This is a genomic window from Nostoc sp. DedQUE09 (assembly GCF_034530915.1).
GTDB lineage: Bacteria > Cyanobacteriota > Cyanobacteriia > Cyanobacteriales > Nostocaceae > Nostoc.
On the sequence record NZ_JAVRCE010000008.1, the window covers coordinates 1 to 167864 of the forward strand.

A 167864-nucleotide genomic window follows, 5' to 3' on the forward strand; every position below is an offset into this window, starting at 1 on the left:
CTAGATGCGATAGCGGCATGATTTTCGACCCTTTTTTATGGTGGGCTGTACTTAGTACCGTAAGAGGTTGTTTGAAAAGTAGTTAGCTGTGATTTTAGGCACTTGTTGATCCCTCCTAACCCCCCTTAAAAAGGGGGGAACCGGAATTAAAGCCTCTGTATCCTCATTCCCTTTTAATAGGGCCACTTCCAATCACGGATTTCCGGCATATCGTCGCCGTACTTCTCAATGTAATGTTTGTGTTCGATCAGCTTATCTTGCAACTGCTGTTTGACATAAGCTGCCCTATACCCTAGTTTTGGTACGCGATCGATTACGTCCATCACTAGATGGAAGCGATCTAGCTCGTTAAGTACAACCATATCAAAGGGAGTGGTGGTGGTTCCTTCTTCCTTGTAGCCACGCACATGCAACTGATCGTGATTAGTGTGGCGATAGGTTAAGCGATGAATCAACCAAGGATAGCCATGAAAGGCAAAGATAATGTGTTTATCGGTGGTGAAAATCGTGTCAAAGTCTTTTTCGCTCAAACCGTGCGGATGTTCGCTTTTTGGCTGTAGTGTCATCAAATCAACTACGTTCACTACCCGCACCTTTAACTCAGGGAAATGCTGACGCAGAATGTCCACAGCCGCTAAAGTTTCTAAGGTGGGAATATCCCCAGCACAAGCCATCACTACATCTGGTTCACCGTCTTGGTCGTTACTTGCCCATTCCCAAATACCGATGCCTTTGGTGCAGTGCTTGATAGCAGCATCCATATTTAGGTATTGCAATGCTGGTTGCTTTCCGGCAACAATGACGTTGACATAGTTGCGGCTTCTTAAACAATGGTCAGTTACCGATAGCAGAGTGTTGGCATCGGGGGGCAAATACACGCGAACGATTTCTGCTTTTTTGTTGATTACATGGTCAATAAAACCGGGGTCTTGGTGAGAGAAACCGTTGTGGTCTTGTCGCCAAACGTGGGAGGTAAGTAGATAATTGAGGGAAGCAATTGGTTTGCGCCAGGGAATATCTCTAGTCGTTTTCAACCATTTGGCGTGCTGGTTGAACATTGAGTCAATGATGTGGATAAATGCCTCGTAGCAGGAGAAGAACCCGTGGCGTCCTGTGAGGAGGTAGCCTTCTAACCATCCCTGACAATTAGTTTCGCTGAGAATTTCCATTACCCGACCATCGGGGGAAAGGTGGTCATCTTCCGGGAGGAGCTGGGCTGCCCAATCCCGGTCTGTGACTTCTAGCACAGCGCCTAAGCGATTTGATACCGTTTCATCGGGGCCGACGATGCGGAAGTTGCGGCTTTCTTGGTTAAGTTGCATAATATCCCGCAGGAATTTTCCGGCAACTTGGGTAGCTTCTGCGATCGCTTGCCCTGGCTTGAGAACATCTACAGCATACTTTTGAAAGTCCGGCATCTTCAGGTCGCATAGCAAAAGACCGCCGTTAGCGTGGGGATTGTCACCCATGCGTCGATGACCTTTGGGAGCTAGTTCTGCTAGTTCGGGAATTAGTGTACCGTTAGCATCGAAGAGTTCTTCTGGTTTGTAACTCTTCATCCAATCTTCTAGGAGTTTCAGATGTTCTGGCTGTTTGGCGATGTTGCCAAAAGGAACTTGGTGCGATCGCCAAAAACCTTCAGTTTTTTTGCCATCTACTTCTTTGGGCCCTGTCCAACCTTTGGGGGTTTTCAAAACAATCATTGGCCATTGGGGACGTTCAGTGAAACCATGTACGCGGGCTTCTCTTTGGATACTTTGAATTTCAGCGATCGCTATATCTAGAGTCGCCGCCATCTGCTGGTGTACATCTGCGGGATCGTCACCTTCAACAAAGTATGGCTTGTAGCCGTAGCCGACAAATAAGCTTTCTAATTCCTCATGACCGATCCGTGCCAATACTGTTGGATTAGCAATTTTATATCCATTCAAGTGGAGGATCGGCAGTACAGCCCCATCATGCACGGGGTTAAGAAACTTGTTGGAATGCCAGCTAGTTGCTAAAGCACCTGTTTCAGCTTCACCGTCACCTACAACAGCAGCAACAATTAAGTCAGGGTTATCAAAGGCAGCACCAAAAGCATGGACAAGGGCATAACCTAGTTCTCCCCCTTCATGAATGGAACCAGGAGTTTCCGGCGCAACGTGGCTAGGAATCCCACCAGGAAAAGAGAACTGTTTGAAGAGTTTCTGGATTCCTTCAGCATCCTGGGAGATGTTGTGATAATACTTAGTGTAAGTGCCTTCTAGGTAGGTGTTGGCTACTAGTCCAGGGCCACCATGACCAGGGCCAGCAATGTAGATTGTGTTGAGGTCATATTTTTTGATGACCCGATTCAGGTGAGCATAGATAAAGTTCAGCCCTGGTGTTGTTCCCCAGTGGCCTAAAAGCCTGGGTTTAACGTGTTCCAGCTTTAGCGGTTCTCTCAGTAGCGGATTGTCGAGTAGATATATCTGCCCAACCGAAAGATAGTTAGCTGCACGCCAGTAGGCGTTTATCTTGCGTAATTCTTCATCTGTTAAAGGCTTTGTTTGTGGAGGACTGGCTAATGTCATTTCGACGCTCCATTACACAAGGATTTTGGCGGTTTGATTCAGTATGTAATTTTACTTATTTTCACAATAATAGCCATCTAACTCATGATGAATTTTTCCAGTCTTTGTGAATAAAATACTCCTTAGTGTTAAAAGGCAATCGAACGTGGATTTATCGGTTCGGCAAGTTGAACTTAACGATGCTGAAGCTATTATCAGCATTTTGAACCCAATCATTGAAGCTGGAGTATACACAGCGTTTGATACCCCATTCACTGTAGAAGCTGAACGCGAATATATTTTAAACTTTCCAGTGCGTGGAGTATTCCACGTAGCTATCTGTGGTCATGAACAAAAGATTGTGGGATTTCAAAGTATGGAACCATTTGCTACTTACACCCATGCTTTCGATCATGTGGGAGTGCTAGGAACTTATGTAGCTTTGTCACATCGACGACAAAAAGTTGCTACAAGTTTATTTAATGCTACGTTTGAGGTTGCCCGTCAGCGAGGATATGAGAAACTATTCACTTTTATCCGTGCAGATAATATGGGGGCGCTAGCTACTTACCTTGACCAAGGTTTTTACATCATTGGTACAGCCAAAAGACAAGCCAAAATTAACAGGACATATATAGACGAAATCATCATTGAAAGATTTTTGTAAGTATGTCTAAACTTTCTAATTATTAATTTCCAATAATCCAGATGGCGGCGTAATTTCAATACGACCAGATTGTAAGTCTACCACTGGAGCGATCGCTTCCACAAATGGAATCAAAACAGTCTTCTGCTTTTTGTCAGTAGCAAATGATTCATGCAACTTTACTTCTAACAAATCATTGCCAGCCGGGATGATGTCTACCACCGTACCCACGAGTTCACCAGATGCTTGCATGAATACTTCCAAGCCAATCAAATCGAGGACATGATATTCATCTTCGCCTAATTGGGGGCGATCGCTTGCTGGCACCATTAACTTACAACCGCGCAACGCCTCCGCCTGATCGCAATTTTCCACACCAGCTAATTTGATGACATACAAGTTTTTGTTACTGATATAACGTCCTGTTAATAATTCGATTGGTTGCGGTTCTGTGTCACCTGAACGTAACAACCAACGTTTTCCTGGCACCTCAAATCTTTCGGGAAAGTCCGATACAGGATAAACCCGTAATTCTCCAGATAATCCTTGCGGGGCAACAATCTTACCAATTTCTAGCCAATTATCTGATTTGTCATTTGTCATTTGTCATTTGTCATTTGTCATTTGTCATTTGTCATTGGGCATTGGGAATTGGCATTGCTTAATTTCTCGCTTGTCTCCCTTGTCTCTCTTGTCTCACTCATCTCCCCACTCAGCACTCAGCACTCAGCACTCAGCACTCAAGACTAGGCAGTCACCGCCGCACCTTTATAAGCTTCTTCAGCTACTTTTGCTAAACGTTGCATAGCAGTGGCTATCTCTTCATCTGTACCTGTGAGGCTGATGCGGAAACATTGGTGCTTGTGCGCCCATTCTTCCTCTAAACCGGGGAAGAAGGTACTTCCAGGGACAATAATCACACCTACTTGCTTAACTAGCTGGTAAAATTCCCAGTCACTCATGGGTAAATCCTGTAGCCATAACCACGCAAAAATTGCTCCTTCACCGCGATGGAGATACCAAGGTAAATCCTTGGGCATCGCCTCTTCTAAGCTGGTTTCTAAAACGGTAAACTTATTTTGGTAAAAGGGACGGATGACAGTGTGAGAAATTTCCACTAAAGCGCCAGAATTGATTGCATAAGCTGCGATCGCTTGGCCGTAACGTGAAGAATGGAGACTCATATTTGCCTGAAAACACTCCAGCACTTCAATCCACTTTTCATCCCCAATGGCAATACCAATTCTTTCTCCTGGTAATCCAGCTTTCGATAAACTCATGCAGTGGAGAATGTTATCACCAAACACTGGTGTCATTTCAGTAAAGTTTAATGCTGGGAAGGGAGGCGCATAAGCCGAGTCAATTAACACGGGTAGATTGTAAGGCGCAGCTAGGGCAGCAATTTTTTTCACCTCATCATCGGTGAGGACGTTACCAGTAGGATTACAGGGGCGAGAGAAGAGGACACAACCAGTATTTTCTGTAATTGTAAGTTTACTAAAGTCGGGGCGATATTTAAATCGGTGGGCAGCTGCATCAATATCGAGAGTTGGTTTGTAGGCAGTTAAGGCTTTTGGAACTAAGCAGATACCGCCGTAACCTGTGTAGTCAGGGCTGAGGGGTAAAACGATTTGTTTTAACTCGCCGCTAGGGGTGTAGCCACCGAAGGTATTGGCAGCGTAGAAGTAGAGGGTTTGACTACCGGGGGTGATCAGGATATTGCGATCGCTCAAATTTAACCCGTAGCGTTTGTTAAAATCATTAGCGATCGCTTCAACAAATGGTGCATAACCCTGACTTGAACCGTAGCGACAAACTACCTCACCATATTCTGGGCTAGCCAAAAGTTGTGCAGTACAATCCCGCCATAATTGCTCTACTTCTGGCAAAATCAACGGATTACCAGCACTCAAATTAATAAACTGCTGCCCTGCACCCGCTCGTAATGTTTCGATAATATCCTTCATGATTGCTCTGACGCCAGTCAGGTTGGACATTTGAGCGCCAATTTGAGTTAGGGCAGGGTTCATAAGCTGTAACAAAATATATTAATTGAGGGGTGGACAAATTATTTGGGGTTTGCTGCTGACATCCAGTTTACATCGTTGCCAAAACAGCTGTTGCCGCCTTTAACCAATCTAGCTAGAGAATGATATTTTGACAAAGGTAATAAAATTTATCGTTATAGCCGCGATCGTGCTTAGTAAATACAATGAAGTAATACAAAAGTTTATCATGCGTTCAATGCCTGTGAGGAAACTGGGGAGTAAAAAAGAGAATAGAGTACAGGGTACAAATTATTCCCTATCACCTGTCACCTCTCTCCTAATCCCAATGCCTAATGACACATGACAAATGACAAAACTATATAGGAGCGCTGACATTGCAAGTTAAAGCAGCAGTAGCTTACAGCGCAGGTAAGCCGTTGACGATTGAAACCGTTCGACTATCGGGGCCACAAGTCGGCGAAGTGTTAGTTGAAGTGAAAGCAAGCGGGGTTTGTCATACCGACGCTTTTACCTTATCTGGTGACGACCCAGAAGGTTTGTTTCCGGCTATTTTGGGACATGAAGGTGCTGGTGTGGTGGTGGAAGTAGGCGCTGGTGTCACCAGTCTCAAGCCAGGAGATCATGTGATTCCCCTCTACACTCCCGAATGTCGCCAGTGCGAATATTGTCTGAGTTTCAAAACTAATCTCTGTCAAGCCATTCGCCTAACTCAAGGACGCGGTGTGATGCCCGATGGCACCAGTCGCTTTAGTATCGATGGGCAAATGATTCATCATTACATGGGTACATCCACTTTTGCTAACTATACGGTGCTGCCGGAAATCGCCTTGGCAAAAATTCGAGAAGACGCCCCCTTTGATAAGGTTTGTTATATTGGCTGCGGTGTTACTACTGGTATTGGTGCAGTTATCAATACTGCCAAGGTGGAACCTGGAGCAAATGTTGTAGTTTTTGGTTTGGGTGGTATTGGCTTAAATGTCATTCAAGGAGCGCGGATGGTAGGGGCGAATATGATTGTCGGGGTGGATATTAATCCCAACAAACGCGCCTTGGCAGAAAAGTTTGGCATGACGCACTTTGTCAATCCTCAAGAATTAGAAGGTGATTTAGTTCCCTATTTGGTTGATTTAACAAAAGGCGGTGCTGATTACAGCTTTGAATGTATTGGGAATGTTAAATTGATGCGTCAAGCATTAGAATGCTGCCACAAAGGTTGGGGAGTGAGCGTGATTATTGGTGTTGCTGGTGCTGGACAGGAAATCAGTACTCGTCCTTTTCAACTAGTAACTGGGCGCGTTTGGAAAGGTTCAGCATTCGGTGGTGCTAGAGGGCGTACAGATGTGCCAAAAATTGTTGATTGGTATATGGAAGGTAAGATAAATATTGATGATTTAATTACCCATGTAATGCCCATTGAGCGAATTAATGATGCTTTTGAATTAATGCACAAAGGTGAATCGATTCGCAGTGTGGTGATTTTCTAATTAGGAATTTGTAATTTGTACTTTTAGCTTCTTGCGATCGCATTCTCAGAAATCCCCTTCAAGGAACTTGTAGTAATAACTTCTGATCTTTGATACCACAGCTTTCTTGACGCTCAAATTTATGCTGGCTAAATTTCCATCACCTGTATTTACACTTCTATTAGGACTTGGCATAACTCAAACCTTTGGATGCACAACTCAAAAATATAATTCCGCGATCGCTCAAACTTCACCGAAGCCAGCGCCCCAAGTAATTGTGCAACCAGGAGAAGTTCGAGCCTTACCAGGCAAGTTGGATAAAATACCCGTTTTTAACAGCAATAGCCCAGAATGGATTAAAACTGAAGGTATTTTACTTTCTACCTTTCCTCCAAACGGTAAAAAAGTTTCAGCAGCGCATCTCAATTTTCCTTTTCAGGGACGCTTTGACTTATTCGCCCACCACTACAGCCACACTCCCAAGGATTTACAAACGCTATACCTAGGTGTGATTGTGCAGAACCCTGGTAAAAAACCTGTAACAGTAGATGTGTTACAAGCCGCGAGTTATTTGATGCAGGATGCGCCCTTTGTCACCTTACCCCCCTACATAGAAAATAACGATGGTAAGGCTTACTCAGGTCCAGGCGATCGCGCTGTTGGTGATGTACTCCGAGGTGTTCGACAAGCAGATTTTCCCGCAAAGCTGATAATTCCGCCAGGACAAAGCCGGATGTTGTTAAATCATCCGATTCCTGTACGAAATCTAGAAAAACCGGTGAATGGTCGCTCTAGCTTTATGCGCTTGCGTAGTAGCGATCGAGTTTATGCGGCAAGTTTAGCAATGTTTGCCAAGAAAAATTCTGATAATACAGAACGCCAACCCACTCTTGCAGAATGGCAAGCTTTACTAAATACCGGCAACTTTGCTGGGCCGCGAGATAAAACCCCGACTCCTCTAAATGCTACCAGTGGCGCACTCATCTATGGGCGTGTAGCTGGTGTGTCTAGTGGTTCCCAATGGCAAGCAAAGTTGGTAGATAATCCCCAAACCAAATATCTGACTATTCCCCAACCTGGCAAAGCTATTTCTTATGGTTTAGACACATTGCTTAGTGGTCGATTGGGCACTCAACAAATCCAAACGGCTAAAATGCTGGTACGTTATCCAGATACGGCTTATGAAGCACATGGCAATTATGGGGTGGAATATAAACTCACCTTACCTTTAAGCAATAATACCAAGCAAAACCAGACCGTGACTGTTACTTTAGAAACACCTTTGAAGGAAGATAAATTATCCCAAGGTGGTCTACGTTTTCGCAAACCATCCTTAGATTTTCCTTTTTTTCGTGGTACAGTGCGGCTACGCTACTTTGATGACCAAGGTCAACAAAAGACGCGCTACATACATCTATGGCACAGAACTGGTCAGGTGTTAGAACCAATGGTACAGCTTGTACTTCCACCTTCAACTCAGCGAATAGTACAGGTAGATGTGATTTATCCACCAGATTCGACACCGCCGCAAGTACTGAGTGTAAAAACTTTAGAAAAGTGAGAGTCTTTCTTGATTGGCGATCGCACTTCTTCAGCAAAAAAAATCAAATAACTTAAAGCGGGGGAGTGTCAAATGGTTTTTCAGTACACTAACGCATTTGTCACCATAGCATCGGTTAATTTTGAGAAGTTAGTGAATTTCTATACCAAATTGCTGGAGCAAAAGCCAGTTCCTTTGATTCCGAGTCTCTATGCTGAGTTTAATTTAGTTAGTATGCGATTAGGTATTTTTAAACCAAAAAACACAAACGAATCAGAATTTGAATCGAACGCCAAAAGTAAGATCAGTTTGTGTTTAGAGGTGAGTAACTTAGAAGATGCGATCGCTTACCTAACTACTTTGGGCTATCCTCCACCAGGAAATATTTCCATTGCTTCCCACGGCAGAGAAATATATGCTTATGACCCTGATGGCAATCGTCTGATTTTACATCAAGCCATAGTGAATGATAATTAATAAGTGATAATAATTTATTTGGTAATTAACTATGGCTATAACTCAAAACTATAGATTAAACCTGATTCAATGGTATCCAGGTCACATTGCGAAAGCTGAAAAGAAGCTCAAAGAACAGTTGAAGCGCGTAGATGTGGTGTTTGAGGTACGAGATGCTCGGATTCCCTTAGCAACTCACCATCCCCAAATAGGTGAGTGGGTAGAAGGTAAAAAACGAGTGTTGATACTTAACCGAGTAGATATGATTACACCACAAATGCGATCGCTATGGATCGATTGGTTTAAACGTCAAGGAGAAGTGCCTTATTTTACCAACGCTCAACATGGTAAAGGTATAGCAGAAGTAGCGCGGGCAGCGCAAGCCGCTGGGGTAGAACTCAATCAAAGAAGAAGCGATCGCGGGATGTTACCCCGTCCAGTGCGGGCTGTGGTGATTGGTTTTCCCAATGTCGGTAAATCAGCTTTAATTAACCGCCTGTTAGGAAAGCGAGTCGTGGAAAGTGCAGCTCGTCCTGGGGTAACTCGCCAACTACGCTGGGTGCGAATTTCTGAACATTTAGAATTGCTTGATGCTCCTGGTGTCATCCCTTTAAGATTAGAAGACCAAGACGCAGCCTTGAAATTAGCTATTTGTGATGATATCGGTGAAGCATCTTACGATAACCAACTAGTAGCAGCAGCCTTAGTGGATTTACTCAACTATTTAGAAGCTGTCGCAGGAGATTTATTACCAAAAAAACCATTACAGTCTCGCTACCAACTCGATTCAACATCAGACACCGGAGATACCTATTTACACGCCTTAGCAGAGCATCGTTACAAAGGTGATGTAGAGCGAGCAGCAAGGCAACTTTTAACAGATTTTCGCAAGGGGTTGTTGGGTGAAATGAGTTTAGAATTACCACCCAATTAAATCTAAATTCAAATAGTAAAAATTAGGAAACCTATTTGATTTTTAATAAGACTTACGCAACGATCAAAAACTCCTTGACGGAGTTCTGATGCTACTTTGGTAAATTATCAAAAAGCGATGGACATATCTTCTACATGAAGGTGCTTTGCATTCCTATTCTTTGCCTCCAGTGCCCCATACCCAATGTAACTTTTCTAATGGTTGTTACCCAATTTATGGTAGTGGGAATTATAACACTAGTATAAAGAAATTCTCGTAAAAACTTATGAGCGCAAAAGTTGATGGAACTTTAAGGATTGCTGGCTACCAAATTATCGAGCAACTTTATTCAGGTTCTCGCACTCAAGTGTATCGGGCAGTTAGAGAATGCGATCGCCTACCAGTTGTCATCAAGCTCTTAAAACGAGAATACCCAACTTTTACCGAATTAGTACAGTTTCGCAACCAATATGCGATCGCTAAAAACCTAAATATTCCCAGCATTATCAAACCCTACAGCCTGGAATCCCATCATAATGGCTATGCTCTAGTCATGGAAGACTTTGGTGGTGTTTCCCTGCGGCAATTTACTCAAGGAAAAACACTGACATTAGAGCAATTCTTACCCATTGCTCTGCAACTACTAGACACTTTACATCAGTTACATCAACAGCGCGTCATTCACAAAGACATCAAGCCAGTCAACATCTTGATTCACCCTGACACGAAACAAATCAAGCTGATTGATTTTAGTATTGCCTCGCTCTTACCACGAGAAACCCAAGAAATCCAAAGCCTCAATGGACTAGAGGGAACGCTAGCTTATCTGTCGCCAGAACAAACCGGACGGATGAACAGAGGCATTGACTACCGCAGTGACTTCTATTCTTTAGGTGTGACTTTCTTTGAACTACTAAGTGGAAAATTGCCCTTTGAGTCCCATGAACCGATGGAGTTAGTGCATTGCCACATTGCGAAACTTCCGCCCTCTCTCTGCGATTTCAACCCCGAATTGCCCTTGATGCTGGGCGAAATTGTCCGCAAACTGATGGCGAAAAACGCCGAAGACCGCTATCAAAGTGCGCTAGGACTTAAACATGACCTTATTACCTGCTTAGAACAGTGGCGAGAAACAGGCAAACACACCTGGTTTGATTTAGGACAGCGCGATATCAGCGATCGCTTTCTCATACCCGAAAAACTCTACGGGCGGGAATCGGAGGTAAAGACCTTATTAGAAGCATTTGGTTATGTGGCCAATGGTGGCTCTCAACTGATGCTAGTGGCAGGTTTTTCTGGTATTGGCAAAACCGCAGTCGTCAATGAAGTGCATAAACCGATTGTCCGCTGGAACGGCTACTTCATCAAAGGAAAATACGACCAGTTCAACCGCAACATTCCTCTGTCTGCTTTTGTACAAGCCTTTCGCGATCTGATGGGACAGTTGCTAAGGGAAAGCGATACTCAACTGGAGCAATGGCAAAGTAAGATTTTAGCGGCAGTTGGAGAGAACGGACAACTTCTGATCGAGGTGATTCCTGAACTGGAGCAGTTGATCGGCAAACAGCCTGCGATCGCTGAACTATCGGGCGGTGCCGCACAACACCGTTTCAATCTGCTGTTCCAGAAGTTTATTGAAGTCTTCACCACACCAGAGCATCCGTTAGTGATGTTTCTCGATGACTTGCAGTGGGCAGACTCAGCATCGCTCAATTTACTGAAGCTGTTGATGTCCCAGAGCAATGGCGGTTATCTATTCATTATTGGTGCATACCGCGATAACGAGGTGTTTGCAGCTCATCCACTCATGTTGATGCTAGATGAAATCAAAAAGGAATCTTCTTGCGTCAACACTCTAACTTTATTTCCGTTGAGTCAAGCAGATGTGAACCATTTAATCGCCGATTCGCTTAGTTGTGCAACTGAACAAGCATTGCCGTTGACAGAGTTAGTTTATCAAAAAGCCAAAGGCAATCCCTTTTTCACAACTCAGTTTTTGAAAGCGTTACATGAAGATGGGCTGATTAGCTTTGATTGGGAGGTTGGTTTTTGGCAGTGTGATGTAGCGCAAGTGCGTAGACGCGTAGCGGCTTGTCGGCAGACATCGCTTGCTCTGACTGATGATGTGGTGGAATTTATGGCACAACAACTTCAGAAATTGCCACCAAACACTCAAAATGTTTTAAAACTGGCAGCCTGTATCGGCAATCAGTTCGATTTGGCGACGTTAGCGATCGTTTCTGAACAATCCCAAATCGAAGCAGCTGCAAGTTTATGGAAAGCATTACAGGAAGGTCTGATTTTACCCCAAAGTGAAATTTATAAATTTTATGTTGGGGAAGAACATCAACTAATTGCCCAAAAAAATTCTGAGATTGTTGCATATAGATTTTTACATGACCGGGTGCAACAAGCGGCATACTCCCTAATTCCCGCCGATGAAAAACAAGCTGTTCACCTGAAGATTGGACAGTTACTCCTGAGTAACACCCCCGAAAGCAACTGGGAAGAACGCATTTTTGAAATCGTCAGTCAACTCAATGTTGCGGTTGACTCGATCGCCCAATCCGTAGAACGTCAAGAATTGGCGCAATTTAACCTGATGGCAAGTCGCAAGGCAAAAGCGGCGACTGCCTATGCTGCCGCCTGCAAATATGCCCAAATAGGCATTGGGTTACTCGCCCAAAACAGTTGGCAGCATCAGTATGAATTAACCCTAGCACTCCATCAAGTTGCCACAGAAGCCGCCTATCTGAGCGGTAATTTAGAGCAGATGGCAGCCTTTGCAAGCCTTGTCCTAAACCACGCCAAAACCCCATTAGATCAAATCAGCGTTTATGAGGTGAAGATTGAGGCATTCATCGCTCAGGGTCAATTTATCCAGGCGATCGCAGCGGCACTTGCCATTTTAAAGCAATTGGGAGTGGAACTGCCCGCAGTGCCCACCCAGGACGATGTGGCAACTGCCTTTAGTTCAGTCTCAGATGCGATTGGAGAGCGCTTACCTGCCGAGTTACTCAACCTCAGCCAAGCAAGGGATGCGAATATCCTGGCGGCGGCTCGAATTTTGACATCGGTAGCACCCGGCGCTTATGTGTCTGTGCCACTGCTGTATTTACTGGTAATTTTAAAAAAGGTTTATCTGTCTGTCGTGTATGGCAATGAGTCAACCTCGACTTTTAGCTATGCCTCTTATGGGATATTGATGTGTGGTGTGGTCGGAAACGTCGAATTAGGTTATGAATTCGGTCAGTTAGCCCTCGACCTACTTTCACGTTATCAAAATTCTGAATTGAAAGGGAAAACTTTATTACTAGTGTATTTGTACACAAGGCATTGGAAAATGCATTTGGGTGAGATATTAAATCCCTTGCAGATGACCTATTGTAGTTGTTTAGATGTAGGCGATTTGACTTTCGCGGCCTACTCTGCGTATAACTACGGTTTTTACTCCTATTTTGCTGGACAGAACTTAACGCAGCTGGAGTCGGAAGTTGCCGGATATTGTGAAGCGCTCAAGCACCTCAAGCAAAATTTAAGTCTGACTTATTCCCAGTTGATTCGACAAATTTTGCTCAATTTAATGGGCGATGCAAATAACGTGTTGGTGTTGAACGGTTCAGCCTACAACGAACAGCATCAACTTCCATTACATGAAGCAGCAGGCGATCGCACCGGATTAGCATTGCTGGGAATCAATAAACTGGTTGTGTCCTATCTGTTTTCAGACTTTGAACAAGCCGTAAAACAAGCTAGTCAGGGAAAACAGTATTTGGATGCTGTCCTTGCTTTCGTATATGTACCGATCTTTCATTTCTATGAGTCTTTAGCTCAAATAGCATACTTTGAGCGACTTTCAACCCCAGAACAGCAGCAAGCAAAGGAATGCATCGCTGCCAACCAAGAAAAACTCAAGTACTGGGCAACTCATGCCCCGATGAATTTCTTGCACAAGTTTCATCTAGTTGAAGCGGAACGAGAGCGAGTGCAAGGCAACAAAGCCGAGGCAATAAATTTGTTTGATCGCGCCATCACCGAAGCCAAAGAAAACCATTACATCCAAGAAGAAGCGCTGGCTAATGAACTGGCAGCTAAATTTTACCTTGACTGGGGTAAACAAGGGATTGCTCAATCATACATGACCGAAGCCTACTACTGCTATGCTCGCTGGGGTGCAAAAGCCAAGGTTGCCGACTTGGAAAAACGCTATCCCCAACTGCTCACCCCCATCCTCCAGCAAACCCGTTCCCCCTTCTCAACTAATGAAACAATCTTCTCATTAGGGAGTGTCACTTCCACTTCCAACAGTAGTAGCATCTCTGTTGGTTTAGATTTAGCTACCATTCTCAAAGCTTCCCAAACCCTTTCTGGGGAAATCGAACTCGAAAAACTGCTTTCAGCTTTGCTGCATATCGTCATTGAAAATACGGGAGCCGATAAGTGTGTATTCATGCTTTTGCAGTCAGATCGGTTGCTAGTTCAGGCTTTAGCACAGCTCTCCCTGAGCGGTGTCCAGAACCAACAGGCTGCCAACGTCGTCGATTTTTACTCGATGTTGCTCAACCCAGAGCCTGTTGAAGACTCTGTTGATGTGCCAGTTAGCTTAATTAATAACGTCAAACGCAACTTACAACCAGCAATAATTACTGATGCCACGGTGCATCCGCAACTACTCAATGACCCGTATATTCAGCAACAGCAACCCAAGAGTATCTTGTGCAGCCCAGTTTTGCATCAGGGTAAATTGCTGGGCGTATTGTACCTGGAAAATAATTTGGCAACCGGAGCCTTTACAAGCGATCGCGTCGAACTGCTGAACTTACTTTGTGCCCAAACCGCAATTTCTCTGGAAAATGCTCGGCTGTATGCCAGAGAGCAGGAAAAATCTCAGTTATTACAAGCATCACTAGAAGAATTGAAACAGGCTGAAGTATCTTTAGCCAAAGAACGAGAGTTCTTGAATGCCATTATTCACAATATTACCGATGGAATTGTTGTTTGTGATGCTAGTGGCAAATTGACTCTATTTAACAAAGCAACTCGTGAATTTCATGGTCTCCCAGTAGAATCATTACCAGCAGAACAATGGGCAGAACATTTTGATCTCTATCAACTTGATGGTCAAACACCCCTATCAAAAACGGAAATTCCTTTATTTCGCGCCTTGCAGGGAGAAATCGTCGAAAATGCCGAAATGGTAATTGCACCGAAGCATGGTTCTATGAGAATTTTGTTAGCCAGCGGACAAGCAATCTTCGATTCTTCGGGTAATAAACTCGGTGCAGTCGTTGTGATGCGAGATATTAGCGAAAGGGCGCGGCTTGAAGCCGAACGCAAAGTTGCTGAACTTGCCTTGCAGCAAAAATCACTTGACTTAGAACAAGCGCTCACCGGCCTGCAAAACGCCCAATTACAAATGGTGCAAAGTGAGAAAATGTCTGCACTAGGGAACTTGGTTGCTGGTGTTGCTCACGAAATGAATAATCCTCTCGGTTTTATTGCTGCCAGTCTCAAACAAGCTAAACCTACCATCGCTGATATTGTTGAACACTTAAAACTCTATCAATCAAGCTTGCCCAACGCAAGTGATGAAATCAAACACCATGCCGAAGAAATTGACTTGGATTATAGCTTAGAAGACTTGCCTAAGATGATTGATGCCATGTCGATGGCGTGCGATCGCCTGAAAAATATCAGCACCAGTTTGCGGACTTTCTCGCGTGCCGATAAAGACTATAAAGTACCGTTTAATATTCACCAAGGCATCGATAGCACGATTCTAATTTTAAAACATCGTCTCAAAGCTAACGAGCAACGTCCAGCAATTGAAGTGATAACTCAATACAGCACTTTGCCTCAAATTGAGTGTTTCCCTGGACAATTAAATCAAGTATTTATGAATATCTTAGCAAATGCCATTGATGCCTTAGAGGAATCGAATATTGGCAGAAGTTTTGCCGAAATTAAAGCAAATCCGAACTGCATTAAAATTACCACTACAGTAGCAACTAATTTAGTTCAAATTACAATCGCTGATAATGGTAAAGGTATGGAGGAAGAGGTAAAACAAAAAATATTTGACCATTTATTTACAACGAAAGCTGTTGGTAAAGGCACAGGATTAGGACTTGCGATCGCTCGTCAAATCATTGTAGAAAAACATAGCGGAGCGATCGCGGTGAATTCCCAACTTGGTGAAGGAACTGAATTTGTGATTCAGCTACCATTATCGGCATAACTAAGTCTTATTTGTTCCTTATGGGATCAGATGGAGTCTGAATCCCCACCTGATTTGTCTCCTTGTACCCTTCTTCAAGCTTTCCCCGCTACCACTGAGTTTTTCTTCAAAAGTTCCACAGCGGCTTGATATTGCAGATCCGCTTCAGTACCAATTTCTTCGCGGTTAATGGCTGGTTGGGAAATAACTTTATCCGGCTTAATACCTAATTTGTTAATATCCCGGTGTTCAGGAGTTTCATACTTAGCAATTGTCACTGCCAAGCCCGAACCATCTGATAATTCAAACAAGGATTGAATTAAACCCTTGCCAAAGGTAGTTTCGCCTACCAACTGGGCGCGGCCGTTATCTTGGAGTGCGCCAGCGAGAATTTCGCTAGCACTGGCAGTTCCTTGATTCACCAAAATCACCAAAGGATCGTTCGTCAGGGCCGGACCAAAGGCTTCAAAACTACCTTGAATACCTTGTCGGTTAACAGTGTAAACAATAGTGCCAGAATCTAACCAGAGACGGGCAATTTCAATTCCTGATTGCAATAATCCCCCAGGATTATTTCGTAAATCTAGAATGTAGGCAGCAGCGCCTTTTTTTTCTAGACTAGAAATAGCGTGTGCCAATTCCGTTGAAGCATTGGCATTAAATTGTGTAAGACGTAGGTAGCCAATGGGTGCGCCCTCAGCAGAAACACGCAAATCTGAAACCACAGGGTTAAGAGCAATGCGATCGCGTGTCAGTCTAATTTCCGTTTCTGCCTCTCCGTCCCGTTCGATTACGAGAGTCACAAGGCTGCCACTCGGCCCGCGCATTCTGGTAGCAGCTTCATCAAGGGTGAGATTTTCTGTGGAAACACCTTCAATTTTGAGAATGCGATCGCGTGGTCGAATCCCCGCTTTATCTGCCGGTGAACCGGCGATGGGAGCCACGACTTCCAACTTCCCATTCTCAGAATTCAAGGCAATTTGCAATCCTACTCCAGTCAGTTCCCCAGAAGTATTTACCTGCAAGCTGCGGTACTGTTCTGGATCTAAAAAGCGGGTAAAAGGATCGTCGAGACTCTTGAGCATCTTCCCAATTGCCTCATAACTGGCATTTGAGTCTGGCAGCGGCTTTTCCAGAACCTTTTGCCGCACAGCCGCCCAGTTTTGATGATTAAATGTCTCATCTAGATAAGTACGATTAACAATTCGCCAAACTTCCGAAACCAGCTTTTGTTCTCCAGTCAAAGCCAGCGATGGCTGAGTTAGCGTACCCAAGGCCAAGCAAACCGCCATTAACAATGAAAATCCAACCCGAAAGACTTGTTTATTCATGAACCCCATTATCAATTCCACCTCAACCCAAATTGCCTAGATAATGCCTACTTCCTCTGTTGTTTGATGAAATCTATCTCTCGATTATGTTACTTTTTTTATAGAAGTGGTGCATTTTTCTCATCAAGTTGTTCAGTCAACTGATGCATCGTATCCACTCACCAAAGGATAAAATCTACTTTGTGTCCACCATTTTGTGTGTAGGGGCGTAAAGAGATCGCAATATATTCCATCTTTACAGAGTGTAAAGTTTCTGAAGTCTCTTAGCACACTGAAAGCTGAAAAGCAAGAAAAAAACTACCCTTTACTAAAATCCCAAAATTGCTAATTGGGAGAGAAGTCTGAGCGAAGGCTTCTGCCGATTCAGAACTTCGGGATTTATCAACCGCAACCGACTTTTAGGAACTTGAGATTGTATGGCCAACGTTTACGACTGGTTTGAGGAACGCCTGGAGATTCAGGCACTCGCCGAAGACGTTACTAGCAAGTACGTCCCTCCCCACGTCAATATCTTTTACTGCCTGGGTGGAATTACCTTGGTTTGCTTTCTCATCCAGTTTGCTACTGGATTTGCCATGACGTTCTACTACAGGCCAACAGTTACTGAAGCTTTTTCCTCAGTCCAGTACATCATGACTGAAGTAAACTTCGGTTGGCTAATTCGCTCCATTCATCGCTGGTCTGCCAGCATGATGGTGTTGATGATGATTTTGCACGTCTTCCGGGTTTATCTCACTGGTGGTTTCAAAAAGCCCCGCGAATTGACTTGGGTAAGTGGTGTAATCCTAGCTGTGATCACCGTTTCCTTCGGAGTTACCGGCTATTCTCTACCTTGGGATCAAGTTGGCTACTGGGCTGTGAAAATCGTTAGCGGCGTACCAGAAGCAATTCCTGTGGTTGGAGTTCTGATTTCTGACCTGCTGCGCGGCGGTTCCAGTGTTGGTCAAGCAACACTAACTCGTTACTACAGCGCACACACATTTGTACTGCCTTGGTTGATTGCAGTATTCATGCTGTTTCACTTCTTGATGATCCGCAAGCAAGGTATTTCCGGGCCTTTGTAATCTCAGCTATTAGCGAAAGGCAACATTTGTTAGTTTTCAGATCGAGTTGTTTGTTTTAAACTTATGAAACACAAGAAATTAATTGCACATAAGTTCCAAAAAACAAATACTTGTATCTGAAGCCTCAAGCTATAGACAACTTCAGGCGGATGACTGTAGATATAGAAACGCTGTTTTCCGCCTTTTGGTTGCCTAGTAGCTGATAGCTTTCACAAATGCTTTAATTTAACTTAAGCAGGAGAGCACATTTAAAAATGTCAACACAAAAAAAACCTGACCTGAGCGATCCTCAGTTAAGAGCCAAACTCGCTAAAGGCATGGGTCACAACTACTATGGTGAACCCGCTTGGCCTAATGACTTACTTTACGTCTTTCCAATTGTGATCATGGGTTCCTTCGCTGCGATTGTGGCTCTAGCCGTGCTAGATCCCGCAATGACCGGTGAACCAGCAAATCCTTTCGCTACACCATTGGAAATTTTGCCAGAGTGGTACTTGTATCCAGTCTTCCAAATTTTGCGATCGCTTCCTAACAAACTTTTAGGAGTGTTAGCAATGGGTTCCGTACCAGTAGGGCTAATCCTCGTTCCCTTTATTGAGAACGTGAATAAGTTCCAAAACCCCTTCCGCCGTCCAGTTGCAACCACAGTATTCCTTGTTGGTACTCTTGTCACCGTGTGGCTAGGTATTGGTGCTGCTTTGCCATTGGATAAATCTTTGACCTTGGGACTATTCTAAATTAGTCACCACAAAGTGCTTTGACGCCTGTGAGTTTCAAGAGCAGATGCAGATAGATGTGCTTTTGAAAACAATCAACAGGCGTCAATTTTAACAGGAAAGAATTCAGGAGTCAGAAGCCAGAATGGGCTAAACCTTAGCTATCCGCTAACAGAATTTAATTCTGAATGATGAAAAAGCGGGTAACGCCACCCAAAGCAAATCCGCGCATCCTACGCAAAAGCAACTTACGCACAGCGTCTCGTAGATAGCGCCTGAATAAACGGGTTTAATTCATACACTAAATATGCTTTTTTAGTGGTCAACAAGATAGTTTTGGGTCTTTAGCAAGATCCCGCAGGGTATCCTCACTGATTGCATTCTGAATTCTCTATTCTGAATTCTTCTTCAATAGTTCAGATTGCATCTGGGATTTGAAGTTTTGGATGGAAAAGCTATTCCAAAATCTCAAATCATCAAAAGTCAACAAATACAAACATTTCTTACTTACTTAACGTAAGTTGCTAGTTACAACCCTCAGAATGCCAAAATCATTCATGTTTTGTATTTTGGTACATAGAATATGTCAATTTAGATTTTTTTATGTCAGAGAAATTTTGCGAACAGCGCAGAATTTAATAACTAGCAACTTGGGTTTACTTATATTCAACTCACAGTTAATGCTTAGTATAGTGCAGCAAGACCATCTGACGGTTAAGAGCGAACTCAGGCTCTTAAACCAGGTGCAAGAATGGTTTGAGCAATTTTGTCTGCAACACTTGTCTCAACTTGGCTGGTCAAAAACCCAACTCGATCGCCTCAATTTAGCATTAGCAGAAGGCTTTACCAACGCTGTTCGTCACGCTCATCATGCGTTACCCCCAGAAACAATCATTGAAATTAACGTTTATCTGTGGATTGACCGACTAGAGATTAGAATTTGGGATTACGGAAAACCTTTCAATCCTGATGCGATCGCAGAGCCAGCCCCAGGTACTCTGCAAGTAGGTGGGTATGGATGGTTTCTCCTCCGGCGGTTGGCTGACAAGGTTGTATACGAACGTGGTGCGGATGGTAGAAATTGCCTGCTCATTGTCAAATACTCTGTAGAAGCACAAAAGTAACAGTGAAATAGTCAAGGCTAAAGGAAGGAGAGAATAATTCTGATGTCAGTTTTGGCTTGTGAGGAGAGTGGACTGTAGGGAAGGAGTATCCACAAAAAACGAGGGCTTTTCTTCTCTACAATACTCTCTTGTACTTAGGAGTCAAACAAATAAAACTTCTCATATAGTCGTTACCAAGCTAATCAAGACTTTGCCAAAAGTGGAGCTACACACTTTTAAACAGAAGCAGTTTTTGCTGAAATACATAGTTATTTGATTGATAAAAGTATACTCTTTTTTCAGTATTCTTTAAATTGGAGAAATATATTTTTTATGTGAAATTGCCTACTCATTATGATTTTTTTGTAAAATCTTAAGTAGGTTTTTGTATAAAAATAATTAATGAATATAGTAAAAATAGCATTCGAGCTATACTAGCTCCCTTGTTAAGATTTGTCAGCAGTGTTGAGAGTCTTGATGTTTGTTCTCCAACAAGTGCCATTTTGTGCTTAAAGAGATAGACAGAATAAGGGACAAAATATGACTAAGACAGCCCTAATCACAGGAATTACTGGTCAAGATGGCTACTATCTCAGCCATTTGCTCCTCAACCGTGGTTATCGAGTTGTCGGCTTAGTACCCCCACATCGACAACCTAATTTGACAAAACTGGGAATACTGGCAAATCAGGTAGAAATTTTTACGGTTGACTTGAGGGATAGTGCGGCACTGTTGACCGCTGTTGAACAATTGCGTCCCCAAGAAATTTATAATTTGGCGGCTCCCAGTTTTGTACCCGACTCCTGGAACGATCCATTGGGAACCCTGGATTTAATAACTGGTACAGCTACTAGGCTCTTGGAAGCAGTACGAAAAGTTGGTTTGTCTACTAGATTTTATCAAGCCAGCAGTTCAGAAATGTTTGGCGATGTATTCCTCTCGCCTCAAGATGAGGAAACCGCTTTTCGTCCAAAAAATCCTTATGCTGCGGCTAAAATGCACGCCCACTGGACGATGGTGCATCATAGACAGCGCTATGGACTATTTGCCTGTAGCGGAATTTTATATAATCACGAGTCTCCTCTACGCCCACCTCAGTTTGTCACACGCAAAGTTTCTTTGGCGGCTGCATCAATTAAATTGGGTTTAACTGACACCTTAGAAATGGGTAATCTTGATGCAAAACGTGATTGGGGCTTTGCAGGTGATTATGTAGAAGCAATGTGGCTAATGTTGCAAATTGATGAACCAGAAGAATATGTGATTGGCACTGGTAAACTACACAGTGTGAGAGATTTAGTTGCCACAGCCTTTGAGTCTGTCGGCTTGGATTGGAAGCACCATGTAGTCTTAAATACTAGCCTGTTGCGACAAGATGAGCATTTTCAACTAGTAGCTAACCCCAGTAAAGCTAAAAGAAACCTCGGCTGGGAACCCCAAGTAAGCTTTGAGGAACTTTTAGAAAAAATGGTAAAAACAGATTTAGAGCGGTTACAAAGCGGTGCAATCGCGCCCTTACCGCAAGTGTAAATAATTTAAGATGCAAATCACTACAGTGACAAAAAACCTGAATTTAGGTGATAAAGTTAACAAAACAACTAACCATGTCTTCGTGTTTTTAGAAATTTTTGCTCACGAAGGTGGTATTCAATCCTATATAAAAGATATTTTTCGCGCCTATTTGGGATTGGGCCAAGACTACAAGGCAGAAGTCTTTTTGCTGCGAGATAGTGCTGATAGCTTAAATCCGTTTGAAGACGAGAACTTAAAATTTCATTATTTTAAAAATCAGTCTCCCTATTTGGGGAGATTGCAAATGGCAGCGGCTTTACTGAAATGTTTGTTGCAGAGCCGTCCGCAGCAGGTTTTCTGCGGTCACATTAACTTAGCAGTATTAATCCAAACACTTTGCCAGCCTTTGGGGATTCCTTACACCGTGCTAACTTACGGCAAAGAAGTCTGGGAACCGTTGAAAAATCAAGAACGTCGCGCCCTGACATCAGCAGCGGGAATTTGGACAATTAGTCGCTACAGCCGCGATCGCGCTTGTGTTGCCAATAGTCTAAACCCGAAAATGGTACAGATGATGCCTTGTGCAATTGATGCGGATAAATTTACTCCTGGTTTCAAACAACCAGAATTAGTCCAGAAGTATGGCTTAACTGGCGCGAAAGTGTTAATGACAGTAGCGCGGTTATGGTCAGGAGATATTTACAAAGGTGTAGATGTCACGATTCGGGCTTTACCACAAATCGCTAAAGTTTTCCCAGAAGTGAAATATTTAGTCATTGGCCGCGGCGATGACCAACCGCGATTAGCGCAGCTAGCAGAAGATTTAGGTGTGAGCGATCGCGTTGTCTTTGCTGGTTTCGTTGCCACAGAACAATTAATGGAACATTACCGCCTTGCTGATGCCTATATTATGCCTTCACAAGAAGGCTTTGGCATAGTTTATCTAGAAGCAATGGCTTGTGGAGTGCCGGTGTTATCTGGTGACGATGATGGTTCCGCTGACCCCTTGCAGGATGGTAAACTGGGATGGCGGGTTCCACACCGCAATCCTGATGCTGTAGCAGCAGCTTGTATAGAAATGCTTCAAGGGGATGACCAGCGATGTGATGGGGAGTGGCTGCGAGAACAGGCGATCGCTCTATTTGGCATCAATGCCTTCCAACAGCACTTAGAAAAAATGCTGCTATCCTCAGTAATAAAGTCCATTTGAGTCCAAATGACAAACGATCAATGACTCATAACTAATGACTAAAATCGCTATCCTAGAAGGAGAGCAGGAAAAAATTTATTAAAAATGAGCTTTAAGTCATTTCAATTGAATCTTTTAAATCTCCGCCCTTGGCTTACCCTGCTGGCAGTTATTTGGTTGCTAGCATCAGTGGGCTTGGGTTGGTTAGTTAATTCATTGCTAATTATTTTCGGGTTGCTGTTGTTGGCACCGATTGCGGCTTTTTTTGGCTTTCGTTGGTGGCTGCAACGCAACTTGGTTGCCGATCAATGTCCTGTCTGTAGATATGAATTTACAGGTTTAAATAACAGTCAGTTGCAATGTCCTAACTGTAACGAGTTGCTGTTAGTACAAAATAGTCATTTTCAGCGCTTCACACCAGAAGGCACAATTGATGTCACTGCTGTTGAAGTTCCAGCCAAATCGCTGGAAGAATAGTCAAGGATCGTTAGTCATTAGCAAAACATAAGCAAAAAATTAATGACTATTTATTTTTTTGCGAGATTGAAAGGTTGTAAGTAAACTGTTGCTGGGATAGTTCGCCCACATACAGCGAGTATTTTCCTGGCTGCCAATAACCAGAAAGTTCTGACTTACCTCCAGAGTAACTATCTGCTAGTACGCAAAAGCGCCCCCCAGGCCCGTCGATCAGCAGTGTTGGCTTTCCTTGGCTCTCTACTGTTAATCGCAAATAAGGTAATGACTCTGTAACTTGGATAACTTGATTAGGCTCAGTGGTAATATTGCCACAATTACTTTTGACACTTCCTCCAGATTTTCCATTCAAAATCAATGGATCGGGTTGGGAATTTCGATTAATTTGGATTGTTGGTGTCTGTGCCAAATTAGCTTCAGTGAAAACCAGACTCATCGCCAAAGCCGTGGGAATAATTGCAAGTAGCCTAAGGGTTTTCATTTTAATTAATGCCCCAGATTTTTTTAGAGCAATATTGTTAGACAGTCTGATTTATATAGACGACAACAATCCGTCTTGGTTCCAAAAGCTGCTGTATAAAGCAATACTAGTCAATTAAAGATTATTTGTGAAGATTTGATAGGTGTCTTTAGAGACGTTGCATTGCAACGTCTCTAGAATTGATGTTTGTAAGGTCTTGCACGCACAGAGATTAGCTAAAATCACTAAGACAACCACCAAAAATAGAATTTAATTGGTCTATTGTTGAATAAGTATGCTAATGAGGTAGGAAAGATTAATGAATCCTCAACCAGAAGAAGACTTACAGCGTCGTCTCGATAAGCTAGAGGCAGAGATTAATTCCCCGCCTGGGGTAGTTTCACAAGAAAAAAAACAAACGTCTCAGTCTGTTTTTGCCAGCTTTAACTTGCAACTAGAGCGATTTCAGATTTGGTTCAACAGCTTATCTGGTATGAAAAAGCTGATAGTTTCGGGTGTAACGGTGCTAGTAGGCTTGGCGATACTGCAAGCAGTGTTTAAACTAGTTGCATCTGTAATCAGTCTGGCACTTTTGGCAGTGTTAGTGTATGTTGGATACAAATTTTTTGTGTCTGGTAGCTTTCAACGTAAGCAATAAGTTGATATGCATTTACTTTGCACTCTGCCCGGAGTTATGAGAGTCAGGAGCTGGAATAAAAACCGCTTCTGACTTATAGAGGATTTCCAGGAAGTTGAAGTACACAAGCTAAGTGTCAAAACTAGGTATAAAGCCTATTTGATTTCTGTTAGAGCAGCCCATTCAGACTCCAAAATTCTGCTGCATAACTCCTAAATCCTATTTCAATATGCTTTTCTTTTTGCTGACTAGCTTAGTCTATTTTAATTGTGCCGATCGCGGCGTAGAAATAATATCAAAGGAAATTATACGATGACCTCACCAATTGTCAGGAGAACTAGTAATCAATCTGGTCAGTCAAAAAAATCGGAAAGAGCCAATTCGCTGCTGCTAGCAAGTAGGCGTTTTGCTGCTTGGACGGCTGAAATCACACTCGTGGTTACTAGTGGGTTGATTCCCTTCGGCATTGGTGTCTATGCCAATTCTAGAAGCGATCTGAACCGAGTGCCGCTGAACCCCGTGCTGGTAGTCACAGAAAGAGCGATCGCCAGACCCCTAGCTCTACCTGTGAGTTATGGCATTCGTAACGTTGCATGGCCGACTAATATTTTGTGGACAATTGCCTTGTTAGCACCTGTAACTCTTTCGTGGTGGCAATTGTATTTATTAGCTAAGACTGGTAGCACAATTGGGAAACGTTGGTTAAAAGTGCGGGTTGTCAATGAGCAAGGAAAGGCGCCCGGATTGGGGGCAGTTGTGATTAGAGAAGGAGTTGGGCGCTGGACGGTACCCATTTCCATCGCCTATCTGCTGTGGCGTTACAGCTTTGCTTTTCCGAATTTAGGATTATTCACATTTTTATCTTTATTAATGATTGTGGGTGAAGGGATAGGCTTACCATCACGTCGGGGGCGTCGCGCACTACACGATCAACTGGCAGGTACTTATACAATCGATGCACTCTTAGCTAGGAACAAACAAGCTCAGTCTGCTGATGGTAACGATCAAGCAGAAGAAAACCAGGAGGGAGAAGAATTAGCGGCAGATCAAACCAGCCATTCGCCTAATTTGTGGCGGCGGATACAGCAAAATCCCAATCTGACTTTGTTTGGGATAGGGCTGACGAGTATGACTGCTGTGCTGGCAACTTTAATTGGCACTCAAGTTTATATCCAAATTCAACAATCTCAGCGAGCAACCAAGCAAATCAACAGCCAACAATTCCTCGAACTTGTCAAACAATTGACTCCCAACTCTGGGGCGACTAATGAGCAACGCCAAAGTGCAATTCTAGCTATGGGTGGTCTTAATGACCCACAATCCATTAAATTTCTGGCGGATTTATTAGTTAGCGAAACTAATCCCAGCCTTCTGGATACAATTCAACAAGCTTTGACAACTGTCGGGCCCCAAGCCATCCCAGAACTCAAAAATAAGAATCAGTTTTTGGTCAGCGAACTGGAATCTGTAGGTAGCACTGCAACCAAAGAGCGGGAATTACGGCAAGGGCGGCTACAAAGAAACCAACGGACAATCAACAAGATTCTCTCTGTTTATAGCGGTAAAAAAATTGAGGGTGTTGACCTTAATAGGACTCAATTAGGTCAAAGCGGTACTTCTGGAAGTTCCTACTTCAACTTAGTACTAGACAATCTTGATTTATCTGGAGTTAAGTTTAAATCTGCAAATCTTAACCAAGCCAGCTTTAAGGCTAGTCGCTTCCGGGGTGTGGGTGAAGATGGACGCTGGGATACCTATGACGATGTAATGGCTGATTTAAGCCAAGCTCAGTTGCAGCAAGCCAATCTTACTGATGCTAACCTCAGTCGCGTCTTGATGAACCGGATCGATTTGAGTCGCGCTACTCTTAACAGAGCCAACTTATCCAACGCGCGTCTATATGATGCTAAACTCAACAGCACCCAACTAGTAGGAGCCGATCTGCGAAACGCAGTTTTGGAAAAAGCCAGCTTGACTGGGGCAGATTTAGGCGATGCCAAATTGAACGAAGCCAATCTGTATGCAGCGCGTTTAGGTCGCGCCACTGCCATCGGAACGCAATTATCTTTTGCCAACTTAACTAACACTGATTGGCAAGGGGCAGATTTGTCAGGAGCTTATTTGGATCGTGCTAATCTCAGCAATGCTAACTTCAGCGCTACTCGTTTAACTGGTGCTGTTTTACGTTCTGCCCAAATGGAAAACGTTAACTTACAAAATGCCGACCTGAGTCTTGCAGATTTACGAGGGGCAAACATCGCTGGAGCAGATTTTAAAGGGGCAATTCTTGCTCCTAGCAAACAAGATCCAGCAGATCAATTTGTCCAAACCCCAGATTTAGGCTCAGTATCGGCCGTAGTCCAAGGGGTTGATTTTTCTAAAGCCAAAAATTTAGATGCCAAGCAACTAGCATACATTTGTACTCAAGGAGGCATTCATCCCCGTTGCCCGTAGAATGAAGGGAGCAGGGGAGCAGAGGGGCAGAGGGCAGAGGGGCAGGTAGAGAATAACCGATGCCCCATGCCCAATTACCAATGACAAATGACAAATGACAAATGACAAATTGGTGTGAGGAGTTGGTTATGAAGTATATTCCATCTTTGGTTTCAGTTTTGGGGGCTGGTTTGGTCTTGAGTCTGGTTAGTACTAAACCAGCACAAGCTCAAGTAGCTTATGGCAGTTATATTGGTATCGGCCCCACTGTTGGTTTTACCGATGGTATCCAATTTGGGGGAGTAATCGCGGGGCGCTACAAGCTTTTGGAAGCACCAATTTCACTCCGCGCCCAAGTTTTAATTGGTAATAATACAGCAGTTGTACCAACAGTTTCTTACGATTTCCCTCTCAACTGGCAAGCTGATGCCTACTTGGGCGCTGGATTAGTATTGGCTGGTGGTGGTGGTTCTTCTCCGGTGGGTGACAAAATTAGTTTTGCTTTACAACCGGGCATCGATTATATGATCCCAAATAGCAATACTGTCCTTTTTGGCAATGCCATTATTGCTTTTGATGCCTACCGAGATAGCAGTGGTACAGCTATCTCCGTACAAGGTGGTGTTGGTTTGAGATTTTAAAGGGCACGCTATTCTAAGAAGCGTTAAACTTCATTGCAAATTAAGAAGTTAGTCCAAACAACGTGATAATTTTTGGTCATGAAGAGAGACAGCACAGGATTAACACAGGAGAACACAGTGGCAATGGAATCAAATTTATTAACAGATGCGGGCGCAGATGAAATGAATCAAGATTTCAGTGAATATGTTGCCAACCTGCAACTTCACATGACTTTACAAGCTCGCAATCTTGTTCCAACGCTGAAGCAAACACTAGTAGATAGTCGCCACCAATTACTCCATCAAACCCAAGCCCACTTTGAAAAGCTAGTTTCTCGGCAAGGGTTATAAAATATATACAAATTTTAATCAAAATTCAAATAAAATAAGGGCAGATGTTGTTGGGTCAATGCCAATGGTGTTCTCACAAGGTCTGCTTTTTCTGCTTTTTAAGTATTAAGTTACTAAAATCACCCTTTTGGCACAATAGTAGAGAGCAGAAACTAGTTAAGATTATTGCAGCAGTTCCTTCCTTTGAAGAGCAGTTAGTTAAGGCTAAATGGCGGCTCGAATAAAAATGACTTCATTACTTCCCAGAAACCTCAGCGTTGTTATCCGACCAGTCCAATACCGGGATCTGGACGGCATTGAGCGCATAACTCAAGAGTCATTCGCAGCCCTTACTCCGAAGGGAGCAGGTTTTGCCATCAGCCAGATGCAAAGGCTGCGTCGCTGGTATGGATTACTCAAATTTTTAAGTTGGTTTCCTAACCCGCTACAGTATCGCCTCTGTGCTTTTGTCGCAGAGCAAGGGCGGATACTTTTAGGAATGATTCAAGTGTCACCCTTTAACCGCACACGCAGTACTTGGCGGATCGATCAAGTGCTACTAGAGCGTGGTGTAGATAAACAAGGAATTGGTTCGCAACTTTTGCGTCATTGCTTTGAGTCGATTTTAGAAGCTCGCACTTGGCTACTAGAAGTTAACATCAATGACATAGAGGCGCTGGCACTATATCGGCAAAATGGATTCCAGCGTTTGGCAGAAATGACATACTGGGAAATTGGGCCAGAATTACTGGCTGAATTAGCACAAGCAGAGCCAGACTTGCCCAACCTATTGCCAGTGAGCAATGCTGATGCCCAGTTGCTATATCAACTAGATACGGCATCGATGCCACCTTTGGTACGTCAGGTTTTTGACCGTAATACCCGCGACTTTAAAACCAGTTTATTTGGTGCTTTAACTGATGCAGTGAAGCAATGGCTGACTAAAACAGAAGTAATCAGTGGTTACGTATTTGAACCGCAACGCAAAGCTGCGATCGGTTATTTTCAGGTGCAACTCGATCGCAAGGGTGAAGTTCCCCATGTTGCAACGCTGACAGTTCATCCTGCTTACACCTGGCTTTATCCAGAATTACTCTCTCAACTAGCTCGCATTGCCCAAGATTTTCCCCAGCAAGGGTTACAACTAGCCTCCTCAGACTATCAGGCAGAGCGAGAAGAATATTTGGAGCGAATAGGGGCAAAACGCATAGAACATACATTAGTCATGTCTCGCTCTGTGTGGCACAAGTTAAGAGAGTCGAAATTCGTTTCCTTAGAAGGCATCCAGTGGACTGATATGCTACAAGGTCTACAACCTACTCGTAAACCTATACCAGGTGGGATGTCATGGATACAACCAGGAAATCTGCCATCATCCGATAAGCCTCTGCCAAGCAAGCCAGAACCGATTAACTTTTCGGTAAAAAACCAAAACCCTACTATAGAAACATCGCCGATTGCTGAATCAGCAGATGGACAGCAGGAGAATTAGTGTGATATCCCAAGAGCAACCAAAACCGTTTATTTCAGCCTTGGGACTAGATTTTGGTCGCAAGCGGATTGGTGTAGCTGGGTGCGATCGCACGGGTTTAATTGCCACGGGTATCACCACAATTGAACGTGCATCTTTTGAGCAAGATGTCGAGCGAATCCGACAAATAGTTAATGAACGTGAGGTGCAAATTCTAATTATGGGCTTACCTTATTCAATGGATGGCTCACTAGGATTTCAGGCTCGTCAAGTTCAGAAATTTACTACAAGACTTGCTAAGGCACTAAACCTGCCTGTGGAATACATGGATGAACGATTAACTTCATTTCAAGCAGAGCAACTGCTGATAGCTGAAAAGTGCTCCCCATCACGCCATAAAGGTTTAATTGACCGCAAGGCAGCCGCTTTGATTTTGCAACAATGGCTGGATGTTAAGCGTGCCAGCTCCCGCAGTTCAGTTGTAGCTATTGAGTATTGATACCTTTTAACATGATATTCTGAAAACGATTAGCCAGCGGTTGTATCTACGTATAAAGCTATTTGGTTGACATAATAAATATGTCGCTAAATAGTTAAGCGATTTCCAAAGTTGCTGGTATTTATTAAATTTCTACATTTCGGCTATGTTTTCCTCTCCATTTCCTGAAGAAAATGATAACGCTCATGCGGGTTCCATAACTTTAACCGATGACAAAGGGCGATCGCTCGACTGTTATATAGAGCATCGCCTTGAGGTTGATGAGCAAGAATACGTTTTGCTTCTTCCTGTAGACTCACCTGTAGAAATTTTTTCTTGGGAAGGTGACGGTGAGGAAGAAGAAGCGGTTCTGGTAGAAGATGACGCCATCATTGAGCAAATTTTTGCTAATGCCCAAGCTGTGCTATCTGAACAGAACCTGATATTGAAGAACACAGCTTATGCTCTGACAGTTGCAGGTGATTTACCGCCAGTTGAAGAATCAGAACTCTTTACCTTAGAAATCGAAGACGAAGGGGAAGATTTAGAGCCAGAACAATTACAGCTACTCGCTAGCTTCTATGATGAAGATCAGGAGTATGCAATTTATACACCTCTAGATCCCTTGTTGTTTTTTGCACGGATAACAAAAACAGGTGAGCCAGAATTACTTTCTCCAGAGGAGTTTCGTAAAGTGCAACCTCTCTTAGAAGAACATCTTTTTAATGAAGTGGAATAAGATTAAAAATTCAAAATGAAAATGTTACATTTTGAATTTTTAATTGTGAATTTTCATTGTAATCAAAATCTACCTCAACCTTTTACCATGTCCCATTAAATCTGGAAGCTATGGAAAATTGACACTAAATTGGCACAATTAGTATTGTTTAAGATTCTGGAACGAGCATTTTGGTCGTGATTTTCAATTCCACGATCTATAGCAAAGTGCTGAGTGCTGAGTGCTGAGTGCTGAGTAAGAACCCGGTCGTTTCAAGCCTTTGAGCAATCAACACTGTCCTAACCTATGTGACTACGGCTATAAATCTAAAATTGGTATGAGGTGCTGAAAATGGCTTATAGCGATTTTACATTAAGTAAATTTAAAAAGTCGTTCAGCATCCGCATTGATGAAGAAGCTGATTTATGTGCTGACATAGAACCTTTACAAGCAAGTGAGAAACTCAAAAATTCTTTAGAAGAAACTACGGAACTGGCTTTAGCAATTAATACTGAAAAAGCTCGTTCAGAAATGATTATCACTCCGATATTGTTGGAGGTAAGACGCAGAGCTAATTATCCAATTAGCTTATTTTCGGGAACAGACTTTAATGTAGATGCAGAAAAAGTTTGAATGGATACTGTGACTTTATCATTAGTCGTTCTAAAGAGCAACTAACAATTAATGTGCCTGTGGTGGTTATTATTAAAGCCAAAAATGAAAATATTACAGGTGGATTAGGTCAATGTGCAGCCGCAATGTTGGCAGCACAATTGTTTAATCAACAAGAAGGCAATGAAATCAGAAAAATTTACGGTGCGGTAACAACAGGGGATATTTGGAAGTTTTTGAAATTAAAAGAAAACGATATATTTATTGATTTAAATAATTATTACATCAAAGAGATAGATAAGATTTTAGGGATTTTATCTCAAAATGTTCAGGGAGATATTCCAGGATGGAGTTCGACTAACTAAACTATATTGGGTTATGCTCATTTGTCTGAGCTATTTAAATTTGACTGGTGACTATGGCCTGGAACAACCTTTTGCAACCTGACTTGATTTTAGAGGGTTCAGTGTTGAACCTAACACCAGATATTATCCAAAAATACGGGCTTAAAGGGCTGGTATTGGATGTAGATGAAACTTTAGTACCTTTTACAGTCGGGATAGCTTCCCCAGAACTACGAGAGTGGGTGGAGCAAATCCGTACCTGTACTGCACTGTGCTTGGTGAGTAACAACCTCAGTGAGGCACGAATTGGTGGAATTGCGCGATCGCTCAACTTGCCTTACTACTTAGGTGCAGCCAAGCCTTCCCGACGCAAAATTAGAGCAGCACTTAGGGGAATGGATTTACCAGTACATCAAGTGGGGATGGTAGGCGATCGCTTGTTTACCGATGTCATAGCAGGTAATCGCCTGGGGATGTTTACTATTCTAGTCGAACCGATTGTTCATGCCGACGTAGCTCTGCGCTCTCATCCCGTCCGCAACTTTGAAGTTTGGATATCTGAAATTTTGGGAGCATCTATTACCCCCAAGAAAACTAAGATTCACAAAAGTTGAGAAATCGTCAGGAAAGTAAATCTAAAGAAATGGTTAAGGAATCTTACTGGAACCAAAAAATCGGGGATCATAAGTATTAATAACATGGGGTCAGCCAAAAAAGACCCTAACTCATACTAAGTAAATATACTTCCGTAAAGCGTCAACCTTCACTATAGAGGGATTGACGCTTTACAAATTGAGTTAGGAGTTAGAAGTTATGAGTTATGAATTAAATTAAATTCAACTCCTAACTCCTAACTCCTAACTCCTCACTTTTTAGATGCCACTAACAATTGTTATTAAAATCGGTACTTCCAGCCTAACTCAACCAGAAACGGGACAATTAGCACTTTCTACCATTGCTACTTTGGCGGAAACACTCTGCAATTTAAGACGCCAAGGACATCGGGTGATTTTGGTTTCTTCTGGTGCTGTGGGCGTGGGTTGTGCGCGGTTGGGTTTAACTGAACGTCCTAAAGCGATCGCACTCAAACAGGCTGTAGCAGCAGTTGGGCAAGGCAGGTTAATTCGGATCTACGATGATTTATTTACTACCTTGCAGCAGGCGATCGCCCAAGTATTATTAACTCGTAGTGACTTGGTACAGCGCAGCCGCTATCTCAATGCCTACAACACCTTTCAAGAACTACTGGGACTGGGAGTGATCCCCATAGTAAATGAAAATGATACCGTAGCAATAGACGAACTAAAATTTGGTGATAATGACACTCTTTCGGCATTAGTTGCCAGCTTAATAGAAGCAGATTGGCTATTTTTGCTCACCGATGTTGATCGGCTATACTCAGCCGATCCCCGTTCCGTGCCAGATGCGCGGCCGATCGCTCTAGTTAGTAGCATTAAAGAATTAGCTCAATTACAAATAGGTTCCCAAGGTTCTCGGTGGGGTACTGGTGGGATGGTGACAAAAATTTCGGCTGCGAGGATTGCGATCGCAGCGGGAGTCCGTACCGTCATTACCCAAGGGCGATTTCCCCGGAATATCGAAAAAATTATCCAAGGCGAACTGATTGGAACCCATTTTGAACCGCAACCCGAACCAACTTCGGCGCGTAAACGTTGGATAGCTTACGGACTTGTACCTGCGGGGAAATTGTATTTAGATGAAGGTGCGATCGCGGCAATTTCTCTAGCGGGAAAATCCTTATTAGCAGCTGGAATTAAGCTAGTAGAAGGAGAGTTTGATACACAGGATGCCGTGCAATTGTGTGACATAAACGGTAACGAAATTGCTAGAGGACTTGTAAATTACAACAGCAATGAACTACAAAAGATTTCTGGGCGCCATTCACGAGAAATTTCCACAATTTTAGGTTATGCCGGTGCAGAAACCGTGATTCATCGAGATAATTTAGTTTTGACTTAAAATGGAAATTAGATAAATTTTGTGACTACTAACTGAGAGAGTAAAAATATTATTACTCAAACGTTAGAAAATTCTGTTAATTTACCAGAAGAACAACGTTTCTTTCGACATGGGTTAAGTTGGGAACAATTTAAAGCGATTAAAGCCAGCTTTGAAAAGTCAAAATATTCAACAGTAATAGTAGGTTTAAATTAAAGAAAATATTTTAATATCGCTTTGAGTGTTAATTGTTACATAAAACTCATAATTATAAGTTTAATGGTGTAACAACAAAGAAGGCAATTGCTGCATGGAGTAAAAGACACGCGCTCCAGATGCCTCAAGTAAATTAGCCTCACTTTGCTCGGTGTAACCTAAAACTCTCATGCCAGCAGCAACACCTGCACGTACACCCAAAACGCTATCTTCTACAACCGTACAGGATGCAGCTTGAATTCCCATATTTTTAGCTGCATATAAGAATAAGTCAGGTGCTGGCTTCCAACTTCCAATTTTATATGAGCTAAAGATACGTCCTTCAAATCGAGGGAGTAGGTTAGTTAAACGCAAAGCTAACTTAATTTTTTCCGGTGGCCCACTGGAAGCAACGCAAATAGGTAGATTAATCTTGTCTAAAGCTGCTTCTATTCCTTCTACAGGACGTAGTTCACGCTCGAATGCCTCAGCAGTACGGGTACGAAGCTGAGTTACAAAATCTTGCGGCATCTTTTTCCCAAGTCTTTGCTCAACGACAGCAACACAATCAGCCATTTTGCAACCCTTAAATAACAAAATGGCTTCTTCAAGTTTCATTGCAAGTCCAAACTCAGCGACAAATTCCACAAGAACGCGATTGCTTAATCCCTCGCTGTCTACTAACACTCCATCACAATCAAAAATAACTAATTCTGTTTGCATCTCGCTCCACGCCTCGCCCATTTACAAATTCGGGATTGTCATAGAAGCGATCGCCACACCGCCCCACAATGGCGCATCATCCCCCAGAACTGTCGGCACAATTTCAAAATCAATTTCTGGCAAAGCCGTCTCCCGCGCCGCCTGACGCACCACCCACCAAAATCGAGAACTCAAATTAATGTCATTCACTCACCTTTTATTACACCATCACACAACGTAGTTTCTTTCTGAAGAAAGATGTTTGCACTCAAGATACATTTAACACTAGAAAAAACTACACTATTATTTAGCAACTCATGACTACTGAGCAACCCGATCCACTTATCGATTTCTCTCACGCCAAAGAACCTCCTCGCTCTCTTGATATTGATAAAGCTCAAGAGGCAGATCCCATTGAACCAGAAGAAGTTAGTGGACAGAGTAAGCAAAATCCCACTCCTGATGATTTGAATCGCGAAGATGAAGATCCCAGAATCGGGGGTAGTCAAATAATCAGTGGAAATATTTCAGCTGGGTAATGGGTAAATAGTTACTCACGTTTTTGTGAGTTGAGTACTCCATCAATAAACTGTTGTAATCGTTCATAATGTGAACCTTTCCAATAAATGCGATCGCAGTCTTGGCAACGCTGGAATTCATCAACCTGCGATCGCACCTTTTCTGGCACTTGTTCAATGATGGATTGTTTATCTACAGATTCTAATAATCCATTGCAACGCAAACACCGTTTAAATGGTGAGATTAATTCAAACAAGTCGAAGCGTTGCAGTACTTCTATAATTTGTTGTTCAGGGTTAGTGTTTCTAACATAATACCCATACGTTACCAAACTACGCATCAATAGACCTTTATCACGAGTCAAGAGAATCCGCGCTTGAGTATAAGATATTTGGGCTAATTTCTCGTCCTCGTAGTCATTGCGGTATAAAGTATTAAAACCTAAAAGTCGTAAAGATGTCGCAAGCTTCCCCAAATGAATATCTAAAACAAAGCGGATAATACTGAGCGGTTTTGGTAAAACAGAAACGCTTGGTATAATAAGGCTCCTAGCTGTAATTGGATAAACATTGATAGTGTCTCCATCGGAAACTATGTAAGAAAAATTTACATATTCACCATTAACATTTATCGAATCCACCTCTGGATGAGGGACACCCAACGACTCAATCATGTCCTTAATTGAGGCTTTTTCCTCAAACAAATGAGAGATTCTCACCTGTTTGTGATGCCGTGGTAAAAAATGATTCAATTCTGCGTGAAAGTAGAAATATGCGATCGCCATAGCTACAGATATTTGAACTAGTAAGTGCGCTTTTACTAGCAACAATTTGTCACAATTGCAAAACTTTATCTATTATATTGAAACTCTCAATGCTTGTTGTAGTGGGTTATCCTGACTATGAAATGCCTGTTCACCTTGATTTAAGCAATGTCCTAGAGGCAACACACTGTAAAGAAGTTATAAAGATTCTTAAAAACTTGCATTTCTTATTGACTTCAGTTACAGTCAAAACAGATGCCTATCATCAAACCCTGACACAAGCTTCGGGAAGTTAGATTAGGTAAAACGCTAAATAGCAAATTTGTTAATGTTAATGTCAGTGACAGTGCTAATAATTAGTCACTACTTTTAATTATTAACTTATCGCAGATGGAGTACGGGGAATTAAATCATTTACCCCTAATTTGACATTTTTTATTTTCTCAAGTTATTGAGAATTATTTGCAATATGGATAATTCGATAGATAAATTGAAAGCAGATAGTGTGGAACAAGTCTTAAAACAGTATTGGCTTACCAAAGCGATTTCTGTTTATTAAATGTTTTCGCATCTACTTTTAGGAATATATTTTTCAGATGAACGGCACTGAATTATATCTTTATATGTAAAAACAGGATATGTAATTAGCTATGTAGATAACTTCAGCAAAACTTTAAACAACTAGGTTACTGCTAGGAATATTTTTGATTGTAGTATCAGCTACATCAATATTGTAAGCAAGTTAATCGTCGGTAACTCTCCAAGTTGCTTTGCGTCTATGTACTAGATTTAATATATTTGATTTTGCCAAAGACACCAAGTTCAGAAAAACTAAGTTTCCGCTAATGAAAATTTATTAAATACCAAATAACAATAAAACTAGATACAAAATTAACGCCACTCATACGGAAAAATATCTCTTGACACTATTTATCTTTATTGTGGAGAATTTATTAACCGGAAAGACCTCGAGCAATAATGATGTTATAAAGTGGCTACCTAGTTTTAGCTAGGAAATGAATATTGTTCTTTTTTATCTCCTTGAGCCAAGGATATTGTAGCTAAGAACACAATTGTATTTTGTAATACCTTTTGTCCATAAAATATGCTAATGAGTACAGCGAGATGAATACCTTTTTTTGTTCTGATGATTCGCGGCAAGTAGGAGAAGATGTTATTGGTAGTGCCACCAATTATCAAACTTATATTTTAGTTGAGTGTCCTTTACCTTGGACATCAGAAGCCTTTAACTCCAAGTGGGTGCCTCAGAATTTGAGGATTTTGGTAGAAGAAGTTAAACGTGCGAAACTGCCGATTAGATTTCTCCTAATTGCTAATGATTTATCACACAAGGTAAATCACACTACGCTTTTGATTTATCAAAAAGAAGAGGGGCTAAGTAATGGATACCATAAGCAGGAGTTTCAGCTAGCAAATATTGAGCAAGTAGCAGGAGTTGTCCAAAAATGGATATGGGGTATCGATTCTAATTTGGAAGTAGAAACTAGTAGAACTAGAGATATTTTAGTTTGTACGCACGGCAGCCATGATAAGTGTTGTGCAAGATATGGCGCTCCTTTTTACTTCCAAATAACAGCGAGTAATGCTGATTTGTGCTTAGATAATGTGCGAATTTGGAAATCATCGCACTTTGGTGGACATCGGTTTGCACCAACAGTAATAGACTTGCCAGAAGGAAGATATTATGGTCGTCTCGATCGAGATTCATTTAGATCGATTTTGACTCGTACTGGCGATATTCAATGCTTACATCAAGTCTATCGAGGCTGGGGAATTCTCCCTGCTGCACTTCAGGTTTTGGAAAGAGAGTTAATCCTCTATAAAGGATGGGATTGGTTTAACTACAAAGTTGCAGGCAAAATTTTAGAGCAAAGTTTAGACAACAGTACTATCTTAGCTGAACTTAGTTTTGAACAACCTTGTGGTTCTCTCTACACTTACCAGGCTAAACTTGTGAAAGATGAAACCAAGACTCAACAACTGAAGAGTTCATGCAATGCTACACGAGAGTTGGTAGTTACTAAATATGCTGTCGGTAGTTTTTGGATTACTTCTAGTAAGGTAATGAGTTATAGTACATAGAAGTGGAGAGTTTTTAAACGCAGAGGGACGCCAAGGGAAGCGCAAAGTAACGCAGAGTTTTGCTAAGTTTAGTTCGCTACGAATTAATGAAATGCTGTATTGAGTATTTAGTATAATACTGCACAAATTCGTAATAAAATATCTATGCCCCTGTGCGTTTAAATTCCAAATATTGAATCAAGATGGAGCCATATTTAAGACTTTTCGTAACAGTACTTGGTCTTCTAATTTGGCTTTTAAACGACCATTTTCAATATCTCGAATCCAGCTTTGGCTTTTACCTGTAAGTTTTGCCAATTCTCTTTGGGAGAGATTCAAATTTTTTCGCGCTTGCAAAATCTGTTCGCCTAGCAAATCGTTTGTAGCTTTGGGCTTCCTTTTGGTTTTAGCAGTTCGTCGTTGCTTTTTTTCCGATTCTGAGATTTGCTGTTCCCATTCTGGTGGGAGTTCAAAAGCTAAAATCCGCGCATTCATTAGCAGATTCCATTTACCACGGGGGCCTGTGTCTGTGAGGCGAGTTTCAGCACCTCCGTCATTAGTCCAAAATTCTAATGCTTCATCTGGATCTTCAGGAAGATCGATTAATTTTGCCCACAAAGGTTGAATTTCTGGTGGATAAGTAACTGGATCGAAAAGTGGCTTCATTCCATAGTGATTGAGAATTTCTAAATCGCTTTCAAAGGTTCGCAACAGACGTTTGCGTTCTTCCCGTTGTCTGGATGCAAGGGCGACTTTTTCCTCACCGTAAGCAATACGCAGCAAGGTAGGAATGGTGATGCGTTGTTCTTTACCCATTTTGGTTTTAAACAGCAGCCACAGCATTAGTCGAACTGCGCCTTCATGTTGCTGCCAAATACTCATGACTGTGGTTAGCAGTGTTTTGGGGAGACTGCCATATTGATAGAATGCGGTTCGCTCTTTACACGCTTGTTTGTTTAAGAAATATTGCGCCCATAAACCTGCTTTGACTTTAAAAGTTAGCCCAATCAGATATTTGCATCCGAGATTATCTTCCTGGAAGTGGTGCTGAATATCTACTAAATGCCATAAGCGGCTACCGACAAGAGAGAATCCGTTAATTCGGCCTTGTTGGGGCCAGTCAATGGAGATAATTAGGGAGCAAGCTTGCTGAACGATATTTTTCATTAAAGCTAGCTTGGCAGCTTTGCTTAAATCTTTGCGTTTCTCCATCCCCAAATATTTCTCGATTTGTCGCTCATCGATCGCAAATTCTTGCTCCCAAGGTTGATCTAAAGCTGTAGCATAAGCTGCAAAAATTAGATGTATGCAAGCGGCTCTGATGTCAAGCCCCTCAATTGCTGCTATATCTGTGGCCTTGTCGTTAACCTTGAAGGGATCTTGGATGTGAAAAGCGATCGCACCTCGGCCTTGATTGACTTGTCGGCTGTAACTGATGTAACCTTCTTCATCAGTTTCCCAGTGTAGGGATGTGCGCTGCGCTAATACATTACAAGCTTCCCAAATTGCGATCGCTGAAGCAAATGGATTATTCTTACCATTAGAAAACAAGTCTAAGCTGCTAGCATCTCTTGGTTCAACTTTGCATCTTCCCTTTTTCGCCTGCCAAGGAATAGGAGAATTAGTTGGACAAGCTATTACACATTGCGGTTCTGAATAATAGCCCTCGCAATTGTTACAAAGACCAGGATCGACCCAGTATTCATTGTCCTCTATTCTGATTGCACCCGTAGGACATTGGGGGCGGCAGTTGTCACATCCAACGCAACTGTTGTTAGGAATTGTATAAGGCATTTGGTTTGGCTCTTTTCCCACTCTAATCGTTGAGATGTCTGGCTCAGTTCTCCCCTGGATGAGTCCTGTTTATTCATGACTCGCTACCACACGATATTTCTAGTGAGAATAATCTTTTCTCACCACATTCAATTCCCACATCCACTTGTTAAATTCGTATCCAAGTACAAGCTATTTGCTTCAAAAATAGCCTAATAAAACTTCTTATTAACTATACATTTCATGATAAAAATGATTATTTTGTTCGTATTGAGCTTGGAAAAAACTCTTAACATTTATTTAATTTAGTACTTAATGAACATTTTAGCTTTGACGATAAAACCTTAAACAAAATATTTTTTCTAAATCTTTGAGCCTCCTATACTTGAGCTTCCTCTGATTTGTTAATAATTTTAATATTTAAGGCACGATCATATTCTGCCATAAACTTTACAGTTCCTTTATAAATTAATTTTGTGTATTCAAATGAAATACAAATATTCCTTTTGTCATCATTTATCTAAATATTTAAATCAAACTAAATTGAAAATTGTTGCTTTCTAAAATACATATTGTATATATCAAAATGTAACTAGCGAACATTTATTTTGGTATATATGTATACTTTTTATCCAAACTTATTTGCCTAAGCCTAAAAATATTTGAAAAAGAATATCATTACTCTTAGAGATATAGTTGCATTTGCTGGAAATAATAGTTAAATCAGCAGCTATAAATCACATAGATATGAAGCTTTACTCAACTGTAGAGGTTTCAAATTCTCAACTTGTTACTTATCCTCTGTATGGAAATCGCTGCTCATGGGCTACTGTCTCTAGCCAGAGGCTCAATGAATGTATGTAGATGTAAAGCATAGGAACGAAGAATACTAAATATTCATAAGAATTATTTGCAATAATTTTTATCTATAAAATGACATAAAAAACAATTGAGCATTGTGTTCAAAGTCATCGAAAACTGATGTGATAAAAGTAAGTTTTGAATACAAAATAATAAAAGACTAGGATAATATGATGATTAATGCACCAACAGATTGACAGGCAAAATTGCTGAGGATTTATTCATGGCACAACTAACAGGTTTGACATTTGGCGGTAAGGCTTGGACACCAAAATTCGCTCAGGAAATCGACAAGGACAAATGTATCGGCTGTGGCAGATGCATTAAGGTATGCGGATACAATGTGCTTGGCTTGAAGGCGCTCAATGAAGAAGGTGAATTTGTGGAAGATGAAGATGATGAAGAAATTGAACGGAAAGTAATGGCAGTTACTTCTCCAGAAAACTGTATTGGTTGTGAAGCTTGTTCGCGGATTTGTCCAAAGAACTGCTACACCCACGTTGCTTTAAATAATTAAAGTTTTTGCAGTTAGTCAAAATTGTTGTTCGTCGAAGGAGGCACTGTTTGAATAAAGCGCAAATGCGCTAGGCAAGGTAACTTGAGGGGAATACTCAATACTTACTGGAATTAATAAAAAGTTCACAGTAAACAAATCCGTGAATTGCAAAATGTTAGCTATTAACAAATTTAAACTTGCTGCTAATATAGCCTAATCAATATTAGGCCTAACAGTGCCCTCTTGGAACAACTAGCTTTTATGAAAGCAGGGGGCTAACTTTGTGGTATGAGTTGAAATATAATTTGCCATTTTTTGGGGGAAAGATATGGAAAAAATCTGGAAGTTTCCCCCATTTTTTATGGCTGCACGTTAGAAAGTTAATAAGTGAAAAGGAAATGGAGAATAGGGAATGGGGATAAGGGAGATGAGGGGACAAGGGGACAAGGAGATAAACAAAACTCCTAACTCTTAACTCTTAACTCTTAACTCAGCACTCAGCACTCAGCACTCCTAACGCCCAATGCCCAATTCTCAGAAAATAACAGCTCTAAAGACGGTTTACAAAGCAGGTAGCATGTATGCAACAAATTCCTGTTTCACTATGGACTCTGGTTGCTGGGATAGTAGTTACAGCAATCAGCATTTGGATCGGTCAAAACCACACTCTCATGCCGGCGCAGGCATCGTTACAAGCGCCTTTGGTAGACGGTTTTTTCAACGTCATGTTTACCATTGCGATCGCACTCTTCTTGGTGGTAGAAGGAACAATTGTAGTTTTTTTGGTTAAGTTTCGTCGCCGTCGCGGTGATGATACCGATGGTTTGCCAATAGAAGGCAACGTTCCCTTAGAAATCTTTTGGACAGCAATTCCCACAGTGATTGTCCTCGGTTTGGGCATCTACAGCGTAGATGTTTTTAACCGAATGGGTGGATTTGAGCCTGCGGGTCATCCTCATTCAGCCGCTCATGTTGCTCATCAGTCGGGAACCGCTCTTGCAGCTACATTAAGCGATACCTCAGAAGCAACAACTGCCCCAACAATAGCCCCAACAATTGGTATTGGCGCGTCTCCCAAAAACCTAGATAAACCAGCCGATTTAGTTGTTGATGTCAAAGGCATACAGTACGCCTGGTTATTTAATTACCCTGATAGTGGCATCACCTCTGGGGAATTGCACATACCCGTCGGTGCTGATGTTCAACTCAACCTTTCAGCACAAGATGTAATTCATTCATTCTGGGTGCCAAACTTTAGGCTGAAGCAAGATGCGCTTCCCGGTATCCCTACCGAATTACGGTTTGTCGCCACTAAACCAGGTACATATCCCGTAGTTTGTGCTGAGTTATGCGGTGGTTATCACGGTTCAATGCGGACACAGGTAATTGTCCACACACCAGAAGAATATGATAGCTGGCGGACAGAAAACCAGATTGCTCAACAACAAAATATAAATCAAGTCGTTGCAGTTAATCCAGACGACTTATCAACATCAGAGTTTCTCGCGCCCCACACCCATGAGATGGGAATTAGTGCAGCAACTTTAGAGTCAGTAGTCATGAGTCATTAGTCATTGGTCATTGGTCATTGGTCATTAGTCATTCAAATGACAACGGACAAATGACAACGGACAAAAGACAGAAGACAAATGACAAACGACATAGACGCCCAGAGGGCGGCTTCCCGTAGGGTAGGACAAAAATATGACGCAGGTAGAATTTCCACGGAATACTCCACCAGAAGAAAATAAACCGAAAATGGTAATTGGCCACACCTCCCATCCGAAGGCGTGGAAATGGCAAGACTATTTTACATTTAATGTTGACCACAAGGTTATTGGTATCCAATACCTAGTGACGGCGTTTGTTTTCTATCTCATCGGCGGACTGATGGCTGTTGCTCTGCGTGTTGAATTAGCAACACCAGATGCAGACGTACTCGACCCCAATCTGTATAACGCTTTCATGACCAATCACGGGACGATCATGATCTTCCTGTGGATTGTCCCTAGCGCCATTGGGGGATTTGGTAACTATTTGGTGCCGTTGATGGTTGGTGCCAGGGATATGGCTTTCCCGAAGCTGAACGCGATCGCCTTTTGGTTAAATCCCCCAGCAGGTGCGCTCATTTTAGGTAGTTTCATTTTTGGCGGTTCCCAATCTGGTTGGACAGCTTACCCACCTTTGAGTTTGGTGACAGCACCAATCGCTCAAACTATGTGGATACTTGCGATCGTCTTAGTGGGAACTTCTTCAATTTTGGGTTCGCTGAACTTCGTAATCACCATTTTGATGATGAAGGTTCCTAGCATGAAATGGGATCAAGTGCCCTTGTTTTGTTGGGCAATCTTGGCTACCTCTCTGCTGGCACTTCTCTCCACACCTGTATTAGCAGCCGGTTTAGTTCTGCTGTTGTTTGACCTCAACTTTGGCACCTCCTTCTTTAAACCAGATGCAGGCGGTAACGTTGTAATTTATCAACACTTATTCTGGTTTTATTCTCACCCGGCAGTATATCTAATGATTCTGCCCATCTTCGGCATCATGTCGGAAGTAATTCCAGTTCACGCCCGCAAGCCAATCTTTGGTTATAAAGCGATCGCTTACTCTAGTGTAGCCATCTGCGTTGTCGGTTTGTTCGTCTGGGTACACCATATGTTTACCAGTGGCACACCCGGCTGGATGCGGATGTTCTTTACCATCTCCACTCTCATAGTTGCAGTTCCCACTGGCGTGAAGATTTTTGCCTGGGTTGCTACCCTTTGGGGTGGTAAAATCCGCTTCACCACGGCGATGCTTTTCGCCATTGGCTTGTTGTCCATGTTTGTCATGGGCGGCTTAAGCGGTGTAACGATGGGAACAGCCCCCTTTGATGTTCACGTCCACGACACATATTATGTTGTCGGACATTTCCACTACGTTCTGTTTGGCGGTTCCGTGTTTGGCATCTACGCCGGCATTTATCACTGGTTCCCCAAAATGACCGGACGAATGCTGAATGAAAATTGGGGACGGGTTCATTTCGCCCTTACCTTCATCGGCACTAATCTTACTTTCTTACCCATGCACGAATTGGGTTTGAAAGGAATGCCCCGACGAGTGGCAATGTATGACCCCCAATTTATCGACCTCAATCAAATTTGTACCTTCGGTTCAATTGTTTTGGGGATATCGGTAATTCCTTTTGCCATCAACATGATTTACAGTTGGTTGAAAGGACCTTTGGCTGGTGATAATCCTTGGCAAGCTTTAACCTTAGAATGGACAACTAGCTCACCACCCGCAATTGAAAACTGGGAAGTGTTGCCGATTGTCACTCATGGCCCTTATGACTACGGTCAGGAGCATAGAACTGAATTACAGTCATCAGCGACGCCGGAAGCTAGTGCTTAGTTCGTAGAGTGAGTGATGCGATCGCACTCAAAGCCACTGAAACTTCTAGTTATTAGATTTGAAAACTCAAAACTCCAAGCTTGGAACACGAAACTTCAAGCTTGGAACACGAACGCCCAAATTCAATAAACGAACGCTCGAATTCAATAAACGAACGCCCGAATTCAATAAACGGACGCCCGAATTCAATAAACGGACGCCCGAATTCAGAAAACGAACGCCCGAATTCAGAACACAAAACTCGGAATTTTGAAAATTCCTGAACAAGTTAAGAGTTTGGCTAAACAAGGATTTTGGATAAAGAATGGAAATTTAGCTGGTTCATACTTCATTCTTTATTCAAGTTTCCACAACAGACAGAGTAGATCGTATTGTCAAAAAATCTATGACTATAGCTACAACCACGAGCGAAGATCACAGTACAGGACATGAAGAACATCCAGATTTAAGAGTTTGGGGATTGTTGACATTCCTCGCCTCTGAATCCCTGATGTTTGGAGGATTTTTTGCCACTTTCTTATTTTTCCGAGGTACTACAGCAGTTTGGCCTCCAGAAGGGAGTGAAGTAGAACTACTTGTGCCGACAATTAACACCATTATTCTGGTGTCTAGTAGTTTTGTAATTCACTTCGGTGATACGGCGATTAAAAAGAATAACGTCAAGGGAATGCAACTGTGGTATGCCATTACTGCAATCATGGGTGCAATTTTCTTGGGTGGTCAGGTTTATGAGTACTCAACATTAGGGTACGGACTGACTACCAACGTTTTCGCCAACTGCTTTTATATCATGACAGGGTTCCACGGTTTGCACGTTTTTGTGGGACTGTTATTGATATTACGCGCATTGTGGCGATCGCGTCTCCCTGGTGAATATTCTGCAACCAATCATACTTTCATCGAAATGACAGAAATTTACTGGCACTTCGTTGACATTATTTGGATTGTTTTATTCACTTTGGTGTACATTCTCACTTTGTTTTAACTTGGGCATTAGGCATTGGTAATTATTACTACTTTTTTACTATTGCCTATTGCCTATTACCTATTGCCTACGCACAAAAAATTATTATGCAACTCGATGCAAACAGATTCTCATGGTTCCAGGTTCCAGAGGACATTAAAAACTTATTAGTTTTAGCTGCACAAAACTGGGATAACACATCAAAATCAGAAAAATATATTCAACAAGCTTTAGCACAAACTGGTGAAAATACAGATGTCTTGGTAGCAGCATATAGATTTTTCTATTATAAAAATAATTATTCTCTTGCATTACAAACAACAATCAAATTATTAGATAAAATTAAAGAACTAGAAAAATTTCCTGATGACTGGGAGCAACTTAAGCCGATACTAGTCAATCGCAAAGAAGAACCACAAATTCGATTGTACTTAAATGCTTATGCTGCTTCTGGATTAGTACTAGCAAAGTTAGGAGAAATTGAGGAAGCAAAAAAAATCAGCACCAAAGTTAAAGAGATAGATGAAAAGCATGATTTTGGTGCTGGAATTCTCCTGGATATTTTGACACGTCCAGCTGAAGAAGATGATTAATTAGTCAATGCACTTCTCGACAAGAAAGAGTCGAGTTGAATAGAGACGCGATTAATCGCGTCTGTAAAATAATCAATGCCCAATGCCCTTTTTGCGAAAAATCATGAACAATTGGTTATCTACCAGATCGTATTCCTCTTACTCCCTATTAGGAGCAGCTACTGATAGTAACTCTATCTTTCCTCCTGTCACGATACCTACTAAACTTCCTGTAGGTAATATTCCTAATGTCTCTCCAATCCTGATCATCCAATCTTCTCCGTTATCAATTTAAAAGTTATGAAAGGTAGAGATTGGCTACTAACGGGGGATGGTCAGCATCAAGCTTGTAAATCTGTAAGAGCATGGGATTTATTGAGAGAAAATTACCGCCTTTATCGATTTTTAACTGAGGTAGAAGATGTTCTCAATAGTGGGGATGATGAAGTCAGTTGTCTGCCAGAAATTCGGATGCTCGTAAGGCGCTTGATTGTAAATTCCTACTGGGTACGAAGTCAACAGTTAGAACCTTCGCCCAAAACGGGAACCTCTGTTTTACTCCTATACGATGAATTGGGTTTTCCCTTAACTGTGCAAACAGTAACATTTGCACCGGGAACCCGTTCAAACATTCATAATCATGGGACATGGGGAATCGTCGCGGTGCTAAAAGGTCAGGAAAAAAATACTTTTTGGCAACGCACTAATAGCCCAGAATTTGAGGACAAAATTGAACAGACGGGAGAGCTAACTTTATTTCCAGGAGATATTATTAGCTTTACTCCCGATGCTATTCACAGTGTAGAAGCAGTGGGTGATGAACCAACTGTGACTTTTAATATCTACGGTGAAACCGATCCCAATGAGAGATTTGAGTTTGACCCGATTAAGTATAGTGCTAAAAACTTTTAGCATCACACAGTAGGGAGGCACAGCCGTGCATACGTGTCAACCTAACGTGAAACCCTTGTCAAAACGTGATATTTCAGTTCTCTAGCTTCCCATCACGATTTGCGTTACCCCATCCTAACCCTCCCCGTATGTATTGGGGAGGGAACTAGATTCCTTTTTCCCCCCTTTCCAAGGCAGGGCTGTTTCATTCCCCAAAGAGCTTTAAAAATCAAGGGTTATAGCAATTAAAAATTAGTTATTTTGTTACTAGCGTGCCGATGAAACCAACTATTTTACTGATATTTCAGTGCTTAAATATTCATCTCTTCGTCACGCTTACTTACAATTTTCTTGCTAACCATCTTGACAAATCCTGTTTGAAATGGAATGAATCAGCCCTGCCTTTCCAAGGGGGGACTAAGGGGGGTAAAACGCCTGTGAAATAAGCGTTTGAACTTAAGTTGATGCCAATGCACAGCTGTGCATCCCTACAACCAAACCGTATTCTACTAAGAGGTAGTTAAATGGCAAGAGTAATTTTCTATAGCAAACCAGGCTGTAAAGGTGGTACTAAGCAAAAAGTTTTGCTCACAGCTGCTGGTCATGAAGTGATACCATGCAATCTGCTAACAGAACCTTGGACAGTTGAGCGGTTGCGTTCATTTTTTGGCGATCGCCCCGTAGCCGAATGGTTTAATCTTTCCGCTCCCAAAGTAAAATCTGGTGAAGTGGTTCCTGAAAAAGTGGATGAACAAACCGCTTTGGCGCTGATGCTGAAAGAGCCACTGTTAATTCGCCGTCCTTTATTAGAAGTAAATGATCGCCGTGAGGTAGGATTTGATGTCCAAAAGATTGATACTTGGATTGGCTTACAAGCTGTGGATGAATCATTGCAAGAAATCAGCGACAAGCTGATGAAGCAAGATTTGCAAAACTGCTCCCACGGGCATGGTCATCATCACCATAATCATTAGGATGGTTGTAGCCATCATGGTGAACAACATCAAAAGCAAGCTAGCTTCAGTTATTAGACTTCTTCCATGAATCAAAAGCCCTCTCCCAAGCTTGGGAGAGGGCTTTTGAAATTGGCTCTAGTCTTTAGCTAACTTGTTGTTGGATGTGTAGTAAACTCTACTACCACTATCAGGTACAAAATGGCAGCTGAGACATGAACGCCATAATGACTTCCAAATAGGTTCTTCCGATTTGTGGAAATACTCACCCATCACTGGTTTTATTGCCTCAGTTGCCTTCAGCAAATTGTAGTGAGGGATGTTAAGGAATATATGGTGAGCAACATGAGTACCAATATCGTGATGGATATGATTAACCAAACCATAATCACGGTCAATACTAGAAATTGCGCCTTTCAAGAAAGTCCAATCTTCTCCACGATACCAGGGAAGCTCTGGCTCAGTGTGGTGTAAAAATGTCACCAAATCTAGCCAAACTATAAATACAAGGTAGGGGACAGCATAATATTTCAGCAACCACATCCAACCCCATTGGTAGGTGAGGAAGCCAAGCAAACCTACCATGCCAATCAAAAGTACAGTACTAGTGAGGACATCCCATTTTTCCGATGGTTTGAAAAGCGAACTGCTGGGCAAAAAGTGGGAGCCTTCTTTATTAGGAGAACGCTTAAACAAATACACAGGATAAGCCAAGAGAAAAATATAATATCTGCCGATCTTTTGGGCTAAAGGCATCTCCTTGTATTGTGATTCGCTTACAGGATACCAGCTTTCATCGTTATCGATATTGCCAGTATTTTTGTGATGGGTTCTATGGCTGATTCGCCAACCATGATAAGGAACAAGTATTGGTGTGTGAGAAAGATGTCCAATCAAATCATTCAGCCATTTATGCTTAGAAAAAGATTGATGTCCGCAGTCATGCCCGACTACAAACAAAGCCCAAAACATCGTTCCTTGCATTAGCCAGAAAATCGGGAAGAAAAGCCAAGAATCCAGGTAAGAAGCAACTGCATAAAGCAGACTGATAATCAGGATGTCACGAAAAAAGTAAAAAAGTGATTTTGTTACATTGGGCTGAAAGCATTCAGCAGGAATTGCAGCTTTTAAATCTTGAAGAGTGAAAGGTAATTTAGTGGAATCCTCAGACGTTTCGTAGCCAGCAGGATTATTGAACGTGACGATATTTGATTGCACTGGATTCTTTTGTTGGATATAAATCGGAACTTTATTTGAGACAAGATAATCTCACCTCTAGGATGCCCACGAAGCTAGCGATCGCTAACACCAAAGAAGAGAAACTTTGGCAATTTACCTAACAATTTTTAGTTAGTAAAAAGTCGCCAAATTCTATTTAAACACAGCATTATAAACGCTCTCGTTAAATTTAAGAGCGTGAGTGTAGTCACAGTGCTATTTATCGCTGTGTATAATGTTCGTCGAAAGTCTTATAGCCAACGTCAGTTGTGTATAGTTGGCACTGGTCTGTAATCTGTTTCATTAAAGGCCAAGAAAACTGACACTCATCATGTAGATAAGGCTCCCAATTTTCTTTGATGCTGCTGTAAGCTAGCCGCAAATTATAAGAAGGAATCGCAGTGGAAATATGATGAGGAACATGAACATTGATATCGTGGCACAGGATTTCTACCCAGCGCGGATAATCGCAATGAATAGTGCCAGCTAGCTGTGCTAGAGCTTCGTTCCACTTGTTCGCTGTCGTAAAAGGAACATCTGCGGCAGTATGGTGAACAATAGTAAAAGTACTCATCCAAAAATGGTAAATCATCCAGGGTACTAGCCAAAACTTGACAAAGCCCCAGATACCAGTTGTAGCGATCAGAAGCGGAAAAGCGATCGCAGCAAATACAACTACTACAGCCACAGAAAGCTTGATACTCGATTGGTCTTTAGTTTTGAAGTTCCGCCAATCAAAATGCACCACAGCCCAATGTCCAATGGAACCTACCCACCAGAACCGTTTACGCATGAACAGTTCAAAAGCAGACTGTCGGGTTTTATCCCAATCTTCAAACACTTCTGGTCTAATGGGATGCCAAGCGTTGTCTTCATCCAGCTTGTTGGTATGAGTATGGTGATAATTATGCTTAATCCGCCAACTGTGAAAGGGGTAAATTAACGGCATCATGAAAAAATGCCCTACCAAATCATTTACCCAACGACGTTTGGCAAAAGACCGATGACCGCAATCATGGCCAATTACAAAAAAACCTGTTAAAGCAGTGCCCGTAAAAATCCAAGCTAGGGGCAAAAGAAACCAAGGAGTGATAATCAGGCTGTAATAGCCCAAGGCGACTGCCAAGACACTCAGCAGGACTTGTGTCCAAGCTTTGCGACGGTTCTGCTGAAAACATTCGCGTGGCAGGGTTTTGACAATATCTTTGAGCCGAAAGTCGGAATTACTAGGCTCATCACTTAGTTTCTGGCTATTAATTATTGATGTAGTCATGGACACCTAAAAAACAATAAACTCCTCCACCAAGTCACCAAAAAGTAACTTGCCGTAAAAATTCTTCACATTAGCGCTTCGGATTATAGCAACCTAACCGACACAAGCGCACCCGTAAGTAAATAGCTTTTTGAAAAGTTAGGAGTTAGAAGTGATCAATTATGAGTTAAAAAGGCTACACATCCTAACTCCTACCTCTTAACTAACTTTTGTTGGGGCCAACTTCACATTAGTAGCCAGACCAACTGCTTGTAACAATTGAACTGTCATCCAGGTTAAATCGATTTCCCACCATTCCAGCCCATGACGAGCTGAGTATTGAAAAGCATGATGGTTATTATGCCAGCCTTCACCGAAAACTAGTACGGCTACCCACCAGCAATTAGTCGATTTATCGCCAGAATCATAGCTCCGATAGCCAAATTTATGAGTCGCGCTGTTCACCAACCAAGTGCAGTGGTAAACCCAGACAATGCGAACAAAAATTCCCCAGACAACGAATGACCAGCCACCTAGAAGCAAAAGCAATACACCTAGAGCAACCTGGATCAAAATGAAATATTTTTCTAAAAACTGATAAACTGGGTCTTCGGCAATGTCTTTGGTGAAACGAGGAACATCAGCGTGAGCGGGACAGTAGTGAATCAGCCAATCCATGTGGCTCCACCAGAAGCCTTTATTAGAATCATGGGGATCGGCATCAGTATCAGAGTTTAAATGATGAATGCGATGTGTCCCGACCCACTCAATTGGGCCTCCTTGACACGAGAGTGTCCCAAAGAAAACCAGGAGATACTCTAGCCACTTGGGAGTTTGAAAACTGCGATGAGTAACAAGGCGGTGAAATCCGAGAGTAACTCCTAAACCACCTGTTATCCAGTACAGCAGGAAACCCACACCAACTGCTGTCCAGCTAAAGTTACCAGGAACAAAGGCAAATAAAGCGCCGATGTGCAGTCCAATGAAAAATAGGGTATTAACCCAGTTAACTTGAGGTTTGGTTGAAGTAGCAATTGTCATGCAGTAACCTGAATTTGAATTTTCTAGCCTAGTCTGCGCGATCTTAAAATCCGCATATCTATAATCTTAATTTTTTTGAACGAGGAACTGATGAACAGCTTAGAACAGCTGCGGCAAGCAGAACAGGCACTATTAGAGATTTTTTCTGGAATTGACGCTCAGGTCAAGCATAATCTAAAACGAGTGCTGGATGCTTTTCGTAATCACCGTGTAGGGACACACCACTTCGCTGGTGTAAGTGGTTATGGTCACGATGATTTAGGACGAGAAACTTTAGATAAAGTTTTTGCCGAAGTTATGGGTGCTGAAGCTGCGGCTGTGCGAGTGCAGTTTGTTTCGGGAACTCATGCGATCGCCTGTGCTTTGTTTGGTGTTCTCCGTCCTGGAGATGAAATGTTAGCAGTGGTCGGTTCTCCCTACGATACGCTTGAAGAAGTCATTGGTTTACGGGGTCAAGGTCAAGGCTCTCTTATCGAGTTTGGCATAAATTACCGTCAATTGGAGCTATCCCCAGAAGGAACTATAGATTGGCAAGCAATAAGAACTAGTGTGGCTGAAAACACTCGTTTAGTCTTAATTCAGCGCTCTTGTGGCTATTCTTGGCGTCCTAGTTTATCAATTGCCGATATTGAAAAAATCGTTCACTTAGTCAAACAGCAAAATCCGAACACCGTTTGCTTTGTAGATAATTGCTATGGCGAATTTATTGAAACAAAGGAACCTACAGCCGTAGGTGCTGATTTAATGGCGGGATCATTGATTAAAAATCCTGGTGGCACCATTGTCAGTGCTGGCGGTTATGTAGCCGGTCGCGCCGACTTAGTAGAAGTATCCGCTTGTCGCCTCACTGCTCCCGGTATTGGTAGTTATGGTGGTGCTACTTTTGACCAAAATCGCCTGCTGTTTCAAGGCTTATTTCTAGCGCCGCAGATGGTAGGAGAGGCGATCAAAGGGACTTATCTTACTGGTTATGTATTTGATAAACTCGGTTATCCAGTAAATCCTGCTCCCCTAGCTCCCCGTGGAGATGTAATTCAGGCAATTAAACTCGGTTCTGCCGAAAAGCTAATTGCTTTCTGTAAAGCCATACAACAGCATTCTCCTATCGGTTCCTACTTAGATCCTATTCCAGATGATATGCCAGGTTATGAGAGCCAGGTGGTCATGGCTGGGGGGACATTTATTGAAGGGAGTACTTTGGAATTATCAGCAGATGGGCCAATGCGATCGCCATATGTAGTTTATTGCCAAGGAGGGACTCACTGGACTCATGTGGCGATCGCCTTGGAAGCTGCGATCGATGCAATCGGCACTAGTGGTTTGTGATTAAGGATTGGGTTGGTAACGCTCAACTATAATATCGACACAGGAAAAAATATCTTTATTTACCGACAACATAGGGGAGAAAAGCCCGTCTCACTTCGGATGCACCCAACAGACTTGGCTCGATCGTCGCTGTAAACCAGGATGGATCGCCCTTTAGGAAATGGGCGTGGAGATCAACAAATTGCCCATAGCGATTAGCGATTTCTTGAATTGCAGTGTTCATGCGCTGGAGGTTCTTGCGGGCGATCGCCGACTCAACCCCTACAAAGTTGCGCCTGTCATCTCCAAAGGTAGGATCGTACACATTACCAAGCACAACGGGGCGAATTGGCAACTGCTGTACAAATGTGTCCAAAGTATTGGCAAAAGTTGCGATCCCTGCACCAGTATCTTGAATTAATCCCCGCAGTAGATCGTTACCACCGATAGTGATTAGTGCGATCGCCTTTCCTTCCACCCGCAATTGGTGAGCCTGAGAAGGCAACCCATCAACCGTTGCACCATCACGCGCACGATGTTGCAGTTGAGCAGACCCACGTGAAGTCAGATCCTGACCTTGAAATTCGGGAAATAGGCGATCATTATTCTGGACGAGGAGTTGCCCTGGATGAACACCAAACTCGTTATATCGTCCGCAATCTAAAATTGAGTCGCCAAAGGTATATAGCGTCACCATTTCTTGCTCCCGTCGATTGCAGCCAAAGAGAGTTAGGACACTTGCCCCGCCAAATACTTGAATAAAGTGTCGTCGCGTAGGTCGAAACGCAGCCATTACACTCTCCTGTTTGTCCGACCCTAGCATGAGGAGATGATAGACGATATGAATCAGAAGATGGATTTGCGGTTACAAGCTTTGAATCTCGGAATACTTCTTACACTAGTCGCAACCCATCTCAACGTTGAGCCAGTAGAACTTCAGCTTGTGCGATCGCTACAGGTAAACATAATTCTTCATTCTGGGTAGTTGCTAGGCAAAAGGATTTCAAGCCTATGACACAATTAGAAGAATAAGATGGAACTACTGTCACAAACCCTGCTCTGAACAGACAGGGCTTGTAAGAGTAAGACTAACCACCCTTCAAATACAAGACTAAAACAGTGTCTAGCTTGTAGGTTCACAACCTAAACTGAATAGGTACGTAACTTTGAAGCGATTTTGAACGGAAATAAGTTGTGACTAAGATTAAAGGCTTGAAAACTGAAAGTCAACGTATTTTAGAACATTTGTTCGGTAGACAGGAGAAGGGCGAGTAATGAGCGATCGCTACACCACAACCACTGCACGTCTAAATGTCTACACCCAAGGTCAAGGATTCCCTATTTTGGGCTTACATGGTCATCCTGGTACTGGTCGTAGTCTTTCTGTCTTTACCAATCATTTATCAAAACGCTACAAAACTTTTGCCCCTGATTTACGCGGATACGGCAAAAGTCGCTACAACGGCAATTTTGATATGAATGACCATTTGACTGATTTAGAAGCGCTGCTAGACCGTTTGCACATTGAAAAGTGCCTGGTATTGGGATGGTCGCTTGGCGGCATTCTGGCAATGGAGATGGCATTACGTTTGCCAGAGCGCGTTACTGGGCTGATTTTGGTGGCGACAGCCGCAAAACCCCGTGGCAGTCATCCTCCTATTACTTGGCAGGATAATTTATATACTGGCATTGCTGCCCTATTGAACTATATAAAACCGAGTTGGCAATGGAATATTGAAACTTTTGGTAAGCGATCGCTTTTCCGCTACCTAATCCAACAACATACATCTACCAGTTACAATTACATCGCCAAGGAAGCAGTACCGGCTTATTTGCAAACCTCCCCTGCTGCTACTCGTGCGCTCTATAGTGCAATTCAATCAGGATACAATCGGCTTGTAGATTTAGAACAAATACAATGTCCTAGTTTAGTACTTGCTGGTGAAAAAGACCGCCACATCACATCTGATTCCAGCTTACAAACTGCTCAACACCTTAACAATTCTCAGTGGCAGTGCTATCCCAACACCGCTCATCTTTTTCCGTGGGAAGTTCCCCAGCAGGTGCTAAATGATATTGATCGTTGGCTGAAAGAACATCCGCAGGTAACTGGTAGTCAATAGTCTAGATATTTAATATTTAAAAAAATATTTAAAAAAATTTTGACTATTGACGAAGAAAAAAGGAGAGGGAAGATGTAGTGACGCAATGAGTGAAAAAGACACAATAACCCCCGGTAAAAGGATTTTCTGTGTCTCCATGTCTTTGCGTCCCCGCATCAGAGCATCCTTTTCATTTTCTGGCCTAACTTAAATTTGACCGCCAAAGGCAGGCTGTACTTTGCGGTCAAATCTTTCCCCCAAGTCGTCAGCAATTGTTAAGTTACTAGGTTTGCAGCGCTTGACATTCACAACAATTCCCTGCGCTCCTTCGATCTCCAAATCTTCTATGTATCCTTTGCTTGCTAATGTTGCATCAGAAGAACTTAGAAATGGCCCGAAGTAATACGTGCAACGGGGATTCTGCGTCACAATCTCTACCCACCAAGCCAAGCCGATGTAGTCGAATGTGTTAATTAACACTTCCTTGAGGTTATGCCAAATGGTTTTCATGGTTTTAGCCGATTTATAAACGTCTACAGGGTGTTAAACGATATGCTGCTTTATTATCTTTTACATTTCTTTATACTCTGTTACGTTATTTTTTCAAAGAGCTTTTTTGTAATTTATCTAAGTGCAGGGTATTTAGCGATCGCTGGCGATAAATCTCATAAAGCGCCATACCTGCTGCTACGGAAGCATTCAGGCTGGGAGTCTTACCCTGTAGAGGAATCGATACTAAAAAATCACAAGAGCGTTGAGTCAACATACCCAGACCTTCACCTTCTGAGCCGATTACCAAAACGATTGGGCCAGTGAAATTCACTGTATGCAAAGGTTCGCTGCCACTTGCAGCAGTACCGTAAATCCAAAAGCCAGCTTCTTTTAATTCTTCTAAAGAGCGGCTGAGGTTGACAACTCTAGCTACAGCAAAATTTTCTAAAGCGCCTGCTGCCACTTTCATGACAGTGGAAGTGATCCCAGATGCCCTTCTTTGGGGAATCACCAATCCTTGAGCGCCTATTGCTTCGGCAGTACGAATTATTGCTCCCAAGTTGTGGGGATCGGTAATTCCGTCAGCTACTACAATTACAGCATCAGTTACAGATTTGCATTGCTCAATTAGATCGGGCAATTCCATGTAAGCGTAGGGAGCAATTTGTGCTGCCACACCTTGGTGATTAGCGCCGTTGGTGAGATAGTCTAAACGTTTGGGTTCAACCTCATCAATAACTGTGCCATTTTCCTTTGCTTGCAAGAGAAAATGGTGAAAGCTGGGATCGTACCGCAGACGGGTAGTAATCCAGAGACGGTTGAGATTGCGCTGATTTTGCAATGCACTCAATACTGGATGACGACCGTAGATGAGATCGTTATCTTCTTCTGTCGGTGTAGATACAGACGGCTGGGAGAAGTTGCTATTTTGTTGTCGCGAGTTCCCATAACTGGGGTTGCTATCTATTTTCCTGGGATTGCGATTCGGATTAACAACAGAGATGGTGTTGCCATCTACTTTTCTGGGGTTGTGAGTTGGATTCGCACCAGATGTGGGTTTGCTATCTACTTTCCTGGGATTGCGAGTCGGATTCGCACCAGATATGGGATTGCTATCTACTTTTCTGGGATTGCGAGTCGGATTCGCAACAGAAATGGGGTTGCTATCTATTTTCCTGGGATTGCGAGCCGGATTAGTAATAACACGTTTACCCTTAATTTTTACGGGTTGTCCCCGATTTGGTTCGCTAGAAGTCTTGACTTTTTTGGGTTTATCCTGCATTTGAGTTATGAATATAGCGTATGGTTGCTCGTTCCGATTACCTCAATTTTTTGAACCTAATCTAGTGTTGTGGCTACTGTGAAATTGAGTTTTCACTCTTTTTCTAGATGAAGTATTTGCAACAGCTCGGTTAGACGTTGGTAATCGGCGATATATAAGTAGCCTATTAAAGTTTCTAGACTAGTTGCCTGTTGATAAATTTCGGGATTAAGTCGCTTAGGGCGTCCTGTTGCGGCGTTTCTACCCCGTCGGACAATTTCTAATTCGTTATCCCTGAGATGAGGAATCAGCGATCGCAAATGTAGCGCTTGTGTTTCTGCTCTTACCTGCTCCACTACCAGACGATGGTAAATCCCTGACCGCTGCAATGGCAGCAGATAGAACATTCTAACATACAACTCATAAATTGCATCCCCTAAATATGCTAAAGCACTAGGAGAAATTTGTTGCACTTGCGAGAGGGAAATCTGTTGGAATGGCCCTGTGGTTGCCAAGAGTGCTTCAGTCCAAGACAAGCTCTGTTTGGGAGTTTCATCTTGTCCATCTAATAGCTCTTCCTCCTGTGACTTCACAAATAAATCATTCCTTGACGGGCTACATTTGGCAGGCATTCTTCGCAAAGACTGATTTTTCTGAAGTATGCCGTGATAGTATACTTAGCATAATCAATACTATCAAAATTACTTCTTAATTTCATCTTTTTGATTGAGAGTTGGCATTTAAAATCACCCTGATGTCAACATCTATAAACCAAATTTCGCCTACTTCTTGTGGTCTGCGCCTAAGATAGGGTAAAATTTTAACATCAAATTCACCCTTTTACTTGGTAGCATTGTGATGCTTACGGAGTAAACGACAACTTTTAACTATACAGCATCAAGTCAAATCTATCTATAAACAAATCTGCTGGCTTTGTATTTCTTACAACAAATATCTCAGATTTGATTATTTATCCAATATTCTAGCCAACGATTACATACCCAATACACACCCAATAAATTGGGTCTCTATATCTTTAGTTTTTACTCAACTTTAAACATAATAGCTCAACTGGCTTTATGCCTCTCCCACAAGGAGAGAGGTTTTCTGCCAGAAGTTTTAAAAATTAAGCTATCTGAGATTGAATCTGGATAGCTAAATTTACCTCTCAGATCGAGCAATCAAGACTACTTGACGTTTTCTAGAGCGTCTTCAACTGATTTTTGCAGGGAGAGAAACTTCTCTAGGCGAACAAGCTTGACCGTTTGAGTTACGCGGGCATTCGTGACAATTTGCAAAGTGCCATCAGCAGTTTGAGCTTGCTTGGCTAGCTGCACCAGAGCGCCCAAGCCAGAGCTATCAACAAAGTCAATTTGTGAGAGATCCAAAATAATGTGCTTAGGACCCTCGTCTATCTTGCTGCCAAGTGTCTTGCGAAATGTCGGCTCAGAAAAAGCATCTAACAAACCTGTGAGGCGGAATAGCTGACAGTTATCCCGGACTTCACGAGTGCCCCTCAGGCTAACGGTTAGATTCAGTGGCTCAGCAATAATTCCCTCCTCATGAGTTAAAGTGAACGCTCAAGTATAAATGGTTTTTGAGCAAGTTGTCTACAATCTGTTGAAATAGGGGATTGGGCATTGGGCATTGGAAAACTTTTCCCCAGTCCTTAGTCCCCGATCCCCCATTTGCATTTTGCTATTTTTATTTAATCCTAGATGCGACAACTTGACTCTTGCTTTTTGCTCTAATTCCAAATTAAAAATGCATAGTTCAAAAAGAATTCTTTCATTTTGAATTTTTTATTTTTAATTTTGAATTTCCTGGAGGGGTTGACGTGCTGTTCGCATGGCTTGAATAAATTGCTCAAACAAGTAATCAGCATCGTGTGGGCCAGGACTAGCTTCTGGGTGATACTGTACGGAGAAGACAGGTAGAGATTTGTGCCGTACCCCGGCAATGGTGCGATCGTTTAAGTTTAGGTGGCTAATTTCTACAACTGTCGTAGGTAAAGAATCTGGGTCAATTGCAAAACTATGGTTTTGGCTGGTAATTTCTACTCGTTGTTGTAAACCGGCAGGCTGATTCAAACCACGATGACCAAATTTGAGTTTATAGGTTTCTGCCCCTAGTGCATGACCTAAAATTTGGTGTCCCATACAAATACCAAAGATGGGTTTTTCACTTAACAGGAGTGCTTTGGCAGTTGCAATCCCTTCAGTGACGGCAGCAGGGTCGCCAGGCCCATTAGAAAGAAACACACCATCTGGATTGTATTTGAGAATTTCTTCTGGTGGTGTATCAGCGGGTACAACAATTACCCGGCAACCATAACTGACTAAGCGACGTAAAATATTGCGTTTTACGCCAAAGTCAAGGGCAACAACGGTAAAGGCTTCTCCAAGATTTTCCCCAGCCTCCGAGTTAAATTCCCAAGCTGGAATTGTGGGATCAGACCATTCATAAGCCGTTGAGGTGGTGACTTCACGAACCAGATTCAATCCTGCCATGTTGGGGGCTGCTAGTACCTGCTCTAGCAATTCCGCTTCATCGAGAATGGTTGTAGAAATGCCACCGTTCATCGCTCCGAACATCCGAATTTTGCGGGTGAGGGCGCGGGTATCGATGCCGTAAATCCCTGGTATTTGGTTTTGTTTGAGGTAGTCAGGTAAAGTTTGTGTCGATCGCCAGTTACTTGGATGATGACAAATATTCCGGGCGATCGCACCCCGCACTTGGGGCCCATCTGATTCTTCATCTTCGAGATTGACGCCAGTATTCCCCAATTCAGGATAGGTAAAAATCACAATTTGACCGCGGTAACTAGGGTCAGTCAGAACTTCTTGATAGCCTGTCATGCCAGTGTTGAACACCACTTCTCCGATCGCGGTTCCCGTCGCACCAAAAGACCAACCGCGATAAGTGGTTCCATCTGCAAGGACAAGTAAAGCTGGTATTGAGTCAGTCAGGGGCATAGTAGATTGGGCAGTGGGCATTGGGCAGTGGGCATTGGGGAGCCACTGCGGTCTTGGGGTCTCCCCAAGTGGAGCAAGTGGCGTCATTGGGCATACTCTTTCTTATTCCCTATTCCTTATTCCCCAATACTGCGATTGTTAATTATCCCATGAGTTGGGCAATTGGGAGTTTTAAAGATAGTTAATTAAAATTAAAAAAGAATTAAAGTAGCGGGAGTGGATTTGGCAAAGCTTGGGCAGTTAAAATTAATTATGCTTCAGTCTTTTTTATCCCGTGCAACCCTAATTTTTGTATCAAGCACTCTAGCGGTTTTGTGCGTTGCCTGTAGTGAAGACAAACTGAACACCGCTACTGGTGGCGATGAGCAACCTACGCCAATTGGGGATCTAGCACCAGTCCAGCCTACCGTTAAACCAGTAAGACCAGCAGCTACCCCAGAAGCGCAGCCGCTAGATCCGTTTGAAAGTGAACCAAGTCTTTTTGAGATGGGACGAGACAAAGCTGTTGGCGCTTGGAGTATCAGCCAATCGGCTCAATCTCCAGATGATTGGAAATTGGTGGCGAGTCAGTATCAGGAGGCGATCGCGCTAATGCGAAAAGTGCGGCGACAAAGCCCAGAATTTGCGATCGCTCAAACCAAAATCACGGAATATCGCCGCCAAGTTAAATATGCCCAACAGCAAGCAAATCCTCGCCCTGTTGCAGTTAGAGAACCTCAGAAAATAGTCGTTGTTGTTCCTCAAAGAGAAACCACACCAAAATTAACTTTACCTCCACGAGAAACAAAACCGTTACCACCAGAGCCAGCTTTGCCTTCATCAGCAGTGGTGATTCCCGATGAAGCAGTATTTACAGCGCCGATAAAAAGACGAATTGGTGGCACGCCAATTGTGGAAGTTACCTTTAATGGCCAGCAACAATTTGAGATGATTGTGGATACGGGAGCAAGTGGCACTGTCATCACCCAAGAGATGGCTAATGCTTTGGGAATCGTCACAGTGGGAAAAGCTAAAGCAAATACCGCGAGTTCCAGAGCGGTAGAATTTCCTGTAGGCTATGTGAATTCGATGGCCCTTGGCGGGGTAGTAGTGAATAGAGTAGCAGTAGCGATCGCAGGTGCGGAACTAGATACTGGACTTTTAGGACATGACTTTTTTGGTAACTACGATGTCACCATTAAGCGTAATGTGGTAGAGTTTCGCCCGCAATTGCGATCGCAAATCAATTCCCTAGAAACTCAACCAACTGCTCCAGCTTCGTCCAAGCAGCCCCACTTTGTAGGATATCCTTAGCGATTTTAATCCCCTCGGCGTGATCGAGGAATGCGATCGTACCCGCTACTTGTAGCGCCAACGAAGCATTTAAAGCAACTGCGTCCTGTTGCGCCTGAGTTCCCTTACCTTGGAGTACAGCCTTGAGAATTTCCGCATTCTCTTGGACATCGCCACCCCGAAGCATACCTATGGGAGCAGGTGTTAGATCCAAATCTAGGGGATTAATGGTAGTTAACTGCACTTCTCCATCTGATAACACCGCCAAGTCAGTTTCATCTCCTAACCCAGCCTCATCAAGTTTTTCTCGCCCGTGTAGCACAATCGCCTTTTCCTTGCCCAAATTCTGTAAAGCTTCGGCAACAGTTGCCAAAAGTTTGGGAGTAAATAAGCCCACCACCTGCCCAGTTGGACGCAAGGGATTTACTAACGGCCCGAGCAAATTAAAAATTGTTCGCACCCTCAAAGTCCGCCGTAATGAAGCAACCGCCTTGAGTGCTGGATGCCAACCAGGGGCAAACAAGAAAGTGATCCCGACTTCTTGTAGTGCGGCTTGTACTTTTTCACTAGAGGCACTCAAGTTTACACCCAAGGCTTCCAATACATCTGCACTCCCCGTGAGACTTGAAGCTGAACGATTGCCGTGTTTGGCGACAGGTATACCAGAGGCTGCGGCGACAAATGCAACGGCTGTAGAAATATTAAAGGTTGATGAACCATCTCCACCAGTGCCACAGGTATCTATTACAGTGCTGAGTGGTGTTAGCGGTAGCGGGGCGTTTAGCCCGTGCTGAGTGCTGAGTGGGGAACATTGAGATTGTAATACCTCTGCCATACCGGTCAACTCGTCGGCAGAAATGCCTCTAAAGTTCAGCGCTGTTAAAATAGCCCCTGATAACTCTGGGGGAACCGCTTCACTGAGCCAACCTTGCATCAATTCAGCAGATTGAGTACGAGACAAAGATTGGCCATCTATTAATTGTTGCAGCAGGATATACCAGCTAGCAGAGGATTCTTGAGCAGGGATTGGAGAAGTTACCATAGCTAAGGTTTGTATGTTGTAGCTATATTGAGAGCTATGGGTTATCCTACCGGAAAATTGGAAGCTATCAAAGTTAGGTTTAAATCTCAAGACTTAATTGCAAAGCTGGATTAGCAAGATCCTGAACTTGTGATTTTTTCTCTAAATAAAGTTTCACTTCGTAGTTAGTAATGAATAATTCTTTTCCTTTCGCAGCACCACTCTGCTTATAGTTATTCATCCCATACTGTAATTCCCACTCTGAGATATTAGCCCATTGAAAATTTTCTCGAATGTGTAGTGAGTCGTCGTAGGTAATTAGCCAGCGATGATGACATTGTTGCAAAAGTTCAGCAAATCTCTGATGTTCAAAAGAAGTGTGCAAGTCACCGTCTTTACCATAGAGTTTTGATTTGGTAGCGTTAAAATACGGTGGATCTAAAAATAAAAATACATCTTTACCTTCTGATTTTAATAGATGGCTGTAATCTAAATTAGTAATTTGGACGTTTTTTGATAATATAGTTTCTAACTTTTCGAGTCGTTCTATTGAAGAATCAGTAAATCTTTTATGGAAAGCTTCTTGTGAAAAACCACCTGATTCTACAGTTCCAGAAAAAGTAATTCTGTTAAGTACGAAAAAACGAACGGCTCTTTCTAAATCAGATAATTTATTGATATCTACACTAGTCAATTCTGAAAACAATAATTTGCCATCTGTAGACTTTACTTTAATATATCGAATTTGTTTAACCAACTGAGCTAGATCAGATTGAGCAAACTTCCAAAATAAGAATAGTTCGCGGTTTAAATCGTTAATCCAAATTTTGATATCAGGAAAAATTTGTTTTAAATAAATGAATACAGAACCACCACCCACAAAAGGTTCTCGAAATTCCGAAAAGCTTTCTGGTAAATATTCGGCTATTTGATTTATTGCTTTCGACTTACCACCAGGATATCGTAGAGGACTTTTGAACATAAAAGTATTTTTTTGGTAGATTAAAGTATATTAGTTTAATTATTTAAACATTTATACAAAAATAAAATTCAACTATCTGTAAAATAGTCTGAATCTATCTTTTTAATTTCATAAACAGATACTATTGATACGCCTACATTATTATCAATCATCAATTGTGCTAATTCTTGTCCATCTATTAATACAATCTTTATATCTATGTCAGCGACATAATTTTTTGCATCTTGAGTAAATTTAGAAGTGGTAATAAACACTCCTTTTTTTGCTCTTTGACCATATAATGCACCAACAAACTTCTGGATTTCTGGTCTGCCTATAACATTAGCATCCCATCTTTTCGCTTGGATATAAACAACATCTAATCCTAATTTATCTTCCTTAATTATACCGTCAATTCCACCATCACGACTTTTGCCAATAGCTTTACCCGCATCACGCCTTGAACCTCCATAACCCATTTTAATAAGTAAATCAATCACAATTATTTCAAAAAAATCTGACGAGATAGTTTTAATTCGATTAATTAAATCTATTTCCAACTCATTGCGAATTTTTTGATATCCTAATTCTATAGACTCTTGGGGGGTTTTTTCTGATATTTCGTCAAAATCTGAATTAATCTTATTGTCTTGTTTTTTTGAACTCTTAAAGTTAATAAATTCAGAGAATTGATTAAGAAATTGAACATCTATCTCTTGTAGAGATTGTCTTGTTACGTTTATACCTTGTTCTGTAATTTCAAAATATCCTCTTTTTGGGGTTGCTAATAAACCTGCTTTTTTTAAGTATGTTCTTGCCCATCCTACCCGATTATCAAATAATGGTTGTTGACCACTGGGTAATAATTCTTTTCGTTCGTCTTCACTTAAATTAAACTGGTTAGCTAAAGCTCCAATGGCTTCTCTCATAGAGTGTTCTTGACCATCAAGCGCATATTTTAGCAACGGAAGCATTATCTTTTGATAATCAGGTATCGCCATTTTTACCTATCTATAAAATTTACAAAAATGAGACTATAGGCATTTTTAACATCCTTCTCAGAAAATTGGTGAAAAATAAGTTAAGCGATCGCAAACCTACTATCATAAAACTACGTACCCGTAATACCTCTTACTGAGTTTTCTCTTGAGTTTATGTTGCAATTTCGTAAAAGTCTGTTACATTACTTTACAGGCAGTTATAACTGTTACAACATAAAAGCTCGGAGTATTATTTATGGCAGACGTTAAGAAGACTACGCCTTCGGTTTCAGAAGATCCTAATGCTTTGCGCTGGGGCTTCACTCCTCAGAGCGAAAATTGGAACGGTCGTTTTGCAATGATTGGTTTTATATCTGCCGTTGCACTTGAAGTGTTTTCTGGTCAAGGGATTCTACACTTCTGGGGCATTTTATAAATTTAAACGTTTTTACCTTCATTAGATTATGAGGCAAGGCGGGGATTAGTAAAATTATCTGTCTTGCCTCATAATCTCAAGAATTAGAAAACTCGCCAGCAACTAGCGTGATGAGCGAAATATTACACGACCGGGAGATTCTTCTTGATTGATTCGCGCATATACTCGAAGACAAGTTAAGACTTCGCCAGGAATACCACCACAGTCTAGTTGTAAGTCATCCTTGGATGAAGCACAGATATCTGCATAAAGTCCCGATAATTGGCGAATTCGCACTTCATTACCTGCATTAATAGCTTCATCAGCGACTTTCTTCAAGATGCGTCGTGATTCATGTTGTAGCTTTCCCCACCAAGAATAACGTTCAGCCGGTGGTACAAATACTAGAGAATGTATCGCTTCGTCCATGTCAATCCAGGCACGGAGAATTGACAGGGGATCGGTGTTTTTCTCTGCTTTTTGGGTGCGTTGGAAGCGATCGCTTAAAGCATCAATATATTGATCGCGCTGTTCTGGTTTGGAGTGTAAGGAAACGACATCGAAGCTAAAAACGCTCTTTAAAGCGTGATGTAAATCTGGGTCTATTTCGATAAAATTCATATATAAAAATAGGAATGCTGCTGGTAAATCGGATGCATTACCTTGGGGAATTTTAGAAGTTGAGAGTGCCTGTTGATACAAGGTCAATCCCTGAGTTTGAACAGTACCAGTAAGTCCGGGGTAGATAATTTCGTCGCGGATAAAGGGAAGCTGAAAGAGATTAGAATTATCTGCGATCGCACCAACTTCTTGGGCTAAATCTAAGGTGCGCGATCGCCAAGTTACAGCCAAATCCTCTGGGACTCGCAGCAGTTTGCGTTGAATCTCATTCCACAGATCAGAGTCTGTTTGGCTTTGCAGTTGGGAATTACCCAGATAATAACTGAGTTCTGAGTCGGAATCGAAAGCTTCTCGAAGGTGGCTTAGTTTTAACTCATCTGGCGCATCTTCCCAACCAGTATTTTGCTGTGGCGGTGCAGGTTGTAACAGACTATGAAGTTCTTGCAGCACCTCATCACATATTTTAGATCCTGGATCTAGTGGAAATTCGGTGCGAGCCTGATTTAAACTAGCCTCTAATCCATACAAACTAAACCGCAGTAATTGGGCTAACTCCGAGTTTTCTATCTCTAATAATTGACGCAAGTGCTGCATGAATCTCACCTCCAAATATTTTTGTAGCGAATAAAACTTGGCAAACCTCTGCGCCCCTTTGCGTTTAAAAATCTTAATTTTTTTTAACGCAGAGGAACGCAAAGTTTCGCGCAGAGGAACGCAGAGGTTTAATGTATGCCGCAAAAGGGATCGCGTTCTTTATCAACTTCATTAGGTTGCAATTCTAATTCAGCACAGTAAACACATCCTTCTTCTTTCAGGCATTCTTGATTTTGTGATGTCCAGTAAGGTACTTCACCGGCGTGCATTCTTAGAATACCTTGATCGTCGAGAGTTACACGATATTGGCAAGGATAATCTGTTGTCACATCTGGTTTACTGAGTGCGCCAATTCTTATCCATTTTTTACTGTTGGTTTCGGCATCTGTTTGATAAACATAGAAGGTGTGCTGGCCAGTTTGTGGGAATGGAGGTAAGGGATTACTAATTAACCCAATTCCTGTTTGCGTCACCCCATCGCGCAAATAATGAAATTTGTGAAACGTTTTACTACCATCATTTCCGACTTCAAATACAAGATGATAGGCATCTGGTTGATCGACAGTTGCTGACTCAATCACATTGACGGCAATATCACCATCATTTAAGTCTTTATTGAAGCGCTCTACAGCAATATTCCAGTTTAATTTACCATTAGCAAATAGTGCTGAAGTTTCTGAAACTACTGATTCTAAATCAATACCAGAAATGTCAATCAAATAATGAGGATTTCCTTGACAAAGCAATACGTTAAATTCGAGGGTTTGGTCAATCTCAAACTGGACTTTGATTTTTTTCAGAAATTCTACTTCTGGCATTTGCAGTTGATTCATCAGGTTTTTGCCGTCAAAGCTTCCCCATAGTCGTAAATCTCCCTCTTCGTAATCTTGACGGTAGATAATATTAGTTAATTGTATGCCTTGCCAATGAGTACGAACTTTAGCAACAGTTTCCCAAGGTGCGAGTTGATAGAGTTCTTGTCCAGCTTTGAATATAGTTAGTAAATCGTTACTTTGGGTTTTGCGTTTGAAGTTGCAGGGCAAATAATAAAACAGGTTTTTGACATCAATTTCTAGCTGGTTGGCTCCCTTACGCAACAAGCTTTTAGACTCTTCTGGATCGAATCTCAATCTTCGTAACTTTTCGGCATAACAAGCACCGGCAGAAGTGGCTAGCTTGGTAAATTCCAACACAAAGGTAATCCGTTCTGGATTCCAGACAAAATACGGAGATTTACTAAATTCTTGGTAGATTTGGCGCTGCACTACGTCTAAATTACAAGTTTTCCCAGACAAAATTAACCAATCAACTTTTTGGGAATTCCAAGAATCTTTGGTGAGATCGTCGGGACGCAAACGACTTTCCATTAATCCTTTAGCAATTCCGATCGCTTCTTTAATTCCAGATGCGGCGGCTCGTTCAAATTGCTGGTTATCTAAAGTGACGCAGATGTTATTTGGATCTTTGACTTGCAATTTAATGGCGCTTTGGGTGAGCAATTCGGAAATTTGCTGCTCAGAAAGTGTGAAGGTTAATAGAGAATTCTCTGTTGGTGGCTTTTGCCCAAGTTTCAGTTTAGCTGCTTCTGCATAATCCCAGAGAATATAAAAGGATTGCAGACGTTGTGGTGCTTGTTGCCAACGGGTGGGCAATACTTTCTCGGCTGTATCTAGGGCATCTTTGTAAGCAATATCACCTTCTGGATTCTCTTTATCTAGGCATTTTAAAAGACTGCCAGTTTTAAATTTGCCTTGTTCTAAAAAGCGCTCGTTTAACTCGGAGTTAATTAAATCTTCTAATTTTTCGTTTTCAATATCACCTATTGTGACTGCTGTCAACAAAAAATCTGCGATCACAACTTTTAATAATCTAAAAATTCGCAGCGTAATTAACTCGCCACCTAACTGTAAATGACCAGATGATCCTAATAGTTTGGGGGTAAGTTTATAGTAACGTCCTCCTAAACCCCGGTCTTCATAATCAGCAAAACTAGGAGTTTTATCTTCTAAAGTCAGTTCAATTAAAGCTAAATCTGTAGTTCCGCCGCCAATATCCAAGACGAGAACATTTTGTGACCATTTGTTTCCTACTTGGCGACAACGGGTTTTGAATGACTCAATCCCAATGTTGAGATTACCGCCAAATTCTCGCCATAAAAAGAATATTGCCACAGAAACGGCTTCATCATAAGCAGTTTGAACATCATCGATTCCCAACTGCTCAACTAATTCCTTAACTTCCTTGCGAACAACTGGTGGGGCGACTGTTGGGTAGGTGACAACTGCTGTTAAAAAATCTCCTTCCGAAAATCTGCGTCGTGCGTGTTGGCGGTAGTCTTCAGTTAACTCGATTAAATGCGCCCAAGCAGATTGTATTAACTGGTTAGCGGTAATTGTTTCTTCTTCGCCATCCAAAATAACTGAAAACGATCGCTCCTGGCCAAAATAGCGTTTGGGTGAATGGTGAAACCTGCTGATAATTTCCTTTAAAGAACCGCTTGTACCTTGAGCGATCGCTTTTTTTCGGTTATCTCTAGCTTCCCTACCCATCCGCAGTTTTAAATCCCCTAAGTGCGAAATTTCCGACTCGCTGGGAATTTCCGTATCGCGGCGATCGATATCCAGCACAACTGGGATCAGATTTTGCGACTCTAGGGTAGGGACGCGGAACACTTCATGATAAATTTGGTAAAGTTTTTTGCTGACAGCACGACGGAATCTCTCGCTGTTTCCTAAAGAAAGTTCAATTTGGCGAATTGCTTCTAAAAATCGCTCTTTATTATCACTTTCAAATACTTCACTCAATCGGCTGGGTTCTATCTCCAAATTTTTGCTAATTTCTATGATAAACTTCGCCCAATCATCAGTGCTGACATCCGGTAAAGCTACGGAGGCGGGAGAACTTAGCCATTGCGATAAGCGATCGCGCAACCGCATTTCTTGCTCTTTGGGTAAAATTTCTGCGATCGGTACTTCAATTGGATCGAAGAGTGTGACTGTCGAATTCGACGTACCAAAATCTAAAGCAAACCATCCCGGAAATCTTTTTTGTTGTTTCTCGCTTGGTTCGCGATCGCTATAGTTATTCAATTGGAAAGGGTTCATTATAATATTCACTTTCTGTTGTTTATTTTATAGCTGGCTAAAAACTGTAATGTTCTATCATAAAATTACAAATTTAGGTGATTTCCGACGAAGAAAATACCTGTGTTGGCGAGTTTCGACTTCTCTGCGAGACGCTACGCGTTAGCGGAGCTTTCGCTTTAGCGATACGCTCAACTCTCGATCTATCAGTTGGTTGAGCGAAGTCGAAACCAACGGCATCGGTATATTTATTCTTGTAAATCACCTTAGAGAATTTTTATGGTAAAAACTTTTAATTTTGGTCTTTAGCACTGGCTTTTTTATTTGGCACGATATCTACGCCTACGCTTTTATATGAAAGGATGTAGGCGTAGCTTAAACTAGGCATTGCTATGAAAATTACGGTAGTTACTAAGTTGATGTTGAAGACTCTTGCTCAGTTGCAAGTCTTACTTGTTCGATAGTTAAATCAAGTAACTGGGCAACCTCTTCCATCGACATACCACGAGCTAAGAACCGAGGTACAAGTTCAAGTTTTAGTTCTTCTCGTCCCTCTTGTTTAGCTTCTTGATAAACCCTAGTTTCTTCTAACTTAACTCCTAACATAGCCTCTACCTCTTCACGACTTAAGTTTGCGAATTTATAAACTGCAATTGTTGTGATTACATCTATTATCTCCTTCTTAGCCAAGACAGTTATCTGCTCTTGTTGCACCCGCTCAATTAAACGTTTCGCTTCCCGAACCATTTGAGTCTCTGAGGCAATAGTCAACAGCATCAAACTGATACCTACTTTGTACTCATCAGGACTACCTAACTCATCTAAATAAATTCGTTGTACTTGAGAACTGTTCAGTAACGATCTATGAATAGTGGTGTTTTCCGGTTCCAAGCTGCGAGACTGTAAAATAATTACCCCGTACCAGTCATCGTAAAGCGACGGGTTGCGATACATATACAGCATGGATTCTGAGAAAAAGCGATGGTACAGTAACTCATCCTTTTGGAATTGTACTTCAGCAAAAAAGATTATCTGAGATGCTGCATCTGGTGGAGGTAAAAATACCCCATCAATCCGAAATGTTGGTTCTTTAACTTCAACTGATTCAAAGCGATAGCTAGCAGCTTCAGGCGGTGGTTGTTCTACTAACTCGAAAAACAATTCTGGGACACGCTTGAAAATTGTATAAAAAATTGCATCACGTCTCACAAATATATCCTCATATCTTCACGCGATCGCGTCATCTCAAATCTAAATCATCTGAGTAAGAAACAGCCGCAATTTCGGAAATAATCTGCAACCAAGTAGGAATTTGGATCTCAGATGGCAATTCCCCAGCTGCCAAATATCTTAGCAAACTTTCTTTTTTTGAAAGGTTTTGCAGACTCGGAATAATCTGATCCAAAATACCTTCTAGTTCGGAATTAATTTGCTGATTAACTTCGCTAACATACTGCACAAGATGGAGGCTGGCGCTAGCTGTAATTTCATCTCGCAGTCGCAGTACTAAAAGTTGGTGATTGCTCGATCTGGGTAAGCCTTGACTTTTCTCTGGTGCCCAATCAAAGATTTGACCGACGTTGTGTTTATCGTCTTGACGTGCTAAAGGAAAAATAATTTCAGGTGCAACAGTTTTATCTTTACTAGTAATTTCCGAGATAATTGCTTCTTTCCATTCGTTAGGGTCGCATCCTAGTAATAATTTGTAAAAGAGATCGGCATCTTCAAAACCAAATTTTTCTTCGATTTCTTGCTCCATTTCTGGGTGGAAAAATGCCTGCAATTGTTCGCGTTCTGGGGCAATATAATTTGATAATTGGTTCAACAAATCTACCACGGCTTGCTGGATGCGATCGCGGGCAAAATCTTCTACTTCTTTAACGGTTTTCTCAAATACTGGATAAAAATCATCGCTCTTAGTTGGCAGGGAAGTATTTACGCGGTTTCCCCGATCGAATAATTTCCCAGCTGCACCTTTAGATTCTGCCAGAGCGATCGCTCCATTATTGGCTTTGTTGAAGAGTAAAGTCCACTGGTTCCAATTGAGGATTCTAAAGGTGAGTTCGTCTTTCACTACATCACTGACAACAACACCGCGCCGATCTTTGAGTGGTTCTTTGCCGATATCTTTTTGGAAATTTCGGTAGATTTTATCTAAGCTTTCGACCACAAAGCGCAATTCGATAAAAGCGGGACTATCGCCTGTGGGGATACCTTGCTCGTGAATTTCATCTATGATGTCTTTTAAGTGATCTTGTTGCTGACTCACCACATCAGCAGCTCTTTTGGTATCTTCATACAGTTGCTTCAAACCATGAGTAGCTACGTGAGTTTGAATCAATTCCCGCAGCTTACTAAGTCCGCCATCTTGACTAAAATAACCTAACTGTTTGCCCAAATAGCTACGGGTGTTAGATTCTATCAGATTTTTACTTAATAGCTCCCATTTCTCTTGTAGCCGTTTAGACCTGTCTAGGTAATCAGGATAATCTAAGTTAGCTAAAAACTCTGGTGAGCCTGCTTTGACTGTAGTAGAACGTTTTGCTAATTCAGCTAATCCCAACAGTGGCGACAGTAAAACGATGCGGTCTTTTTGGGTTGTAAATGCTGCTGCACCGTCAATGGTAGTTTGCAGAACTTTGAGTTTTTGGAGAACCGTTTCCTCTTCTAAATGACTATCTTCAATCAGATGGTCAAGTTCTCTTTCGCCACCCTCGCTGTCTAGGGGGAGTTGATCGAAACGACCCACACCGACGAGAATTAAATCTTTCAGGTCTTGTCCCGGTCGCTGCTGCTGCATCATCGTGAAGATTTTATTGGCGCGATCGCTCCCAGGAGATTTACCATTTAGCAATACCAAAATTGTCTGTACTTCTGCTAATTCCCGCAATGACAAAAAGGTATCCCTAGCCCCGGAATTAGCAGCCCCCAATCCCGGAAAATCGATAAGAATAAATTTAGCTGCGTCTGCAAAATCCCAAATTTCCCGTGAGATTTTCACATCGATATCGACGCGGCGGATCAGTGGGAAACTGTTTTGCAATAACTTTGTTGGTAGCCTCTGCGGTGGACTCGGTAATCGGATATGCGCTGGCGGTAGATCCTCAAATTTCAGAGTTTGGATTGCCATTGGCTGCTCGACTAGCTGTAGCCCCTCGCGGGCGGTGATAGCATCAATTTGGTAGTGCCCACCACACATAACTTCCCCATAAGCTTGATAAGCCCGCAGGAATAATACCAACTCCCGAAGTAAATAACGCAACTCTAAATTGTTACTGCTATTCCATGCTTCTTCACACCAGCTAATAATATCTGTGCCAGAGTTGAGTTTCGATACTGGTATTGGAGGAAGCCCTGCTGCTGTTGTTCGTTTATTGGCTTCCCCTAGCATGAAGCGTAGACACTCATGTACTCCTTCATGAGAAAGATACTCTACCGTAAAGTTACTTAGCTGCGTCGTTGTAAAATCGTCTTGTGGAATAATATGTATGGCGGTAACATTACCTGTAGTGGGGTTTTCACTGACTGGCAAAGCATCTGCATATCCAATTAGACTGCCTAAAAGTAAGGTTTTTCCACTACTAAATTCCCCCATTACACCAATTTTGACAGGCGAAGTTGCCAGGTCTACAGTTTTCTGGGCAGCCGATCGCAAACGAAGAAGACAGTCATCAAGACTAGCTGGAACCCAATCTTCTTGTTTAGAAGGGTACTGGGGCACAGAATCTATCTTTCGGAGGATGAATTCGCCGTACTCCTTAAAACGGCCCAGTTTATCTGGTTCCATAAAGTAGTTTCCGCCTAACATTAATTTCTGTGAGCTTTATAACATATAAAATGCGATTACCAGGCATTGTTACAACCAGTTGATATCACATTTAGCATTTTTCTCATTTAAGTTGCGATTTTGCTATAGCAATCCTAAATCAAACGCGCAGATTTGTTCTCTTTTTATTAGCGTACTTCTGTACCAGATACTGTGCGTAACTCTACGAGTAAGCAAGCTACATGTAGTATCTCGTAGATAAACCGTTCTTCATCACCTAGATTGATCGTCACTCAGATAGGATTGCTATATAAGGTATTTGGATTATTCAAGACAATTTTGAAAAATTGGGTTTTGTTGGAACAATAAAAAAGAATACATTCATCATTATCCAAAATCACAAAGAAATAAAGTTGGTTTTTATACCACTACTTTAATAAAAGCTGTTTAATCCAGATGTAGGTACCAAACTCTTTTATACCCCCTTGTTTTAATCAAGCTAGAACCATCAGCCAGATTTTAATTCATGCTGAATTCTTATTGATAAAAAATCAATATTTATTTTGGATAAAATTCTTGATTATTGTGAATTTATTATAAAGATGTAAATATTTTGCCAAAAATCATATAGTTCTCGTAAAGCTAAATCAGGTTTTTGAGCAATGCAATTATATAGCTAAGATGAATTTATTAATGACTTCAAAAAGAAACAAAGTTAAACAAGCTTTCTAATATATAGATAGTTTAAATTTCACAAAAAATGCTGAATTTAATCTTAATGATAACTTCAGCATTTTTTCAATTTATTTACAGTAAAAGAGGAATTGCTGGGCATATAAAAATAAATAAAGTATTAAAATCGTTAGCAGGTTGGCATAAACAAGATTATATCCATATATTAAGAAATTTTATTTTCAGCATATTACCTTAATAATTTAGGCAGAGCAGGCAGGCAAAAGTGTTTTCTAAAAAGGTGCAGAGCTACGTTAAACAAATCATAGTTGAAGAGGAAGAAATACAACAGGATGAAAAAGCATTTTGCCAGCAGGTGGATATTGCTCCTCTAATGATTTGGATGTCTGGATGCAATGCACTTTACTGTTACTTCAATTCTAATTGGCTGAAATTTACTGGAAAACATCTAATAACAGCCGCGTCTGCATCTGCGCGAGAAGAGGAAATAGGCAATATTTGGACTGGCAGCGTCCATCCAGAAGATAGACAGCGATGCGAAGATATATACCTGAGAGCATTTGCGACGCATGATTCCTTCCAGAGACAATATCGCTTGCGTGCAGCTGATGGCGAATATCGCTGGATTTTAGATACAGCCGCGCCACGATTTGCAGCAGATGGTAGCTTTATCGGCTACATCGGTTATTGTATCGATCTAACAGAAGTACCGATAGGGATAAGTCAACCTTTCCTAACAGAAAGCTACTCGCCATCTAAAAATTTCTCTCGCCGCCTACGTAAAATTACAGATAGAGAACGAGCAACAGAACTAGCAAAAGCATTAGAGCAACTGCAAGCTGAAATTAGCAAACGCCAAGCAGTTGAGGCACAGTTACGCCAAAAAACATCAGAATTTGCAGCGATTTTGCAAGTACTTCCTGATTCATACTTTCGTCTTGATGCTAATGGAAGTATTCTGGATTACAAGCAAGGGTTGATAGAGAGTTTGGATATTCTACCAGGAGATTGTCAGGGCAAGAGTTTACGAGAATGCTTACCGACTGCTATAGGCGATCGCTTCCATCAAGCAATAACTCAAGTACTTGAAACTCAATATGAAGTCAGTTTTGAATATAACTCACCGCTCCTAGAAGAAAATAATAATTTTGAAGCTAGGTTATTACCATTACCAGACCAGCAAATTATAGTTCTTGTCCGCGACACCAGCGACAACATCCAAGCAGCTTTGATAGAAAGTGATGCCAAGTTCCGCAGCATTGTAGAAAACGCCAACAACATTATTTTTGCGCTGACACTTGAAGGGATATTTTCTTACGTTTCTCCTAACTGGACTGAGATTTTTGGGCATGAGGTTGCAGAGGTTGAAGGCAAATCTTTTATTCCTTTCATACATCCTGACGATGTGCATATTTGTGCCGATTATTTCCAAAGAATTTTGACAACAGGCAAGAAACAAGAGGCAATTGAATATCGAGTTAAACACAAAAACGGTAGTTGGCGATGGCATACAAGCAACTCATCTGCGATTAAAGACGCTAATGGCAATATTTTGTACTTCGTTGGTATTTGCTATGACACCACCGACCGTAAAGAAGCAGAAGTAGCTCTAGCAGAACGAGCGCGTTTAGCAAATTTTCGTGCCGATGTAGACGCGGCATTGACTCAGAGTGACAGCTTACAGCTGATGATGCGCCGCTGCACTGACGCCTTAGTTGAACATCTTGATGCAGCCTTTGCTCGCATCTGGACGCTGAACGAACAAGACAATGTATTAGAGTTGCAAGTCAGTTCTGGGATGTACACCCATATCAATGGGCCCTATAAATGTGTACCAGTCGGTCAATTCAAAATTGGTTTGATTGCCGAAGAGGGCAAACCCCACTTAACTAATTCTGTGCAGACAGATTCCTGCATTGATAACAAAGAGTGGGCACAGCGAGAGGGTATGGTCGCCTTTGCTGGCTATCCCTTAATTGTTGAAGATGAAACTGTAGGGGTGATAGCCATGTTTGCCCGCCAAACAGTGACAGAATCAACTTTCAAAGCATTGGAATTCGCCGCTCAAGAGATTGCCATTGGCATCAAGCGCAAACAAACAGAAATTGCACTCAGAGAAAGCGTCCAGCGGGAAACATTACTCAATCGTCTTTCTAGCCAAATTCGAGCTTCTTTGGATCTTAATTACATTGTGGAAACCGCAGTACAGGAGATTTGTAACTTATTCCAGATCGATCGCTGCGCCTTCTTTTGGTATCGGCAAGACGCTGATGTACCCTACTGGGAAAGAGTATATGAGGCAAAAAGTGCCTTTTTACCATGTCTACTTAATCAACAAGAAGCAACTCATGCCGAAATCAAACTAATCGCAGCCAAAACTTTGAACGGAGAAATCATCCGCATTGATGATACTGAGACTGTGGGCGATTCCATAGCACAGCAATTTTTGCAGGATTTTGGTTTCACTGCCTTTATGGCGCTGCCTGTACACACTCAATCTGGCGAAATTGGTGCATTTAGCTGTGGTTATTGTAGTGGCTTTCGCCCTTGGCTGAACAACGAAGTAGAATTACTACAAGCAGTTACAGTTCAACTAGCGATCGCCATTGACCAAGCTAAACTTTACACCCAAAGTCGCATCACCGCCCAAACTGCCCAAGACAAAGCCCAGCAACTAGAAGCAGCACTGCTAGAACTTCAACAAACTCAAACGCAACTGATTCAAACTGAAAAAATGTCCAGTTTAGGACAATTGGTTGCAGGTATTGCCCATGAAATCAATAATCCCGTCAATTTCATCTACGGCAATATTAGCCACGCCAGTGAATATACTAGGGATTTGCTGCACTTAGTAGAACTTTATCAACAGAGCTACTGCCCACCAACACCAGAGATTGATCGACAAATCAACACCATTGATTTAGACTTTCTCAAGCAAGATTTACCCAAAATCCTGGAGTCTATGAGAATGGGAGCCGAACGCATTCGGCAGATTGTCTTATCTTTACGAAATTTTTCTCGCCTTGATGAAGACGGTATAAAAGCAGTGGATATTCATGAAGGGATGGATAGCGCCTTGCTGTTGTTGCAAAATCGTTTAAAAGCCAAACCAGGACATCCCGAAATCCAAGTAGTCCGAGACTATGGCAATCTACCATCAGTAGTCTGTCACCCTGGACAGATGAATCAGGTATTTATGAATCTGTTGACAAATGCGATCGATGCTTTAGAAGAGTCATTTGTCAATAGTCATTTGTCATTAGTAAACAAAACTGAACAAAAGACAAATGACCAACAGAAAAGTCTGAGCGGAGGCTTCCGGCGATCAGAACTTCTCCCAAAGGAGACGCTGTGCGAACAAAGACAAATGACTTTTCCACAGATTCGCATTCGCAGCCTCATTCAAGAAGATCATGTAATCATTAGCATTGCCGACAATGGCCCAGGCATGAGTAAGGAAGTACGCAAACGCTTATTTGATCCCTTCTATACGACAAAACCTGTGGGTAAAGGCACGGGTATGGGATTATCAATTAGCTACCAAATTATAGTCCAAAAACACGGTGGAAAGATCCAGTGTATTTCAGCACCAGGAGAAGGTGCCGAGTTTATTGTGATGATTCCACTAAAGCAAGAACCCTCAACGTAGATATCAAACAATAGAGATACGAGTGAAAAACGTAGAGACGTAAGACTTCTTGCAGAAGTGGGGAAAAGGTTAAGGGTTAAAGGGTAAAGGTATGGAATTTTCCCAAACCCAGTAACCTTTAACATGCAACCCAATATCTTGGCATTTGTTACTTTTGCAAGATATCTGTAGCACTGCTAAGTCTCTATAAGGGTTCTGGATAACGCATATTTAATTTCTGGAGATACCTAATCTTAATCAAAGCTTAATTAAAACTTAATCTAATAGTTGTTAACTAAGATCAACTCACTTTTTGCTGCAACATTTGAACCCCCTCAATAGCCTAAAATTTATAGGGATTGGGGGGATTATCTCTTTTAGTATAGGGAATTAGGTTTGAAAAACGTTGTAATGGTAGTAGGATCTTTGCGTAGGCATAGCCTAACCCAGACGATGTACACAACTATCTGCACCTACGTACCTGATAAAAAAATCTCTGAGTACAAATAATATAGAAGGCTGGGATGATACAACCCCAAAGTCAAAATAGTATCACCTACACACGTGTTATCCACCTAAGTCATGTAATTGACGTAGATATTCCCCAATGGTCTGGAGATCCCACAGTAGAATTTGAGACTGTGGCTGAACTAAATAATGATGGTTATTACCTGCGGCGTTTCTCCTTGGGGGAACATAGCGCTACCCATATCAATGCCCCTAACAGTTTTCATAGTTATGCTGTGGGAATTGACCAATACCCAGCCCAGTCTTTGGTTGTACCTGCGGTAGTTATAAATATTTGCCAAGCCACAGCAGTTAATCCTGATTATGCCCTGACTATTGCTGATGTTTTGGCGTGGGAAGAAGAATACGGCAAGATTTCTGCTGGTTGCGTAGTTATATTGAATACTGGTTGGCAGAAAAAGTGGTTTGATAAAAGTGCGTTCCTCAATCACGATTCTCAAGGAATTCCCCACTTTCCAGGATTTGGCAGCGATGCCACTCAATTTTTACTTGATAAACGGCAAATAATTGGGGTAGGAATTGATACTCATGGTGTAGACCCAGGACAGGATAACAGTTTTGCGATTAACCGCTTGGTATTGGAAAAACCGCGCATTGTGTTGGAGAATCTAACAAATTTGGATCAACTACCACCTAAAGGTACTACTCTAGCGATCGCACCTCTAAGATTACGTGGTGGTTCTGGTTCGCCTGTGGGCGTGTTGGCCTTCGTGCCTTAATTTTTATATCGATATTTAGTTATCACGCCAATTTCCTAAACTTGAGGATAACCTAGAAGCAAGCAAACTTAATACACAAGTTTCAGTGGATCATCGGAGATTTTCAAAATGACAACTCCGCTATCTTGTCGTAATTATATAGATGGCCAATGGTTGAGTGCTATAGGAGAAGTAACCCTAGAAAGTCGCAACCCTGCCGACAAAACCGAAGTCGTAGCCACATTTCCGCGTTCTCAAGTTAAAGATGTAGATACAGCGGTAGCCGCTGCCCGTAAAGCCTACCACAGTTGGCGCAAAGTCCCCGCCCCAGCGAGAGCAGAATACATTTTTCGGGTTGGGGAAATATTACTCCAGCATAAAGAAGAACTTGCCCAGTTAATCAGTCGGGAAATGGGTAAACCCTTAACAGAAGCTAGGGGAGATGTCCAAGAAAGTATTGACTGCGCCTTTTATAGTGCTGGCGAAGGAAGGCGACTATTTGGGCAAACCACACCCTCGGAAATGTCCAATAAATTCGCCATGACTGTGCGGATGCCTATAGGAGTCTGTGCCTTAATTACTCCCTGGAATTTTCCGGTGGCAATTCCTTGCTGGAAAGCGATGCCAGCTTTGGTGTGTGGCAACACAGTTATTCTCAAACCTGCCGAAGATACCTCTGCCTGTGCAACTAAATTGATTGAAATTTTTCAACAAGCAGGTTTACCACCAGGAGTAATTAACTTGGTGCATGGTGTGGGAGAAGAGGCGGGGAAAGCTTTAGTTGAGCATCCCAATGTAGATTTGGTATCGTTTACCGGTTCTTCAGAAACGGGTGCTTTTGTCGGTGCGACTTGCGGACGCACTCACAAGCGTGTCTGCTTGGAAATGGGTGGTAAAAACGCTCAAGTGGTAATGGAAGATGCCGATTTAGAACTTGCTCTCGATGGTGCAGTGTGGGGAGCATTTGGAACAACTGGGCAACGCTGTACGGCTACTAGTCGGCTGATTTTGCATCGTGATATCAAGGAAAAATTTACTGCGATGCTCTATGAGCGTACCAGTAAGTTACGCTTGGGTGCTGGCAATGACTCTGATACAGATATTGGGCCGATAATCAATGAAAAGCAACTCAAACAGGTGAGCAAGTATTTGGATATCGCTCGTGAAGAAGGAGCAAAGGTTTTAATTGGTGGGGAAATCGCTCGTGAAGGCTCATTGAAAAACGGTTACTTCTTTCAACCAACTATTTTGGATGATGTAACTCCTGATATGCGCGTCGCCCGTGAGGAGATATTTGGGCCAGTAGTGGTATTAATTGAGGTTAGCTGCTTTGAGGATGCGATCGCAATTCTCAACGATAGCAATTATGGTCTTTCTTCTTCAGTTTACACCCGCGATATCAATCGGGCTTTTACTGCTATGCGCGACATTGAAGCAGGTATCACTTATATTAACGGCCCGACTATTGGCGCAGAGGTACACTTGCCCTTTGGTGGTGTGAAACAAACCGGTAACGGACACCGCGAAGCGGGAACTACTGCATTGGATGTTTTCACAGAATGGAAAAGTGTCTATGTTGACTTCTCTGGAAGTTTGCAACGCGCTCAGATAGATAATCGTAATTAATTATCTGCAAATACACCTCAGATAATTACCTCTGGCTGTGCGAAAGTTTAAGCCAGGGGTATTTCATAAGACTTCTTGGCATTTGTCGGGGTAACAGGTGAAGGGGAAAAGGGTAAAGAAACTCAAAATCCTTTCCCTTTACCCTTTACCCTTTACCCTGAGAGTGCAAAAATATATTTTTGCAAGAGGTCTATAGTAAATTTGGGTCAATTCCTTGACTACAGGGTTGACGGGAGTGACTACAGAGTTGACGGGAGTGACTACAGGGTTGACGGGAGTGACTACAGGGTTGACGGAAGTGACTACAGAGTTGACGGGAGTGACTACAGAGTTGACGGGAGTGACTTTAGGGTTGACGGGAGTGACTTCAGGGTTGACGAAAGTCACTACAGGGTTGACGGGAGTGACTACAGGGTTGACGGGAGTGACTTTAGGGTTGACGGGAGTGACTTCAGGGTTGGTTTTTGTTTGGTGCGATCGCTTAATTATAAAACTGATTGCCAGCAAAGCAATCTCTGAGCATTGCGTTGGCGTAGCCCACCGCAGGCATCGCTCTTTGATACCATTTTTTCAGATTAAATATATTGAGGCGGCATAAACCCAGCTTGGTACAAAAATCTTTATCGGAATCAACTGACGTACATGTTTTTAACTGCCCATTTTGCTGTCAGTAGACATCGCTTACAGAAGTTTGGGATAATATCTAAGGATATTCAGTCGGTAGCTTGAAATATCTATGACTAGTAAGGAAGAATTAAGAAGTGTTGCTTCAGAAATTACATTATTTAATAATATTGAGGAAAAAGAAACGTTTTTATTTGTGATAGGGGCGTTATTTTCGAGAGTTATTAGTTTGAAAAAAGCCGCAGAAATGATGGAAATAGAGCCTGATGTATTTCTTAAACTATTAGATTTGATGGGGCTGGAATTTTCCTACTTGACTGAAGAAGATATCGCTATAGAGAAGGATTGGTAAGGTGTGTGAAGGTTATTTTTAACTCTTCTCCATTAATCTTTTTATCGCGCCTGGAATTTCTCGATATTTTTCTAGATTCCTCTGATGAGTTTTATTTGCCAAATTTTGTTGCAGAAGAAATCAGTGCAAAATCTGATGCAGCTAGTCAGCAGGTAAAAGCTTTAATTGATGCTGAAAAAATATTAGTCAAAGAAATTAAATTACTTTCCTTAGCCAATCGCCTAAATATGCGACTAGGGAGAGGAGAATCAGAAGCCATTGCTTTAGGCACTAAATTACAAACAGATTACATAATTTTAGATGACTTCGCAGCTAGAAAAGAAGCAACTCGACTAGGATTAAATGTTAAGGGAACCCTAGCAGTCATCAAGAAACTTCAGGTAAATGGCAAAATCACCATTAGTAGCACAGACCAATTGTATCAAGACATCCTGGCAATGAATTTCAGAGTCAAGCGATCGCTGTTTGATACCATTTTTGAAGATTAGCTGTGCGATCGCTTAATTATAAAAACTCATTGCCAGCAAAGCAATCTCTGAGCATTGCGTTGGCTAGCAAATACCGCAGGCATCGCTCTATGATGCGATTTTTTCAGATTAGATCCAGAGTTATCGGAAGTGGCTTTAGGGTTCGTCTTTGTTTGGTGCGATCGCTTAATTATAAAAACTCGTTGCCACCAAAGCAATCTTTGAGCGTTGCGTTGGCTAGCAAATACCGCAGGCATCGCTCTATGATGCGATTTTTTCAGATTAGATCCAGAGTTATCGGAAGTGGCTTTAGGGTTCGTCTTTGTTTGGTGCGATCGCTTAATTATAAAAACTCATTGCCAGCAATACAATCTCTGAGCAAAGAGATCGCTCTTGAACACCATTTTTTCAGACTAGATGCAAGGTTCGTCTTTGTTTGGTGCGATCGCTTAATTATAAAAACTCATTGCCAGCAATACAATCTCTGAGCAAAGAGATCGCTCTTGAACACCATTTTTTCAGACTAGATGCAAGGTTCGTCTTTGTTTGGTGCGATCGCTTAATTATAAAAACTCATTGCCAGCAAAGCAATCTCTGAGCAAAGAGATCGCTCCTGAACACCATTTTTTCAGACTAGATGCAGGGTTCGCCTTTGTTTGGTGCGATCGCCTAATTATAAAAACTCATTGCTAGCAAAGTAATCTCTGAGCGTTGCGATCTGCTCGCTCTGACAAATAAATCTTTTTGCTTTGCCCATAGACGCAAAGAAGACCACAAAACAACTGCTTTTAGTCGAATAATGATCTAGAAAAAGTTTGCACAAAGTTGCATTGCGGGATTGGGTAGAAGTAAAAACGAACTCAAAGTATTCACTTAGATGGTTCTGGTGGTAAACCCAGCTTGGCACGAAAATCCTTGTCATATTTTGCCTTTTCCGAATTTTTCGCAGATTTAACTTGCTCAGGAGTCAGGTTTTTGACACGGCTGAAGTCGGCATCTTCGAGGTCGGTACCGATGAGGTAAGCACCTCTGAGGTCGGCATCGCTGAGGTTAGCACCTATGAGGTAAGCACCTCTGAGGTCGACATCGCTGAGGTTGGCATCGTTGAGGTTGGCATCGTTGAGGTTAGCATTGCTGAGGTCGGCACGGCTAAGATCGGCACGGCTGAGATCGGCACGGCTAAGATCGGCTTTGTTGAGGTTGGCGCTGATCAGGTAAGCACCGCTGAGGTAGACAGCGTTGAGATAAGCACGGCTGAGGTCGGCACGGCTGAAGTCGACACCGTTAAGGTTGGCACTCTCAAAATCTTTGCCAGCTAGGCTTTCACCAGCTTCTACCAGCTTTTCAATAGCTTTAATTGTTGTCCTCTCATACTTCTTTCCCTGAGCAGCATCAAGGGTTTGCCGAAGTTTTATTATCTTCAACTGTTTCTCAACTGCAAAGCTCAGATATACTGATAATCCCAGCGTAATTAAGAAAAAAAATATTAATTTAAAGTGATTATTCAATCTGTTTCTGATACTTGTTTGAATCAATTCAATAGCCAAGTCTGATAATTTCAAGTTATCATCTTGTGCCTTCTGAAAAATATTTGCCTCTGTCAAGCGTTTACCCTGAAGCAGATAATCTTTCGCTTTTTCCCTATCTCGCCATTCAATAGCTGCCGCTTCAATTTTTCGCTTTTGTCGCAGGATGTCTCGACTTTCCTCAATCCATTTGCGTAACAGTAACCAATGGCGAATCAGTGCTTCATGTGCCACATCTACCACAGCAATTTGATTAGATAAGTTACTGGTGACAACTAGCTTCTCATCAGCTAACCGTTGAATTATTCTATTAATCACAACTTCTGGATGCTGTGAAGTAACTAAATCCCGTTGCAAAACTTGTCTGCGGGTATCTTCTGTTCCTTCTCCCAACTGCGTCAATTCTAAAAAAATCCGCTTTGTTGCTTGCCGTTCTTCTGATGATAATGACTCATAAACTTCTGTAGCGCGTTTTTGTAGAGTCCCTCTGACTCCACCTAGTTTGCTATAGGTAGTCAAGGTTAACCGTTCTTCAGTTTTTTGCTGCCATAGTTCTGTTAGCGTGTACTGCAACAACGGTAAACTCCCCGGTGAATTTTCTACATCTGCAATCATTTGAGAAACTAATTCTGGTTCTACTGCTAAGTTCACCTGTTGGGCAGGTTTGATAATTGCTGTTTTTAATTCCTCCCGATTCATTGGTGTTACTGTTACTAAACGCTCTTGAATTTTCTTAGCTAGTCCGCCATACTCTTGTTCCAGACATTTACTAAAAAAATCAACCCGCATTGTGATTATTAGGCAGAGTTTATTGTCATCTCGTTGCAAAGCACCTAACACACATTCAAAAAACTGTTGTCGTTTCGTAATGTCTTGACATTGAGTAAAAGTTTCTTCAAACTGGTCTACCACTAACACTACGCGCTGAGTTTGTGCAGCAGTAATCAACTGTCCTAAACCAACTGTACCTTTTGCAATTAATTCTTCAGCTTTTGCTAATTGTGATGCGCGTTCAATATCTGATAATTCTGATTCTACAAATGCCAATGCTAAATTTTGTAAGGGATTAATCCCTGGTCGAAATATTTTTAGCTGCCAAGTATCGCTACCTGATAACCTGCGTCCTAACTTTAATTGATAAAGTAAACCCGCCCTCACAACACTAGATTTACCACTTCCTGATGCTCCCAACACAGCGAGGAAATTACCCGATCGCACTTTTTCTAATAATTCGTCGGTTAACGCTGTTCTGCCATAAAATAAGTTGGCATCTGCTTCTGTACAATCAAAATAAGACAACCCTTTGTAAGGACAAATAGCTGATATTTGTACTGTGGAATTCACAGGAGAAGAATTCCATTTGCGGGTGAGATTAATTACTTCACCAGAGTTAGCAAAAATGGGACGCTGAGGGAATGGGTGATATTGTTGATTGAGTAAGTCTACTAAAGTGTAGTTACTCACCCAACGGTCTTGTTTTGGTTCCAAACCTTTGAGGAGTGCAGCGGTGAGAACGCTGTGTTGGCTGTTAATCTCTTCAAAAGCAACTTCAAAATCACGAGAAGCCGCAATAAAACACCTGTCTCTGCCTTTACCGCGATCGCCTGGATCTGCCTCTGCAAAATTTAGCACTTCTCCGCTATAACAGCAATCCAAAATCACAATTTGTTGTCTGACTTCACTTTCTTGCAGCAGTCGCCGCAGCCATTGCAAAGATAATCCCCAATTACCCGCATCGGGGTTGACTTCACTCGTTGCTAAAAAGCCTTCCTGAATTCCTAGATTTTTCCGCAACCCATGACCGGAAAAATACAGCAGTGCTGTGTCTGGCGGCTTCCCATCTGGTTTGAATAATTGGACGATCGCTCTTTCTAACTGAGTTAAACTAACTTTAGTTTGCTTACCAATGCGAATCGTCTCATTTTCCTTGTCTTTGACTGCTGGTAGCCGCGTTACCCGAAATTCACCATATTGTTGTAAGATTTGAGCGATCGCTTCACCATCGGCAGCTGGTGCATTGAGACATTTTAAGCGGTCATACGTATTAATTCCTACTACCAAAGCGTCTCGACTCATCCTGCAAAGCCCTATGATAGTTGTGCCGAATTATTTCCAGCTTATACAAGAAATTTACCGCATTTTCCGTAAAATTTTGTAGATAAGCACTGCTGGACTACCCTAGACGCAATTCTTTTAGGCGAGATTTATCCCATGACTCAACTCACACCTATTCAATTAGAAGATGGCACTATTATTTACATTGAGGCTACAAATAATGTAGATGCTCTGCCAGTGATTACCGAATCCCCGGAGGGAGAAGAAGCGCTAATTGATAAGGGATGGGATGCTGATGCTGCACAAAAGCAGATAGTGCAAAATTTCCAAGCAATTGAAGGTACAATTCGGGCTTACACTGTTTATTCACTCAATGCTTTTAAGAAAATTCCTGTTGCTAATATTGATAAAGTCACTCTAGAATTTGGCATCAAAGTTGGCGGTGAAGCAGGTATACCTTACATAACTAAAGGCACGGCTGAAAGCAATCTGAAGGTAACGGTAGAGTGTTCATTTCCTGACCAACCGGAAAAGAAAACTCAGCAATCATGAGTGAGAGTATTGACGCTGCTAAAATTTCGATTATTATTCCGGCTATTAATGAAGCAGGGAATATTAAAAAAGCCATTGCTACTACTCAAGCCAATCTAAATATAGAAGTCATTGTAGTCGATGGTGGCTCTAGTGATGATACTGTAGCGATCGCTCAGTCTTTAAATGTCAAAGTTATCTCATCATCTCCCGGTCGTGCTGTGCAAATGAACGCGGGTGCTGTAGCGGCTAGTGGTGAGATTCTGTTATTTCTCCATGCGGATACCGGTTTGCCAAAGGGGTTTGATGAGATGATTCGCACAGCGCTACAACAACCTGGGACTGTGGCTGGTGCTTTTAAGTTGCGGATTGATGCCTCACTTTTAAGTTTACGATGGGTAGAGTTGGGGGTAAATGTGCGATCGCATTTTTACCAAATGCCATACGGCGACCAAGCAATTTTTTTAACAAAGAAAGTATTTCAGCAAATAGGCGGCTTTCCCGAATTGCCCATCATGGAAGACTTTGAACTGATGCGTCGTTTAAAACGCATTGGACGCGTTGTAATTATTCCCACACCAGTTGTCACCTCAGCGCGTAGATGGTTGCAAAAGGGAGTATTCAAAACTACGCTGCTTAATCAAATAGTTATTATTGCTTATTTGCTCGGCATTTCACCTGAGCGAATTTGTAGCTGGTATCGCCGAGAAAAATTTAAGAGGCTTTAAGCTGTTTCTTATGTAGGTAGTATATCTTAGGGGCATTCAATTTGAGGTATAAATTTTAAAGTTGAGCTTCAGAAGGTCAACATTGAGCTTCAAAAGGTCAACGTCGAACCTCAGAAGGTCAACGTCGAACCTCAGAAGGTCAACGTCGAACCTCAGAAGGTCAACGTCGAGCCTCAGAAGGTCAACATTGAGCCTCAGAAGGTCAGCGTCGAACCTCAGAAGGTCAACATTGAGCTTCAAAAGGTCAACATTGAGCCTCAAAAGGTCAACATTGAGCCTCAAAAGGTCAACGTCGAGCCTCTGAGGGTGAAACTTATAAAAATGAACAAGCGTTTATTCAATTCCAAACTCAAACTACTACTTCTAAGTTGCCTGATTATCACTCTAATAATTGCTGCTAAACAGTTAAACTTTCAGGGACTTTTACAAACTTCAGTCATTTGGGTTGAAAGTCTGGGTGTTTTAGGGCCTATCGCCTACATACTCATTTATAACTTGGCAACATTACTATTTATACCGGGTTCCCTCCTAACGCTCAAAGGTGGTTGTCTGTTTGGAGTATTTTGGGGATCAATATATGTGCTAATTGCTGCAACAATTGGAGCAGCCTTGGCTTTTCTCATTGGACGCTACTTATCGCGGGATTGGGTTTCTCGACAAATGGACAAACATCCTAAATTTAAAGCGATTGATTTAGCAGTTGCTAAAGAAGGATGGAAAATTGTTTTACTAACTCGTCTCTCACCTATTTTTCCCTTCAATTTATTAAATTATGCTTTTGGGATAACACAGGTTTCTCTCAAAGACTATATATTAGGTTCCTTCGGCATTATTCCCGGTACTGTGATGTACGTTTATATTGGTTCTTTAGCTGGTAATCTTGCCATGATTAACACCTCTCATCAACCAATAACTCCAGAAACTCAAGTCTGGCAATGGATAATGCGAGTAGTTGGGTTGATTGCTACCGTTGCTGTAACTGTGTATATCACAAAAGTTGCTCAGAAAGCATTAGCTCAAAGTGTGGCAGTAGAAGAAATCACAACCCATGAAAAAACTAACAATCGTTCAGATATTTAAAGCCTCTCTGCGAGACGCTACGCGAACGACTCCGCTCGGCTTTAACACTGAGCGAAGCCGAAGTGTTAAAAGTATTGATGCCAAAAACCTCCAGAATTTTTTTAGCCTCAGTGTATTAGTATTACTAATATTGGCAAGCTGTTTCTCATTAAACGCAGACCCAGCTTTAGCACAAGAATCGGCAAATTCAAATTCTTTCAATCCCCAAGCAATTTTACGCGAAGCCTTGCAGTGGATTGATAGCCTGGGTGCGTTAGGAGCCATAGCTTTTATTGCTATTTATATTATCGCTACCGTTGCTTTTTTCCCAGGTTCTATTCTCACCTTGGGGGCTGGTGTAATTTTTGGTGCAGTTTGGGGTTCTCTCTACGTGTTTATCGGTGCAACCCTTGGCGCTACTGCTGCTTTCCTTGTGGGACGTTATTTAGCAAGGGGTTGGGTTGCTGGTAAAATCGCAGATAACAAAAAATTTGCTGCCATTGACCAAGCGGTTGGTAGAGAAGGATTAAAAATTGTCCTGTTAACGCGATTGTCCCCCATATTTCCTTTCAATTTGCTCAATTATGCCTTTGGCATCACGGGAGTTTCACTTCAAGATTACTTCATCGGCTCTCTAGGCATGATTCCCGGAACCATTATGTACGTTTATATTGGTTCCCTTGCAGGTAATTTAGCGATGATTGGCACTGAGGCTCAACCTAGCAACCCGACTTTACAATGGGCAATTCGCATCTTGGGTTTGATTGCGACTGTCGCTGTTACAGTTTATGTAACCCGGATTGCACGCAAAGCTTTAGAAGAAGAATTGTAGAGTAGTACCACTGTAGAAGCCTATGTCAACTGCAAATTGCTGTAATATCATGTCCGCGTAATTAGTTATGATTCCCATAGTCATTGCACCCTTCCCCTTGCTAAGGGTCTATGCATGTACACACAAGTCAAATTACCCCCCTTAATCCCCCCTTGCCAAGGGGGGAAAAAAGAAAATCTAGTTCCCTCCCCAATCCATCGGGGAGGGTTAGGGTGGGGTAATAACCAGATTCGTAAACTAACTACTTCAGACTTGTGTGTACACCATAGTTGCGAAGGGGAGGCAAGACAAAGCATAGCTTTTGCGGGGTGGGGTTCTTGCCGCTCACCCAATCGAGAACCGCTATAAACAAGCATAAAAAAAATAATCGGGATTCTTAATTTTAAAAGAGGTTTTGCCAATGACCAATTCAGATTTAGAGAGAGTCACAGTTCGCCCAATTGATGAGTACAACCAAAAGTTGGTGTCTTACGTCCATCCCCCAAATTGGGTTAATCCTCAACCCGCAGATGTTTACGATTTGGTAGTAATTGGGGCTGGTACGGCGGGATTAGTCGTGGCTGCGGGTGCGGCGGGTCTGGATTTGGGTTTAAAGGTGGCGTTGATTGAAAAGCATCTCATGGGTGGAGATTGCTTAAATGTTGGTTGCGTACCATCTAAAACTATTATTCGCTCTGCCCGCGTCGTTGGCGAAATCTGGGATGCTAAAGGTTTAGGAGTTAATATTCCCCAACATAATATTGATGTTGATTTTCCCAAAGTCATGGCAAGAATGCGGCGGATAAGGGCTGATATCAGCCCTAACGATTCGGCAGAACGGTTTCAAAAGTTGGGTGTCGATGTCTTTTTGGGTAGCGGTCGATTTGCAAGTAAAAATACGGTGGAAGTTGGTGATAAAACTCTCCGATTTAAAAAAGCTGTAATTGCGACTGGCGCAAGAGCTGCACAACTGTCGATTCCGGGAATTGAAAAGGCGGGTTATCTAACCAATGAAACGGTTTTTTCCTTAATTCAACGACCGGAACGTTTGGCGGTGATTGGTGGCGGGCCTATTGGTTGCGAATTAGCGCAAGCTTTCCGGCGTTTAGGTTGTGAGGTGGTACTTTTCCATAACGGTTCTCACATCCTTAATAAAGAAGATGCTGAAGGCGCTGAAATTCTCCAAAAGGTTTTGATTAACGAAGGAATTCGCCTGGTACTAAATTCCAAGTTAGAAGAAGTGGTAACTGTCACCGAGGGAAAACGCCTTTACTTTTCCTCTAATGGTCATCGAGATTCGGTGACAGTCGATGAAATTTTAGTTGGTGCGGGGCGATCGCCAAATGTCGAAAATCTAAATTTAGAAGCTGTGGGTGTAGAATATGACAAGCATCAAGGCGTGAAGGTAAATGATTACCTGCAAACGACCAATCCCAAAATTTATGCAGCCGGCGATATCTGCATGAACTGGAAGTTTACCCATGCTGCTGATGCAGCAGCGCGGATTGTAATTAAAAATACTCTGTTTTCTCCCTTTGGCATAGGACGCTCGAAACTCAGTAGTTTGGTGATGCCTTGGGTAACTTATACCGACCCAGAAATTGCTCACGTAGGGTTATACGAACACGAAGCGCAAAAATTGGGTATTGAGGTGACGACAATCAACATACCCTTTAATACTGTAGACCGAGCGATCGCAGATGGTGAAGAGTTAGGATTTCTCAAAATCCATCATAAAAAAGGATCTGATGAAATTATTGGTGCAACTATTGTCGCCAGTCACGCGGGTGAGATGATATCAGAAGTAACTACGGCAATGGTGAATAAAATTGGTTTGAGCAAGTTAAGCAGTGTAATTCATCCTTATCCCACTCAAGCCGAAGCGATTAAAAAAGCCGCTGATGCTTATCGTCGAACACTCCTAACATCAAATACCAAAAAATTGTTAGGATTTCTGACAAAGTTATCTTAACCAAAATCAGTGAACAGTCAGACAACTGTTCACTGATAACTGATAACTGATAACTGATAACTGTTATCTAAACAGGTCGGAAGCGATTAATCTGCCCTCCGGTCAAGTTGGCGTAATAGAGATTACCATCCTTTCCAGTGGTAATTTGTGCAGTTAACCCTAAATTAGGTCTATCTGTTTGGGAAGCAAACCGCTTAACTGAGACAAGTTTGCCCTGACTATCGAATTTTACAGCATCAATAGTTCCTAGACTGAAATCACCAACGAATAAGGCACCTTCATAGATTGAAGGGAAAGTATTACCTGTGTAAAAGTCACCCATGACGATCGAATTAGAACCAGTATGTTTGTAGGTGTAAACTGGTGCTGTAACAGCTTTACCACTACTATAGAAATCTTTCGCTGCATCTAGATTAGAATAGCCTGATTGTTTCAGACTGGTAGTATTGCCATTGGCGTCAAGTCCTCCTTCATAGAACGGCCAGCCAAAGTTCGCTCCTGGTTTTGCGACATTCACCTCTTCCCAACTAACGAAGCCAACATCACCAACTACGGGGGTATTGGTCTTTTGATCAATTGTGAAACGGAAGGGGTTACGCAGACCTAAGCTATAAACTTTGGAACTATTGCTATTGAGATCGCCATTGTAGAAAGGATTACTTGATAAGCCTTGACCTGTAATCGCATCAATCCGCAGGATCTTGCCGGACAGGTTATTAACATCCTGAACGCGAATTGCTCTGGGGTCTATCCCATTGTAGGAAGTACCATCTCCTAAGCTCACAAACAGAGAACCATCAGTACCAAAACGCACAGAACCAACTGAGTGAGATTCGCTATCATTGGCTATAAAGTTCTGGACATTTTGGACTTTATCGAGATTATTGAGATAATCTTGCAAGCTGGTAAACGGCTTACCAGTATCTTTGTTGAGAATTCCTGATGGTGCATAGCCAAGTGTGACATTTGTACTATTTCCATCTGGCTTGATAATATTCGCCCAAGTGCCATTTGTGCCGAGTAGTACAACTTCGCTGCCAGCGATCGCAGTAGTGTAATTAGTGTTGGGATCAGCTTCAAAGCGACTTAGCCGTGCAGTACGATTTCCATTCTGATCGGGATCGTCTAATGTGCTGTTGGGATTGTTCTTGGGATTGTTTAGGCTAGTTTCTGGTGGATCGTAGGTATACAACAGGTAAACATAGTTGTTGCCGTTTGGACTTTTGCCAAAATCTGGATGTACAGCAATGCTTAACAGACCGCGATCGCGCGTATCATTTACCTGTCCGCGAATATCAGTAAATGGTGTTGATAATAAGGTACCGTTTTTCATGACTCGCACTACCCCATTTTTCTGGGCAATGAACATGCTGTTACCATCAGGTGCCCATTCAAAAGCTGTGGGTTGAGTCAAACCAGAAACTACCGTATCTAAAGCAAAGTTACCAGAGTCATTATCAATAAGACTGATACTTGTTTCTTGATTAGTTAGCTGCACTCCAACTGGGTTACTGAACTTTAAAGTAAATGTTTCATTTGATTCCTGAACGTTGTCATTAAGAATGGGGATAACAATGGTGTTGCTGGTTTGTCCGGCTGCAAAACTCAAGCTTCCAGATACAGCCTGGTAGTCAGATCCAGCTTTAGCAGTCCCATCTAGGGTTGTGTAGTTCACGCTAGCCGCCGCCGAAGCGTTGCCCCGTGTAACTATCACCTTAGCAGTCCCGTCACCCTCATTAACTACTGGCTGACTGAAATCGAGGCCAGAGCGATCGTTGTCTTGAATTGTAATTGCGAGAGTTCTTTGCAGTCCTAGTGTTGCTCCGTCTGCCTGATCGATGACAAAATTAAAGGTTTCATCTCCTTCTATCAAGGAATCATCATTGATCGGAATGGATACCTGCGTGCTGCTTTGTCCCGGCGCAAAGGTAAGTATTCCAGCACTTTCAACGCCTTCACTCCCATAGTCAACTCCTTTTGTCGCAGTATTAGCTATAGTTGCATACTTGATTGAAGATGTACCACTTAAATCTCCAGTTCTAATTAATTTAACGGTAATACTATCACTGTCTTCGTTCAGAGTCATCGAAGACGAGCCTAAGGTGATGGTGGTCTGAAGAAATGGTGAATAAAGTTGAGACTGAGGAATGATTTCCTTCACCTGAGAGGCGCTTGACCAACGCAGTTGAGAAACGGCATTGCCTTTATTTTCATAGTACTCAAGTTTAATATCGTACTTTTGACCTGCAACCAATGCGATCGAGCCACTGGATTCGGTGGCAGGTTGATCGATAAACTTATCGATGATTTGTTGACCATTCACCCACAGTCGCACAGCATCATCAGCAGTAGTGTAAAAGTTATAAGTTTCGCTGTACTTGGCTTCTACCTGACCTGTCCAGCGCGCTGAGAAGGTATCTGCATCAATCGACGGAGCGGGAGAATCAGCGCCCCAATTAAAGTTCACCGTCGGATTTGTAGTAGTTACCTTCAAGTTGGTGAAGTCGATGTTGTCGTAGTACTCTGCTTTGAGTCCATTGCCACTACTAGGTGTGCTGATATTACTATACAGTTGGGACTGAGGAATGATTTCCTTAGCCTGAGAAGTGCTTGACCAAGCCAGTTGAGAAACGGCATTGGATTTATTTTCGTAGTACTCAAGTTTAATATCGTATTTTTCACCCGCAACCAGGGCGATTGAGCCACTGTATGCTGTTGCAGGTTGATCGACAAACTTATTGATGATTTGTTGACCATTTACCCACAGTCGCACACCATCATCACTAGTGGTGTAGAAGTTATAAGTTTCGCTGTACTTGGCTTCTACCTTACCTGTCCAGCGCACTGAGAAGGTATCTACAGCAATCGACGGATCTGGAGAACCAGCGCCCCAGTTAAAGTTCACCGTCGGATCTATGCGAGTTTGCTTGAGGTTGGTGAAGTCGATGTTGTCGTAATACTCTGCTTTGAGTCCGTTGCCACTATTAGATGTGCCGATACTATATAGTTGGGACTGAGGAATGATTTCCTTCGCCTGAGAAGTGCTTGACCAAGCCAGTTGAGAAACGGCATTGGATTTATTTTCGTAGTACTCAAGTTTAATATCGTATTTTTCACCCGCAACCAGGGCGATTGAGCCACTGTATGCTGTTGCAGGTTGATCGACAAACTTATTGATGATTTGTTGACCATTTACCCACAGTCGCACACCATCATCACTAGTGGTGTAGAAGTTATAAGTTTCGCTGTACTTGGCTTCTACCTTACCTGTCCAGCGCACTGAGAAGGTATCTACAGCAATCGACGGATCTGGAGAACCAGCGCCCCAGTTAAAGTTCACCGTCGGATCTATGCGAGTTTGCTTGAGGTTGGTGAAGTCGATGTTGTCGTAATACTCTGCTTTGAGTCCATCTCCTTGAGAGAGTAGGCTAGACCGAGCAGAAATGCTGCTTTGTCCTTGGTCAATGCTTTCTAGAGATGATTTAGTAGTAATTACTGGACTTACCGATGTTGATAAGTTTTGATTTGATGTCATAGTTAATGCTACAAAATTAGTTTTACATTGAATATTTCAACAAAGAATGCATCATAAAGCTTGATATAAATATATTGATAAGCTAATCATTGATTTACCTATAAATATATGTTTAGTAATTGCTAATTATGAATAATTAGTTGAAGAACATATTATTATTTGTTTTCTCTGAGCAAATTGTTGAGTTCTTGAGAGACTCAAATTCCATTGATGCGCAGATGCATATTCCTTGAGGCAAAGGATGCACAAAAAAAGCAGATGCATACGTAATAGTCATACAAAATAACTTTACACACACTACCTAAGTATTTTTTTGCTTCTACATATTTGACAATAGATTGCGGTGTTATGTCTATGTTTTGTAGGAGACTTTGTTTAAATATTCACATTGATACATCCTTTTTTAAAGGAATATAAAAGTTTTGATGAGGATTAAATAAAAATTGCCAAATTACCGGATAATTTAACGTGCTTTTTCTACATATTTATTAACTAAATAAAAGTTGGGTAAAGAAAAATTTTAATATTTAAAGATTTGAAGAATTAATGTTTATTTATACTTTATCTTGAGTATTACTTTATATCTTTCTTAGCGGAACCAGCAGAAATCATAGTAATATAGCGTTTACTAATCACATGAGGTACATCATATTCCCCTCCTCGCTTGCGCTACGGTGTACACACAAGTACTATCTGAAAGGGTTTCAGGCGTTATAGACCCCAAAAATAGTCATTACGAGCGCAGTGATAACGGAGCGAAGTAATCACATAATCCCGTGAGTTAAAGCGATTGCTTCGTCGTTTCTCCTCTCTACGAGACGCTACGCGAACGCAATGACAGACTTTCAGAGCGATCGCACAATCCTACTGCTAGAGGACGAAACCAAGTGTCAGGTGGAATTTCACGACTTGTGTGTACACCGTAGCCTCGCTTGCGGGGAGGGGGTTGGGGGTGGGGTTTTTGTACCTCACTCAACTGAGAACCGCTGTAACCTAAAATCAGTGGAGCAAAAGCTTTTGCAAGAGCCTCACCATTTATGCATTTAAGCTGGGGAACACAATCTACTAGAATTTAAGAAATAATCGTACTTTTTGAGTAACCTTGCTATGGTTCGATTATCCTGCTAAGTAGGTTGGCACAATTAAACCGAACTATACAAAGTTTTGTATGGGTAAAGGGAAAAGGTTAAAGGGTAAAGGTTTTTCCCTTTTACCCTTAACCTTTACCCTTCTAGTTGTGTTTTTTAGCACCTACTTACTTAATGGATGGCTACGCAACAGTTTCTCTTATTTGCAAAAGGCTACGCACTAAGCGAAGCTGCTATGTCGCAGGCTTTACGAGACGCCGCGATATTGCTGAACGCAAAGAATTGTTAGCGTCCGAAACCCTACTCTTTCGTTCATTTACAAAAGTTTTCAATTTACGCCAAGTCAGAAAAATTTCAAGTTTGACGTTGCACATTCCCACTTTCCCCTAGACTAGGGGCAGCAACCTTGTTCAAACTGGCTGAGGAAAGTGGATTTTGACTGAGACAAACAATTTAAACTCTACCATCCAGAATCTCTCACGCAGGGAATTGCGAGATTTAGTGCGGACTCAGCTGCAAATGCTCCTGGAAGCAGGAGACTTGCAGGGAGCAAAATCTATTCTCGTACCCGTGCAGCCTGCGGATATCGCCGAGGCAATTGAGGGTTTGCCAGAAGCGATGCACGCTTTGGCTTTTCGCTTGCTTTCTAAGGATGAGGCGATCGAAGTTTATGAATATCTCGACTACAGTGTTCAAGAACGGTTAATTGAAGAACTTAAAAGCCAGGAAGTCCGCGATATTGTCGATCAAATGTCGCCGGATGACCGAGCTAGGTTATTTGATGAATTACCGGCAAAAGTCGTCAATCACTTATTAGAACAACTGAGTCCAGCAGAACGTCAAGCTACAGCCCAACTATTGGGTTATGAAGCTGATACAGCTGGGCGAATCATGACCCTAGAGCTAATCTCGCTGAAAGAAAACTTTACAGTATCTCAAGCTCTAGAGCGAATTCGCAACTTAGCTAATGCCAGTGAGATGATTTATTATCTTTATGTCATGGATGCGGCAAGGCGCTTGACGGGGATTGTATCGTTGCGAGAATTAGTAACGTCTCAGCCTGAGCAAATTATTGGCGAGATTATGACCCGTGATGTGGTGTTTGTCTACACTGATACAGACCAGGAAGAAGTTGCAAGATTAATCCAAAGATATGATTTTTTGGCTGTGCCTGTGGTAGATAGAGAACAGCTTCTAGTAGGTATTGTTACGGTAGATGATGTAATTGATATTCTGCAACAAGAAACCACTGAGGATATTTATGCCTTGGGTGGTGGTGTGCAGTCGGGGGGCGACAATTATTTTCAAATGAATTTGCTAGAAATTGCTCGGAAGCGGGTTGTCTGGTTATTAGTCTTACTTATAACCAATACCGTCACAGGAACAATTATTAAGTCGCAAGAAGACATTTTAGCAAAAGTGGTGACACTGACGGCCTTTATTCCCTTGTTGACTGGTACTGGGGGTAATGTAGGCGCTCAATCTTCCACAGTGGTGATTCGCGGGATGAACACCGATGAAATCCGATCGCTTGGTGCATTGCAGGTAATCGGCCGGGAAGCGATCGCTGGGGCATTATTGGGAGGAATGTTAGGTACGATCGCTACTGTCTGGGCTTATTTTCTGCAAGGACGAGTAGAAGTAGCGATCGCTGTAGGCACTAGTCTGGTAGCTATTTCTATTTTGGCTTCGATATCCGGTTCAGCACTGCCATTTCTATTTCGCTATCTGCGTTTAGATCCGGCATTAATGTCAGCACCATTCATCACCACAGCAGTTGATGTTGTAGGTGTTTTGATTTACTTCAATTTAGCGCGGGTAATTTTAAAGTTATGAAAAGAGTCATTAGTCATTAGTCATTAGTCATTAGTGAATAACACACTACAAATGACAAAGGACAAAGGACAAATGACTAACCTAACTTTTACAATTCTGATTCTGTATCTGGAGCAACAATTTCACCAGTACCCAATTGCAGGATCATGTCTTGGTCAGTAATCAATCCGCTAAGTTCCTTCACTTGTAAATTCATGTCTTCACAAGCTTGTCTAAGTTCTCTGGCAAATTTGTTGAGGTCTTGACCATAGCCACATTGATAAGCAGCAGTTTCAATTCCTTGCTGGGCATTTGCTCTAGCACAATCTACTAGTTCTCTGCCATTTAGTGGTGTAGGAGATGCCATAGACGTAGTTATTATTTCTTAAATGTTTGCTGCTAGATAGACTATCAATATTCCCACATTTACTCATCCCTCCAATGGAAGACCATCAGGGTATAATTAGAAGTAATTATTTTTTTATCATTAGTCATTAATCCTTTATTCAAAGTGAATAACCAATGACCAATGACTAATGACTAATGACTAATGACTGAATTTTTCACTTACCCATTCACAACATCTCCACCATTGACATGTAACACTTGTCCAGAGACATAAGAAGCATCATCCGAAGCTAAATATACGTAGCTAGGAGCAACTTCTTCTGGTTGTCCGGCTCGTTCCATTGGTACTTGTTTGCCAAAAGTTTCAACTTTCTCTTCGGGAAAAGTTGAGGGAATTAAAGGTGTCCAAATTGGCCCTGGCGCGACAGCATTAACCCTAATTCCTTTGGATACCAAATTTTTTGATAAGGAGCGAGTGAAAGCAACGATCGCACCTTTTGTAGAAGAGTAATCTAGTAGTTGTGGACTACCTTTATAAGCTGTTACCGATGTGGTATTGATGATAGCACTGCCTGCTTGTAGATGCTTTAGTGCAGCCTTAGTCATGAAAAACATCGAGAAAATATTAGTGCGGAAAGTTCGCTCTAGTTGCTCTTCAGTGATTTCTTCAATACTTTCTTTCGGATGTTGTTCAGCAGCGTTGTTGACGAGAATATCGAGTTTGCCAAACTCACCAACTGTTTGTTGTATGGCTTGCTGACAAAAAGTTTCATTGCCAATATCACCTGCGATGGTTACTGCACGACGCCCTTGTTTTTCTACCAAATGTTTTGTTTCTTTGGCATCATCGTGTTCATTAAGGTAAAGAATAGCCACATCTGCACCTTCTTTTGCAAATGCGATCGCAACAGCACGACCAATTCCACTATCTGCACCCGTAATCAATGCTACTTTATCTTGTAACTTGCCGCTACCCCGATACTGAGCATCATCAGCTTTGGGTTTTGGTGTCATTTCTGATTCAACACCTGGTGCTTCTTGTTGCTGTGGCGGTTGCAATTTTTGTTCTTTTTTCTCTTTTGGTTCTTTTGATTTAGCCATCTGTTTTACCTTGGTAATTCAATATTGAATTGGGCATTGTCAATGGAGAATTGAGCATTGAGAATTAGCTATACTCCATCTTTCTCATCTCTCTTATTCCCTATTTCATAACTAAACCTTGGATCGAAAATTCAACCCAAGGTTTATTTTTTGCTTTGACTTTCACTAGCCATTTGCAATTTTAGGCATTTCTATCCTGGATGTTTGCCAAACTTACTTCTTTCTAGCAACTGTAGGCAAATCAGATTATTTATCCTGATGCTTGAACATGAAAGTAAGTACACAACTCCGATATGATGAAAAGTTTCTCTTTTTCACCTGCTTTCAAGTTAACTATTATATTGCTGTACTTTATCGCCCCCAAGAGGTAAAGTAAGCTGCAATTAGCTCAACCTTTAGACGGAAAAGAAATTAAAGAAGTCGGCGATTTGCGGGTAGCTATAGTTTGATTGATCCTTGCGGACTTCCGGAAAATTTTTACAAAACTACCTGAATCTTGACACGGCGACTATACATCCTCCAAAAGGGTGCGTGGTGCGCTACATTGAGATCATTAGAGGGCATGGGTTATGGCAACATTAAATATTTCCGAGTTAGAACAGGTTGAAAAGTTTCGCCACTTACAATTAACCCTGCGCGATCGCTGGAAAACGAGCGAACTATTTGACAATAGCGAAGCGGATATTTTAATTATTCCCTCCTTGAGTCTTGACCAGGGAGAACTCCAAAAGATCGAAGGCTGCGAACATTATGAAGAAAGATTACTATTTTCTTTAATTCGGTTGCGGAATCCCCGAACTCGACTGATTTATGTAACATCAGTACCACTGCATCCGAGTATCATTGATTATTATCTGCAATTGTTGCCAGGAATTCCCTTTTCTCATGCTCGCAATCGCTTGCTGTTACTTTCTACTTACGATTCCTCTTTTAAGCCTTTGAGCCAAAAGATTTTAGAACGCCCACGCTTGCTAGAGCGGATTCAGAAATCTTTGAGGCTAGACAAATCATTTATGATCTGCTACAACTCTTCGCACTGGGAAGGCGAATTGTCTTTAAAATTGGGTGTACCACTGTATGCGGCTGCACCAGATTTACAGATTTGGGGAACAAAAAGTGGCAGTCGGGAAATCTTCAAGGAAAGCGAAGTACCGCATCCAGATGGCAGCGAAAAAGTTTGGAACCATACAGATTTGGCAGAAGCTACCGTTGATTTGTGGGAACGGCAACCAACATTAAAACGGGTAGTAGTAAAACTTAACGAGGGCATTTCTGGAGAGGGGAATGCATTGTTGGATCTCAGACCGATTGAGAATTTAGCACCAAACACTGGTACTCATGCCGAAAGGATAGCAGCAATTAGCGATCGCTTATCAACGATGCGCTTTCAAGCAAAACAAGAAACTTGGGATAGTTTTTTGGGAAAAATGCCTGAGTTAGGGGCAATCGCTGAAGCATTCGTGGAAGGGGAAATTAAGCGATCGCCCAGCGTCCAAGGACGGATCACGCCCCAAGGTGAAGTGGAAATCCTTTCAACTCACGACCAAATTCTCGGCGGCCCAGACGGTCAGATTTATCTTGGTTGCAGGTTTCCTGCTGATGAAAGATATCGATTGCAATTACAACAATTGGGACTTCAAGTTGGCAGAAAACTAGCAGAAAAAGGTACTTTAGAGCGGTTTGGTGTAGATTTTATCGCCGTTGACAAGGGTAATGGAGACTGGGATATTCAGGCGATCGAAATTAACCTGCGTAAAGGTGGTACAACTCATCCATTCATGACCCTGAAATTATTAACAAACGGTCGCTATGACCTTTCCACAGGTTTATTTTATAGTCAACAAGGTCGTCCAAAATATTACATTGCTACTGATAATTTGCAAAAAGAGCGCTATCAGGGATTATTACCTAATGATTTGATGGATATCATTGCTCACCACAGACTGCACTTTGACAGTGGTACAGAAACTGGTACAGTGTTTCATCTTATGGGTTGCCTTTCGCAGTTTGGCAAGGTGGGATTAACCAGCATCGGTGATTCCCCCCAACAAGCACAAGACATTTATAACAAAGTTGTCAAAGTTCTGGATGAAGAAACCCGCAGCGAAAACCGTGATTTCTCGCCATTTTCAGATTATTCCTTTCCCGTGGTTTGGGATGAATTATAGGGCACAGCAATGCTGATTAGTTCTAAATGCGCTGGTCGTTATTAGGTAAATTTTGCTGGTTGCTTGGCTGTTTACCAGATTGCAATTGGGTATATATATAGGTTACTACTGCTAAAGTCAGCCCAATAGCCAACACCACCCCTACGATTCGCAAGAAATTGGGAGTAATTCTCGTAGTTAGCTGCTCACTTAGCCTTGGTTGGTAAATAGTGTCATCTGTTCGCGCTTGTGGTCGACGTTGATTAGACGCAGGTCGTGGCTGATACAACGTCACATCTGGTTGCACTGGTGGTCTACTTTGATTAGATACTGGTCGCGGCTGAAACAACGTCTTATCTGGTGACACTTGTTGTCCACCTTGATTAACTCCTGGTCGCGGCTGAAACAACGTCTTATCTGGTGACACTTGTTGTCCACCTTGATTAACTCCTGGTCGCGGTTGAAACAACGTCTTATCTGGTGGTACTTGTTGCCCGCCTTGATTAGCTCCTGGTCGTGGTTGATACAACGTCACATCAGGTTTGCTGGCGTTCGGATTATTCCCAGGACTTTGTGGATTTTGTTCAACTGGGTTAAATGGCCTCGGAACAGTTTCGTGATTTGAACCTTGATTGAAACCAGATGGAGGGCGAATAACAGTATCGTCGTTCGATTGTCTCGGAACAGTTTCGTGATTTGAACCTTGATGGAAACCAGATGGAGGGCGAATAACAGTATCGTCGTTTGATTGTCTCGGAACAGTTTCGTGATTTGAACCTTGATGGAAACCAGATGGAGGGCGAATAACGGTATCGTCGTTTGATTGTCTGGGAACAGTTTCGTGATTTGAACCTTGATTAGAAGCAGGTTGCGATCGCCCAGTAATTTGTCCGGGTACACTAGATTCTGTGGCAAATTTGGCAGCAGCTTGCAAAGCCCGATTTAGTTCTTCTACGGTTGCAAATCGGTTTGCTGGGTTCTTGTGGAGGCATTTCATCACCACGGCTTCTAATTGTACGGGTAAATGCTCACACCCTGGTTGCTCGCGCAGTGGTTTTGGTGGCTCATAAGCATGAGCTAATACCCAAGAAGCCTCACTCACATGACTACCCTTAATGCTGATCCCAAAGGGGTCGGCGGCACTCAGCATTTCATAAAGGATAATCCCTAAGCTGTAAATATCACCTCTAGCATCCAAATTTTGATCGCTTTGGATTTGTTCAGGCGGTGCATAACGAAATGTACCGATAAATGTACTAGTTATATTTGTAATATTGGAATTTTCTGAAGATTCACTCCGAATTTTGGCAACACCAAAATCTAAAACCTTCACCCACTCTCCCAAATCTGTCGAGATCAAAAATATATTATCTGGCTTCAGGTCGCGATGAACTACCTGAATATGTTCAGTGGTTTTGCCGCCATCCCGTTGGAGAGTCACTCCTTGATGGGCAAGCTGTAAACCTTTACAAACTTGCGCCATAATCTTCACCGTCCGCTCAACAGACAGACGCTTTTCGCGCAGGAGTAATTGTCTAAGCGTTTGCCCCCGCAAAAATTCCATGACGTAAAATGGAAAACCTTCCGGGGTTACACCACAATCACTAATTTTAACAATGTGGTCACTTTGCAAAGCAGCACAAACAGCCACCTCGCGCTCAAAACGCTTTCTCATTTCGAGTGATGCCACTAGCGTATCTTTGAGCAACTTCAACGCTACCTGCTGACCAACACGGGTATCCGTTGCTAGGAAGACTTCTCCCATGCCACCCCCGCCTAACCGTCTGTCTAAACGGTATCGCTGATTATCACCTACAAAGCGACCATTCCAAGAATTTGAAGAAGGTGGGGATTTCATCTGAGGCAACCCATCCTAGTTACTTTACTTTAAGTGTTAACTTTTAGTCAGAGATATTGCTAGTATTACAAATATTAATTGCTTCATAACTTAGATGAATATTAGTAATATATGCTACTAGTAATTATCTAATTATACTCAGCTTAACATATTAATAACTTAAAGTAATGTGATAAATTTGATAAAATTTTAAAATTAAGACCTATAGCAGTTTAAATTTGTTCCTGATATTAAGTTAGCGCAAGTTCGACGAGAGTCGTCAGCTTCAGTAGTGCTGAGTGACAAAGAGAGTGAAACGGGCAAGCGTAAACTACGCACCTAGCAAGTAAAACTTGACAGATGAGTAATTGAATTTAACACTCTTCTTAAATGACACTGCTAATTTTGACTAGTGAATCAGGAGGCTAAGATGGGAAGCAACACCACAACATGGTGGATATATGCATTATTGTCAGCTGGCTTTGCAGCATTGACAACTATCTTTGCCAAAATTGGGATAGAAAATGTGAATTCTAATTTAGCAACAGCAATCCGAACTGTTGTGATCTTAGTAGTTGCTTGGGGGATTGTACTTTTTCAGGGAAACGTAGTTAATATCTTAGCTATATCCCAAAAAACCATGATTTTCTTATTATTATCTGGAGTATCTACAGGGTTATCATGGATTTTTTACTTTCAAGCCTTACAAGCCGGAAAAGCTTCTCTTGTTGCACCAATTGATAAATCAAGCTTGGTATTAGTTTTATTATTTTCAGTCATTTTTTTGGGAGAAACGTTAAGCTGGAAAATCATTTTAGGAACGGGGTTAGTAGTCATAGGGACTTTAGTTTTAATTATTTAAAGTCTTAATTGAAAGGATGTTTTGAAAGTACTACTGTTCAAGTACGTCAGGTAGCTTTCAGCGAAAACTTGCTGAGTTTTAACCAGGTGATTTTGATCGTTACCGAGTCTTTTAAATTGAAATGCTAGGTGGATTTACGCCGTACTATACTAATAGTTAACAATGCGCTTTTGTCTGCCGTGCTGATAGTCTTTGCTACAAAATACTTAAAGTTTTGCAAAATATATTCTATTAATGTACTCTGGCGTACATGATTAATATGTGCTATTGCCATGAGGAATCAGGATGAGTAATGTGCTCTCTATAGCCGCAGTGACAGCAGTACTAAAAGTCTTGCTGGAAAATGGTTTAGTCAGTGATCCGATCGCTGCTAGTGTTGGTGATGTGATTGTAACTGCCCTACCGCCGGATCGAATTTCAGTTGAAGCTGATGAGCGTGCCCAAATCAACCTTTTTCTCTATCAAGTGACGCAGAATCGCAATGTCGATTGGGTATCTCAAGAATTTCGGAGCAGGCACTCACGGATTAATGGAAACCCACGCTCTCAGACTCCACCACTAGCTCTTGATCTCCATTACTTACTCACAGCTTACGGAGCCAAGGATTTTCAGGCAGAGCTTTTACTCGGCTATGCAATGCATTTATTACACAAAACACCAGCTATCACATCTGATATTATTGAAAATACTTTGATAAATGCATCTACAACCAATACCTCAAGTGCTTTTTCGCAAGCTGTAGCAAGTGTGTCTGTATCCGCTTTAGCTGAACAAATTGGGCAGATCAAATTGACTCCAGAGTTTTTTAACATGGAAGAAACTTCTAAGTTATGGTCTGCTTTACAAACACACTATCGACCTTCAGCTACTTATCTGGCATCAATGGTATTGATTGAGAGTAGCAATGACAAGTCTGAAAGTTTTTACATGATGCCCTTGTCTCAACCGAATATAGAGCAAGTTATAGCTTCAGCTAAAGCCGAACAAATGATTGTTGCAGGTACAACATTAGTAATTCGTGGTAAACGGTTACGCGGTGAGATCACACGAATTCGTTTTGGTAATACGGAGACATTACTAGTACCTCAAGAAGTAAAAGAAACGCAAATCAGCTTGTTAGTCCCGCCAGATTTATACGCAAGCATACAGGGTGTCCAAGTTGTACATTTGACAATGGGCAATGTAGACCAAACGAATCATCTAGTTGAATCAAACGTTGCGGCTTTTGTCTTACATCCAACAATTACAGCATTCGTCACTCAAGTGGAAAATAGCGGCGACAATTTACGCACAGCAGAAATTACCGTTAAATTCCAGCCGAAAGTCGGTAAGGAACAGCGGGTAGTTTTGCTACTCAATGAGGTATCAGGTGATAATCCGGTAGCTTACTCTTTCTTGGCTGCACCACCTACCCAAGACACTGATGCGATCGCGATTCCGGTCAAAAATGTCAAACCAGGAACTTATATTGTCCGAGTGCGGGTAGATGGCGCCGAAAGTCCACTGCAAAAGAATGAGTTAGGGGAATATGATTCGCCACAGGTGACAATTTTATGAATGCTACGACAATTAATCACAATTGGGATCAGGCAAACTACCGCTACCTATCAGCAGCTCTCGCCGTGGTGCGTGGTATTTTAGAAAATCACACGGCAAAAGAGCAAAATCAACCTGAAGAGAACCACCAAGAGCATTTACAGCAGGCGTTACAGGAAGCCGCTGCTGCTATGCCTGCACCATCAGCACTGGAGAGAGTCTGCAAAATGTTTCGCCTCTCATCCTTTGAACGCGATTTGTTGCTGTTGTGTGCAGGTATGGAATTAAATGGAGATTTTGCCAAATTGTGTGCTATAGTTCACGGCGATTCACAACGAGCTTACCCAACTTTGGGTTTAGCTTTGGCAGCTTTACCTAACGTCCACTGGGATGCGATCGCTCCAAATGCTCCCTTACGTCATTGGCGGTTAATTCAAATTGGTGATGGTCATGCCCTAACTCTCAGTCCCGTGAGAATTGATGAGCGGATTTTACATTATCTCACAGGTATCCAATATCTTGACGAACGGCTAGCTGGCATCATTGAGCCATTACCAGAGGTTAGCGATTTAGTTCCCTCGCACCAAGATTTGGCAGAGCGAATAGCAGCAGTTTGGGCGCAAGCTTCCAAGGTTAATAGTCTGCCAATTGTCCAGTTATCTAGTGGTGAAACTGCTAGTAAACGTGCCATTGCCGCCACAATTTGTCAACTTCAGGGTTTAAACTTGTGGGTAATGCCCGCACAAGTCATTCCTTTAGCACCTAGCGAGTTGGATAATCTCATCCGCTTGTGGACTCGCGAGACAATTTTAAGTAAGAGTGCCTTACTCATAGACTGCAACGAACTGGATATTAATGATACAGCACGGCTGAATGCGATCGCTCGTTTCATCGAACGCACAAAGGGCTTTTTAATAGTCACAAGTCGGGAACGGATCGGCTTATCACAACGCCTAGTAGTTAATTTTGACGTACATCAACCAACTAGCAAAGAACAAGGTGCAGTTTGGCAAGATGCGCTAGGGGCGAGTGCATCGCAAATGAATGGGCAAGTCAAAACCTTAGTGGATCAGTTTAACCTCAGTGCTGCAACCATTCGCGCTGCTTGTGCAGAAGCCACAGGACAGTTGGCACAAACACCAGAAACCGATATCGCTAGCATTTTATGGGATGCCTGCCGCGTGCAAGCACGTCCGCGCTTAGATGAACTCGCCCAACGGATTGAGCCATCTGGGGATTGGGATGACTTAGTATTGCCAGAGGCGCAGAAACAAGTTCTCCGGGAAATTGCGGCTCATGTGCGCCAACGTAGTACTGTATATAACAATTGGGGTTTTGGGGGCAAGAGTGCTAGGGGATTGGGAATCAGCGCCCTATTTGCAGGTAGTAGCGGCACTGGTAAAACCTTGGGAGCAGAAGTACTGGCCCATAAATTGCGCCTCGACCTCTATCGGATTGACCTATCATCGGTAGTCAGCAAATATATTGGCGAGACAGAGAAGAATTTGCGCCGAGTATTTGATGCCGCAGAACAAGGTGGAGTGATTTTGTTATTTGATGAAGCCGACGCTTTATTTGGTAAACGGAGTGAAGTTAAAGATGCGCGCGATCGCTATGCCAATATTGAAGTTAGTTATCTATTGCAACGGATGGAAAGTTACCCAGGTTTAGCAGTCTTGACTACGAACTTGAAGAGTGCAATTGATACAGCTTTTTTGCGGCGGATTCGCTTTGTGGTGCAGTTCCCCTTCCCCGATACTATGCAACGAGCTGAAATTTGGCGGCGTGTCTTTCCAACCGAAACCCCAACCGCAGATTTAGATGCTCTGCAACTTGCACGGCTAAATGTTGCTGGGGGTAATATCCGTAATATTGCTTTAAATGCCGCTTTTTTGGCTGCCGATGCTGGGGAACCAGTGCAGATGAAACACGTATTGCGGGCGGCTCAAACAGAATATAGTAAGTTAGAGAAACCCTTGACTGATGCGGAAGTTGGCGGATGGATGTAATTGTATAATTTTGAAATGGATGTTACTGATTTTCAAAATTTAGGATTGAATGCGTCCCTGTTGGCGAATTCTCAACTAACAATGGTGTCACCAGTCGTGATCGTCGTTGAGGACACTTCCATCTTCCAAAACAAGACCTCTGACGCGAGTACCAGTCCAGTCAACATTACTCACATGCTTGGCACCATTCATATTGGTGTTACCCAGCCAAGTTTGGGTGATAGAAGCGGATCGCAATTCAGCACCACTCATGTCAGTATCCATGAATTCAACAACATCCAAGCAAGCTTTAGTCAAATTGGCTCCACTCAAATTAGCACGAATCAATTTGCACTGACCCAAGTTGGCACTAGTTCAGATTGGCGTTACTCAAATTGGCACCAGTAAGATCAGCACCAGCCAAGATAGTATCAGTCAAGTTGGCTCCACTCAAATTGATTCCACTCAAGTCAATATTAATAAAAACATCTTCCATTGGTTCGGAGCCGCTGATATTAATACCACTGAGATTGAGACCGCTAAAATCTCTTTCCCCAGCAGCATATCTTCTTCTCAACTCTTCTCCATCCATAATTTACTTTTGAATTTTGAATTTTGAATTGGTATTACTCTGGTAATTCACCAAATCTTTCCCGATAGCGAGCAAGCATGGACTCCATTTGAGCAAGTTGCTGCTCGGCTTGTTCGCGTTGCTGCTCGGCTTGTTGACGCTGTTGCTGTTCTTGGTGTGCTACTTCTTCTGGCGTGGGCGTTAGTTGTCCATCGGGAGTGAAAAAGCGCAACTTCGATTGATAAACTCCCAAATATAACTGTAATTGCTGACTCCATAACCAACCAGCTTCATTTGCTTGCAGTTCTTGATAACGGCCATCTAGTAAATGAAATCCTTTAAATTCTAAACTTACCGGGTCAAACCAAAAATAATCAGGAGTCCGCCAAATATCTTGATAGATTTCCTTTTTCAACCCTCTATCAGTAGCAGCTGTTTTGTCAGAAAGAATCTCTACAATCACATTTGGGTATTTGCCATCTTCTTCCCAAACTACCCAGCTTTTGCGTGTTTTGCGTTGGGTATTTAAAACTACAAAGAAATCGGGGCCTCTAAATTGCTCAGACTTGCGTTGACGCGGACTGTAATAAATCGTCATGTTACCGCAAGCGTAAAAATCTTGACGTTCCTGCCACAACCATTCCAAACACTGAATCAACAGCAGTATTTGCCGCAAGTGAAGTTCTGTTTCCAAAGGTGGTTCATCACTGTATAAATCACCAGGAGGAAATATAACATCTTCTGGTGTGTCTTCTAAAATTATTCCTAAATCTTGAGCAGAAGACATAATAATTTCTCGTTTGACAAGATAAATCTAACTTAACCCAATTCATTTTTAAGTGCTAAATGCCCCGCTACCGCTAACGGTACTCAGCACTTAGTAGATTTCTACGATTATAAGTCTCGCTCACACAAAACACCTGCTGCCCAGAATAATTTCTACTTAAGTCGATAGCGATCGCCACGAAACAAATTGTATAATTTGATTCAAAAATATGCTTAAGGATGTGAGATGAGCGATGTCTACGACGGGCTACGCCTACGCATATTTGGGCCTAAGAAAGCAGGTACACTCACTTTTCAAATCCGTCGCTGCTCTCAGCAACAACTCCAACGCTGGCAAATCCAGTACACGAACAATCTTGGGAATAACAAGCTATCAAAAAAAAAGCCTGTTCACCACAAGGGAAAAAGAGGAAGGGAAAAAGGCAAAGAAAAGACTTTAACCCTTCCCCTTTCACCTTTTCCCCAAACCCAATTCTGAGTTTAAAATCCTTAACCGAGTAGTATTGCGACTGGTGACACAGATTTGATTAGCACACTTTAAAACTTTTTCAACTTGTTTTGGTGCTTTGATTTCAGTAAATAGCTGAATCGCTCGATCAAAATTTATTTGACTTTCATTAGGTTTTGACATCCTTTGATTAGTTAAACCCAATTGAAAATAAGCTTCAGCCAGATCGCATTTAGCGCCTATTTTATCCAAAAGTTCGATTGCTTCTGTATGCTTAACAAGAGCTAATGCAAAATCTGTTTGTTGTCGATAGATTTCTGCTAGACCATTGAGTGTTTTTGCTTTTACCTGCATATAATGACTTTCTTCAGCAAAAGTAAAAGCTTGCTGAAATATCTGATTTGCCTGAGAAAATTCACCTAAATTGACGTATGTTTGACCCAAAATTTGCATGAAATAGACAAATCTCCCCGTTTGTTCTACCAGTTTTTCCTTCGTAATATTTTGATAAGCTACATCTGCTAATTGATATGAAGAATCGCGCAAACCTAAATAAGAATACACCAAAGCTAAACAAACTGAAGCTTTCTCTGCCCAGCGATGATGCTCGGTATTTTGAGCTAAGTAAATCACTTGTTGAAATAACTTTGCGGCTGTCTCTAGTTCCCACAAATCTATCTTGTAAAGACCAATACTTAATAAAGAATCTACCTCTAGCATTCTCAAATAGTAAACTGTATGTTTATTTTCTGGCTGAGGTACAAGTGATTTGAGTGCTTGAGTTGCGAGTGTAATAGTCTTTTCTTGACAAGCGATCGCTTGACTAATCTTACCTGTTATCCAATATAAATCACCCAGTATATTATAAAGTTCGCTGAAATTTTGGTCATTGTTCAGATTATTAACAACTCGATAAATTGCTGCAAGTATCGGTTGAATTAAACCCATACGATATAACGTACTACCAAGAGGCAAAAACTGCTGCCATTGATTATTTCTACTTTTTAAAATGACCTTACCCGCCAACTCAAATTCATGAATTTCTATATAGTGATAATATGCTTCCAGAGCTTGCAAAGCATCCTTAAAGGTTTCGATTTGTTTAACACTAGCTGTCCAAAACTCTGCGGCTTTGTGGTTGGCAATTTCCCATTCATCGGTGAGGCGTAAACGTGCGATCGCCTCTGCACGAATCACCGGATGCAACCAATATTCACCTTTTTCGCACTCCACCAAAGACCGATTTCTTAAGGAGGCAATAATTTGGCGATGTTGATCGGCTGGAACATCCCACAGTAAACAAAATAACCCTTGAGATGAAATGGTGGGTATATCTTGGTAACGATAACATCCCAAACGGCAAAGCAAGCGATAAGCTTGAGGGTCGAGGGCTTGCAGACGATTAATTTGGCTAACGGCTAAATTTTTTAAGTCGGTTGCTGCTAACGGATCGGCATGATTTTCTTGCCAATAAAGAACCATGTCACCGTCAAAATCCTCCTGAATAGAACCGCAGAGAATTCCCATTGCTTTAGCATTACCGCCATAAGTGCGATGTATGATTTGCAAGGTTGGTAAGTCGATGCCCAACCCACGGTTGCTAAAAAAATGTTGCCATGCAGTTTGATCCAAACCAGGAAGCCGATAGTGATTCACATTCAACCCAGGTTCACAAAGGCGATCGCGACTAGTAATCAAGGTAACAGATTGCACCCTGGCATCAGCCAACACCCGCAATAGTTCTACATAGTTGCGGTGAGAAGCAATCAATCCACCTTGTTGAGCTAATGCAGGTTCGAGATTGTCAATTAACACCCCAATCCGCCGATTGTGGAGTTGGCGCTTGAGTCGTCCCAATGTCACCCCAAATTCTACCCCGGGTTCTTGATCAAAGTCTTGTTTAAGCCATTCCTCTACTACTCGTTCGGCGGGGGTGATATTCTGCGTTTCCTTCGCCATCAGCAGTTCCAAAACCAAGTCAAACCCCTGATGCAGATATTGCTGCGCTAGAGTAGTTTTGCCTAAGCCTCCCTCACCTTGAATGACAATGACTTTCGATCCCTGATTTACCAAAGTATTCAGGTGAGCGATCGCTTCTGTTCGTCCAATAAAATTGGTATCCTCTAATTTTGGGGTGGGATTTTGGGGCGATCGCGAGTAATCAATCAGACTGGATGATATTGCAGTAGTTTTTCTTAGAACTCGCTCCAAAGTAGCGCGACAATTACTTTTAGTAATCTTTTCTCGCAATACTTTAGAAAGCAACTTCCATAACTGAGAACCAGCATCCTTGGCGTGTCCTTCCGTACAACCGTAAGAATGAGCAATATCCAAGTATTTTCTACCCAACCAAACTTGCACAAGAATCACTTTTTGCAAATCGCTCAACCGTTCCCCAGTCTGAGGGGGAATTATGGCGTCTAACCATGCTAATGCTGCTTCAGCGTCCATTGTGTAACGACAAGGGTAGTTCAGATTTTAGGGACAAATATAAATCACTTTACAGTTATGCTGTTGGAGTTTTCGGATAAGATTCTGTAAATCCGACTTTTTTCCCGACTTTTGCAAACTTTATTCAAAATTCAGCAGCAAGTTCTTGAAAGGATTGCTGTTATTCCAACGGTAAGTATTAAAGTCTCGTTGATCAACGGTCAAAATTCGCCTATGTCCCAGATGTTCTGCGAGAACAACTAGAGAAGCATCTGCCATATCCATTAGCAAATCGTTATATTTTTCCATGAGTTCAACTATGCGTACAACATGGTGACTTCGTAAATCAAACACCTCAAATGCTTCCTGTGCAACCTCTCTCAAAAAACTACATTGAGCATTATTACCACCTCCTCTAGCAAGAAGAAGGTAACAAGTTTCGGTAATAACAGGGTAAGTAGTGACTAGTGGTTGATTGAGAGCATTTAAAACTTGTAGTGCTAATTGATGGTATTGATCGTTTTGGTTCCCAAGTGCCACGAAAAAGCCAGTATCAGCGACGATCATACTTTTCTTGCATTAGCGATCTTACAATGGTTTCGGAATTAGCAGCTAAGTCAGTTTCTCCTTTGAAACAGCCGATAAATTTACTTTGCTTGAGTTTAGCTAAGGGATCTGTTTTTTGTTGCTGAAGTTGTTGATAGCGCAGTTCAATCAAAGATTTAATTGCCTCTACTGTATCTTGGTCAGCCTCCTGTTGAATGTAAGCAAGCTTTTGAGCATATTCTTCATCTAGCTGAATATCAATATTCTTCATTGCCACTAACTTGGAACGTTTACCTAAAGTATATCGTCCGCGTCGAATCGTCTAGAATAAAACTCATTAGGTCATCTCAGCACCATCATTACTTATGGTGAAATCAGATCCCCGGCAATTGCCTAGCAGTGCTGAACTTCCTTGTTCAGACGATACACCTGTGGATAACGAAGACCAGAACTTTATTCCTAACCTGCTTCTCTTCTTGCTGCAATATATTTGGGCAAACCGGAATGACTGGTTTTTCAGCGTGGATATGGGCGTTTACCATACCACAGGGGTTAATCCACTTGTACCGATTGTCCCAGACGGATTTTTGAGCTTAGGTGTAGAACGCCGTAAGGCAGATAAATCTCGTAAAAGTTACGTTGTTTGGGAAGAAAACAACATTGTGCCTATCTTGGCTTTAGAAATTGTCTCTTTAACTCCGGGTGGAGAATACGACAAAAAATTAGACACTTATGCCAAGTTAGGGGTACTGTACTACATTATTTATAATCCAGAGTATTGGCAAAGAGACCGTCACCAACCTTTTGAAGTTTATCGCTTAGTAGATGGTAGCTATCAACTGCAAATTGGTGAACCCTTTTGGATGCCAGAAATTAGTTTGGGAATTGGTAGAGGGCAATACGTATCTGGTAATATCCAGCGTCAGGTTTTGTATTGGTATGACCAACAAGGAAATCGCTATCAAACTCCAGAAGAACAGCTTGAATTAGCGCAAAAACAACTTGAGCGTTATCGTCAACAATTTGGTGAACTTCCAGAATAAGGAAAGCATTAGTATTAAGATTTATACTATGTGTTATGCCGCTATCTTACGCAGCCTACCAGATTGAAGCTTATTCCCTCACATCACAAACTAACCTTTTAAATAAAGACAGAGAAATAATAGTTGTGTTTAACAAACTTTGCGCTTCATTAAAATCAGCATCACCCGTAATAAAAAAATCTGCTCCTGCGGCAATAGCACAAGCTAAAAACTTTGCATCTTTCCTATCTCTGGGGAAATCAACCTCCACATCCACATTAATTAGTATTGTCACTGAATCAATTAAATAAACCCATCTTTCGTATTGTGCCTCAGTTAATTTTAAACGAGGACGCTTTAAAACTTCCTTATACTCTGCGATAATCTCTGCCGATACAACCCACTCAAAAGCAGAATTATTAATCAAAAATAAAATCACTGCCTCTGGATTTTTATCAGCTATAGCAGCAGAGACTACGATATTAGTATCAATAATAACTTTCATTCTCCCTGTCTATAAGCTTCAATTTCTGCTGCTATCTCTTCATTAGTTAAAGGATTATCTGCGTGTATTGCTTGTATTTCTTTGAATAACTTTTTTAGTTCTTCTGCTAAAGTAACCCTTTGATTATCGTCTGTTAAAATAATCACCTCAACTCTCTGTCCTGCTTTAAATGGTAAATCAGATAATACTAACTGCTTTGGATCTGCAATGGTGATATATGTTTTATAAGCGTTCATGATTTATCCTGTTACTCAACTTTTATCTACCCTTGTTCTAACAATTTTGCCGCATTCTCTGCAATTCTCTCTTCTAAGTTTGTAAAGTCGTCTTAGAAGGGCGAGGTTTGAAACCAAAATTTTCTGTAACCAACTTTTTCCCCGACTTTTGCAACCCGATCGCATAAAACTGCCGACTTCAACCGACTGACAAAAGGAAGTGCGATCGCTTAGGCTATTGGGTATAGAGATAAAAATTTAAGTATAAAAATATGCTTAACATCCTCAGCCCAATTGCAGAAGATTTAGCAGGTCAAAGCTATCTCAGTCCTGATTACTTGCAAACACAGCGCCGCATTCGTTCACTCATAGACAAATATATTGCAGTCGAAAAACTACATGAGCGTCTGCAAGATTTACCGATACAGTTTGCCAATCCCCAACCGCGTCCGTGGAAACTCATTGATTGGCAAACAATTAACCGCAATCAAATTATCGGTTTAGACGCAGAGGTATTTTTATCTATATTGATCGGTGCGATGGATACAGAAGCTCCGATTCGCGGCTATACCCAAACCAGTCGGCAGTATTTGGAAAAATTGCATCCTCAAATGGCTCGGTTTGTTGGTGGAACAGTCGGTAAAGATGGCGACTTGCTGGAACTTGGTTTATGGGAAAAGGAAGAACGTCAGCACACACCAGCATTAATCAAAATCTACACCCAATTAACAGATGAGAAAATTACCCCAAAACTTCGGACTGTTAGAAGCTATCTCCCCACAGATGACGCCAACGAAGATTTATATCGCCACGGATTACACCGCATTGCCACAGAATATGGTGCAACCTGTCTTTATATTTGGTTGATGGCTCACACCACTGGCGCACTCCAGGATGTTCTAGAGGAACTAGCACAGGATGAAATCAACCACATGACCAAATTCTGGGGGTTTGGAGTCTGGGCTTTTCCTGATACTGGGTTGATGCGAATTGGACGCACGCTAATCAAAACGCGATCGCAAAATTATCAGCGTAACAACCTGATGCGTACTCTCCGCCGCATGATGGGTACCCTCAACTGGAATGCTTGGTCATTAACCAACAAAACAACTCTCCTCTTCACCTTCACTTACACAATGCATCGCTTGTGGAGTTGGAACAATAGCCTCACACCAGAGTATTTACAAAATTTATTTGAAACTAATTAGTCAAAACAAAGGACAAATGACAAATGACAAATACTTCGGCTTCGCTCAGTACAAGTGACAAATCAAAATTGCCCACCGATTTAAATCCCCAAAAAATACCCCAACATATCGCCGTCATCATGGATGGTAACGGCCGATGGGCAACTAGTCGAGGATTACCGCGCATCGCTGGACATCGCCAAGGAGCAAAAACGCTCAAAGAACTATTGCGTTGCTGCAAGGATTGGGGAATCAAAGCTTTGACAGCCTATGCTTTCTCAACAGAAAATTGGCAGCGTCCCATTGAAGAAGTGAATTTTCTGATGCATTTGTTTGAGCGATTACTACGCCGCGAGTTGGCTCAGATGCATCAAGAAGGTGTACGAATCTCCTTTATTGGAGATTTATCGGCTTTACCTGAGTCTCTACAGACAGAAATGGAACGTTCAATGACAGAGACGTTGAATAATCAAGCAATCCACTTTACTGTTGCAGTCAACTACGGTAGCCGCAACGAAATTACCAGAGTTTGCCGTCAGGTAGCTCAACTCGTAGAACAGGGCGAACTCAGTGCCCAAGAGGTGAATGAAAGTCTTGTAGAACAACATCTCTACACAGCAGATACTCTAGAACCCGATTTGCTGATTCGTACTAGCGGTGAGATGCGATTGAGTAATTTTCTCTTGTGGCAAATGGCGTATACAGAAATGTATTTCACCAATATTCTTTGGCCAGATTTTAATAAAGAAGCATTTCATCAGGCTTTGTTGAGCTACCAAAATCGCGATCGCCGTTTTGGTCAAGTTAAAGCTTCATTATCAGCTTAGTGTACCAAACACCAGACATCACGTGAACGAGGCAGGAGGCAGTATTTCGACTACGCTCAACAACCGGGCAATATTCCTTCTGCCTTTCTTGATAAAGTAAAAGCACCCATATTACCAGGATGGTATATGAGCGCTCACAAATAAAACATTATCGAGGATAATCTATCTGCTATGACAGACCGAAGTAACTATAAGAATAGCAGGCACTGGGTAAATAAACTGCAAGGGTAGTTACAAATGTTTTGTTAAAAATATTACTTACCGTCAATAGGATGCTTGATTTAGGCAAAATCCAATCGATTGCGGAATCCTATTCTCCCCAAGAACTCTTCGCTGGCCTGGTTTGGCAGCGTCGTTTTAATGAGTTTGATGGCGAAGAAGTGATTACTGACCTTTCCAACCACAGAAATTTATGGTCAAGCTTTCTGTTCACAAAACCAATCTTTGCACCAGATGAAAACGGTTTAAGCTTTGGTGGGATGGTCGATACCCTACTTGCAATGGCAAACTATCGTCCCATGCCTGAAACCAGCATCATCCATTTCATTGCCTATCCTGCTGATACACTGTACATTCTGACAGAGAACCAAGACACAAAAGTGTCTGAGCTTTTAGACTTGGGCAAAAAATGGCGGGCTGACTCAGTAGAGGTAAGTGATGGCACGAATGAAGACTACGGTTTGCGCCTGAAGGGCCGACTGAGAACTAGATTGGAAGGGGCGCTATTAGGTGAAGAGGTTCATCGGGATTCTGATGCCGTCATTGTTTGTTATTGGTGGGATTGAATTATTGAAATATCTCAATCAGAGAAATTGTGTGCTACAATATACTACTTTCCTCCCGATCTTAGCGTGCACCTAGATTGAGCAGCGATCGCGGTTTCTTGATTTTTTTGAACAAATTATTTTTTGCTAGGTATTGAGCCGAAATCCTCGGCTCAATACCTGTATTCATTATCACAAAATGAGACTTATTTAATTATTGTTTTGTCAATATAGGAATCCGATTTTATATTTGAACAGAGAAAATTTGAAAGGCTTATGAATCAAGCATCCTACGGAATGTAATGTTCATAAACCATTGAGTATTTACTATAGTTACTATAGAAACTATCAATATAATTTATTGTTAATTCTTTCCAAAAATAGTATTTACTATAATTTAATACTTGCGATATAAGCTGATGTTTTGATAAGTCAATTCAGAAAAAATCCTGAAATAAAAAATTTAAAGTTAACAAGATTCTCTTGCTAAATCTACTTTAAATTTACTTGTCAATCCATTTTAAAATCGCGATCAATTTTCCTACTATTTTATAGGTGTTGGGAGTTATCATGGCAAAATATCTACTAGCTTCTGCTAGTGGGATGGGATTTTTATGTTTAATTGCCGGGTTATCACCTGTGCAAGCCCTTCCTAGTTTAGAAATTACAGATAAAAACGTAGCTGTTAATCAAGATGATGGCAGCTATCAAAAAAACGATTCTCATCAAAGCAATTTAACAAATAATATCTCCAGGAAATTGTTGATTAATGAGAGTCAAAAAAACTTATCCTCAGTCAATCAACAGCCAAAAAATCAAGATTTAGAAGTAGATTCTTCTGTTAACTTGTGGCAGCCAATCACACCACAATCTGCAAGTTCATCTCCAACCTCATACAAACTTGCACAAGTAACATCCGTATCCCAATTGTCTGATGTACAGCCGACTGATTGGGCCTTTCAAGCACTCCAATCTTTAGTCGAGCGCTATGGTTGTATCGCAGGTTATCCCAATCAAACCTATCGCGGTAATCGGGCGATGACTCGCTATGAATTTGCTGCTGGCTTAAATGCTTGTTTAGAGCGTATCAACGAACTGATTGCGACTGCAACTGGTGATTTGGTCAAGAAAGAAGATTTAACCACCTTGCAGAAACTACAAGAACAATTTGCGGCGGAATTGGTAACATTGCGGGGTCGAGTAGATGCTGTAGAAGCTCGCACAGCAGAACTAGAAGCAAATCAGTTTTCTACGACTACTAAACTCAATGGTGAGGTAATTATTGCTGGTGTTGGTGCTAGCGGCGGCGCTCCTAATGACAGTGACCCGAACATCATCCTAGTCAATAGAGTGCGGTTAAATCTCACCACTAGCTTTACTGGTAAAGATTCATTAATTACTGGATTGCAAGCTTATAACTTTTTAGGTGGAGCCGATGGACAGGGTAGCCTGCAAGAAAGCTTAGGATTAGCTTCGCCGCTTTTAAGTGCAAGTAGCGCTCGTACAAGTTTTGAGCCGCAATTTCCGGGGTTAAATGTCAATACTTTGTCGAGCGTTGGCGCAAACAGTGTTCAGATTTACAAATTGCTGTATATCTTTCCTGTCGCTAATAAATTAACTTTGTTTGGGGGAACTGCGGCGGAAACATCAGATGCTTTCCCAGCAATTACGCCTTTTTATGGTGAAGGACAAGAGTCAATTTCTCGTTTTGGCAACTTGAATCCTGTGGTACGGATTTCTGGTGGAACTTCGGGTACTGGTTTAGCATCGGCGGCGGGATTCATTTTTAATATTTCGCCAAATTTGGATTTAAGAGCTTTATATGGCAATCCAAATGCCAATTTAACCCAAAAATCTGCCACTGAGGCAGTACCAGGAACAGGAGTTTCTACTACACCTTTGGGAGCAGGTTTATTTAGTGGTAGTAGTGTTATTGCCACACAGTTAACCTTCAAGCCAAGCCCCGCTTTCGATATTGGTTTAAACTATGCCCACAGTTATCACGAAATCAATATTTTGGGTACAGGATTAGTTAGTAGTGATATCGGTGCTTTAGCAGGGGTTGCAGCAGGGACACCAGTCACACTCAACTCTGTTGGGGGTACGCTAACATGGCGATTGTCTCCCAAGATAGCCTTATCTGGCTACGGTGCAGCACTATTTGTTGATGCTGCTTCCAATAGTGTGAATGCTTCCACCACCTTTACAAGTTGGATGGCGGGAGTTCACTTCAGAGATTTATTCAAGTCAGGAAACACTGCTGGGATTCTTTTTGGTCAGCCGCTTTTCCGTAGTGATACTGGTGGTTCTGCTCAACTTACCCCTACAGGCGAGAATCGGGCGACTCCTTACCATTTAGAAGCCTATTACCGCCTTCAAGTTAGCGATAATATCAGCATTACCCCTGGTGCGTTTGTTCTCTTTAACCCAGAAGGTAACAGCAACAATGAGACTACGACTGTAGGTGTACTTCGGACTACTTTTACATTTTAAGAGATTGAAAGTATGGTTAAAATCCCCCAATAAATTGGGGGATTTTGGGATTGGGTAACAAAGTTCACAGTCATAACAAAAAAATAACACTCCTGAAAAGGAGTGTCGAGGATAAAATAATGGCTAATAAAAAATAGTAACTCGCTGAATGATTATCGAGTAATCTTATTTTATGTTTTAGAAAAATATGGTGGCTTCACCCAAAATATGCTGTTCAAAGCTGGCGCGATGCTACGGCGGGCTATGTATGCTGCACTAAAAATAGAGATAACCTAATTGTTTTTTCTACGTGAGTTAGCAGTTTGATTTGAAATTTGGTGCTTTTGTATAACGCGCTCAATCTGGCAAGTCACCGCATCTATTCTATGTTTAACTTTATCAAAGTCAATATTCACCCAAATATAGGCTTTGTCAGGTTTTTGCTGCTTATAATTCATATATTGCTTTACTTGTCAAGATATTTTGTTATATCTATACAATATATACATCTCAACTTCTAAACTACTTTCTCTAGACATATAAGTAGATATGCTTAATATTTACTTAAGATTTTACTGGGTGATTCGTAGGGCTATAGCTAGCTGTGCTACCCCATTAAAAAAGACGCGATATTACGCGCCTCTGGCAGCTAAAATCCAAATTTTAAGTTTTAGACTTAAACCTTTGTTTGTAGATATTGTACTAACTGCGGTGCTTGCATCACTCCCTCTATCCGATCCACAGGCTGACCCTGCTTAAATAGTACTAAGGTTGGTAGAGCGGCAATTTTATACTGAGTAGCCAAATCTGTGTATTTCTCTGTGTCGATTTTAACAATTCGCAGGCGATCCTTAAGTTGGGCATTGACTTGCTCTAAAATTGGCACCATCATTTGGCATGGGCCACACCAGTCAGCGTAAAAATCTACTAATACAGGTACATCAGAAGCAGACAGCATCTCTTCAAAGCTGTTAAATTGCTTTTTAGTTGCCATATGATACACACCGATTTTCAATTGTTTGTTTCAATAGTAATTCTTAGAAAATAAAAGCGGTATAGGTTCATGGGTTTTTGTTGGAAAAGGATTAAATTAGTCAATATATAATGATTTGCCAGCAAAAAATATTAAATAATTATAATAAAAACCGTATATCATTCTTGTTTGTGTATATGGATTAAATATGTGTTTAAACCTATCCTGACCAAGCAAAGAACTATAGATATTTAATTATCCAGACAATATTCAGATGTTCCCGAAATCACCATAAGATAATTAGCGCGGTATTTCTAAGATTGAGGAACATTAAATGACACTATTACAAGATAAAGTCGCAATTGTCACAGGTGCATCACGAGGAATTGGCCGAGCGATCGCAATTGAATTAGCCACACAGGGAGCGATCGCAGTTGTTAATTATGCCAGTTCTAGTGCAGCTGCTGAGGCAGTTGTTGCAGAAATTACCGAAGCAGGAGGTCAGGCGATCGCTATCCAGGCTGACGTTTCTAAAGGCGATCAAGTAGACGCATTAGTTAACGCCGTCACGGAAAAGTTCAGCCGTGTGGATATTTTGGTCAACAACGCCGGAATTACCCGCGACACACTGCTTTTGCGTTTGAAGCCAGAAGATTGGCAAGCAGTGATAGACCTAAATCTAACTGGTGTTTTCTTATGTACACGTGCCGTCAGTAAAATTATGCTGAAGCAGCGATCGGGGCGGATTATCAACATTACCTCTGTTGCTGGGCAAATGGGCAACCCAGGCCAGTCAAACTATAGTGCCGCCAAAGCAGGTGTCATCGGCTTCACCAAAAGCGTTGCCAAAGAACTCGCTACTCGCGGTATCACCGTTAACGCTGTCGCCCCTGGATTCATCACCACTGACATGACCAGCGATCTCAACAACCCCGAAGATATTCTCAAATACATCCCACTTGGTCGCTTCGGCCAACCTGAAGAAGTCGCTGGTCTGGTGCGCTTTCTCGCCGCCGACCCCGCCGCAGCCTACATCACTGGGCAAGTCTTTAACGTCGATGGTGGTATGGTCATGGCGTAATACCAATTTGAAAAAAGAATGCGACAAATAGACCATTTGTAGAGACGCGATTCATCACGTCTACAGCAATTTTCGTAGGGTGTGTTACGCTTGCGGCGTAACGCACCGATTTTATCTCAGGTAGTTCACTCTCGTAAATCGAGTATCAGCATATAAACATTCGGTTTTAATTTATTCTACAAAGTTCTTAATAGTAATTTTTTGTTTTTTGAGTTGATAAATATTATGTATTTACTTTATTCGTTGCTTGAGGTGTAAATATTTTTTGTTCTTGGTTTACTAATTTTGTAAATGGCTCTTCATCAGCATTATTTATTTTTAGGTATTTCTTTACATATTTTTTTAATAGTTGCTGACTCACAATAATCAGTGCATCTGAATTTTGTTGTCTGTTACCACTTACAGTCCAATCTTTCTGTTTTATAGATTGTTTAATCTGTTCAATCCCATCTGGTGATGCCTTGATGTGTGTCCTAATTTTTACCACTGCTTGTTTGCGATCGCTCTACTCAATTAGCTCCCGATCGAATCCCGATCTGACTAGTGTTGGTCTTGAGAGTATGGATAAAGTTCCTCAAGGGACAACAACTGGTTTGCTGTGGTGATGATGGACAAGACCAAAAAAATGTCTCATGATGCCAATCGTCAGATGTTGAAAGAAGCTTAGAAAAACACCAAAAGACCGCCAAATTGGCCTTTGGACTAGTTTTGGACTGGTTGTATCTGGTGTTTGATGGTGGGTGAAGGCGATCGCGCTTAACCCACCCGACAAGCAACTAAGGCTGTTGGCGTATCCTTTGCCAGACTGTAAAGCCCAAAAGCAGGATGATGCTAGTGGCAGTAGTCAGCATCACAGCCAAACTCATACCTTGTATTCTCATCGCCAGCAAGTTGAAAACTAAGGTAACTGACCAAAGCGTAAACGCAGCATGGCGCTGGGAGAGTCCCCAAGCAAGTAAGCGGTGGTGCAGATGGTCTTTACCAGGAGTACTCAGAGGGTTATTTCCTGCTAGTAGACGCCGCACAAATACTTGAGTAGTGTCTAGTACCGGTAACAACAGAAATAAAACCGTAGGAATTAGCGCATAAACTGTGTTTTGTTGCAGTTTCCCTAAAATACTAGTTGCTGCCAACACATAACCAAAAAAGTATGCTCCAGCATCACCCATAATAATTCGTGATGGATGGAAATTATGGCGCAAAAATCCTAGTGCAGCACCTCCCAAAGCTGCAAGTACCAAGATTGCCGCTGCACGATTGTTAAATTGAGCAGCAACGCCCAACAAACTCATGGCGGTAATAAAGCTAATTCCTCCTGCCAAGCCATCCATACCATCCATCAAGTTGATGGCGTTGGTAATCCCTACTACCCATAGTACTGTTAGCAATATGGACAGAAGCGAGTCGATGGGCGTGCCAAACAGGACTTTGACGCTGATGCCATTAGCTACCAGTAACAGTGCCGTGACAATTTGCGCCCACAATCGAACAGATGGCGGTAAGCCAAATTGATCGTCAATAAAGCCTACAAGGACTAATATCGAACCCCCCAACAGAATAGTGAGCACCTGAGCCAATACGTTTTGGAGTTCGATCGGTCGTAAAAGGCTAGCTAATACCAGCGCGGCAATGACACCCGCGTAGATAGCCAGCCCCCCGGCATTGGGTAAAGGTTCTCGGTTGAGTCGCCGTGCGTTGGGTTGGTCAGCCCAACCTACCCGCAAGGCGAATTTGCGTACTATCGGAATTAAACGCCAAGTTACAACCCAAGCCAAGAGGAACGTAAATACTACTGCCAACCAGCCGGTGCCGCTAGGGTCGGCAATACCAAGGGACTTAAGGGAGTTGTCTAGATTCATCTCCCAATTCAAGCATTACTGCCAGTATCTAATATGAGCATCACCTGTATATTAATCAATTTTTTTATTTCCATTTGTAACTTGAGCAGATTGAGAGATTAGCACTCTGGCGCTGTGAGTGCTAAATTGTCTAATGGAAGCGCTGGAGAAATGAAACATGGCGAAAATTATTGCATTTGACGAGGAATCTCGGAGAGCTCTAGAAAGGGGTGTTAACGCCCTTGCCGATGCTGTAAAAATCACCTTGGGGCCTAAAGGTCGCAATGTCCTTTTAGAGAAAAAATTTGGCGCACCTCAAATTGTCAACGATGGTATCACTGTTGCCAAGGAAATTGAATTAGAAGATCCTTTGGAAAATACTGGTGCAAGACTCATCCAGGAAGTGGCCTCAAAAACTAAAGATGTCGCTGGGGATGGGACAACCACCGCCACAGTTTTAGCACAAGCTTTGATCCGGGAAGGTTTGAAAAACGTCGCGGCGGGTAGTAACCCTGTTAGCTTGAAGCGCGGGATCGACAAAACTATTGAGGCACTGGTAGAAGAAATTGCCAAAATAGCCAAGCCTGTAGAAGGAAGTGCGATCGCTCAAGTTGCCACTGTTTCTGCTGGTAACGATGAAGAAGTTGGCCAAATGTTAGCTCAAGCAATGGAAAAAGTCACCAAAGATGGTGTAATTACCGTTGAAGAATCTAAATCCCTGACAACTGAACTAGAAGTAGTTGAGGGGATGCAGATTGACAGGGGTTATATTTCTCCCTACTTCGTCACCAACAACGAACGGCAAATCGTCGAATTTGAAAACGCTCGGATCTTGGTGACAGATAAAAAAATCAGCAGCATCCAAGATTTAGTGCCAATTTTGGAAAAAGTTGCCCGCTCAGGTCAGCCTTTGCTAATTATTGCTGAAGATGTTGAAGGTGATGCTTTGGCAACTTTGGTGGTGAACAAAGCGCGCGGTGTACTAGCCGTGGCTGGGATTAAAGCACCTGGCTTTGGCGATCGCCGCAAAGCTTTGTTAGAAGATATTGCGATTCTCACCGATGGACAGTTGATTTCGGAAGAAATCGGCTTAAGTTTGGATACTGCTGCTCTAGAAGCGCTGGGAACTGCCCGCAAAATCACCATTGACAAAGAAAGCACCACAATTGTCGCCGGCAGTGTCACCAAGCCAGAAGTACAAAAGCGGATTGGTCAAATTCGCAGACAGTTGGAAGAAACTGATTCTGACTACGATCGAGAAAAACTCCAAGAACGCATCGCCAAGCTCGCTGGCGGCGTGGCAGTGATTAAAGTGGGTGCGGCAACCGAAACCGAACTCAAAGACCGTAAACTGCGGATTGAAGACGCGCTCAACGCTACAAAAGCTGCTGTGGAAGAAGGTATTGTTCCTGGTGGTGGAACAACCTTAATTCACTTAGCTAAGGCGGTAGAAGCGATTAAAAAGACCCTAGAAAATGACGAAGAAAGAATTGGGGCTGATATTGTCGAACGAGCGCTAGAAGCCCCCTTGCGCCAAATAGCAGATAACGCTGGTGCTGAAGGTTCTGTGATTGTCTCTAGAGTCCGCGAGAGCGACATTAACATTGGCTATAACGCTGCTACTGGCGAATTTGAAGACTTGATTGCTGCTGGTATTATCGACCCTGCCAAAGTCGTGCGTTCAGCTTTGCAAAATGCTGGTTCCATTGCTGGTTTGGTCTTAACCACCGAAGCGATCGTTGTTGAAAAGCCAGAGAAGAAATCCGCTGCTCCTGCCCCTGACATGGGCGGCATGGGCGGCATGGGCGGCATGGGTGGCATGGGTGGCATGGGCGGCATGGGCGGCATGGGTATGTTCTAACTTTTGCTCACCCAGATAAATATTTTTTTAGCAGTTTGTCTTGCCAAGGCAAACTGTTTTTTTGTAGCATTGCTGATTCAAAGGCAATATGCTATACCAATTCGTAATTTGTAATGACGCTCTCTACGAGACGCTAAAAGCGGACGCAGACTCGCTACCGCTACGCTAACGTAATTGAGATTCGTCAGATTAAATCTGGCTGATGACCAAATTAGCAACCTAAATAATTGCTTAATTTAGAAATTACCGTCTTTATATTAATTTTTGTAAAATGACGTGTAAGTTATTTTTATGTCCTTTGTTATTCACTAACGACAAATGACAAATGACTAATCACTATTAGGTAATATTGCATGGCACGAAAACTGCATCGCCTTCCCAAAATACTAAACAAACCACATGATGATGAGTTCTATCACCAACCAGGGACTATACCTGGAACCATTTTTATTGATGCAGATGCACCACCACCGATAATTTTTTTGATTGACTATAACCAAACCAATTTCATCCGTGAGCAAATAGCAACTCCAGAGGAGTGTGCCCCATATCTTGATAGCGAATCCATTTCTTGGGTAGATGTACAAGGTTTAGGTAGTCAAGACATATTACAACGATTGGGTAATGTTTTTAAGTTACATCCTCTAGTTTTAGAAGATGTAGTCAATGTACCAGAGCGTCCCAAAACAGAAGATTATGAAGATCAATTGCTTTTTATTGCCCGGATGGTAGTAGCAAAAGAAAGAACATGTGGTTTTTATAGCGAGCAAGTGAGTTTGATATTAGGAAAAAATTATTTACTGACCGTACAAGAGGAACCAGAACATGATTGCTTTGAAGCGGTGCGATCGCGAATTGAAAAAAACAAAGGTATCATCCGTAAACAGGGAGCGGATTATTTAGCTTATGCTCTGTTAGATGCAATTATTGATGGCTTTTTCCCAGTACTGGAGCTTTATGGTGAGCGAATCGAAGAGTTGGAGGAGGAAGTAATAGTTAAACCTACCCCACAAACACTACAAAGTATTTATCAAATTAGGCGAGAATTACTGCAACTACGTCGTGCTATCTGGCCCCAGCGCGATGCAATTAATTCCTTGATTCGAGATAGCAGTGATTTGATTGGTGAAGAAGTGCGAATCTACCTGCGAGATTGTTATGACCATACAGTACAAGTGATGGATATGGTGGAAACTTACCGAGAACTAGCATCTGGATTAATGGATGTGTACCTTTCGGCAGTGAGTAATAAAATGAATGAAATCATGAAGGTACTAACGGTAGTTTCAACAATTTTTATTCCCCTGACTTTTGTAGCCGGAATATATGGTATGAATTTCAATACTGAAAAATCGCCATATAATATGCCTGAGTTGAACTGGTATTGGGGCTATCCACTTTGCTGGGCAGTGATGTTAGCGATCGCATTTAGTTTGCTATTCTTTTTTTGGCGAAGAGGCTGGCTGCAAAATTCTGTAGTAATCAAATAAAATTAAAAATTGCAGATGAGCAATGAGACGAATATATATTCATTATTACCGGGAGTTAAGATTCTGAGTTATGAGGAGTAGCGACCAGAATTTAGTAGTTTTGACGATTTATATTATCGGTGTTTCTTATGTTTTCAACCGCATGATTGAATCCATCGATGACCAAGTTAAATTTGAGTTTAAAAAAGGAATCGTTGACGAGCAACTCAAAGAACAAAATCTCGATGATAAAATTGGAATTTCCTTTAAACTCAAATCCTCATACCCAATTGACGATTTGAAAGATTTAGGAATGAGCATTGAAAATAAATCCGATCAGGTTGCTATATACGTTGACTGGGACAACAGTTCTTTAGTAGTTGAACATAGCAAGCAATCGCGCCGCGTGATTCGGAAATCACCAGACTTAACCCGCGACTTAGCAGTACCCCAAAGTCCGAGCCTGATTGCTCCCAAGAAAACACTTTCTGAAACAGTGACAGCAGAAGACGTTTTCGAGCGCGATCAAGTAGCTGGAACCTATTCAGCAAAAAAACCACTAATTGATATCAATGGACTAAAAAAAGGGCAAAAAAAGTTGTACAACGACTTTATTAACAGAAGAAAAGAGCTGGACTTTTCCCTGCAATTGGTGCTTAGGATATCTGAGGTGCGTTTAGGTCTAGCTCCAGGCCGTGATTTTCCTCCCATTAGCATTATCAATTGTCCTTTCACAGTTAGGAAACTACCTTGGACTTACGCTCTACCTTGGAATAAAAAAAAGTAATGCCATGTCAACATACTACGCCAACCAAAGATTACACTGGATCTAAGGAGAGAGTAGGCGCAGGCAGTTGCAGATCAGTCATAGTTACTGGTTTGAGGAAAGTCCGGACTCTCGAAAGACCAAACTTGCTGGATAACGTCCAGTGCGAGCGATCGTGAGGATAGTGCCACAGAAAGATACCGCCTTTTCAGTGAACAGTGAACAGTTACCAGTAAACAGTTAATACTTGATAACTGATAACTGATAACTGAATAGGGTAAGGGTGCAAAGGTGCGGTAAGAGCGCACCAGCAGTATCGAGAGGTGCTGGCTCGGTAAACCCCGGTTGGGAGCAAGGCGATAGGAACTACGGTTGGTCTTTTACCAGTTCCGCTCAATGAGAGCCGCTTGAGGTGTTTGGTAACAAACGTCCCAGATAGATAACTGCCCTCGCAAGAGAACAGAACCCGGCTTATGTCCTGCTCTCTCCCCCCTTTTTTAGTGCTGAGTGCTGAGTGCTGAGTGCTGAGTTAGGAGTTAGGAGTCAGAAGTTAGTATTTTTTGTCTGCTCCCCCTACCTTCCCTGCTCCCCTGCTCCCCTGCCCCTCCGCCCCTTTGCCCCTCCGCCCGTCCGCCCCTTTGCCCCTCCGCCCCCCTTCCCCTTATCATGTAATGTCCCTTGCCTATCCACGCCGTCAGCGGCAACTCGAAAGTTTAGTCCAAAAATTTGGTTTGTCGCTAGAAGCACCTATAAAGTGGGAATTGCTAGATCTAGCGCTTACTCATCCCACTGTCTCTGATTCGGCAAATTATGAACAGCTAGAGTTTGTTGGCGATGCAGTGGTGCGGCTGGTGTCGGCTGTTGTTTTATGGGAAAATTATCCCGATTGTCCAGTAGGGGATTTTGCGGCGATTCGTTCGGTATTGGTGAGCGATCGCATTCTCGCCCAATTGGCCAGAGTTTATGGTTTAGAGTTATACTTACTAGTCGCTGGCAGTGCTACCGCTGATAAAGTTGGTCTAGAGTCACGACTGGCAGATGCCTTTGAAGCAGTTTTAGGTGCGCTTTACTTAAGTACTCAAAATCTGGAATTGATTCGCTCTTGGCTAGATCCCCACTTTCACCAACTAGCAACAGAAATTCGCCTCGATCCTGCCAGACTTAATTACAAAGCTGCTTTGCAAGAATGGACTCAGGCGCAATTTAAAGTTTTACCAGAATATCGGGTTGTGGAAGTCACTCAACCACATCGCAATCAAGAACGTTTCATAGCTGAAGTGTGGCTGCACGGAAACAAACTAGGAGTTGGTAAGGGGCGATCGATCAAAACGGCTGAACAAGCTGCAGCTAAAGTAGCTTTCTTAGCAATTCCTAATCCGCAAATACCCTGATCTTAAAAGAAGGGGGATTAGTCGATAATCAGTTGATTGTCAGTGGTCATTTGTCCTTTATATACAAATGACAAATGACAAATGACAAATGACTAATAACTAATGACAAACCAAATTAATATTGCTGTCATCGGAGTTGGGCGTTGGGGAGTGCATCTGCTGCGAAATTTTTTAGCAAATCCCCAAGTAAATGTAGTTGCTGTAGTAGATCCCCATCCAGAACGATTAGCGGCGGTAAAGCAGCAGTTTAATTTAGATAACAATGTAATATTAACAACCCAGTGGCAAGATTTAAAGACAGTGCCAGGATTGACAGGAGTTGCGATCGCAACTCCTGCTACTACCCACTATGCTTTAATTAAAGACGCTCTCCAACAGGGATACCATGTTTTGGCAGAAAAGCCCCTAACTCTCAATCCAGCAGAATGTCGGGAACTTTGCCACTTAGCAGAACAGCATCATTTAATACTAACTGTTGACCATACTTATTTATTTCATCCAGCGGTTGAGCAAGGAAAAACTGTAGTACAAGCGGGTAAATTAGGTGATTTACGCTATGGTTACGCCACCCGCACCCATTTAGGGCCTGTCCGGCAAGATGTTGATGCGCTGTGGGACTTAGCCATTCATGATATTGCAATCTTTAACGCTTGGCTTGGCCAAATTCCTATAAAAGTACAAGCAACGGGTACTGTGTGGCTACAGGGAGCAGGGGAGCAGGGGAGCAGGGGAGCAGGGGAGCAGGGGAGCAGGGGAGCAGAGGTGAGTCCATATACGGATTCTGCTCTGCCTCAAGGTTTGGCAGATTTAGTATGGTTGACACTGACATATCCAGATGGCTTTCAAGCTTATATTCACCTGTGCTGGCTGAATTCTGATAAACAGAGACGGCTGGGGATTGTGGGTAGTCTTGGCAGCTTGATTTTTGATGAAATGTCAGTATCATCACCCCTAACCCTGCTACATGGTGAGTTTGAACAGCAAGGGAATCAATTTATTCCTGTGAATCAAAGACAGATAGCGCTGGAATTACAGCCAGGAGAACCATTGGGGCGGGTTTGCTCCTCCTTTGTTGCCTCTATCCTCAACAATACTCCCTCGGAGGCTTCGTCTGGCTGGGTAGGCACTGAGTTAGTAGAAATTCTTGCTGCTCTAACATTATCTCTTAGCCAAGGCGGTAAACCTGTTTTTTTGAGCGATCGCATCGTCAAGGATTAAAATCAAGAGTACTGATGAATATGGACTTTTGACTAAATTACGTCTTGAAAGTCCCATTTGCACAAACTCCTCCTTTTGGAAGACTTACCAAAATAGTTTGCAGGGGCGAAAGACGAATCTGGCAAGTCTCATTTCCAAATAGCAACTGGGGCTTCGGGAACTTTTCTTTGTCTAGCTCTATTTTCACAGACTTGTTGATCCCCAAAGAGGAACTTCCCCCAGATTCCTGTAGGCTAGGATAGCGGCTTGCCTTTACTGCCTCATTCCCGGAGAATCCAAGATCCCCAACATTTGCTTCTTTATTTGGAGCAGCTAACAGTGAGATATCAATCAAAGGTAAGGTAATTTTCAGCGTCGTACCTTGATGAAGTCCCGCACTTTCAAGAGTAATGCTGCCTCCCATGAGTTCGATTAAGTTTCGTGAAATCGCTAGTCCCAGTCCAGTACCTTCAAACTGGCGTGTAGTACTGCCATTCACCATTATAAAGGGGCGAAATAGTTTGTGCTGTTGAGTTGGATCAATGCCTATACCTGTATCTTTGACAGCTATTACCACCTGAGATTTACCATGACTAGATTGAATTTCTGTAGCAATGGTGATGCTTCCGGTGTCGGTGAACTTGGTGGCGTTGCCGATAACATTAATCAGCACCTGTTTGAGTTTTCCCGCGTCTGCCTTAATTGGGATCACTTGGGGAGCTAATTCACATTTCAGTTGCAAGCCCTTTTGTTGAACATTAACTGATTGTAAATTAATCACCTCTAATAATATTTGTCGGAGGTCAATAGGTGTAGAGATGACCGAAAGCTTACCTGCTTCAATTTTAGAAATGTCGAGTAAATCATTAATAATACCTAGCAAGTGAATCGTTGTTTCATCAGCACGTTTGAGAAACTCCATTTCTTCTTCCCGGTCATCACATAAGCCCTCTTCAACCAGGCGAATGCAGTTAATAATAATATTTAATGGGTTTCTCAATTCATGAGAAGTCGTAGCCAAAAACTGGCTTTTAATCTGGTTAGCACTTTTTGCTTCTTTCCAAGCTATTTCTAGTTCTTCCGATCCAGCTTTCAGCCGTTCTACCATTTGGTCTAATGCTTGGGCCAGTTGATTGAATTCCCGAATTTGAAAATTGTGCGGAACTGGTTGTGCAGCATGGTGAGAGTGAATATTGAGAGCGTAGTCTCGCAATTCTTCTACAGGACGGGCTAAGTAAGGAGCTAAATATAGGGATGCTAACAAACTTGCGCCAATCAAACCAACTGTCAGAACGATAAGAATTAATTTAATTTCCTCTAAACCAAAAAGCGCATTATCGACACTACTAACAGCTAAAACTATCCATTTTTGCTGTTGCTGTTGAGTAAGTGGATTTGCAATAACTGTATAGCCAGCGACTAATTCTTCTCCCTGTCTAAAAGACAAATTTATCGAATCGTTTTTTCCCGTAATTGCATTTTTAATTATGCTCTTGATTTGGGAAGCATGAGGGTGCTGATTGATATTAGTTCCTACCCAGTCTGTGAATGGGTGTGCCAAAATTGTGCCATCTTCAGCAATCACTACCATAGCGCCTGTGAGCGATCCCGGCGGATTTCTGGTTTGTTGGTACAATGCAGATTGAATACTTAAGCTGTAAACTGAATTTCTTCGGCTATCGGAAACTGGTGCAGATAGAACTACTTGCAGTTGATTTTGTGCATTTCTTTTTCCAGTCGTTCCTACCTTTGACGGTAAGATTGCTTTAATATAAACTCCATCACTAGGCAAAGGTAATTTCAATTCTCCAATTTCTCGATCCCCACAGCTACTAGCAATTATCTTCTGGTTGAGGAGATTTTTTAATTGGATGCACTCAATACTAGCTGGAAGTTGTTGCTTTAACTGCGTGAGAAATTCTTGCTCTTGTATAGGCGAATCCGACGGAATAACTGTTGTTTTACTTACACTCAGCAGATTAGCTTTTAAGATTGCGATCGCATCTCCAATTCTTTCCCCTTTACTGATGGCGCTTTCTGTTAAATTTTGCCGTGCAGTTCTCAATATACTAGTACGTGCCTTATTCAAGGCAACAATTTCGCCTACAAGCAAAACTGGAACAAACAGCAGCAATATTCTCGTTACTAAAATTCGACGAAAGGAAGATTGGCGGGGATTAGTCATCGACTGTCTCACTTTGCACCTGCAATCTACAACACCAAAGATATGCAATTAGACCAGCTAGATGAGACATTTTATTAAATTATCAGAATTTTATTTTCAATGTTTAAAAATAACAAATTGCTATAATTCAAAAAGAAACGTGGTATACCAAAACTCGTATATGCTAGATGTAAAAGCGATTTTTGTTGCATATCAATACAGTGGTAAAATGATAAAACAGTAGCTTGCAGGTATGGTTTTGTTTGAGAATCTACACACAACTAAAGAAAATATTAAAACTATTAAATCAATTGAATGTTGCAACATCGTCCTCATACTACAGTTGTTTTAGCAATGAGTGCAGATGGCAAGATAGCAGATTTTAAGCGATCGCCTGCTCGGTTCGGCTCAAGGGTTGATAAAGCACACTTAGAAAAACAAATTGCTGCCTCTGATGCCGTTTTGTTCGGTGCTGGAACTCTGCACGCATATGGAACAACACTTACTGTAACCGATCCAACTCTAGTGCAAATTCGGGCGCAAGAAGGGAAGCCTCTACAGCCAGTTCATATAGTGACTACACGCTCTGCAAACCTTAATCCGGAAATTCACTTTTTTAAGCAACCAGTCAGACGCTGGCTACTCACCACAAGAGCAGGAGCATTTTCGTGGAAAGAACGCTTACAGACGCTTCCCTCAACTTTGGGAACCGGAGTACAGGAGTACCCTCCAAAATTCGAGAAGATTCTGGTTTTTGAAACGCCAACGCGAGAAATTGACATTCTCGCAGCCTTAAAGCAAGTAGCCACTCTACATATAACACGCTTGGTGGTCTTGGGTGGAGGTGAATTAGTCGCTTCCTTGCTGGAACTGGATTTAATTGATGAATTATGGTTAACAGTCTGTCCACTGATTTTAGGTGGTAATACTGCACCCACACCCGTCGCAGGGAAAGGATTTTTACCTGATTTGGCTCCCAAGTTACAACTTATAGAAGTTCATACAGTTGAGCAAGAAGTGTTTTTGCACTATCGTCTGCAACGACCAGCAGATTAGATTACGCTAAGTTAAGTTATTTATTGGAGATGGGGCATGGAGGATTGGGCATTGGGCATGGGCAAAGGGAAAGGGGTAAGGGGAAAAGGGGAAGGGGAAAAGGGGAAAGATTAAATTTATTCCTTTTCCCTTTAACCTTTTCCCTTTAACCTTTAACCTTTAACCTTTTCCCCTGCCTCCCCTGCCCCTCTGCCTTCCCACTCCCTACTCCCTACTCCCCTAAGATGGTGGAACAACTTAAGCCTCGCTATTCTGTCGTTTGGACAAACAAAATCGCTGAAGTACCCCAAAATGCCTGGAATGCTTTGGCAATGCCACTCAAAACGCCATTTTTAGAATGGGAGTGGCTGAATAATCTCGAAACTTCCCACAGTGTTACGGCTAAAACTGGTTGGTTGCCAAATCATTTGACACTGTGGCGAGATAAAACGCTGATTGCTGCTGCGCCACTTTATCTTAAAGGACATAGTTCTGGTGAATTTGTTTTCGATCACCAATGGGCAGAGTTAGCCGATCGCATCGGAGTTCAATATTACCCAAAATTGCTGGGAATGACACCATTTACCCCAGCAGAAGGTTATCGGTTCTTAATCGCCCCAGGAGAAGATGAGGATGAAATCACAGCGTTGATGGTGCATGAAATTGATACTTTTTGCTCCAAAAATCGGATTTCTGGGTGTCATTTTCTCTACGTCGATCCCGAATGGCGTCCGATGCTAGAACGGCATGGCTTTACAACTTGGCTGCACCACAGCTATATCTGGGAAAATGCTGATTTTAAAACTTTTGATGATTACTTGAAGGTGTTTAATGCCAATCAACGGCGCAATATCAAGCGGGAACGCAAAGCTGTAGAGAAAGCAGGTTTACGATTGCAACCACTGAGTGGCGATCAAATTCCTCAGTCTTTGTTTCCCTTGATGTACCAATTCTATGCTGACACGTGTGATAAGTTTGGCTGGTGGGGTAGCAAGTATCTCACACGGAGGTTTTTTGAGCAGCTACACACCGATTATCGTCATCGAGTCTTGTTTGTTGCCGCATATAGCGAGGAAGATAATTCTCATCCTTTAGGAATGTCTTTTTGTTTATTTAAAGATGACAAACTCTATGGACGCTATTGGGGGAGTTTTCAAGAAATAGATTGCTTACATTTTGATGCTTGCTATTATGCACCGATTGAGTGGGCGATCGCTAACAATATCCAAATTTTTGATCCTGGCGCGGGTGGGCGACACAAAAAACGGCGTGGTTTCCCCGCTATGCCCAATCACAGTTTGCACCGCTTTTACAATAATCGTTTAGGACAAATTATTCGTCCCTATATTAAGGAAGTGAATCAACTCGAACAACAGCAGATTGAGGCAATTAATGCAGAGTTGCCATTTAGTAACCGAGATTCTTAAAAATTTGCCAAGGCAGAGGGTGAACGACGAATTACACTTGATATAGAGTATAAAAACCCTGAAAAAAGAAAATTTCTTTTTATAGTGCTTATGGATTTAATAGTTGAAGATTTAACGGCAATTGATGATAAACTTTCCCAGCGTCATATTGACCTTGATCCCGGTGGATATTTCATTATTTACTTAGATCGAGACGCAGGGTTAATTTATGCCAAGCATTTTACAAATGTGATTGACGATCGCGGTTTAGCTGTCGATCCCGAAACGGGAAAGGTAATTCCAGCGCGAGAAAAGGTAGAACGAACTCATACAACAGTTTTTAGCGCCAGAACGGCGAAAGAACTTTGCGTGAAAATTTTTGAAGAAACTCAGCCCTCTCCTGTAACTCAATTAGATCATGCAGCTTATCTGGGTCGAGAGTTTGTCCGGGCTGAGGTAGCTTTAGTTACAGGGCAAGAGTATGTTCAAGATTAAAGTTAGGAGTGAGGAGTTAGAAGAAATTACTCCTAACTCCTAATGCCATTACCCATTAGATGAAGGCTGATTTATCTGATAGATATAGTAAGTTGCCATTGGGATAACGGTGGCAGCAATTAACAATCCTACTACCCAAGCAGTAGCGTTACCTTGGTTGGTTTCCTCTGCTTTCTTGTAAGTGCCTCCAACCTGTACATTGTCAGTTATTTGGGGTGGCCCTGGATCGGCTTTGCCAGAGAGAACGGCGACAAGGCGATCGCTTGCATCGAGAAATGCCTGGTTGTATTTATCACCATTGCGTAACGGCACACTTACTGTTTCAGTTGCTACACTCTCGGCAATAGAGTCAGTAAGTATTGGCTTGACTTCATCCCCAGTAATAATGGCAGTACCATTAGTAACTGTATCAAGAACCAATAAAGTTTGATTAGCTTGGGCTGCTTTTGTCGGAAACCATTTTTCAAACAGTTCTTTAGTAAAACTTTCTGGCGTTTCACCGTAGTCGAGGCGGCGAACAGTAACAATTCTTACTTCCTTATCTGTTTGCTTTGCCAAATCCTTAAAAGCGCTGCTAATCTTGCCTTCATTCAGACGGCTGATGACTTCACCTTGATCCAAAACCCAAGTGTCATTCCTTGCTGTCAGGCTGGGTATTTGATACACACCTGTGGCTAAAGCAGGTGTAGCAAATAGCGAGGCTGCGAAAATAACCGTCACCAAAGGTAGAATTAGCCAGATAAGGTGTTTTTGACTGCTAAAAACTTGTTTGAGGAGCTGTTTCATCGTGTGATCCCTAAGACAGATTTGCACCAAAAATACTACAGAACCACTGCAAAAATCACCTCGTTCCCGATTTTCTTCAGTGTAAAATTTCTGATATTCCCAGTAAATTATGTATATTGTACGGGATTTTTGATTACACAAACTTGTTCTAAGGGCGGTTGCAAGCATTAACCTGACGCTAAACCCCTTACTACTCAAAGAAATACCGCCCATTTTGGGAATTAACCCAAATGCTTAGGGCGGAATTTGCAAACCATCTAGAAATCATATCGTATGATTCATATTTTGGTTCAACAATGCCATATTTTTTCATATCTGCGAGTAGCTTTTCTTGACGTACTCACTAGATATCTGAGTGAAAAAGAATGTAAAGATGTTATCCTGCTACATCTCTACAAGGATTCTGGACAATGCATATTTAATTTATATACAGCAGATTTCAAGTAGCTGAGGTAGACAAGCTAAGTTTGTTACCCAGGTATAAAGCGGATTTTACTCTTGAATTCTGAATTCTGCTGTAGATGTCTATGTGATGGTTGATATCTGCATTTTTCTGATATTTTAGCTAAATCAATATCATATATACATGACTATACTTTTAACTAACGACGATGGCATTGATGCCCCTGGTATCCAAGCGCTACTCAAAGCTGTAAACGGCAAAAATTCTATTATCGCTGCTCCTGCCGATCATCAGTCTGGCTGTGGACATCAAGTTACTACTACTCGTGCTATCAACCTCCAACGACGTTCTGAGACTGAGTATGCGATCGCAGGTACTCCCGCTGATTGTGTGAGAATTGCGATTACACAAATTGCCGCGGATGTCAAATTTGTACTTTCAGGTATCAATGCTGGGGGGAACTTGGGAGTCGATGCCTACATTTCTGGCACAGTGGCAGCCGTGCGGGAAGCCGCAATGCACGGTATTCCCGGAATTGCCATTTCCCAATATCGCAAAGCCAAGCAGAATTTTGATTGGGATCTAGCTGCCAAATTCACAGCTGAAGTTTTAGCCGATTTACTCAAACGTCCCCTAGAATCAGGAAGCTTCTGGAATGTGAATCTGCCGCATCTGCAACCAGGAGAACCAGATCCTAATGTAGTATTTTGCCAAGCCTGTACCAAACCTTTACCCGTGAACTATCGAATTGAAGGCGATAATTTTTATTATGTAGGGGAATATGGCAAACGCGATCGCACTCCTGGCAGCGATGTAGATGTATGTTTTTCTGGTAATATCGCCGTCACCCAGTTAAGAGTTTGACATCAGCCATCAGTTACTAGTTAACTGCTACCTAATACTTTTCGGTTAACGGGGAAAGGGGAAAGAGAAAAGGTTTTAATTCACCTTTCCCCCTTGCCCTTTAACCTTTTCCCAGGCAAAAAGAGAGATTTTTAGGCTTATCCGAAAAGTATTGAACTGCTTAGTGGATATTTAGAAGAGCTTGTAGGGCTATTAATTAATCTTATGGGTATGTGGTGCGATCGCGATCGAAATTTTCAAGGATTTGAAATCTGGTAAAGTTTCAGTGGTACTGAACACTAACTTCAAAAAAAGGAGAAATTTATGCAGTTTCTCAAAATTCTTCTTGTTGCACTCGTATTAATGGTGAACCTGCTAATTGCTCAACCCTCTTGGGCAGGCAAGGATTTCACTAAAGGGGCTGACTATGCTGAGGTAACTCAGGCGCTCAATCAACTTCTAACTGTAAAAAATACACCTGAGCAAGCTGGCTATACACCTGAGCAATTCCAGCAGCGACTGGCACAATTGCAGTTTCAGAAAAATGTCATAGAAACAGCTAGAAAGCGGGCGCAGTGCCGCAATGAAACTGGAAAGACTTTGGCTGTCTATGCCAATAAACCAAAAAAAATTCCAACCCAACTCTATTTTCTGGGCGCAGGAACAATCACCGATGATGATTGGGATTGCGATGGCATTTACTTACCCGCAGGTTCTCAAGTGGTTTTAGGCCCAAACGCTCAACCACAACAACTGACTGAACCCATCGCTATTAAGTTTGTCGATGGTACACAGTCTCTTGCTAGAACCAATCCAGCCACTGGTGCAATTGAATTGAATGTTGAACCTGCCAAAGTATTCAAGGCGGGTGAGAGTAGCTGGTTGCTCCCTACTTTTTCCCAAGCGGATATCGATACGCAAATTCCCACTCCACAACTCATTGACTAATCTCATCTAAATAATTCAACTTTTATGTACTTACCGCATAAAAGTTGAACTAAAGAAACAGGATATATCAAGTAAAATTCTTACCATTGAACAATCAACTTTTAATTAAGGAAAAATTACAAGCAAAGTTTGAGAAGATTCCAATTAAGAGCAATGGCTCTCCCATTATGGAAGCTTATTCATTCTTCGTAAATCCAGTGATTTGTCTGACTTCACCTCCTCAATTTAAAATTGATCGCGCCACTGAATGAATATGGCTCTCTCAATCATGCATCTTTTCAGCAAAGTAAAACCAGGCTCGGCGATGGTAGAGCTTAACACATTAAATTTAAAGGTAAGTCATGGCATAGAAGGAGATATTAATGCCAATCCGATAAGCCCCAGGCAAGTTTTAATTGTTAGGTACGAAGATATTTCCGACTTATCAATTCAACCAGGAGAATTGCGAGAAAATATTGTGGTTCAAGGTTTAGAAGTTGATAGATTTATCCCTGGCTCTTTGCTAACCTTTGAAAGTGGTGCGGCAATTAGATTAACTTTTCACTGCGAACCATGTAAGCGCATAGCTCACTTGGTAGAATCATTAAAAAGCATCCAAGAGAAAAGAGGAATTTTAGGCGTAGTTATTAAATCAGGTCAAATTCAGGTTGGTAGTAATTTTCAGGTGGAAGCTCATAAATTTCCAGCATTATCTGAAAATCCATATAAACGATTCCTAAATTTTATTATCAAAATCCCAAGTGGAAAAGTAGTTACATATAAACAGATAATCAAAGCTATAGGAGTAGATAATAGCTATCTAAGAGCTATTCCTATATACCTAAAAAAAACTTCGGCTGCTGATTATCCCTTACATAGAATATTAGACTCTAAAGGTTATTTGATAACTTATGTGAGCCAACAAAAAAATAAGTTGGAAATAGAAGGAGTTCAGGTTTCATCTGAAGCAGATTTATTAAAAAACTTAAATAGGAATTTTGTGAAAATTAAAGATTATTTATGGGAAGATAATACTTTACATTTAGAATAGATATTATTATAATTTTAGTAATATCATCCTGTATTCATAGTTTCATCAAGACGACCCCTGATTTTTAATTTGTTTAGATGTAGCTTCCATAAAGTCGATAAAAACTTTTATAAGCTTATGAATACCCTCGCTACCTCCTGCAATTAAACCTCCTGTCAGCAGTGCATCTAAACAACGAAAAATAACTATTTGTATTGGATTATCTAAATCAATAACTACAAGTGGCTCAATTGAGCGAACACCTATTGCGCTCATTAAAAGACCGAATAAAAGGGATGTCCATAGAGCAATTGTTCGTGTATCAGATTTATAGGCTGTTCTTTGGCGCTCTTTTTCATTTATATCATCCATTTGTGGCTGGAAAATTTTTAATGAATTTTGTTGATTTTGTGTAAAATTTTGGATGATTTGCTGTTCTAAACTCATTCCTTCTGGTGGGAGTCCACTGATTTGATTTGATACCAAAGAAGGAAACTGTTGCTGTTGTCCTTCCATAAGTTTTATTTTCTCAGAGATTAGAGCCTTTTCTTGCTGAATACTAATATCTAATTGTTCTACAAATGGGCCACGCCAAGTAGTTATAAAAACTTCTAAAGAACGCTCTAGCAACAAAGAAATGAATAATTGCAATGTCAGCAATTGGACAATATCATTAACCCCAAATGGTTTTAAAACAAATGGTTTAGATGATAACCAAGTTGATAAAGTTACTACTAAAAAACTAATAATAATTAACACAATAAATAGAGGAGATTCTGGAGAAAGCTTTAACAACGTACCTATACTCCTGTTTCGCGTCACAATATTTAACACAGCCTGGAGGTGAAAACTACACCTGCTGAGTAACTTAACAACGTTAATTTGATAGAACAGTAAATAATTTATGACCCGTCCCTTTTTTCTAAAAGTGTGATAAATTACGCTTTTGTGGGAGCAGACAGCATTCCAGCGCTACTGTGCATGGGACGACGTTAGAGCAAGTAGCAACCGCAGCACCAACTAAAAACCCCTCCAATACCTTGGAGGGGTTAAAATCATTTTTGCGAATGAGATGGTGATTAGGGGGAGACAGGAGCTTTTCCTGTTCGGTTACGCATTTTCTTGTCAAAGCAACCAGATGATAGTACAGCATTTTATAAATCCATTACGAACCTCTGCAAGTCTGTACTTAGTAAGATAAATCATTAGTGCTGCCCAATGAGGTCAGCTGCGATTCGACAGCGTTTAGATAACCTTTATCATTCAAAGCTTCTTGTGCTGGTAACTTTTTAGCGTTGATAGCAGTCTTAACCACATTTAATGCAGTCAGGTTTCCTGTTTGGTATTGGGATACCAAAGCGCTACCGCTAGGACTACCCTGTGCTTTCAGATTACTTTGATAAGCTACAAATGCAGCATCAAAGGGTTTGAAGTAGCTGACCTTATTGGAATGAGTAGATAAATTGTTAGAGTTGATAGCTATAGATTCGCCACTATTGTTAGTAGCTATTTGAACGCCACTCATTCCAGGCAATAAAGCAATAGAAGTAACAATGAGTACAGAATCGATCAAGATAGAGACTTTCATAGGATTATCCTTAGTTATAGTAAAGTACAATTAATGTTCTTGAGTAATAGAGTCTTATTTTTTATCTGTCTTAACTTCCTGCATCCAGTTCACCTGAACGGTTGATTTGCTCCTCACCCATTCGGGTGATTTAATTGAGCGCATGCTACGGTTCATTCAAAGTTGCTAAGACCCATCATCTGATAAGCAAGAACAGCAGTATCAAAGGTTTTGAGGCAATTGATATTTGTGGAATCGTTGCGTAAAGTATCAGATTTGACAGATGTGTTAATTGATGTGGCACTTTTGTGATAAGTAGCTATTTGGGTTCTAGCAATACTAGGTAGGACACTAAAATTAAGAATGTGTGCAAAATCAAGCAGGGAAAGGAGTTTCATTATTAATGCTGTGTTGGTTAGTAAATCGGGAGTAAAGCTCAGGACAAACTTGAACAGATATATATTTAACTGAGGTTATCTAAAAATTTATGCAACGCTGTTACTCAGTTGTAGACATAGCCCAACTGAGGCATCGTATTTCTGCGCTATCCCTTCAACAGCAGATTTATTGATTTAGGATAATTGAATCTAATTTGTCTATTCGGTAAACCCGAATAGACAAATTAGAGCAAACCGTAAAAATTTTTCTATCTAATTTGGTGCGGTAATCATCAATTAGTTGGTGTCAAAAACCGAATTTACAGCAGCTTTAACTATACATAATATGAATATGTAAGCACAAAGTTAAGTGCAAAACTTATTAAACAAAGTTAACTAAAGCGAGGAAAAGTTATGACACTAGTTCGTTGGAATCCTTGGAGAGAAATTGACACTCTACAACACCAAATCAATAGCTTATTTGAAGATACCAGACTCCCATCTGCATTGTTTGACAAAGGCTTAAGCAAAGTTCCTGCTGCTGAAATTCAAGAAACTGAAGATGCAATTCATCTGAAGCTAGAACTGCCAGGACTAGAAGCTAAAGACTTGGATGTGCAAGTCACAGAAAATGCTGTTTACGTTAGCGGTGAGCGGAAGTCTGAAACGAAAACAGAGGAAAAAGGTGTTACCCGAAGTGAGTTTCATTACGGTAAATTTCAACGCGTAATTCCTCTATCGACTCGGATTCAAAACACTAACGTTACAGCAGATTATAAAGATGGTATCTTGAATCTGACACTGCCTAAAACTGAGCAAGAAAAGAACAAAGTCGTCAAGGTTAATTTGGAACAATCTGCTAGCTAATAGGTCGTACTCAGATTACTTTACCTCCTTTGAGAGATTGAGATAACTAAAAGCCCGGTCACTTTCGTGACCGGGCTTTTTTGTAACAATCCTCAAAACTATATTTAAAAAAAGTGCTAGAGAGCAAGGCTGTTACTGGATTTGAAAAATTTTACTTACATTAATGACAAGTACTCGATTTAATTGGAAACTTACCACGAAAGTATGATAAAAGATTTGTTGAATACCCGCGTTTGTCATTGACGTAACAGACGCGCCAGAAGACGTTGGCGCAGGCATCGCTCCCACAAATGTTAGGTAAAGATGAAAGATGTCACTAATGGATAGGCTTGCAACAAAGAGATACGGAAATGAGGTTTTCCAGATAGCCTAAACACTTAGTTACATCATCACCACTCATGTTATGGCATAGGATGGAAAAGAAGATCGGGTAAAAAATAATTAAAAATTGCCCACGTAGAGAAGGCAACTGATATCGAAATAACGGCAAGAACAGGAGCGAGGGAAAGGTACTTAAGGAAATAGTTTTTTTGATCGTTGGGTTTCTGCATATAGCACTCAGTAAAGAATTAGCGGATTAAGTTGAAATAACGCGGCTAAACGATAATTTACTTGTCTGTAGTATACAAAGAGCCAAAAAAAACACCGTTGTTAGCGTTGCATTTATAAACTCCTATATAAAATTACAAGTTCAATTTGTTCTTACGCTTCAATAATAATAACTAATACTCCACTACACCTCTAACCAAAGGCTAGATCAATATTAAATTAATTTGTAATCTCAAACACAAAAAAATATCGTTATTACTCGAAGAATTTTTATAGAAACAGAGCTAGAGACTTACCTTAATGAGAGGAAGATTCATGCTATAGTATCTCTAGATACCTAAAATAAATACAAAAAACCCTTAACTGGACTGAACTGTATTGCCTACGATCTAGGTTTTTATGTAGAGTTTCTTCCTGATATGACAGGAACCCTTGCTTTCAAAAATAATGCCGATGCTGCTACTAATAAATGACTTTATGGGACAAGTTTAGTTGCCTAAGATACCTTTATTAGTAATGTAATAGATACCTCTAAATCGATTAATAATCTTGAAGATGGTAATGAAGTCCATGTATAATTTTTTCGTTAACAGAGCATACAGAGTACTAGAGACTTTCAAGGGTTTTAAGCACCTCTGCTGCTGACTGATATCGTTGAGTGAAGTCGAAATGTACCATTCTATTTAAAATCATAACTAACTCGTTGCTAGCGTCAGTGAATTCGCGCCAATGTAGCCAAATCTGTTGATTAGTATCAGCTTCACTTTGGATAATTATTTCACCAGTATTTGTGTCTCTGCGAAATTCTCTGGGTTCTACCCCAGTTAAGCCTTGTATTCCCATAATTCCCAAGGCATAAATATCACTGTTGAGTTTTGGCAACCCGCTCATTTGTTCAGAAGGTGCATAATTAGGAGTGCCAATTGAAATTGTCTGAGCTTCTTGCTGCTGAGGTTGAATCTGCTTAACAGCGCCAAAGTCAATTAAAACAATGTGCTGATCTGATTCTCGCCTAATTAAGTTGCTAGGTTTGATATCTCGATGGATTACGCCATAACTGTGAACAAAAACCAGCACATTTAAAACTTCTTTGAGTATCTCCACAACCTCAGCTTGTTTTAGTCGCTTTCCAGTAGCTAACTCTTTATCCATAGCGTGCCCTCGAACAAATTCTTGCACTAGGGAAAATTGTCGATTTTCTTCAAAAAAAGCTAGCAGTTGGGGAATTTGTGGATGCTTACCCAAAGTTTCTAAAATTTCTGCTTCAGCGTTGAATAGCCGTCTGACAACATTTAAATACTCTGCATCTTGGTGAGGAGGTCGCAACTGTTTGACCACACACTGCGGATTACCAGGACGCTGGATATCGTCAGCCAAATAAGTATTGCTAAATCCTCCAGAACCCAAGGGTTGAGTAATTTTGTAGCGATTATTTAGTACCGTTCCTAGTGCAATTTCTTGCCCAATGGAGTCAGCTATTACTGTTGGCGCTTCATTTAAGGCGTTGCCGCGCTGCCGTAAAAGACCTTGCAATTCTAGAATTAATTGTTGGTGTTCTTGAACCCGTTGGGTAATTTCTTTTTGCTCTTGCTTGGTTTGATAAGCGCTATAGGCAAGAACACTGCTGGCGGTAAATACTAGCCCCAACGCCGGAGGTATGACTGGGAACCATCCAGCTTGGGTAAAAATGACAAAATTAGCTCCAAATAATACTGTAAGGGCTGTTGCTGCTGCCAATCCTAAGCCTAGTGGATGTTGAATCCGCCATACCAGCAAACCACCAACTACAGTCCATCCCCATATCCAAAGGACTTTACCCCACTCAGGCAAAAACCAAAATAGAGGCTGTTTGTTAAGAACGGTACTGAGAATTTGACTAACGCTGTGGGCATGAATTTCAATTCCGGCCATCTTGCCGGAATTATCTGACTTACCACTAGCAAAGGGCGTATTAAAAATATCATTTAAACTATTGGCTGTTGAACCAATTAAAACGATGCGGTCTTTAACTAAATCTGGTTTAACTTGATTTGCAAGTACTTCTGTAATAGTTACCTGCTGGGCAACCTGATGACCAGAACGGTAATTAAGCAGGATTTGGTAGCCATTGGTATCTGCTTTTTCATAGCCGCCAGCGTTACTTTGCAGGGGTTTAAATACAGTATTACGTAGTTGTAGTTCCTTTTTGGGGGTAAATTCTAGTTGGATGCCTCCAACTTCTAAATATTTGAGCGCTAGTTGTAAGCTAAAAGAATAGGTACTTTGACAAGAATCGGATTCTTCTGCACTTACCAATAAAAGGTTGCGGCGAATTGTAGCGTCAGTATCTTCTACGACATCATTAAATCCTACTCGCTCTGCTTCAACGCCTTTTGGGGGTGCTATCCCCGGATTGTTAGAACCCGCATGTTTGCAAATAGGAATGATTATATCGCTCTGTTGGAGACGTTGCAGTAGCTTGTCATGACCAGGCGGTACTGGTAAGTCACGAAAAATATCTAAACCAATGACTCGCGGTTGATATTCTTCAAGTTTGCCTAATAGTTGGTCTAGAAGTTCACTAGACAAGGGCCAATTCCATTTTTGGATATCTTTTTCACTTAAGGCAACAATCAACAGACGAGTGTCTGGGCCTGAGTCGGCACGTAGTTGCATCATTTGGTCGTAGACCTTCATTTCTAGAGGCTCGAAAACCCCCAGTTTTTGAATGCCTACTAACAGAAGTGTTGCGATCGCACTTGAAAGAATAACTGGCTGTCTAAATAAACTTTTAAAATTTACAACCATTTTTGCAGTCTATTTTACTTTAAAATATACCTATATTTTGAGATTAATTTTTAATATTGAAATTATTCTACGCAATTTGCAACTTTTCAAAAAATCTAATAATCATATTTTACGTGTGAAAATCTCAAGAGTCAGATTCCCGATTTGTTTAATAAACCGGGAATTTTGTTGTTTATGAATGATTAAGTATGGTTATATCGATTTCAGATAATGCACAATCGCCTCAGCTGTTGACAAATTAGTAGCCAATAAAACTTGATTAATAGTGCATAATCTTAACAGTGCTTCTTCATTTGCTTGACCTGACTGAGGTTGCAGCAAATCTCGCAGGAAAATAACTGCTACAATTTCTCCTGCTCCAACCAATGAAGCAATTGTTTGATATCCTCCAGAAGTTGGTGCGGGGGTTTGTTGACTAATCGTTATCCCTGCCTGCTGATGTAAAACTTCACTAACAGATGGCCAGGTAATGGTAAAACTCTGCGAGAAAAATTCCTGATGCTCAGAAACCAATTCAACAAGCTCTGATTTTTTGCTTTCATGAGCAATCAGTACTATATTTCTTTCAATGATTGCTTGAGGAGACTCACTAACATTTGTTTCTTCTGGAGTTTCATCAAAACGATCTTCTTCTACTTCAGGAAATTCTTCAATAGTTTGACTGATGCTCTCAGTAGCTCCACTTTCTGCTGTTTTCAAAGACAGAATATCATCTGAGTCAGAAATGTTACTTATTTGTGCAGCAACATCATCAACGTATAGACTAACTTCTTCAGTACTTGCATTACTCAAATCAATGTATTGATTGCTTAAAACTTCCGCAACGGCATCATCAGGTGCAGTTGATGCTTCAGAAACTTCGCTTATTGTTTCATCCACCGCAGAAGTAGGTTCTAATTCGTCAACATCTGCGCTGTCTGCTGCTGTAACTGATGTATCCCAATCTATTGCTTCATCAATGATATCCCGTGTAACTTGGCTTTCCTCTTCTGGTGCTTGTGGCTGAATCTCTTGGTTTTCAAGAACTTCACTGACTTCTTCTGCGACTGGCGTATCCACATCTAGTACTTCATCGTGAGTAGTTTCGGAAATGTTACTCTCCTCCTCAGATACATGGTGGAAAATATCGCGCGGCTGAACGGAGGTAACTTCTGCGGCTAGTGCTGCCTCCAACTCTGCATTTTCATTGTAGGTAGTTTCTGGAATAGCACTCTGTGCAGGAACTTCGTTGAAAATATCACGTGGCTGTACGAAGGTAACTTCTGCTTCTAGTGCTGCTTCTAACTCTGCATTCTCGTCGTAGATAATTTCTGGAATAGGACTTATATCACGCTGTTGTACGAAAGTAGATTCTGTTGCCAGTGCTGGTTCAAAGCTTACAGCCTCATCGTGATTAGCTTCTGGAAGGACACTTTCCTCTTCAGGAGTTTCAATGATGTTTTCAGGTGCAGCTATGGCGTTATCAGGTTCAGTCAAAGAAACTTCTGAGGCTTCGCTGACTTCGGGAACCTCTACTTCCTCACTATCGGCGCTGACTTCTGGTGTAACTAATGTCCGCAAATCCACAATTTCATTACGCACATCGTGTGGAACTTCGCTAACTGCTTCTGGTGGCTGAATGATGTTTTCAGGGATGACATCATCAGGTTGAGTCGAAACAACTTCTGAGATTTCACTGATTTCTAAAGAAGGGGGTGCTTCTACTTCGGGACTAATTGGCGGTGGAACTTCGCTAACTACCTCTGGGACTGGATTAACAACATTGGCAGCGCTGACATTTTCAGGCGATCGCGGCCGAGAAAACAGTGAAGGATCTATAATTCTAAAGACTGTCTCTGGTTGCTCATAAACGGGAGCAACTGCCTCCAAAATCAAAACATAATCTGCAATCCGAATAATATCTCCATCACTCAAAGAATATGGTCGATCTTTTTCAGCCTGTTTCCCATTAACTATTGAGCCATTTCTACTACCAAGGTCAGAGAAGTAGTAATTTCCATTTTTAACAAAAAACTTAGCATGTAACCGACTGATATCAGGGCTGTCTAGGATTAAATCAGAATCAGGAGAACGGCCTATTATCCATTCTCCTCTCGTTGGAGTTTCTGTGGTAAGGTCAACTTCATTGACTTCACTTAGATTTGGTGAGTAGCTAACTTTTACTTTCATATTAATTTTTGGTTAATTTTATTGATTTCTGCCACCCAGCGCTGACGGGTAGTGTGTTCTAAATTTAAAATATCATCTTGTGACCAGTGGAAATGATAAGCAATAAAAGCTACCTCCTCATATAAAGTATCAGAGGGGTAGCTTACGACTCCCCCGCTAGTTCTAGCTCCACTGAAAATTGAGTATTGCAGTGGGGACATTGTGTCGGAATGTGTACATTGCCTTGTTGATTGATTCGATTGTAAAATTCTCGGAGATAGGCAATGTCATGTAGGAGAAGTCCTTCGAGTAAATCAGGACTAACAGAATTGAAACTGCCCAAGCGAGTAATGACTCGTGCAAGCATTACTAATACGCCGTAAGCCGGATTTTCTTGAACTTTGCGTTCTTGTTGCACCAAAATTTCATCTTTGGCGGTGGCTAAACGCATCACCCCATGACGATGTACTCGTTGTTCGCTATCACTCAATCCTCTGGGAAGAGTGAAAGCAAATTCTGTGCAGAGAGTATCCTTTTTACGGCGCATAGGTTATTGGGGAGTGGGGAGTGGGGAGTGCTGAGTTAAGAGTGCTGAGTGCTGAGTTAGGAGTTAGGAGTTAGGAAGAAATATTATTGTTTCAAGCTTAAAACTCGGAAGTTGAGCCTTTTTGCTTAAACGTTGAGCCTTTGAACTCGGAAGTTGAGCCTTTTTACTTGAACGTTGAGCCTTTGAACTCGGAAGTTGCACCTTTTTACTTGAACGTTGAGTCTTTGAACTCAGAACTCAGAACTCAGCACTCAGAACTCAGCACTCAGCACTCAGCACTCAGAACTCAGCACTCAGCACTCAGCACTCAGCACTCAGCACTCAGCACTCAGCACTCAGAACTCAGCACTCCCCAATTCAATTATGAAGAAGTGCTTCGGGAGAATTTACTGTATCTTCTGGTATGGAAGTTTCGCCTTCTAAGCCATTGATTCGACGGTAAAAATCTTGGAGATAATTTAAATCTTGGGAAAAAAAGTTTTCCACGATTGCAGGAGTAACCTCTGATAAAGCACCCAAGTGGGTAATCACTCGCGACAAGATAATAATTGTGGCATAAACGGGATTCGCTTTAACACGTGGGTCACGCAAGGGTGCAATTTCGTCTATCGCCGTTGATAACCGCATTACACCTTTGCGATGGAGGTTGCCTTCAGAGTCTAGATACCCCTTTGGCAGTGTAAATTCAAACTCTGTGGGAAACATAATCCTCCTAATTATTTCACGCGTTTAAATTCCTCAAAAGCAACCTCCATCTCCTCAATTTCGATGTCATGGCTGCGGGCGTTGACATCGGCAATCTTGTAACTTGCAGGCCAAGCACCGGCTAATTCAAATCTAGCTACTTCTTGATTTGCCTGATTATAAATAGACAAAGCAACAAGTTTACGTTGCTGTGACCAATTACCCTGTTGGACTTTTTCAAACCACTTCCAAAAATCCATAGAGTTAGTGGTTCCTCTACGCAGAATGAGATTACCACTCTTGGGATTGCTAGGAAGCTTAGTTCTCACCACCTGACCTTTTGATTGCCCTTTTGTACCCCAGGTTTGAGAAGTGACTTCAGTAATTTCAATAACCTCTTGTGTTCTTTTAAAGCCTTGACACTCCAAAAAGAAACAATTGGCATCGTTTTGACCTTCTAATGTCAGTTCTAAATAGAACCGATGGGCTGTCAAAACTTCTGGAATTCGGCTTGCGGATTGTACCACTGTTAATTATTGGAAATGCTAATTATTTGATTCGTTTAATTCCTTCGTGAACCAATTCAACAGTCTCATTTGCCATATCACCACCAGAAGCTGTTAAGGTAGGCCCGGTGTATTTACAGGGATAACAATTGACAATATTCCAACGTGCTTTTTCAGAGCCTTGTTGGTCGTAAGCAACCACTGAACCAGTCTTACGATTCTGTGCCCACTTCCGAGGGTCTCCCATGTCTTCGTTACAGTCTTGATACCATTTATACAGGTCTATATCATCAGTGGCGATGACTTTTACTGTAATGTTGGTAAATTTAACAACAGTTGGTGTAGCTTGACGCATTAGTTTAGCGCCTTTAGATGAACCGTGAACTTCTTGCGCTGGCGTATTTTCAACGCCTAGTCCGCTAATTTCTTTGATAAATTTATCAGTAATTCCGTCAGCCTCAAAGTAAAATTTACAAGAGGTTAAAAATTCGCCTGCCATACTTTTAGACTCCTTTGTGTGTAGTTAATTTGGGAATGAGGGAGCAGGGGAGCAGGGGAGCAGGGGAGCAGGGGAGCAGGGGAGCAGAGGAGAAGTTACAGTAGGTTTTTCGGCTCTGCCTGTCTGCCCCTCCGCATCTCTGCCTTTTGTTCCCTATGCCCCATACTCTATTCGCTGTCTTCAATGCCATTCCATTGGCTGATGCGGAAAACAACAAATTCAGCCGGTCTTACGGGACAAACTCCGACTTCAATATATAAACGTCCTAAAATTCTGGTTTCTGGTGGGTTCAATTCTTCGTCGCACTTGACATAGAATGCTTGGGCTGGAGATGCACCAAATAAAGCGCCTTCACGCCAGATACGTTCTAAGAAATTACTGACGGTGCGGGTGACACGCGCCCATAAATCTTGGTCGTTCGGTTCAAAAACTACCCACTGAGTCCCCAATTCTAGGGATTTTTCGATATAACTAATTAATCTACGCACGCTGATGTAACGCCACTCTGTTTTATCTGGCTCAACTAGAGTGCGTGCGCCCCAAATGCGGATACCTCGATTGGGGAAGCTGCGAATACAATTTATCCCCAAGGGATTTAATAGTTCTTGTTCGCGGAAGTTTGTGTCATAGCCCAAACCAATTACGCCTCTGGGAACTTCATTTGCTGGGGCTTTGTAAACTCCTCTGGTTTCGTCGGTGCGGGCCCAAACACCCATCACATGGCCACAAGGAGGTACTAAAATTGGATTACCGCGATCGCGTGGATTGGGTACTTTAATCCAAGGATAATAAAGGGCCGCAAACATCGAACGACGGTTAAATCTGTTCAACCATTCCACTACTTGTTGCGGTTTGACGGCTTCCGGTGGCGAATCCAATACAACCATACGGTTGGGCGGATTGGGAATATCGCCACTGGCAGAACCCTCGCACATACTAATCATCAGTTCGATGATGCCGTGAACTTGATCTAAATTTAGTACTTGTTCTTGATAAGCCCGCATCACATCAGGACAAGCCAGCATTGTGATTTCATCAACTTCAAAGATACCGCGTACCCCGGTGCGATCGTCTCGAACCCCTTCTAAATTTTGCGAAAATCTATCGGGTGTGGCAGCAACAATGGGCGGCGCTAGTTCATATTGACCATTCACCGGACGACGAGCTAAAGGTTGTCCGCTTTGAGTGATGTCTTCTACAGTGACATACATCGAATTTCTCAATGCCGCCAGCGCATAAGTCGCCGTTTGACCATTAGGCTCGCGGTTCATTGTCAAATTCTCATATTCTTCTAAAAGTTCATCTCCGCGACGAATTTGGATGGTGAAATACTCGCCCGTATTTGGAGGTGCTTCTCCTTCAGTACCTTCAGGTAGGGCACGCGGCGAACCATCTATAATAACGATATTTACTAATCCGCCTGCTGCTTGCTCAGGACGCAAAGTAAAACGCAGGGCTGGACGATTACCTCGAGCGTTGATTCGTAAGTTAGCTGGTTCTGGAGTCGCGGGTTTGGGTGCGCCTGGTAACTGAGTGCCGATACTTGTTACCCAGCAACGACCGCCACCGTTCATAAAGTAGCCGTAGACTGAAAAGGGTAAATAGGCGTTGAAGTCGGTGAAGCCGTCAGAGTTGGGACGAGCAAAGTAGTTTAAAAATTGCGTCCAAGTGGTTACTAGCATGGGCTTGTATAATTCAGCCCCACCGCGAACGTCTTCTGTAAAACCTACAAATCCGGCAACTGCTGTGCTAACACCTTCAATTGGTCGGCTACCCCGGTCAATTTCTTCAATGTAAACACCAGGAGCAAAGTAATCAAGTCTAGCCATGAAAGTTTCTCCAAGTCAGTAAAAATCTAATTATTCAGGAGTTAGAAATATTTCTTTGAAAGTATTACTTTGGTTATCTACCAATGCATTGACGTTTTGGGGTAAATAGCCCGGATGATTCAGAGTCAAAACATAATTACCTAAATGAAGGTCTTCAAAAAAGAACAGCCCTTCTTTAGTGGTTAATATGGATTTTTCAGTTCCCCTCACAGCCACTTCTGTCGCTACCAGCGGCAAATTTGTCACCGCACTTTTGACAATACCTGCGATCGCAACTCGTCTGGTTAATACTAAACTGTCACTATCGCGAGACAATTGATTTCGCAAATTGAAAATTCGCTCCCAAACCAAAGGCACTGGAGTCGGTTGTGGCTCGAAGGGTATTGTAACTGTCAAATATAAGGCTGAACGCAATGGCACACTGAGAGCGCTCCATAAAGAGCCAATCTCAATTGGCGGCTCTAGGGCAACTGTCATGTTTAAATTACCATAGCCCCGTAATTCAGGAACCAAAAACTCCTCTTCCAAGGTGCGATGGCGCAACAGCACAGTCAATGCCTCACTAATAAAGTGATGCTCACCTAAAGCTGTTCTATCCCAGGCTGTTAATAGCAGCGAAACATCAAACCAAGCTGGTGCCCAATTTACAGTGGCAGGTTGTAGAGCGCGTGTTAGCTTGCGTTCTACTTGCCTGCCAGAATGTTGTACCTGCTTACTCTCACGTATATCAAAAATATATAAATTGAGAGTCGGGCCTGCTCCCTCTTCCCTACGATTACCAGGATGGCTAAAGTCAATTTGCTCTGTACTGGTAAGTGAGGTTCCTCCAGCTAGAATTTCGGCTAAAGTTTGAAGAACGAAGATAAGCATGAAGATGTTCTGCTGGTAGCTAATCCAGATGCCTCTACAGTATATGTATCGGGCTTCTAAAGTTAATTAGACTTTTGTCGATATTTTTTAAATCGGGTATTGGGTCAAGAATCCGTAAAGCAGCAACTTCAGTTTGTAGATTAATCTGGAGCAGTTCTTAATTGGACGCACTATATTTTTTTCTTGTGGGGTGGGTTGAAAAGCATTGGTGTCAAGTTAGCCCAAATGTCAAAGGTATATTCATCGAATTCGGGCAGCCGTTTATTGAATTCGGGGTGTCGTTTATTGAATTCGGGCAGCCGTTTATTGAATTCGGGGTGTCGTTTATTGAATTCGGGGTGTCGTTTATTGAATTCAGGCAGCCGATTATTATTTTTGTTCAATTTTAATTTGAGGAGGATAAAACCTAAACACAAAAAGACTTTTCATCCAGTCCCTAGCTATACTAGTTGACCCCAGTGATTTCATCTTAACTTGACACTAATGGCTGAAAAGCCGACCCAAGTAGTCCATTAAACTAACGAAAGCTTGGGTACGTAGTCAGCATTTCAGTGCTTAACATCAGGACTAAAGTCCTTACTACAAACTTGTTTACACAGCAAAGTTAGCTTAATACGCGTGTGAATACAAACCTTAATAATTATTTGTATGAATTATCTCAAAAGAGAACTTAACAAAAAAATAAACATTGCTGAGACTGCATAATTTTATACTGGTCAGCAGAAGAGTAAAAACATTTGGTTGCAAAAAGCGAGTGAAGCTATGACACTAGGCTTTTCTGTACAAAAACTAGACAATGGCTCTAATTATTTGAGTTCCTCAGACATCCAAAGCTTTTGTCGACTGGAGTCTGAGCAGTTAACTAGTAAGTATCCAATTTTTTTCGCTCGCATTGTCTATCATGATTCATTATTGAGAGCTAATCAAGAGGTGATAAATTATGGTCAAGACCAAGTTCCTTTTTCCCCAAAAACTTTAGCTTATTTGCGATCGGAAGCATGGCTTACAGATTTTCCGCCTGTTTTGAATTTACAGGAATTTAAGCTTAAGGACTTTTCATCCATTTCTTACATTTGCCCCATATCTTATAGAAATCAAAAAACTGAATATATTCAAATCATTAGTCATGAACCTCTCTCGTCGAATTTACAACTATATGTAAAACGCTCTGCTATGCTGCTGAGTAAGTATATAGATATTTCCTTGGACTATGGCAGACAAAAAACTGAAATTAAACTCCTAGAAGATATTTTGCATCGAGTCGGTCATCAATTACGTAACTCTTTAGGACTCATAGGATTGTATGCACATAATCTCTGTTTAGGTTTAGAGGATAGCCCTTGGCAAGAGCAAGCAACAATCATCAGCGAAAGTATACAAGATTTAGATACTAATTTAAATGAACTAATTGATTGCGGTCAAAGTACAAAATTAAGGGTAACACATCAAGATTTAAGAAGTTTACTGGGTGAAAGTATCACCAATTTGCAACCTCTAATTAGTCAGAAAAAACTTAAAATATTGATTCCCGATACATCGACAATACTGAAGATAGACAAATTACAAATGAAACAAGTTTTTGATAATATCCTCAGTAATGCCGCTCATTTTAGTCCTAATTCAGGAACTATTACCTGTAGCTGGCAAATTTTCCAAGATGAAGTTTTAATTAAAATCTCCGATCAAGGGCCAGGATTGTCTCAAGAAGACTTACAAAAAATATTTACCCCATTTTATTCTCGACGCAAAGGAGGCACAGGACTGGGTTTAACTATTGCTAAAAAAATCATTTTGGATCATCAAGGAAGCATTTGGGCACAAGTTTTATCAGAAAGTGGGGCACAATTCTCAATGATTTTACCTCGTTCAAGGAGCGTAAATTAATTTATAATTCGTAATTCGTAATTCGTAATTAAAGATATGGCTAATGATAATAATAAACTTTCGGTTTTACTCGTAGATGACGAAGAACGCTTTCGTCAAGGATTACGTACTCTCCTAAATTTTTATAGTATTAATTCTGCGTTACCTGTAGAAGTTATTGGTGATGCAGATTCTGTTGAACAGGTTTTAAAGTTTACAACTCAAAAGTGTCCAGATTTAATTTTGCTGGATATGCAATTGAAAGGATGTGATGGAATTACAGTTCTGGCACGTCTTAAAGAAGCTGCTTACAGTGGCAAAGTTTTAGTATTGTCGGCTCATCAAGAAGACGACTGGATTTTTAGAGCTATGCAGGGAGGAGCCGCAGGCTATGTGTTTAAAAATCGTGTGGCAACCCAATTATGTGAAGCTATTGACACTGTAACCAGGTCAGAAATTTATCTACCTTCAGAAGTTGCTAGTCGATTTTTCCGGTTTTTTCAAGCTTACTCAGATTCTTGTGTAAAAGCATGTCATGAGGTGCATTTAACGGAAAGAGAGCAAGAGGTTTTATACTGGTTAACTCAAGGTGCTTCTAATGAAGAAATTGCTAAACATTTGTATGTAACAGTTGCTACTGTTAAGGCGCATCTCACCAGTATTTTTGAAAAATTGAAGGTTACTAGCCGGACTCAAGCAATTGTGACTGCCCTCAAGCTAGGATTAGTTCATGCTTGAGCGCGACTGAAGTAGTCGGCGCAATTCACGAAACTTTTTGGATATGGCTTCATTTGAATCTTTTTATCAAGAATACCCCTGCTCGTACAATTCTCCCTTAAGTTGCGATCGCCCCTTTCAAACGGCGCAGCAAATCAAGGGTGCTAAGTTTTGCTTGGAATGTGGTTTTCCAGCAACTTTACCACAGGAGGCTGAGATTAAAGGAAGTCAGGGAACTTATCAAATAACTAGTTTTGTTGGCGTGCGCGGTTTAGGCCGTTTATACTCAGGTGTTCAACTTAAAGATAAACAACCTGTAATCATCAAAGAATATTTGCTCCCCAATCGTTCTTTTAATGAAAGTGAGACTAAAAAGCGGAAAGAGACTTTTAAACGTGTAGGTGGGGTAAGTTTAGCCGATAGTCGAATTCAAAATTTCCGTCTGGTGGAAACTAAAGAAGCGATCGCAGATGAAAAAGGAGAACGCTGCTATTTAATTACTCAAGGCATAGAGTCATCCCAAACTTTAGGTAAGTATCTCATAGAAAAGGGAGCAATGACATCTCTTGAGGTGCGTGAAGTCTTAAATCAAGGTTTACAAACTCTCCAGTTTCTCCACACTCAAAAGCTGCGTTTTCCCTCCAATCAAATACAACTGGGTATCACTCACGGCAATATCAATTTAGATAGTACTTTGATTAAAGTAGAAAATAATCAAAAATTTTCTATATACTTTTGTGATTTAGCTATCTGGGAAAACTTATTTATTCCCCCGATTATTCCTCAACCTGCTCCCTCCAGACCTGAGCAAGATTTAGAATCATTAGGATTGTTAGCCTTTTATTTATGGGTAGGTCGGACAACTAATTTTTCATCTAACCAGCCTCTCAATCCTAGAGATAATCAACAATGGCCGGATACCGATAGCTATTTAAAGCAGTTTATTTATCGCTTAATTCGGCTAGAAACCCCTTTTGAGAGTGCAGAAGCGGCTCGTAAAGCACTACTAGAACTTCCTCAAGAAGATCGTGCTAAAAGTTCAAGTTCAGTGCGTTCGCCAGGTTCTCAAGAAATAAAAAAGCCTTTGCCAACGCCCTTACTTTTGCTATTAATCCTATTTTTATTACTACTTGGTGGGGGAATTTGGTATTGGCTTTGGGGTAGGAAAACAGATAACCCTAATCAATATATCCAATGGTCTAAACTTGTGCGAAATTTTTCAGAAGTCCCTAACGTTCCTTCTGGACAATTTACTTATACAGGAGAAAAAGATAGTACATGGAGTTTTGTTTTAACGCAATTAGTAGACAACAGTCGTTTAGGAGATTTATTGACCAAACCAAAGCCAGATGCAACAGCAACATTTGACTATAAATCTGTTTTGTCATCAAATATAAATAATCCGATTAAAAGTATCGAAGAAGTTCAAACAAACAAAAAAGATTTTGCAATTACTAGTTTGGTAGACAACATTACAGATAAACTTGTCAAAAAAGAAGTAGCTTATGATGGTTTAGTTGTTTTTGTCGCATTTAATAAAAGAGACTCAAATCTTGCCAATGCTCTTGGGGGGAAAATCAATCTTGAGCAATTGCGTCAAATTTACACAGGTAAAATTACTAATTGGCAGCAGATTAATCCCAAACTTCCAAATCTGCCTGTGAAACCTTTTGCCCCAACTGAACCAGAAGCAATCAGTAAATTTCAACAAATAGTTCTGCAAAATGCTCCTCAAGACGAAGCTTTATTTGCAGCGAAAGTTACTAAACTTGATACAACAAAAACCCAAAACCTAATACGCAGTGAAACTTTAGATGGGCGAACTACTGGTATTATCAGTTTTGGGATTATCAGTAAAACTTTGAGTCAGTGTACTGGCTATCCTCTAGCGATCGCAGATGGTAAAAAGCCTGCTATTCAACCTCTGTTTCAAAAGCGCGATCGTCGCTCAATTAATCCCTCAGATGATTTGTGTCAACATGATGATTATTATGTTGATGTCACAACTTTCCAAAGCTACGCCTTGGGATACCGTATTTTTGTAGTGTACCCTAAAGACAGCAACCGCCTACATGGTGGTTCTACATTTGCCCAGATGCTAACTACTCGTCAGGGTCAATGTTTACTTAGTAAAGTAGGTCTCGTAGCTTTACAACCTATGCCTGATGATATAAATTCTTATGCCTGCAAATCGGTGCCCTAATCCTAGTTGCGAATATTTTAACCGCGCCTTGCCTAACAATGCTAAGGTTTGTCCTTGGTGTTCCACCCCTGTGGGTAATGTAGTTTCCGCTACACCACAACCACCAAGTCAACCTCCGCCTATTCAACAACAGCCTAGTCAACCACCTGTTCAGTATCAGCGGCCGCCTACAGACCAACCTAACTACCAAGCTCCCCAACAAGCTCCCATTGATTATTCAACAGTCTATCAGCCACGAGTTTCCTATCAACCAACGCCACCTGTTTATACCCCTCCGCCTCAAAGAGCGCCAGCCTTAAAGCTGATTCATAGCACCGGCAGAGAATTTCACCTCGTTGGGGAAGGAGGTTATATTGGTCGCCGCAGTCAGAGTCCAGGAATAGCGCCGCCAGAGATTGACTTGACCGGCATTCCCAGTGAGGGAATAGTCTCTCGTCGTCATGCGCGAGTCGATTGGGACTGGTCACAAAATTCCTACATGATTGTTGATATGAGTACAAATGGTATTTATTTAAACAATAATCCTTTGACTCCCGGTATGCAGTATCGCCTACTTAACGGTGATTTACTGCGATTTGGTCAGGATAACCTAGTTAATTTTACTGTATATATTGTGTAGTAAAAAGCTAATTTGGTAATCAGCATTCTCTGTTTTGGAAAGAGACGCGATGAACCGCCGTCTCTACAATAATCAGTCGTTTTGTAGAGACGGCGATTTATCGCGTCTTTGTGATCATCTATCTGGGAGCGAGAAAAATATTAAGCTAATGTAAGTTCGACTGTTGATATAGCAAAGTGCTGAGTGCTGAGTGCTGAGTGCTGAGTAAGAACCCGGTCGTTTCAAGCCTTTGAGCAATCAACACTGTCCTAACCTATGTGACTACGGCTATAAAGCTTGAAAATTTGACAAATATAGGTTTGAAGAATTAACGAACTTGAAAGAGTCCTGAGTTTATTAAGAATCAAGTTAATAAAGTGCTACACATCTTACAGCGATTTTCAATCGGGCACTTGCCTTCTATTGTTTTGCAACACTGACCTTAATTTTAATACCGTCCTCTTCTTGCAGTGCTTGGCGTAGACGATCGCGAACCTCTGTCAAATCTGGTTTTAGTCCGATCGCTCGCTCATAGTATTTGATTGCAGCTTTGATATCTCCTGATTGGTGATGAACCTTGCCCAAATCGTAATTGAGTGCAGCATAGCGATCTCGATCTGCTGCGGATAGCTTGCCTTGTGCATAGAAGACAGTTGCGATTCCTACTTCGGCTTCAAGGTAGTTGGGTCGCAGGGTTTGGGCACTTTGGTAATGTGCGATCGCATCGTCCATGTCTCCTTCTTCTTCTAGGACAAATCCTAGATGATAGTGAACTTCTGGTTGATTTGGATTGAGGACGATAGATTGCCGATAGTATTCCGTTGCAGTTTCTAAATCATCTGCCTGTTTGCAGTTGTTGCCTAATTTATAATTGAGGGCAGCAGAATGTGCTTGTTTTTCTAAGGGCAGTTTTCCCTGAGCATAAAGAGCATTCGCTAAACTCACTTCGGCTTGAAGGTAGTCGGGTTTCAGGGCTTGGGCGTTTTGGTAATGTGCGATCGCCTCGTCCAAGTTTCCTAGTTTTTGGAATGCGATGCCGAGGTGATAGTGAGCTTCTGCGAAAGTGGGCTGCATTGTGATGGATTGGCGATAGTATTCGATCGCAACCTTGAAATCACCTACCTGTTTTCGTTTGTTACCCAATTCGTAGTTGAGGGTGGCGTAATGCAGCTGCTTTTCTGGGGGTAATGTTCCTTGCGCGTAGCGAGCATTTGCCAAAATTACTTCTGCTTCGATGGAATTGGGCTGGAGTTCTTGGCATTTTTGGTAATGGGCGATCGCAGCTTCCCATTGATTCTGTTGTTGCAACGTATAGCCAAGATTATGATGGATTGCTAATGAAAGCATTGAGGATTCGGGGGGGAATACTAAAGCTTGCTGATATGCTGCTTGTGCTTCTGGTAATTGATTTTGAGCTTGATGCAAATTGCCTAAACTAAACCAGGCTTTCACATATTGAGGTTGCACCTGAAGGACATTTCTGAACAACTCTTCAGCCATTGAGTAATTTCCTTCCTGGTGCATCAAGACTCCTAACCGATAGAGTGCGTCTGGGTGTTGAGGTTGCACGTTGAGAATTTGACGATAGCCTTGCTCTGCTAAATCGAGTCGGTTGGTTTGTTGGTAATGGGTAAAACGGTGGAGTGCTTCCGGAATTGTTCTTAAATTTAGCGCTTGAATTTGGTGCGATCGCTTGGGCTGGATCAGCATGGTTTTGATCTGACGGGCTTTGGCTCCAAAGGAAAACTTGTATGCCTCGTTGCCCATCAGGAAATCATAAACTTTAAATTTATTGTCAATCGCATGTTGAATTCCATAGGCATGAAGAACCAGACCAGAAGAAAACTCTTTCACGGTGTCGTCACGACCTGCCATGAAGAAGAGAGCCGTTTTGCGATCAAAATCCATTAGGTTGGCGATCGCGCCCACTGGTTGGTTTCCTCGCCAGAGCACTGGTAAGTATAAGCTTTGGTGTTCAAAGCAATGACGCAAAAACAACCCGACGTTCTCTACGATTTTTTTGCAGTAGTCTGCGCCTTTTCTGCCTTCCCAATTGGTTTGCCAAAATCCTAAGAGGATCTCTAGATGAATATCTAAATTCTCTGCGTTGACCTGAGTCAGGTGGAACTCGTTGGAGCTTTCAACTTTTCTCAAGAGGCGTCTGATTTTCTGTCGAGTGTTGGAGCTGACGATGGTTTGCAGGTACTGTTCCCAGTCGTCTGGCAAAGCGATGTACGGAACAATGCTATTGTCAATTTGATCTACTAAATCGCTCAACCGTTCCTGTTGTGCTAATTCAAAGGCTTCTGTGGAGAACTGATCCAGGAACCGACTCATTCGACCTTGGCTCGTTTGAATATTTTCGACTTCAAAAATAGACCAAGTTTCCTGCTGTTGCTGAAGGAATTTGGCAAAGGCAGAAGTGACTGCTACTTCGTACTCTGGCAAGCAAATAAACCCAAGATGCTCTGAATCTGCAACTCCCATCATCGACAGACGACTCTGGAGCCAGCCTTCGGGATGTTCTGCGATCCCAATTTCTAGCGGAAAAAATGCCACATACTCTGAAGTTGGGGCAGTTGATTTTGCTGCTAATATAAACCACGCAGCACGGGAATGGCTGCACAATCTTTTCACCACACCAGATATCCAAGTCCAAGACAAGAAGAATTGAGCTTCAGGATCGGTTTTGTATACGGCGTCCCAATGGTTTCTGATCGCTTGAAACGTTTCAAAATTATCAACGATCTCAATTTCGATGTCTTTCATACTGACTCTCTGGCAGATGGAAGGTGAGGCAGTTGCAAAAAATCTTCTGATTCTTGAAAGCGGCCAAGTATCGCTTTCAAGAGCCAGGAAATTTGTGAACTATCAAAACCTAACGTGGAAATTTCTTTTCTTAAAGTGTAGAAAAAAACCTGGATTGCTCTGGCGACCTCGGTTACACGAATGACGTGCTAAGATTTATTGCCATCAGCCGTCTATTCTTTAACAACTAGCAGTAATTAAGCATGTAATACAATCTATCTAAAGAATTATAAAAATTTTGGTTCTTCAGTAGATAGTATGTCAAAAGGTCTACAAATAGCCTGAAAGCTTTGCTGGGCAATAATAAAAGCCGTTATTCTTAGCGTTCTGGGCTTAATAATGAAATTGATGCTAAAACTGTCGGTAAGTCCTGATTATCAATGTATTTTACGGACTTTAGACATCGTAATGTTTTCAATTTACTTGTCAATTTAATTGCGGTTTGACTGCTGAGACTTATTTGCCTTAACAACCATTTCTTGATATCTATCTCCAAGACTTACCTGCTCTACATCCTGCTATTTTTAGTTAGTCGAACTCACATTTATTTATTAAATCCAAAATAAAAAATTCGGTCATGAGTCATCTTCGGTTATCCCGAAAGACAAAGGACAATAGACAAATGACGGTGGACAGAGGACAAAGGAAAAATGAGCAATGTATTTCGGGAATTTCTGCAAAAAGTAGGCAGTGGAAACCACACAGCCGAGAATTTAACTCGCGCCCAAGCAGCCATTGCTACTAAAATGATGCTGCTGGGTGAAGCGACACCAGCCCAAATTGGGGCGTTTTTGATTGCTCACCGAATCAAGCGTCCTACGGGAGAAGAGTTAGCTGGAATGTTGGATGCTTATGAAGAACTGGGGCCAAAACTGCAACCCATAGCCTCTGGGCGACCAGCGATCGCTCTTGGCATCCCTTATGATGGGAGGACACGTACAGCACCGATTAGTCCGGTAACAGCTTTATTACTCGCCGCAGTTGGACAACCAGTGGTAATGCATGGTAGCGATCGCCTAGCAACGAAGTACGGCTTACCCCTGATAGATATTTGGCAGGGTTTAGGAGTCGATTGGACTGTTTTACCCCTAGCACAAACTCAACAAGTGTTTGAGCAAACGGGAATCGGCTTTATTTATCTACCTCAGCATTTTCCCTTAACTACAAGTATTTGGGAGTACCGCGACCAACTTGGCAAACGTCCGCCGTTGGCGACAATGGAGCTAATCTGGTGTCCTTATACTGGTGATGCCCACGTAATTGCTGGGTTTGTCCATCCACCGACAGAAGGGATGTTTCAGATAGCTCTAGGACTGCGGGGAGTGACAAAATTTACATTAGTCAAAGGGTTGGAAGGTAGTTGCGACTTACCGCGCGATCGCACTGCAATCATCAGCTTATCTTCATCCGTAGCACCCCAAGAGGTAGAACGATTGCACCTCGTACCGCGCGATTACGGTTTTACTACCAAGAACGTACCCCTTGGAACTACTGAAGAACTGGTGGCGGATATTCAAGAGGTTTTGGCAGGTAAACCAAGTGAATTGATGCAAACAGCCTTATGGAATGGCGGATTTTATCTATGGCGGAGTGGTATTTGTTCAGATATGGCAGAGGGTTTAGCTAAAGCAGAAGAATTATTAACCAATGGTGTAGTAGCAACTAAACTCCAAGAACTGAGCCAAGTAGTAAATTCAGTATCAGCAAATATACCTTTTAGGGTGTCAACGACTTCTCCAAAATAGATTTTTGTTCCAACCAATCTTTACCTACCTGGATACTGATATCTGAGCCAAGGTTACCAGTGCTTTCCACGCGCACTTCTCCAAATCCCAAAGTGCCGCGAATTGACTCGGCACTGTCACCATCTCCTTGTTGGGCGACAATGTGAGTTACATCTAAGGGTTCACCCCATGCTTTGGCCAGATAGATGTTGCGATATCCAGATTTTTCCAAAGCTCTAATTAACGGTTGCAGGTTAGAGCGATCGCCACCTGTACTATCTTGAATTGCTACACGCAAAGAGCGGGGGTTAGTTGTAGTTGCCAGCTGTTCCTGTTCTGACTCCAAACCAAAGTGTTGAGCCATTAGTTTTGCAATCCCATCTTTGTTGGGCAACCAATAGCTAGCGTCATACTCATTCTTCTCGCTAAAGCGACCTGGCAGCATTAACATTTGCATATTAGAGCGATTTGTCCGTACTCCAAAACCCATTAGCGCCACTAACTCTTCAACAGTCAAGTTAGTATCAATATGGTCTTTCACGACATCAAGAACTTTAGGTAATTGAGCAACAGTTGCTGGGTTGAGTGTTTGCTCCATCAAAGCACGCATGACCATTTGCTGGCGCTGAATCCGACCAATATCACCGAGTTCGTCATGGCGAAAACGCAGCAATTGCAATGTTTGGTCGCCATTGAGATGCTGCTTACCAGCCTTCAAATTGATGTACAAATGCTGAGAATCATCTTGATATTTCATATCTTTAGGAACGTAAACAGTTACGCCACCCAAAGCATCAATCAGTTTGGCAACTCCCAAAACGTTAATTCGGACATAGCGATCGATTCCCGCCCCACCCAAGAGATTACTAACAGTTCTGGCAGTCAAAGCTGGCCCACCTTCAAGGTTGGCGGAGTTAATTTTTTTCACTCCATACCCCTCTATTTCCGTGCGGGTATCTCTAGGTATGGAGAGCATATTTATTTTTTTCGTCTCTGGATCAAATTTGACCAAGAGCATCACATCGGAAAGACCATCAAAAGAGTTTACTTGGGGTAGGTATTTGAGGTTTTTGGTTTCTTCAGGAGGGTTTTGGATATCTGGGGGAAGTACGCTCATTCCCATCACCAAAAGATTCACTGGACGAGTTAATTCTGAAAATCGCAGCACACCTCCAGAAATGCGATCGCTATCAAAGGCCGCCTCATCCTTGGGAGTTAGCTGCGCTTGTTGCAAAGGCGTACTCGTCAAAGACACTGCTAAAAGCGCCCCCGCTGTTGCAGATACCATCGCAATACCACCCATACCTACCCAAAACCACAGCCAACGTCCTGATATCGAGTTTTGGGGAATTTTTTTATTGGACTTTGAGGCTTTTCCCGACTGGTTTTCTTCCGCCGAACTTCTTTGAATGGTCACAGACTTCCTCACACTTACTCACTAATCAAATTCAGTAATTTTGCAGACTAAAAACATCCAAACAAATCAACCCATAATAGCTAACTCTTAATTATCGGTGCTAACTTTTTTAATGTAGTGTCAACCACAACACTTATAGCAGCATTTATTCTTTTTTTGGGACAACCTGGAGATGTTTTACTGAAGTATGGCAATAATAAACTGGATTTGACTAGATATATAGAGAAATCAGCCAGAAATTTTCCAAAATTCAGTAAAAACACCGACAATTTCTCACCTTAAAAAATTAAGATAAATACTTGCCAAGCACTCGTTCAGCTAAATTACTAAACCCTGGTAAACGACCAGATTTGCCCTGCATTAGGCGCAAAATCAACCAAATACTTACTAAAAAGTAACCTGATGTGAGAAAGCTATTGAGGATAAATAGACGTAGCGAAAAAAAATCTGAAGTTGCTGCCCCGGTAGCTAATAATAGATAACTCAACAACCAAGTAAGTGCCAAAGTAATAGACAGACGACTAATAGCAAGTTGTTCCCGACTACCCTGGCCCCGATAGAGCGTCCACAAGGATGGAAAAAAGCCGACGATCGGAACTAAATGTAAAAGCAACTGTGTTTTGGGCATTGGGGATGGTGGGGTCCCCTCTGGGGATAAGGGGTAAGGGGCATTATTATTCTCCCCCTGCTCCCCTGCTTCTCTACTCCCCTGCTTCCCTGCTTCCCACTCCCCACTCCCCATTTCCCACTCCCCATTCTCTTTTGGTTCAAAATTCTTCATTGGGGTTAGTCTAACTCCTAAACTAGAAGGATGAATAAGACTTGTATAGTTAGAGATAATAAGCTGTAAAGAAAAATTTCATTTAGTTCTATTCCGCAATCAGCTCAAAATGCAGACACGTAAGCTACTCGACTGGTGGCAAACATTCACTCCAATAGCGCGAATCGGGGCGATCGCGCTATTCGCTCCGCTGCTAGTTATCAATGGTTGGGCAATTTCGGTATTTTTCAATTATTTCCATTCTCTCATAGTCATTTTAGTCGGAGCCTCAGTGCTAGCATTTCTGCTCAACTACCCCGTGAGCTGGATGGAGCATCATGGTGCTAAGAGAGAGCAAGTTGCTATTTTAGTATTTCTCTTGGCTTTATCGATTTTATTGGCATTGGGTGTGACACTTTTTCCCCTGGCTCTTACCCAAGCTCAACAGCTGGTGGCGCGTTTGCCAGAGTTAATCGACTCTGGACGCTCTCAGTTAATGATATTAAACGAAAAAGCTGAGACTTTTGGCTTACCGATTAACCTCGATGCTCTAGTGGTGCAAATCAACGATCGCGTCAAAGGACAATTACAAGCGATCGCTGGACAAGTTTTAAATCTGGCTGTACTCACAGTTACTAGTCTGCTAGATATTCTCTTGACGATGGTTTTGACTTTTTATCTTTTACAGCACGGGGGTGAACTCTGGCAAAGTTTAGTCGAATGGCTACCTAATAAATTTCGTGAGCCTTTCTCTAAAACAGTCCGCTTAAGCTTTCAAAATTTCTTCATCACCCAGTTGATTTTATCTACCTGTATGGCTTCAGCCCTTATTCCTACCTTTTTGTGGCTGAAAGTGCCATTTGGATTGCTATTCGGACTAACTATTGGTCTGATGGCTCTCGTTCCCTTTGGCGGCTCTGTAGGCATTGCAATGACTACACTATTGGTGGCGTTGCAAGATTTTTCAATGGGTGTGAGAGTGTTGATCGCAGCGGTAATTGTACAGCAAATTCTCGAAAACTTAATTGCCCCGCGAATTTTAGGCAGTTTTACCGGTTTAAATCCAGTTTGGATTTTAATTTCGGTCTTAACAGGGGCAAGAATTGGCGGACTGTTGGGTGTAATTGTGGCAGTACCTACAGCCGTTGTGATTAAGACTGCTTTAAGTGCCTTGCGTCCTGGTAGCGGGACAAACGACAGCGCCATTGGGGAGATAACTGCATCCGTTCCAGGAAATGAGTCTTCGAAAGCTGACGCCAACAAAACTTTGAGCATTTCTGAAGCAACATTGCCTTAATACAAGAAGGCAGGAGCAGGAAGTGTATCAGAAGTTATTTACCCTGAACGGTAAGGGGCAAGGGAAAGGGTAAAAAGCTATTGCTATTGCTCTTATGGTGGGAGACTATTATCAACCTTTTACCCTTTACCCCTCTTATTTATGCAGACAGGCTGTCGTTCCTCAAAGGGTGACACCGATTCACTGATTTAAAACATCAATGTCGAAGACCCGAACGGGTGCGTTCTCGTTTTTTCGCAACCCCTTTCGGATAACTCTTTCAAACTCAACAACTACAGGACTTATAATCAAGAAAAAACTAGCAAGAAAGATTGCAGTTTTTACGGGTGCATCCAAAAAAATCGATGTCCCTATTGCCAAACATCTTGCAGCCGATGATGCAATCGCAATACAGGCAAATTTTGCAAAAAAAAGCAGAGTTCGAACATCTTTTGGAATTATTTTTTACATAATAAATATAATTTAAGGCCATAAACAATTTTTCAATCAGTAATAATTGGCAGAAATCTAGCTGGTTGTGTATTGATGATGTAGGTAGATGTAGAACTGATTTCTTTGTTAAAGATGACTTTTCTCAGCACTGACATAATTCACGCCTTGAGAGTACAGCCTGAAATGGACTCTGCCAAAAAAGCTATTTGCTGAGTAAATTGGGATATAGATGCGGAAAATTTTTCTGTGTAAACTTGACCAGCAAATGGTAATGAAAAACTATTATCAAGATTTTTTAATTCGTGATTGGGTGAAAAGCGATCGCACAAGAGCCGCTGAAGTCATCAGTTATGTGTTATCAGAATACGGTCTGGCTTGGGAACCCAAGGGTGCTGACCAAGACGTGCTGCGAGTAGAGGAATGTTATTTAGCTACTGGGGGAGAGTTTTGGGTAATTGAACACCAAAGTCAGTTAGTAGGTACTGGAGCATACTACCCCATACACCGAGGCGAAAAAGCTGTAGAAATCCGCAAAATGTATCTTTTGCCCAGTATCAGGGGTTTAGGATTAGGGAAATATTTGTTACAACAGCTAGAAGCAGCGATCGCAAAGCGTGGTTTTGGGCAAATTTGGATTGAAACCGCCAGCGTTTTGGTGGAAGCAGTCAAGCTGTATGAAAGCAATGGCTACAGTCCAGCAACAGGAGTAGAAACAACAAGGTGCGATCGCGTGTATGTTAAGTCATTGGTCAAAGACTAATGACTAATGACTAATGACAAAGGACAATTCTAAATGCACCCTTGGATTAAAAATCTCACAGGCTTACTCAATCTTTTTCTCCAATCCCATTGCCCTCTATGTCAACGCGCAACTTCCCAAGAATTCTGTCATAACTGCACCAGACAACTGCAAAAATGTCAACGTAAAGACCCGATTTCTCTATGGCAAGAGCCTATACCAGTGTTTGGCTGGGGGGAATATGGTGGCCCAGTGAAACGAGCGATCGCAGCGATGAAATATGAAAATCAACCGCAAATAGCTCGTCCTTTAGGTCAATGGTTAGGAGAAGCATGGTTGTTAAATTCACCAAGGCGAGATAGCCAGCCTCTAGTAGTTCCTATCCCACTTCACGCTAGCAAACAAAAACAACGTAAATACAATCAAGCCGCACTGATAGCACAAAGCTTCTGCGAAATAACTGGATTAAAATTGAGACTAAACGGTTTAGCAAGAGTGCGAGAAACTGAAGCGCAGTTTGGTTTGTCGGTATCTAAACGAGAAAAAAACTTGGACAAAGCTTTTGCTATTGGGCAAGAATTTCGCCATCGTCCTCCAAATGTCCCAGTGCTGTTGGTAGACGACATTTATACTACTGGTGCTACTGCCAGGTCTGCTGTGCAAACACTTCGTCAGTATGGAATTGTGGTCTTAGGATTAGTTGCTGTAGCCACTGCCGTCAAAGACGGATAAATTAAGAAGCAATGGGCAAGCTTTGACAGATAAATGTATAAATTGACCGAATTACCCTATTTTTGTAGAAAAATTGCTTGAAATGTATGAATAAAGTTTTGGCGGCAGGTTTAAAACAACTCATCATCATTCCTGCCACATTGCTGGCAATAGGCATTAGTACCAGTGCAGCTTTTGCTCAAAATAAATTGTATAGTCCAATTCCTTTATCTAACAGTACTGAACTTTCTGATAGCCTGTCAGAAAAAGACATTCCCACCGGTCAAGGTGGGTTTGCCCGTGATTACACAGTGAAGTTGCAGAAGGGTGATAATTTAGCAGTTGACCTGTCATCAGAAAACTTTGACAGTATCATCACACTGCTGGCACCTGATGGTTCAACTCTGGCAGAAAATGATGACGGCCCTGATGGTAGTAGCAATTCCTTACTCTTTACTCGCATCGTGGAGACAGGGAATTATGTTATTCGTGTCCGGTCTTTTGGGGAAACTGGGGTTGGGGCTTTTAAACTCAAAGTGACAAAGTTGCAAGCGATTAAATAGAGTGCTGAGTGCTGAGTGCTGAGTGCTGAGTTAGGAGTTAGGAGTTAGGAGTTAGGAGTTAAGAGTTAGGATTTTTAACTCCTCACTTTTCACTCCTCACTCCTAAATTCCTACAGCGGTCAGTACGCAGAGAAATAAGGCTTCAGTCCACTCAACAACTGCGCCGTAGGTATCTCCTGTGTGTCCACCTAGTTTGTGGTTGAACCATGCGCCAGTTAAAGTGGCGATCGCACTTCCAACAACTATGATTGTCAGTGCGAGAAATAGCTGTTGTTTATCTATTAGCCAAAGTAAACCACTCAAACTAAACAACAACAATAATCCCGGTAACAAATCTTTGTAAGAACGAATGGCTTGTTTGTGAAATGCGCCTTTACCAGTAGCTTTTAGATAAGGATATCGGGCGATCGCTAGTTGCTGTCCCCAACGTCCCCAGCCACAAGCAGCCATCAGCAATAACCAACGGTTTTCTGACATATCCGTCAAAGCTGTTATTTTCAGTAGCACCAAGGCGATCGCAGCCATTGCTCCAAAGGCTCCTGTAGCACTATCTGCCATTACCTCCAGTCGCCGATCTGGGTTGCCTACTGCTAAACCATCGGCAGTATCCATTGCCCCATCTAAGTGTAATCCTCCAGTTATAGCAATCCAAACACTTACTACCAAAGCACTACGAGTTAACACGGGCATCCCCAGATAATCCATCCCTGTATCCAGAAACCCTAAAATTCCCCCGATTATCAATCCTACAAGGCAAGCAAGATGTGCTACTCCCCTAAAGTCCAAGCCGTTTAAATACGGCAATGGAATAATTGTGTAAAATATGATACTAGCTGCCAGCTTTAACAGCAGCTTTTTCCACCACTGTTGCTGTTTCGTCATCTGAATTACATTAATTTTTGGTAAATTGCTGGATAATAGTCATAATTTCGGTACAACCGACATCAGTAGACTTTAAAACTTTAAATAAGATTTACTTCTATTAAACATTCTCGTTGAAAATTTTGTTATGCTGGTCTAAGTGGTAAATAAATAATTTTGAGTATTTTATTATACAGTTAACGAGTATCTTAGGAAGTGAAAATTCTATCAGGGAGCAAAATTTGTGTCTTGTATTCGTTAACTAAAAACTTACTCCAAATTATTAGACGATTGCCCCATAAAATTGATATTTTTTTAAATGTAGGGAGTAAATAAGCTATTCAATTATGACAGTTTAGCTATGTTGTTGCTCTCCTTAGCTCAATCGCAATTTTCCTATGAGTCACCATCTACCCGACACCAGGATACCAGCTCCGTGCATTATTAACACGGGCATCATTGTGAATAAGCTCGACATCCGGCGATTGCTGGCAGATTTAGGTCGAGTCCACTACATCTACACCCAAGAAGATAAGGTACTGAGCGAGGGTGAAGGGGATGTGATGGAAGTTTTTGCCAATCCGCAAAGGTCTACCTTAGTGGCTAACCGCGCGCTATATCTGAATGTTTGTAGTTTTGATTACTTGGAACTAAAACAGTCATCGCAACAAGAAACCTACTTCGATTTGATGCAAGAAGGATTGTGTCTGCGGTTAATTCCCCGCTCGACACCTTTACAAGAGCGACGAGAGCGAAGCTTCAATGTCAGCGCTATAGAAGCGATGATGGAACAAGTACTCTCAGCCAAGTGGGATGCAGAAATTGACGATGACTGTTCTGATTCTTTCTAAATAACAATTATTTAGAGTATATACTCGTAAAGTTGGTAACTAGGTTAGTAATGAATGCTTAAGTGTTCACTAAAACTTAATTATCAATTTTGATATTTGGCCATAATTTAGCCAAATAATATTATTTTTGCCCTAATACCATTTGGTTTTATGGCTGCTAGTGTCGCAAGGCAAAAATCAAAAAGCTTTCATTTTGGGCTTTCTGGCTGTAATGAAATGATAGGTTTATTTTTGCCGCGTTGTACTAGTTGTGACAACTCTCACCGCTAATTGCAAGCAATGTAGCGGGGGCATCTCAAATTCACATAAGAGACTTGCTGCTTCACGGGCTGGGTATCCCCTAAG

Annotated in this window: 143 protein-coding genes, 1 other RNA gene and 2 pseudogenes; 83 read left to right on the forward strand and 63 right to left on the reverse strand. The window is 41.8% G+C overall.

Features of this window, described 5'->3' with window-relative positions; translation table 11 throughout:
- Positions 1–173: 173 nt before the first annotated feature.
- The gene (locus RMY27_RS07290; RefSeq protein WP_322661789.1) at positions 174–2555 is read right to left on the reverse strand and encodes a phosphoketolase family protein; all 2382 of its coding nucleotides are present in this window, start codon (positions 2553–2555) and stop codon (positions 174–176) included.
- Between the two features lie 145 nt (positions 2556–2700).
- Between RMY27_RS07290 and RMY27_RS07295 the strand changes: the two genes are divergently transcribed.
- Complete coding sequence (locus RMY27_RS07295; protein ID WP_322661791.1) at positions 2701–3201, forward strand: GNAT family N-acetyltransferase; 501 nt, start codon at positions 2701–2703, stop codon at positions 3199–3201.
- 15 nt (positions 3202–3216) lie between these two features.
- Here RMY27_RS07295 and rimM read toward each other — a convergent pair whose 3' ends face one another.
- On the reverse strand, positions 3217–3783 hold the full coding sequence (rimM, locus tag RMY27_RS07300; RefSeq protein ID WP_322661793.1) for a ribosome maturation factor RimM: 567 nt from the start codon (positions 3781–3783) through the stop codon (positions 3217–3219).
- A gap of 143 nt (positions 3784–3926) precedes the next feature.
- Positions 3927–5210 carry a valine--pyruvate transaminase gene (locus RMY27_RS07305; RefSeq protein ID WP_322661795.1) on the reverse strand — a complete coding sequence of 428 codons (1284 nt, stop codon included), beginning with the start codon at positions 5208–5210 and terminating at the stop codon, positions 3927–3929.
- Between the two features lie 353 nt (positions 5211–5563).
- Here RMY27_RS07305 and RMY27_RS07310 point away from each other — a divergent pair, with 353 nt between their 5' ends.
- The 5 genes from RMY27_RS07310 to RMY27_RS07330 all read left to right on the forward strand — a co-directional run bounded on the left by RMY27_RS07310 (position 5564) and on the right by RMY27_RS07330 (position 15799).
- Positions 5564–6673, forward strand: a complete 1110-nt coding sequence (locus RMY27_RS07310) for an S-(hydroxymethyl)glutathione dehydrogenase/class III alcohol dehydrogenase (protein WP_322661797.1) — start codon at positions 5564–5566, stop codon at positions 6671–6673.
- A 121-nt stretch (positions 6674–6794) separates the two neighbouring features.
- The gene (locus RMY27_RS07315) at positions 6795–8213 is read left to right on the forward strand and encodes a DUF3370 domain-containing protein (protein WP_322661798.1); all 1419 of its coding nucleotides are present in this window, start codon (positions 6795–6797) and stop codon (positions 8211–8213) included.
- 72 nt (positions 8214–8285) lie between these two features.
- Positions 8286–8669, forward strand: a complete 384-nt coding sequence (locus tag RMY27_RS07320; protein WP_322661799.1) for a VOC family protein — start codon at positions 8286–8288, stop codon at positions 8667–8669.
- A 31-nt stretch (positions 8670–8700) separates the two neighbouring features.
- Complete coding sequence (gene ylqF, locus RMY27_RS07325) at positions 8701–9582, forward strand: ribosome biogenesis GTPase YlqF (RefSeq protein ID WP_194042602.1); 882 nt, start codon at positions 8701–8703, stop codon at positions 9580–9582.
- A 265-nt stretch (positions 9583–9847) separates the two neighbouring features.
- A complete protein-coding gene (locus RMY27_RS07330; protein ID WP_322661801.1) occupies positions 9848–15799 on the forward strand; it encodes an AAA family ATPase in 5952 nt (1983 codons plus the stop codon).
- 74 nt (positions 15800–15873) lie between these two features.
- Here the strand turns inward: RMY27_RS07330 and ctpA are convergent, their stop codons facing one another.
- Entirely contained in the window at positions 15874–17118 is a 1245-nt protein-coding gene (gene ctpA, locus RMY27_RS07335; RefSeq protein ID WP_322661803.1) for a carboxyl-terminal processing protease CtpA, read from the reverse strand.
- Between the two features lie 407 nt (positions 17119–17525).
- Between ctpA and petB the strand changes: the two genes are divergently transcribed.
- The 6 genes from petB (at position 17526) to RMY27_RS07365 (ending at position 23170) form a co-directional block, all read left to right on the forward strand.
- Positions 17526–18173, forward strand: coding sequence for a cytochrome b6 (petB, locus tag RMY27_RS07340; protein WP_179064867.1), 648 nt, complete (start codon positions 17526–17528; stop codon positions 18171–18173).
- Between the two features lie 254 nt (positions 18174–18427).
- A complete protein-coding gene (gene petD, locus RMY27_RS07345) occupies positions 18428–18910 on the forward strand; it encodes a cytochrome b6-f complex subunit IV (protein ID WP_181930359.1) in 483 nt (160 codons plus the stop codon).
- Between the two features lie 659 nt (positions 18911–19569).
- Positions 19570–20013 carry an anti-sigma regulatory factor gene (locus RMY27_RS07350; RefSeq protein WP_322661806.1) on the forward strand — a complete coding sequence of 148 codons (444 nt, stop codon included), beginning with the start codon at positions 19570–19572 and terminating at the stop codon, positions 20011–20013.
- Positions 20014–20532: 519 nt separating this feature from the next.
- Positions 20533–21522, forward strand: a complete 990-nt coding sequence (locus tag RMY27_RS07355) for a GDP-mannose 4,6-dehydratase (protein ID WP_322661808.1) — start codon at positions 20533–20535, stop codon at positions 21520–21522.
- 10 nt (positions 21523–21532) lie between these two features.
- On the forward strand, positions 21533–22714 hold the full coding sequence (locus RMY27_RS07360) for a glycosyltransferase (RefSeq protein WP_322661810.1): 1182 nt from the start codon (positions 21533–21535) through the stop codon (positions 22712–22714).
- Positions 22715–22798: 84 nt separating this feature from the next.
- Positions 22799–23170, forward strand: coding sequence for a hypothetical protein (locus tag RMY27_RS07365; protein ID WP_322661812.1), 372 nt, complete (start codon positions 22799–22801; stop codon positions 23168–23170).
- A 46-nt stretch (positions 23171–23216) separates the two neighbouring features.
- Here the strand turns inward: RMY27_RS07365 and RMY27_RS07370 are convergent, their stop codons facing one another.
- Positions 23217–23648, reverse strand: coding sequence for a hypothetical protein (locus RMY27_RS07370; RefSeq protein ID WP_322661814.1), 432 nt, complete (start codon positions 23646–23648; stop codon positions 23217–23219).
- Between the two features lie 298 nt (positions 23649–23946).
- Here RMY27_RS07370 and RMY27_RS07375 point away from each other — a divergent pair, with 298 nt between their 5' ends.
- The 10 genes and pseudogenes from RMY27_RS07375 to proB all read left to right on the forward strand — a co-directional run bounded on the left by RMY27_RS07375 (position 23947) and on the right by proB (position 33250).
- The gene (locus RMY27_RS07375; protein WP_322661816.1) at positions 23947–24285 is read left to right on the forward strand and encodes a hypothetical protein; all 339 of its coding nucleotides are present in this window, start codon (positions 23947–23949) and stop codon (positions 24283–24285) included.
- A gap of 291 nt (positions 24286–24576) precedes the next feature.
- Complete coding sequence (locus tag RMY27_RS07380) at positions 24577–26718, forward strand: pentapeptide repeat-containing protein (RefSeq protein ID WP_322661817.1); 2142 nt, start codon at positions 24577–24579, stop codon at positions 26716–26718.
- A 128-nt stretch (positions 26719–26846) separates the two neighbouring features.
- Complete coding sequence (locus RMY27_RS07385) at positions 26847–27338, forward strand: hypothetical protein (protein ID WP_289798406.1); 492 nt, start codon at positions 26847–26849, stop codon at positions 27336–27338.
- A gap of 123 nt (positions 27339–27461) precedes the next feature.
- On the forward strand, positions 27462–27668 hold the full coding sequence (locus tag RMY27_RS07390; protein ID WP_104907762.1) for a hypothetical protein: 207 nt from the start codon (positions 27462–27464) through the stop codon (positions 27666–27668).
- 226 nt (positions 27669–27894) lie between these two features.
- On the forward strand, positions 27895–29139 hold the full coding sequence (locus RMY27_RS07395; RefSeq protein WP_322661818.1) for a GNAT family N-acetyltransferase: 1245 nt from the start codon (positions 27895–27897) through the stop codon (positions 29137–29139).
- Positions 29120–29617, forward strand: a complete 498-nt coding sequence (ruvX, locus tag RMY27_RS07400; protein ID WP_322661819.1) for a Holliday junction resolvase RuvX — start codon at positions 29120–29122, stop codon at positions 29615–29617. Before RMY27_RS07395 ends, ruvX begins: the two co-directional genes overlap by 20 nt.
- Before the next feature lie 145 nt (positions 29618–29762).
- On the forward strand, positions 29763–30335 hold the full coding sequence (locus RMY27_RS07405; protein WP_292739658.1) for a DUF3727 domain-containing protein: 573 nt from the start codon (positions 29763–29765) through the stop codon (positions 30333–30335).
- A gap of 330 nt (positions 30336–30665) precedes the next feature.
- Positions 30666–31291, forward strand: a pseudogene (locus RMY27_RS07410) (hypothetical protein).
- 53 nt (positions 31292–31344) lie between these two features.
- Positions 31345–31884, forward strand: a complete 540-nt coding sequence (locus RMY27_RS07415; protein WP_322661820.1) for a YqeG family HAD IIIA-type phosphatase — start codon at positions 31345–31347, stop codon at positions 31882–31884.
- Between the two features lie 262 nt (positions 31885–32146).
- Positions 32147–33250 carry a glutamate 5-kinase gene (gene proB / locus RMY27_RS07420; RefSeq protein ID WP_322661822.1) on the forward strand — a complete coding sequence of 368 codons (1104 nt, stop codon included), beginning with the start codon at positions 32147–32149 and terminating at the stop codon, positions 33248–33250.
- A gap of 255 nt (positions 33251–33505) precedes the next feature.
- Here the strand turns inward: proB and RMY27_RS07425 are convergent, their stop codons facing one another.
- Both RMY27_RS07425 and RMY27_RS07430 read right to left on the reverse strand, forming a co-directional pair.
- A complete protein-coding gene (locus RMY27_RS07425; RefSeq protein ID WP_322661824.1) occupies positions 33506–34168 on the reverse strand; it encodes an HAD family hydrolase in 663 nt (220 codons plus the stop codon).
- Positions 34169–34309 (reverse strand): annotated as a pseudogene (locus RMY27_RS07430) (ROK family protein); the annotation flags it as partial.
- A gap of 134 nt (positions 34310–34443) precedes the next feature.
- On the opposite strand from RMY27_RS07430, the gene RMY27_RS07435 reads away from it, so the two are divergent.
- Positions 34444–34665 (forward strand): hypothetical protein, encoded by a 222-nt coding sequence (locus RMY27_RS07435; RefSeq protein WP_094352655.1) that lies wholly within the window; start codon positions 34444–34446, stop codon positions 34663–34665.
- Between the two features lie 11 nt (positions 34666–34676).
- Here RMY27_RS07435 and RMY27_RS07440 read toward each other — a convergent pair whose 3' ends face one another.
- A complete protein-coding gene (locus RMY27_RS07440; RefSeq protein ID WP_322662025.1) occupies positions 34677–35429 on the reverse strand; it encodes a Mut7-C RNAse domain-containing protein in 753 nt (250 codons plus the stop codon).
- Positions 35430–36533: 1104 nt separating this feature from the next.
- Here RMY27_RS07440 and RMY27_RS07445 point away from each other — a divergent pair.
- Positions 36534–37511 (forward strand): sucrase ferredoxin, encoded by a 978-nt coding sequence (locus tag RMY27_RS07445; protein WP_322661827.1) that lies wholly within the window; start codon positions 36534–36536, stop codon positions 37509–37511.
- A 177-nt stretch (positions 37512–37688) separates the two neighbouring features.
- Here RMY27_RS07445 and RMY27_RS07450 read toward each other — a convergent pair whose 3' ends face one another.
- Positions 37689–39284 (reverse strand): helix-turn-helix domain-containing protein, encoded by a 1596-nt coding sequence (locus RMY27_RS07450; protein WP_322661829.1) that lies wholly within the window; start codon positions 39282–39284, stop codon positions 37689–37691.
- A gap of 1063 nt (positions 39285–40347) precedes the next feature.
- On the opposite strand from RMY27_RS07450, the gene fdxB reads away from it, so the two are divergent.
- The 7 genes from fdxB (at position 40348) to RMY27_RS07485 (ending at position 47414) form a co-directional block, all read left to right on the forward strand.
- Positions 40348–40641 carry a ferredoxin III, nif-specific gene (gene fdxB / locus RMY27_RS07455; RefSeq protein WP_322661831.1) on the forward strand — a complete coding sequence of 98 codons (294 nt, stop codon included), beginning with the start codon at positions 40348–40350 and terminating at the stop codon, positions 40639–40641.
- A gap of 560 nt (positions 40642–41201) precedes the next feature.
- Complete coding sequence (locus RMY27_RS07460) at positions 41202–42191, forward strand: cytochrome c oxidase subunit II (RefSeq protein ID WP_322661834.1); 990 nt, start codon at positions 41202–41204, stop codon at positions 42189–42191.
- Positions 42192–42324: 133 nt separating this feature from the next.
- Positions 42325–44013 carry a cytochrome c oxidase subunit I gene (ctaD, locus tag RMY27_RS07465; protein ID WP_100900574.1) on the forward strand — a complete coding sequence of 563 codons (1689 nt, stop codon included), beginning with the start codon at positions 42325–42327 and terminating at the stop codon, positions 44011–44013.
- Positions 44014–44398: 385 nt separating this feature from the next.
- Complete coding sequence (locus RMY27_RS07470; RefSeq protein ID WP_322661839.1) at positions 44399–44998, forward strand: heme-copper oxidase subunit III; 600 nt, start codon at positions 44399–44401, stop codon at positions 44996–44998.
- 86 nt (positions 44999–45084) lie between these two features.
- A complete protein-coding gene (locus RMY27_RS07475; protein ID WP_322662027.1) occupies positions 45085–45570 on the forward strand; it encodes a hypothetical protein in 486 nt (161 codons plus the stop codon).
- A 279-nt stretch (positions 45571–45849) separates the two neighbouring features.
- Positions 45850–46461, forward strand: coding sequence for a cupin (locus RMY27_RS07480; RefSeq protein ID WP_322661840.1), 612 nt, complete (start codon positions 45850–45852; stop codon positions 46459–46461).
- A 503-nt stretch (positions 46462–46964) separates the two neighbouring features.
- The gene (locus RMY27_RS07485; protein ID WP_322661843.1) at positions 46965–47414 is read left to right on the forward strand and encodes an ArsC/Spx/MgsR family protein; all 450 of its coding nucleotides are present in this window, start codon (positions 46965–46967) and stop codon (positions 47412–47414) included.
- 117 nt (positions 47415–47531) lie between these two features.
- Here the strand turns inward: RMY27_RS07485 and RMY27_RS07490 are convergent, their stop codons facing one another.
- The 3 genes from RMY27_RS07490 to RMY27_RS07500 form a co-directional block, all read right to left on the reverse strand.
- Positions 47532–48611: a fatty acid desaturase gene (locus RMY27_RS07490; RefSeq protein WP_322661845.1), complete on the reverse strand. Its 1080-nt coding sequence runs from the start codon at positions 48609–48611 to the stop codon at positions 47532–47534.
- A gap of 220 nt (positions 48612–48831) precedes the next feature.
- Positions 48832–49884, reverse strand: a complete 1053-nt coding sequence (locus RMY27_RS07495) for a fatty acid desaturase (RefSeq protein ID WP_322661848.1) — start codon at positions 49882–49884, stop codon at positions 48832–48834.
- A gap of 198 nt (positions 49885–50082) precedes the next feature.
- The gene (locus RMY27_RS07500; protein ID WP_322661850.1) at positions 50083–50904 is read right to left on the reverse strand and encodes an acyl-CoA desaturase; all 822 of its coding nucleotides are present in this window, start codon (positions 50902–50904) and stop codon (positions 50083–50085) included.
- Positions 50905–50994: 90 nt separating this feature from the next.
- Here RMY27_RS07500 and RMY27_RS07505 point away from each other — a divergent pair, with 90 nt between their 5' ends.
- The gene (locus RMY27_RS07505; protein ID WP_322661852.1) at positions 50995–52230 is read left to right on the forward strand and encodes a methionine gamma-lyase family protein; all 1236 of its coding nucleotides are present in this window, start codon (positions 50995–50997) and stop codon (positions 52228–52230) included.
- A gap of 55 nt (positions 52231–52285) precedes the next feature.
- Here the strand turns inward: RMY27_RS07505 and RMY27_RS07510 are convergent, their stop codons facing one another.
- The gene (locus RMY27_RS07510) at positions 52286–53002 is read right to left on the reverse strand and encodes an SGNH/GDSL hydrolase family protein (RefSeq protein WP_322661854.1); all 717 of its coding nucleotides are present in this window, start codon (positions 53000–53002) and stop codon (positions 52286–52288) included.
- Positions 53003–53050: 48 nt separating this feature from the next.
- Between RMY27_RS07510 and RMY27_RS07515 the strand changes: the two genes are divergently transcribed.
- Positions 53051–53194, forward strand: coding sequence for a hypothetical protein (locus tag RMY27_RS07515; RefSeq protein WP_322661856.1), 144 nt, complete (start codon positions 53051–53053; stop codon positions 53192–53194).
- Between the two features lie 289 nt (positions 53195–53483).
- Complete coding sequence (locus RMY27_RS07520) at positions 53484–54332, forward strand: alpha/beta hydrolase (RefSeq protein ID WP_322661858.1); 849 nt, start codon at positions 53484–53486, stop codon at positions 54330–54332.
- 186 nt (positions 54333–54518) lie between these two features.
- Here RMY27_RS07520 and RMY27_RS07525 read toward each other — a convergent pair whose 3' ends face one another.
- From RMY27_RS07525 to carA, 5 genes are all read right to left on the reverse strand, one after another.
- Positions 54519–54821, reverse strand: a complete 303-nt coding sequence (locus tag RMY27_RS07525) for a DUF1816 domain-containing protein (RefSeq protein ID WP_322661860.1) — start codon at positions 54819–54821, stop codon at positions 54519–54521.
- An 85-nt stretch (positions 54822–54906) separates the two neighbouring features.
- Positions 54907–56085 (reverse strand): 23S rRNA (guanosine(2251)-2'-O)-methyltransferase RlmB, encoded by a 1179-nt coding sequence (gene rlmB / locus RMY27_RS07530; RefSeq protein WP_322661862.1) that lies wholly within the window; start codon positions 56083–56085, stop codon positions 54907–54909.
- 92 nt (positions 56086–56177) lie between these two features.
- Positions 56178–56657: a Mini-ribonuclease 3 gene (locus tag RMY27_RS07535; protein WP_322661864.1), complete on the reverse strand. Its 480-nt coding sequence runs from the start codon at positions 56655–56657 to the stop codon at positions 56178–56180.
- Positions 56658–57251: 594 nt separating this feature from the next.
- Complete coding sequence (locus tag RMY27_RS07540) at positions 57252–57617, reverse strand: STAS domain-containing protein (RefSeq protein ID WP_084227153.1); 366 nt, start codon at positions 57615–57617, stop codon at positions 57252–57254.
- A gap of 255 nt (positions 57618–57872) precedes the next feature.
- A complete protein-coding gene (carA, locus tag RMY27_RS07545) occupies positions 57873–59039 on the reverse strand; it encodes a glutamine-hydrolyzing carbamoyl-phosphate synthase small subunit (RefSeq protein ID WP_322662029.1) in 1167 nt (388 codons plus the stop codon).
- A 252-nt stretch (positions 59040–59291) separates the two neighbouring features.
- Between carA and RMY27_RS07550 the strand changes: the two genes are divergently transcribed.
- The gene (locus RMY27_RS07550; protein ID WP_322661866.1) at positions 59292–60332 is read left to right on the forward strand and encodes a retropepsin-like aspartic protease; all 1041 of its coding nucleotides are present in this window, start codon (positions 59292–59294) and stop codon (positions 60330–60332) included.
- Here RMY27_RS07550 and trpD read toward each other — a convergent pair.
- The 3 genes from trpD to RMY27_RS07565 all read right to left on the reverse strand — a co-directional run bounded on the left by trpD (position 60262) and on the right by RMY27_RS07565 (position 63294).
- A complete protein-coding gene (trpD, locus tag RMY27_RS07555) occupies positions 60262–61353 on the reverse strand; it encodes an anthranilate phosphoribosyltransferase (RefSeq protein ID WP_322661867.1) in 1092 nt (363 codons plus the stop codon). The two genes, RMY27_RS07550 and trpD, sit on opposite strands and share 71 nt — an antisense overlap.
- A gap of 79 nt (positions 61354–61432) precedes the next feature.
- Complete coding sequence (locus RMY27_RS07560) at positions 61433–62314, reverse strand: DNA adenine methylase (protein ID WP_322661868.1); 882 nt, start codon at positions 62312–62314, stop codon at positions 61433–61435.
- Between the two features lie 68 nt (positions 62315–62382).
- On the reverse strand, positions 62383–63294 hold the full coding sequence (locus tag RMY27_RS07565) for a restriction endonuclease (RefSeq protein WP_322661870.1): 912 nt from the start codon (positions 63292–63294) through the stop codon (positions 62383–62385).
- A gap of 235 nt (positions 63295–63529) precedes the next feature.
- On the opposite strand from RMY27_RS07565, the gene RMY27_RS07570 reads away from it, so the two are divergent.
- Positions 63530–63709, forward strand: a complete 180-nt coding sequence (locus tag RMY27_RS07570; RefSeq protein WP_190893926.1) for a high light inducible protein — start codon at positions 63530–63532, stop codon at positions 63707–63709.
- 102 nt (positions 63710–63811) lie between these two features.
- On the opposite strand, the gene RMY27_RS07575 is transcribed toward RMY27_RS07570, so the two are convergent.
- The 4 genes from RMY27_RS07575 to RMY27_RS07590 form a co-directional block, all read right to left on the reverse strand.
- The gene (locus RMY27_RS07575; RefSeq protein ID WP_322661873.1) at positions 63812–64903 is read right to left on the reverse strand and encodes a hypothetical protein; all 1092 of its coding nucleotides are present in this window, start codon (positions 64901–64903) and stop codon (positions 63812–63814) included.
- A 128-nt stretch (positions 64904–65031) separates the two neighbouring features.
- On the reverse strand, positions 65032–68007 hold the full coding sequence (locus RMY27_RS07580) for a molecular chaperone (protein WP_322661875.1): 2976 nt from the start codon (positions 68005–68007) through the stop codon (positions 65032–65034).
- A gap of 390 nt (positions 68008–68397) precedes the next feature.
- Positions 68398–69195 (reverse strand): Rpn family recombination-promoting nuclease/putative transposase, encoded by a 798-nt coding sequence (locus RMY27_RS07585; protein WP_322661877.1) that lies wholly within the window; start codon positions 69193–69195, stop codon positions 68398–68400.
- A 31-nt stretch (positions 69196–69226) separates the two neighbouring features.
- Positions 69227–71773: a proteasome protein gene (locus RMY27_RS07590; RefSeq protein ID WP_322661879.1), complete on the reverse strand. Its 2547-nt coding sequence runs from the start codon at positions 71771–71773 to the stop codon at positions 69227–69229.
- 937 nt (positions 71774–72710) lie between these two features.
- Here RMY27_RS07590 and RMY27_RS07595 point away from each other — a divergent pair.
- From RMY27_RS07595 to RMY27_RS07620, 6 genes are all read left to right on the forward strand, one after another.
- Positions 72711–76094, forward strand: a complete 3384-nt coding sequence (locus tag RMY27_RS07595; protein ID WP_322661881.1) for a PAS domain-containing protein — start codon at positions 72711–72713, stop codon at positions 76092–76094.
- Between the two features lie 503 nt (positions 76095–76597).
- Positions 76598–77320, forward strand: a complete 723-nt coding sequence (locus RMY27_RS07600; RefSeq protein WP_322661882.1) for a cyclase family protein — start codon at positions 76598–76600, stop codon at positions 77318–77320.
- Between the two features lie 108 nt (positions 77321–77428).
- Positions 77429–78925 (forward strand): aldehyde dehydrogenase family protein, encoded by a 1497-nt coding sequence (locus RMY27_RS07605; RefSeq protein ID WP_322661885.1) that lies wholly within the window; start codon positions 77429–77431, stop codon positions 78923–78925.
- 235 nt (positions 78926–79160) lie between these two features.
- On the forward strand, positions 79161–79523 hold the full coding sequence (locus RMY27_RS07610) for a hypothetical protein (RefSeq protein WP_322661887.1): 363 nt from the start codon (positions 79161–79163) through the stop codon (positions 79521–79523).
- Between the two features lie 138 nt (positions 79524–79661).
- Positions 79662–79901 carry a hypothetical protein gene (locus tag RMY27_RS07615; protein ID WP_322661888.1) on the forward strand — a complete coding sequence of 80 codons (240 nt, stop codon included), beginning with the start codon at positions 79662–79664 and terminating at the stop codon, positions 79899–79901.
- 5 nt (positions 79902–79906) lie between these two features.
- A complete protein-coding gene (locus tag RMY27_RS07620; protein WP_322661890.1) occupies positions 79907–80389 on the forward strand; it encodes a DUF3368 domain-containing protein in 483 nt (160 codons plus the stop codon).
- A gap of 26 nt (positions 80390–80415) precedes the next feature.
- Here RMY27_RS07620 and RMY27_RS07625 read toward each other — a convergent pair whose 3' ends face one another.
- Complete coding sequence (locus RMY27_RS07625) at positions 80416–80625, reverse strand: hypothetical protein (protein ID WP_322661892.1); 210 nt, start codon at positions 80623–80625, stop codon at positions 80416–80418.
- A 612-nt stretch (positions 80626–81237) separates the two neighbouring features.
- Positions 81238–83970 carry a pentapeptide repeat-containing protein gene (locus RMY27_RS07630; protein WP_322661894.1) on the reverse strand — a complete coding sequence of 911 codons (2733 nt, stop codon included), beginning with the start codon at positions 83968–83970 and terminating at the stop codon, positions 81238–81240.
- Between the two features lie 135 nt (positions 83971–84105).
- Here RMY27_RS07630 and RMY27_RS07635 point away from each other — a divergent pair, with 135 nt between their 5' ends.
- Positions 84106–84501 (forward strand): CU044_2847 family protein, encoded by a 396-nt coding sequence (locus RMY27_RS07635; protein WP_322661895.1) that lies wholly within the window; start codon positions 84106–84108, stop codon positions 84499–84501.
- Complete coding sequence (locus RMY27_RS07640; protein ID WP_322661896.1) at positions 84498–85208, forward strand: TIGR04283 family arsenosugar biosynthesis glycosyltransferase; 711 nt, start codon at positions 84498–84500, stop codon at positions 85206–85208. Before RMY27_RS07635 ends, RMY27_RS07640 begins: the two co-directional genes overlap by 4 nt.
- A gap of 36 nt (positions 85209–85244) precedes the next feature.
- Here the strand turns inward: RMY27_RS07640 and RMY27_RS07645 are convergent, their stop codons facing one another.
- A complete protein-coding gene (locus RMY27_RS07645; protein ID WP_322661897.1) occupies positions 85245–85490 on the reverse strand; it encodes a hypothetical protein in 246 nt (81 codons plus the stop codon).
- A gap of 39 nt (positions 85491–85529) precedes the next feature.
- Here RMY27_RS07645 and RMY27_RS07650 point away from each other — a divergent pair, with 39 nt between their 5' ends.
- The 3 genes from RMY27_RS07650 to RMY27_RS07660 all read left to right on the forward strand — a co-directional run bounded on the left by RMY27_RS07650 (position 85530) and on the right by RMY27_RS07660 (position 89050).
- On the forward strand, positions 85530–86288 hold the full coding sequence (locus RMY27_RS07650; RefSeq protein WP_322661898.1) for a TVP38/TMEM64 family protein: 759 nt from the start codon (positions 85530–85532) through the stop codon (positions 86286–86288).
- Positions 86257–87099 (forward strand): TVP38/TMEM64 family protein, encoded by an 843-nt coding sequence (locus tag RMY27_RS07655; RefSeq protein ID WP_322661900.1) that lies wholly within the window; start codon positions 86257–86259, stop codon positions 87097–87099. Before RMY27_RS07650 ends, RMY27_RS07655 begins: the two co-directional genes overlap by 32 nt.
- A 400-nt stretch (positions 87100–87499) precedes the next feature.
- Positions 87500–89050 (forward strand): mercuric reductase, encoded by a 1551-nt coding sequence (locus RMY27_RS07660; protein WP_322661902.1) that lies wholly within the window; start codon positions 87500–87502, stop codon positions 89048–89050.
- Positions 89051–89117: 67 nt separating this feature from the next.
- On the opposite strand, the gene RMY27_RS07665 is transcribed toward RMY27_RS07660, so the two are convergent.
- Together RMY27_RS07665 and RMY27_RS07670 are read right to left on the reverse strand one after the other, a co-directional pair.
- Positions 89118–92585 (reverse strand): PA14 domain-containing protein, encoded by a 3468-nt coding sequence (locus RMY27_RS07665; RefSeq protein ID WP_322661904.1) that lies wholly within the window; start codon positions 92583–92585, stop codon positions 89118–89120.
- Between the two features lie 811 nt (positions 92586–93396).
- On the reverse strand, positions 93397–93561 hold the full coding sequence (locus RMY27_RS07670; RefSeq protein WP_322661905.1) for a hypothetical protein: 165 nt from the start codon (positions 93559–93561) through the stop codon (positions 93397–93399).
- 547 nt (positions 93562–94108) lie between these two features.
- On the opposite strand from RMY27_RS07670, the gene mgtE reads away from it, so the two are divergent.
- A complete protein-coding gene (gene mgtE, locus RMY27_RS07675; RefSeq protein ID WP_322661908.1) occupies positions 94109–95509 on the forward strand; it encodes a magnesium transporter in 1401 nt (466 codons plus the stop codon).
- An 88-nt stretch (positions 95510–95597) separates the two neighbouring features.
- On the opposite strand, the gene RMY27_RS07680 is transcribed toward mgtE, so the two are convergent.
- Entirely contained in the window at positions 95598–95855 is a 258-nt protein-coding gene (locus tag RMY27_RS07680; protein ID WP_094352695.1) for a hypothetical protein, read from the reverse strand.
- A gap of 200 nt (positions 95856–96055) precedes the next feature.
- Positions 96056–96937, reverse strand: a complete 882-nt coding sequence (locus RMY27_RS07685; RefSeq protein WP_322661911.1) for an SDR family oxidoreductase — start codon at positions 96935–96937, stop codon at positions 96056–96058.
- 569 nt (positions 96938–97506) lie between these two features.
- On the opposite strand from RMY27_RS07685, the gene RMY27_RS07690 reads away from it, so the two are divergent.
- Positions 97507–99105, forward strand: a complete 1599-nt coding sequence (locus RMY27_RS07690; protein WP_322661913.1) for a peptide ligase PGM1-related protein — start codon at positions 97507–97509, stop codon at positions 99103–99105.
- A 22-nt stretch (positions 99106–99127) separates the two neighbouring features.
- Here the strand turns inward: RMY27_RS07690 and RMY27_RS07695 are convergent, their stop codons facing one another.
- A complete protein-coding gene (locus tag RMY27_RS07695) occupies positions 99128–100942 on the reverse strand; it encodes a protein kinase domain-containing protein (RefSeq protein WP_322661915.1) in 1815 nt (604 codons plus the stop codon).
- 409 nt (positions 100943–101351) lie between these two features.
- Here RMY27_RS07695 and RMY27_RS07700 point away from each other — a divergent pair, with 409 nt between their 5' ends.
- From RMY27_RS07700 to RMY27_RS07710, 3 genes are all read left to right on the forward strand, one after another.
- Positions 101352–101783: an EamA family transporter gene (locus tag RMY27_RS07700; RefSeq protein ID WP_322661917.1), complete on the forward strand. Its 432-nt coding sequence runs from the start codon at positions 101352–101354 to the stop codon at positions 101781–101783.
- Positions 101784–102068: 285 nt separating this feature from the next.
- Complete coding sequence (locus tag RMY27_RS07705; protein WP_322661919.1) at positions 102069–103340, forward strand: DUF4255 domain-containing protein; 1272 nt, start codon at positions 102069–102071, stop codon at positions 103338–103340.
- Positions 103337–105328, forward strand: coding sequence for an ATP-binding protein (locus tag RMY27_RS07710; RefSeq protein WP_322661921.1), 1992 nt, complete (start codon positions 103337–103339; stop codon positions 105326–105328). Before RMY27_RS07705 ends, RMY27_RS07710 begins: the two co-directional genes overlap by 4 nt.
- Before the next feature lie 87 nt (positions 105329–105415).
- Here the strand turns inward: RMY27_RS07710 and RMY27_RS07715 are convergent, their stop codons facing one another.
- The 3 genes from RMY27_RS07715 to RMY27_RS07725 are packed head-to-tail and all read right to left on the reverse strand — an operon-like array spanning position 105416 to position 106665.
- Positions 105416–105670, reverse strand: coding sequence for a pentapeptide repeat-containing protein (locus tag RMY27_RS07715; protein ID WP_322661923.1), 255 nt, complete (start codon positions 105668–105670; stop codon positions 105416–105418).
- 7 nt (positions 105671–105677) lie between these two features.
- Complete coding sequence (locus RMY27_RS07720; RefSeq protein ID WP_322661925.1) at positions 105678–105899, reverse strand: pentapeptide repeat-containing protein; 222 nt, start codon at positions 105897–105899, stop codon at positions 105678–105680.
- A 34-nt stretch (positions 105900–105933) separates the two neighbouring features.
- Positions 105934–106665 (reverse strand): Uma2 family endonuclease, encoded by a 732-nt coding sequence (locus tag RMY27_RS07725; RefSeq protein WP_322661927.1) that lies wholly within the window; start codon positions 106663–106665, stop codon positions 105934–105936.
- A 225-nt stretch (positions 106666–106890) separates the two neighbouring features.
- Between RMY27_RS07725 and RMY27_RS07730 the strand changes: the two genes are divergently transcribed.
- Positions 106891–107142: a hypothetical protein gene (locus RMY27_RS07730; RefSeq protein WP_322661929.1), complete on the forward strand. Its 252-nt coding sequence runs from the start codon at positions 106891–106893 to the stop codon at positions 107140–107142.
- Here the strand turns inward: RMY27_RS07730 and RMY27_RS07735 are convergent.
- The 3 genes from RMY27_RS07735 to RMY27_RS07745 all read right to left on the reverse strand — a co-directional run bounded on the left by RMY27_RS07735 (position 107116) and on the right by RMY27_RS07745 (position 110359).
- Positions 107116–109563 (reverse strand): tetratricopeptide repeat protein, encoded by a 2448-nt coding sequence (locus RMY27_RS07735; RefSeq protein WP_322661931.1) that lies wholly within the window; start codon positions 109561–109563, stop codon positions 107116–107118. The two genes, RMY27_RS07730 and RMY27_RS07735, sit on opposite strands and share 27 nt — an antisense overlap.
- Before the next feature lie 120 nt (positions 109564–109683).
- The gene (locus tag RMY27_RS07740) at positions 109684–110109 is read right to left on the reverse strand and encodes a type II toxin-antitoxin system VapC family toxin (protein WP_322661933.1); all 426 of its coding nucleotides are present in this window, start codon (positions 110107–110109) and stop codon (positions 109684–109686) included.
- On the reverse strand, positions 110096–110359 hold the full coding sequence (locus tag RMY27_RS07745) for a CopG family transcriptional regulator (protein ID WP_322661935.1): 264 nt from the start codon (positions 110357–110359) through the stop codon (positions 110096–110098). Before RMY27_RS07745 ends, RMY27_RS07740 begins: the two co-directional genes overlap by 14 nt.
- Positions 110360–110453: 94 nt before the next feature.
- Between RMY27_RS07745 and RMY27_RS07750 the strand changes: the two genes are divergently transcribed.
- Positions 110454–111131, forward strand: a complete 678-nt coding sequence (locus RMY27_RS07750; RefSeq protein ID WP_322661937.1) for a Uma2 family endonuclease — start codon at positions 110454–110456, stop codon at positions 111129–111131.
- Positions 111132–111201: 70 nt separating this feature from the next.
- Here the strand turns inward: RMY27_RS07750 and RMY27_RS07755 are convergent, their stop codons facing one another.
- Together RMY27_RS07755 and RMY27_RS07760 are read right to left on the reverse strand one after the other, a co-directional pair.
- Positions 111202–111615 carry a putative toxin-antitoxin system toxin component, PIN family gene (locus RMY27_RS07755; protein ID WP_322661939.1) on the reverse strand — a complete coding sequence of 138 codons (414 nt, stop codon included), beginning with the start codon at positions 111613–111615 and terminating at the stop codon, positions 111202–111204.
- Complete coding sequence (locus RMY27_RS07760) at positions 111612–111851, reverse strand: hypothetical protein (RefSeq protein WP_322661940.1); 240 nt, start codon at positions 111849–111851, stop codon at positions 111612–111614. Before RMY27_RS07760 ends, RMY27_RS07755 begins: the two co-directional genes overlap by 4 nt.
- A gap of 251 nt (positions 111852–112102) precedes the next feature.
- On the opposite strand from RMY27_RS07760, the gene RMY27_RS07765 reads away from it, so the two are divergent.
- The 4 genes from RMY27_RS07765 (at position 112103) to RMY27_RS07780 (ending at position 117101) form a co-directional block, all read left to right on the forward strand.
- Positions 112103–113038 (forward strand): ferritin-like domain-containing protein, encoded by a 936-nt coding sequence (locus RMY27_RS07765; RefSeq protein WP_322661942.1) that lies wholly within the window; start codon positions 112103–112105, stop codon positions 113036–113038.
- A 23-nt stretch (positions 113039–113061) separates the two neighbouring features.
- The gene (locus tag RMY27_RS07770; RefSeq protein WP_322661944.1) at positions 113062–113844 is read left to right on the forward strand and encodes an isoprenyl transferase; all 783 of its coding nucleotides are present in this window, start codon (positions 113062–113064) and stop codon (positions 113842–113844) included.
- 272 nt (positions 113845–114116) lie between these two features.
- Positions 114117–114629, forward strand: coding sequence for a hypothetical protein (locus RMY27_RS07775; protein WP_322661946.1), 513 nt, complete (start codon positions 114117–114119; stop codon positions 114627–114629).
- Positions 114630–115178: 549 nt separating this feature from the next.
- Positions 115179–117101, forward strand: coding sequence for an iron uptake porin (locus tag RMY27_RS07780; RefSeq protein ID WP_322661949.1), 1923 nt, complete (start codon positions 115179–115181; stop codon positions 117099–117101).
- A gap of 655 nt (positions 117102–117756) precedes the next feature.
- Here RMY27_RS07780 and trxA read toward each other — a convergent pair.
- Entirely contained in the window at positions 117757–118074 is a 318-nt protein-coding gene (gene trxA, locus RMY27_RS07785; protein ID WP_109007859.1) for a thioredoxin, read from the reverse strand.
- A 313-nt stretch (positions 118075–118387) separates the two neighbouring features.
- On the opposite strand from trxA, the gene fabG reads away from it, so the two are divergent.
- On the forward strand, positions 118388–119134 hold the full coding sequence (fabG, locus tag RMY27_RS07790; protein ID WP_322661952.1) for a 3-oxoacyl-[acyl-carrier-protein] reductase: 747 nt from the start codon (positions 118388–118390) through the stop codon (positions 119132–119134).
- 223 nt (positions 119135–119357) lie between these two features.
- Here the strand turns inward: fabG and RMY27_RS07795 are convergent, their stop codons facing one another.
- Positions 119358–119621 carry a hypothetical protein gene (locus tag RMY27_RS07795; protein ID WP_322661954.1) on the reverse strand — a complete coding sequence of 88 codons (264 nt, stop codon included), beginning with the start codon at positions 119619–119621 and terminating at the stop codon, positions 119358–119360.
- Between the two features lie 289 nt (positions 119622–119910).
- Positions 119911–120993, reverse strand: a complete 1083-nt coding sequence (locus RMY27_RS07800; RefSeq protein ID WP_322661955.1) for an MraY family glycosyltransferase — start codon at positions 120991–120993, stop codon at positions 119911–119913.
- 157 nt (positions 120994–121150) lie between these two features.
- Here RMY27_RS07800 and groL point away from each other — a divergent pair, with 157 nt between their 5' ends.
- The 6 genes from groL to RMY27_RS07830 all read left to right on the forward strand — a co-directional run bounded on the left by groL (position 121151) and on the right by RMY27_RS07830 (position 127677).
- On the forward strand, positions 121151–122833 hold the full coding sequence (gene groL, locus RMY27_RS07805) for a chaperonin GroEL (RefSeq protein WP_322661957.1): 1683 nt from the start codon (positions 121151–121153) through the stop codon (positions 122831–122833).
- A 353-nt stretch (positions 122834–123186) separates the two neighbouring features.
- A complete protein-coding gene (gene corA, locus RMY27_RS07810) occupies positions 123187–124323 on the forward strand; it encodes a magnesium/cobalt transporter CorA (protein ID WP_322661959.1) in 1137 nt (378 codons plus the stop codon).
- Between the two features lie 70 nt (positions 124324–124393).
- Positions 124394–125089, forward strand: coding sequence for a hypothetical protein (locus RMY27_RS07815; RefSeq protein ID WP_322661960.1), 696 nt, complete (start codon positions 124394–124396; stop codon positions 125087–125089).
- A gap of 49 nt (positions 125090–125138) precedes the next feature.
- Positions 125139–125558: RNase P RNA component class A (gene rnpB, locus RMY27_RS07820), an RNA gene on the forward strand.
- A 181-nt stretch (positions 125559–125739) separates the two neighbouring features.
- A complete protein-coding gene (rnc, locus tag RMY27_RS07825) occupies positions 125740–126459 on the forward strand; it encodes a ribonuclease III (RefSeq protein WP_322661962.1) in 720 nt (239 codons plus the stop codon).
- A gap of 102 nt (positions 126460–126561) precedes the next feature.
- Positions 126562–127677 carry a Gfo/Idh/MocA family oxidoreductase gene (locus tag RMY27_RS07830; RefSeq protein ID WP_322661963.1) on the forward strand — a complete coding sequence of 372 codons (1116 nt, stop codon included), beginning with the start codon at positions 126562–126564 and terminating at the stop codon, positions 127675–127677.
- Between the two features lie 37 nt (positions 127678–127714).
- Here the strand turns inward: RMY27_RS07830 and RMY27_RS07835 are convergent, their stop codons facing one another.
- Positions 127715–129841 carry an ATP-binding protein gene (locus tag RMY27_RS07835; protein WP_322661965.1) on the reverse strand — a complete coding sequence of 709 codons (2127 nt, stop codon included), beginning with the start codon at positions 129839–129841 and terminating at the stop codon, positions 127715–127717.
- Between the two features lie 294 nt (positions 129842–130135).
- Between RMY27_RS07835 and RMY27_RS07840 the strand changes: the two genes are divergently transcribed.
- The 3 genes from RMY27_RS07840 (at position 130136) to RMY27_RS07850 (ending at position 132756) form a co-directional block, all read left to right on the forward strand.
- Complete coding sequence (locus RMY27_RS07840) at positions 130136–130876, forward strand: RibD family protein (RefSeq protein WP_322661967.1); 741 nt, start codon at positions 130136–130138, stop codon at positions 130874–130876.
- A 224-nt stretch (positions 130877–131100) separates the two neighbouring features.
- Complete coding sequence (locus tag RMY27_RS07845; protein ID WP_322661969.1) at positions 131101–132282, forward strand: GNAT family N-acetyltransferase; 1182 nt, start codon at positions 131101–131103, stop codon at positions 132280–132282.
- Positions 132283–132372: 90 nt separating this feature from the next.
- On the forward strand, positions 132373–132756 hold the full coding sequence (locus RMY27_RS07850) for a DUF4346 domain-containing protein (protein WP_322661971.1): 384 nt from the start codon (positions 132373–132375) through the stop codon (positions 132754–132756).
- A gap of 48 nt (positions 132757–132804) precedes the next feature.
- Here the strand turns inward: RMY27_RS07850 and psb32 are convergent, their stop codons facing one another.
- Positions 132805–133542, reverse strand: a complete 738-nt coding sequence (gene psb32 / locus RMY27_RS07855) for a photosystem II repair protein Psb32 (protein WP_322661973.1) — start codon at positions 133540–133542, stop codon at positions 132805–132807.
- A 586-nt stretch (positions 133543–134128) separates the two neighbouring features.
- Between psb32 and surE the strand changes: the two genes are divergently transcribed.
- The 4 genes from surE (at position 134129) to RMY27_RS07875 (ending at position 136766) form a co-directional block, all read left to right on the forward strand.
- On the forward strand, positions 134129–134809 hold the full coding sequence (gene surE, locus RMY27_RS07860; RefSeq protein WP_322661976.1) for a 5'/3'-nucleotidase SurE: 681 nt from the start codon (positions 134129–134131) through the stop codon (positions 134807–134809).
- A gap of 303 nt (positions 134810–135112) precedes the next feature.
- Positions 135113–135736 (forward strand): hypothetical protein, encoded by a 624-nt coding sequence (locus tag RMY27_RS07865; protein WP_322661978.1) that lies wholly within the window; start codon positions 135113–135115, stop codon positions 135734–135736.
- Between the two features lie 86 nt (positions 135737–135822).
- Positions 135823–135987, forward strand: a complete 165-nt coding sequence (locus RMY27_RS07870) for a hypothetical protein (RefSeq protein WP_322661980.1) — start codon at positions 135823–135825, stop codon at positions 135985–135987.
- A 2-nt stretch (positions 135988–135989) separates the two neighbouring features.
- The gene (locus RMY27_RS07875) at positions 135990–136766 is read left to right on the forward strand and encodes an MGMT family protein (RefSeq protein ID WP_322661982.1); all 777 of its coding nucleotides are present in this window, start codon (positions 135990–135992) and stop codon (positions 136764–136766) included.
- A 45-nt stretch (positions 136767–136811) separates the two neighbouring features.
- On the opposite strand, the gene RMY27_RS07880 is transcribed toward RMY27_RS07875, so the two are convergent.
- The 3 genes from RMY27_RS07880 to RMY27_RS07890 form a co-directional block, all read right to left on the reverse strand.
- The gene (locus RMY27_RS07880; RefSeq protein ID WP_322661984.1) at positions 136812–137540 is read right to left on the reverse strand and encodes a hypothetical protein; all 729 of its coding nucleotides are present in this window, start codon (positions 137538–137540) and stop codon (positions 136812–136814) included.
- 394 nt (positions 137541–137934) lie between these two features.
- Positions 137935–138333, reverse strand: coding sequence for a hypothetical protein (locus tag RMY27_RS07885; RefSeq protein ID WP_322661986.1), 399 nt, complete (start codon positions 138331–138333; stop codon positions 137935–137937).
- A gap of 152 nt (positions 138334–138485) precedes the next feature.
- Positions 138486–138710 (reverse strand): hypothetical protein, encoded by a 225-nt coding sequence (locus RMY27_RS07890; RefSeq protein ID WP_322661988.1) that lies wholly within the window; start codon positions 138708–138710, stop codon positions 138486–138488.
- Between the two features lie 393 nt (positions 138711–139103).
- On the opposite strand from RMY27_RS07890, the gene RMY27_RS07895 reads away from it, so the two are divergent.
- Positions 139104–139556 carry an Hsp20/alpha crystallin family protein gene (locus RMY27_RS07895; protein ID WP_322661989.1) on the forward strand — a complete coding sequence of 151 codons (453 nt, stop codon included), beginning with the start codon at positions 139104–139106 and terminating at the stop codon, positions 139554–139556.
- 401 nt (positions 139557–139957) lie between these two features.
- Here RMY27_RS07895 and RMY27_RS07900 read toward each other — a convergent pair whose 3' ends face one another.
- The 10 genes from RMY27_RS07900 to RMY27_RS07945 form a co-directional block, all read right to left on the reverse strand.
- On the reverse strand, positions 139958–140107 hold the full coding sequence (locus RMY27_RS07900; protein WP_322661991.1) for a PsaJ protein: 150 nt from the start codon (positions 140105–140107) through the stop codon (positions 139958–139960).
- Between the two features lie 604 nt (positions 140108–140711).
- A complete protein-coding gene (locus RMY27_RS07905; RefSeq protein WP_322661993.1) occupies positions 140712–142892 on the reverse strand; it encodes a CHASE2 domain-containing serine/threonine-protein kinase in 2181 nt (726 codons plus the stop codon).
- A gap of 192 nt (positions 142893–143084) precedes the next feature.
- Complete coding sequence (locus RMY27_RS07910; protein ID WP_322661995.1) at positions 143085–145061, reverse strand: FHA domain-containing protein; 1977 nt, start codon at positions 145059–145061, stop codon at positions 143085–143087.
- Positions 145058–145261: a DUF6760 family protein gene (locus RMY27_RS07915; RefSeq protein ID WP_313931140.1), complete on the reverse strand. Its 204-nt coding sequence runs from the start codon at positions 145259–145261 to the stop codon at positions 145058–145060. The genes RMY27_RS07910 and RMY27_RS07915 overlap by 4 nt, the downstream gene beginning before the upstream one ends.
- A complete protein-coding gene (locus RMY27_RS07920) occupies positions 145204–145587 on the reverse strand; it encodes a phage tail assembly protein (RefSeq protein ID WP_322661997.1) in 384 nt (127 codons plus the stop codon). The genes RMY27_RS07915 and RMY27_RS07920 overlap by 58 nt, the downstream gene beginning before the upstream one ends.
- A gap of 357 nt (positions 145588–145944) precedes the next feature.
- On the reverse strand, positions 145945–146292 hold the full coding sequence (locus tag RMY27_RS07925; RefSeq protein ID WP_251959044.1) for a hypothetical protein: 348 nt from the start codon (positions 146290–146292) through the stop codon (positions 145945–145947).
- Between the two features lie 11 nt (positions 146293–146303).
- Complete coding sequence (locus RMY27_RS07930) at positions 146304–146798, reverse strand: phage tail protein (protein WP_322661999.1); 495 nt, start codon at positions 146796–146798, stop codon at positions 146304–146306.
- 22 nt (positions 146799–146820) lie between these two features.
- A complete protein-coding gene (locus RMY27_RS07935) occupies positions 146821–147276 on the reverse strand; it encodes a phage tail protein (protein ID WP_094331970.1) in 456 nt (151 codons plus the stop codon).
- Between the two features lie 167 nt (positions 147277–147443).
- Complete coding sequence (locus tag RMY27_RS07940; RefSeq protein ID WP_292739593.1) at positions 147444–149105, reverse strand: phage tail sheath family protein; 1662 nt, start codon at positions 149103–149105, stop codon at positions 147444–147446.
- A 30-nt stretch (positions 149106–149135) separates the two neighbouring features.
- Positions 149136–149975: a Pvc16 family protein gene (locus RMY27_RS07945; RefSeq protein WP_289799449.1), complete on the reverse strand. Its 840-nt coding sequence runs from the start codon at positions 149973–149975 to the stop codon at positions 149136–149138.
- 762 nt (positions 149976–150737) lie between these two features.
- Between RMY27_RS07945 and RMY27_RS07950 the strand changes: the two genes are divergently transcribed.
- Genes RMY27_RS07950 through RMY27_RS07965 form a run of 4 tightly spaced genes read left to right on the forward strand, consistent with a single transcriptional unit; the run spans position 150738 to position 155377 of the window.
- Positions 150738–151859 carry a HAMP domain-containing sensor histidine kinase gene (locus RMY27_RS07950; protein WP_322662001.1) on the forward strand — a complete coding sequence of 374 codons (1122 nt, stop codon included), beginning with the start codon at positions 150738–150740 and terminating at the stop codon, positions 151857–151859.
- 36 nt (positions 151860–151895) lie between these two features.
- Positions 151896–152576 carry a response regulator transcription factor gene (locus RMY27_RS07955; protein WP_322662002.1) on the forward strand — a complete coding sequence of 227 codons (681 nt, stop codon included), beginning with the start codon at positions 151896–151898 and terminating at the stop codon, positions 152574–152576.
- A gap of 43 nt (positions 152577–152619) precedes the next feature.
- Positions 152620–154758, forward strand: coding sequence for a substrate-binding domain-containing protein (locus tag RMY27_RS07960; protein ID WP_322662003.1), 2139 nt, complete (start codon positions 152620–152622; stop codon positions 154756–154758).
- A complete protein-coding gene (locus RMY27_RS07965; protein ID WP_322662004.1) occupies positions 154736–155377 on the forward strand; it encodes an FHA domain-containing protein in 642 nt (213 codons plus the stop codon). Before RMY27_RS07960 ends, RMY27_RS07965 begins: the two co-directional genes overlap by 23 nt.
- Positions 155378–155776: 399 nt before the next feature.
- Here the strand turns inward: RMY27_RS07965 and RMY27_RS07970 are convergent, their stop codons facing one another.
- Positions 155777–158125 (reverse strand): GNAT family N-acetyltransferase, encoded by a 2349-nt coding sequence (locus tag RMY27_RS07970; RefSeq protein WP_322662006.1) that lies wholly within the window; start codon positions 158123–158125, stop codon positions 155777–155779.
- A gap of 689 nt (positions 158126–158814) precedes the next feature.
- On the opposite strand from RMY27_RS07970, the gene RMY27_RS07975 reads away from it, so the two are divergent.
- Positions 158815–159909, forward strand: a complete 1095-nt coding sequence (locus tag RMY27_RS07975; RefSeq protein WP_322662007.1) for an anthranilate phosphoribosyltransferase family protein — start codon at positions 158815–158817, stop codon at positions 159907–159909.
- Here the strand turns inward: RMY27_RS07975 and RMY27_RS07980 are convergent.
- Positions 159881–161305: an LCP family protein gene (locus RMY27_RS07980; RefSeq protein ID WP_322662009.1), complete on the reverse strand. Its 1425-nt coding sequence runs from the start codon at positions 161303–161305 to the stop codon at positions 159881–159883. The genes RMY27_RS07975 and RMY27_RS07980 overlap by 29 nt on opposite strands.
- A gap of 286 nt (positions 161306–161591) precedes the next feature.
- Positions 161592–161933, reverse strand: coding sequence for a hypothetical protein (locus RMY27_RS07985; RefSeq protein WP_322662030.1), 342 nt, complete (start codon positions 161931–161933; stop codon positions 161592–161594).
- A 262-nt stretch (positions 161934–162195) separates the two neighbouring features.
- On the opposite strand from RMY27_RS07985, the gene RMY27_RS07990 reads away from it, so the two are divergent.
- The 4 genes from RMY27_RS07990 (at position 162196) to RMY27_RS08005 (ending at position 165807) form a co-directional block, all read left to right on the forward strand.
- Complete coding sequence (locus RMY27_RS07990; RefSeq protein WP_322662011.1) at positions 162196–163362, forward strand: AI-2E family transporter; 1167 nt, start codon at positions 162196–162198, stop codon at positions 163360–163362.
- 703 nt (positions 163363–164065) lie between these two features.
- On the forward strand, positions 164066–164554 hold the full coding sequence (locus RMY27_RS07995) for a GNAT family N-acetyltransferase (protein ID WP_322662013.1): 489 nt from the start codon (positions 164066–164068) through the stop codon (positions 164552–164554).
- A 33-nt stretch (positions 164555–164587) separates the two neighbouring features.
- Complete coding sequence (locus tag RMY27_RS08000; RefSeq protein ID WP_322662016.1) at positions 164588–165265, forward strand: ComF family protein; 678 nt, start codon at positions 164588–164590, stop codon at positions 165263–165265.
- 86 nt (positions 165266–165351) lie between these two features.
- Positions 165352–165807 carry a PPC domain-containing protein gene (locus tag RMY27_RS08005; RefSeq protein WP_322662017.1) on the forward strand — a complete coding sequence of 152 codons (456 nt, stop codon included), beginning with the start codon at positions 165352–165354 and terminating at the stop codon, positions 165805–165807.
- A gap of 102 nt (positions 165808–165909) precedes the next feature.
- Here the strand turns inward: RMY27_RS08005 and cobS are convergent, their stop codons facing one another.
- Positions 165910–166689 carry an adenosylcobinamide-GDP ribazoletransferase gene (gene cobS / locus RMY27_RS08010; protein ID WP_322662020.1) on the reverse strand — a complete coding sequence of 260 codons (780 nt, stop codon included), beginning with the start codon at positions 166687–166689 and terminating at the stop codon, positions 165910–165912.
- A 377-nt stretch (positions 166690–167066) separates the two neighbouring features.
- Between cobS and RMY27_RS08015 the strand changes: the two genes are divergently transcribed.
- A complete protein-coding gene (locus RMY27_RS08015) occupies positions 167067–167519 on the forward strand; it encodes a hypothetical protein (protein WP_322662022.1) in 453 nt (150 codons plus the stop codon).
- Positions 167520–167864: the final 345 nt, after the last annotated feature.

Excerpts from the sequence above, each read along its gene's own strand:
- RMY27_RS07290 (WP_322661789.1), bottom strand. The coding sequence starts at position 2,555 with ATGACATTAGCCAGTCCTCCACAAACAAAGCCTTTAACAGATGAAGAA.
- rimM (WP_322661793.1), bottom strand. The coding sequence starts at position 3,783 with ATGACAAATGACAAATCAGATAATTGGCTAGAAATTGGTAAGATTGTT.
- RMY27_RS07305 (WP_322661795.1), bottom strand. The coding sequence starts at position 5,210 with ATGAACCCTGCCCTAACTCAAATTGGCGCTCAAATGTCCAACCTGACT.
- RMY27_RS07315 (WP_322661798.1), top strand. The coding sequence starts at position 6,795 with ATGCTGGCTAAATTTCCATCACCTGTATTTACACTTCTATTAGGACTT.
- RMY27_RS07320 (WP_322661799.1), top strand. The coding sequence starts at position 8,286 with ATGGTTTTTCAGTACACTAACGCATTTGTCACCATAGCATCGGTTAAT.
- ylqF (WP_194042602.1), top strand. The coding sequence starts at position 8,701 with ATGGCTATAACTCAAAACTATAGATTAAACCTGATTCAATGGTATCCA.
- RMY27_RS07330 (WP_322661801.1), top strand. The coding sequence starts at position 9,848 with ATGAGCGCAAAAGTTGATGGAACTTTAAGGATTGCTGGCTACCAAATT.
- ctpA (WP_322661803.1), bottom strand. The coding sequence starts at position 17,118 with ATGGGGTTCATGAATAAACAAGTCTTTCGGGTTGGATTTTCATTGTTA.
- petB (WP_179064867.1), top strand. The coding sequence starts at position 17,526 with ATGGCCAACGTTTACGACTGGTTTGAGGAACGCCTGGAGATTCAGGCA.
- petD (WP_181930359.1), top strand. The coding sequence starts at position 18,428 with ATGTCAACACAAAAAAAACCTGACCTGAGCGATCCTCAGTTAAGAGCC.
- RMY27_RS07350 (WP_322661806.1), top strand. The coding sequence starts at position 19,570 with ATGCTTAGTATAGTGCAGCAAGACCATCTGACGGTTAAGAGCGAACTC.
- RMY27_RS07355 (WP_322661808.1), top strand. The coding sequence starts at position 20,533 with ATGACTAAGACAGCCCTAATCACAGGAATTACTGGTCAAGATGGCTAC.
- RMY27_RS07360 (WP_322661810.1), top strand. The coding sequence starts at position 21,533 with ATGCAAATCACTACAGTGACAAAAAACCTGAATTTAGGTGATAAAGTT.
- RMY27_RS07365 (WP_322661812.1), top strand. The coding sequence starts at position 22,799 with ATGAGCTTTAAGTCATTTCAATTGAATCTTTTAAATCTCCGCCCTTGG.
- RMY27_RS07370 (WP_322661814.1), bottom strand. The coding sequence starts at position 23,648 with ATGAAAACCCTTAGGCTACTTGCAATTATTCCCACGGCTTTGGCGATG.
- RMY27_RS07375 (WP_322661816.1), top strand. The coding sequence starts at position 23,947 with ATGAATCCTCAACCAGAAGAAGACTTACAGCGTCGTCTCGATAAGCTA.
- RMY27_RS07380 (WP_322661817.1), top strand. The coding sequence starts at position 24,577 with ATGACCTCACCAATTGTCAGGAGAACTAGTAATCAATCTGGTCAGTCA.
- RMY27_RS07385 (WP_289798406.1), top strand. The coding sequence starts at position 26,847 with ATGAAGTATATTCCATCTTTGGTTTCAGTTTTGGGGGCTGGTTTGGTC.
- RMY27_RS07390 (WP_104907762.1), top strand. The coding sequence starts at position 27,462 with ATGGAATCAAATTTATTAACAGATGCGGGCGCAGATGAAATGAATCAA.
- RMY27_RS07395 (WP_322661818.1), top strand. The coding sequence starts at position 27,895 with ATGACTTCATTACTTCCCAGAAACCTCAGCGTTGTTATCCGACCAGTC.
- ruvX (WP_322661819.1), top strand. The coding sequence starts at position 29,120 with ATGGACAGCAGGAGAATTAGTGTGATATCCCAAGAGCAACCAAAACCG.
- RMY27_RS07405 (WP_292739658.1), top strand. The coding sequence starts at position 29,763 with ATGTTTTCCTCTCCATTTCCTGAAGAAAATGATAACGCTCATGCGGGT.
- RMY27_RS07415 (WP_322661820.1), top strand. The coding sequence starts at position 31,345 with ATGGCCTGGAACAACCTTTTGCAACCTGACTTGATTTTAGAGGGTTCA.
- proB (WP_322661822.1), top strand. The coding sequence starts at position 32,147 with ATGCCACTAACAATTGTTATTAAAATCGGTACTTCCAGCCTAACTCAA.
- RMY27_RS07425 (WP_322661824.1), bottom strand. The coding sequence starts at position 34,168 with ATGGGCGAGGCGTGGAGCGAGATGCAAACAGAATTAGTTATTTTTGAT.
- RMY27_RS07435 (WP_094352655.1), top strand. The coding sequence starts at position 34,444 with ATGACTACTGAGCAACCCGATCCACTTATCGATTTCTCTCACGCCAAA.
- RMY27_RS07440 (WP_322662025.1), bottom strand. The coding sequence starts at position 35,429 with ATGGCGATCGCATATTTCTACTTTCACGCAGAATTGAATCATTTTTTA.
- RMY27_RS07445 (WP_322661827.1), top strand. The coding sequence starts at position 36,534 with ATGAATACCTTTTTTTGTTCTGATGATTCGCGGCAAGTAGGAGAAGAT.
- RMY27_RS07450 (WP_322661829.1), bottom strand. The coding sequence starts at position 39,284 with ATGCCTTATACAATTCCTAACAACAGTTGCGTTGGATGTGACAACTGC.
- fdxB (WP_322661831.1), top strand. The coding sequence starts at position 40,348 with ATGGCACAACTAACAGGTTTGACATTTGGCGGTAAGGCTTGGACACCA.
- RMY27_RS07460 (WP_322661834.1), top strand. The coding sequence starts at position 41,202 with ATGCAACAAATTCCTGTTTCACTATGGACTCTGGTTGCTGGGATAGTA.
- ctaD (WP_100900574.1), top strand. The coding sequence starts at position 42,325 with ATGACGCAGGTAGAATTTCCACGGAATACTCCACCAGAAGAAAATAAA.
- RMY27_RS07470 (WP_322661839.1), top strand. The coding sequence starts at position 44,399 with ATGACTATAGCTACAACCACGAGCGAAGATCACAGTACAGGACATGAA.
- RMY27_RS07475 (WP_322662027.1), top strand. The coding sequence starts at position 45,085 with ATGCAACTCGATGCAAACAGATTCTCATGGTTCCAGGTTCCAGAGGAC.
- RMY27_RS07480 (WP_322661840.1), top strand. The coding sequence starts at position 45,850 with ATGAAAGGTAGAGATTGGCTACTAACGGGGGATGGTCAGCATCAAGCT.
- RMY27_RS07485 (WP_322661843.1), top strand. The coding sequence starts at position 46,965 with ATGGCAAGAGTAATTTTCTATAGCAAACCAGGCTGTAAAGGTGGTACT.
- RMY27_RS07495 (WP_322661848.1), bottom strand. The coding sequence starts at position 49,884 with ATGACTACATCAATAATTAATAGCCAGAAACTAAGTGATGAGCCTAGT.
- RMY27_RS07500 (WP_322661850.1), bottom strand. The coding sequence starts at position 50,904 with ATGACAATTGCTACTTCAACCAAACCTCAAGTTAACTGGGTTAATACC.
- RMY27_RS07505 (WP_322661852.1), top strand. The coding sequence starts at position 50,995 with ATGAACAGCTTAGAACAGCTGCGGCAAGCAGAACAGGCACTATTAGAG.
- RMY27_RS07510 (WP_322661854.1), bottom strand. The coding sequence starts at position 53,002 with ATGGCTGCGTTTCGACCTACGCGACGACACTTTATTCAAGTATTTGGC.
- RMY27_RS07515 (WP_322661856.1), top strand. The coding sequence starts at position 53,051 with ATGAATCAGAAGATGGATTTGCGGTTACAAGCTTTGAATCTCGGAATA.
- RMY27_RS07520 (WP_322661858.1), top strand. The coding sequence starts at position 53,484 with ATGAGCGATCGCTACACCACAACCACTGCACGTCTAAATGTCTACACC.
- RMY27_RS07525 (WP_322661860.1), bottom strand. The coding sequence starts at position 54,821 with ATGAAAACCATTTGGCATAACCTCAAGGAAGTGTTAATTAACACATTC.
- rlmB (WP_322661862.1), bottom strand. The coding sequence starts at position 56,085 with ATGCAGGATAAACCCAAAAAAGTCAAGACTTCTAGCGAACCAAATCGG.
- carA (WP_322662029.1), bottom strand. The coding sequence starts at position 59,039 with ATGCCCCTGACTGACTCAATACCAGCTTTACTTGTCCTTGCAGATGGA.
- RMY27_RS07550 (WP_322661866.1), top strand. The coding sequence starts at position 59,292 with ATGCTTCAGTCTTTTTTATCCCGTGCAACCCTAATTTTTGTATCAAGC.
- trpD (WP_322661867.1), bottom strand. The coding sequence starts at position 61,353 with ATGGTAACTTCTCCAATCCCTGCTCAAGAATCCTCTGCTAGCTGGTAT.
- RMY27_RS07560 (WP_322661868.1), bottom strand. The coding sequence starts at position 62,314 with ATGTTCAAAAGTCCTCTACGATATCCTGGTGGTAAGTCGAAAGCAATA.
- RMY27_RS07565 (WP_322661870.1), bottom strand. The coding sequence starts at position 63,294 with ATGGCGATACCTGATTATCAAAAGATAATGCTTCCGTTGCTAAAATAT.
- RMY27_RS07570 (WP_190893926.1), top strand. The coding sequence starts at position 63,530 with ATGGCAGACGTTAAGAAGACTACGCCTTCGGTTTCAGAAGATCCTAAT.
- RMY27_RS07575 (WP_322661873.1), bottom strand. The coding sequence starts at position 64,903 with ATGCAGCACTTGCGTCAATTATTAGAGATAGAAAACTCGGAGTTAGCC.
- RMY27_RS07580 (WP_322661875.1), bottom strand. The coding sequence starts at position 68,007 with ATGAACCCTTTCCAATTGAATAACTATAGCGATCGCGAACCAAGCGAG.
- RMY27_RS07590 (WP_322661879.1), bottom strand. The coding sequence starts at position 71,773 with ATGGAACCAGATAAACTGGGCCGTTTTAAGGAGTACGGCGAATTCATC.
- RMY27_RS07600 (WP_322661882.1), top strand. The coding sequence starts at position 76,598 with ATGATACAACCCCAAAGTCAAAATAGTATCACCTACACACGTGTTATC.
- RMY27_RS07605 (WP_322661885.1), top strand. The coding sequence starts at position 77,429 with ATGACAACTCCGCTATCTTGTCGTAATTATATAGATGGCCAATGGTTG.
- RMY27_RS07615 (WP_322661888.1), top strand. The coding sequence starts at position 79,662 with ATGACTAGTAAGGAAGAATTAAGAAGTGTTGCTTCAGAAATTACATTA.
- RMY27_RS07625 (WP_322661892.1), bottom strand. The coding sequence starts at position 80,625 with ATGCCTGCGGTATTTGCTAGCCAACGCAACGCTCAAAGATTGCTTTGG.
- RMY27_RS07630 (WP_322661894.1), bottom strand. The coding sequence starts at position 83,970 with ATGAGTCGAGACGCTTTGGTAGTAGGAATTAATACGTATGACCGCTTA.
- RMY27_RS07635 (WP_322661895.1), top strand. The coding sequence starts at position 84,106 with ATGACTCAACTCACACCTATTCAATTAGAAGATGGCACTATTATTTAC.
- RMY27_RS07640 (WP_322661896.1), top strand. The coding sequence starts at position 84,498 with ATGAGTGAGAGTATTGACGCTGCTAAAATTTCGATTATTATTCCGGCT.
- RMY27_RS07650 (WP_322661898.1), top strand. The coding sequence starts at position 85,530 with ATGAACAAGCGTTTATTCAATTCCAAACTCAAACTACTACTTCTAAGT.
- RMY27_RS07655 (WP_322661900.1), top strand. The coding sequence starts at position 86,257 with ATGAAAAAACTAACAATCGTTCAGATATTTAAAGCCTCTCTGCGAGAC.
- RMY27_RS07660 (WP_322661902.1), top strand. The coding sequence starts at position 87,500 with ATGACCAATTCAGATTTAGAGAGAGTCACAGTTCGCCCAATTGATGAG.
- RMY27_RS07665 (WP_322661904.1), bottom strand. The coding sequence starts at position 92,585 with ATGACATCAAATCAAAACTTATCAACATCGGTAAGTCCAGTAATTACT.
- RMY27_RS07680 (WP_094352695.1), bottom strand. The coding sequence starts at position 95,855 with ATGGCATCTCCTACACCACTAAATGGCAGAGAACTAGTAGATTGTGCT.
- RMY27_RS07685 (WP_322661911.1), bottom strand. The coding sequence starts at position 96,937 with ATGGCTAAATCAAAAGAACCAAAAGAGAAAAAAGAACAAAAATTGCAA.
- RMY27_RS07690 (WP_322661913.1), top strand. The coding sequence starts at position 97,507 with ATGGCAACATTAAATATTTCCGAGTTAGAACAGGTTGAAAAGTTTCGC.
- RMY27_RS07695 (WP_322661915.1), bottom strand. The coding sequence starts at position 100,942 with ATGAAATCCCCACCTTCTTCAAATTCTTGGAATGGTCGCTTTGTAGGT.
- RMY27_RS07700 (WP_322661917.1), top strand. The coding sequence starts at position 101,352 with ATGGGAAGCAACACCACAACATGGTGGATATATGCATTATTGTCAGCT.
- RMY27_RS07705 (WP_322661919.1), top strand. The coding sequence starts at position 102,069 with ATGAGTAATGTGCTCTCTATAGCCGCAGTGACAGCAGTACTAAAAGTC.
- RMY27_RS07710 (WP_322661921.1), top strand. The coding sequence starts at position 103,337 with ATGAATGCTACGACAATTAATCACAATTGGGATCAGGCAAACTACCGC.
- RMY27_RS07720 (WP_322661925.1), bottom strand. The coding sequence starts at position 105,899 with ATGGATGGAGAAGAGTTGAGAAGAAGATATGCTGCTGGGGAAAGAGAT.
- RMY27_RS07725 (WP_322661927.1), bottom strand. The coding sequence starts at position 106,665 with ATGTCTTCTGCTCAAGATTTAGGAATAATTTTAGAAGACACACCAGAA.
- RMY27_RS07730 (WP_322661929.1), top strand. The coding sequence starts at position 106,891 with ATGAGCGATGTCTACGACGGGCTACGCCTACGCATATTTGGGCCTAAG.
- RMY27_RS07735 (WP_322661931.1), bottom strand. The coding sequence starts at position 109,563 with ATGGACGCTGAAGCAGCATTAGCATGGTTAGACGCCATAATTCCCCCT.
- RMY27_RS07740 (WP_322661933.1), bottom strand. The coding sequence starts at position 110,109 with ATGATCGTCGCTGATACTGGCTTTTTCGTGGCACTTGGGAACCAAAAC.
- RMY27_RS07745 (WP_322661935.1), bottom strand. The coding sequence starts at position 110,359 with ATGAAGAATATTGATATTCAGCTAGATGAAGAATATGCTCAAAAGCTT.
- RMY27_RS07750 (WP_322661937.1), top strand. The coding sequence starts at position 110,454 with ATGGTGAAATCAGATCCCCGGCAATTGCCTAGCAGTGCTGAACTTCCT.
- RMY27_RS07755 (WP_322661939.1), bottom strand. The coding sequence starts at position 111,615 with ATGAAAGTTATTATTGATACTAATATCGTAGTCTCTGCTGCTATAGCT.
- RMY27_RS07760 (WP_322661940.1), bottom strand. The coding sequence starts at position 111,851 with ATGAACGCTTATAAAACATATATCACCATTGCAGATCCAAAGCAGTTA.
- RMY27_RS07765 (WP_322661942.1), top strand. The coding sequence starts at position 112,103 with ATGCTTAACATCCTCAGCCCAATTGCAGAAGATTTAGCAGGTCAAAGC.
- RMY27_RS07770 (WP_322661944.1), top strand. The coding sequence starts at position 113,062 with ATGACAAATACTTCGGCTTCGCTCAGTACAAGTGACAAATCAAAATTG.
- RMY27_RS07775 (WP_322661946.1), top strand. The coding sequence starts at position 114,117 with ATGCTTGATTTAGGCAAAATCCAATCGATTGCGGAATCCTATTCTCCC.
- RMY27_RS07780 (WP_322661949.1), top strand. The coding sequence starts at position 115,179 with ATGGCAAAATATCTACTAGCTTCTGCTAGTGGGATGGGATTTTTATGT.
- trxA (WP_109007859.1), bottom strand. The coding sequence starts at position 118,074 with ATGGCAACTAAAAAGCAATTTAACAGCTTTGAAGAGATGCTGTCTGCT.
- fabG (WP_322661952.1), top strand. The coding sequence starts at position 118,388 with ATGACACTATTACAAGATAAAGTCGCAATTGTCACAGGTGCATCACGA.
- RMY27_RS07800 (WP_322661955.1), bottom strand. The coding sequence starts at position 120,993 with ATGAATCTAGACAACTCCCTTAAGTCCCTTGGTATTGCCGACCCTAGC.
- groL (WP_322661957.1), top strand. The coding sequence starts at position 121,151 with ATGGCGAAAATTATTGCATTTGACGAGGAATCTCGGAGAGCTCTAGAA.
- corA (WP_322661959.1), top strand. The coding sequence starts at position 123,187 with ATGGCACGAAAACTGCATCGCCTTCCCAAAATACTAAACAAACCACAT.
- RMY27_RS07815 (WP_322661960.1), top strand. The coding sequence starts at position 124,394 with ATGAGGAGTAGCGACCAGAATTTAGTAGTTTTGACGATTTATATTATC.
- rnc (WP_322661962.1), top strand. The coding sequence starts at position 125,740 with ATGTCCCTTGCCTATCCACGCCGTCAGCGGCAACTCGAAAGTTTAGTC.
- RMY27_RS07830 (WP_322661963.1), top strand. The coding sequence starts at position 126,562 with ATGACAAACCAAATTAATATTGCTGTCATCGGAGTTGGGCGTTGGGGA.
- RMY27_RS07835 (WP_322661965.1), bottom strand. The coding sequence starts at position 129,841 with ATGACTAATCCCCGCCAATCTTCCTTTCGTCGAATTTTAGTAACGAGA.
- RMY27_RS07840 (WP_322661967.1), top strand. The coding sequence starts at position 130,136 with ATGTTGCAACATCGTCCTCATACTACAGTTGTTTTAGCAATGAGTGCA.
- RMY27_RS07845 (WP_322661969.1), top strand. The coding sequence starts at position 131,101 with ATGGTGGAACAACTTAAGCCTCGCTATTCTGTCGTTTGGACAAACAAA.
- RMY27_RS07850 (WP_322661971.1), top strand. The coding sequence starts at position 132,373 with ATGGATTTAATAGTTGAAGATTTAACGGCAATTGATGATAAACTTTCC.
- psb32 (WP_322661973.1), bottom strand. The coding sequence starts at position 133,542 with ATGAAACAGCTCCTCAAACAAGTTTTTAGCAGTCAAAAACACCTTATC.
- surE (WP_322661976.1), top strand. The coding sequence starts at position 134,129 with ATGACTATACTTTTAACTAACGACGATGGCATTGATGCCCCTGGTATC.
- RMY27_RS07865 (WP_322661978.1), top strand. The coding sequence starts at position 135,113 with ATGCAGTTTCTCAAAATTCTTCTTGTTGCACTCGTATTAATGGTGAAC.
- RMY27_RS07875 (WP_322661982.1), top strand. The coding sequence starts at position 135,990 with ATGGCTCTCTCAATCATGCATCTTTTCAGCAAAGTAAAACCAGGCTCG.
- RMY27_RS07885 (WP_322661986.1), bottom strand. The coding sequence starts at position 138,333 with ATGAAAGTCTCTATCTTGATCGATTCTGTACTCATTGTTACTTCTATT.
- RMY27_RS07890 (WP_322661988.1), bottom strand. The coding sequence starts at position 138,710 with ATGAAACTCCTTTCCCTGCTTGATTTTGCACACATTCTTAATTTTAGT.
- RMY27_RS07895 (WP_322661989.1), top strand. The coding sequence starts at position 139,104 with ATGACACTAGTTCGTTGGAATCCTTGGAGAGAAATTGACACTCTACAA.
- RMY27_RS07900 (WP_322661991.1), bottom strand. The coding sequence starts at position 140,107 with ATGCAGAAACCCAACGATCAAAAAAACTATTTCCTTAAGTACCTTTCC.
- RMY27_RS07905 (WP_322661993.1), bottom strand. The coding sequence starts at position 142,892 with ATGGTTGTAAATTTTAAAAGTTTATTTAGACAGCCAGTTATTCTTTCA.
- RMY27_RS07910 (WP_322661995.1), bottom strand. The coding sequence starts at position 145,061 with ATGAAAGTAAAAGTTAGCTACTCACCAAATCTAAGTGAAGTCAATGAA.
- RMY27_RS07915 (WP_313931140.1), bottom strand. The coding sequence starts at position 145,261 with ATGTCCCCACTGCAATACTCAATTTTCAGTGGAGCTAGAACTAGCGGG.
- RMY27_RS07920 (WP_322661997.1), bottom strand. The coding sequence starts at position 145,587 with ATGCGCCGTAAAAAGGATACTCTCTGCACAGAATTTGCTTTCACTCTT.
- RMY27_RS07925 (WP_251959044.1), bottom strand. The coding sequence starts at position 146,292 with ATGTTTCCCACAGAGTTTGAATTTACACTGCCAAAGGGGTATCTAGAC.
- RMY27_RS07935 (WP_094331970.1), bottom strand. The coding sequence starts at position 147,276 with ATGGCAGGCGAATTTTTAACCTCTTGTAAATTTTACTTTGAGGCTGAC.
- RMY27_RS07940 (WP_292739593.1), bottom strand. The coding sequence starts at position 149,105 with ATGGCTAGACTTGATTACTTTGCTCCTGGTGTTTACATTGAAGAAATT.
- RMY27_RS07945 (WP_289799449.1), bottom strand. The coding sequence starts at position 149,975 with ATGCTTATCTTCGTTCTTCAAACTTTAGCCGAAATTCTAGCTGGAGGA.
- RMY27_RS07950 (WP_322662001.1), top strand. The coding sequence starts at position 150,738 with ATGACACTAGGCTTTTCTGTACAAAAACTAGACAATGGCTCTAATTAT.
- RMY27_RS07955 (WP_322662002.1), top strand. The coding sequence starts at position 151,896 with ATGGCTAATGATAATAATAAACTTTCGGTTTTACTCGTAGATGACGAA.
- RMY27_RS07960 (WP_322662003.1), top strand. The coding sequence starts at position 152,620 with ATGGCTTCATTTGAATCTTTTTATCAAGAATACCCCTGCTCGTACAAT.
- RMY27_RS07965 (WP_322662004.1), top strand. The coding sequence starts at position 154,736 with ATGCCTGCAAATCGGTGCCCTAATCCTAGTTGCGAATATTTTAACCGC.
- RMY27_RS07970 (WP_322662006.1), bottom strand. The coding sequence starts at position 158,125 with ATGAAAGACATCGAAATTGAGATCGTTGATAATTTTGAAACGTTTCAA.
- RMY27_RS07975 (WP_322662007.1), top strand. The coding sequence starts at position 158,815 with ATGAGCAATGTATTTCGGGAATTTCTGCAAAAAGTAGGCAGTGGAAAC.
- RMY27_RS07985 (WP_322662030.1), bottom strand. The coding sequence starts at position 161,933 with ATGCCCAAAACACAGTTGCTTTTACATTTAGTTCCGATCGTCGGCTTT.
- RMY27_RS07990 (WP_322662011.1), top strand. The coding sequence starts at position 162,196 with ATGCAGACACGTAAGCTACTCGACTGGTGGCAAACATTCACTCCAATA.
- RMY27_RS07995 (WP_322662013.1), top strand. The coding sequence starts at position 164,066 with ATGAAAAACTATTATCAAGATTTTTTAATTCGTGATTGGGTGAAAAGC.
- RMY27_RS08000 (WP_322662016.1), top strand. The coding sequence starts at position 164,588 with ATGCACCCTTGGATTAAAAATCTCACAGGCTTACTCAATCTTTTTCTC.
- RMY27_RS08005 (WP_322662017.1), top strand. The coding sequence starts at position 165,352 with ATGAATAAAGTTTTGGCGGCAGGTTTAAAACAACTCATCATCATTCCT.
- cobS (WP_322662020.1), bottom strand. The coding sequence starts at position 166,689 with ATGACGAAACAGCAACAGTGGTGGAAAAAGCTGCTGTTAAAGCTGGCA.
- RMY27_RS08015 (WP_322662022.1), top strand. The coding sequence starts at position 167,067 with ATGAGTCACCATCTACCCGACACCAGGATACCAGCTCCGTGCATTATT.